Here is a 230,686-nt window from a genome sequence, read left to right as displayed (position 1 = left end):
CTTGGCTTTAACGTCAGAGCGCTTAATGGTTGCAAAGATGAATACCGTTAAGATAGAATCCGTTTCAACCTTATTAAGACCATCGCAGGCGTTAATTAAGGCTAGGTTCTGGTTTCGTTGGCGCGGTACCAGAGCCGAACTAACACGATTAGATAAGTTATTCATTCTGCCCTCTCTGTATTATCTTGCTTATGGTATTCAATTTGATAATTAAGTGCCGCCGCCAGTCTTGGGTAAGTGCTTATAATGTCAGCGGCTTCCTTATTTGTTTTGCTAGGGTCAGTAAAAAAATCAACAATTACAAATTCAGTACCTTGTTTTTTATAAATTGCATGTTCAATATTTTCAGCAAGGTTTGTTGCTAGAAAAAAGTCAGCGCTAATTGGTGATCTGCTCAGATGCACGCTAAATGGATAATCGGCTTTTTTTAGCCTTTCAATTACAGATTGGAGTTCATTCATAATTGACCTGCTGAGTAGTGTTTAAAATTAAATTAATCTTCGTCGCAGTTACATTCACTAGCTTCTACTACATAGTCAGCAAGGTCGTTTGCGATGTTAAATTTAGCTTCCAATCCCGCCTTGATTAAATCAGCAAAGGTATTGGACATTATTAACATTTTCGGGGTCTTTACGTTTTCGCTATTAAACTTCATATCTAATTCAGCACCATCATTGTGATTAGTGATGGTAATTGTGATTTCTACTTTCTCGGTCATATCTAATTACTCACTTGGCTGGTTTCGTTGTTTGCTGATGTCATGATATTCACGTAACGTGACAGATAAGTCAAACACGAAATGTGTGTGATTTGATTTTTATTTTGTTGTCATTGATTTTATTGCTAATTTATTTAGAGCAAGTTGACCACGAGTTGTGTTCAAGCGAAAAAAAACCGGCATTAGCCGGTTTATTAAGAGTGTTAATTTTTATCCAAATAGTTCATCAGGCCATTGCGACTTGATTACTTTACCAAGGATTCTGCAATTCTCATTACAAGAGATGAGGTCAAATTTAGGATTCAATGGTTCTAGATAAGGTTTTCCGCCATCAACGATGAAACGTTTGAAGGTGAAGTCATGATTATCTAAACTCGCGATGCAAAAATCTCCTGCCTGAACGCTTTCATCGGGGTCAATCAATATTAGTATCCCCGCAGGAAAACTAGGTCGTGCGCCTTGAGGTGCCGTCATTGAGTGCCCTTCGACTTCAAGCCAAAATGCCTTGTCGCTAGCTTTCTTGGTAGTCGCGACCCATGCAATAGCATCCCTTTCAGTGAAAGATCTATCTTCTGTCGAAAAATGCCCCGCCTGAACTTTACTAAATAATGGGTATTCATACCTTGACGACTGTATTGAACCGCCGACACCAAATAGCAGTTCCGCTGGTGCAACCTCTAAGGCTGCCGCGAGAGTGATGGCATCATCAGCACTAATGTTTCTGAGACCCAGCTCGTAATTACCAATACGAGATGCAGACGACCACCCGATCTTTTTGGTTAGTCCTTGCTGACTTAATCCCCTGGATTCACGGAGCGCCTTTAATCGCTCTCCAATAATTTCTTGTGTACTTTTCATGGACACCTTATATCACGATGCGTGGTTATTGTATACCAACGTTTTGTGGTTGACTGGCATTCACAAAACGTGTGTAATGAGGTATTGCATATAAGGAGTTGCCATGAATAACATTTCTATTTACAGGAAGAATCTCAAAATAACCCAACTAGAACTTGCGAAGGCATGTCAATGGAGCGGTTCACGATTAGCTAATTATGAGATTGGGCTTCGTACACCCGGACTTAAGGATTGCCGCATCATTGTTTCTGCCCTTAATGAGCTGGGAGCTGAATGTGTTTTAGATGAAGTTTTCCCCGATGCAGCACTATCACAAGACTAACCCACAACAGGAGGCAGTGATGAATAACCTGATTAGTAATAAACCATCAATGACCCACAAAGAGATAGCGGAAATGGTGGGTTCTCGTATCGACAGTGTTCAGCGCACAATCGAAAGGCTAGCAGATAGAGGGGTTATCCAGCTTCCACCGCTGGTGGATTTCGAAGAAATCAATAACTTGGGGCTAAAAGTCACCAGAGAGTATTACAACTTTGAAGGCGACCAAGGCAAGCGTGACAGCATTGTAGTGGTTGCTCAACTCTGCCCAGAGTTCACAGCAAGTTTAGTTGATCGCTGGCGTGAACTGGAAGAAGAACGTTGTCGCCCAAAATCACAAGCTGAACTTATCGCGGCAATGGCAATGGCTAACCTCGAGCAAGAGCGCCGCCTGAACCATGTTGAGGATCGGGTGGTAGCTGTTACCGAAACCATCGAGAAAATCAAACGTGGTTCCATTCCGGTTGGCTGGGCGGGTTATTCACTGCTTAAGACCAAATCCGGTATGACCGTTCCCAAGTGTAAGAATCTTGTTAATGCATGCCGCATCCCCACAGACACTATCACCATCATGACACCTGATGGACAGCCCCGCCCGATGGCTATCGTCTTGGAAGCTGATTTCATGGCTGCATTTCGCAAGATGATGTCCGAAGCAGAACCCCGTGGCACACGTTGGTATCACCCGAAAATGGGGATATTCCAAGCTATTGGCTGGGCAGGTGCCGCATGAGTATGGATCTGATGGTTAAAGCCTTCAAAGTTCCCGTAGGCAACCCATTACGTAAGCTGATCCTGGTTAAGTTAGCGGATAACGCCAATGACCAGGGTGAGTGCTGGCCGTCCTACGGAAATATTGCCAATTTATGTGAGTGCAGCAAAAGCGCAGTCAAAAGCCATATTACCGCGCTCATTGAAATGGGAATTGTTAAAAAAGAGAATCGGCTGGGTGTGAATAACGGGAAAGGTAATACCTCAAATGTATATTACCTGAACATTTCCAATGAAATACCTGTGCCGCCAAAAAGCATAGCCCCTGTGCCGTCAGAAAGCACCCCTATGTTTTCTGGTGACCTACCTGTGCCGCCAAAAAGCATAGCCCCTGTGCCGTCAGAAAGCACCAGAATCAGTCATTCTTTTGAACCAGTCATTGAATCAGTCATTGAACCTAATAATACACTTGCACCATCTGGCGATGATGCCCCTGCTAAGCGAATTAAAAACGATTATTCAGCAGAATTCGAAACAGCGTGGGCCAATTACCCAAAACGCGAGGGGAGCAATTCTAAACCCGCTGCGTTCAAGTGCTGGAATGCCCGAATCAAAGAGGGGGTAGCTAGTGAGGTTTTATTGGCAGGGGTAGAGCGCTACGCCAAGTTCTGCCAAGCCAAAGGCCAGACCAACACCGCATATGTCATGCAGGCTACACGCTTCTTTGGCCCTGGCTGTGAGTATGAAAACACATGGTCAGCTATGGCGCCACAGTCAACCAGCAACCACAGACAAAACACGCATGCCGGGTTCGCCAGTCGCGATTACGGCGCAACTACAGCCCCATTCATGGCGAGGTTTAACAAATGATCAACGGCATGCCCACTATCTGGGAGCAATCCATGCGGGAACTGAACAATAAAGCCCGCGACCTTGAAGCTGAACTGAATTTTTCCTCTGGCATTATCGCCACTGAGGATCGCCACTTCACCCGAGGTTTTGATGAAACACAAAATTGTCCTACACACGGTAATTACACCAGTATTGGCCTGACCTGCCAGTTTTCGGATCGCGTTGTTGAGCGCCGATCTCGTTGCCCTGACTGTATTTCGGATGAAATTAATCAGGTGGGCGGGCAAATCCAAGATATTCGGATCAAGCGACTGACCGCCGAGGCCCATATCAGCCCACGGTTTGAGCATTGTAATTTTGATAACTATCAGCCCGTCAACGAGAAAGCCGCCAGCAACCTTGAGGTTTGCAAGAGCTACGCTACGCACTGGCCGCAGGTGAAAGGATCGGGTACCAGTTTGCTACTGTGTGGTTCGTGCGGAACAGGTAAGAACCATCTGGCGGTTGCCATGACCAAGCAAATCATCAACGAGCACCAGGATAGCGTTTTACTGACCTCCGTAATGCGCATCACCCGCGCCATCAAGCGTACATGGCAAAAGGACTCTGAGAACACAGAAGATGATATTTACCACCTGTACAGCTCGTTGGACTTGCTGATTATCGATGAGGTCGGTGTCCAGTTCGGCAGCGAAGCAGAGAAGCTGATCCTGTTCGAAATCATCAACACACGGTATGAGAATTTCAGGCCAACCATTCTGATAAGCAACTTAACCGTTAGTGAGCTTACCGACGTTATCGGGGAGCGCATCGTTGACCGGATGAGCGAAGGTGGTGGGGCAACACTGGTATTTAACTGGGATAGTTTCCGCAAGGATGGCGCGGCATGACACACGAAGAGATTGAAGGCGCGGTGATTGGGGCGCTGTTGTTGCGTAATTTGGATGCATATCCACAGACGTTCGACGTGTTTTCTACGCTACCGGTGGAGGCATTCGGTACCCGACAATATCGCGATATTTATCGTGAAATTATGCGGCAGGCACTGAGCAAGAATGTGATTGATCCAGTGCTGGTGGGTGAAGCCTTGGGCGGCGAGTATCAGGCGATCATGTCCGCATCGGTAAAACTCTCATGGGCGATCGCCAATCTGGAGCAGTACGCCTCGCTGGTGGTGAAGAATCATTTCATTCGCAGTGCTGAAGAGGTGGTAGCCAATGCGATAACGGCGTTAGACGGCGCACGAACTGGCGACGAGTCTATGACTGCCATTGCTGAGTTACGTGAAAGCCTCCAACACATGGAACTGAACTCGGGTGAACTGGTGGCCGTTCATATTAATGATCTGCTGGCGGGGGTGGAAACCCGGTTAGAAGAGAGAATGGCAGGCGTAGGGGAAGGGCGAACATTGCTGACGGGTATTGATGAGTTAGACGCTTTAACCGGTGGCTTTGATCTGACGGATTTAGTGTTGATAGCTGCACGGCCATCGGTAGGCAAGACAGAGTTTGCGCTTAACCTGATTGATAAAATTACCGAGCTGGGCGGCGGTGTACTGCTATTCAGTATGGAAATGTCCGGCATCCAGATAGCGGAACGGCAAGTTGCCGGCGCAGGTGGCTTATCCACTTCCAAACTTAAATCACCAGGACAATTGGAAGATGAGGATTGGGCCAGAATATCAGCCGGTATCGGTCGCATGATCAATCGGCCTATTTGGGTTATTGACGCTAGCGAGTTAACCCTTGAACAAATCAAGCAATCAGCAATTGCCCATAAGCGCAAGCACCCTGAATTGGCTGCTGTCTTTGTTGATTACCTTGGGCTGATATCCGTTAACGAGCGCCAGCGCCATGATATTGCAGTGGGTGAGGTATCCAGTGGTCTTAAGGCATTAGCCAAGCGCAATAAAACCCCCGTAATAGCATTAAGCCAGTTATCCCGAGGTGTGGAGCAGCGCATGAACAAGCGCCCTGTGAATGCCGACTTGAAAGACTCAGGCAGCATTGAGGCCGACGCTGATTTGATCATGATGTTGTATCGCGACGAACTTTATGACGAGAACAGCCTCGCCAAAGGTATTGCGGAAATTAACCTGACCAAAAACCGCAACGGGCCACAGGGGACAATTTACCGTCAATTCCGTTACGGGCATTTTATGCCAATTGATCAGGCAGAAGCAGCACGACGCAGCCAGCAGCAACCAGAACAAAAGACCCGAAAATACTCAAACGTGCACAAAATTTAAAGAGAGGCGGCACAGTGAAACTAGAATCAGCAATGAAACAGTTCAGCGCCAAGAGCCAGATGATTACGGATTCTCCCCGCGCTACCTCTTCCGACTCGCTCAAGGGACCGGACCTAGCCGCTGCAATGGGAATGGTTGAGGCTCGGGCCAGTTTCGGAATGGCTGCATATCTTGGCAAGGTTGGCATAAGCAAAGAGGACCGGATCAGAACTGTTGAACAGCTTACCCAGTTTGCCATGAAGAATGCCCCGAAACATGTCGGCAAAGCATCGGGCCGCCGAATGGCTCAATGTATGGTTATCCTGGCTAAATTTGCCTACGAGGAATACAGCAGTTCAGCAGCGGCTACTACCACATGTAAACACTGCAAAGGGAAGAGGCTGATTTACAGCATTCAAAAAGTGGTTAAACACCCCGGATGCGGTGAAAAAACAGATGCATGGATAGAGGATGAACTGGTGGGTGAATTGTGTATTCCCTGTAACGGAAAGGGGAAAATTTCCCATCGCTGCCGCTGTAATGGGACCGGTAAAGTGCGTGACCTTGAGAAATCCAAACGGCTTGGCGCGCCAGTAGAGAAAGAGTGTGAACGCTGCTCAGGAATTGGATACAAACGGACACCCTCAACAACAGCTTACAGAGCGATTACAGCGTTGCTTCCAGAACTCAACGAAAGGACATGGCGGCGTAATTGGAAACCATTCTATGAGTCGCTGGTGGCTAAATGCGACATTGAAGAGAGTTATGCTGAGGATGAATTTCAGCGAATAACACGATAGCGTCATGATTGGTATTATTGGCGACAAAGTTTGATTATTAACTTGCATTTTGTCCGAACTTGGCGTAATTTCTCTAAATCATGGGCGTTTCTGTAGATGAGCGCCAAGAAAAACAATTAAGACCTCGCTTCGGCGGGGTTTTTATTTATGGGATTTGGATTAACAGGCTGAATAATCTGAAAAGTCACCTTGTTGATTGTGCGTTTATAAATTGATGCGTAAAACCCACGCTCTAGCCGCCACTAGCTCAGTTGGATAGAGCCGATAACCATAGTTGTTGTAGGTGCGAGGTTCGAGGCCTCGGTGGCGGGCCAAATAATAAGTAATCTGGGTTTAAGTCGATGACGGGTTTCCCTGAGATGTCCAGCTTACTTACTCATGTTCGGCCCTTTAGCTCAGTTGGTTAGAGCGTGCGACTCATAATCGTTAGGTCGCTGGTTCAAGTCCAGCAAGGGCCACCAGTGCGGTCATCGTATAATGGCTATTACCTCAGCCTTCCAAGCTGATGATGCGGGTTCGATTCCCGCTGACCGCTCCAAATGAGTCCCAAGAGAAAAGCGTATCGGGCGTTGTTGATTGCACTATCGGCGTTCCCCCTACGGAAAATTGCCCGGTGCGCCTCTCTGTTGGGAGCTCTTTCTGAGAATTGCTGGCAACCATTCAAGCCCTTGAGTTAATAGCTCGAGGGCTTTTTACATGCGTGATTATCCCGTATGTAGAATCACTCGACAGACTTTTAAGGCTCACTTCGGTGGGCCTTTTCCGTTTTAGCCCATCAGTCACCAATCAACTCCACACACTATTAACAGATGAGTGGCTGCACTGGTGGGCTAAATTCCTTAACTACACGCCCAGCCCGTATGGGAGGGGGAGATATGAAAATGCCAAAAAATGACCCTGGCTCATACGGTCTTATCGTTTGGGTGCTTATTGCTGCCATGTCAATTTATGGCGGCTTCGTTAAATACATCATCGATACCAGAACGAATAAAACCACATGGAGCTGGGTGGCGGCATTCGCTCAGGTTGCTGTGTCGGGGTTCGCTGGGTTAATCGGCGGACTAATCAGCATCGAATCAGGACTCAGTATTTACTACGTTCTGGTTGTTGCTGGCATGAGCGGAACCATGGGTAGTGTGGCTCTCTCATTCTTCTGGGAGCGGATTACGGGGTTTAAAAATGCAAATAACTAATTTTCGATTTAGCCTGCGAAGCGAGAATAACCTGAAAGGCGTTAACACTAGCTTGGTGAAAGTGGTGCGCCGGGCCTTGGAGCTATCGACCGTTGATTTCGGTGTTATCGAAGGTGTCCGCACGATAGAACGGCAAAAAGAGCTGGTGGCTACAGGTAAAAGCCAGACCATGAACAGCCGTCATATTTCCGGCAATGCGGTTGACCTGCTGCCAGTGGGCGCCGACTGGAATGATTATAAATGCTGGTTGCCGGTATTGGATGCCATGCACCGCGCTGGTAAAGAGTTGGGTGTTAAGTTGCGTTTCGGTATCACCTGGACTGATAACCCGAATGACAAGCCCGCTAAGTTTCTGGACGCGCCTCATATCGAGATACCCGCATGAAAGAAACCCTATTGAGATTGATAGCCGTCGCACTGACGATTTCAGTTTTAGTCGGCGGCGGGTACTGGTGGGGTAGCGATAGTAAAAATTCGGAGTGGTCTCTTAAGTGGGCTAATCGTGACAAGTCAGACAGAGACACAGAAATAGCCGCCAAAAAGAGTGCCACCGATAAAGAGGCCCAACTTCAGGCATCACAATCAGCCGGATTAAAGGCATATCAACAAGGGGTAGCAGATGCTGAGAACAAAGCAAAAGGCACTATTGCTGCTTACCGTGCTGGCAATATCAAGCTGCAAAAGCGTTTCGAGTGTCTCGCCGCTTCAGTTGGGGATATGCCCGTTACTCCCGCCAGTGGACAGCTCACTGATGCAGCCAGAGACTGCGGATTTTCAGACGCAGATGTCGGGTTTCTTATTTCAATCGCTGAACGAGCCGATAAGTTAGTCGAGAAGGTCACCGCGCTGCAAAAGGTTGTCACTGACGACCGGCGAATAATTAACAGCACCCTCTCACAGTAGGAATTCAAAATTGAAATCTAAAATAGTTATTAATTTAATCGACACTGTTTTCCTGTTGCTGCTGGGTTACGGACTGTGGCAACCAGAAAGCGGTTTATTAAATATTGCTCAAGCTTATTCGTGGTTGTTAATACTTCTTTCGCTGATATTCATAGCCATTGGCCTTGGGGTTATCATTGCCATAGATACTGTCACTGGCGAGCAGAAAAAAACGCTGGTGGATTATCTGGGGCGGATATTTAAGTCATCAGATAAATCAAAAGTTAAAAAGGTAATAGGCTGGATACGGTTCGTTACTGTTATTTCGTGCATGGCATACATCGGGTGGATCGTTACTTCAATTTTCTTCGCTGCTTCCTCTCTACTTTTCAGGGCCACAAAGCTTATGGCAAGAGAAGCGATAAAGATTCAAGGTGCATAAACATCAATAGCGTCGGGTTGTCGCAGTCCATAGGTATTAGCAGTGACATAGCACCTCTCTATCGAGCGTATCTGCGGAATCAAAAACAACCAATACACCTAGATAGTCGGGCATTAGCGGAAACATCAGCCGTTGTAGGCGAAGCGATGTGACAGCCGGAGAGACGGCCTGTATTGCAGCAGCCATTCAATGAGTGGTTGCGACAATACACGATAAGCAATGCTACCACTTGTTTCCCACCGCTCACCCTGAGCATTAACAGGCTGGTGGCATTTTATTTAATTCTGAAATCGGCGATTGGACAGCGAGAAAAACAGTATAAACACGCTGTATTGGTATCGAGTGGTCTTCGAAATATGCCGGTCTATATTTCACCAACTAGCAGGAAACTCCAAATGAAACCAAATGTATTAACAATCAGCCTTAGTGATGGCGAAACTTTAGTAGTTGAGTTCCCCGAGATGCAAGGGTCAGAAAAAGATAAATATAAGCTAGCGTTATCTGCGGCTTCATATGTGGTTGGTGGGATTGATGGTGAAGTTGTTATCCAGAACTCAATTCAGCCAGCGCATGCCAACATAGACAAAAACAATGCTACTCCCGAAATCAAATTTACTGACCTGCCCTCGATTGCGGTAAAGGACGCCATTGACATAATTAAATCTCGCTTGCTCGAACTCCCCAACTCCCAATATGGGAAAGAGACGGTAGAGCGGATTGTGGAAACAACCAAGCACGCGATGATTACTTTCTACTCGACTAGCAACAAACAGTAAAGGGGAATAATCATGGCCGGAATGACGCTGACAGAAGAACAAAAGGCGCTTTTCGATGCCCTGACACCACTACAGAAAAAGTTTGTCACATGTCTGCTAAATGGCGACCGACAGGCTGAGGCTTATCGCAATGCTGGCGGTAAAGCAAAGGGTGAGGGTATCCACTCCAAGGCCGCCACTATGGTAAGAAATGGTAAGGTTCAAGTCTTCCTCCAGTCAGTTCAGTACGAAGCGATTAACGAAGCCATTATGACCTTTGAGGAAGCCATGGAACGCCTGTCAGTGATGGGGCGAACGTCTATTGCTGATCTGGCGACATTCGGCACTCACGTTGTTGGTGAAGATGATGATGGCAACCCGATCATTCAGTCTGTCTGGTCATTCAAAAATGCCAGCGAATTAAAGCCTGAGCAGTTGGCCGCAATATCTGAACTGACGGCAGGCAAGGATGGACTGAAAATTAAACTGCATGATCCGAAAGCCGCTATCAAGCAACTGGCTGAAATGCGCGGGTGGGAAGCACCGAAGAAAACAGAATTGACAGGCCCGAACGGTGGAGCAATTCAAACCATGAGTATGACCCCTGATGAAGCCGCCGAAGCGTATCGCAAACTTATGGGGTAAACTAATAACGTGGTGAATGCGCAGGCTGATGCGCGCGAAAGGGAGAAATCCCTGGGCTTGTGGCAAGACAATTCGATTAATCGATGCGGCCCCCGTTGACAAGTCAAAGCCGGAGATCAGCACCGGCCACCACTCCTCAAAACATCCAGAAATAGCCCGTTAGATTGATAAATTCTCTATGCAAAATAGAGGGTGTTTTATGCATGCTTTATGCACTCAATTATCTAACACTCTGACACGTTAACCCTGACAAATAAGCCTCTCACGCTGCTTGTTCGATGAGTGCTATGCGCTCGGTGCGGGTAACGTCCATTATGTTAAAAAGTCCCAAAATTCACTCATTTATCGAGTAAAACCCAAATGCCTATTCCGTTCCCTTTTGACTTCAAGAACCCGGATTACATGCAGGTTTTTGAGTGGCGAATGGAGCGATTGCAGCGCATTCGTCAGCAACCTGAATTGTTGCCGGTTATGAGAGCATTTTATAAAGATAACCCCGCTCAGTTCATTATCGACTGGGGTATGACGGTGGACCCGCGCAACGTTGAGCGTGGATTGCCTGCCCGCATCCCGTTCCTCTTATTCCCAAAGCAGGAAGAGTGGATCGAGTGGTTTATAGAACATTGGCGCACATCGAGGCCCGGCATTACTGAAAAAACCCGCGATATGGGAATGTCGTGGCTGACGGTGGGAATGGCTGCATCATTGTGCCTTTTCAATAAAGGGATAATTGCTGGATTTGGTTCACGTAAAGAAGAATACGTAGACAAGATCGGATCGCCGAAATCCTTATTTGATAAAGCAAGAAACTTTGTAGGGTTACTTCCTTTTGAGTTTCGAGGCGGCTGGAATCCGAAGGCTCACGCCCCACACATGAGAATCCTGTTCCCTGAAACTGAGTCGGCAATGACAGGGGAAGCGGGGGACGGTATAGGACGCGGTGACCGAACATCATTCTACATCGTCGATGAATCTTCCCACTTGGAGCGACCGTACCTAGTTGATGCTTCACTTTCAGCAACGACAAACTGCCGTCAAGACATCTCGACACCTAATGGCATGGCGAATTCCTTTGCCGAGCGCCGACACAGCGGCAAGGTAGATGTGTTTACGTTCCATTGGCGTGATGATCCGCGCAAAGACGACGCTTGGTACGCTAAACAAGTTGAAGAGCTTGATCCGGTAACGGTGGCGCAGGAAATTGATATCAACTACAGCGCCTCTGTTGAGGGCGTATTGATTCCATCCGCATGGGTACAGGCAGCAATAAACGCTCATGAGGTCTTGGGTATTGAGCCAACCGGCCAGCGCTTAGGTGCTCTCGATATCGCCGATGAGGGCAAGGACACCAACGCCTTTGCTAGTCGTTACGGCTTCTTACTCGAAAGCATCGAGGAGTGGTCAGGCAAAGGTGATGATATTTTCGGTACCGTACAGAAAGCCTTTGATATTTGCGATGCACAAAACCTCGAAACTTTCCGCTTTGATACCGATGGATTGGGAGCTGGTGCTCGTGGTGATGCTCGGGTTATCAACGAGCAACGCGAAGAACAACGCAGACGGCATATCGTCGCTACGCCGTTTCGTGGTAGCGGTGGCGTAACAGACCCAGATGATGAGGCGGTCCCCGGCGATAACGGACAGCAAGGGCGGCTTAACAAAGATTTCTTTGCGAACGCCAAAGCGCAAGGCTGGTGGAGTTTGCGTACCCGGTTCCAGAAAACTTATCGAGCGGTTAAAGAGAATATGGAGTTCAATCCTGATGACATTATCTCTATCCCGAAAAACCTCAAAAACCTGACCAAATTAACTTCTGAATTATCGCAACCTACCTACTCAGTCAATGGCGTAGGGAAAATTGTGGTGGATAAAAAACCTGACGGCACCAAGTCACCCAACCTGGCAGATTCGGCGATGATCTTATATGCGCCAATGGAAGTCACTGTGATGGATGTTTGGGCTGCGATAGGTAAACAATCTTAGATCGACAATGTTCTGTGAGGAAATATGGCCCGTAAGAATCGCCGAAACGGCGCGAGTAAGCCCGTTAGGACTACTGACGGGTACAATAATTTTACTGCAAAGATTGGTGCTCAAACGCAAAACATCCAGTCAGCGGGAACCTATGTTCCTGGATACATCACTCGCAATAGAGTGATACTGGAATTTGCTTACCGCTCATCATTTCTGGTTGGGGCCGCAGTTGATGCTATTGCTGATGATATGACCCGAAAGGGGATCAATATCAACTCAAAACTCCAGCCGGGACAGAAAGGGAAAGTCGAAAACTTTTGGGATTCAGCCGCTATTTGGGATGGGTTGAATGACACCATCAAATGGTCTCGGCTCTATGGCGGCGCGTTCTTGGTGGTAATGATTGACGGTCAAGACATGTCAACGCTGCTGAATTTGGACACCATCACTAAAGATCAGTTTAAGGGTGTGATGTGCCTTGACCGCTGGATGGTCAAGCCGACATATAACGATTTGGTAAAAGAGTATGGGCCTCACTTCGGCAAGCCACGGTTTTATAAAACAGTCACAAGTCAGCAGGGAATACCCAACTGGAAGATTCATTATTCCCGCATCATTCGGATGGAGGGCGACACACTACCATTCCAGCAGTCCATAACAGAGAACGGGTGGGGAATGTCGGTTATTGAGCGCATCTTCGAACGTATCCAGGCGTTTGATACCGCTACAGCAGGCACTACGCAACTCATCCATAAAGCACACTTACGCACATACAGTATTGATGGGTTAAGAAAGGCGCTGGCGGCGGGTGGTGACCTTGAAAAAGCGATAATGATACACCTAGATAAGATCCGCGAATTTCAGACCATCGAGGGCATGACCATCATGGATGCTAGCGATAAGTTTGAAACGCACAGTTACTCATTCGCAGGTATTGCCGACGTCATTCTTCGTTTTGCTGAGCAAGTTTCTGGCGCAACGGGTATCCCATTAGTTCGCTTATTTGGTCAATCGCCATCGGGATTTAGTACTGGTGATGGTGATCTAGAAAACTACTACAGCCGGATTAACTCACTTCAGGAGAGACGGTTGCGGCGTCATATTCGCTGGTTGTTGGATATCACCTGGCGCTCTCAATTTGGTGAGCCATTACCCGATGATTTCTCATTCGAGTTCAACAAACTATGGGAAATGTCGGACACTGACCGCGCAACAATGGCAAGCAATGTCACTACTGCTCTGGCTACAGCAGTGCGTGATGTTGGCATGTCACCTTCAGCCGCTTTGAGTGACCTTCGCAACCTGTCAGATGTGATCGGCATCGGTGGCTCAATAACAGATGAGGACATCGAGAATGCGCAGAAAGAGTGGTCGGAGGATGAACCTGAAACCGGCGCTCCACCGGCGTTCGGAAATCCTCTACAACAAAAGCCTACTGGGGATAGTCAGCCAGATAAACCAGATAGTAACTGGCTCTTACGATGGTTCCCAGGCAAGCGCTGACACTGTTGCTTCTCATCTTATCGACTACTCTCAGGTTATTGATGATTGGGCCGCTCTGGCCGCTCAAAAGATGTTTTTGCAAGTTGAGCGTGAAGAGTGGCAACAGTGGCGATCTGTATCGCAACAGATTTCCGAAGGTTTGCGTGATGTGGTGGGAAACACCCCTATAGGTCATGTGGCACAGGATATTGTCTATCGGCAAATCCAGTTGATGAAATCACTCCCGCTGGAAGCTGCCGACCGGGTAAAGGATATTCAGGATCGCGCCATTCAGGCAATGATTAATGGTGAGCGGCCAGACGAACTGTACGAGATGATCATGCAGTCCGGTGATGTTGCTGCAAGCCGTGCGAGACTCATAGCACGCACCGAAATAGGCAGGGCCACAGGTGCTCTAACACAAGCCCGCGCTCTGGCTGTAGGGTCGGAGGGTTACTGGTGGCGCATTGAGGGGGCAGGGACAAGGAAGTCTCACCGAAAAATGAAAGATAAGTTTGTTCTCTGGGCTAATCCACCCACTCTTGACGGCATGACGGGGCATGCAGGGTGCTTGCCTAACTGTAAATGTCATCCAGAGGTGCAGGTACCCGCTCCGAGAAAATGAGGAAAATACGGCTTACGGTATCGAATTTAATTCAACACTCATTAGCTCGATTTGTTATCAAAATGTTATCACTAAAATTTCCCCATTTTCCGGTAATTGATACCAACTTTTGGCCCTCTCAACGTGCTAATTGAGTGAGAGGTATTCCACCGGTGCGCTTAAGGGTCTTTATGTTAAAAAGTCACTAAATCAGCACAATTATCTTTTTCTAGATGGTCGCTTAGGCGGCTTTTTTTATGCCCGTAATTTAGCAGGTAACACATGAGATATTTCTACACTGCCAAACTGGGTAATACACGATTTCTTCAGGCTGACGGTTCACTGCTATGCAAAGACGTAGCCATTGCGCGAACAGGCACACAAAGGTACCGACCGGAAGAGGTTGATCTTATTCCGGGGCCGGATGGTTCGGTTTTGGTGTATCGCACTGAAGATGAAGTGTTTGCGCCAGAGACGATAGCCAGCTTTGAAGGTGTCGCAGTAACACTGGGGCATCCAGAGGACGACGAGGGCAATATCGTTTTCGTTAACCCTTCCAACTTCTCTGAACTGGCCCACGGACACATTCAGAACGTACGCAGAGGTACTGGTGATAAATCAGACCTACTGCTGGCTGACGTGCTGATCAAGCGTCAGGAAGCCATTGATGCCGTTAATTCAGGGCTGACCGATGTCAGTTGTGGCTATGACGCGCTGTATGAACAAATCGCCCCTGGCAAGGGCAATCAATACCAAATCACAGGAAACCACCTAGCTGCTGGCATTCCACGCGGTCGGGCCGGTGTCCGTTGTGCTATCGGGGATTCAGCCCCAAACATCAAAAAGGAGAAGCCTGCAATGTCATGGCTTAAGAATCTGGCGAAAGCCATTAAAACCAAAGATGAAGCTGCGTTACAACAGCTTATCGACGAAGCGCCGGATATGCCTTCTGATGGCATGAATTCAATCCCCGGTCACACCATTAACATTAACGTACCGTCACAGGCTACAGCGCTACCCGTAACAGAACGCACCACTACGGACAACGCACCTGAACCCGAGAACAAAACGACTGATGAAGATGTTCCCGCATGGGCGCAGGCTTTAATTGCACGTATTGCTGCGCTGGAAGGGAAAACCACGGATTCAGAACCCGATCCTGACGTGTTAACGGCTGATGAAGATAAGGAAGAGGACGCGAAAATCACCGCTGATGCTGCCTATCGCCGAAATATCATCTCTGATGCTGAAATTATTTGTCCTGGTTTCAAACCAACGGGTGATAAAGGATTGAAACGTCAGGTGTTGAACAACGCGATCCGTACGGGTGATAGCGCCTACTTGAAATCGTTTGGCATTCAGGATTACGCCAAGGTACCGAAAGCCACTGTAGATGCAGTTTTCAATGGCGCGGCAGCTTTGAATAAAGCTAAAAACCAAATAACTCCACAGTCACTTCACACGGTAGACGGTGCGGTTAATACAAAACACGCCTCTCCGGCAGAGCTGAATAAAATCTACGCTGCTCACTGGGCCAAAAACAAATAAGGTAATAAACATGTCTGGAAATGCTTATACATACCGGATGCCTATGGGCATTGCCGGGGCAGTCACTCGTCCTCGTGAATCGACCATCGAGCCGGTAACGCTGAATAACCAAAAGGTGTTTAGCGACTACGGGTTATCGGGTAAATACGTGGACGATAAATTTGTCCCGCTTGAAAGTGGTGACACTATTGATCTGGTGAAAGGTATTTTTATTCGCCCCTTCCCGATCACCTCTCAAGCTGACCTTGCGTATCTCAAAGTTAACGCAAACCCAGTCGGCGATAATCTGAAGCGTGGTTATGTCTGCGTGAAGATCACTGCGGGTAACGCTACTACCGCCAAAAAAGGCGCGCCAATTTACGTGCGTGTTGCCGGTGGTACCACACAAAGCCCGGTTGGTTCTTTTGTTCTTGTTCAGGATGCAACCGCCACAAACACACCTCGACTGACTACCGCAGAGGCAATGGGTCCGGGTGATGCTGATGGGCGTCTTGAAATTGCCTTCAATATTTGAGGAATAATTAATGTTTACAATTGACCGAGCTACTATCGATTCATCCGGTACGTTCCTGATTGGCGAACTGGAGCGCATGGATCAAACACTGAACATGCCCCTGACCTCTGTGAAGTGGTCGCGTGACATGCCTTTACGCAGTGATATCTCTATCGCTGATGAAGTTTCATCTTTCACCAACACCGACTTTGCTAGCGTGGGTGGGCCAAATCCGACCGGTAAAAACTGGCTGGGGAAAAATTCAACCGCTATTCCGGGCATGAATCTTGACATCACCCCAACACGTAACAACTTGACCCCGTGGGGGCAAGAGGTGAGTTGGACTGTTTTGGAACTCGCCTCAGCGCAACAGGTTGGGCGTCCAGTTGATACGCAGAAGTATGAAGGGATGCGCCTTAAATGGAATATGGACACTGATGAGCAGGTTTATATCGGTGATACAGAAATCGGTGTTCCGGGGTTGTTAAACCTTCCATCCATCGCTGCTATTTCTGCTGCTGCGCCCTGGACTGCAACGACCGATCCAGATGTGATTGTTCAGGATATTAACCTGGTACTTACTGACGGATGGGTGCGGTCTGGTTATGCGGTATGCCCGAGCAAGTTAGGTCTTGCACCGGCTTTATTCGGGCTACTGGCAAGCAAAAAGGTTTCTTCCGCAGGGAATATCTCTGTTCTTGAATACGTGAAAATCAATACCATCGCGTTCCAAGAAAACGGGGTTCCGCTGGAGATCGTCTCCATGAAATTTGCCAATGGACGTGGCGCTGGTGGTGCTAACCGTATTGTTGCGTACACACAAGACGAGAAATATATTCGTTTCCCAATGGTTCCACTGCTGAGCACCCCACTTGAGTATCGTGGTATGCAACAGCTTACTGTGTACTACGGCAAGCTGGGGCAAGTTGAAACCCCATATTCGAACACCATCGCTTATCTGGATGTCCCAGCGGCTTGATTTGTGGCGGGGAAACCCGCCTTTCATGGAGTACTGAAATGAAATATATCGTATCGGGTCATTCGGTTCTTAACCTTGCTGACGGTTCTAATTACACATTAACCCCCGGCATCCACGATGGCTTTTCTGATGAAGTGAAAAAACACTGGGCATTTAGCGCCTATGCCAAACCGCTCGATGAATCCGACCTTGCTAAAGAGGCAGAAAACCTCGATCTGGTTGTGCGAGTCAAATTGCTTGACGACGAAATCACCAGTCTGAAAGCACAGGTGGCAGAAAAGGACGACGAAATCACCAGTCTGAAAGCACAGGTGTTAAGCCTAACCGTCAGCGAATCCACATCAGGTGGCGGCGATGAGGCAACAGCAGAAGCCGTGAAGGAATCCGCAAATGCCAAGAAACAGTCTACTGCCAACAAGTGATCAGTTCCGCGCCAGTTTTCCCGAATTTACTGACGAAACCCGCTACCCCAACACCTCAATAAACTTTTACCTCAGCATGGCTGATGACCTTCTGGATCAAGATAGGTTTGGGGATAAGTTTGTCTATCTGGCTGAATTGATGACGGCGCATTACGTTGAATTACGAGGTAAGCGCACAGCATCAGCGGCATTGGGGGGCGTAAATACCTCCGGTGGTGGTGTGGCGACATCCAAGTCGGTTGATAAGGTCAGCGTCAGCTATGACGTCTCAGGCATCATTAATCCTGACGCTGGTTTTTGGAATAACACCGATTACGGCCGTGAGTTTTTCTGGTGGTGGTCGATGTTTGGTGCGGGTGGAAGGCAAATTCTATGAAAAGCGGGTTGAAGGTCAGAAAGGACAATGCCGAGTCTGTTTTGTCCTCTCTACGCGCCCTTTCAAAAATGGATGTGCTGGTGGGAATTCCAGAGGCCAATGCGACGCGAAAGGAAGGGGAAACCCTGAACAATGCAGAAATTGGCTATCTGCAATCCACAGGGGCCACGATACAGATTGGCGGTCAGACCGTCACACTAGAGCCTCGCCCGTTCTTGGATATGGGTATTGAAGATTCACAAGAGATCACCACTGGACACCTGAAAGCTGCCGCAGAGCTGGCACTTGAAGGTAAGCAGGATGCTGCTCTGCGTGAATTAGAAAAAGCGGGGATGGTTGCCCGTGATGCGGCGAAAAAGGTGATCGGAGACGGTGACAGGCTGCATCCACTATCAGAGAAAACACTCGAAAATAGACGGGCGCAGGGTATCCCTGGTGAAAAGCCGCTTTACGCTCACGGGTTCCTTTTACGTTCAATCACCTATGTCGTAAGGAGTAAGTAATGCCATTTCTTGATGTGACAGAGGTGCTTCTTGATCCTGATTTCGTGGACACCACGCTGGTATGTCACCGGCAACTGCAAACGGTTGATGATGATGGGTTCACGACAAATACACCACAGGACACCCCTTTTAGCGGTGTTGTGACGGTTGATCGGTCACTGGAAGCCAAGCGCATGCAGGCGGGGCAGAACATTAACGGGGCCATTCTCATTGTGACTCAGTTCCGGCTTACCCAAGGGCAACCAGGGCTTGATGCTGACGTGGTTACATACCGAGGCAGAAAATACCGAGTGACCTTTGTCGATCCCTATACCGCGTATGGCGCTGGGTTTGTCCAAGCCCACTGCGAGTTGATGGACTTTGACGGAGGAACGCCGATTGAGTAACGACAGCACAACGGCGGGCTACCTGACACCAACAGGGCCGCCGCCTCTCTACGATGAGGAACTGGAGCGGGAAATCAGTAGGTGGATCAGGGCGGTTTCTGGATTACCGGCCAAGATGGTTTTCCCCCGCATGACTGATCCACAAACGCAGATACCACAAAACGGAACCACCTGGTGTGGCTTCAGCATATCTGACTTTAATCAGGACGCTTACCCCGCCCTTATTGCGGGGGAGGAAAGCAGCCAGCAATGGGATCATGAAAGCCTAAATATTTTATGTTGTTTTTATGGTCCAGCCGGGCAGCAAACAGCTACACGCTTTCGTGCCGGGATATTCATCTCACAAAACAATGATGAGCTAAAGCGCCTCGGCCTCACGCTCTGGCAATGCGGGAAAATGTATAACGTCCCCGAACTCATTAATAACCAGTGGGTACGGCGGTACGACATCACCGTAATCCTGCGCCGCAAAGTAATACGCGAGTACGGCATTAAATCGCTGACCTCCGCACCCGTTAAATTCTTCGGAGAATAACCATGTCGCAGGGATTACCTGTTTCTAACATCGTCAATGTGACGGTGAATATGGCTGTGCGTGCTGCCATGGCGCGGAACTTTGGTTCCCTGCTGGTGGTTGGCCCGTCGCCTGTTATCGACGCTCACGAACGTCTGCGCAGCTATTCAAGTGCGACAGATATCGCATCTGACTTTGGTCTGGATGCGCCTGAGTATAAAGCCGCTAATTTGTATTATCAGCAATCCCCACAACCGATTGATTCCTATGTCGGCCGCTGGGTGAAAGAGGATGCGGCCGGACTGTTGCGCGGGGCGATTTTGAACCCTACGCAGCAGCTTATGGCTAACTTTACCGCCGTGGTAGATGGTTCGATGAAAATCACGGTAGATGGCACGGTCAAGACAGTAACCGGTGTTGACTGGTCAGCGGAAACCAATCTGAACGGTGTTGCCGCGCGCGTGGCTGACAAACTCACCACTGCAACCGTTATCTGGAATGGTTCTCGCTTCATCATCACATCCAAAACCACGGGTGCAGCATCGGCGGTTGGTTATGGTTCTGCCAATACCACCGGCACCGATATTTCTGTACTGATGGGATTGATTGAGAGCGCCGGTGCGCTGCCGGTTCAAGGTCTGACGAGTGAAACTATTCAGGCATGCATCTATAAATTGGCTGACATGTCTACCCGCTGGTATGGGCTGGTTATTGCCGACCCATCATTAAGCGATGCAGACGTGATCAGTATTGCCTCGTTTATCCAGAGTGATGATGTTTCGCGGGTTTACGGACACACCACGCAGGTAACCTCTGCCCTGGATGCGGATATTGATACGGATATCGCCAGCAAACTGAAAGCGGCTAAATATGCCCGTACCCTGGTGCAGTATTCCAGTGCCAGCCCGTATGCCGCCGCCTCTATTTTTGGTCGTGCCTTTACCGTGAATTTCAACGGCAATAACACCACCATCACGCTGAAATTTAAACAGCAGCCCGGCATTACCGCCGAATCACTGACCCAATCACAAGCCAATGCGCTGAAAGCGAAGAATTGCAATGTATTCGTCAATTACGACAACGACACGGCGATTATTCAGGAAGGTGTGATGTGCAATGGCGATTTCTTTGATGAGCGCCACGGCCTCGACTGGTTGCAGAACTACGTACAGAACAACCTCTACAATCTGCTATTTACCAGCACTACCAAAATTCCACAGACAGACGCTGGTGTGACTCGCTTGCTGACCGATGTAGAGAAATCACTGGATCAGTCGGTCACTAACGGGCTGGTGGCTCCTGGTGTATGGGGTGGTGATAGTTTTGGTGCACTGGAAACTGGTGACACGCTGACCAAAGGCTTTTACGTGTACGCACCGCCAGTGGCATCACAGGCACAGTCTGACCGTGAAGGGCGTAAAGCGCCGGTGATGCAGTCTGCAATCAAGCTGGCCGGTGCTGTTCACTACGCCGATGTCATTATCAATGTTAACCGCTAAGGAGCTGATGAATGTCTACTTATAGCTTTATGGACGTTACCGCCTCCATTACTGGTGTAGGCGGTTCATTCGATCTGGGTTATGGCGCCGCCGTCGCCGAAGAGGGTATCACGACCTCGATGATCGAGAATAAAAACACCATGACCATTGGTGCAGACGGTGAGGGTATGCACAGTCTGCACGCGGGGAAAGGTGGCACGGTAACGGTAAACCTGCTGAAAACCAGCCCGGTTAATCGCAAGTTATCAGCCATGTATAACGCGCAATCTCAATCGAGTGCGACGTGGGGTAATAACATTATTCTTATCCGCAACACCGCCAGCGGCGACACGTTCGCGGCGCGTGGTTGTGCATTCCAAAAGCAGCCGGATTTCAATAACGCCAAAGACGGCGCACTGGTGCCGTGGGTATTTGACTGCATCAAGGTTGACCAACTGCTGGGTACTTTTTAAGGAGTAATTAATGGAATTCACGATTAAAGGTATCGAGTACCGCTCTAAGAAACTCGACGTATTCGCGCAGTTGAAAGTGTCGCGTAAGTTGCTGCCTTTGCTGGCGGGCATCCTCAAAGACCTGCGAAGCGGTACCGTGACGATTGAAACGGCGTTACCCAGTATCGCCCAGTCACTTTCGGATATCAGCGAAGAGGACTGCAACGCCATTATTCACCCCTGCTTGGCGATGGTGTCACGTAAGCACGGCAGCGCCTATAACCCGATTTTCACCAATAGCGAACTGATGTTTGATGACATTGATCTGATGGCAATGCTGCAAATTGTTGGTCGGGTGGTAGGCGACTCCATGGGAAATTTTTTGCGCGAACTCCAAGAGAGCGAAACGGTGGAGCCGCCAGCGGCTTAATGCTGGATACGTTGCCGGGTGGTGAGGATTTTATCTTGCGCCCGGTAAAGCATCAGCTCACGACCATGGGGGAAATCAAAAGCGGGAATATCGACTTACTCGATATCGCATTGTTGAATGATTACCTCGATCTGGAGGCTGAGAACCAGGCGAAAATAGACAAGTGGAGATCCGATAAATGAGCAACGCTGAAACCATTAAGGATTTCCTGGTCAGTCTTGGCTTTGAACTGGATGAGGCAGGGGAGAAAAAATTCTCCGCTGTGGTCGCTGGCGTCACGGCCAATGTGTTGAAGATGGGCGCAGTGGTCGAAGGGGCGGCGCTGGCCGTTGTTGGTTTTACTACCAAAATTGCCAGTGGGTTGGATAAGGTTTACTTCGCTTCTCAGCGTACCGGTGCATCGGTGGCGGGTATTAAGGCGCTGGGTTATGCCGCTTCACAAATGGGCGTGGATGCTGCGTCAGCGCAAGGCTCACTCGAAAGTCTAGCCAGATTTATTCGCAACAGTCCGGGTGCTGAGGGTTTCCTTAATCGGCTTGGCATTCAGACCCGCAGCGCGAACGGAAGTATGCGCGATACATCAGCCATTTTTACCGGCCTTAGTGCAAAACTGAGTAGCATGCCGTATTACCGCGCGAATCAGTACGCACAGATGCTGGGTATTGATGAAAATACGCTAATGGCAATGCGTAAGGGGCTGGGGCAGTTCAGTTCTGAGTATGCGCTAACCGCTAAAAAGATCGGCTTTAATGCTGAAGTTGCTGCCAAACAATCTAACCGCTTCATGACGTCCATGCGTGATCTCTCTATGACGCTCGGTCAGGCGAGAGACAAAATAGGTTCAAATCTGGCGGATGGACTGGCTGGGGATATTGATTCTCTGCGCAAGCAACTTCTCGATAATTGGCCGAAGATTGAAGCGGTGTTGATGAAAGTTATCAAGGGGGTTCTATGGGCGGGGGATGCGGTCACGCGCGTATTATGGCGTACCGGTCAGGCAGTCGGTGATGTCATCAACTGGTTTAAAAAGCTAGACCCGATAACGCAGCAACTCATTATGTTGTTTGGCGGTTTGCTGCTGGCATGGCGTTTACTCAACACTGCGTTCCTAACATCGCCAGTGGGCATTGTGTTCTCGCTGGGCGCGGCGATTTTTGCCCTGTACGACGACTATAAAACATGGAAGGAGGGCGGGAATAGCCTGATTGATTGGGGGCAGTGGGAACAAGAAATAAACGCTGCGCTAAAAGGAATGGATGATCTAACTAAATCCATTAAAGGCGTTGGCGTTGAGATTGCCAGGCTACTCAACATTAATCTGAAAAACTGGACGCTAAAAGGTGACATCGAGAACCTGACGAAGCAATTCGGCGAGTTCGGCAAGATGTTATCGATGATCGGTGACCTGATTAATGCATTGAAAGAGGGCAATTGGGGTGAGGTGGCCAGGATAGGAAAAGCGTTGTTAAGTCAGGGTAGCGATCAGCCAGATGCAATGCCAGCCGTAACCGATAGCGCGAATAGCGCCGCCGATTGGGTTAAAGATAAAACCGGGTTTGACCCTAGAAGCGTTGGCCGGTGGTTGCGGGGTGAGGGTGATTCAACAGACCCGAGAGGAATACGGAATAACAATCCAGGAAACATTAACTACGTAGGGCAGGATGGTGCATCACTGGAGCGTCCTGGTGGTCGTTTTGCGAAGTTTGAGACGGCCTATGATGGACTCAAAGCCATGGCTCGACAGTTAATGCGTTACTTTACTGGTAAGACTACAGGTAAACCGCTGCAAACCCTCAATGATATTATTTCGACGTGGGCACCTGGAAGCGAAAACAACACAGGGGCTTATATAGCTCAACTGTCAAAAATGCTTAACGTTCACCCTGATGCAGTTTTAAATTTGGAGAATCCGCAGGTAATGTCGGCGCTGATGGGGGGCATTATCCATCATGAGAACGGGCGCAACCCCTACAGTAGTGAGTTGATATCACGTGCGGCTGGTGGAATGCAACAGCAAGGATTGCAGCAGGAAACGAACATCTACATCACTGGTGTTTCTGATCCGGTATCAGCAGGTAATGAAGTCGCCGGCAGGCAGACCAATGTCAACGCAAGGCTAACTCAGCAATTAAGTACACCAACCCGATAGGAGGGTGAATGGATATTCTTTCTGCCATCTTCCGGCAGCAAACGCGAAAAATTGGGTTGCTGGTACCCAGTGTGATTATCTCTGAAAAGCATCAAGATGCGCTGGAGATAACCGAGCACCCTGTTGAAGTCGGGGCCGCAGTTAACGATCACGCCTACAAACGTGCCGCTGAGGTGACAATGGAGGTGGGTTTTGCGGGTGGTGGCTCATTACTGGATTTTGTGGATACCTCAACGATAGGGTTGAGCCTGGGTAAAAGCCCGGAGGAGGTCTATCAAGAACTGCGTGAGTTACAGGAAAGTAGAGAGCCATTCGATGTTATTACCGGTAAACGGAAATACAGAAACATGTTGATCCGTGGCATTGAGGTTACAACCGATAAAACCAGTGAAAACGTGTTGATGTGCGTTCTTACCCTACGTGAAGTCATTATGTCTCAAACTGAATCGGTCAAAGTGGCCGACAAAGAAAACATGCAGGAAGGGGTAAGCACTGCGGCTATGCAAAATACCGGCACCAAAGCACCGGCCCCAGCAAACAATTCACTGCTAAAATCTGGTCTTGATTGGGTAACGGAGAACTTTAAATGAATGTTCAAGAAATCCCGTTAACGGCCAATAATCAGTTTTTCAATATCACCCTTGGAGAAATCTCACTTAACCTGCGCCTGGTCTATCGTGATGTCGCGGGCTGGATAATGGACGTGAGAGATAGCGGCGGCTCTGACATGCTTTGTGGCGTTCCGCTGGTGGTTGGTGTTGACCTGATTGAGCAATATCCTGATCTGGGTATCAATGGTGTTTTTGCTGTGCTCAGTGATGATAGCCGGGAGGAATACCCGACAAAAACCAACCTTGGCACCGGTAGCCATTTATATTTTGTGCAGAATAGCTGAATCAATCCACGCAATTTAACCCGCCACTGAGCGGGTTTTTTTATGAGGTTTTCATGAGTAAGAACTGGATACGCCACTTTGAGTTAATGCTATTGGATAACGAAGGTAAGGGGATTAACTTCACTGATTTTAAAGTGACGTTTAATATTGAGTGGTATAACACTTCATTCCCTCGAGCTGCCATCTTCAAGATTTATAACCTGTCACAAAATACTATTAACCGGATCACCGGTACCGAGTTTTCAAAGCTCCGATTGATTGCCGGTTACGATGGCTCAACCTCACCAGACGGCCAACAGGAAGATGCTAACTTCGGTGAGATTTTCTCGGGTGATATCCGCTATACCATTACCGGCAGAGATAACCCCACGGATACTTTTATTCTGATACAGGCTATTGATGGTCATAACGCATTTATTAACGCCACAATAAACCAGACGGTGGCGGCGGGTTATACCGTGGCCGATATTAACAATTTGCTTATGCGTAACCTTGCCCCGTTCGGCATAACTCAGGGGATCATGCCGGAAATGCCACCCACGGTATTCCCCCGAGGTAAAACCATGTACGGTATGACGCGAGATTATCTGGATAACGTCGCCAAGCAATGCAAAGCCACCTGGCAGTTTGTGAACGGCAAGGTTGATATGGTGCCGAATGATAAGTATGTGCATGAAGCCATTGTGCTGAATAGCAATACTGGCTTGATTGGCATGCCACAACAAACCATTGGATCTGGTGTTAACGTTCGTTGCCTGATCAACCCTAACATTCGCTTAAATGGCCTCATTCAACTGAACCAAGAGTCAGTATATCGTGCGACGCTTTCCAGCCGCGATGTTCAGATGTCAGGCGGTAGGCTTGAAGATCAAAACGATAATGGCAACGTGACCGTAAACGGCCTTGTTAACCCACCGGCCAGCATTGCGACCGATGGAGTGTATATCGTCAGAGGTATTAGCTATACTGGCGATACGCGCGGCAACCCATTTTATATGGATATGATGTGTGAGGCGCGTGGGGCTAAAGATTTGTGGTCATCTTCCAATTTTAATAAAACGGCGTAAATGCAATGAAATTGAAATCGTTAATTTTGTTTTTTGCTCTGATAGGTTGTGTGTCTACAGCAAATGCCGCTTTCCAGTGTTCTGGTTATCACTTGGCAGCAAACGATAACGATGGTTTTATTCGGGTTAACGGCGAAAGAGTGACCTCTCAGAAAATCACCTTTATCAAATCGCAAGGTGATTATGCAAACACTAAAACCGACATGGGGCTGATGCCTGCCCGTGATGGCAACATGTACGGCTTCCAGTTTATCAAGCGTGATGGTAAAGCCTTTCTGAATGTCCAACTCCTACAAAACAGTATGGATGCACCTAAAATTATAGGTTCATTCCCCTGCAAGAAAGTCAGTTAGCTAAGTAGCTTAGCCTCACCTGAACCCGCCACTGAGCGGGTTTTTTATTGGAGTTTTTCCATGACGGTATCAACAGACTCCCGTTCGGGAGAATTAGCCGAAACACTGCGAACATTACAATCATCAGTATCGTCTCAATTGCGCGTATCGATGCCGGGGATTGTTCAGTCCTTTGATGCTGACAATGTAACTTGCGACATTCAGATCGGCATTAAAGGCGAATCAGGCGGGGAGTCAACAAACCTCTCGGTGCTAACTAGCGTTCCGGTTGTATTCCCGCGCGGTGGTGGTGTCACCATGACATTCCCCATTAAGGCTGGGGATGAGTGCTTATTGGTTTTTGGTGACCGGTGCATCGATTTCTGGCACCAGTCAGGCGACATACAGGAAACTGTTGATGAGCGTCAGCATGATTTATCGGATGCGTTCGCCATCATTGGCCCCCAGTCACAGACAAAGAAAATTAGCGGCATCAGTACCAGCGCCGCGCAGTTCCGTAGTGACGATGGCTCAACCTACTTTGAAATAAATCCGACGACCAAAAAAATTAAAATCGTGGCACCTGGTGGCCTCGATGTGGTGACACCTAAAGCGGAATTCTCAGCCGAGGTTCTGGTTAATGGCCTGTTTACATTCCTTGGTGGGCTAGTGGGGAGTGCGGCGGCGGGTGTTTCTGCGAAAATCACTGGCGCTATCGAGTTTGTCGGCACCCTGACCTCTAACGGCAAGACGATTGATGATACTCACACCCACAACGAAGTGCAGCCAGGAACCGGCAACTCAGGCAAGGTAAATTGATATGCGCTATCGCAGAGAGGACGAGAACGGCGATTACACATTCGGTCAGGGTGATAACACCTTCCTTATTAACTCACCGGAGGCGGTCGCTCAGGCGGTAAAAACCCGCTTTGAATTATGGCGCGGCCAGTGGTTTTTAGATTTAACCGAGGGTACGCCTTATATTCAGTCGGTACTCGGTAAGCAACGGTCTGATGTTTATATCCTGGCTATCCGTGAGCGTATTCTTGATACGCAGGGCGTTAGCGCAATTCTGGAATTTGAAGCCAGCTATACCGGCGAAAATCGTCGCGTCACCTTCACCGCAACAATAGACACCATTTACGGCACCACCACCGTTACCAGCGAGGCATAAATGTTAAACCTTGATACGTTAGGGCTGAATGTAATCGTCAGCGCTACGGGGATAACTGCGCCCGATTTCGAGACTATCCGCAGCACCCTTGTCAGTTATTTCCAAGAGATTTACGGCGGTGACAGCTATCTCGATGCGGACAGTAAAGACGGACAGATGGTCACTCTGTATGCACTGGGGATTCACGATGCTAACAATAGCGCGATCGCTGTTTATAACTCATTTTCTCCGGCAACCGCAGTAGGAAGTGGACTCTCAAGCAATGTGAAAATTAACGGCATTAAGCGTAACAAAGAGACAAATTCGACGGTCGATTTGTTGCTTACAGGCAGTGTCGGATTAGAGATTACCAACGGCGCAGCACGTGATGCTGATGGTGTTCGATGGGATTTACCGGCCAGCGTGATTATTGGTCTGGATGGCACTGCAACCGCAACGGCCATTTGCTCGGTACCAGGGGCGATTGTTGCACTGTCCAATACTGTGAACGAAATAGCAACACCGACGCGAGGCTGGTTAAGCGTCAATAACCCAACAGGAGCCACTCCAGGGAAACCGGTAGAAGTAGATGCGGAGTTGCGTGTCAGGCAGGCGGTATCAGTGGCGCTACCTTCGCGCACGGTTCTGGATGGTATTTTAGGGGCTATCGCGGGCATCAGTGGCGTTGAGCGGTATCGCGGCTATGAGAACGACACCAGTATTACAGATGGTGACGGAATACCCAGCCACTCAATCTCTATCGTGGTTGATGGTGGGGATGCGACAGAAATCGCCCAAGCCATTGCCCTGAAAAAGGGGCCGGGTTCTGGAACATATGGCACTACAACAATTCCGATTACGGATAAGTATGGGATTGTTCACCCGATTAATTTCTTCCGAAAAGGCACCGTACAGATTTATGTCAGATTAGAAATTAAAGCCCTACAGGGGTATACCTCGTCAATCGGAACTGAGATCAAAAACTCAATAGCGGAATATATTAATAAAATAGAAATTGGTGAGCCGGTTCGTATTAAGCGACTTGATCTGCCAGCGCAGTTAAATGGCAGCATTGAACGCCTGACTTACGATATTACCCTTTTGGAAATCGGCACTTCCCCAGTAGCGCTATCTGAAAACAATATCGAGATAGCATTTAACGACGCAGCAGCTTGTGTGCCGGAGAATATAACCTTAGTGGTGACTTAATGAGTGAGACTAAATACCAACGTCTCATCACGTCCTATCACAAGAATAAGCCTAAGTTTTACGATCATATATCCCTGATCACCGCGCCGTTCCTCGGCATCCAGCAAACGACAAATCAACTTACAAACGACTTTGACCTCGATAGCTCAATAGGCAATCAGGAGGATGCTGTCGGTCTGTGGGTGGGTATTGGACGAAATATCAGAACGCCAATCACCGATGTCTATTTTTCACTGGATACCGAGGGGCTGGGGTTTGATCTGGGGAGTTGGAAAGGACCGTATGACTCGTTAACAGGCTTCACGCGACTGGACGATGAGACTTACCGCACGATACTTCGGGCAAAGATACAGGCCAATCACTGGGGCGGTACCGTCGAAACTCTCAGTGATATCTATCAGAGTATTTTCCCTGACGGGCGCACCAAGATATTCGCCGTCGATAACTTTGACATGACCATGACTGTTTACATTGCCGGTGAGCAAATCTCATCAGTGATGCGAGCGGTTATTGCACAAGGATATTTAGACGTTAAACCGGCTGGTGTTGGCGTCACGAATTACATCATTTCAACTGAGGCCGGTGCATTATTCGGCTTCGATTTAGATAACGAATATTCCCGAGGATTCGATAGTGCATCCTGGGGTTCACCATTAAGGGCAACAAATGTCTAATCAAATTCTTCCTTTTGGGATCAGTGCAGGCGCAAACGTCATTCCTTATGCCGATTATGAGGCGCTTCCAGCCCGTAGCGGTGGTTTTGTCTCTGGGGTGGCAAGGTCTGAACAACTTAATACTGTGTGGCGCCAGTCATCATTTGTGGCTTCTGTGCTGGCTCAGTTTATTGCAAGTCATTCGGGGCAGGATGTTCTGGATGATGGTGATACGGCAAAGTTGCAAACTAACTTGGAACTGGCGATTAAAACGTATGCTAATAGCAATTTACCAGCCGCATCGACTACCACACCAGGAATAACTCAGTTGAGTAGCTCAATCAACAGCTCAAATGAAACTTCGGCAGCAACGCCGAAAGCTGTTAAAACGGTCAACGATGGAATACCAGCTTTTTTGACAGGTGTTATTGGCACATCACGCAATGCTCGAATGAGTGTTACTGCGGCATCAGCAACAGCCACTTTCACGGCAGATGAATTGATCGTCCAAGAATCTCTAGGTGGGCGTCAGTACAAGCTAACCAGCTTCAACAAAACAATTAACCTTGCCACTATTGGTGCGGGCGGAATGGACACTGGCACCGCTCCTGTAACGGGATTTGTAGCGCTATATGCGATTTACAACCCAACCACTCAAGTTTCTGCATTGCTGGCTGTTAACGCAACATCTGCTGTTGTTCCAGAAATTTGCGCCGGAATCATGCCCGCGAACTATACCGCATCAGCACTTGTATCTGTGTGGGCGACAACAGCAGCACGGTTGCTGAATATTGGGTTCCAGCGCGGGAGAAAAATAAATATTCCCCGGATTGTTGTTATTACAACAACAACACCACCGTCAACAGCAACATCATTAAGTTTGGCTACGGCAGTACCGAAAAACGCGATTGAGGTCAGTGGTTATGCATCGATTGCAGGTGCAAGCTTGAATAGCTCAATTATTGTTTTATCGGCAAATTCAAACGCGGCTGGTTTGATTCAAGTGTCTGCTGCTTTTAGTGCTACAACAAATCAGAATATTGGAACATTTGCGATGACTTTAGATGTACCCCAGGCAATTTACTGGAATTATTCACAGGCGGGTGGAACCTTGGATAACACCGGCGTATCGGTGTCTACATACACGTTTTAAGGGTGGGATCATGTTAATTATTGTTCAATTTGCAGATGATAAAAACGAGATTATTGTTGCTTACCTCTCTTCACCTCAAGACCCTGAGTATTATCCATGTCAAGGAAGTATAGAAGCATCGGATCCTAGATGGCTTGCATATTATGAAAGCCTTAGTTCCTATGGCCGAGATGGGTTACCTGCTCCAGAACCGTCTTAATAGATAAATGGCCGCTAAATTGCGGCCATAATCGACCCATCACAATAATAATCAGTTTGGTACTTTTTTAGGTTTTACAGGTTCAATGATTTTCACTATTTCATGAGATAATAGTAGGGAGCCTGCTTCAGATAAATGATGTACATCCCGGTAAAGAATATCACCATCTTTTTTTGCCCAGCATAACTTATCATCACAAAGGTAGGCTGAAGCATCGAATACTTTAACGTTTGGATAATCTCTGACAATCGATAAAACCAACTCTCTATACTCTTTGTTTTTTAGGTCGTACTCGTATTTAGGTATAGCACAAGGTGACTTTGAACGACCTTTAACTCTCATAGGGCGATCATCAATACATGACCGAGGGTCAAAATCTATCTCTGGGTTATCAATTACATAAATGACATTTTTACGTGCTTTTAAAAATGGATCTAATGTTCTTCTGATTGCAGTTTCTAAAATTACTTTGCGGTCAGTTAGTTCGGGTCTGTCAACTAATTTAAATATTCTGTTTTTATCTTCTGTTAAGTATTTTGGCCCGCGCGTTACCATCACAACAGTCTTTATTGACGGGTCATTAGCAGCTAATAAGGTGCCTCTAATTCCACCTTTATTAACCTTAAATTCAAATTCATTATTAATAGGGTAGTCATCAACGTCTAAAAAAAGCCTTCCGCCAATATTCAAAACTCCTTCCCCATATTCCTTCATCATGTTAGACATTCCATCGTATAAAGCTCTTGCGTGAGAATCACCAATAATAGCAATGCTTGGCTTATCAGAACTGGAAACGTTACAATAGCGGACATAATCTGATAAGTTGTACATTTTCATGCATAAATTGTGAGTGTCTGGGTTATCATCTGCAATCCAGCTAACCAACTCATGATTTTTACTTGCCTTTACCAATGAACCCCTGTTTTTAAATCCATCCATTTTATAGGTATAATAACCAAAACTACCAATGACAAGCATAAGCATCATAATAATAGTAGTTTTGTAAGCGTTATTTTTCCCGTGACGCATTGGTTTTTCTATAAATTTATACGTACACCAAGCTAAAAATATTGAAAGTATAACAGCAGCTATCCGAATTTCTCTGCTCGGAGTATCACTTTCAATAATACGCACAAATGATAATATAGGCCAATGCCATAAATAAAGTGGAAAACTAATCAAACCAAACCATACAAGCCATTTATTGGACAATATCACCCTATTGACGAATGCATTTGAACCAGCCGAAATAATAAACATGCTTCCCAATACTGGCAGTAAAGCCCACTTGCCAGGGAATGCTAATCCTTTATTTATTTGTAGGAATCCGTAAATCAATAAAGATAAACCTATGGCAGAAATGATATTGGGTAGGGTACTAATATCTGTTATGTTTTTTTTATAAACAATTGCTGAGGTAATTTTTTCTATTTTTTTATAAACGGAACTGAATTTATCATTTTTGTAGATAAAAAACCACGCCAACATACTACCAGACAGTAATTCCCAAAAACGAGTTAGCGGTGAATAAAATGCTGCCGCCATATCTTGTTTTACTCCTTTTAAGTTAAGTAAAAAAGACAAGGCAGCCACGATTACTATTATTGTCAGTAGATTAAAATTTCGTTTCCAAGCGAACCAAAGAGCCAAAGGCCAAATGATATAAAATTGCTCTTCTATACCTAAGCTCCAAAGGTGTAGAAGAGGTTTCGTATCCGCAGAATTATCAAAATAACCAGCCTCGTTCCACAACACGAAATTAGATATAAAACCTGCTCCAGCAGCAGTATGTTTTCCCAGTTGTTTGTACTCATCAGCAAGTAATGCGAACCAACCAAATGCAGAGCAAGCTATCAATACAAGAAGGAGGGCGGGGAATATACGCCTAATACGCCTAGAGTAGAACTCAGCAAAGCTGAATGTCCTACTATCTAAGTTTTTAAAAATAATTGTAGATATTAGAAAGCCAGATATAACAAAAAAGACATCCACACCAATAAAACCACCCCTTACCCAGTTTGGGAAAGCATGGAAAGCAACAACAGATAGAACTGCTATCGCCCTTAATCCATCAATATCAGGTCGGTATTTGGGGTGTGATAAATGAGGGATGATTTCTTTCATTGTTTTTTTGAATGCCTTTTCAAATCGCTAAAATTTCATTTATTTTATGAAATTAGATAATGCAATACTAAGCGACTAGCTACGACTCTTCAAGGCTTTCCAGCTATGCCTAAGGCTGAAACCAATCATCAGCACTTTCCCACGTATCCTTCAAAATCTCTTCGACTGTATCCTTATCCTCACTGGATCCGCCAAGAACCGTTAACCCATCAGCCCCTGCAAACCTCACTTTTACGTCAAAATCGCTAAATTTACGGGTAAGGCGATTCGTTAATTCTTCGGTAAGTGCGTTGGTGTAGCCAGCCGGAAAACTCTTCGCGTTCAGCTTATCTATAGTCACTTCGACACGCAGCATAAATCCCCCTCAATTAAATATCGATAACCAGCCACCGATCTGCTTCATCAAACATTTCCTCAACCAGTCGGCTGAGAATAGCCTTATCACCTTTGCTGGCGTCGGTATTGATACCGTTCGCTTGCATTGGCTTAACCTTGACCTCAGCTTTAGGGAAGACACGGTGCACGCGCTTGGTTAGTTCAGCCAGGATCAGTTCATTGGCACCTGGTATCTCTTTCACGTTTCGCTTATCGTAAACCAGTTCAACTTTCATAAATCCCTCTCAACTGTGATAGCGGGTTTTGGTGTTAACATCTTCAATACCAGACTCGATGTAGTCCACGCGCTTCTGTAGTTCTCTAATCAGTTTTTTAGCGGCTTCCAAACGAATCATGACTTGCTGGTCTGGGTAATGCTCCGGCTCAATCTGCCTGAAGCCGGTGAGGGTATCGGTGAATGACGACCGCATAATAATGAACTCACCAAAGGCACTGTGAGCCGTATCAAAAGAAGTCAGTTCCCTCATCCCTGTAAATTCATCTTTAGGATTTCTTGCCATGGTACCCCCTTGCTAATTTGCTGTGTATTTATACAGTAATGGCAAAGAGGAATTCAATCGGTTTTTTAGCGGTAGATAGGGAATTGATAACATTCCAAAGATTTCGCGGACAAAATGAGTACATAACTGAGTACATAATTTGAGGTTTGTGATGTGTAATTATATATATTTCAAGTAATTATATTATTTATTTCGTAATCGTGAATGTAGAAAGTAGGTTGCTTATTTTTATCTGACATTATTCGGTTTAACCCTTTTTACTATGGTCATTCTTTAGTGATGGGCCACCGTTTTGGTGGTAAGCCGCAGTGACCAATAACGTTAGTGTTAGAATATCATTTCAGGTGCGCCGAGACGTCAGGATTTATTTCGACATACTTATGTTTTGCCAGAAACATGTCGATCTAATTAGTATTTACCTACCGTTTACTCAGCTATTCATACAATTCGCCTACTAAATGACACGGTAGGACTCATGGTGAAAAAACTTCTGCTAACCGGCGCAACAGGGTTTCTGGGCGGGGCAGTGCTTGAAAAGTTATTGTTGGCAGACGCCGATTTTAATTATTTATTATTAGTACGGGCGACTACGCCGGAACAGGGGCTAAACCGTATCCGTGAAAATCTGGCGAAATTTTATCTCCCCAGTCAGCGGCTGAATAAAATAAATATCAACCATATTTTATTAGGCGATTTGGCAGAGCCGGATAGCTTTATTAATGACCCACGTATTGATGATGTGACCCATGTTATTAACTGTGCTGCTGTCGCGTCATTTGGTAATAATCCCTTAATCTGGAAAGTAAATGTAGACGGCACTCTGGCATTTGGCAAAAGAATGGCAAATGTAGTGGGTTTACAGCGCTTTATCCACGTGGGTACCGCCATGTCGTGCACACCAGATGCAGGAACGGTGGTTAGCGAGCAAGTATTATCAGCGCAAGATGATGCGCATTTAGTGGAATATACCAAGTCCAAATCAGCTATTGAGCGATTGTTGGCAGAGCAATGCCCGAATTTACCGCTGGTATTAGCCCGGCCATCGATTGTCGTTGGGCATACCCGTTTGGGGTGTCAGCCCTCTAGCAGTATTTTCTGGGTATTTCGCATGGCATTAATGCTGCGTAAGTTTATGTGCTCATTGGATGACTATATCGACGTTATCCCGGTCGATTATTGTGCGGATGCTCTGTTGTGTATTTTGTTCCATCCCCACTTGACCGAAAATATTTATCATATTTCTGCCGGAGAAAAAGACAGCGTCAGTTTTGCCGAAATTGATCAAGCCATGTCCTCGGCGGCACGGCAAAAACCGATGGGTACAGATTATTGCCAGGTAGACTACGGTGCTTTGGTGCAGATGCGTAACCAACTAAAAAGCATTTTCGGCCCCTGCAATGAGCGCTTAATGTTGAAAGCCATGCGTTTATATGGCTCTTTTGCCGTGTTAAATGTGCGGTTCAGTAATGAACGCCTGCTCAGTTTGGGTATGGCAAGATCACCACGCTTCACCGATTATATTGCCTGTTGTGTGGAGTCCAGCTATGGAATAACTATCCAGCAACAAATGGCGGTTGATTTTAAGTAAGCATCTCTCCCCGCGTGACGACAGACTGCGGGGAATAACTTTTCCCGTTTATGTCTCGTCACTGATTATTCGCTACTTTTGCTAACTTTTAACCCCGTGCCAGCCGGTTATAACTCAGCTAAACTTAGGTTTTAGTGTTTTATTGGACGTAGGTATATTGTGCGCTTGAATAAAAAAATCTCGCCACTGGATAACTTGATTTATAGTCACTATCGCCTTACGCATGCTTTGCGAATTACGCTGGCATTTATCTTAACTTTCCTGATTATTCGCTTATTGGCCATCCCAGAAGGCACCTGGCCGTTGATCACGCTGGTCGTGGTTATGGGGCCGATATCTTACTGGGGAAATGTGTTATCCCGTGCGATGCAACGTATTGGCGGCACGGTGTTTGGCGCGATATCTGGCCTGATTGCCCTCTATCTTGAATCCTATTCGCTGACGTTCATGCTGGTCTGGTGCGGGGTTATCATGTTTCTGTGCGGCTATTTGACGTTGGGTAAACGGCCCTATATGGCACTCTTGATTGGTATCACGCTGGCGGTAGTTTGTGGATCTGCGCCGGGTGATATGAATACCGCACTGTGGCGTAGTGGCGATGTTATTTTTGGCTCCCTGCTGGCGTTAGTCTTTACCAGTGTTTACCCACAACGCGCCTTTACGCATTGGCGCATGCAGATGAGCGATAATCTGCGTGCTATCAGCCAGGTCTATGCCGCTTACCTGTCACCGAATGTGGTCGAACGCCCACGATTAGAACCTAAATTGAAAACCGTCCTGAGTCAGTCGGTTAAAATGCGCACTTTTATTGCTCCTGCCAGTAAAGAATCCCATATTAATAAAGATGTTTTTGAAGCCATCCAAACATTGAGCCGGAATTTAATATGCACACTGGAATTGCTGGTGGATGCTTACTGGTCGTCACGTGAAAGCCATTTTATTATGCTTAATGCTAAAGGGTTACGCAGCACCCAACTGATGACTATTCGCACTCTGAATACGTTGAGTGACAGTTTGCGTGATGGCTCACCAGCACGTGAGCGAGAGGTTGCCGCCGAGTTAAGTGAAATTGCGGCCGAACTGAAATCATTGATGCTGGCGGTAACGCAGGGGCAGCAGGTAGAAACGCCCATTTATGGCTATGTTTGGCTGAGTATGGAGCTAACCAAACAGCTTGAGGAACTCGACGATCTGATTAATATGACGTTGCGCAGGTGATCTCTCGCCGCTAAAGGCAGATGAAATTTCTGTCTGGCGGGTAAAGCAGGTAAGATAAGCCAATGAATCTTGTCACCAGGTACGACAAAGCGGTATGGTGCAGGTAGCCTGGTCACCAGCAATTGAATTTGTGTAAAACTTAAGTGAAGGTGTAAAAATGGATAATGCAATTAAGCCGACTTTCCAGGACGTTTTGGAGTTTGTGCGTATGTTTCGTCGCAAAAACAAGTTGCAGCGTGAAATCGTTGATAACGAAAAGAAAATCCGTGATAACCAAAAACGCGTTCTGTTGCTCGATAACCTGAGTGATTACATCAAGCCAGGGATGAGTATTGAAGAAATTCAGGCCATTATCGCGGACATGCGTACTGCTTATGAAGATCGTGTTGATGATTACACCATCAAAAATGCCGATCTGTCTAAAGAACGTCGTGAATTGTCGAAAAAACTGAAAGCGATGGGCGAAGTTAAGTAACTTCACCACGGTTTAATAGCTTATTTTAACGCTATTAAGAGAAAGGCTGGCATCAATTGCCAGCCTTTTCTTTTGGCTAAAATGGCCCTAACTTGACGGTTTGTTCTGCCGCAAGAAACTAAACGCTGGGATTTTCGCACCTTTGACAAAGATAAACGCCAGCAGTAACAAGCCCCACAGCGCCATAGTGATATAACTACTGACACCCATGATATTCAACCCGCTTTCCAGCATTTGCAGCAGGAACAGCGCCAGTACAATGCCGAATACTTTGCCAAATCCACCATCGGGATTTACCCCACCCAGTACGGTTGCCAAAATAGTGATCAGCAACAGCGACTCACCGTAGGATGCTTTGGCTGAGTTCAGTTTTGACATCATTAATAAGGCCGCTACCGCACACAGTAAAGATGAAATTACATACACCCAAACCAGTGTGCGGCGCGTGTTAATCCCAGAGAAGAAGGTGGCTTTCTCATTAGAACCGGACAAATAGATTTGGCGGCCCAATGGTGTTTTAGCCAGAATCAGCCAGATGGTCAGTGCTACCGCGACGAACAGATAAAGTGGCACTGGCACACCGAGAAAGTTGCTGCGATCCAGTGCCAGTACATAGTTCGGGAAGTTTGAGATAGCCGAACCTTTGGAGATAAGTACATTCACGCCTTTGAGCAGCGTCATGATGCCCAGAGTGGCCAGAATAGGGGATACTCGTACCACCGAGATAAGTATCCCGTTGATAAGCCCCACAACCAATGCTACCGAGGCACCCGCCAGTAACATCAACATCATTGAACTGAACGTTGGCGCAAGATGGGTACAAACCCATGCCATCACCAGGGCGCTGGCATTCGCGGTAGCAATAATCGATAAGTTAATCCCACCGGTCAGCATAGTAATCGCCATTGCCAGAGTTAATACCCCCGCGACAGGGATTTGCGAAGCGATGGATTGGAAGTTAGCCGCCGACCAAAATACCTGTGGAATAAATAGGCTGAATCCTACGCCGACCAGCACCAGCAGGGCAACCAGCCAGCGTTCGGTATGATCACGTTGCGTTGTTTTCGACATGGTTATATCCCTACCTTATGGCGTTGGCCCCAGGCCGTCACACTGATACTGATGACAATTACCAGCCCGATAACCACGGTATGCCAGTACGACGAAATGCTCAGTAAATTCAAACCATTTTGTAATATTGCCAGCAAAATCACCCCCAGCAAGGTACCGGTAAGTGTTCCACGGCCACCCACAATACTGGTACCGCCGAGCACCACGGCTGCCAGCACTGTAAGCTCATAGCCCAGTAATGAATCAGGCGCTACGGTTAATACGGTATAAGACTGTACTACGCCGGCGATGCCGGACAAAAAGCCCATATAGCCATACACGAACAGTTGCAGTTTGAGAATACTGAACCCCATGCGTGACGCCGCTTCCTGATTGCCCCCTAAGGCATAGATTTGCCTGCCAATACTGGTGCGGGTCATCAGTAGAGCGGTAACAATAATGGTAATTAGCAGCGTTAGAATAGGGAGCGACAGGCCGTAGTCATAACCATCGGCAGCGGTAAAGGCGAACAGCATTGGCCCGTGTTCAAACCATTCAGGGTAGCTATACAGCCAAACACCACGGCTGAGATACAACAGTAAGCCATAGAAAATATTCAGTGTGGAAATGGTGATAATGATCGACGGTACGCGTAAGCGGTTAACCAGCAGGGCATTAACCAAGCCCAAAAGTAGGCCGATACCACCAGCCAGCGCAAAAGCTACCGGGAAGTTGCCACCAAACTTCACAATTAATGTCACCATGACATATTGCGAAATAATGGTCATCGCCGGGAATGAAATATCAATACCGCCAGAAATCAATACGATAAATAAGCCACAGGCCAAAATGGTTAACATGGCATAGTTATTTATCAGATCATAAATATTGGCAAGGGTCAGAAAATCCGGGCTGGTGAACGCAAGATAAGTCGAAATAAGCAAAATAGTGAATGCCAGCATCACTTCATGGCGTTTTAGTTGTTCTTTATTGAATAAACCTGTTTTACCTACCGCAGATTTATTAACTGCATGGGGGTTAGCCATTTACTACCTCCGCAATGGCTGCTTCGCTACTGTTACCCGGTAAAAACTCTTGTACCAGTCGCCCGGCCCGCATCACTAAAATACGGTGGCTATTGAAATAAGCTTCATCAATTTCATCGCAGACCATTAACACTGCGATACCGCGAGCTGCCAATGCATTGATAATATTATAGATACCGGCTTTGTTAGCGATATCCACACCTACGGTGGGGGAGTCAAGGATCAAAATTTGCGGATCGGTTGCCAGCCATTTAGCGATAGCAATGCGCTGCGCATTGCCGCCAGACAGCGTATTGACTGGAAGGTCGCTGTTGCCGATTTTGATCGACAGGTGTTTCACCATATCCTCGACCAGCGTATCGACCCGCTCACTACGCATCAGATGGAACACGTTTTTCAGGCGATGCAGAACAGTGGCACTGATATTGTCACGAATGGATTGTTCCATAATCAGCCCGGTGCTCATTCGGTCTTCTGACACATAACCGACCCCCGCCGCAATAGCATCACGGTTACTGCTGAAATACATCGGTTTATCGTTAATTCGGATGGTGCCTGACTCCGGCGAGGTCAAACCGAATAAACTAAGACACAGTTCAGTGCGGCCAGAACCGAGCAGGCCCACCAACGAGACAATTTCCCCCGGATACAGCGTCAATGAGATGTTGTGATATTCATTACTACGGCAAAGCTCCTCCACGGCCAGCACCGGCGGGTGGGCGGCACTGTAGGGCGGTAGCACCTGAAAATCAAATTTCATGCCGGTCATCAGCCACGCCAGTCGCTGGTTGTCCACTTCGGTGGCCGGGTAAGTGCCAACCCAATCACCATCCTTTAGCACCGTGATGCGGTCTGAAATCTCCAACACTTCACTTAATCGGTGGCTGACAAAGACTACGCAGATATTGCGTGATTTCAGTTCATGTACCACCCGCAGCAAGCCATTAACTTCTTGTCGGGTGAGGGAGGCGGTAGGCTCATCCATCACAATCAACCGGGCATCCTGTGCCAAGGCACGGCAAATAGCCACCAGTTGCTTCTGGGCGATGGGCAAATTCTCAACCAGTTCATCCAGATTGAGATGCGCATCAATGCTGCTGATCACCTGCTCAGCCGTGGCGCGCATCTGGCGTTTGTCCACCCACAGGTGATGGTGATAATGGTTCATGGCGATATTCTCAGCCACAGTCAGGTTCGGGAATAACGACAAATCCTGATAAATTACCTGAATCCCTAAGCGAACGGATTCAATCGGGGTCAGGCTTGAGTAAGTTTTGCCATCAATGGTAATCGTGGCATCAGCATCGGGCTGATAGACACCGGAAATAATCTTGATGAGGGTCGATTTGCCACACCCGTTTTGCCCTGCAAGACAATGTACTTCACCGGGTAACAGGGTCATAGCCACTTTATTTAGCGCTTTGACGCCATAAAAGGTCTTACTAACATTTTCCAGGGTAATAAATGGCTGCATATATCCTGTGTCCTTTTGATTCTTAATTAATTAATTGCGGAACCAGACAGGGCGTCCGGCTCCGCAATAACTTAGTGAATCAATACAGCGAATCCACGTTGTCTTTGGTTACCCGTAATACATTGTGGAACTGGATCAGATGCTTATCTTGGTCAACTTCAGCTTTACCCACGCCAGGAATTTCCATACCTGACTCAATTTTTTCACCTTTCAGCACTTTATCCGCCACTGCGGTCAGTGCATAACCGGCAGAACCTGGGTCATAGGTCACGCCCATTGCGATATAACCGCTTTTAATCAAGGATGCAGCCTGTGAAGGGATCATCATACCGAACACATGGACGTTGTTTTTCGCACGTTTCTCTTTCACGGCACGGCCAGCACCGATCGGACCTTGCGAACCGAAGGCGACAATACCTTTCAGGTCACTGTGCGCTTTCATTAAATCGAGCGTGGTACGGCGTGAATCATCAATACTCTCGGCAACAGGCATGCGGCTGGTCACCTCAAACATATCGGGGTAGTGCTCTTTCTGATATTTAACAAACAGATCGGCCCACAGGTTATGCTGTGGTACCGTCAGGCTGCCGACATAAATCACATAGCCACCTTTACCACCCATGGCTTTTGCCATCTCTTCTACGTTATCTGCGGCAAATTTGGCGTTATCGATGATTTCGATATCCCAGTTGGCGCTGGGTTGCCCTGGAGATTCGTTGGTTAACACCACAATACCGGCCTCACGGGCTTTCTTGAATACCGGTTCCAGTACATCGGCATCGTTGGGCACAATACTGATAGCACTAACTTTTTTCGCGATTAAGTCTTCGATAATTTTAACCTGTTGCGGGGCATCGGTACTGGAAGGGCCGATTTGATAGGCTTTGATAGCCAGATCTTTACCGGCGCGATCCACACCTTCGCCCATGCGGTTAAACCACGGCATACCGGCGATTTTTGAGATATTAACCACTTCGACTTCCTGCGCCAGTGCACTGCCCGAGCACACCATCATGCTGAACAGACTGGCTGCCAACAGGGTTTTCACACTCAATTTTTTCATTTAAGGCTCCCGGAACTCATGTAGGTTGAGGTAATTGTTATTTAAGGTATTGGTGCAATAATCAGCATGCTGTATTACATGAATTTTATTTATGTTTTTAAAAAAATGAAGATTTAACAGGAAACAGATTTTACATCTTCACTACATTTCCTGCTGGTGGGATCTAATACCTTGATAGCAGTTTCCCCCATATACATGAATGCTATTTACATGGACAAAATAGCTGCATTCCCTGTTTGTGACTGAAGTCATGATTTTGAGGGGCAAGACAAACAGAATTACATAAAAATGGTAAGCGGCAGATTAATAACAGTGAGGTTTACATGGATATTCTGGTTCAGATGATTCTTAATTTTTCGCTATCATGGCCTGATGCTGAATGACGGGCTAACGCACGCCCCCAGGCACCATGGTTAACAGGTGTTGGCGGGGGTAGTGGCGATTGATATTGCGCTGCTGCAATTGCCAGAACACCTGCTCCACGTCATGCCGTTGATGGTCAAGCAATAATCCAACCACACTGCCACTGTGGGCTACGTTCAACCCGTATAAATCCAACTCATCCACTAGCCTCAGCAGGGCGCTAAAGTCAGGTTTTACCAGTAAACGCTGGCTGGCTTGCGCACTCAATGTGGTGGCCTGACCCAGCAGTGAACAATCGCGGCGCTCGGCGGCTTGGATAAACAGTTGCCATGCCCGTTCCAGTGAGGTGGCACTGGCTAACAGCGCCGGTTGACGATCACGGCGGTGGTAATCCTCGGTTTTGAGAATCTGTGGGCTTTCCAGTAACAAAATATCTACCACTGGCTGCCAGTTATAAGAGATTTGTGTTGCGGCAGTTTGGTGGTCAAACAGTGTCAGTTGTTGAAATAGGGTGCTGTCAGTGGGTTCCAGCCTGACGCACAGTGCTGCCAGTGCGGCTTCATTGAGTGTTTCACCGAGATGGCGGGCGGTTGCCAGTGCGGTGGCGGCGATATCGGCGGTACTGCTGGCAAGTCCTTTTGCTACTGGAATGGTGGAATCAAAACTGATGTGCAGGCCATTAGCCATCTGTGCAGGTTGGCCAAAATAGGCCAGTACCGCCGCCAACATCTGGCGCATGCGTGGGCGTTCATTCTTGCCCGGTACGCCATCGGTCACCGAAACCGTACTAAACCAGTTGACCGGGCAGGAGATAAGCTTCTCCCCCCCCAGTATCCAACCCTGAATCAGTTCACCACAAGAGGCCGGGCAACGGGCTTCAGCCATGACCAAAGACCTGCTGTAAGGCACTGATCAGCCGTTGGTTATCTGCCGCGCTTTTAATGGCTACACGATAGTGGTCGCGGGTTAGACCGGGGTAATTAGCACAATGGCGGATCAGAATATGGTGCTTTAATAGCGCGTGTTGCAGATTAAGTTCAGGTTTAAGGCAGCGCAAGAAAATGTAATTGGCGCACCCTTGCCACACCTGCAACGCTGGCAGGGCGGCTAAATGCTGATATAACCAAGGTCGCTGCTGCGCCAGCCATTGATGTGTGGCTTGAATATAAGGTTGGTCATCGAGAATAATCTCACCCGCCAGTGCGGCAAAAGCATTGATAGTCCAAGGCTCGCGTTGCTGTTTCATTTGCGCCAGCGCCGCCAGATCGCCACTGAGCAGATAACCGAGGCGCAACCCTGGAATGGCAAAGAACTTGGTCAGTGAGCGTAACAAGTATAAGTGTGGGAAATCCGCTAATTGAGGGGTAAGCCCCGGCGCATCTGGCAAGAAATCGATAAAAGCTTCATCGATAATTAAAGCAATATGGTACTGATGGCAACACTGCACAATGGCTTGCAGCAATTTGGCATCAGGCATCAGGCCGGTCGGGTTATTGGGTGTCGCCAGAAATAGGCAGTCTGGGCGCTGTTGGGCTAATAGCGCCAGTAGACGTTCATCGGGCTGATAGCCGTCTGACTCACTCATCTGATAATCATGAATCTGGCAGCCGACCCGTTGCAGGGCGCGGCGGTATTCAGCAAAGCCCGGAGTCAACAGTACCGCAGTGCGGGGTTGCAGATGCTGCACCACTGCGTAAATCAGCTCAGTGGCACCATTGCCTGCCATAATATTCTCTGGCAGGCAGTGGTGAGCACGGGCCAGCGCTGCATGTAATTGGCGATACTCAACATCAGGATAGTGTTCGGCACGGGCCAATTGTTCGATAATCGCCGTTTTCAAGGATTCCGGCATGCCCAGCGGATTAATATTGGCACTGAAGTCAACGATATTGGCTGCATCTGTGCCGATTTTCAGTGCCATTTCCAGCACATTCCCACCATGCTCACTCATTGCTACTCTATTCCCCTATATAGCTTGTGCGTTTAGAGTACCATACCCTTCGTCCTTGATGCTGTAGGGTTGTTTGCTACACTCACGCACCCGAATCACTTACTTGTCGTTGACCCTATATGAATAAGCTCATCGGGATGCGTTTACTTGCTGCCTACCTACAACGCCAATGACTTTGGGTATATCAGCGAGGGAATGGCGTTTAGCGACAATAGCTCCGGCGTGAAGGCGAGCACATCTCGTAGGCGAACCACGTCGCCAATAACAATCAGCGCCGGTGCCGATAAACCCTGCGCGGCAACCTGATCGGCTAATGTAAGCAGTGTGCCGCTGGCAACTTGTTGCTGCTGGTGGCTGGCGTACATCACCACGGCGGCAGGGGTGGTGGGGGCTTTCCCCCCGGCGACCAATTGCTGGCAAATGGTCGTCAGTTGTGTCATTCCCATCAGGATAATCAGCGTACCTTCCAGCTTGGCTAATGTTGCCCAGTCCTGTGGCTCATTGCCTTGGCGCAAATGGCCGGTTATCACATGAAAGCCTGAGGCATAATCACGATGTGTTACCGGAATACCGGCATAAGCCAACCCGCCAATGGCGGAGCTTATCCCTGGAACTACCTCAAACGGAATACCAGCCAACGCCAGTGTTTCAGCCTCTTCACCGCCACGGCCAAAGACATAAGGATCACCACCTTTGAGTCGCACCACATTTAGCCCACGTTGGGCGCAATCAACCAGAATTTGATTGATTTCTGTTTGTGGCACCAAATGGTGGTTGGGGTTTTTGCCCACGTTGATCATTTCACAACCATCAGGGGCTTCTGCCAGTAACTCAGCACACACCAAACGGTCATAGACCAACGCGTCAGCGCGACGAATAACATGTAATCCCTTCACCGTAATCAGCGCGGCATCCCCTGGCCCAGCGCCTACCAACCAAACTTTCCCACTTTCCATATTGCCTCTTATTGTGCGGCGAGGGCCGGTTGTACCGGCAGATTCAGGGCCACGCGAATGACATCACGGGCAATCATTAATTCTTCATTGGTATTGACGATAGCAATCTGTACCGGCGCAGAGTCATGTTGGATAAACGGCTGATTGTTGATATTTTTCTCTTCGTCCAACTCAATACCGAGAAAGGCTAAACCACGGCAGATTTGCTGGCGGGCTGTGCGGGCATTTTCACCGATACCGCCGGTAAATATCAGTGCATCAATTCCGCCCAGTTGCACGATATAGCTGCCAATCACCGCGCGGATACGTTCGGCAAAGAGGTCGAGCGCTACTTTGGCACGCGGGTTGCCGTTGGCGGCGGCTTGTTCGACATCGCGATAGTCATGTGAGATGCCGGATACGCCCAGCAAACCGGATTGGTTGTTAATTAAATGGTTAATTTCACTGGCATTTTTTCCTTCTACTTGCTGAATAAATGGCAGGATGGAGGGGTCAATATCACCGCTCCGGGTGCCCATCATGATACCGGCCTGTGGGGTGAAGCCCATCGAGGTATTCACCGACTGGCCGTTGCCGATAGCACAAATGCTGGAGCCGTTGCCAAGATGGCAGGAGACAATGCGCAGTTCTTCCAAGGGGCGCCCCATTCGTTCGGCGCAAACGGCACTGACATATTTATGACTGGTGCCATGGAAACCATAACGGCGAATACCCAGCTCTTCATAGTAGCGCCACGGTAATGGATACAAATAGGCCGTCTGGCTCAGTGTTTGGTGGAATGCAGTATCAAATACCGCCACCGCGCTGGCATGGGGTAGGGCATGTTGGAACACCCGGATACCGAGCGCATTAACCGGATTATGCAGGGGGGCCAGTGCGCCAAGCTGTTCTATCTTATCCAGCACCTCGGGGGTTATCACGACCGAATCGGCGAATGCTTCACCGCCGTGCGCGACACGATGGCCGACACCGGTAATTTCATCCAGTGAATCAATAATATTGTGTTCAATCAGCGCGTGAAGTAGGTGTTCAGCACCTTGGCGGCAATCGGCGATTGGCAGAATCTCGCGCCATTTCACATCTGTGGCGCGGAGGTTAAATATCGCATCATCCATACCGATACGTTCAATTAATCCCTGACAGATCACTTTTTCATCAGGTAAAGAAAACAACTGAAACTTCAACGAAGAACTGCCGGCGTTAATCGCCATAATCTTACCGGGCATGCGACTCTCCAGAATGATTCAAATAAGTAATAAGGTCGGTTAATCCCTCACCGCTCAGCGCCGAGGTCACAAATAGGTGTTGCGCCCCCGCCTGCGTGAGGCTGTCAGCAGCCCAACGCAATTGGTCTGGCTGGTTAACGGTGTCGGCTTTACTGATAATGCCAATTACCGGCTGGTTGAAAACCTGCGCCAACATCGGGGCAAACCAGCTTTGGGTCGCATCCGCATTTTGTACCAGCCCCACCACATCCGCTTCACAGGCGCTTGCCAGTAACGCACTGTATAAACAGCGGTTTTCCAGGTATTCACCGGGAGTATCAATGGCATTGTCCTGCCAGATAATGGCTTGGGTTTTCTGGTAATTAAGCGCCTCACCCTGCAAACGCTGGATAAGCGAGGTTTTGCCGCACTGGCTAGGGCCAATCAACATGATGCGTTGCATGGCATCAGGTCCGGGTCATCGGGCAGGCGGTAAATTTCATCATGTCGCCGAGGGTGTGGATCACCTGTTTCAGCGCATATTCCACCGCTGACACATCACCGGTAAACACCACCGCACCGGTGAAACGGTCGATAAAACCAATCTCAACCGCACCGGATTTGGTGGCGATATCACTGGCAATAATCGAGGCTTCGCTAGGGGTAATGGTCAGGATGCCAATGGCGCTACTGACATCATTCAGCCCCAGTTTTTTGTAAAGTGCCTTATTAGGATTGGCTATCAGATGCGCCAGGGTTATCTGTTTACCGGGAACATATTCCTGAATTACGCGCTCGGGGGTGCTGCTCTTTTCCATCATGCCTCCTGAACTAACTGACGCCATAGCGCCTCATGGGGCCGTGGGATCACTGAGCTGTAAACCAATAATCCCTTCTCACCGGCACACTGGCTGGCAACGTCCACGGCAGTTTGTACATCAGCAATATCGCCGCTGAGCACTTGATAACATTTGCCGCCGATGCCAAACGCCATATGGATGCGCACCAGCGTGACATTGGCCGCTTTAACCGCACGGTCGGCAGCAGTAATACAGGCCGCCACACTCCAGGTTTCCACCACACCCGCCGCTTGACGATTTTCCACCGTATTCAGGCCGCTGATCGCCGGCAATACGGATGGATGAAGGTTGGGCAGGACGATGCTATCGACCAGCAGATGCCCGCTGTGCCGCTCTCCGTTTTGTACCGACTGGGTGACGGCACCGATATCGCCACCGACCATCAACAGATATTTACCGGGGCACAGAGTTTTGCTCACCAATAGGCTGACGTTAGCGCTTTTCAGCATCAAGTCGCAGACCTCCATGCCCTTGGCGATACTGCTTAATTCAACAATTCCAATGGCTTGTGACATAGCCCTTCCTTTGAATAAACATCAGCCCGTTTAATGGTGATGGCATTTGCGCTGATGGCCGTGACCGTGCCGCTGATACTGGCATGCACCGGTGCGCCTAACGCGTTATTCGGAATTTGGCCAATAAGTTGACCGTGATCGACCCGTTCGCCGACCGTGACCACGGGTTCGGCGGCAGCCCCGATATGCTGGCGCAATGGCAATACCACCTGTTGTGGTCGGTAGCCTTGTTCGCTGAATGGCGCGGCCTGATACCAGTCGGTGAGATCCAGACGGGCAATCAGCCGTGATATCGGTACCATACGGTAATTAGCCATCGGATCGGCCTCACGTAGCGCCCCTTGATAGCGGGCACCTTGCGCCCGCAACTGCGTTTTCAGCAGGCGGTTTATGCGCATCGGTGAGATATCTACCGGGCAGGCGTAGCTTTCACACAGCCCGCATTCCGAGCAGGTCAGAGCGCTGAGTAAAATGTCTGGTGTGGCAACTTGTTGATAGGTTATCGCGCGCACCAGCAGATGCGGGGGTAGCTCATGGCCAATCAAGTGACGCGGGCATAACTCGGTACACATGCGGCACTGCTCACATACGGCACGAGCAATGGCTAACACATCCTGGTCGCTGCGGGCGCGGCGGGTAATCAGTAAGTGATCCGCGGGCAGTACCAACAGGCCGCCGGTAGTTTTGGTTACCGGTTGGTCAAGGTCATGCAGGGCATGGCCCATCATCGGCCCGCCATTGATATAGGCCGGATTGTTGATGGTAGCCCCTCCTGCCAGCGCCAGAACCTCGCGCAGCGGGGTACCCAGCGGTACCGTCAGGGTTAAGGGTTTCGCCACCGCACCATTTACGGTCAGGGTGCGGCGAGTCACCGGCCATTGCTGTTCCACCGCCCGCGCCACATTGAGTAGCGTTTGCACGTTGTTCACCACCACACCGATGCTGACCGGCAGCGCGGCAGGTGGCACCCGGCGACCGGTTGCCAGCCAGATAGTGATAACCTCATCACCGGCGGGATAGACATCGGGCAGAATGTGCAGCCGGATTTGTGATGGTAGCAAGGGGGTTAGTGCGGCAATCGCCTCACTATATTTGGCTTTCAAGGCGATGATGCCTTCGCGTGCGCCGGTGGCTTTCATGCCATACAGCACACCGCGCACCAGTCGGGCTGCCTGGCGCGGCATCAACTGCTGATCCACTTTCAGCATTGGCTCGCACTCAGCCGCATTGACCAGAAAAATCTCGGCCTGCGCTTGTAGCTTCACCGCCGTTGGGAAACCCGCACCTCCGGCACCGACCACACCCGCGTGCTGAACCCGTTGCTGAATAGTCACGGCATCACAATCAGCCAGTTCACCGTAGGCGGGTAGCAAGCAGGTATCCGCACTGTGTAGGTCACTCATAAAGCGCCTCGATAATCCCACGGATATCATTGCCGTCAGCCGCACGCGGGTTAGTGCGCAGTGTCACATCGGCAAGTGCGGCGGTAATTATGTCGGGAATACGTTGCTCTAACTGGCCCTCATTGATTTTCATCGCGGCCAGCGGCTGAGGTAATCCGCATTGGCGTTTGAGTTGTTCAATCTGATGGACCAATTGGTTAACTGCACTGCGCTCATCGCTATTTTCTGCACTGAAATGGCACAGTTTTGCCAATCGCGCATAGCGTTTACATGCCCGCGCATCAAGCGCGTTAAAGCGAATCACCGGCACCAATAGCAAGGCATTCGCCAAACCGTGCGCGATATGAAATTGCCCCCCCAACTGGTGTGCGATAGCATGATTGATGCCCAGACCAGCCTGGCTGAATGCCATGCCAGCCAGCGTGGAAGCATTGTGCATCTTGCCTCGGGTAATTAGGCAATCGCCTTTGCGGCAAGCGGTGGGCAGATGGCGGAACACCAACTGCACCGCTTTTTCTGCCAGCGCATCAGTAAAGTCACTGGCACGTGGTGAAACATAGGCTTCCAACGCGTGAGTCAACACATCCAACCCGGTATTGGCGGTGATAACTGGCGGTACGGTAACCACCAGAGCCGGGTCCAGAATGGCGATGTCCGGGTAAATCTCATCGTCAAACAGGGGGTATTTAATACTCTTTTCCGGGTCGCTGATTACACAGGCACTGGTCACTTCTGAACCCGTGCCGCTGGTGGTTGGGATAGCAATACAGGTCTCGATCTCTATCCCCTGTTTACGACTAAACCAGACAATGGCTTTCGCCGCATCTAGCGCGGAGCCACCACCAAAACCAATCACCACATCGGGGCGCAAGGCATGCATCTGCTCAATGCCCTTAACCACGGTGTTAATGTTCGGGTCTGGCGTAATGTCGCTGAACAGACTGATTTGGTTATCCTCTGCCAGCACTTGTTTCAAGCGATCCAGCAACGGCGAGGTGGCCAGAAAACCATCGCAGACAATCCAGATTTTGCGCTGATGGAAGCGTTGCAGCACCTTAAGGCTGCCTTCCCCGCTGTAGATACGTGTTTGCAGGAAAAAAGTCTTCATACGTCCTCGCTCAGCGAATGGAAAAACCGTTAGTCAGCACACAGCGACGCTGGCGCGCAAAGGTGCGAGCCGAGGTGGTGCCTTCGCCGGTCGGGGTGGCGATGGTAAAGGTGGTAAAGCCTTCACCGCCGACGCCTATCCCGGCATAGGACGGGCCGTTTTTAACAAAAATAGAGGTTTGTAACAGTCGGGCGGCCAGATTCAGGCGTGAGACATTTTGTGAGTGCATGGTGGCGGTATGGTGCAGGCCACCTTCCACTTGCAGTGCCAGCGTCAGGCCGGCATCAAAATCCTTTACCCGGACCACCGGTAACAGCGGCATCAGTTGTTCGGTAGTGACCAGCGGATCGTCACCAGCCACTTCAACCAGCAGCAAGCGCGGTGCTTTGGCCGGACAAGCGATGCCCGCCGCTTTCAGCAGTTCAAGCGGGCTTTTACCCACCAGATTCTTATTGGCGTGGCCTTGAGGGGTCAGGCAGGCTTTGCGCAGGCTGTCGACCTCTTGCGGATTACTGATAAGTAACGCATCGAAGGCTTGCATCTGTTGCAACAACCGATCGGCAACACTTTCCACCACGATCAGGCTCTTTTCAGCGATACAGGGCAGGTTATTATCGAATGAGGCTCCTGCCACGATATCCTGCGCCGCTTTTACCAATTCAGCCGTTTCATCCACCAGACAAGGTGGGTTACCGGCCCCCGCCCCAATCACTTTTTTGCCGCTCTTCATGCCCATTGCCACAATGGCAGGCCCGCCAGTGATAGCCAGCAAGGCGATTTTGTCGTGCGCCATCATCTGCTGAGTGGCTTCAAAGCTTGGCTCTTTCACGGTCACCACCAGATTGCGAATGCCGCAACTGTTGAAGATGATTTCTTCAATTTGGGCGATTAAATCCAGTGATACCGATTTAGCGCCTGGGTGTGGGCTAAAATAGATGGCATTACCGGCAGCTAACATACTGATGCTGTTATTAATAATGGTTTCGGTTGGGTTGGTGCTAGGGGCAACGGAACCTATCACGCCAAAAGGCGAGTATTCGAATAACACCATGCCGCCATCGCCGGTCAGCGCCGTGGTAGACAAATCTTCAATACCTGGGGTGTTTTCTAACGCGGCTTTGTTTTTCAGCAACTTATCTTCTTTATTCCCCATGCCGGTTTCACTGGCACCGCGTTCTGACAGTGAAGGCAACTGTGCTTTTAGCTGTTCACGCAGGGCGCGGATAATCGCGCTGCGGGTCTTCATCGGGCTTTGTTGATAACGCAAAAATGCGTTATGAGCGGCATTGACAGCTTCATCCACGCTGGCAAAAATGGCGCTGGAGGCAGACGCGGGTGTGGGCGTCAGTTGCTCAATGAGGATAGTGCGAATGAGAGATTCAAGGTCATTGGTATTCATTATTCATTCCTCAGATGTAAAGCCGATATGGCCGCTTCTGCTATGTGCATATCTTGTTCGACGCTACCGCCGCTGATGCCTAACCCCCCCACCAATTGGCCGTTACGCCATAGCGGGTAGCCACCACCAAAGCTCACTACTTTGCCACCGGTACTGGCCTCAAGCTGGAACAGGTCGGCCCCCGGTTGTACGGCATCGCTAAGTTGGTGAGTTGCCGTTTTCATCGCCACCGCGGTCCAGGCTTTTTTCGGTGCCAGTTCGCTGCTGACCAGCAAGGTGTCGGGCATGCGGTAGGTCATAATCATGTTGCCGTGGCGGTCAGCCAGTGCTATGACCACGGCAATTTGTAATTTCATAGCGGCATCGACCGCCAATTTAACTAACTGATGAACATCAGAAAATCCCAGAGAAGCCGCTGTTTGTGGCTGACTTGTGGCTGGGAGGAGTGCTGTTGCCGCCAGATAACGGGCCACCACGGTTTGCGTGGTGTGTTGTAACTGTTGGCGCTGGTCTTCATCACGAGCCAGTGCATACAGGCAATCCGATAAACGGTTTAGGTATTGCAATAACACCGGGCGTACCGGGACTTGTTCAGCCAGTTCAATCAGCCGCCGTTCACAGCGCCGTGCCAGAGTGCGGGCAAAATGCAATCGGCTACCGGCTTCACTGCTACCCGGCAGAATAAAACCCTGTACCGGTGGCAGCCCCGCCATACAGCGGTCTACGGCTTGCTCCAGCGCTTGGATCTCGGGTTCATTAATACTTTTGCGCCCGGCAGGCGGTGTGGCGATACCTTCGCTTGCCAATTCAGCGCTGAAATAAAACAACTGATGTTGTATGGCATCGAGTAATTGACGGTTTTCCTCGCCCTGCGTCACGCGGGCACACAAGCTCAGTGCTGCATTGAGTTCATCCAGCGTGCCGTAAGTTTCCACCCGGGGATGGCTCTTTTTCACACGTTGTCCGGTGAACAGGGCGGTGGTGCCCGCATCGCCGGTTTTGGTATAAATGCTCATAAGGTCCCCGTTCAATCAGTAAGAACATTAATCATCAGTAAGAACATTCATCGACGATGGCGACAATCGCCAAATCGATGGCATCATTCGGCTCGGAAAATACCCGTCTGGCACTGGAACCGCCTGACAGCAAGACCAAATCGCCCTGACCGGCACCGACCGAATCGACGGCCACTTCGTCCGGCGTTTTGCTGTCGGGTGGCAGTGAGCCATCACCGGCAACACGGCGCACCAGCAGCAGCTTCCTACCGATCAACGTGGGTGATTTTTGCGTTGAGACTACGGAACCTACCACTCTGGCCAGTTGCATGATTTACTCCTGCCTTAACAGTTGAATGTGACGGGCTGACACGGTGTCCTGCGCCAGCGGTGTAACTAGCGTGTGGCTTGCAATGAGTAGCCAGCCGGAGTCGAGAGCGGCGATATCGCGATAACTTAGAACCTTGCCCGCGTGCACCCGTATAGCAACGCCCTGACTGTCGCTGAAACTGAGCGGCAATGAGTGCAGTGCGGCACAAGGCAACGCAGCCAGCAGTTGGCGATGTAAGCTGATATGCACTTTCATGCCCCACGACCATGCCTCGTTTAGCGCCGCCACCGCAGGGCAGGTGGTATCGAACTGCGCCAGCCGGTGGATAAATGCCAGGTCTGGCAACATCAGATGCAGCGTGGCATGGTGCACGAATACCGATGGATCAAGCCCGGCGCGCAATTGAGGCAGTAGCAGGGCGTGAACCCGGCGTTCGCGCTCAACTAACCGCGTGACAATCTGGCTGACCAGTTGTTCGGTTTGCGCCTGAGTCAGATTCATGGCCGCGTTGTCCCTGATGACGTTAATATCGTGGCAAACGCCGCAGGGTCGTCGGCACCCGCCGCATTGGCCTCGTCGGTATCGATATGCATTTCCAGTTTCATTTGGGGTGAAACGCGGATCGCCACATCATCCAGTATCAGGCGACGGCCACTGCCCTGAATGGCAACTTGTACCCGGTCACCGTGTTTTACCCGATAGATAAGGGCATCCAGCGGCGACATATGAATATGGCGCAGTGCCACAATCACCCCGCGGGGTAACGTCAGCTCAGCGAACGGGCTGACTAACGTGATGGCTGGGGTATCGTCCAGATTGCCAGACATCCGCAGGGGAGCATTGATACCCAGCGTGCGTGCATCGGTACGGGAGATCTCCACCTGGCTGTGGCTACGCAACGGGCCAAGAATACGCACATTTTTCAGGCTGCCTTTCGGCCCGACCAGCGTTACCGTCTGTTCGGCGGCGTACTGGCCGGGCTGGAGCAGCGCTTTCTTTTCAGTAATCGGCTGCTGCGGGAACAGCCGTTGGTAGTCCTGCACCGAAAGATGCAGGTGTCGGTTAGAAACCCCAAGTGGGATCGGACGAAGACGCATTTCGTCGAGGATCTTATTGACAACGGGTTCCAGTAACGCTTTTTCCATCAGACTTTTCCTCGTTTACCCAAGTGGATACAGCGAAAGCGAGGCTCGCCTTTATGGCGTCGGCAAGCCGGATCGAGGCAGAGATTACAGCTCACCCGGGGAGCGATTAGAGCCTCACTTTCCACACTACTTTCTTCGGTGCTGATTTTTTCAGCACTAAAGACAGGTTCAGGTACATCATCTGTGGCGGTCGCCGCAGCGGGCTGAGGCTCTGCGGCTTCCGTCTCCTCGTTAATGGGGGCTGTAGCGACAACTGGCTCTATCGCCACGGCGATTTCGGGGGCCGCGACCTCGACAGTCTCTGTCAGCCAATAGGCCAACAGAGCTTTTGTTGGGCGAGCCAGTACCGCGCGCGACACCAATCCGTGATGCAGTTCGGCAAAGGCGGCACCAGTACTGATTGCCGCCTGCACCGAGGCCACATCACCGGTCAGACGAATTAACATCCAGCCAGAACCATTGGTTTTTTCTATACCTATCAGGTTGATAGATGCTGATTTTGCCATCGCATCCGCCGCACTGATCGCCAGCGCTAGACCGCTAACTTCAAGTAAACCCAGTGACGTTTTCACGCTGTGCTCCTCTTCTTACCCTTAGGCAGAGGTCGGTAAAATGGCTTCTACATCGCTGTGTGGGCGTGGGATCACATGGCAGGATTTCACTTCACCCACCGCGCTGGCAGCCGCAGAACCGGCATCAACAGCGGCTTTTACTGCGCCGACATCGCCACGTACCATCACGGTGACCAGACCGGAGCCGATTTTTTCGTAGCCCACCAGTTGTACGTTGGCGGATTTGACCATGGCATCAGCCGCTTCGATAGCAGCGACCAGACCTTTGGTTTCGACTAAACCTAATGCGTTATTCATGTTTCATTTATCCTTGTTATCAAGTAAGGGCTATCTTGTTTGCCATTTTGAACCAGGGCAGTGCTCGCCATCCTCACAAACCTTGGCTTTTACAACACCAGGTGTACGCTCCGGTGGCTGTGCGCTGGCCAAGTCCAAACTGCCTGCACCGACAACGCCCTGAGATTTGTATGGGGTTACTTAAATGGTAAGCCTTTGACTAACCGGGCCGCGTTATTGCCAAGCTGCCGTAGTTGGTCCTCGTTCTGCCCGCGCCGCTGCCGAAATAGCGGGTTGGCGGGCGGTAAATTACGAAAATGCACGACCACTTCGTCGCCGGAACAGGCCAGCCCGACCAATAACGGGGAGCGGGTGGCGGCCTGCCAGGCGCGTTGTGCTACATCGCCGTCGTCGTCTTGTTGCCAGCGCCAGGGAATACCTTCCTCCTCAATACCCAGCAGCACCTGATGCCAGACGGCTTCGGGTGTCGGTGTCGTCAGACTGATTACTATTGCGGGGGCGTCATGGGTGAAATTCATCCGTGATTCTCCCGTTGATAGGCCAGAATCAGCCCGGTGGCTACCGCATTACGCGGCCCCTCGCTGGCGCGAATGTTGCCGCGCCCCGCCACCAATTTGTAGTGAGAGAGCGCATCGGTGACCAATTGCGGGATTTCAAAGTCCAGCGACGAGCCGCCAACTAACACCACGAAGGGGATATCGCGGATATTGCCGGTCGGGCTGACTTGACGCAGGGCGCGAAGCGCATTGGTAACAAACACCCGCTCTTTGGCTGAGCGGCGGATATTGCGCACTTTTTCCAGCGCGTAATCCCCCGGCAGTGGCACTAAACCTTCCGGCTTGACTACCACCAGTCGGGCAAAAACCTCTGGTGGCAGCGGTTGTGGGAAGAACTGAACGCTGCCATCTTCATGGCGCAGGTGGAACAAGCTTTCCACTTTTGCCAACGGATACTTTTTGATGTCCTCTGCCAGATAGCGGTCTTGTAAATCTAATTCAGAGGCGATGATCATCGTGACCATATCGCCGGCTCCCGCCAGATGGGTGGCGACGATTTGGCCCTGAGCATTGATGATGGAGGCGTCGGTAGATCCCGCCCCCAAATCGAGGATGGCGAGTGGCCGTTGCGTCCCTGGTGTGGTCAGCGCGCCGAGTATCGCCGCTTCGGCTTCCGCCCCCCCAACCTGAACATCAATATTCAGTGTCTTTTCGATTTCTCTGGCGATATGCGCCATTTGCAGGCGATCAGACTTCACCATGGAGGCGATGCCTACCGCTTGTTCAAGCGAGAATTCGCCCGCCAGACCGCCGGTGACATTGACCGGCACGGCAGTGTCTACTGCCAGCAAGTCTTGAATGAAGATCTCATTGGTTGGTTTATTGGTCAGTTCTGCCATGGTTTGGCGAACGTGTTCGAGCATGCCGCCGATATTGGTTCCTGCTTCACCACTGACATTGTCCAAATGACGGAAGCTGTTGACCGCCGTCATAATGGCTTCACTTCCGGTCGCCACATCAACTCGTACCGTGCGACCGTCGGCAAATAACTCCAGATGACCGGCCGGTATCGAGCGAGCTTTAACATCCCCTTCAGGGGTTTTCACTACCACCGCCGAGCGGGTACCAATCAACGCTCGTGCCACCGGCACAATGTTTTTGGTTTCTTCGGCACTCAGTTCAAATACGGTGGCAATGCCATAGGGGTTAGAGAGGGTTTCAATCACCTGACCCGGCATCGCAACTTCTACCGCCGCCAGCATGCCCATCGGGATGCGGTCGATATGTAGCACCTCATCAACGATCGGTAGCGGGTGCGCCAGCCGATTACTGACCAGCACGCCATCGTCCCGTTGCAAGATAACCGCAGTGATGCGGTAGCCAGCGCCGTTGGCGGCATTTACCACCGCCGCGACATCGGCGAAATCCACCGCTGATGGCACCACCAGAATGTAAGGTTGGGCAGGGTCACGGGTAACCAACTCGTCAATAGTAATGGTCAGCCCCACCCCCAATCCCAATCCCCCAGGGGTTTTCGGGTTATGACCGATCATGGTGGATTCGGTGATGATGGTTTCGGTAATTGTCTCCATCGCCACATCACCGATCACCGGTGTGGCCTCGTTAATGCGGATCAGGCTGATATCGCTTAGCGCAATATCGGCCTTTTCCACCAACATATTCAGCGCCTTGTTAATGCCGAAAATATTGCGTTGAGTCCCTTTGATACCCGTCGTCTCGGTCAGGGTACTGGTAATAAAGTGCAACTGACCACCAGCAGTGCATTGTGCTAATGCCACTTCTGTTGACGAGTTACCAATATCCACACCGACGATGTAATCCATATCCGATCCTTAAATGACTAATAACGGGATGTCGTGATCAACGGGGCTATCGTACCTAGGGGCGCTCCGGCGGCTTACGCCGCTACGACCCCCACGGCACGCTTCCCCTTGATTGATATCACTGCGTTAATCGTCGCCTTTTAGCTTCTTACGCTGGACATACAAAACGGCAGCTTCACGGACGAATGCCGCACAGATGGTCGCTTTGTAGGTCTGTTCCAGGTCGTCGGCGATAGCGTTCAGCTCCTCTTTGCTGGAGCGGAATGGACGTAGGGCGTTATAGATATCCAACACCTTGTCATCCGGTACTGCCGTCAGCTCGGCTGCACGCTCGAAGTTAATTGCCAACAGTGGACGACCTGCATCACGGGCAATAGATGCCTGAATACGCAGGATTTCCGGTGTAATCCGCAAATCTTGCGAAGTGACACTGCCGTTCAAAACGTTAGCCAACGTGAGGTCATCCAGCGTTTTGTTAGTGGCCGTTTTGACCCAATCAGGGTGTTTATTTGCCAGCGGATAATCAGAGACTTTGGCATCATTGCGCGAACTGGCTGCTGGTGCCGCACAAGCAGCCGCAGGTGTCTGGCCTTGCAAGCTGTTCATCTTGCTCAGCACATCGCGAACCATGGATTCAATAGCTTCGGAATTCATTGTGTTTTCCTTTGTTAAAGCGCCACCCGGAGTTCCTGAGGATTCTTGCCGGTCACCACATATTTGGTTTCTTTAATATGCAGAATCGCTGATTTGGCCTGATATTTTGGCCGTGCCATTTGGTCGTTCAGGGTAGGAACCGGTTGTGGTGATTCCCGTTTGGCATAACGCGCGGCGTTTTTACCAATTTGGCGATAAGTTTCCAGCGTCAACAGCGGGGCCTGCGGGAACAACTCCAGATTGGAGAGCGGCGGTAAGCCTTGCTGATGAATCACCGTAGTGCCTTTGGATTGAATACCGATGGAGATACCGGAACCACTCAGGCGGTTACCCTCGACGGCAACAAACGCCACGTCGGAGGATTTAAAGCAGCGGATAACCCGTGCTTTAATGCCTTCTTCTTCAATACCGGCGATCAGTTCGCGCAGAATATTTTTGTGCGGGATACCGACGATGTTAGCCGTTTGCGATAGGCCAAATGCCGGGCCGACGGCAATGATCACTTCATCCTGATTGCTGCCAGGGCGGGCTTCACCCACTTCGGTCAGGAAATTTCCTTCAGCAACAGTAGCCGTAGCCGCTGCGGGTTGGGAATCCTGCTTAAAGGAGACGGTATTTTTGTCTCCCTGCATTTCCTGCAATACGCCTTCGATAATTTGACGTAACAGTTTTTCGTTAATATCCACCATCTCGTGAACCCCTTAACCAAGCTCATTCGGATCAAGCGCGTTTGGAATGTTTTTGATCTCTTCCCAACGTGCACCTTCCAGCCGGTAACCGGTAGCTGGACCCGCGTAGTCATTGACGTCATTCACCGCTGACAGCACTTGGTTGTCACCTTTAATGATCGCCGAGGTATGCAGGTAGTCACCGGCAATTTTGGCTTTCTGGATGTTGAGCATGTCTTGCGCTACATCTTCGAAACCACCTTGTGCCAATGCTTTTACCACTTCCAAACCGGTGCGGTTTTTGCTGATGATTTCCTGAGCGAACTTGATGTCTTCAACGATGTTACGTTCCGGCATATCTTTCGAGCCGTGTGCATATGTCGCCGCAATCACTTCTTCGTCAGTAATGGGTGGCAGGCCCATACCGGCAAATACTGCTTGCAGCGCACGGGCAGCTTTATTACGAATCGCCACCACGTCAGCTTCCAGCACCGGACGCAAGCCACCATCAACTTTCAAGTCGCGCTGCAATACGTTGTAATCGTCAAAGTCTTCGGCATCTTCGTTGGAACCGGCGAACATGTTGTCGTAGTTAGGTACCGCAGAAAAACCAGAGGAGATAAAGTCAGTACCCGGCAGGAACTGCATCAGCAGACGGGCGGTACGGCGCATATCGGAGTGGGTAAAGGTCTGGTCGTTACTGGAGGCGCATTCCAAATCCAGTGCAGAGCAAATCAGGTTTTCTGCCAGGATGGCCCGGATGCCCGATGGCACAGCGGATGGCACACCGACACAACTGACTGAACCATTTTGCAGCCCCTGAACCCCGGCAGCTTTGGTGATATAGATACAGCGAGCTTCCAGATACAGCATGGATTTGCCTTCGGCATAACCCATTTGCACCTCGGAGCCTGAACCAGAGGTAAAACGCATTTTCAAACCGCGTGATGCATAGGACGAGGCGAGGAAGCCTTTGGACCACGGCGTGTCATCACCGTCGGTAAATACCGGCTCAGTACCGTAAACCGAAATGGTTTCGGCATAACAGGTATGGCCCAGCATCCCCAGCTTCAACTCGGTGGCTTCTTCCAGCGAACATTGCGTCAGCACACCAGGGCGACCCACTTGCGAACCGACTAACAGCGCGATGGCATTGAATGGCGCATAACGGGCCACGGCCACAGTAGTTTCCTGCTCATCGAAGCCACGGTATGCGCCTTCGGCGGCATCGGCGGCAATCTGCACTGGGTTATCTTTAACGTTAGTGACGTGAGCCTGTTGTGATGGGGTACGACGTGCGCGCATTTTCTGCATCGACATCATCATTTCCACCACGTTCATATGAGAAACCACCTCGACAATTTTGGCCGGGGTCATCGCTGTAGTGAGTGGCACAATGGTGCGGCGCGATACGTTAGGATCACACAGCATATTGGCCAACTTGATGGAGTCCATCTTCATCACTTCTTCCGCATGCGCCAGATTGATACCGTAGCGGGCGATAAAGTGGTCTATCAGGTCGAAACTGCTTTGTGGCTTACCGTCTAATTCGGTCACCACACCGTTAACAATCTTGATGGAAGGTTTTGGATCATTCGGGCTTTCCATGGCAATAAAGCCTTCCTCGATCCACTCTTTGACAAAGCCGTCCTGATTAACCGGGCGTTTCGCCAATGCTTCAAATCTTTTCGATTTCATGAAACAGCCTCACTGTGGCGTCAGATATAAGAAGGGCGGTCGTTTTTCGGTTCAGAACCCAAGGTCGCTAATACCGTTTTGCCAATCTCACGGGCAGAAATCACTGCCTGACGAACTGCGCCAGAATCACCGGAGATAACCAGAATCACTTCGTTACTGAAGCTGGTGCCATGTGCAGGGGAGCTGTAAGCCACCACGTCAACGTTGGCAGATTTCACGGCGGTATCCGCCATCAAAACACCAATCGACGCCGGTGCACCGACTATCACTCCGCAAGAACGGCCCAATGGCGCGCCAAATGCTTTTTCCAATGCGTGGCTGGCACGTGCGCTGTACTGCAATTCAATGTGACCGGCTTCATTGGCGTAAACATCGCCGAAGGTCCGATCCAGCTCTTTCAGCGCCACTTCGACGGCACGTTTCACATCAGAAACATCATCACCACCGAAGATGATCAGCGAGCCATGACCGGCACCGCCCTTGGTATCGCGGGGTAACTCAATACTGACCACTTCAGTATTAGTGGCTTTGACAGCTTCATCGGCCGCCATGATGTGCGGGCCAGCGCCGGTACGTGCGCCCAAAATACCGATGGAGCGATAGCGTTTTTCCAGCTTCATTGCGTCCAGTAGGGCGCTGTCGACGTTGGCGATCACCAGTCCGACCGTGTCACCGATCGCGGTACCAACAAATTCCGTTAAACTGCAAGTCTTCTCAGCCATAGCCGTATCTCGTTGTTTATAGGAGGGTTGTTTAGAAGACGCCGGAGCGTGTTCGCTGACTTTTGCTATCACCTGCGCCATGATTTGGTCGACCAGGTCATTGCTTTTCATTAGCTATTTCCCTTTGGCAAGAACTTCTCGACATCGGTGTGTGGACGTGGGATGACATGGGTCGATTTCACTTCACCCACTTTCGCAGCCGCACTTGCACCGGCATCAGTGGCTGCTTTAACTGCGCCCACATCACCACGTACGATGACGGTGACCAGACCAGAGCCAATTTTTTCATAGCCGACTAATGTCACATTGGCCGATTTCACCATGGTGTCCGCAGCCTCAATGGCTGCAGTCAACCCTTTGGTTTCCACCATTCCTAGTGCTTCTTGTTGCATAAATACCTCGACGGGGATGTCAGGAACCTGATGTTTGTGCGTTGGAAATGCAGCTATTACGGTTTCAAACGCGCTTCAGGTTCTAAAATAAAAACTGTCGTGTTGGTGCCATTCAGTAAATTTAAAAAAATAAATTCGGTAAGTTTAAAAATAAAGTTGTCAGGTTCGTGCTGAGAACGAATATACAAACAAGCAATGAAAAAGAATGGCTGTATTGAATTTACTGACGGGAATGGTTAGTGAGGAAATAACAAATTATTGTCATGGCTATAACTTAATATTATGTTTTAAAACGTTATTTCGTTGATATTGGGTGGTAATAACTGGCTATTGCATATTCAGAATTACAATTTATTAGGTGACAGTAGGTATTAAATCTGCTAATTGCGCACCCGCCCGATTAATAGTTCGCGTGATCGCGCGCATAAATATAATGATACACCTGAGGGGGGAGTAGCCACAAAAGTGCGAGCTTGATAACAATAACGGAAAGAATAAATGGCAAGAAAGTCATATAGCTGAATAAAGCATAAAAGTGCCTGTTAACACGGTGTTGGCGCTAACTTTTCTGCGCAAATGACAATAATTTGTTATTGAAGGTCTATTTTTTGTTTAATTAATGGCACATCACGACAACACTTTCATTTTTGCTCTCTTTATAGTGGCTGGGTCATGGGCCGTGCATTACTTCATCTATTTTGGATAGATTGATCATAATAATCACAAGCAGGGTAAATCTATGAACGACTCACTAAAAGCGCAGTGTATTGCGGAATTCCTCGGTACCGGGCTGTTTTTGTTTTTTGGTATTAGTTGTTTAGCTGCATTGAAAGTAGCAGGTGCCAGTTTTGGTTTGTGGGAAATCTGTATCGTGTGGGGGCTGGGTATTTCACTGGCGGTCTACCTGACGGCAGGAATTTCCGGTGCTCACCTCAACCCGGCCATTACTATCGCGTTATGGCTATTTGCCTGTTTCCCCGCACGGAAAGTCATCCCGTACAGCATTGCTCAAGTTGCCGGTGCTTTTGGTGGCGCGGCACTGGCCTATATGCTCTATCATAATTTATTTACTGATTTTGAAGCCGCACACCAGATGGTGCGTGGCAGCATGGAAAGTCTGCAATTAGCCAGTATCTTCAGCACCTTCCCATCACCGGCAATCAGCGTATGGCAGGCTGCATTTGTTGAAATTATTATCACCTCGATTCTTATGGGGCTGATTATGGCACTAACTGATGATGGTAACGGTGTGCCACGCGGTGCATTAGGTCCACTATTGATCGGTATTCTGGTGGCGGTTATTGGTGCTTCTACCGCTCCATTAACTGGTTTTGCCATGAATCCAGCACGTGATTTTGGTCCTAAATTATTTACCTTCTTTGCTGGTTGGGGAAAAATTTCAATGACCGGCGGCCGTGATATCCCTTATTTCATTATTCCGATTGTGGCGCCGATTATTGGTGCTTGCCTCGGGGCCGCAGTTTATCGCTTCCTCATTGGCAAAAATCTACCTTGTAATACCTGTAAGTTAGAGGATGAGAAAGTTAATTTATAAAGCAACGTGGATTTCCTCATCTGACACTGGGTGAGGAAATTTCGTGATCCATTCTGGTTAATGGCTCATTAATGGTCCCCTGACGTTTATGACTCTGGTAGAGTAAATTGTTACTTTACCTTTTCAGGGAAATAGATTTTAACCTGGTGAATAGGAATGACTAAATAACAATGTTCTAACATATTACTTATTACAGGGATGCTTTATAACAATAAAATAAAATTTAATAACAATAAATTAACTGAGAGGTTTTATCATGATTTCTGCCAGTTCTCTTAACTCAGAGCTCATAAATAAAATCGCCCAGGATTTTGCCCAAGCCACCGGATTGGCGGTGGTGGTGGTGAATATTCACGGTGAGGAAATCTCTGACCTGTTTAATTTCACCCCATTTTGTCAATTAATGCGTCAAGATCCGGTTAACCATCTGCGCTGTCGGATGAGTGATCGTTGTGGTGGCCTTGAAGCGTCCAAATCCAATGAGCCCTGCATCTACCGCTGCCATGCCGGATTAACTGATTTTTCTATTCCTTTGGTGATTGCCGGCCATCTGGTGGGCTTTGTGTTATGTGGTCAGGTCCGGCTACATGCAGATGTTTACCTTATTGATATTCTGAATGTCGATAATAACTGGCAGCAGAATCCGGCGCTAATGGATGAGTTCCATAATGTACCGATAATGGATTTTTCTCGAGTAATAGCCTCGGCTGATTTGCTGAAGCTGATTGTTGAGAACTGCCTGAAAAAACACCTCAATTTTGTTGTAATCAATGACAATATGGGGAGTAAAGAGCCGGGCAGAATACGGCCGCTCCACCCGCATGACAGCAAAATGAAGAAAGCACTACGCTATATAGACACGCATTTGTCAGAAGAGCTCCGGTTGGAAGAAGTGGCTGGCAAGGTGTATCTCAGCCCTTACTATTTCAGTAAATTATTTAAAAAATATCAGGGGATCGGCTTCAATGCCTGGGTCAACCAACAACGCATGGCCAATGCCAGAGAGATGTTGCAGCACAGTGATTGGAGCATTGCCAGTATTGCCAAAAATCTTGGATTTTCCCAAACCAGCTATTTTTGCAAGGTGTTCCGCCAGACCTATAATGTGACACCGCAGGTATTTCGTTCACTTTCTTCTGAACGCAGTGAAATGGAATGACAGTTATTGATCTAATAACAATTAGTCATGCTCTATGCTCACGTTTATATATTTAAGAACTGTGATGGGTATTAATATATTAAATAAATAATGACAATTTTTTGTTATGCTCTTAAATGCCGTTATCTTTCTAACTGATTGTTTTTAAATTATTTTTAATAATGCAGTGGCAATTATTTGCTGTGTTGACACCAAAAAATAATCCCCAAAAAATGAAATTAACCATTTTTTATTTGTGGAAAAGAGTATATTAACGTCAACCGGATTTAATAAATCAGTTGACGTTACAACTGTGTAAATAAAGAGATAAATTCTATAACGAAATAGAAATAAAATAATCTACTGTATTAGATAAATACATACCCCAACGTAGTTGGCGTTGCAGCAAGGTAGCAAACGAACAAACCCGTGGAGCTGACTAAGGTCAGTGATGCAGGTGCGTGAGAGTTGCTAACAACACTGTAGCTATCAATACGAGGGGGAAGTTACTGAAATGGTTATGTCGTGTACGCATTGGCACTTAATACACGACAGGGAAGGGGGTGACAATCCCCCGCAGCCCCCGCTGCTGTGATGCCGACGAACCCGCTGAAACCACTGATCCACCGGATTGGGAAGGTGCGGGAGAGGATGACGCTAAGCCAGAAGACCAGCCAAATCGGTAAAATATATTCAACTCCTTCGGTGGGAAGTGGGTTGTCATTAGATGCGCGCTGCGGTGACGTTGCGCAGACGCACCTTTTTGACACTGCATATCCCGCTCGAAATGGCGGGATTTTTTATGCAACGGTCTGGCAAACAAGCATTTATTATCGCAGGTACCGGCAGTGGATGCGGTAAAACAACCGTGACGTTGGGTATTCTGCGGGCGCTGATGGCACGCGGATTATCTGTGCAGCCGTTTAAGGTCGGGCCAGATTACCTGGATACCGGCTGGCATAGCGCCGTCAGTGGTGTTACCTCGCGTAACCTCGATGCTTTTATGCTACCGGCTGCGACCTTGAATGGGTTATATAACCAGCACATGCGCCATGCTGATGTGGCGGTGATCGAAGGTGTGATGGGCTTGTATGACGGCTACGGCACTGATCCCGATTATTGCAGTAGTGCGGCGATGGCCAAACAACTGGGCTGCCCGGTTATCTTACTGGTGGATGGCAAGGCGGTATCCACCTCGGTTGCGGCTACCGTGCTGGGGTTCTGCCAGTTTGACCCAAATCTCACCATCGCAGGCGTGATTGTTAACCGTGTTAATTCAGAAAACCATTATCAGCTAATCCGCCACGCCATCGAGCATTACTGCGGTATTCCCGTGCTGGGGCGCTTGCCGGTGATGGATGATATCGCGCTGCCATCACGCCATTTAGGGTTGATACCGGTGCAAGAGCAGCGTGAGGGCGTGGCGGGTAGAACCCATCAGCCCGACAGCTCGCCCCGCTGGCAACGGCTGGCACAGCAGGTTGAAGCCTTTATCGATCTCGACCGATTACTGGCACTGACGCATTGTGCGGCACAGCCTGCCGGCACCCCGCCTTCCTTACCTCTGTCTACACTGGCTAACGGCCTGACACTGGCCTTGGCCGAAGATGAAGCATTCAATTTCTATTACCCCGATAACCTTGACCTGCTAGAGCAGGCAGGCGTGCGCATCCAACGTTTCAGCCCACTTCATGACCGCCGGTTACCCGATTGCCAGATGATTTATCTCGGGGGAGGTTATCCCGAAATTCACGCGAGCCGCTTAGCGGCGAATACAGCGATGCATGCAGCGTTACAGCAAGCGCATCGCCAACAGATCCCGCTGTATGCCGAATGCGGTGGCCTGATGTATCTCGGTGATGGCTTAACGGATGAGAGTGGTCAGCGCCACCCGATGGTTGGCATTTTGGCCGGTGAGAGCCGGATGGGGAAACGGCTGACTCGCTTTGGTTACTGTCAGGCACAGGCCCGCAGTGACACCTTATTGGCTGCACAAGGTGAAATTCTGCGTGGTCATGAATTCCATTATTCCGATTTTACTAGCCCATTGACGCCGGTATTTGATAGCAGCAAATGGCGTGATGGTGTCGCTATTCAGCGCTGGCACAGTGGCTATCAACTTCAGCGCACTCAGGCCAGCTATCTGCATATCCATTTTGCCCAGCGCCCCGGTTTGCTTGATGGCTGGCTGACCGCTGCCCGGAGCGTGCTATGACCCTGAGCGCATGGTTTGTCGCTTTCTTGCTTGATAGCTGGCTCGGCGACCCGCCGCACTGGCCGCACCCGGTGCGCTGGATAGGCAACCTGATCTCTGTCATGCAACGTGCTATCCGTGCGGTTTGTCACAGCGAACGGGCACTGAAGTGGGGGGGAGCAGCGCTGTGGTTGGTGGTGGTCGGCGTGACATGGCTGCTGAGTTGGGGGTTCTTATCACTGATGACACACATCAATCCGTGGCTCGGCTGGTTGGCGCAAGTGTGGATGATTTACACCCTCTTAGCCGGACGTTGCCTGAGTGATGCGGCGCTACTGGTATTTGATGCCCTGAAGCACGGTTCGCTGGCACAAAGCCGCGAGAAGCTGTCATGGATTGTCGGGCGTGACACCTCACAACTAGAGAAGCCACAAATCACCCGTGCGGTGGTAGAGACAGTGGCCGAAAACAGCGTTGATGGCGTGATTGCACCGCTGTTCTTTTTGATGTTAGGCGGCGCCCCGCTGGCAATGGCTTACAAAGCAGTCAATACCCTTGATTCGATGGTGGGTTACAAAACGCCAAAATACCGCGCGATTGGTTATGTGTCGGCACGGATGGATGATGTGGCGAACTGGATCCCAGCCCGTCTGAGCTGGTTATTACTCAGCGTAGCCGCGTGGTTACTACGAGCCGATTACCGTCAGGCATTGCGCATCGGCTGGCGTGATCGTTATCAGCACGCCAGTCCTAACTGTGCCTGGTCTGAAGCCACGGTTGCCGGTGCGCTGGGCGTGCGGCTGGGGGGGCCGAATGATTACTTTGGCGTGCGGGTTGAAAAACCCTGGATCGGTGATGAACGGCGCGAGGTGGCGCTGGATGATATCCCGCGCACTATCCATTTGATGCTGATGGCGTCGTTATTAGCACTATTACTGTTTGCCCTGATTCGTCTGCTGCTGGTCGGCATTTAACAAGGATAACCTGATGAACTATATAAAGAACCCGCAGGAAATAGAGCAAAACAGTTTTGCCATCATCGGTGACATTATTGCCGATGAGCACCCGGACTTTCGCTTTGTCAGTGAGATGCAAGAAGCGGTGATCAAGCGGGTTATCCATACCACGGCGGATTTTGATTGGCTGGATATTCTGCATTTCTCACCGCAGGTACTAACCCATATTGCCGAGGGTATCCGCCGGGGTTGCACCCTTTATACCGATACTACGATGGCGATGTCCGGTATCAACAAAGTGCTGTTAAAGCAGATGGGATGCGAATGCCGTTGCTACATCAGTGACCCACGGGTGGTGGAGAGTGCGCCGCTACAGGGTATTACTCGCTCGATGGCCGCAGTGGATGTTGCTCTGGCAGAGTCAGGAGAAAAGCTGTTTGTCTTTGGTAATGCCCCGACTGCGTTATTCCGCTTGTTGGAACGCCACGCCACACCGATCGCGGTCATTGGTGTACCGGTGGGGTTTGTCGGGGCGGCTGAATCCAAAGATGCCTTGGTTGCCAGTGACCTGCCATGCATTGCAGCACTTGGGCGCAAAGGGGGCAGCAATGTGGCAGCAGCCATCATCAATGCCATCCTCTATCAGTTGCGGGGGGCGCTATGAGTGAGGCTACTGTCAATGACAGTCAGATGCTGCAAAACCAGCAATTAGACAGCATTTGGCATAACGGCAAACAATATCGCAAAGGTTACACCACCGGTTCTTGTGCGACGGCGGCGGCTAAAGTGGCGGCGCTAATGGTGTTGCGCCAGCAAGTGATTGACCAGATTTCAATTGTGACGCCTTCCGGTGTCACGTTATGCCTGAATGTAGAACAACCCCTCATTGAGGGCCAGCAAGCTACGGCGGCCATCCGCAAAGATGGTGGTGATGATGTTGATGCTACCCACGGCATGCTGATTTTTGCTCGCGTCACGCTGCGTGAACAGACGGAAATTACTCTGCGTGGTGGCGAAGGGGTCGGGACAGTGAGCCGTAAAGGTATTGGCCTCCCCGTCGGCAGCTCAGCCATTAATCGTACGCCACGCCAAACCATCGAGGCAGCAGTGCGCGAGGTCATCGGCCCGTTACGCGGTGCTGAAATAGAGATCTTTGCTCCCGAAGGGCAAGAGCGGGCGAAAAAAACCTATAACGGGCGGTTGGGGATCCTCGGTGGCATTTCCATCATCGGCACTACCGGCATTGTGACACCGATGTCGGAAGAGAGCTGGAAACGCTCGCTGGCATTGGAATTGGAGATGAAGCGCGCGGCGGGTGAAGATCGCGTCATTCTGGTACCGGGCAATCATGGCGAGCGCTTTGTTCGCGATCATCTGGGCCTCGACAGCCAGCGGGTGGTGACCATGAGTAATTTCGTCGGCTATATGTTGCAGGAAACCGTGCGACTGGGCTTTCGTCAGGTGCTGCTGGTAGGGCATCCCGGCAAATTAGTGAAAGTGGCCGCCGGTATCTTCCATACCCACAGCCATATCGCGGATGGGCGTATGGAAACATTGGTTGCCCATCTGGCGCTGATGGGGGCGCCGCATGCGCTACTGCTTGAAGTGAATCAGTGCAATACCACTGAAGCGGCGATGGAATTGATTGCTGAGCAGGGGTGGCAGGCGGTCTACAGCCGTATTGCCGAACGTATCTGTGAGCGAATTGCTGAAATGATGCGTTTCTCCGTTAATCCGCCGCAGTGCGATGCGATTTTATTCTCTTTCGATAATCAGGTGTTAGGCAGCAGTCGGCCTCTGGATGAGATTGTGGAGGCATTGCGATGATTACAGTTGTTGGCATCGGCCCAGGTGATATCGACTATCTGACCCCTGAAGCCCAGTGGGCTATCAGCCAGGCTGAGGTATTGGTGGGCGGGAAGCGCCATCTGGCAACATTTAGCAGCAATGTTCGTGAGTCCCGCTTGTTAGATGCGGATCTGCTGGGGTTACTGGAGTGGCTGGATAGCAACAAAACTCGCGCCATTGTGGTACTGGCTTCCGGTGATCCTCTGCTGTATGGCATTGGCAAACTGCTGGCGGCGAACTTCGGCACTGACGAGCTACATATCGTGCCCGGCATCAGCGCTATTCAATATCTGTGTGCCAAAGTGGCGCTGGATATGAATGACCTTTTTCTTACCAGCAGCCACGGGCGGGTACCCGATTTTGACTGGATTTTCCAGCATGACAAGGTGGCGATGGTGACTGACAGCATTATCGGCCCGCGTGCCATCGCCGATGCATTACATCAGCGTGGTCTGTCCCGCACCTTGATTATCGGTGAAAACCTGTCACAACCCAATGAACGTATTCACCGTCTGTCGCAACAACAGGTAGCGGCGCGTTATGACATGAATGTGGTGGTGATCCTCAATGAGAGATGATCTGTTCTTACGTGGGCAAAAAGTCCCGATGACCAAAGAAGCGGTGCGTGCATTGGCACTGGAACGGCTGGAGTTGCCTTGTTATGGCCACCTGATTGATGTGGGCGCCGGGACGGGCAGTGTGGCGTTGGAGGCGGCACTGCGCTTCCCCGATTTGCAGGTCACCGCGATTGAGCGCAACCCAGCGGCACTGGAACTGATTAGCGAAAACCGCCAGCGGCTGGGTTGCCACAACGTGGCGATCATCGCAGGCGTTGCCCCCTTGCCTAATACGGCCGCAGCCGATGCCATTTTTATTGGTGGCAGCGGCGGCCATTTAACCGATCTGATTGATTGGGCGCTGATGACACTTAAGCCCGATGGCCGTTTGGTACTGACCTTTATTTTGCTCAATAACCTTAATGACGCGTTGGCTCACTTACAGCACTGCGCTGTCAGTCAGTTAGATTGCGTGCAATTGCAACTCTCCACCCTGACCCCTTTGGGCAGCGGGCACTATTTTAAACCTAATAATCCTACTTATCTTATTTCCTGCCACAAGGAGGCGCGCAATGTCTGAGCATCCTGATGCTGCATCAACAGCGGTACTACAACCCTGGGATACACAAAAAATCTGGTTTGTCGGTGCAGGGCCGGGCGACAAAGAGTTGATCACCCTGAAAGGCTACCGGTTGTTACAGCAAGCAGAGGTGGTTATCTACGCCGGCTCGCTGATCAATACCGAACTGCTGGAATATTGCTCGCCAGAGGCGCAATGCCACGATAGCGCGGGTTTGAATTTGGAACAGATCATCACACTGATGGTTGATGGTGTGCGGGCTGGCAAGTTGGTGGTGCGATTACAAACCGGTGACCTCTCTTTATATGGTTCGATCCGTGAGCAGGGGGAAGTGCTGAGTGAGCACGGTATTGGTTTTGTGTCGGTACCGGGTGTCAGTGCTTTTCTTGGCGCAGCGGCGCAACTGGGGGTGGAATACACCGTGCCGGAAGTGGCGCAGAGCTTGATTATTACCCGAATCGAAGGGCGAACCCCGATGCCGCCGCTGGAGCAACTGGAGGCGTTTGCCGCGCACCAAACATCGATGGCGATTTTCTTGTCAGTACAAGAGATGGACCGCGTGGCTGAACGTTTGATTGCTGGCGGATACCCAGCGTCGACTCCTGTTGCGGTGGTGTACAAAGCGACATGGGCTGAAAGCCGCACTGTGCGCGGTACGCTGGCTGATATCGCCGAATTGGTTCGCGCCGCTGCTATTCATAAAACTGCACTGATTTTGGTGGGGGCGTTCCTCGGTGATGAATACCACTATTCCAAACTCTATGATGCGGGGTTTAGCCATGAATATCGTCAAGCCTGAATCCATAGCGGTATTTTGCCTGACTCCGGGCGGGGTGCGGTTGGCGCGGCGTTTGCAGACCCACTTGCCGCTGACCTGCTTTACCAGTGAAAAACTGTTGGAACCGGGTTTTCTGCCGTTCAATGGCAGTTTTGGCGACACCATTCGTGAGGCCTTTAAACAGTATTCGGCACTGGTAGTGGTCGGGGCTATCGGCCTGACAGTGCGGGTTATCGCCCCGTTGGTGAATGACAAAATGAGTGATCCGGCGGTGGTGGTGATTGATGAGCGTGGGCAACATGTCATTAGTCTGTTGTCTGGTCACGTGGGTGGCGGCAATACCTTAACCCGTTATTTGGCGGGCATTCTCGGGGCCGATCCGGTGATAACTACTGCAACCGACGTTAACCAGATGGCGGCATTGGATACGCTGGCGACCCAACTGGACGGCGAAATGCAGGATTTTCGTCACGCCGTCAAAGTGGTCAATCAAATGTTGGTCAGCGAACAAAAAGTGGGTTTGTGGTGGGATACGCCTCTGCTGGCTGAGCGTGAACGCTGTGACACTCGTGGTTTTGTAGCGGTTGATTCGCTGGATCAATTGCCAAAACTGGATGCGATAGTTTGTGTCACGTTGCGCGACAGCCTGCCTCCATTACCGTTACCGGTGTACAAACTGGTGCCACGCCGGGTGGTCGCGGGTATCGGTTGCCGCCGGGCCACCTCGCTGCAAACCTTGGTTGAATTGTTACAACAGCAAATGGCCGAGAATCACTTTGACCTCATGGCGCTGCGGGCTATTGGCAGTGTCACTATCAAAAAAGATGAACCCGCGCTACATCAATTGGCTCAGTGCTGGCGAGTACCGTTCGAACTGTTCAGTGTCGGCGAACTGAGTCGCCATGAGCAACGTTTCCCTGCTTCTGATTTTGTCCGCCAAACGGTGGGTGTCGGCAGCGTTTCACAACCGGTCGCCTGGCTGATGAGCGACGGTAAATTGGTTGGCAATACTCTGCGTCAGCAGGGTGTCACCATCACTCTGGGAGTATCGCATTAATGTTAACCGTAATTGGCATCGGGCCGGGCAGTGAATCGATGATGACGCAGGAAGCTATCGCCGCAATCCGCGAGGCGGAAATTATCGTCGGTTATAAAACCTATACCCATCTGGTGAAACCCTTGACCGGGGATAAGCAGGTGATCAAAACCGGCATGTGTAAAGAGATAGAGCGCTGCCAAACCGCCATTGATCTGGCGCTGGCGGGCCATAACGTGGCGCTTATCAGCAGTGGTGATGCCGGGATCTATGGTATGGCGGGCTTGGTGCTGGAGCTGGTAACGCAACAAAAATTGGAGTTGGAGGTGCGGTTGGTGGCGGGGATCACCGCCAGTATTGCTGCTGCCTCGTTACTCGGTGCGCCGCTAATGCATGATTTTTGTCATATCAGCCTGAGTGATTTGATGACGCCGTGGGCGGTGATCGAAAAACGCATTGTCGCGGCAGCGCAGGCTGATTTTGTTATCTGTTTCTATAACCCACGCAGCCGTGGCCGTGAAGGGCATCTGGCCCGCGCGTTTGAGTTAATGCAGCCGTGGAAGCGGCCTGAAACGCCAGTCGGGGTAGTGAAAGCCGCCGGGCGTAAAAAACAGGAGAAATGGATCACTACGCTGGGTGAGATGGATTTCGAACCGGTGGATATGACCAGTCTGGTGATCGTCGGTAATCAGGCGACCTATTGCCGTGATGGGTTGATGATCACGCCACGGGGCTATTCATTGTGATGAGCCATCACCCTTATCCACCGATTCATGTCTTTGGCGGTACCAGTGATGCGCGGCTGATTTGCCAATTGCTGGATGCCGCAGAGCAACGCTATAGCCTGTCGGTTGCCACTGATGCCGGTAAACAACTGGCGGGAGATATTGGCGGTGAGGTCATGGTTGGGCGGATGGATGCAGGGCAGATGGCTGATTTTTTGGCGACCAGACAGGTCCAGTGGGTGGTTGATGCCTCGCATCCTTATGCCTGCATGCTCAGTGACAATGTGGTGGCGGCCTGCGAACAGTCAAATGTCACGCTGACCCGTTACCAACGGCCAAGTGAAATTGATGTTCTGAGCCACCCTCTGCTGCACAAGGTCGATAGCGTTGCTGCGGCCTGTGAGGTGGCCAAACGGCTGGGGCCGCGGGTGTTACTCACGACTGGCAGCAAGCAGTTGGCTGAATATCAACGTGGGCTGGTGGGTAAAACCTTACTGGTTCGGGTGCTGCCCACGGCGCAAGTGCTGAACCAATGTGAGGCGCTGGGGCTGGGGGTTGACCACATTATTGCGCTGCGCGGGCCATTCAGCGCGTCTTTCAATCAGGCACTGTATGAGTTTTGTCAGCCGGATGTGGTTATCACTAAAGAGTCCGGTGCCCAGGGGGGATATCAGGAAAAAGTTGCCCCCTGTCTGGCACTGAATATCCCCTGCATTGTGGTGTGTCGCCCCGCAAGCGTGGTATTGGGCGGTATCGGTCAGCAAGTGACGTCATTAGATGAATTTAGCCAACATCTGATCCACTGGCAGCAACAACGAGGGCAATAAAATGAAAAAAGCACTGTTGGTGATCAGTTTCGGCACCAGTTATGAACAAACCCGCCAAAAGAATATTGATGCTTGCGAGCAGCAACTGGCGGCAGCTTACAGCGATCGTGATGTTTTTCGCGCGTTTACCTCGGAGATGATCATCCGCAAATTGCGCAAACGCGATGGTTTGCTGATCAACAACCCACGGGAGGCGCTAAAACACCTGGCTGAACAGGGCTATCAGGATGTCGCCATCCAATCGCTGCATGTGATAAACGGCGATGAATACGAAAAAATTGCCAATGAAGTGCGCACCTTTAGCGACTGTTTCCATCGTCTGGTATTGGGTACGCCGTTGTTAAGCAGTTTTGCCGATTACCAACAACTGCTGGTGGCGTTACAGGCTCAAATGCCGGTGCTGGCCGCTGATGAGCGGGTGGTCTTTATGGGCCACGGTGCCAGCCATTATGCCTTTTCAGCCTATGCCTGTCTGGATCATCTGATGACCTCGCTGCATTTCCCGGCATTGGTGGGCGCGGTAGAGAGTTATCCAGAAATCAGCCATATCATTACCCGGCTGCAACAGCAGGGGGTGCGTAAAGTGCACTTAATGCCGCTGATGTTGGTGGCAGGTGATCATGCCATCAACGATATGGCCTCTGATGAGCCGGACTCATGGCAATCGCAACTGGAGGCCGCCGGTATCTGTGCTCACTCCTGGTTACAAGGATTGGGTGAGAACCCATTGATACGTCAAATGTTTGTCGAACATCTGGACCAAGCCTTACAACAAAAACAGCAGGAGGCAGCGTAATGAGCGGCAGACTTTATGCATTGGGTGTTGGCCCAGGTGCTAGTGATTTAATTACTGTACGCGCAGCACGGCTGATAGCCAAACTCGATGTGCTGTATGCGCCTGCCGGGCGCAAAGGTGGCGACAGTCTGGCGCTCTCTATCGTGCGCGAATACCTTTCACCACATACCGAAATCCGCACCTGTCATTTCCCTATGAGCGCTGATGATAGTGAGAAGCAAGCGGTATGGGATGAGGTGGCACAACAGTTGCAATCTGAAGTGGCCAATGGCCGTCAGGTGGGATTTATCACCCTCGGCGATGCCATGTTATTCAGCACGTGGGTGTTTTTATTGGAACGCATCGGGCGGCCTGATTGGTTGGAAATTGTACCGGGCGTAACCTCATTTGCCGCCATTGCCTCGCGTGCGGCGCTACCGCTGGCGATGGAGCAGCAGTCACTGGCCATCATGTCCTGTACCGCGCCGGAGGCCGAATTGGAGCGCGCACTGCGGGATCACGACTGTGTGGTGCTAATGAAAGTCTATGGCCGTTTTGCTCGGATCCAGGCGCTGCTGGCACGGTTGGAGCTGTTCCCACATGCGCTGTTGATGTCGGAAGCCTCATTGCCTGGCGAAGTGTGCTGGCGTCAGCTTGATAGCATCGCCGCTGACCAGCCATTGCCCTATTTCTCGACCATTTTAGTGAATAAGCAGCAACGAGTTAATGGATAACAGGTTAGTTAAATAGAGGGTTAATTAATTTTAAATTACTCCCCAAAGTGATTGGAGCAACTAATGGAAATGGAAAAAGAGTTAAAGAAACTGTCTTATAGCGGAGTGGCAATGGCAATCTTGCTCACGCTGGCACCGAATGACGTTTTTGCCATGCACATTATGGAAGGTTTTCTGCCGCCGATGTGGGCGCTGGCTTGGTGGGTATTGTTTCTGCCATGTCTGTTTATGGGGTTGGTGCGCTTAAAGCAGATTGTGGCTGAAGACAGCAATCAGAAAGTGTTATTGGCGCTGTGTGGCGCGTTTATTTTCGTGCTCTCAGCACTGAAAATTCCGTCGGTGACCGGCAGTTGCTCACACCCTACAGGGGTAGGGCTGGCTGTCATCTTGTTTGGGCCGGTGGTGGTGGCGGTGCTGGGGGCGATTGTACTGCTGTTCCAGGCGCTATTGCTGGCACACGGCGGGCTGACAACGCTCGGTGCTAACGGTATGTCGATGGCGGTGATCGGGCCGGTAGTGGGTTATTTGGTGTGGAAATTGGCCTGTAAAGCGGGATTACGCCGCGATGTTGGGGTTTTCCTCTGTGCCATGTTAGCGGATTTAACCACTTATTTTGTCACCTCAGTACAACTTGGCTTGGCGTTCCCCGATCCACAATTTGGTATCAGCGGTTCAGTTATCAAGTTTATGGGGGTGTTCTGTATTACCCAGATCCCGATTGCGATTGCTGAAGGGTTATTGACGGTCATGATTTACGACCAATTGACCAAACGGCGCTTAATTCACGCGGAGAGCCACTAACATGAAAAAGACCCTGATCCTGCTGGCAATGGTGATTGCACTGGTTATTATGCCGTTCTTTATTAATCACGGCGGCGAATACGGTGGCTCGGATGGAGAGGCTGAAGCGCTGATCCAGCAAACGGCACCGCACTATGAGCCTTGGTTCCAGCCATTATATGAACCTGCCAGTGGTGAAATTGAGAGTCTGTTGTTCACGCTGCAAGGTTCCATTGGCGCAGCGGTGATTTTCTATATCTTGGGTTACTACCGGGGGAAACGCGGTGAGCATGCTGGGGATTGATAAACTAAGTTATCAAAGCCGCTGGCGGCAGGTTGACCCAATAGGGAAACTAGTGCTGTATGGGGTTTTCCTGTTGCTGGCGATGCTCAGCCCGCCGCTCTATCAGGCGTTATTGCTGATATTTATCGCCGCGCTGACCTGCTACTTGTTACGCGTTGGCCCGCGCCGTTATCTGCACTGGCTGGCTATTCCGCTGTCATTCCTGTTGGTGGGGCTGGTGACCATTGTGTTATCCCTTTCTCGTCAACCGGAGAGTATGTGGTGGAGTATACAAATCGGTAATTGGTGGTTCGGTATCGATAAAGTCGGTCTAACCACTGCCAATCAGACCTTGTGGCGTAGCCTGGCTGCATTGGCCGCGACTTTCTGGTTTGTGCTGAATACGCCATTCCCACAGCTTATTCAGATACTTAAACGCTGCCATGCCCCCCGTTTGCTGACTGAGCAAATTTTGCTGACCTGGCGTTTTATTTTTATTTTGGCTGAAGAGGCTGCTGCTATCCATCATGCGCAGTCCCTACGGTTTGGTTATATCTCATTGCGTACTGGCTACCATTCGCTGGCTATGTTGGTGAGTATGCTATTTACCCGCGTGATGATTCGCTATCAACAGATGGTTATCTCGCTGGATATGAAACTTTATCAGGGTGATTTCCACCTGTAAGGCAGGATTTGATGTTAGCCACCAGACAGTTAGGTTTCAGCTATCAGGATGAGCAGGTATTGCACGATCTGACGCTGGATTTCAGTCAGCACGCGGTCACTGGTGTCTTGGGCGCCAATGGCTGTGGCAAATCCACCTTATTTATGAATCTGACCGGTATTTTGCAACCCCAACACGGGACTGTGCTGTGGCAAGGAGAGCCGCTGAGTTATAAAAAGGCCAGCCTGCGAGAGCTACGCCAACGGGTGACAACGGTATTCCAAGACCCGGAACAGCAGATTTTTTATACCGATATCGACAGTGATATCGCGTTCAGCCTGCGTAATCTCGGCGTGGAGGAAACGGTGATCGCCGCGCGAGTGGATCGGGCGTTGACACTGGTTGATGCGCAGGGTTTTCGCCATAAATCTATTCAGCACCTTAGTCACGGTCAGAAAAAGCGGGTGGCAATTGCCGGTGCACTGGTGATGGAAGCAGAGTATCTGTTACTCGATGAGCCGACCGCAGGGCTGGATCCGGCCGGGCGTCAACACATGATTACCATCATTGAACGCATTGTGGCAGAAGGGAAACGGGTTATTCTCTCCAGCCATGATATCGATTTGGTCTACAAGGTTTGTGACTATCTGTATGTCTTATCTCATGGTCGCTTAATGATGGCCGGTGAAACGACCGAGGTGTTTCTGCAACAGGATAAACTGCGCGCTGCCGGGCTTATCCAGCCATGGTTGGTCAAAATGCACTGCGAGCTAGGGTTACCGTTATGCAAAACGGAAGAACAACTTTTCGCGTTGATGCGTCAGCGTGAAACCGAGGAGGCGCAATGAGTTTATCGGTGATGGTGCAAGGTACCGCATCTGATGTAGGTAAGAGCGTATTGGTGGCTGGGCTATGCCGTATTTTTATGCAGGATGGCTATCGTTGTGCTCCGTTTAAATCGCAGAATATGGCGCTCAACTCAGGTATTACGCCACAGGGTGAGGAGATGGGGCGGGCACAGATTTTTCAGGCAGAAGCCGCAGGCATCACCCCTGATGTGCGCATGAATCCGGTACTACTCAAACCCACCAGTGACCGTAAGGCGCAGGTGGTACTGATGGGCAAAGTTGCCTGCAATATGGATGCGGTGGAATATCATCAATATAAGCCGCAATTGCAGCAACAAATCAGCGAGGTCTACCAAAGTTTAGCCCGTGAATATGACGTCATGGTGCTGGAAGGGGCGGGTAGCCCGGCAGAAATTAACCTGCGTGACCGCGATATCGTCAATATGGGGATGGCGGCAATGGCCGATGCACCGGTGATACTGGTGGCTGATATCGATCGCGGTGGGGTGTTTGCGGCTATTTATGGCACCTTGGCCCTGTTGCATCCGCATGAAAAAGCGCGGGTCAAAGGGGTGATAATCAATAAGTTTCGGGGTGACATTGCGCTGCTTAAACCTGGGTTGGAACAGATTGAAGCGCTGACGGATGTGCCGGTATTAGGGGTAATGCCGTGGCTAGATATTGATTTGGAAGATGAAGATGGTGTGGCATTACAAAATGGCAAATATCAGGATGCGGTGGAAAAAGCGCTGGATATTGCCGTCATTCACTTGCCACACATTGCTAACTTTACCGATTTTAATGCGTTGGCGGCTCAGCCAGATGTGCGCCTGCGCTATGTTTCGCAGCCCTCAGCCTTGGGGCAACCGGATCTGATTATTCTGCCTGGCAGCAAAAATACCTTGGGCGATTTACAGTGGTTGCATCACAGTGGGCTGGCCGCCGCGTTATTGGCACAACATCAACATCAGGTACCGGTGCTGGGTATCTGTGGTGGTTATCAGATGTTGGGAAAACGTATTATTGATGGTGTGGAGTCTGGCCTGGAACAGATGGCGGGCCTTGGTTTGCTGGATGTGGAAACGCAGTTTGCACAGGACAAAGTGACCACGCGGGTCAGTGGCTATTGTCTGATGGGCCTGCCGGGGATCCTGGAAAGCTGCGGCGAGCAGCAACTGGAAGGCTATGAAATTCATATGGGTGCATCCCTGCTTGGAACGGCCGCCAAGCCTTTCGCACAATTGACATTGCGTAACGGGCAAGTGGAGCAATGGTTGGAAGGGGCGGTGAACGCCGATGGCAGTGTGCTGGGCAGCTATATTCATGGCCTGTTTGACAGCCACAACTTCACTCGCCCACTGCTGGACAATTTGCGCCAACGTAAAGGGCTGGCGGCGTTTGACGGTGTGACGGTGAATTACGCCGAACATAAGCAGCAACAGTTTGATATTCTGGCAGCACATATGCGACAAAATATTGATATTGAAAGTATTTATAAAATAATGAAAACACATCGACAGGAGAGCGCGCAGTGATTTTGATTACCGGAGGTGCGCGCAGCGGCAAAAGTTCGCTGGCTGAACGGTTGGCGGCACAGGCGGCTGAGCGGGTGTTTTACATTGCCACCTCAGTGGTAACAGATGTGGAAATGGCCGCGCGGGTTGAGTTACATCGCGCCAGTCGCCCGGCACACTGGCGTACCTGGGAAGGTTATCGGGATCTGGGAGCAGTGTTGGATCAGCAAGTGGAACCCGGCGAAGCGGTGATGTTGGAGTGTATTACCACCCTTATCACTAATCTGCTGTTTGAACAGGCCGGTGATACGCCGCCGGAGCAGATGGATTTCACGTTACTTGAAGTGGGGATTCAGCAACAAATTACCGATCTGCTGGCCGCCTGTGCCCGAAGTTCAGCACCGATTTATTTGGTGACGAATGAACTGGGGATGGGCATTGTGCCTGAAAATCGTTTAGCGCGACATTTTCGCGATATCGCCGGTCGGGTCAATCAGCGCCTGGCTGCTGCCGCTGACCAAGTGTTTCTGGTGGTTTCCGGGATTGAGGTAAAAATTAAATGAGCCTGCGTCTATTTCTCGCCACCTTGCAGTTTATGACCCGGATTCCGGTGCCAGAGCGCTGGACGCAAGGGTTGGCGATGGATCAGTACGAACGCGGCATTATCGGTTTCCCGCTGATCGGGCTGATTGTCGGTATCATCGGCGCGCTGGTCTTTACCCTACTGGTACCTTGGTGTGGCATTCCGTTAGCGGCACTGGGTTATGTGCTGGCACTGGCGCTGGTCACTGGCGCTTTCCACCTTGATGGTTTGGCAGATACCTGCGATGGCGTGTTTTCCGCTCGTAAACGCGAGCAGATGTTGGAGATCATGCGTGATAGCCGCCTTGGGACTAACGGCGGTTTAGCCTTGATTTTTATCGTGGTGGCGAAAGTGCTGGTGGTGAGTGAGCTGGCACTGCGCGATGTACCGATGCTGGCAATACTAATGGCAGCTTCAGTGGCGGGGCGTACGGTGATTGTGTTGTTGATGTACCGCCAGCGTTATGCCCGCGCAGGCAATGGCTTGGGCAATATTTACATCGGTAAAGTTACCGGCCGGCAAACTGCCGTCACATTAGTGGGTGGCGCAATACTTACCCTGTTACTGGGGAAAGGGACTGCGCTGTTGGCACTGGTGATTACCATGGCGGTAGTGCTGCTGTTGGCAACCTATCTGCGTAGCCGTTTAGGCGGTCAAACCGGTGATACGTTGGGCGCGGCTGCCGAAATAGGTGAGTTGGTGTTTTTGCTGGCGCTGTTGTAGCTGTTTTGCAATAACAGCGTTATTTCCTGAATAATCTCAATATTGAGTCATTCTATGCGACTTTTTCTGGTACGCCACGGGCAAACCGAGGCCAATTTGCGTGGCGTTTTTTGCGGCCTGACTGATTTGGCGCTAACGCCACAGGGCGTGGAGCAGGCCGGATGGGTGGCCGATTGGTTAGCGGATGTGGATTTTAGTCAGGGCGTCAGCAGCCAGTTGCTGCGCGCCCGCCATACCGCTGACATCATACTCGCCGGGCACCGGGTGAGTGCCGATAGCGACGGGCAACTAAATGAAATGAATTTTGGTGACTGGGAAATGCGCCATCATCATGATTTACAGCGGGAAGACCCGGATGCATGGGCACAATGGGTGGCCGATTGGCAACAGGCAAGTCCCACCGGAGGAGAGTCATTCCCTCAGTTCTCTGCCCGGGTTGAAAAAGTTATCCAGCCACTGCTGTTAGCGTCGGGTACTTCACCACAAAGTAGTGATAACAATCGGCTACTGGTTGCTCATCAGGGGGTATTAAGCCTGATGTTGGCTCGTTTGCTGGCCATGCCAGCGGCGGCTATGTGGCATTTTCATTTTGATCAGGGGGCATACAGCGTATTAGAGATCCACGATGGATTTGTCACGCTGCGTGCGTTTAACAGTCGGGCTGTTTGGCAGCCTGCAATACGAGGTTAAGTACATGCAAACACTTTCATCGATTCTGCGCACGATTGCGCCGCTGGATAGCAAGGCGATGGCCCGAGCACAGGTGCGGTTGGATGGTTTACTGAAACCACCAGGTAGCTTAGGTCGCCTGGAACAACTGGCGGTTCAACTGGCTGGAATGCGGGGGTTATACGGGCATCAGGTTGAGCGCAAACAAATTATTGTGATGGCAGCAGATCATGGCGTCTACGATGAAGGCGTGGCTATTTCACCTCGAGTGGTCACGCTGGTTCAGGCGTTGAACATGGTGAAGGGGGTAACAGGTGTTTGCGTGCTAGCGGCTAATGCCGGTGTTGAAGTAAAAATTGTCGATGTGGGTATTGATAGCGAGACGCTACCCGGTGTGGTGGATATGAAAGTGGCGCGTGGCAGTGGCAATATCGCCCGTGAAGCGGCAATGACTCGCCAGCAGGCAGAGGATTTACTTTGTGCCAGTGCACTGCTGACATTACGGCAGGCGGCTGAAGGCGTGAAAGTGTTTGGCGTTGGTGAGTTGGGTATGGCGAATACTACGCCAGCAGCGGCGATGGTCAGCGTGTTTACTGACAGCGATCCTGAATTGGTGGTAGGGATTGGGGCGAATTTTCCTAGCGCGCAGTTGCATCATAAAGTGGCGGTAGTGCGCCGTGCTATCGAAACCAATCATCCAGATGCCAATGATGGTATTGATGTGTTGGCGAAAGTGGGTGGTTTTGATTTGGTAGGTATGACCGGCGTGATGCTTGGTGCGGCGGCGGCGGGGTTACCAGTGGTGTTGGATGGTTTCCTCTCATATGCTTCTGCGTTAGCGGCTTGCCGTATCGCACCGGGAGTCCGTGACTATTTGATCCCCTCTCATCTATCAGCAGAAAAAGGTGCAGTCATTGCGCTAAGCCATCTGCAACTCGATCCATACTTGCAAATGGGCATGCGGCTAGGTGAGGGCAGTGGCGCCGCAATTGCAATGCATTTAGTGGATGCAGCCTGTGCCATGTATAATAATATGGGGTTGTTGGCTGAAAGTAATATTGAATTACCCACCCCCCTTCGTCCTTGAAATTACAGGGGGTGTTAGCTACGTTCATTACTCGGCCCATCCTTGGGCCTCGTCTCGTTGAGGCCGCCGCAAGCGGCGTTCAAATCGGTTCCTGACCGATTTGTCACCCGAATCACTTACATGAGTAAGCTCATCGGGGTTCATTCTCTTGCTGCCTACTTGTAATCCCAATGACTTTGGGGGGCCTTCGTCCTTGAAATTACAGGGGGTGTTCCCTTTATCCTTGAAGTTGCAGGGGATTGGCTACATCTACCTGCAACTCGAATGGTTTTGAATTGTTCGGGTGGTTTTTAGTCGTTGAATAATCAGATAGTGTTATTATCAAAAGATAAGTTAGGTTACGCATTAACATAATTGGATAGTGGCATGCAGAAGCTTCTTTTTTCCGGTCGTATCAATTTGAAAATGATCCGCTATTTCTTAGCCGTATCAGAAGAACTGCACTTTGGAAAAGCCGCTGAACGCCTTCATATCTCGCAACCACCGTTAAGCCTGCAAATTAAAGAGTTGGAAGATGCTTTGGGTTTCCCTTTATTTATCCGGGACAGCCGTAATGTGGTATTAACTCTGGCGGGTGAGATGATGCAGGCTGAGATGAAAGAAGTCTTTGAGAATATAGAAAACTCATTAAGCCGTGTGTCTTATATTGCCCGCCATGAGCAAAGCCACCTCAATATAGGCATTATTGGTTCGGCGCTTTGGCACCAATTATTAGAGAAATTCAAACTTTTTAAAACGCTTAACCCTAACACCACGTGGTCTTTGCATGAGTTTCCGCCCAGCAAACAGTATGAAGCGCTATTAAGTAAGAAGCTTGATATCGGCTTCTGGCGTTGTGCTTCCCTAGAGCAAAGCCCGGCGCTGGTCTATCAGTGCGTTGAGAAGCAGCGGGTTGCGGTTGCGGTGTCTAATGAGAGCGCGCTGGCAGATAAAAAAATGCTCACTTTGAAAGAACTCTCCGGCCAGAACCTGATATTCCTCACTTTTGCTAACTCTGGCTACTCCAAAAATTTATATAATAGTTGCCTCGCCGCAGGTTGTAAGCCGCTGACTATTTATCAATTTGATGAACCACAGACCCAACTGGCTTTTGTAAACAGCAATCTTGGCATCGCTCTGGTTCCTGAAAGCATGCAGGAAATCCCATGGCCTAATATTAAATTCATCCCGCTGATAGACAATCTCTCCGCTGATCTGTTTGCCGTTTATCATCCCGGTAGCATGACGCGGCCGCTGGAGCGGTTGCTTGCGTTATTTTAATGCCGCTGTCACTTAGCTTTAACCAACATGACCATCGCAATAACCACTAAGTGACCCCAGCGGCGATCTCCTGCCAATTTATTGCCTGCCCTAGCACCACATTGGTCGCAATAACCGACAGCGGTATCAGATATACATAACCTGATACTTTGGCCGGAGAGAGCACAATGCAAGCTTTTTGAAACAGGAAGAAACTTAACGCGGTGGCAAAGGTTGCAAGATAGAAAACCCCACTCCAGGTTATAACGCTAATATTTCGCCATTCGATTTCTGGCAGTTGATAGGCGACGACTGCGGTTAACAATAGCGTGGCACAGATCAAACTCCAGCCAGTGAGAACCAACGCCAGTTCGCCACGATGTAACTTCTTTACTACGATGGGATTAAGCGCCATTCCTAAGCAGCCGAACAGGAATAAATAATCAGACGGCATAAGCGACAGATGTAAAAGCTGAGATAAATCGCCCTTAAAAATAATAAGCAACGCGCCTAAAATCCCCATTAATAAGGCCACCAGCACTGACCATGTCGATTTCGATTTGAGTAACAGCATGCTCATTATCAGGCTCATTAATGGCACGGTGGTATATAACGCACTCGAATTTAATGCGCTGGTGGTCTGTAGTGAAAATATCATGCAAGCAAAATAGAGTAATGGCGGCAAACTAATTAACGTGTAGCGGCCTAAATCGCGCAATTTAGGTAATTTAAATAACCTCTGACTCACCAGTAACACCATAAAAAGCAAGCTGGCGATAGCATATCTTAACCAAGTGATAACCATGGGGGGCAAGGCATTGCTGATGGTGGCGCTGGCAATAAAAGAACCTCCTAGCAGGGCGGTAAACCCCAGCATTTGCAGATGTGCTTTAACTATTTTTGTTGTCATGTGCATACTTATTACCCTCTTGTGATCGACGATAATTGCGTGGAAATGCACCATGAACCATTACCTTTTCAGTATGGATAAGCGGAATTTTAGTATTGGTTGTGTCATAACCCCCTGCATATGATGGAGAGGAATATCTATCTCGCTACCTATTTATTATTTAGCCGGTTTATTGGATGACCCGTTTATTTGATAAATAAAAAATAATTAAGGGGTTTTATTATGACGACAGTAAATTCAAACAGTAATGCTGATTTCAGTGAATTACCCTTTCAGGCTGCCGCGTATATTCAGAAAATAAAGCCCGGATTTAAGCCTCAGGCGGCGTTTATTTTAGGCTCAGGCTTAGGCGATTTGGTGGCACAAATTACCAATGAAACCACCCTCAGTTATGCCGATATTCCCGGCTTCCCGGTTAGCTCGGTGCACGGGCATGCGGGTGAATTGGTTCTCGGTGAGCTGTTTGGTGTCGCTGTGATGTGTATGAAAGGCCGTGGTCACTTCTATGAAGGGCAAGGCATGAGCATTATGACCAATCCGGTACGCACCTTTAAACTGATGGAATGCGAGTTCTTATTCTGTACTAACGCCGCCGGCTCATTACGGCCAGAAGTATTACCGGGTTCAGTGGTGATGCTTAAAGATCACATCAACACCATGCCAGGAACACCGCTGGTTGGGCCTAATGATGATCGTTTTGGCCCACGTTTCTTTAGCCTGGCGAATGCCTATGATAAAGGCTTGCGTGCCGAGATGGCCAAGATTGCCCAACAGCTTGATATCCCTCTGACCGAAGGGGTGTTTGTCTCCTATCCCGGTCCTTGCTTTGAGACGCCAGCCGAAATCCGCATGATGCAAATCATAGGGGGAGATGTGGTGGGGATGTCGGTGGTGCCAGAGGTTTTGTCTGCGGCCCATTGCGGCTTAAAAGTGATTGCGTTAACGGCAATTACCAATCTGGCAGAAGGCTTGTCTGATGTGGTTCTGTCTCACGAACAAACCTTAAAATGCGCCAAATTGGCCTCGGTTAATTTCACCAAACTAATTGAAGCTTTTTTGAAAAGCAAAGCATCAGCCGTTCGATAAATACACTATCAACCTTTTGGTTAGTCCCCTATTGGCGTCATTGCGGCTCGCAGGCAGTAGGGGATACCGCTGAAGAGGGAAGTACCCTACAGACTCAATAAGCAAATCATATTCCCTCGACACCTTTGTATCACGGAGAATAAAAATGATAATAAAAAAACGGCTTAAAGTTATGTTCTTCCTCCAGTTCTTTATCTGGGGTGCCTGGCTGGTGACCTTGGGTGCCTATATGATGAATACCCTCCATTTTACCGGTGCGCAGGTGGGGCTAGTCTATGGTGCGAAGGGAATTGCCTGTATTTTAATGCCAAGCATTATCGGTATTATTGCCGACCGCTGGATTAAAGCCAATATTCTCTATGCCTGCTGCCACCTATTGGGTGCTGTCGCGCTGCTAATTGCGGCCAATGTTTCCGATCCTAAGATCATGTTCTTAGTGATGCTGTTTAATGCGATGGTTTATATGCCGACAATTGCATTAGCGAATACGATTTCTTATATCTGTCTGGAAAAGGCCGGGCTGGATACGATTAAAGATTTCCCGCCGGTACGTGTTTTTGGCACGGTGGGTTTTATTTTTGCCATGTGGGCTATCAGTTTATCCGGTTTTGAATTGAGCAATATTCAACTCTATATTGCTTCAGGTGCGGCGCTGGTATTGGCTATGTATGCACTCTCATTACCCAGTTGCCCCACCTCTAATGCTAAGAAAGATCGCTCATGGGTTAACCTTTTAGGGCTTGATGCTTTTGTTTTGTTTAAACAAAAGAAGATGGCTATTTTCTTCTTATTCGCCATGTTACTGGGTGCTTCATTACAGATTAGCCATACGTTTAGCAGCCCATTCCTGCACGATTTTGCCAAGAATCCACTTTATCAGGATAGCCTCGTGGTGCAGTACCCGTCGCTTTTGTTATCGATGGCGCAAATTGCCGAAGTCTTTTTCATTCTGACCATTCCCTTCTTTTTATCTCGCTTTGGTATTAAGCGTGTGATGATGATCAGTATGATTGCCTGGACTCTGCGTTTCACCTTGTTTGCCTATGGTGACCCGTCCGCCAGCGGCATTGTTCTATTACTGTTATCCATGGTGGTCTATGGCTGCGCCTTTGACTTCTTTAATATTTCAGGGGCGATTTATGTCGAAAAAGAAGTCGACCACAATATCAGAGGTAGCGCACAAGGCTTGTTTATGACGATGGTAAACGGCGTTGGGGCGTATGTTGGCGCGATAAGCAGCGGGCATGTGGTTGATTACTTTACGGTCGATGGCGTAAAAGATTGGAATAGTATTTGGTTATCTTTTGCTGCTTATACTGTCGTACTGGCGGTTGTTTTTGTCTTTGCTTTTCACTATAAGCATGAACCGACTGAGTTGAATGAACGCCAGCTATCTAATTGATTATATATTATATTTTTACTATTCATGGCTCTGATTGAGGGGCGTGGCATAGAAACAAAAAAACCGCCAGGTAGGCGGTTTTTTGTGCTGGTCAGGTAAGCGGCCTTTCCAGCAGGGCTTTGTTAGCAACGTAACGCAAGCGCGATCTAGTGCCGATATTTGGTCTGATTGCTACTCACTGTCAATTTTAGTTCAAGAGAATAATTACTTACTCTTGTTCTGAATACCGCGTGCACCTAAGTTGTTATTATCAACTTGTGGCAGCCCAGTGGTTGCTGAAGAGGACAATAAACCGGTTTCAACATAGTTAAACAGCTTCTCACGGGTGTCGGTGATATCCAGATTACGCATAGTCAACTGACCGATACGATCATCAGGTGAGAATACGGAATCCCCTTTCTCCATGGTCAGTCGCTCTGGTTTGTAGGTCAGATTGTCAGATACAGTATTGAGAATCGAATAGTCATTGCCACGACGCAGTTCCAGTGTCACTTCTCCGGTAATCTCGCTCGCAACCCAACGTTGTGCAGAATCGCGCAGCATCAATGCTTGTGGATCAAACCAACGGCCTTGATACAGCAGACGGCCCAACACCCGGCCATTGGCATGATATTGCTCGATAGTATCTTCGTTATGAATACCGGTCAGCAGACGCTCATATGCGATATGCAACAACGCCATCCCTGGGGCTTCATAAATGCCACGGCTCTTGGCTTCGATAATACGGTTCTCAATTTGGTCGCTCATCCCCAAACCATGACGGCCACCAATACGGTTGGCTTCCATCATCAGCTCAACACTGTCGTCAAACACTACGCCATTTAGAGCAACCGGATACCCACGTTCAAAACGGATAGAGACTTCTTCCGCTTTCACTACCACGTTTTCATCCCAGAACTTCACGCCCATAATCGGGTTAACGATTTTGACGCTGGAATTAAGGAATTCCAAGTCTTTGGCTTCGTGAGTGGCTCCAAGCATATTGGAGTCAGTGGAATAGGCTTTCTCCGTCGACATTTTATAGTCGAAACCGGACTGAATCATAAACTCGGACATTTCATGACGGCCGCCCAATTCATCAATGAAATCAGTATCCAGCCACGGTTTGTAAATTTTCAACTCAGCATTGGTCAACAAACCATAACGATAGAAACGCTCGATATCGTTACCTTTATAGGTACTACCATCACCCCAGATATTGACACCATCTTCTTTCATGGCGGCAACCAGCATGGTACCGGTGACAGCACGGCCCAGCGGGGTGGTGTTAAAGTAGGTCACACCGGCGGTGGTGTTATGGAATGCACCACATTGAATGGCTGCGATACCCTCAGCAACCAGTTGTTTGCGGCAATCAACCAGACGGGCTTTCTCTGCGCCATACTCCATTGCCTTACGCGGAATTGCATCGTAATCTTCTTCGTCAGGCTGACCCAAATTGGCGGTATATGCATAAGGAATTGCACCCTTTTTCTGCATCCATAACAGTGCTGCGCTGGTGTCCAGGCCACCAGAAAAAGCAATACCAACACGCTGATTAATAGGAAGGTGTTTGAGAATAGTTGTCATCAATTAAATCCTGTATGAATTAGGTCTGTCTGGCAAAGGTTTCAATGCCTACATTGATATCGCAAAACCCCTATTCTAGTCAAAGACATTTTGCATATTTATGTATGTTTCATTGCATAAGTATTTCATCACCACTTTGGTGAAATGATGTTTCACTAAAATTTATCGCATGTTCTATTATGAGATCTGCAAGGGTTTTTTACCGCGGACAAAACGTTAAAATTTAACGCGGGCAATCACCATTGTAAATCAGCGCATCGGGATGTTTCACCATAGTGGTGGAAAGCGTTGATGTATGCAAATGGACGTGATTCCAGGGACTGTTAAGTTGAAAATCTTTCACGCAAGCGCGTGGTATAAAAAGCGAAAATCCTATCGGGTACTGTTTTGGCGTGAGATAACGCCACTGGCTATCCCACTGTTTATTGAAGGGCTTTGTGTGCTGCTGATGGGGGTGTTTAGCACACTGCTGGTGAGTTGGTTGGGTAAAGAGGCCATGGCGGCGGTGGGGCTGGCGGATAGCTTCAATATGTTGATTGTGGCTTTTTTTGCCTCTGTTGCGCTGGGAACATCGGTTGTGGTGTCATTTAGTCTTGGTCAGCGTAAACGCAAACAAGCACAAACGGCAGCGCGTCAATCGATCTCTCTACTGGTGCTCATCTCATTATTTTTGGTGTTACTGGTGCATTTTACCGGTGAGACGATTATTAATCTGATGGCCAGTCAAGCCGATCCCTCCGTTAAGGCGATGGCGCTGACCTATCTGCATCTGACCGTCTGGAATTATCCCGCAATGGCCATCACCTTGGTGGGTTGTGGTGCACTGCGCGGAGCCGGTAATACCCGATTACCCATGGTCATCAATATTATGATGAACATTCTCAATATTGCTATCAGTAGCATATTGATTTACGGCCTATTTAGCTGGCAGGGCTTAGGCTTTATTGGTGCCGGTATCGGTATCACGCTTTCTCGCTATATCGGCGCGTTGGTGGTGGTGCTAATGCTAATTTTTGGTGCCAATCACACTCTGCGCATCCCGTTCAAAGCATATTTTATGCCGTTTACCTCGGCGATTATGTTTGAGGTGTTGAGTATTGGTATTCCCGCGAGTGTTGAATCAGTGATGTTTAGCATTGGTAAGCTGATTACTCAGCGTTTTGTGGCGGGGATGGGGACCGAAGTGATCGCCGGTAATTTCATCGCATTCTCAATTGTTGGGCTGATTAACTTGCCGGGCAACGCGTTGGGCTATACCTCGACGATTATTATCGGCACGCGGTTAGGGAAAGGGCAGATCTTGCAACCGATCCGCCAACTCAAGCATATCTTCTGGTTATCGACGGTTGGGGTGTGTTTTATCGCGCTATTATCGATCCCCAGCGCAGGTTTTTTGGCTTCGTTGTATACCAACGAGCCGGGCGTCATTACTGTCGTTAAACACCTCATCTGGATAAATGCACTGTTTATGCCGATTTGGGCCGCCTCTTGGGTGTTACCATCCGGCCTAAAAGGGGCGAAGGATGCCAGTTACACGATGTGGGTGGCACTGGCCGGGATGTGGGGTTGCCGGATTATCGCCGGTTACATTCTGGGTGTGACGCTAGGATTTGGCGTCATTGGCGTGTGGATGGGCATGTTCCTCGACTGGATAGTGCGTGGTGTGCTGTTTTATCGGCGAATGTCCTCTGGCCGTTGGCTATGGCGCTATCGGCCCACAGCCTGACCACTAAAGTTCATTTGCGCCCGTTTGCGGGCCAGCGCATGGCGACTTTTATCGCATTTCCCAGTGGACGCAGATGGTCGTTAAGTGATGTGCAGCGGCGACGTCAGGCAGTGTTCGGTGCCGCGTTTTTCTCTTAAGTCGAATTATTAAGCATTTTCTCCCACGTGCCGATAACACTATAAGTTCCACCATGGTGAGAATGAGAAAAGGCAATGGACAGACGTGGGACGAGAGGGCACCGTGCGTGCTGTATTTTCCTGTTCCCGAATGAAAGGGTGAAGCATTAGTTGCCGCTGAGCAGAATGTTATTCCTTATTTTCCGAATGGCTGATATCGCCTTGTTATTGCACATCAACAATTATTTGCATTGGGGAAAGTATGGATAATTTTCAAAAAGAGATTGAAGAGAGAACAAATCTCACCTCATCAAACCGATTTGAACTTTTGTTGTTCCGACTGGGGGTATCTCAAGAAGAAGAGAAATCCGAGTTATTCGGTATCAACGTGTTCAAACTGCGCGAAATTGTACCCATGCCTACGCTGACCAAAGCCGCGGGTATGGCATCTCCGATGATGGGTATTGCGAATATTCGCGGAGAAATCATTCCGGTGATTGACCTCCCGTCTATCGTCGGTTGCGTGCCAAAAACTGGACTAAATATTCTGCTGGTGACTGAGTACGCCCGGAGTACACAGGCTTTTGCCGTGGAATCCGTTGACGATATCGTGCGCCTTGAATGGAGCCAGGTACTGGCTGCCGACGCGGGTGTTAAGAGCCGCAATATTACCAGTATCGCGCGCTTGGATAACGATCCTACGAGCAACCGATTGGCACTGGTGCTGGATGTTGAACAGATTCTATATGACATTATTCCTGCTAATCGCAATGTTCAAATCGACAGTGAGAAGACCAAGGCATTTGAACTTAAGCCCGGCTCAGTCGCGATTGTGGCTGAAGATTCTAAGGTGGCGCGTTCGATGCTTGAACAGGGTCTGAAGATGATGAATATCCCTGCCGTGATGCATATCACTGGTCTGGAAGCGTGGAATAAGATCAAGAAGATGGCCGATGAAGCGCGGGCCGAAGGGGTACCTATCTCGGATAAAATCGCCTTTGTGTTAACCGATTTAGAAATGCCGGAGATGGATGGTTTTACCTTGACGCTGAATATAAAACGCGATGAGTTCTTAAAAAATATTCCGGTGATAATCCATTCGTCATTATCGGGTAGTGCCAATGAAGACCATGTCCGCAAAGTGGGGGCAGATGCTTATGTGGAAAAATTCGAAGTCAACGAATTGGAAGCCGCCATCCATAGCGCTCTGGATTCAAAGAAAGCGATAAACGCGTAACCACCATGATACCTACGGCCTTTTCCTGCCTGCTCATATGAGCAGGAACGGGCCGACTGATCACCCTAGCCTAAAACCGTTATGGCACTGTGCTATTTAACGACCCGCGATACTTCCCTCTACTCACAATTTTAACTCTCGCACATCTTCTATCATTTTCTCCACATTTCTTTCTTCGCCAGAAATAGCCAATGGCAATAATTTGACCTTCATCACGAAAACAACAAAACAAAATAAAACAACAAAATGCCAATTTGTGATTTTTAATTTCTAATTATCTTAATTTAATGGAATATTAGTTTGATTATATGATTTTTTAATTAAATTATTGGTATTAATCACTGTTGTGTTAGTGGGGTTAATGGATGGTTTTATGTTGTTTAATGTTGCTTTGAATTATTATTTCTGTGATGGTGAATTGCAGTTAAAAACATAATAACACTTTCTAATATTTCTTATCTTTTGAGGCCCGACATGAAAAATGTAGCAATACTCGGAAGCAGCGGGGGAAATCTGTTCAATCTCGGTGGTGCCTACCCCGAAAGACTTCTACAAGAAATCTATACCCAACTCCACTCTGCTGGGTTAGGTGTCAGTGCGGTGCAATTTATTGCAGCGGAAGAGTCGATGGATGTGGCAAAGCCGACCACCGCCGCCGCCGTTTATTCAATAATCGCGGAAGAAGGGGATAAACCACGGATTAGCTTCCAGGGGAAACTCTCCGAGGTGAATGACGCGGTAAAATCATCGGATGCGGCCATTGCGGCACAAATTCGAGCCGGTGATATTGATGGCATCATTATCATGAGTGCCGACCCTGATCGCAGTAATAAAGACGCTATTTTGGCGGCGATAGAAAAGAAAATCCCTATTGTGGGCACTGGCGGCACCTCGATGGCAATTATCACCTCCAAAGGTGCCAATGTGATTGCCACCTCTGGCACAACTGGAACCAATAGCCGCACACGGGCTATCTCTTTTACCGCCTCGCTATGCAAACACTGGCAGATAAAATATACCCCAGTGCTGGGCAGTAGCGAGGCCAACATGCCGGGCAGTGACAAGAGCCTGCTAAAAAGAATCAATATCCGTAGCATCATGATCCCAGCTCTGCCTGGTTTTATCGCCATGGCTATTGTATTGGCGCTAAGCCATATCCCAGGGTTGCAATCACTCAATGCCATTTTTGAACTGTTGTTGAAGGGGTTACCGGTTATTGTCGCGGTTATTGCGGCTAAACAGGTTTCTGAGCTAGATGAAGTGTCGATTGTGGCGGGGGTTGTCGCCGGGGTGCTGTCGGTAGAAGGTGGCTTAATCGGCGGTATTTTGGGAGGGATCGGCGCCGGTATTATGGTGCGTTACCTGTTCGGGCTCTGTCTGAGATGGCAATTCCCAATGACCACCATCAATATCGTAGCGGGTGGTTTGTCCGGTTTATTCTCCGGTTTAGTGATGTATTACCTGCTTAGCCCATTGGCATTAGCCGCTGGTGACTATATCAAATTGGCTATCGAAGCCACTCTGGCTTTTAGCCCGATTTTAGCCGGATTACTGGCCGGTCTGGTTATTTGGCCAGCTATTCTGGGTGGAGTTTATCACGCAGTTATATTGCCACTGGTATTACTGGAAATGGAAAAGTCCGGTGTCAGCTTCCTCGGCGCGGTCGATATGGTCGGGCTGGTGATGGTGGCAGCCGGTATTAATCTGGCAAACGTGATTGCTCCGCGCGAGAAAAGTGAAGCCGCAGTAGCTGCCCCAGGGTTGTTAATTAACCTCGGTTTTGGGACGTTCGTCGAATCTGCTTACCCGTTCATGTTTTCTAATAAAGTCGTCTTTGCTGGTGCAATATTCTCCGCCGGCGTTGGCGGCATGTTGCTGGGATTATTAAATATTAAAGGCGTGGCATATGTACCTGCATTCGCCTCCCCATTCTTGTCGAATAACGCTTTTTATATGGCGATAGTCATGGCGGTAACACTGGTGTTGACCTGTGTAATCACCCTATTAGCCAACAAGTTTGTCGCAATTAAAAAAGCAGTACCCGAATCACCAACACCAGGGATCTCGGGCTAAGAGTTAACAATTAAAAAAGCCGTTTTATATAAATCAAGTAGAGGTAAATATGTTCAACGCTGATATGAGTAAGAAACGTTCCGTCGCTATGGATAAAGTACGAAATGCAATTTCATTACATGGCGGTCAAACTATTCTCAGTACTGGAATAACCGGAGATGATGCTCGCTTAGCGAAAGCAGTATGCGATTCAGGTGTTAAATTATTGGAACCTAATCACCCGGCGTTGGCACTGGCTCGCGGCCATAATGGCGTGACAAATATGCATGCTGCGGAGCGTATTCGTCATGAGATAACCATCGGCCAAATGGCACAAGCCGTGCGGGGGGTGCGTAATGTGGTGGCTGACGATATTTTTATTACCGTCGGCATCGCCGGGGGCTTTACTGAAACTGTACCTACACCCGTGACAGAACAAGATATTTTATTGATAGCTCAATCAGGGGCTGATGGTTTACATACCCATAAGTCCAGTTTTGAAGATTTAAAGGAACTGGTGGATTTAGCCCATAAATATGGTCTGACGGTGGATGCTTATATTGGTCATCCGAGTGACTTGCATACCTTCGGTATTGCCGCTGAAACCCCCGCTGATGTTGCGCAAGTGGCTAAAACGATGGAAGCACTGGGTGTTGATATGATTGGTTTAATGACTGGCATGAGCTACGAAGGTGTCAGTGCGGGTGATATTCCTGATGCTATCAAACAGCGGCTTCTGGCGTTGGTCAGTGCGGTTTCGGTACCAACATTAGCAGAAGGGGGGATCAATCTGGAAAATGCCAAAGCATTTAAAGATACCGGTGTAAATATTCTGGTGGTGGGCACCGCCATTGATAATGTTGTCTGCAACGCGGCAAAGGATGTGGTATCGCGCTTTATTACCCACTGATAGTATAATGTGAGCAAGGAGGGAGAGTATATTAGCAATAATATATTCTCCCTTTTTTATTGGAGTCAACGTATGTATAAGTTATTAGCACTTGATCTTGATGGCACGTTACTCACTCAGTAAAACCAGCAATCATTATTATGAAATAATGAAACATGGCATCAGTAAGGGGTAAGGATTGCATTATTTATCTCAGCACTTAAATATCAGTGCTCAAGCCATGGTCAGTATTGGCGATCAGCAGAATGATATCAGTATGTTTCAGTTTTCTGCTGTGGGTGTGGCAATGGGGGAATGCCAGTGATTTTGTCAAATCTTGTGTGGATAGGGTAAGTCAGGATAATAACCAACACAGGGTCGCTTTTACCATTAATCAACTCTGGCCGGTGTGATTGAATCGCCTTTTGTTTCATAAAATTATTCAGTAGAATGACACTATGTATCGCACAGTTTCGGGCCGCTATTCCTATGAATCAGATCAAACGTAAACAGTTTATTTTAGAAAAGCTGGATAGTCTTGGTGAGGTTTCGGTTATTGGTCTTTCTGAAGAGTTGGGTGTGACGTCTGAAACCATCCGCCGTGATCTTTCCTATTTAGAAAAGAGCGGTGAGGTCACTAAAGTCCATGGCGGTGCGATAAAAGTTCAGAATATACAAGAGGGCAGTTTTGCCCAACGAATGGATTTAAATCGCCAGGAAAAAATGCTAATTGGTCAATATGCTGCATCGTTGGTGACTGAAAACGATACTTTATTTATTGATTCTTGTACCACCACACTTATTTTTGCTTCATTCTTACCATTAGTGAAGTTTACTGTTTTTACTAATTCATCATTAATTGCTGATCAAATTAAAAGTAAAAATAATATGGCTGTCGTGCATGTATTAGGTGGTGAATATAATCATACCTACAAGGCTAACTTAGGCATTCAGACCATTGAACAAATGAACGATATTCATACTGATTTCACTTTCGTCGGAGTTGGCGGAATAGACAGTGATTTTGGCGTGATGGTAAAAAATTTAGATGAAGGGCGTATTGCCAAGAAAATGTTGGCGATGGGCAGACAGAAAGTTATTTTATGTGACACCAGTAAATTTGGCCAAAGTGGGTTAATGAAAATAAGTGACATCAATGATATTGATATTATTGTCACCGATAAAAAGAAGAATATTCATAAACAAGCAATTGAAGCTATCTATTCAGATAAAATCATCTACGCCAATTAATATTATTTTACAACACCCACCGCAATAGCGGGTGTCTTTATATGTATTACCTCAGCATTTTTCAACGTGCATTGCACTACGAATACCCGGTTTGAACCCGTATTGTTGAGCCTGCCAGACAATAATCAACCCAAGGAGTAATAACCCCAACACTGTCCACGGGAAACTTACTGCTCCGGCGCTTTGTAACAACAGGCCACCGATGATCCCGCCCCCTGCAATGGCTAAATTCCAAGCCACCACAATCATTGACTGCGCCACATCGGCATTTTGTCCTGCGGCATCCGCCGACGCGGTTTGCAATAGTGTGGATGCGCCACCAAAACTGAGGCCCCAGAGCAACATGCTGCCATAAATCGCGGAGGGGGATCCCCCGGCGATTGCCAATATCAATGCAGCCAGAATAAAGGTACCAAGACTCAGTAATACCGCGCCACGTAACCATCGATCCACGACTAATCCGGTGAAGCAAGTTCCCGCTAGCGCACTGACACCAAATACCAACAGCACTTTATCGAGCTGATTTTCCAACCCGACTGGGGTGATAAAAGGGGCAATATAGGTATAAAGAATATTATGTGCCAGCATCCAAAGGACAATAACCGACAAAATGGGGCGTATGCCAGGGGTGGTGAACACTTTGCGCACCGGTTGCTGCTGTTTGGCCGATTGCCCTGGATAATCAGGTATTTTCACGATAACCCAGACAATCAGCAGCAAAGTTAATCCCGACATAATGGCAAATGCATTGCGCCAACTGAGCACCATACCCAGCCATGCCCCCAATGGTACCCCTAGTGCCAGGGCGATAGGGGTGCCGGTCATGGCGATCGCCATTGCGCGCCCTTGTTGATGAGGTTGTACCATACGTCGTGCGTAACCTGCGATAAGCCCCCATGCCAGTCCAGCGGCAGCACCGGCCATAAAACGGGCCAGTAAGGTTAAACTGAACCAAGGCGAAATAGTGGTTAAAGTATTGAATATGAAAAAACCGACAATGGCGCTGAGTAAGGCTTTACGCCGCCCCCAACTGCGGGTCAAAGTAATTAAGGGGATCGCAGCCAGTAACGAACCCAGAGCATAGAGTGTCACCAATTGGCCAGCCAATGCTTGTGAAACCCCCAATCCTTGGCCGATCTGCGGCAACAATCCAGCTGGTAATGTCTCGGTCATGATGGCAATAAAGCCCGTCATCGCGAGAGCCAATAATGCCGAGAGAGGAAAGGGCGCTGCTTTCATTATTGTTTCCCGACGCCATAGATGGCGTCCCGCAGATCGTTGACAAATTGCCCGGACATACCTTCGTATAGGGTATTAGTTAATGCGACTGCGGATATCCCTTGAATCCTATCAACAAACCATGAGTGACCATATGCACCTCCCCAACGCCATGTACCAACGGACTCAGGTGAATCAGCCTCGTGTGGATCGCGCAAGACCGAAAAGCCTAACCCGAAGCCCAAACCGGGAGAGTCAGGTAAGATAAGACCCTGAATTTGGTCTCGGCCCATCTCATCGACTAAAGCCGCTGGAAGCAGTGGTGAGCCACCCCGACGTAGCGTTTCCAGCAAGCTCAACAGGTCGTTGGCACTGCCTATCATCCCCGCACCGCCAGAAGGGAAAGCATGGCGATTGAGTGCACGGGCAGGGGAAAATCGAATACCGATGGTATCGGGGAACGCGGCGACAAGTTCATCTTCCTGCAAGGGGTGTGGCGCAGGTGTATCACTGACATAAGGCGTAGCTAGCCGACTGACATCATGGGTGAAAAAATCCGTGTCCTGCATATGTAGTGGCTCGGTGACCAATGCCCTTACTGCTTGATCTAATGGCCGACCACAAACTTGCTCGATAACTGCACCTAATACATCAATTGCCAATGAATAAGCCCATGCAGTTCCTGGGGCATAATATAGTGGCACATCGGCTAACCGACGTAAGTTCTCGTTGAGTGTGATTGCTGATCGATCCATGCCATCGGAGATCCCCGCGCGCGCATAGGGCCCATCCTCATCAGCTTCACAAAAGCGATAGCTCAAACCGGCGGTATGGCTGAGTAATTGGCGTATCGTAATGGTTGGTAATTCCTCATTTGCCAGCCGGGGTTGAAAGTCAGGTAACCAGCGCCGGATATCGCCATCAAGGTCGAGCTTACCCTGTGCGACTAATACCATTGCTGCTGTAGAAACGATCGGCTTACTGATGGATGCCAAACGAAACAGGGTATTGGAGGTCATCGGTTGTCCGGTTTCGCGATCCGCCCATCCTGCTGCCCGGCTGAAATGTGTCTCGCCGTTAAGCGCCACCATGACTACGGTACCCACCAAGCGCTGTTCGGTGAGCGCCTGATCAATCACTGTATTAATTCTGGCTGCCAGATGCACTGGCTGTATTGGCACTAACGAACTCGCAGACATAGTAATTCCTTAATCTGAATGAAGACTTAACCATAGATGGCCATCTAACAATAGATAACTACGCAATCAGGAAAAAGTGGGGTAGATTTCCAGTATTAGAGGATAAAAATGTCCGCAATCGGAGCCGTGATGGATAGCCTAAGCAGTCTGAGTGTTTTTGTTCAAGTGGCCGAGACCCGTAGTTTTGTGATGGCAGGGCGTATATTGGGTGTTTCCGCTTCAGCGGTTGGTAAGAATATCGCACGGCTCGAGGGGTGGTTAGGCGTGAGATTATTTCACCGCAGCACTCGCAGCATAGCACTGACTTCCGAAGGTGCGCTTTTTCTTGAACGTAGTCGGCGGATTCTTGCTGAGGTAGAGGCCGCAGAGCTTGAGCTGTTACAACTTACCGATAAGCCGCGCGGCAGGTTGCGGGTCAGTTTGCCACTGGTGAGCACATTGTTGTTACCCGTATTGGCCGATTTTATGCTCGCATACCCCGACATTGAGCTAGATCTGGATTTCAGTGATCGGATTGTTGATGTGGTCGAAGAGGGATTTGATGCCGTCGTCCGCACCGGTGAACTGACTGATTCCCGTTTGTCAGCACGTAAGTTGGGGCAGTCCACCATGCTACTGGTGGCATCGCCCGCCTATCTGGAGCAGCATGGTGAGCCTATGCACCCTGTTGAACTGGCGAATCATATCTGCCTGCATTATCGTTTCCCTAACAGCGGAAAATTGGAAACCTGGCCCTTGCCTAATGAGTCTGATTTGCGGATCCCAATCTCGATGGTATGCAACAACATTGAAACCAGAATGTGTTTTGCTTTAAGAGGATTGGGCATCGCCTGCTTACCGGATTTTTCGATGGGAAAGGCAGTGGCGGAAGGCAAATTACGAAGCTTGCTGGATAGTTATGTAAAGCGCACAGTGAGCTTGCATGTGGTGTGGCCTTCCGGGCGTTATATCACGCCTAAATTACGGGTATTTATCGATTTCCTTAGTGACAGGATGTTTGCGGGCAAATAGCCACTTAAGCTATAGGCGAAAAGTTTTTAGCACAGGATGATTGGCACCTTGATAATCCGGCCGTGGGGACATTACTTTTCTTCAGTCAATAAGACTTTTTTGGCTGCTTCAAGAAATTCATCCGACAACTTATCCCCGGCGGTGGCGCGCGCCAGTGTTAATGCACCGGACAACATAGCAAGCTGTGCCAGCGCGTGTTGCCTGCGTTGTTCTTCATTTTCTATATCAGAAACAGACATTAATCTGTCTAGCAGGGATCTCACGCCACTGAGATAAACCTCTCGCACCGGATTCTCATCATTCTCACGTGCCACATCGCTGGCTAGCGCAGTAATTGCACAGCCATCTTCTGCATGGTCACGGTGGGTGGTTGAGAGATAAAGTTCGACTAACGTGCGCAGATTATGATGCTCGGGCTGGCTGCTGATTTGCTGCCAACGGGTGCTGGAATCGTCGAGCGCTTTGCGACTGGCGATAGCCGCCAATTCATCTTTAGAGGTAAAGTGTCCATAGAACCCGCCATGAGTCAATCCGACCGCAGCCATTAAATCGTTGACGCTGACACCATTCAAACCCCGGGCACGGAAGAGTTGTGAAGAGGTCTGTACGATTGACTCGCGATTGAGTGCCATCTGTTGCTTTGATACTCGGGCCATACATTTCTCCTGATTGAACAGGCAGCATCATAAAGTATGCCATGCTAGCACATCAATAGATGTTGCCTCTCATCAATACAGATCTTGATTCATGCCCGCGGTGGTCGGGGGGCGATGATACGCGTACTATCGCCGCCCTGCGCCCGTGCCAGAGTGTTGGCGATTTGTTCGTGTGGCGTTCCCAGAGTAATCGCGCTGACCTTATCAAGACGTGCCACTTGTTCATCACTCAATATCACATCTAATGCTGCCAGTGTGTCATCCAGTTGGGCTTGGGTACGGGAGCCTAAAATAGGGATTAGGCTGGTAGGGGAGTTTGCGGCTTTATGGCGCAACCAGGCAACAGCAATATGTAATGGTTGCACGTGGTGTTCCTGTGCTATTGCGATAACTTCATCGAGTAGCGCAGTATCTTGCTCGGTATGCACCAATCGGCCCGCAAAACCAAGTAGACGACCTTCATCGCTTTGACGATATTTTCCTGTCAGCAATCCTCCCCCCAGAGGTGACCACAGTGTGGCTGCTAAGCCGAGTGCTTCGGCCATCGGCAGTAGTTCACGTTCAGCCGTTCGCTGTACCAAACTGTACTCTACCTGAATACCGGCAATACGTGACCAGCCGCGTAATTCTGCCAAGGTATCTGCCCGTGCAATGCGCCATGCCGGGAAATTGGAAAGCCCTGCATACTGTATTTTGCCTGCACGAGTCAGGTCGTCAAAAGCGCGCACAATTTCTTCAAGAGGCGTTAACTGGTCATCAAAATGGGCCCACAATAAATCAATGCGGTCGGTGTTAAGCCGTTTAAGGCTGCTTTCCACGGAAGCAATCATATTGCGGCGGCTGTTTCCGGTTTGAGCAATCCCCGCATCCGGTTGTGCTCCCAGCGTATATTTTGTTGCGACCACAAAACGATCACGTTCCGCAGCAATGAACTCTCCTACGATCTGTTCAGATTGACCGAATTGGTAAGTATCTGCGGTGTCGATGAAATTACCCCCGGCCTCGGCATAGCGGTCAAATACCTGTTTTGCTTCCTCTTTTTCCGAGCCATATCCCCAGGCAGTACCAAAGTTACCGGTACCCAGTGCCAGTTCGGAAACCCGTAGGCCGCTATTACGACCAAAAGTGGTGTATTTCATATTGATTCCCCATCCCAACAATTATTTATGATGACCAACATCTATTATATATGACATGCATAATCTATTTGTGCAAGTGAATCCTCTTTGACGCTTAGATGATGATTTTGGGGGGCTATTGTTATTATTGTTAGGCGACACATTTTATTAGAATAAACCCATCAATAAATTGTGGATTAATGACAGCGTAATCTTGCGTTACCGACAAGTTAGCCTATTATTTGAACAATTTAGCGTTGTAAGTGCTGCTTTGTCTGGTTTTCCCTCCATCCGACATTTTTTCCATCGATTATCAAAGTTTCCTTCAGAGGACGTCACGCACAACTTCGTATTCAAGCGTGGGGTGGATTTACCGTGGGCATTTGGATACCGAAGGCCAATGTTGAACTTGAATGCGACCTTAGCCAGCTTGAACGAGCTCCAAGCATCATAAAATCAAGATGACCTCCAGTATGAATAATGGGTCCGATCGTCGGTCTGGCACCGGAATTCGGTATATCAATTTATGGCGCGACGAAGGCTTTTGTGTTGTTCCTCCCTCAGGGACTGAACCTGGAGTTATAAATAGCGCTAAGAGAATCACATATTTTAATCGGATAAAAGTGTCTGAATCGCCATGGAGCGAATACACTCTTCTACGATGCCGTTTTTATTTGCATTACGTTCATCATCTAATTGTTGAGTGATATCACTGCCGTCCGAATGACGTTTCCTCTCTCGGGAACGCTCTGGTTTTAGTCGGTGACGATCCTGAGTCGGACTTTCTTTTATAGGCTGTTCGTTCGCGAACGGTCCCTGCATGCAACCAAGGAACGAAAGATGGCCTACGCAACAACCAATCCCTACACCGGCGAAACGATCAAGACGTTTTCTGACGCCACTACTGCCGATGTTGCTCTTGCTCTGGATCAAGGCGATGAGGCATTCAAGCAATGGAAAAATACTACAATCGCCGATCGTGTTGCCGTGCTGCAAAAGGCGGCCGACTTGCTCCGAGCCAAGCATACCGAATACGCCAAGTTGTTGACACTGGAGATGGGTAAGCTACTGGGAGAGGCCGAAGCGGAGGTTGAACTGTCGGCGGCTATCTTTGAGTACTACGTCGAGAATGCGCAGCAGCAACTGGCGCCGGAGAAGCTGCATTCTAAAGACCCTGCGGTAACCGAAGCGTGGCTGGTGCATGAGCCTCTAGGCATCATCCTGGCTATCGAACCGTGGAATTTTCCTTACTACCAGATAGCTCGAATCATCGCGCCGCAGTTAGCGGCCGGGAATGTCGTGATACTCAAGCATGCGTCTAACGTACCGCAATCCGCCGATGTGTTTGAGAAGCTAATGCTTGAAGCCGGCCTGCCGGTAGGCGGATTCAAAAACCTCTACGCTAGCCGTGAGCAACTCGAAACCATCATTAACGATCCGCGTGTACATGGTGTTGCGCTAACGGGTTCGGAGGACGCTGGCGCTGTGGTTGCAGCACAGGCCGGTAAGGCATTGAAGAAGTCAACGATGGAGCTGGGTGGTGCTGACGCCTTTGTGGTGTTGGAAGATGCTGATCTGGACAAGGCCGCTAAGTGGGCGGTGTTTGGCCGCCACTGGAATGCCGGCCAGGTGTGCTGCTCGTCCAAGCGTATTATCGTGGTCGAGGCTATCTACGACGCTTTCCTTGATAAGTACACAGCTGGCGTTGCCCAACTCAAGGCCGGCGATCCGCTGGACCCTGCCACGACTCTGGCCCCGCTGTCCTCACAGGGTGCGGCCGACGATGTGCGTAAACAGGTGAAGGAAGCTGTCGGCCACGGCGCGACCCTGACCGTGATTGGTGCTGAGGTGCCGTCGCAGGGCGCCTTCGTGCAGCCGGTGTTGCTCACCGGCCTGACTAAGGATAACCCGGCGTATTACTGGGAATTCTTTGGCCCGGTATCGCTGGTCTTTAAAGCCAAAGATGAAGCGGAAGCTATCGAGATTGCGAATGACTCGCCTTTCGGCCTTGGCGGTTCGGTGTTCACTCAAGACATCGAACGGGGCCGCAAGGTTGCAGCTCAAATGTCTACCGGCATGGTCTACATCAACCATCCGACTGCGGTGAAGGCTGACCTGCCATTTGGCGGTGTGCGCCGCTCAGGCTATGGCCGCGAGCTGATTGGTCTCGGACTGAAGGAGTTTGTCAATCATAAGCTGATTGGTGTGACGGATATCGATGGCGGCTTCTGATCTGCTCTGCAATTTTTAGTTATTCAGAATAAGATTTTATTAAATTGTTCGGAGATCAATAACGGTGCCGAAGCACCGTTATTGATGAGAGCTAATAACGATTAGAAGTTGTATTTCACCCCTAACATCACTGCAGTATCGCTGTAACCTTTGTCGCCCAATTGCTGGCCGACGTTACCCCAGACATTCAGTTGCTTGTTCAATTGCCCCTCAACACCCACTTTCAGTTCACCGATATTCTTCGCGCCAGCTTGTTTCACTTCAACCGCGTTCATATTGGTGCCAAAATCTTTGGTGTTGTGGATCCAGTTGGCTTCCACAAACGGTTGGAACTCGCGATCCTTGCCATTATCACTTTCGTGGTGGCCTTTCATATAAGAACGCAGCCCCAGACGGGTCTGGATATTACCGTCGCCTTGACCACTCACCTGAGTACCGTTTGCTTCACGGTGCTCGTCAGCCTTCACACCCATCCAGGTGATTTGGGCTTTCGGCTGGATAAAGTACGTTTCGTTCTTAGACTTATTCTCGCCGATTTTAAAGGTGTAGCCGCTCTCGACCGACGCGGTGATCCCTTTCGATTTATACTCTTCCGTCGCCAGACCGTCGCCCTGCACGCTATTGTTAAACCAGCTGTACTGCGCCCAACCGTCAACATACAAGCCCGACTTGTCTTCGTCGTTGGCATACCAGGTGCTGTACACCCCGGCGGTGTAACCATCAACCGAACCACTCGACTTATAGCCCGATTTCGCGTGGGTGTCGCTTTTGCTATTACCGTAACCGGCCATCACACCCAGGTGTAAACGGTCCAGACCATCGTTGCTCCACTGGGCGATATCGCCACCCAATTGCATCACATAGCGGTTGCTTTGGGTTTTCAACTGACCACTGGTGTCACGTGAACGGTTATGTCCGCCTTCGTTACGCAGCCACATGCTGGTCACTTTCTGCTCGCCAGTCAGGGCGTCGATATACTGTGTTTCGCCCAAACGATCGTGCAGACGCGTCACAAACATAGTGTTGGCTGCGGCCAGGTTCGCGGTGTAGCTGCCGGCTTCAGGACGTTTAGTTTCCTCGCCTGGGCCCACTGGATTTTCTGGATCAACCGGGTTCTCTGGATCAATCGGCAAATTGCTCAGGCTGGTCAAATACCAGTTACTGGCGTTTGAACCCACCCCACGTACGAGTGAGTAATCATATGCACCCGCTACGATACGGCCAGGGTTCACAAACTCACCGTCGGATTGACCATTCACCTGAATGAGCTCAATACCGTTTAAGGTTTTAGCGCCCGTACCGCCCGCATTATCTACGCTTACGTTAGTGGTGCCGCTGGTGTTACCGTTCACAATCATGCTGTCGGTGGCAGAGCTGTCGTCGCCCAGCGCGGTGTTGAAGTGCAGCAGACCGTTGTTGCCAATATAGTTGCCGTTGACCACTAATTGGTTACCGGTGGTGCCCGTACCGTCACTGGTTTTGTTACCGATAAATACCGTGCCGCTGTTGGTTAAGTCAGTGCCAACGGTAAAGATGTTACTGGCCGGGGCCAGACGTCCCATCGGCGGTACCACCGGTGCCGTTGGGTTGCCCACAAACAGCACGCCCTGGTTATCAACCGCGCCCGCTACACCACCAAAACCGCCCATAAAGGCACCGCTGGCTATATTCACCTGCTGGCTTGCCAGCGTCATGGGGTCAGCACTGCTGCCTAACATCAGGCCACCCGCATTGATATCTGTCTGGCCGGTATAGGCCGCAGATTGTGTCAACGATACGGTGCCTGTGCCGTTTTTAGTCAGGCTGCCACTGCCGCTAATGCTGTTGGCCAGCAACCAGTCACTCGCACTATTGAGCACCAATGCGCCGTCGTTGGTGACCGCCGCCGTCCCCAGATGTTCTGCCTGAGAAGCAGTTAACTGGCTGCCGTTCGTGATAGCAAACAGGCCACTGAACAGGCTGTTATCACCGCTCAATGTGATGTCGCTGCTATCTTCCAGCACCACACTGCCAGCATCACTGATAGCATTTGCTAACTGGCCCGCAGCCCCTTTCAGTGTCAGCAGACCGGCGTTAACGATATTGCCATCGCCCAGACCCGCTGCATTGTTCAGTAACGCTTGTGCGCCACTGGCAAGGGTGGTCACCGCGCTCAGGCCAGTATTGGCACCCTTAACGCTCAGCACATTGGCGGCAATCGTCAGCGCGCCCCTGCCGGTCAGTTCACCCTCAGACACACCGCCCTGGCTCAAGGTTAAGCTGCCACCATTGAGATCAACCGTTGAGCCCGCAGTACTGTTCAGTTCGCCCACGGTTTGGCTGTGACCCTTCATGTCAAAGGCGGTATCTGCTGCCAGTGATAACAGCGAGGTATTCCCCAACACATTATCATTCAGCATCTGCAAGGTGCCGCTGCGTACATCGGTAGAACCGGTGTAATCATTGTCCAGATTGGACAGTGTTACCGTATTTCCTGCACCGGTATCAATCGCCAACTCACCACTGCCCGTCACTTTGGCACTCAAATCCGCCGCAGGACCGGTTTTATTGGTGGCATACAGCGCCAGTGCATCTGCACCGCTGCCCAGCAGTTCAACTTCGGTCAGGCCGTAACCGATATACAAACCGTCGTTACCCGTACCGCTGCTCAGGCGATAATCGTAAGTGCCTTTGGCGACCGTGGTGCCATTTTGTGCAATATCGGCCGTGGTGGCATCGGTAATGACATTGCCATCCTGGTCTTTCAGCACCAGATTGCCACCATTGCCTTGCACCACCACATCACTCACCGCCAGTTGCAGCAAGGTATTGGCATCATCCTGCTCCATGATGGGCAGTACCGGATTGACCGGCGTCTGGCTGTTGTCGACGCTGTCGATGTCCACCACCACCGTCCCGGTGCCCAGCAGGTTCATCTCTTTGGTGGTATGGATAGTGCTTTTCGCCACCGTCTCACCCGGGGTGCCGGTGTTAAATTTCACCGTACCGCCGTCAAAGGTAAGCCCACCGATCGTTTGAATGCCATCGCCTACTGTAGTGATACTGTCCGCGCCCAGTTTCAGGGTGGCATTCACTAATGCTGCGGTGTTATCCGCCGCCAGTTCAAAGGTGGCGTGACCTAATGCCAGTACCCCGTTAAAGGCGTTCTGTGCCGCATTGGCCGTAAAATCAAAGGCATTACCGGCGGTATTAACGGCCATCGTGCCGAGGCCGTTCAACTTGCTGTTAAAGCTCACGGCATTCAGGTTATTAACCTGCAACAGACTGCCGTCACCCAGATTAAAACCGGTGTTGGCATTGTCATCCTGACTGTCACCCAGCGCCAGCAGCACATTGTCCAGTGTCAGCGTTGAGTTATTGATCAGGTTGATGTATTCCATATTCTGGATAGCATCAGCATCACTCAGGGTATACAGCGAACTGTCCAGCGTCAGCGTATCGCTGCCGGTACCGCCGTTCAGTGAGCTAAACACGCCGGTATCGGCTAATGTCAGCCCTTTCAGAATGAAGGCATCATCGCCGCTGCCGGTGGTGAAGTCAGTGCCTTTACTGCCTTGCATCAGGGTCACGGTGTTGTTGCCCGCTAACAGATCCACCTTGCCAACAATTGTGCCACCCGTGGCGTTGGTAAATGCCAGACCCGTCCCAGTATTGGTTACGACAGCCTGCTGCGTGGCGCTGTTGGCTTGAATGGTACCGCTGTTGACGAAGCTGGTGACATAACCGTTATTGATGTCCACCACCGGGCTGGTGAGTGATGTTGATATCAGGTTACCGGACTGCTCGACACGGCCGGTAGTGCCTTTGACAATCAGGGCTGCACCGCCTGCGGCATCATTGACGTTTACGCTGGCACCGGTTTTCAGATCCTGACGGGAGTTGGTGACAATCCCTTTGCCCGCGGCTGAATTGACGTTAATCACCAGACCGGCCGAGTCGGACATGTCCAGCGTATTATCGGTGATGGTGTCGCCGGTGTTGGCAAACAGAATACCGGTACCGCTGCCGTTGACATTGATCGTGCCAGAGTTGGTTGCCGCCAGGGAGGCACCGGTACGAATACCTGCACCATTACCCACCGTCAGCGTGGTGTCTTTTAACTGAATACCGGTAATTTCCGCTTTGTTTTCAATCGCATTACCTGTGCCGCCCGCGGTCATGGTGATGGTTGCGCCATCCACGGTCAGTGCTGTGGCACCGGTATCAAGCAGTACGCCATGGGCAGTGCCGCCCGCTTTGGTTTCACCGTTACCGGATAAGGTCAGGCTCGCCCCCGCACCCAGCAGATAAGCGGCGGTGCCGTCGGTTGCGTTGACGGTACCGCTGTTATTCACGGTAGAGTTAGCACCCTGAATATTGACCGCAGTCCCATTGACTGTGATGAGGTTTTGGTTGGTCAGAATCCCGCCGTCTACCAGCACGCCAGTACTGCCTGCTTGTGTAAAATCAATGGAGCCATTGTGGATAAGCTCACCGCCATTACGGGCGATATAGCCATAGGCACCAGACGCGGTGTTACCGGTGGTCAATACCGCCGAACTGGTTAAGACAGATTTTCCGGTAGCACCGGTGGCAATACCATCCAGGCCGTAGTAGTTGCCATCGACGATACCGGCAGTAGCCCCATCACCGCTCAATTCCAGGCTGGCATCTGCCGTGATGGTGCCGCTGGCGCCACCCTCGACTTTTACCCCAGTAGAGCCCTCGCCAGAAAGGACCATATCTAACGCGCCGGAGTTAAATGTACTGCCAACACCGGTGACTTGAATAAGAGAAGAATCTTTACCGGTGGCATTCATGGTTGAGGCTGTGGTCCCGATAAAGCTGGCACCCTTATCAACGCGATACAGTGTAGAGCCTTCGGTTGAAACCGTTTCATCACCCGTGGCAATGTTATTGACGCTAGAGCCCGTACCGTAAATCAGGTAGCCCACCTGTTTTTTACCTGAAACAAACTCAACCTGACCGGTACCGGAGACATTAATGGTACCTTTATCTTCAGCAACCACCCCAATAGCACCATCGCCCGCCAGCTTTACCTCACCAGAGAGATTAGCCACCGCGCCCGCACCAACCGCCTGAATACCGTAGTTCGCCAGTTTAGTGGCAGCATCAAGCCCGTTATTTACATAAACGTTACCGGCGTTAGTGGCTGAACTGTTGGTCAGTACTTTGATACCGACGGTATTGATACCATTTATAACGATATCACCATTATTGAAGATATTCGTGGCGTTAGCGCTGGAAGAGATACCGATATTCTGCCCTGCATTTTGTCCGGATACAGCACCAGCACCGTTGAGCTCAATAGTGCCGTTTTGATTGACTACTGTTCTCGCTCCTTGTGCAGCAATAGCTGTAGAGTTTTCAGTTTTGCTGCCAATCACGATTTTACCGGTCGCACTATTGGTAAAGGTAGCGATATTGCTCAGATTAACCGTATCTTGCAGTAATTTGACGGCATAAGACTGGGTCTTAATAGCCAGATCAGTGACGATATCAGTCGCTGAACGCTGTGCTTGACGGCCAATATAGACGGTACCGTTATTTTCAAAGGTAGAGCCTTTCTGAACACTCACCCCTTCGTTCAGATACCCTGTTGGAGGCGATTTATCGATAGTTGCAGCAATGTTAATAGCGCCGTTATTGACGAAGGTTGAGGTACCGTCAATGATAGCTACGCGGGTATAAACACTGCTCCCACGTGAAGCCGTGTTAATTACGCCGTTGTTAGTGACTGAGGAGGCCCCATTAGCCAAAATTGCAGTATGGCTCCCACTGGCGACATCCAGTGGTAAAGTGGCACTCGGTATGGGTTTGAAATCCAGCATGTCAGGGTTAGTCCCCGCGTCCAGAACCCCAGTCGCTTCATTGATTACTGTACTGTCAGTGGCGAAAATAATATTGGTGCCACGAACAGTGCCTGCGGCTGAACCTAATGTCCCAGCGTTATTCAGGGTCGCGCCATCGTTCAATCGCACCACGGAAATATCCGTATTGAACGCCTGAATATTGGCATCAGCACCTATATTCACAATAGCATGTTGACCATCACCATGAATAAAGGCAACACGGCTAGAATCGACCAGGTGATTTACGGCATCATTGGCATCAATCCCCATATCAAGATAGATCGGGGTGACTTTGGGTGTAACCTGGCCGCTAGTAGTTATATAAGCTCGCGCAAGTTCAGCCTGGTAGCCATTGCTGTCCAGTGCAATCGCACCACTTTTAATGCCTGCGATTAAATCATTGTTGTATTTTTGGAAATCAGCAAAGTTTTGAACATTTTGGGCCCCTAAATACGGGCTGGTGAATGCACCGGTAAAGTCATCAAGTACAGCATTCGCCACCGAGGTACCACTGTCACGAATGTTATTGCTGTTACTCCCCAGATTGACTACAGTTTTGGCGTTGTAATTTAAGACTGTATTCTGGGCTGAAGTCGTAGAGTCAACATAGAATCCTGAAGAAGTCGTTGTTGCCGCTTCACTTTTCAGGCTGCCTTTAAGAATGGCGTTAAAATAGTTATTGCTGTCATTAACCCAACCTGCGGCCGTGCTGCCGACAGCCACGGTCAGATCACTGCTATCCTGCACATGGAATAAGTTGCGATTCACATACTGGCCATTTTCACCAACCGCATAAGAAACAGGTACCACAAAATCAGCAAGTGGTTTAATTGACATCGCAGTACTGCTATACACATTAATAGTAATTAATGCGCCAGTGCCTTTCGGGTCAAGGAAAGTTTCAGTAACCATATCCCCTAAATTGAAAATATTTTTACTGATCAGATTCTCAGCACCATAGAGGAAGTTCCCCGGGGGAATATCACCCAGTTTACTGTTTTTGAAACCAACATCACCTTTGGCAATATTGCTAAAACTCCCCGATAAAGTATTGTTGGCCCCACTAAACGTCTGCGTAAAATCAACTTCAGGTGTAAATCCGGGAACACTTACATCCGCAGCAAAAGCAGAGCTCGCCCCTAATGTGAACATCAAGGTGATGGCAATTTGGCTCAGGCGAGAGGGGGTCGTTAAACCTAAAGTTGTATCGACAGTTCCCGAGCAAAGTGACTTAGTTTTTTTTCCTGATTTAGAGATTTCAGATGCAACGTCATAGCGGCCTAAGGCACTATTCCAAATGACTTTAAATACTTTATTCATAGTATTACTCTGATTAGATGCGTAGACCTAATAATCTGGTCTATCCACAAGGGTGTTGGTTTAGAACTGAGTAGGATTGTTTAAAATGTTAAATTAACAATGTTGACCTTTTAATCAGCACAATATAACTCACCCCACTAATTACGAATATAGGAGGGCGATAGGGGTGTTGTAGGAAATTTCCCTAAATTGATTTAATTTATTTATTAAGTGCAGTGCGACTTATTGTAAATGTAAGATGTTTGCTTTTTAATTTTTACTTGTTATTTTTCAGGCTGTTATGTTTTTTATTATGGTTTTGGTGGCGTGGTGTTTCGGATTTATTGGGGCGCTATCTTTATATTGATAGCGGTTGAGTTAACCATAGTAACTGAGTGGGTAACTTGCTGCTATTTTTTCGTCGCAATTATCTCAGCCACAGTTTTATATCTATTCTTATTTCAGGTTACGGATACAATGCTCAATGCGTTTAGTGTGTGATAGTTAAATAAAACTGAATCATTGTTAGATGTGTAATTGATAATCTTAATAAGATGAGAATGAAAAAATGTTTTTAATTATAAATTTAAACTGGAGTGAATTAATCTAGTTATTCAGCACCATTATTATCTTTTGTGTGCAGCTGAATTTATGAATGTTACCAAAAGCGCCGGACAAAGATGCTTTAACCCGTTTTTCTGCAGGTAAGGTTTCTGCAAGCCAGAATAGAGAAACCAGCATCAATGCACCGATAATTGCCAGCAACCAGAAAATGGCGTGCCAGGAGGTGATGCTAATCATTTGTCCGCCGACCAGTGGCCCGGCAATGGGCGCAATAGCCATAATGATCATCAGGGTAGAAAGCATCTGTGCTGCACGAGTACGACTAAACAGATCGCGTATCATTGCCCGTGCCAGCATGGGGCCTGTGCATACTCCCAAAGCCTGAAAGACACGCCAGAAAATGATTTGCACAATATCAGTCGATAATGCGCAGCCCACCGAGCCTATAACGAACAATATCATGCCGGCAGGCGTCGACTAAAGTGGTCACTAATTGACCCTAAAATCTGTTGGGCAAGACAAAAGCCGGTATAGTCAATTCCACATCGCCCTGCAAATCTATTGCCATGACTGGCATGGTAGGTAAATAGATATCGATTAAAAAGCCGGTGATAGCCATTAACGCACTGAGAATTAAAACAAGTGTAAGGCCGCTGGTTTTTCCGGCAGCTAGTTGCGATCGTGTCTGTGAGTTGGCCATGATCATCTATCTGAATATTAAGAGGTGAACGCATGTTAACGGATTTATGCAAAGAGATAATGGCAGGTAGCAGGATAAGCACTATGAGCAGTATTCATGAATACACTAAATAGCGGGTCCATTGAGTATCTTTTACCAGGCAGCCAATAAAGACATGACTCCTGGATACAACTAAAAGATAGTTCTCATGACTGTAGAATTTGGTCCGCACCTTCGGCAAATAACTTAGCCTGAAGGTGAGTGCGACAGCTTAAAGAAGAAGGTGTTGGGAAATCTTCGAAAGTGGCACCCATTTGAGGGGTTATTTTTTACGTATCCCATTACTCATAAATTATTCTCATTATTAACCATAATTGCCGGATTGTTCTACAGTTAAAGGGCGTTAATGCTTTCAAAAGGAAATAGGGTTAGGCTGATAAATAAATACTACCCCTTTTTATTGGCAAGTAATTTTTGCGGGTGATTGGATGATTCACGCATTTTCTGTACTTGAAGATAAATGTAGGACAATACTTTCTTGGGTAAAATCGTTTCGTTATATATCATCAGATAAGCGTGATTTAAGGATTGATCTGCTGCGGGGCATTGCTTTGGTGATGATGGTTGTAGCCCACATTGAAGTGATGTCGCTATTGAATATCTTTACTTGGGAGCGTTTTGGCCTGACAACCGGCGCGGAAGGGTTCGTTATTCTCTCGGGATTTATGTTGGGTGTAATCAATCGCCAGCGTTTAAAAAAAGAAGTTCTGCTAACTATAAGCTATGCACTATATCGACGAGCAGCAAAAATATATGTGGTTAATATAGTGATCATCCTTAGTATTTTACTTCTAGCTAAACTGACGTTCATAAACACTTTCGAAGTAACCCATTTTACCGATCGCTTTTCAAACGTAAGTTATACGTTATATCCACTTTACGACCAGCTAAAAGAATCTTGGTTTAACATGGTGCTCTACTTACAAATCGGGCCTCATCAGAGCCAGATTTTGGGGCTATATTTCTATCTGCTGTTGGCCAGTCCTATTTTTATCTATTTATTGCAACGCCGATGGGTAGGTGTATTGCTGCTGTTATCTCTGGCATTATATATTATCTACCATATTACCGGGATACGAGTTACATCAGCGGAATTTGAGTTTGCTTTTCCATTTTTGGCTTGGCAATTTATTTATGTCTTGGGGATGACGATTGGTTGGTACAAAGAAGAGTTGCTTTCTTTAGCCCATACTCAGGCTGGATTCTGGAGTTTGTCAGTTGTTGTATTATTTACATTAGTAATGATGTTTATTGCACAGAATCATACCAATCCATTTATGCCCTATAACACGATGCTCCATATCATAAATACGAAAAATTTCAATTGGTTCTATCTGAACTTTGCTGAAAAGAATGCATTAGGTCCACTGCGTATTATTAATGATTTTAGTCTGCTAACAACATGTTATTTGGTGTTAAGTTATTTTTGGAAACCAATAAATAAGATGTGTGGTTGGTTTTTAATAACATTAGGCCAACATTCTTTGTATGTTTTTATTATCCACGTGTATGTGGTCTTATTGGTTAGTCAGGTAGTTGATTTTGGTTTATGGCATCGGGCATGGTTGCTAAATACATTGGTTCATCTCTGTGCCTTAATGATGTTATGGCTATTAGCAAAATATGATGTCGGTAGGAGATTTATTCCTAACTGATTTGTATTTTTTTGACTCAATCTTATAAATAGGCTAGAAATGAAAAATACTCCATCGACTTCAGATAAGAATCAGATTAGCAAGCTACGTAATAGCATACTTTATGAACTGAAATATTCTCTCGGAGTGATACTATCAACAGCATCATCCAGTGACATTTTTAGTGCATTAGCACTGGTCGTGCGACGCAACCAAACTGATGATTATTTTAACACTCGGGAACGACATCACCAGGCAAGAAAAAAACGTATCTATTATATTTCTATGGAGTTTTTAATTGGTCAATCTCTGCGGAATAACTTAATAAATCAAGGGATAATGGAGATAGCTAAAGCCGCATTAGAATCTCTTGGGGTAGATTTTGAAGTTATTGTAAAAAGTGAAGAAGATGCAGCATTAGGTAATGGGGGGTTGGGGCGCCTGGCTGCATGTTTCATTGATTCAATGGCAACCTTGGATATTGCTGGCTCTGGTCACGGTATAAAATACGAATATGGCTTGTTTCACCAACAAATTCAGGATGGACAACAAATAGAGAAGCCTGATGATTGGCACTCTGCACACTCACCCTGGCTAATAGAACATCAAAGTCAGGCAATGATAATTCCGCTGTATGGGCGCATAGTCGAAATAGAGGACCAGCAAGGAAATTACAATCCAATGTGGATGGATTGGAAAATAATTATTGGTGTGCCTCACGACTATCTGGTCTCAGGTTATATTAATCATACCGTAAACTCGTTGCGTTTATATAGTGCTTGCGCTTCAGATTCATTTGATATTCATATCTTTAATCATGGTGATTATCTGAATGCTGTTAATCAAAAAATAGCATCGGAAAATATCTCTAAAGTGCTTTATCCCTCCGATGAAGTGTTGGCAGGGAAGGAATTACGCTTAACACAAGAGTATTTTCTGGTGGCTTGTACATTACGTGATGTCATGCATGATTTCTTCTTACTTTCCAGTGATATTAACCAGTTGCCGGATTTTGTAGCCATTCAACTTAATGATACCCACCCGGCCCTAGCTATTGTTGAGCTAATGAGAATATTGGTAGATGAACATACTGTTGATTGGGATATCGCTTGGGATTTGACACAACGGGTTTGCGCCTACACCAATCATACTTTAATGCCAGAGGCGTTAGAGAAGTGGTCAGTTAATTTATTCGAGTTGTTGCTGCCTCGACATCTACAAATTATTTATGAAATCAACCGCCGTTTCTTACTGGAAATACATAGATGGCGTCCTGAACGTGCAGATTTATTAGCATCAATGTCTTTGATTGAAGAGACGCCTGAAAAGAAAGTTCGCATGGCCTACCTTGCTATTATTGGTAGTCACAAAGTGAATGGAGTGGCTAAACTTCATTCGGAATTAATTAAATCGAATCTTGTACCCGATTTTTATCATTTAATGCCAGAGAAGTTCACTAATCAAACCAACGGTGTTACACCTCGTCGCTGGATTCAGCAGGCTAATCCTCGGTTATCGACTTTTCTGGATTGTCACTTAGGCCATGAATGGGTTACCGACCTGACTCTTTTGACTAAACTTAAATCGTTAGCGAACGAACGTGACATTATTGCCGAACTGGCTGAAATTAAAAAATTTAATAAATTAAAATTAAGTCAGATAATTACGCGTCAGCAAGGAATAATTATCAATCCCGAAGCTATGTTCGACTGTCAGATTAAACGAATTCATGAGTATAAACGGCAATTACTCAACATCCTCTATGTGATAAACCTTTACCAGAAAATGCTGAATGGAAGAGGAACTATTTCGCCGAAAGTCCATATATTCTCGGGCAAAGCTGCACCGGGTTATGCCATGGCCAAATTGATCATCCAGTTGATTAATCAAGTTGCTCTTAAAGTGAACAATGATCCTAGAGTCAATGAGCAACTAAAAGTGGTTTTTTTAGAAGACTATAAAGTCTCGCTAGCGGAAAATATTATTCCAGCCGCTGACTTATCAGAGCAGATATCTACTGCGGGTACTGAAGCATCGGGTACCAGCAATATGAAGCTGGCGATGAATGGTGCTTTAACTATCGGAACGCTAGATGGCGCTAATATTGAAATTAGAGATGCTGTGGGTCATGAGAATTTCTATGTTTTTGGTTTGTCTGCGGAGCAAATTGCTGAGCAAAGAGCTAAAGGACGGTCATCATATGATGAGTATTTATCTAATACAGAACTTAAAGAAACTGTTGATTCACTTATTTCAGGTGCTTTTCATGCCGATAAGAACCTGTTTTCACCGATATTTCATATGTTGGTGAGTCACGGTGACCACTATTTCCATTTGGCTGATTTTGATAGTTATTGTTACGCACAATATCAAGCATTGACCGATTATAGCGATACTTACAGTTGGCACAAGCGAGCATTAAACACGATAAGTGGCATGGGAGAGTTTTCCAGCGACAGGACTATTCGTGGATACAGCAAGGATATTTGGAGGGAGGACAACCTTAAGTGAAACATTACAAATCACTCACGGTATTACTTAGTGGACTCTTTTTCTGCCCGCTGGTGACTGCGAGTGAAACGACTAATCCACCAGCTGTTAAATTATTTACCAGCCCTTGGTCACGCCTTTTTTCTGGTGATGAGAACACATTTTCAACGGCATTAACCTATAGTTCGCCACTTAAAAAAAAGATGGTTAATGTACCTACAGGGAAATATAGCTCGGAGGAAATATATAAACTAAATCAGCGGGGACTTTTTAGTGTGCAGTATTCCCCAATAAGTTATCTTTTTGCCAATATGACGGTTCGGGTTCCATTACAAAATACCAGTAAATACAGTACCGATTTTGTTTATAGTTTTGGTTATGACGATTGGCATCCGGGTACTTTTAGTTTGGTTTATGGTAATTACAACGATAATAATAGTTTCTTCCCTACGACAGGTGCTCAAAGAACACGGTTTGAACAAGGCTCTTGGACTTTGGGCTATAAATTTACCTTACCCAAGACGGTGGAGTCTGCATTATTGATTAACAAAGATGACTCACTGATTTGTCAAGTTGGCTATAGCTATGTGCCTCGTTATTACTCTGACGCTTCATCAACTATCAAAGAAAATAAGAACAGTTTTTTAGGGAGTTGTGGCTATACCTTACAACAACACTATTTTTTGCGTTTGTCCGCGTTTTATTACCCTAACAAGAATCAGCAGCAACCTTGGAATTATGATTATACCTATAGTTTTGGCTATACGTCTGGCTACGCTCCGGGGTCCTGGTCGCTTTTTTATGGCAATTACACCGGGACTCGCTACCCGTGGCGGCAGAATGCAAATGCTAATTTTCGTAGTGGGACAATAAATCTCAGTTGGACATTACCCCTATAAATTGGAGGTGTAAGAATCTGTGCTACGCTTAATTACGCTATTAATAGTTAAGTGAGCATAATGTTTTTGTGGGTATGAAAGGTTCAGGGACGTTGAGCATCCTCTATCGACGATGATGTTTGATAAATTATGTTTACACGAAGCTCTTGGGTAACTTATGCAACCACATCCTTCCGCTACTGGTGTGACATCTATTCTTGTTGTTGATGATTCAGCAAGTTATCGCTTTTTACTGGTTAATCTACTAAAAAATTGGCAATTTACTGTTTTTGAAGCAGAAAATGGCCAAGATGCTTTGGCTATCCTTGATAATAATGCCATCAATATGGTGATCAGTGACTGGGAAATGCCAGTTATGGATGGGTTGAAACTCTGTACTACTATCCGTAAACATTATTCCGATAGGTATATTTACTTAGTATTGATAACCGTGCGGCAATCCGTCGAGGATTTGATCGCAGGATTAGATGCGGGCGCCGATGATTTTCTGTCAAAGCCGATAAATCAAAGTGAGCTACGCGCCCGATTACATGCAGGTGAACGGATATTAATGCTAGAGGCAACCCTCGATGCCCGTAATCAGAAACTGTCCCAAGCCTACCAACAAATAGAAGATGACTTGCAGGCTGCGGCAAAATTGCAACGTAGTGTTTTGCCAGCAGAAAAGCTAATGGTGAGTGGTTTTCAAGCCGAATGGATGTTTATACCCTCCGCGTATGTTTCGGGTGACTTGTTAAGTTTTTTCCAACTGGGAAATCAACACATTGGTTTTTATAGTATTGATGTTGCAGGGCATGGCGTGGCTGCGGCGATGCTCTCACTGTCAGTTGCACGCCAATTTCTTAATGGGCGCACGGTAGATAACTTACTGATTTCACTGGCAGATACTCCCTCTGGTTATCTAATTACCCCGCCACACAAAGTTGTGAGCGAACTTAATCGCCGTTTTTGTATAGAGAATGATGATATAGCCAGCTATTTCACTCTTATTTATGGCGTTATCGATGTTCAAACAGCGGGTGGGGTGCTTTGCCAAGCTGGGCATCCGACCCCCTTTATTGTCAGTAGTTCAGGTCAGATTACCCCTATTGGTGACGGTGGTGCACCGGTTGGACTTATTGATTCGATGGACTATCAGGACACTGCGTTCACTCTTGCTTCGGGTGATCGGCTCTATTTATTCACCGATGGCATTGTTGAGTGTGAAAACCCTGAGCAAGAGCTATTTGGAGAACGACGATTACAAGACTTACTGGCCGCAAGTCAACGTGACTGTGTGCAAACTGTTTTTGGGCAAGTACAGCAGGCACTGAAATACTGGCATCCGGTACAAAAAGATGAACATCAAAGTGATATTCAGAATGGGCGTTCTGTATTTAGTGATGATATCTCGTTACTGGTGATCGAACGCAATAACAATTCCCCTCTCCTGGCAGCATTGTAAGGAAGAAAAAATGAACTTTGAAACTCAGACAATTGACAATGTATTGGTGATAACCCCCTTGATCAGGCGACTCGATGCATCAGTTTCCCTGAAATTTAAGGAAGATATACAAGCAATGATCGCTCAGGGAGCCAAAAATATTTTATTGGATTTTAGTCGGGTAGATTTCATCGACAGTAGTTGTTTAGGTGCTCTGGTTTCGTTGTTGAAGACCTTAAATGGGAAAGGTGAACTGGCTATTTGCTCACTGAATAATAATATCCACGGAATGTTCAAATTAACCCGGATGGATAGGATATTTACTATCGGTGCTAATCAACCCGATACATTACAGCAGATGCATTCCGTAGCACCTTAATTTGTAAGGAATACCTATTTATGAAAGCCATGATCCTTGCTGCAGGGAAAGGAACCAGAGCCAGACCACTGACTACCATACTGCCAAAGCCAATGATTCCATTGATTCGAAAACCTATTATGGAATCGATTATTGAGCATTTAAGAAAATATGGTTTTAATCAGTTAATGGTGAATACCAGCTATCTATCTGTGGACATCGAGAATTATTTTCGTGATGGCCATGCCTGGGGAGTAGAAATAGGTTACTCCTACGAAGGTATTATGGAGGGTAATACTTTTGTTGACAATGTTCTGGGGTCAGCGGGTGGAATGAAACACATCCAAAATTTCTCAGGTTTTTTTGATGAAACTTTTGTCGTTGTCTGTGGTGATGCATTAATTGATGTAGATTTCGATAAGGTATTGGCTTTCCATCGAGCCAGAAAAAGTGTGGCAACCTTGGTGATGCGCCCAGTCTCAGCAGATCAGGTAAACAAATACGGTATTGTTGTTACTGATGAGCAGGGTAGAGTTAGTAAGTTTCAAGAAAAACCTAAAACCGAGGATGCATTATCAAACAATGCCAATACCGGAATCTATGTTTTTGAGCCAGAAATATTCGATTATATTCCTGATGGCGTTGAATACGACATTGGTAGTCAGTTGTTCCCCAAACTTGCTGAATTAGGTGTTCCTTTCTACGGTATTGCCTTGCCCTTCCAATGGGTTGATATTGGGTCTCTACAAGATTTTTGGCATGTAAATCGCATGATCCTTAATCAAGATTTACCCGACTATCCCATGCCGGGAATTAAAATTGCACCTCAAATCTGGTGTGGACTTAATGTTAAAGCCGACTTTTCGACCTTAGATATTGAAGGGCCAGTCTATATTGGTAGTAGTACAGAAATACAGTCTGGCGTAACGATTAAAGGGCCTACAATTATTGGTGCGGGGTGTTTATTAGAGCAGGGAGCTGTTATCGATCAAAGTTTTATTGCTGATTATACCCGGGTCGGGGGTATTGCGCATTTGCATCAACAGATGATTTTTGCTGGGAAAGTTATCTCACCAGACGGTATGTCCATTGATTTATCTGAGGCGGGTTTAAACTGGCTCATTGATGATAAACGGCGTAAAGATATTATTATGGCAGAGAAATCTTTGTTCGATGAATTCCTACATAAAGATACGTTGATATGAGTTATCACCAGCGTGACTCACAGGGCTGGTTAATGAGAATATGTTTGCCTGCTTCCTTGTCTAGCCTGAATGTTTTACATGAAAAGTTACTACAATTTATTCAACCCTTAAAGATTGATTCATCTAGCAGTTATGCTATGGAACTTGCATTAAATGAAGCATTTATCAATATTGTAAAGCATGGTGTTAACTATGATGCCACCCAAGATATTACTATTGTGATGCATTATGGCAATAATCAACTAGCTGTGACCTTACAAGATAAAGGAAAGCCTATACCTACAAAATTTTTGCAAAATAAAAGTGGGTTATCTCATATTCCTGAGTTGTCAGCGCCGGATTCTTGGCCAGAAAATGGGATGGGATTGATGATGATGTTTAATGCCGTTGATGACATCAGTTATAAAGTGGAAGAGGGCATCAATTATCTATCGCTGATAAAGAAAATAGAAGAGTAGGCGTAAAAATTATGTTTATTCATAAAATAATGCTCTTCGAACTCCCCCTTAAAATGGGCTGATTTATCTCACTTATCTTCATGGATTGACTGAGGTTGTGATAATGGCTTTTTATTTCTCTTCGTTTGAAAACAGGAAACCACCATCACCACTCAAAACTCATTGGGCTACTGAGTTTTTATGGCAAAGTCTGGCGGTTGCAGCACTTATCTTGGGGGCAAATTATATCCGCTGGCGCTGGATGAATTCACTGAATTACGATGCGCTTTGGTATTCCATCCCTTTGGTAATGGCTGAAACACTAGCCTATATTGGTTCTGTTTTATTCACTATCAACCTCTGGAAAGTCAGAGATATTCCTGTACTCCCAGTACCTGAAACAATCGATGACTGTATAGCCGCGGAAGAGATGCAAGAAAGGCGTCAGATAAAAGTTGATTTGTTTATTGCCACCTATAATGAAGATGTCGAATTAGTGCGTTTATCGATTCGGGATGCACTCGCCGTAACTTATCCCTTCTCCTTGGATTATCGCATTCATGTATTAGATGATGGTAAACGAAGCGAAATGGAGGTTGTTGCAAAAGAAGAGGGGGTTAATTACTTAAGTCGGGAAAATAATATCGGTTACAAAGCAGGTAATCTCCGCCACGGGCTGGATATGACGGACGGTGACTTTATTATTATCTGTGATGCAGATACCCGAGTTTTCCCCACAATATTGACTCATACTTTGGGTTATTTTCGTGATGTTGATGTTGCCTGGGTCCAGACTCCTCAGTGGTTTTATGATTTACCACAGGGCAAGCGATTACCTGAATGGGCAAAGAAAAAATTAGGTTCAGCAGGTTATTTTGTTGGTAAAGGGATTGAAAAATTGGTTGGCCCGCTTACTGTGGGGCATGATCCCTTTTTTAATGATCCGCAAATGTTTTACGATGTTATTTTACGCCGACGTAATTGGGCTAATGCGGCTTTTTGTTGTGGCGCCGCATCAATTCATCGTCGTGAAGCTATTATACAAGCTGCACTGCGTCGCTATGTAGATAATATAGAAGATGAGATCGAGCAATATACGGGCGACCTAACTGATAAAGAAACCAAAGTAGACTTGGCTAAGGCCATGTTACCTCATGTGGTGCATGATACCGAGCTGATGCCATATAAATTTCATGTTTCAGAAGATATCTATACTTCTATCGTTTTACATGGTGATCCAGGCCGTAAATGGCGATCTGTCATGCACCCGCAAATAGAATCAAAAATGCTTTCACCGCAGGATTTGTTGACCTGGATGATCCAGAGATTTAAATATGCGGCTGGTTCAATGGATATTGCCTTGCATGACAGACTTTTCACTAGTAAAAGGATTAAGCTCAGTGCAATACAAAAATTAATGTACGGAACTACTTTTTGGTCCTATTTTGCCTGTATCTGGAATACGGTATTCTTGATTGCCCCATTAATTTATCTTTTTACGGGGATCCCCCCCGTTTCGACTTACTCATCTCCTTTTTATTTGCATTTTTTGCCCTTCATGATTGTCTCTGAATTAGCATTTATGTTTGGCACCTGGGGTATATCAGCGTGGGATGGGAAATCGTCTTTTCTTGCTTTATTTTCCATGAATCTACGAGCTCTTGATACAGTACTAAGAGGTGAGAAAATCAAGTTTCATGTGACGCCCAAAGAACGCCAGCAGGGCAATTTTTTATCCTTAGTTAAACCTCAGCTCGCCATTATTGGGCTGACGTTATTGGGGTTGATTTGGGGGGCGATTCAGATAGCCGTAGGGAACATAAAAGATCCCTCAGGTTTTGTGATCAATATCTTTTGGGGAGCTGCAAATATTGCAGCCATGATGCCGATGGTTTTAGCCGCATTTTGGCAACCCGAGCATGCTGAATCCACCGGACAGGAGGGGGCTTGATGTCATTCAAATATAACCTCCTCAAGGCGAGAAGTTATCTGGCGATGGTGATCGGTATTTTAATCGCATTTTCTATTGTGTTGTATGTCGAAAAGAACTCTCAAGATATGGAAGATTCTCGTGTCCATATCACCACCAGTATTGGCAGACCATTAACACCGGTTCCTCGACCATTGAGTTCCGAAGAAGTAATTTGGGCTAAGGCTGCATGGCAATATTTTATTAATAATACTCAGCCGAGTGGTTTAGTGAATTCCGTGGATAAATTCCCATCGTCGACAATGTGGGATACCAGTAGTTATTTTATGGCGCTGATTTCAGCGCAACGAATTGGTATTATTCAACAAGATGAGTTTGATACCCGAATCAGTAATGCATTAGGTGCATTGGCTAAATTGCCACTATTTGAAGGTAAATTACCTAATAAAGCCTATAATACACAGACTCTATCTATGGTTAATTATATTAATCAGCCCAGTACGAAAGGTATAGGCTGGTCGGCTATTGATATCAGTCGAATGATGGTGCCATTAAATATATTGGTCTGGAGTTATCCCCAGCATGCTGTCGAGGTCAATAAGGTTATTTCACGTTGGCAATTAGATGCGCTAGTGGTCGATGATCAATTACAAGGTTCGGTAGTTGATGATAAAACTCAGCTCATTTCATTGCATCAGGAAGGGCGTATGGGGTATGAGCAATATGCGGCACGGATCCTGCAATTAGTGGGTATTAATGCTAGCTTAGCCCTTGATTACACTGTACATCTGCAATTTATTAAAGTTGAAGGGATATTGGTGCCAGATGATGATCGTGTCTCGCAAAAAGAGGGGGCAAATACATTTATCGTCAGTGAACCCTATATCTTGACCGGCTTAGAGTTGGGTTTTGATCTTTATTCATCAGAACTAGCCTGGCGGGTTTTTAAGGCTCAGGAAAATCGTTTTCAGCGTACTGCTATATATACCTCTGTCAGTGAGGATCATGTGGATCAAGCTCCTTTCTTTATTTATAGCACACTCCATTATGCTAATGAAGATTGGGCGGTAATTACGGACAAAGGTGAGAGTGTCAATCAGTTACGACAGTTATCAACCAAATCGGCATTTAGTTGGTATGCCTTATGGCGCACACCTTATAGTGAACAGACACGGAATCAATTAAATAGCTTGATGGATTCGAACAAAGGTTGGTATAGCGGAATTTATGAAGTTAACAATAAAATAAATACTTCACTAAATGCCAATACCAATGGCGTGGTGTTAGAAAGTTTGGCTTTTATCAAGGGTGGAAAACTACTTTGTGCTGCCTGTCCTCAGGTGATGCAATCCGTTGGCGCAACAGATAAACAACTAAGGTAGGAAGGTTTTATGATGGGAAATCAGTCATTTTTGATAAGGTTAAGTCTCATTGTTAAGGCTGGCTGCTTGATTTTGATACTCCTGGCCATACCGTCTTTTAATACCTTTGCTGAATTACCTGGCAATAAATTAGCGTCTGAAAACTACCCTGTGCGGCACGGTGAGTTAACGCCCAGAGAGATGGCGGTTGCAGTTAATGCCTGGCAATATTTTGTCCATAATTTACAACCTACAACTGGGCTTGTTAATGCAGTTAATAATTATCCTTCGACCACAATGTGGGACAGTGCATCTTATTTGGCGGCACTGGTGTCGGCGCGCGAGTTGGGTATTATTAATAAGGAAGAGTTTGACCACCGAATGTTACCTTTTTTAAAGACACTGAATAATATTTCACTATTCCAAGGGCAATTACCCAATAAAGCTTACAACACCATAACTGCTGAAAAAGTTAACTATATGAATAAATCCGGTGAAATAGGATTTTCAGCTATTGATACTGGCCGTATGTTAATTTGGCTGAAAATTATTAAAGAACGTTATCCTGAATATGCCAATAGCATTGATAACGTGGTCTTAGGTTGGGATTTTTCACATGTTGTCGATGATTGCGGTACGTTATATGGTGCGATATTAGATAAAAATAACACGCCTCAGTATGTACAGGAAGGGCGACTGGGTTATGAAGAATACGCCGCCAGTGGTTTCCAACTTTGGGGTTTTTCTACCTGTCAGGCATCGCGCCCTGAACCTTATGATTTGGCTAAAATTTATTGTGTATTAGTCCCTTATGACTCTAGGGATGCACGCAAAACGAATCAACACAACTATGTAGTTACCGAGTCGTATATCTTACATGGCCTTGAGATGGGGTGGGATCGCAGTAATGATCGGGCTAATAAAGCAGCGAGCTACAGCCATCCGTGGATGAAAGACTTCGCCAATCGCGTCTATCAGGCACAGGAAAACCGCTATCGTGAAACGGGAATACTGACAGCGCGTTCGGAGCATCAGTTAGACCACGCCCCTTACTTTGTTTATGACACGGTTTTTTCCGATGGCTATAACTGGAACACAATTACCGATCAGGGCTTTTTTGTCCCTGAAAATGCGGCAGTGTCATTAAAAGCTGCGCTAGGCATGTGGGTATTATGGCATTCGCCGTACACTGACCGATTATTTGATGCAATAGAAAATGCTAACGTTAAGGATATCGGCTTTAACGAGGGCCTCTACGAAAATGGTAAAGGGCCAATTAAAGAGTTTACGGCAAATAATAATGGCATCATGTTAGAAGCGCTATTATTTAAAAAAGCAGGGAAAATACTCCGTTTCACCAGTGGTGATCCTAGCCATAAAGATTATATTCCCTCGTTGTGGGAACGGCAGTTAATTAATGCTTTTGATGATAATAACAGTAAAAGGAATCGGCCGTATATTGATGCAACACCGAGTTTAGCCGCATTTTGTGATCAAACGGGCATTGCGATACGTAAAGCACCAGATTGTAAGAGCTGCCAGTGTGCTCAGTGTCAGGATGAAAGCAGCAGTAATAATTTATTTAAATTACCGGCGGCAACATCATCATGCGCAAAACAGTGAAGTCCGCCGCTTTTGCCTGGGTTATTGGTGCTGGGCTACTGGGTGCTGCATTTACGGGCGGTATGTTTGTGGCAAGCAGTATTACTCACAGCTCTGTTGCCTATTCTGCCCGTAGTGGTGTGCTATCTGATAATGAACAATTGTGGGCGAAAGTAGCTTGGCGTTACTTTGTTAATAATACGCAAGTGAGTACTGGGTTGGTTAATTCTTTGGATAATTACCCGGTTGTTAATCTCTGGCAAATCGGCGACACACTTGTCACATTAACCGCAGCAGCCCAATTAGGGTTGATCAATCGTCAGGAGTTTGATCAGCGCCTCACACTATTATTGGCAACAATAAGTCATTTACCTTTGGTGGAGGGAAAAACGCCAAATCTACTTTACAACACCGCCAACGGACAGATGATTGATTATGCTCACCAGCCAAAACCACTGGGGTGGTCTGCACAAGATATCGGCCGCTTAATGATAGGTTTGAAAGTTGTTGTGCGTTTTTATCCTGAATATGCTGAGTATTTGGATAAGGTCCTATTACGATGGAATTTCTGTCAGATTATTGATGGTCATGGTGAGTTACTGAAATCAGCGACTGTTAATGGCAGATTTATAGCCAAACCCGAAGGCGTTTTGGGTTATAGCGAATATACCGCTGGTGCGTTTGGTCTGTGGGGTTTTCCTGTAGGAATATCAGCTAATCTTCCCTATAACACCACGTTTATTTATGACATACCTATCGATTTTGATATCAGAGATGCTCGAACAACCTATGTACCCTCTATTGTCGTCAGCTTGCCTTATTTACTTACTGCAATGGAATTAAAAAGCACCCCAATATTTAAACAGCAAAAAAAACGGATAGATAATATCTATCGGGTACAAGAAATACGGTGGCAAAAAGAACATATATTGACGGCACGTAGTGATTATTTCACCTCAGTTGCGCCATATCACGTTTACGATACGGTATTCGCTAACGGTTATCATTGGAATACGATTAGCGAAGACGGGCAATTTCATCCTGACCTGGCGTTGGTATCAACCCGTGTAGTTTTTGGCTTATGGGTTTTGTGGAATAGCCCTTATACCGATGCATTAATGCAGTTGACTCAGATGCAGTATGATGAACAACGCGGATGGTATGAGGGGCGTTATGAAAATAATGGTGCCTATAACAAAACAATTAGTCTGACGACAAACGCTATGGTATTGGAAACGCTGCTCTATAAAGCGGCGGGGAGTTTAATTAATAGCGACTCTACCGCGGGATATCTGGATGTGCGCATGAGTGATATTTTTTCACGACCACAATTATGCCTGCCGCAAGAAAGAGTCATCCGTCGACAGGCGGCATCGAAATGAACATTAATTGCTGGTGCAGGGCTTCTATTTTAAGTTTGGGATTTCTTTTACAACTTATCTCGTCGGTTGTTGTTGCTCAGTTGCCATCCACTTTAGATTTGTCCGGTCAGTGGCGAATACGGGATGGCAATCCGCCAGCTTCTGACGCCTGGAGTGACACCCTGGATGACAGCCAGTGGCAACAGTTGAAAGTGCCCGCTAATTGGTACAGTGAGGGCGTCGATCATCAAGGCGTATTATGGTATCGCACCCGGTTTACATTACCGGTTTTAGATACCGATGATATGGCGACCTTGGTATTCGATGGCGTCGATTATCAAACGGATATTTGGCTCAACAGTCAACGAGCGGGGCAACATAAGGGGTATTTTCAGCGGTTCAGTATCGATATCACCGATATAGCCCGAATAGATAATGTGCTGGCTATGCGTGTAGATAGCCCTTACGAGACTCCGGGCAAAATTTGGTCATTTCGTAAGCAACTGATTAAGGGCGTGTTCAACCATCATGATACTCGGCCCGGTGGCGCGTGGTCGGATCACGGACAAGATGCTAATTCAGGCGGTATCTGGGCTCCGGTAACGTCACATATCAGCCGTGGCGCTGTTATAGACAATGTACTGGCCGTGCCTGACTGGTCACGGGGGCTTGCACATCCGATTCTGAAGGTGAGTTTGGATTATCGTGCTAACCACAACCGCCCCGTTGTTATGTTGCTACGCCTGATACCCGATAATTTTATCGGCCAATCTTATCAACTGGAGAAAAGTGTTTCATTGGTTGCCAGTCAGCATAATGCACAAACTCTCACCGCTAATTTTCTGCTTGATAACCCCGCATTGTGGTGGCCGTCTGGTCATGGGAAACAAAATCTTTATCGGCTGGAGGTCAGTTTCTCAGACCGTTTAGGCATGATGGATGTGACTCATGTTCGCACTGGCTTACGGCGAATTGCGATAGACCCCCAACAGCAAAGTTGGTCAATCAATGGCAAGCGACTATTCATAAGGGGGACGAACTATATTGGTAGCCCGTGGCTGGGAAGCCTGACACCGACAGATTATCGCCATGACTTACTCATGATGCAGCAGGCAAACATCAACGCCATACGAGTACATGCCCATGTGGCTGGGCGGGCGTTGTACGACCTGGCTGATGAGATGGGGATACTGCTCTGGCAAGATTTTCCACTGCAATGGGGATATGACGATTCAGCCTCTTTTGCCAGAGAGGCTGCCAGGCAGGCCGCGGATATGACACAGCAGTTTGGCAGCCATCCAGCGATTGTATTGTGGTCTGGGCACAATGAACCGCCCTGGGATGCCACATGGATGCAATATCGTTATTCAGACTGGCGGCCTGACATCAACCGGGCGTTAACCGCGAGCGTCGCGCAGGTGCTCAGTCAGGACCATAGCCGGATCACTCATGCTTACTCGTCCACTGCTGAACACTACTGGCAAGGGTGGTACTCAGGGCAGAAAAGTGATCATCTTAAACCGGCAACTACCTCAATCATCAGCGAGTTTGGCGCACAAGCCTTACCTGACCTGGCAACGTTAAAAACGATAATTCCGCACGCTGAGCTGTGGCCCAAAACGGCGGATAAACAAGATGAAGGCTGGCGTATCTGGGCATACCATAACTTTCAACCTCATGAGACATTTGAATTAGCTAAAGTGACTCGCGGGCCAAATATCAATACGTTTATCAAGAACAGCCAACAGTATCAGGCAAGTTTAATCCAACTCGCCGCAGAGAGTTATCGACGCCAACGTTATCAACCCGTTGCTGCATTATTTCACTTTATGTTTACTGAAAACTGGCCGTCAATTAACTGGGGCGTGGTGGACTATCTCCGCCATCCTAAGCCGGGTTATTTTGCTTTGCAGCGAGCTTATCAGCCCGTTTTACCCTCTATAGATCCGAAAACAGAAAATTGGGTGCAGGGGCAGAGAGGGCGTATTGATTTATGGGCCATCAACGACCGTTGGTTCAACTATCAAAAGGCATCATTACATTGGAAAATATTGCAAAGTGGTATGATTTTATCTAAAGGATCGCGGAACATAAAATTAATGGCGGATAGCGGTCAAAAGGTGATTGAATTGCAAGTTATACCTCGTAGCGTTCAACCAATGAATGTAATGAGTGACATTATTAACGAACAGGGTGAGATATTAGGCCACAATGAACTACAAATTTACATTCAACCCTAACTAATACTGTTTATTATTAGCAGAGAACACTTAAGCTAGATTTGATTGTGGCCAATACTATCTTAAATTACAGAGTGATCCTATGCTTTAGCCAATAGTGATTATAAGGGTATAGATATTATATGAATCCTTCTCCATTCAATGCCCATACGCAGCAATTGTCCTCATCTTGGCTTTCATTTAAGTTACAACAAAATATTTTACTGCCACTGGTTATTTTCATTATTGGACTGGTTATTTCAGGTGCGGGAGCATGGTGGCTTTATAACGAAATTGAAGCCAATGCAAAAATCGATTTTCAACGTAATGTTGATAGGGTTTCTGGAGAAGTTGAGCGACGTTTCTCTCAGCCAATATATGGGTTGAATGGGATAAGAGGTGTTTATGCTACCAACAGTCATTTAACCCGCGAGCAATTTAATGCTTATGTCGCTTCGCGTAATTTGCCGGTGGAGTTCCCTGGCGTGAGGGGATTTGGTTTTATTCAACGGGTGTCGCGCAGCCAGTTAAATGCGTTTATTACTGATACCCGAGCTGACGGTGCGCCGACGTTTTCTTTGCGGCAACTTCAGGATAAACAGCATGATGATTTGTATATTATTAAATACATTGCACCAGCAGAAAAAAACCAAGGCGCAGAGGGGCTTGATATTGGCTCTGAGTCGGTCAGACGAGAAGCCGCATTGTTGGCAATAAACAGCGGAAAACCCACTCTTTCTGGCACTATTCATCTGGTTCAGTCTAATGTTAAAACTCCCGGCACATTACTTTTTGTCCCGGTTTATAAGTCGGGTACCTATCCTACGACACTTGCTGAACGGCAGGCGTCATTGGTCGGTCTACTCTATTCACCCATTGTGATTGCTGATCTATTACGTGATATTCCCGAGTTTATGAATGGGCGAGTGGATGTTGAATTGTTTGATAGTCTCAATGATTTATCTAATAGAACGATGATCTTCGATGCAGATGGCAGTAAATACGCCAATTTCATACCGGACGAAGAGCATGATGATGAAGCCATAGCTGCCAGAATATTTCACAATACCAGCGTCTTGCCACTACCTGGTCGAAAAATGACACTGCGAATCAGCAGCACACCAGTGTTTGAAGCGCTAACCGAACGTTATGCACCTTGGTTGGTGTTTGCTTTTGGTCTTTTGCTAAGTTCGGCATTGGCTTTACTTATTCGCCAGCAAATCAGTGGACGTAATCGGGCAGAGATGCTGGCGCGGAATATGACCGCAGATCTTGAACGTCTGGCTTTAGTGGCCAAGAACACCTCTAACGCCGTCGTTATTACCGATGTAAAACGTAATATCGTCTGGGTTAACGAGGGCTTTGAACGTATTACCGGATACAGTCAAGCCGAGGCTTTCGGCAAGTCGCCGGGGAAATTACTGCAATGTAGTAATACAGACCAAGGCGTAGCAAGTGAGATGAAAATTGCGTTAGATGCCGGAGAGCCATTTAAAGGTGAAATAGTCAATCGCGCTAAATCGGGGCAAGAATATTGGATTGAGCTGGAGATTCAACCGCGTTATAACGATAAGAGTGAACTTATCGGCTTTATGGCGATTGAGTCGGATATCAGTGAACGTAAAGCGACTTATCAACGTCTTGAAGCGGCCTTACGTGAAAATAATGCCTTACTCAGCACCCTTAATTTACACGGTATTATCTCTACTGCAGACCGGGATGGGATAATCACCGATGTTAATGACGCATTTTGTACTATCAGTGGTTACAGTCGCGAAGAACTTATAGGGCAGACTTACCGCTTAGTTGATTCTCATACACATTCGACTGATTTTTGGCAATCGATGTGGCATAACATTGCTAATGGGATCTCGTGGCGTGGAGAAATCTGTAATAAAGCTAAAGATGGCTCTTTATATTGGGTCGATACCACGATTGCTCCGTTTAACAATAGTACTGGCCAGATTGAGCGATATATTTCCATTCAAGTTGATATTACAACCAATAAAAATCAGCAAGCCAATCTGATTATTGCTCGAAATCAATTAGTCAGAGCGGCGGATGTTGCTGAGTTAGGTATTTGGACCTGGAACATTCCAGAAGGTACGCTTTCTTTCGATGAGCGGATGAATAATATCTATGGGATCCCTGAGGAGTTACACAATGCCGATATCCCGTTGGCGTATTGGTATAGCCTTTTGTATCCAGAGGATATTCCCGACGTTAAAAGTGCAATAAAAGCAGCGTTAGAAAATGAAAGTGTCTATCGTCAGGTTTTCCGTATTGTGGTGAGAAATGAAGTTCACTTTATTCAATCAACTGGAACGGTTGAACGGGATGAAAGTGGCAAAGCAATGTTGATGATGGGGATTAATCGGGATATTACTCAACAACGCGAGGCCGAGAATATCCTGAAAACAGCAAGAGAAGCTGCTGAAGAAGCCAATAAGGCCAAATCTGCATTTTTGGCCAATATGAGTCATGAGCTACGGACCCCGATGAATGCCATCCTTGGCATGCTGACATTGCTACGTAGGACGGGTCTTGATAGGAAACAAGCTGATTATGCGGTTAAAAGTGAAGCCGCCACGCGCACCTTGCTGCGCTTGCTGAACGATATCCTGGACTTCTCCAAAATCGAATCCGGTAAAATGGAACTGGAATGTATCCCGTTTGATATTCATGTGATGTTGCGTGATTTGGCGGTTATCTTATCGAGCAATCTGAAGGTTAAAAAGGTTGAGGTCTTATTTGATATTGACCCTTCACTACCCCAGTTTGTTGAAGGCGATAGCATGCGACTCCAGCAAATATTAACCAATCTGGGGGGCAATGCGCTGAAGTTCACCGAACTTGGTGAGGTGGTGCTTTTCATCAAAGTTATCACACAGGATAGCCATCACGTTACGTTGCATTTTGGGGTGCGCGATACCGGAATTGGCATTGCACCAGAGAATCAAGAAAGTATTTTTAGTGGTTTTACACAAGCAGAAGCCTCGACAACGCGCCGGTTTGGTGGCACGGGCTTAGGGCTAGTGATAAGTCAGCGCTTTGTTGCACTGATGGGCGGGACGCTCACCTTAGAAAGTGAACCGGGTAAAGGGAGCCTATTTCATTTCACCATAACGCTGTCGCTACCTTCTTATACCAATCTGGTTATTAATAATGAAACACCAAACACTTTGGTAAACAGAGCACAGGCATTGAATAATTTACGAGTCTTGGTTGTTGATGATAATCCGACAGCCTGTGACCTGATCAAACAGATGGGGGAATCACTAAAATGGACCGTTGATGTCGCAACCAGTGGCAATGATGCATTGCAATTGATGAGACAGCAGCATGATAGTGGTATTACCTACGGGGCGCTCTTTATTGACTGGCAAATGCCGGGGTTAGATGGTTGGCAGACCAGTAAATGTGTGCGTGAACTGATGCCAGTAGATAACGGCCCTATGATTGTCATGATAACCGCCCATGATCGCGAAATGTTATTACAGCGCAGCGAAGAAGAGCAGGCATTACTGGATGGTTATTTGGTTAAGCCGATCACAGCATCAATGTTGTTGGATTCAGTGATTGATGCATTAAGCGAACGCAAACAACCTGATGTTGCGAAACCGGCAATAACCGAATCTTTACACCGACTGTCTGGTATAAGGCTATTAATTGTTGAAGATAACTTGAATAACCAGCAAATAGCACGTGAGTTACTTGAGGATGAGGGAGCAGAGGTCAGTATTGCCAATCATGGCAAAGAGGCAATTGAGATATTAGAACATCATCCGTCTTCATTTGATCTGATATTGATGGATTTACAAATGCCGGTCATGGATGGCTACAATGCGACGAAATATATTCGAAAAAGTCTTGGGTTAAAAAACTTACCGATTATAGCCATGACAGCTAATGCGATGGCCTCTGATCGTGATGCCTGCCTTGCTGCTGGAATGAATGACCATATTGGTAAACCCTTTGACTTGAATAATCTAATACACATCATACGGAAATACAGTGGGCAAACTGATGTTGTCGCTACGATTAGCCATATAACTCCTGTTTTGTTATCTGCTGAATTAAAAAATGTCGCGGCAACGGCAGGAATTGACGTTGATACCGCCCTTAATCGATTAGGTGGCGATATTACGCTGTACCAAAAAATGTTATCGCTGCTTAGTGAGGATTTGGCTAATTTCCCTACCCAGTTGGAGACATTATTGACTGAAGGTGACCATCTGTCGGCATCTCGTCTGCTACATACCATCAAAGGACTTGCCGCACAGCTGGGGGCCACTGGCCTTTCTTTGAGTGCGGGGCAGGGGGAGAAGTTATTTAGCCAGGGCGCTATACCTACGGCAGATACGATTAATCAATTACTGAGTGAGATGCGAAATAAAGTATCCGTTATACAATCTGGGATAATGATACTAATCCCAATGCTATCGAAAGATAACACTAGTAATGTTGTGGCAGAGGCAGTTGATATAAAACCTATCGAGTTGGAACTGAATCGTTTGATGCTGTTATTACAAAACTCAGATATGGCTGCGTTAGAGCTGATGAATAAATTGATGATGACTTTTGCTAAGCAACTTAATGGACAATTATCTCCTCTTAATGATGCAGTAAACCAACTAGATTTTGCCAACGCTATCAAGTTATGCCAAGCCTTGATGGTTAATCTTCCTACTCAGAGAGATAAGAAGATATGACTATAATCCATTCTTTTTCGCAAGATTTGACCTTAGATCTACCCGGCACGGGGAAGCCCAAGATCCTTATTGTTGATGATCATCCGATAAATATTCAGATGCTCTATCAAGCATTCTCTTCCGATTATCATGTGTGTATGGCCACCAGTGGTAAACAGGCACTCGACGTCTGTATTAGTCAACATCCAGACTTGATTCTACTGGATATTGAAATGCCCGGTATGAATGGTTTTGAGGTTTGTGCCAGACTCAAGGCATCGCCAGACACTCAGGATATTCCTGTTATCTTTGTCACTGCGCATATTGATGAAGAGACCGAAACTCGCTGCTTTAGCGAAGGTGCCGTAGATTTTATCAGTAAACCTATTAATAGGAACACCGTTCGGGCTAGAGTGAAAACACACTTATTGCTTAAAGCTCAATCCGACTTATTACGCCAACTAGTTTATTTAGATGGATTAACCGAAGTACATAACCGGCGTTACTTTGATAAACAGTTAGAATTGGAGTGGAAACTCTCAAATCGTAACCAGACTCCACTTAGCATGATCATGATTGATGTTGATTTTTTCAAAAAATATAATGATTTATATGGGCATCAGGCAGGGGACGATTGTTTACGGAGTATTGCAAAAGTTATCCGAGAAACTCTCCGACGCCCTGCGGATTTGGTGGCCCGCTATGGTGGTGAAGAATTTGTTTGTCTGCTCCCCGACACCGAGTTAGCCGGAGCAATGGATATGGCAGAAACTATCAGGCTGCAAATTCTTGAACAAAAAATTCCACATTCTGGTTCCACAGTTTACCCCTTTGTCAGCATTAGCCTTGGGGTTTGCTGCAAAGAAAATCAAAGCGTCGGTATGTCAACGGCACTTCTGCGTCAAACTGACCTGCAATTGTATCAGGCAAAGAAAAATGGCCGAAATCAAACTAGTGGTATGCTCTATCAACTGAACGAGGGGTAAATTAAATATATTCTCGGCATTGGATCAGGCACTTAGTGATTCGGCCTGATTATTTATCCATCTGTATTATTAATCAGAATATCGAAAGCAGTAAGGCAACTGGCAGGCTCAAGGGCCACGTTAATCCGATAAGAGATGATGATAAGCACCTTACTGCTAAGCTCTGATCACGTGTTAGTGGAAAGATGATGAGGGTAGAGGCAATAGCCCCAATTCCGTAAATGCAGAGCAGGATAAATCCGGTATTCATGGGGCAATTTTCCTTTTGACCATGTCATTTACTCATTATCGCTGAAAGTACGTGTATTTTTGCAAGATAATTCAAATTATAGGGCTGCACTATTGTGGGTCTTCTCCAATATTTTAAAAGGGTATAGGATAATGACTTCTCTGAATTGGGGGATTGATGCTCAAGAAAATTCTAAACAGTAAGCTAGCAGGCTATATCGTGGGCGTTTTTATTGCGATTGGTTTTGGCGAAAGCTTCATCACTACTCACGAAGAAGCTGAGAAATTCGCTAAATAATTCAGGGGGACTGGAACTACAGGGTCTGCTGTTATCAAAGAGTTATCGGTCAGGCTGTTCCAGCCGTCTTATGTTGCGCATGAACGTATGATGCAACATATCCTTCTCGGTTTATATCCAGATAATCCGACCACCACTGCATCATCGCTTTACGGACATCGAGATATTCTGCTTTATGGGTGTAAGCCGCCCGCAGGCTGTTGCGTTCCTGATGACTCATCTGGCGTTCAACTGCATTCTATGACCACAGACCAGATTCTATCAGGGCACTACAGGCCATGGCATGGAATCCGTGGTCAATGGTCCTGATTCGGTTTGATATTTAAGATACCAGAAACGTGAACCACTTGGATTGACCAAAAGGTACAAACCGTGTGAATCGGAAACTTTTAAAGGTTTTCAGAAGGCTTGAGACTGCGGATTTTAGTGTCGTTCAGAGACATAGTGTGGTCACTCCATAATCGAACTGAAATGACCCCAAATCAGACCACCAGTCTTGCCCGATGCGGAGGGGGAAATGAAAATGCATCGGGAAGACTTTTCACACTAACTCGTTGAATCTAAATCTTATAAAGATTCGTGAAGATGCATGAAAACACAAATTTGGCTCCTCTGACTGGACTCGAACCAGTGACATACGGATTAACAGTCCGCCGTTCTACCGACTGAACTACAGAGGAATCGTGTGAACGAGGCGAATAATAGCGAGGGTGGTGACGTTTGTCAAAGTAGAAAAACACTAAAAATGTGCGTTTGCTGAGAGAATGAGCTTATTGGCTTGTTTTTCAGCAAACTTGTTTATTTTCCCGTGAGTTATCCCGCCAAATGAGGTTATTTTTAATAAGGCGGAGAGGTGAGTTTGTATTGGGGAAGGTGATTGGCTCGGTAGTGACCGAAAAGCGCACATTACACGCCGAGGTTATGTATTTAACCCCGCTAATCAGTAGGAAAGACACTTTTAGTAGTGTGTTTTAGTGACATAAGCAACATAAGTGGGACATGTGTAAAATATCCCCTAAATTCAATAGGGTAATAATTTCGGCGGCGGGTAGCCAGCATTGTCAGAGGAATTACATGAGCGCTGCAATTCCTCTGCGATTACCCGTGAAAATAGCAATTCGTTACAATGTCACTTTTATTAACTGGCTGTTTTTTAGCTGATTACCAGCATCATCAAAATAAACATAGTTCAAGGTTACTTCACCATTGAGTGAGGTAGGCTGCTGTTCAAAATGATATTGGCGCTCAGCAAAGGGTGTGACCATCATGTCCATCTCTTGTGCTATCAGAAAGCGTTGTTGTTGGTTTTCTAGCTGAACCTGACCAAAAGATACATGGTATGGTGTGGGGTTATGGGCAGTGAGAATGTATTCTTTGTTTTTCTTCTTAAGGGTAAAACTGACTTTTTTCATTGCCTCAGCCGGTTTCGGCGTTAGCCCATCAGGCCGGTAGAATATTTTCATTTGGGTATTCATCGCCATAGCAACCTGGGCTTGAGCATCGATGTTGCGCCGGGATTTAGGCGGAATTTCATACAGATTGAGCCAATAAACAGACTCTCGATCTGTCGGCAGATTGTCACCTTTATTGATAATGCGCAGCCCTTGAGCCGCTCCTGCCTGCATTTTAAAAACAGCAGGCAAGACAATGAAAGGCGCTTTGCTCTGATCGGGAGTGCTGTCCACATCGCCATCATCAATCCAGGTCTGCACCACGACCGGATAATCATTGGTATTAGCCAACATCAGGGTGCGCTCACGCGATTCAGGCTGATAAATCATGCGGGTTGAACCGGCCACTAAACCGGCCATGGTGTGTTGGCTGATGCTCAACATCAGTAAAAATAGGCAGAGGAGTCTCATTGTATCTTCACCAAAACGTAAGCGGTCGCATCGACTTTGCCAGCAGTAGGCGTGCCGTTAGGTAATTTTTTCAAGGTGGCGACAAAGTGATGTGAATAGTTATCATAACCAGCACCATTGCTGCCATTAGCGCTGGCACCCGTGAGTACCGGGTACCAACCCGCGTTGGTATTGGCATTGCAATTACTGACACATCCTCCCCAACCAACAAAATTCATTGCCGCACCGCTGCTGTCACTCAGGCTGATTCCCACGCCGGTGGCTATATTTTTGTCAGTACCATAGTGGTCTGATAAAAGATAACTCACGCCGCCGGCTGCGTTTACTAACCCGAGTCCTTGTGCTTTCAGATAACCGGGTAATGAAGTTTGGATGCCCAGCGCAGTTTGCCCACTATTAATGCCAGATTCCGTACCCGACTGGCATTCGATATCGACAGTGATATCCGCGCTGCGTGATTGATTATCATTAAGTTCGTTCACGGTGATAATAGGGAAAACCACATAAGGTGTGACGTTACGTACTACGCAGGTATTTTTGCGTGTCAGGACAGAGACCGGAGAGGTATTCATACCAAATGCCATATAGCGGCCACTTCCCCATGTTTGGTAATTGGTTGCTGAGTCATAGCCAGTTTCCGGTACTGGCATGCCAGGCCCTTTGAATACCACGTAACCGTTGGGTTGATTGCAGGAATAGCTACCCGAATAGTTATCAGCCGCAGGACCAGAACATCCCCAACTGGAAGGGCCGGGCGTGCGGTCTACAGAACCTACTTTTTTTAGCTCAGCACGAATTTGGCTGAAATGTTTACCCTTAATTTGAATTTTATTCCCGACTACGTCGTACTTTCTCAACGGGACCTGCTGCCAGATGCGGGTGAATTCGACGCCAGTATCAACATGAGTCAGTTTCAATGCGGTATAGGGGAAGAAAGTCTGAAAATAGTTATCACCCATATTGCTGTAGCCGCCGACATTACTGTCGCCATTAGTCGCAAAAACTTCAAATAAACTGTCTTTATCGGCCACATCACATTCATAGATAACCGCTTCTGGGTCTGACCAGAAACGGGCGGGTACCAAGCTGATAATGCTGGAGGCCAGGATTGAATCGACAGGCTGAATGTAATTACTGGTTATATTGATATTGCCTAATTGCAAGGACGCACCGTAGTTATCACCACCGATATTGGCGCCTTTCCAAACACATTGTGCATAACTGGGTAAGCTGATGCTCAGTAATGCGAGTGAAAAGAATAACCCCATATAGTGTGAGAATAGGGGCTTGTATCGGTATAACCTGGCGTAGTGAGTCGTTATAGGATTCATACTGTTTCTCTGATTCAATGCTGGGTAACGACACACAAGGCATCGAGTTTATATAACTGTTTATCGTTATTGGGCGTGCCTAAGTCGTAATTTAACTGGCAGCGTTCATCGGTAGCATCGCCCCATACTAAAATGAGTGTGCCTCGGGTTCCTTCAGCCCGAACATAAGCCTGGCTGGCCTGACCAACCATACCAACCTCGTTCTTTTGCTGCTGAGCACTGTTGTCGCTGTCGGCAGTCGTGCTGTATACCACGGTGCCCATAGGTAACTGACTACCATCAGCCAGCCGGACGGTAATGAGTACCGGGTAACCGCTGAGAGTGCGGAAAGTGACTTTCACTGCTGAGCCGGCAAAGGGGGCAACTTGCCGCTCACCATCCTGAAGCTCTGTATTGAAATCCATGCCATCAGGATTGAGCGTAATGGTGTTGTAGCGATACGGGGTGAGTGTTGGCACCAGTGCATAGCCAAATCTGTCAATACTTGAACCTTGGCCATACATCACTTTGGCACCACTGGCGCCTTTGGCCTCGATCAGGGCAAAAGTATCACTCAGATAAGGTCCCAGTGTGACACCGCCACTATGGAAGGCCACTGCCCCACGGGCGCTGGCTGAACCTTGCCAATAACCAGGGCTGCTGGACGCACTGCCGCTCAGACTAGTGACAGGAAGCCGTTTTTGTAAACTGCCACTAAAGGTGTTTTCTTTCGTTTGTTCACTGCGGGCAAAATCCATACTGTAACTGGAGGATTGGTCCTCGCCCATCACACCGGATAATGAGGTCTGATAGCTGGCGCCACTGAGCTTACTGTTGACAGCACCGGCGGAGATATACGGCGCATGCGCACTACCACCTAATGGGAATGAGACCGACATTTGCACCATAGTCTCGCTGATGCCAAGAATATTTGCACCATTAGCCGCTGGCATGCCGCTACCGGGGTCGACAAAGGAGGTTTCGTTGCTGCCGCCCCCGGTTTTTTGTCGTGAGACCGCAATATTGAAACTGGTATCGCGCCACAGAGTATTGGCATAGCCTAATTGCAACTGTGTATCCCGCTTGCGGTCATTGCGATAATCCTGTGAAGACGCGGTCAAATACAGAGAACCGTAGCTGTTAAAACTCTGATTCATCGATATTTCTGCCCGGCTGCGTTGCCGGTAAGTATCTGAATTCCAGACTTTGCCATTACGGGCTGCACGTACCCCCAAAACATCACTTAAATCGCGATAACCCTCGGTAGAATAGCGGTAACCCGCCACGGATAATGTGGTATTGGTAGCTTCGAACGTGCGGCTGAAGGAGGCTCGCGCCATCCAGCCCTGCTGCCGTTCATCACCATCACTGTTGTCATCCGCTAGCCTGGCATTCGAATAGGTAGCATCCAGCCCTAAGGCACCAATATAGTGGGTAAAGACTCCCCCCAGCATGATGGCCTGATAACCTGATGCCACGCGTAGCCCGGTATTGGCGGTAATGGCGTTACTGACCCCTCGTTGATAAGTCAGTTCACTGAACACTTCATTACTGCTCAGATCCCGCACTTGCCCAGCGGCGAAGCTATAGCGGGAATAACCGGGGCGCAACGACTCCGGCACGGAAGAGAATGGCACCTGAAAGGTGCTTACGCTGCCATCCGCTTCCTGAATTTCTACCGTCAGGTCACCGCCGAAATTGGTGGCTGATAAATCATTAAATTCAAACGGTCCTGGTGACACAGTGGTTTGGTAAATAGACCGATTGTTTTGATAAACCGTGACTTTGGCATTGGTTCTGGCAATCCCTCGCACAATAGGGGCATAGCCGCGTTGCGATTCAGGCAACATGCGGTCATCAGTGGCCAATGCGATGCCGTTAAAACCCAAGCTGGAGAAAAACTGACCAGCGCTGAACGTTTGGCCCAAGGTCACTTCACTGCCTATGGCGGGCAGCGCGCGTTGGCTGTATAGCCGGTTAGAGGTCCAGTCGGCTCCTCGGGTAGGGTCATAGCGCAATGAACCCTGTTGACGCAAGCGCCACATGCCAGCATTGATACCATTAGTTAGGCTGAGATAAGTTGAGTTGGTTGAACGCTTAATTCCATCTTTGTTATAGCCCACGTGATATTGGTTCAAGTTGTAATTGCTGAAACCAATGGTATCCCCCGAGGTTAAATTATGGGGGTCAACATAGCCACGCGGCACTTTTTTAACGAACAGCTGTGGTACCGACAAGTCGAAGCGCAACTTGGCGTAATCAAAGCGATAGTCACTGGCCGGCAAGGTGGTTTTAAAATCCAGACAGTCATCTTTTGGGTCGCTGTTCTTCAGCGCCTCCTCAGTGACGCCGGCTTGTTGCAGTAGTGCGACTGACAAACAGGGAATAACCGCATCATTTTTTGCAATAAATATCATTTCTATACGATCAACAAAATTGTTGTTCATATAGAGATCAACCTGATATTTGCCTTCTTGATAGGAGTCTTTTTTATTAAAGCGGGAGATGGAGCCTAAGCCGAGCGCTGAGCCGCGGACTAACGCATCCTCAAATACATATTCGTCTTGATTACTCTGCTCTGCTGCTGACACGAAATGGCTCGCCAGTAAACCGTGCGTTAGCAAATAGGATAACCAGGGAGCAAACCTCACTGGTTATCTCTATAACTGGGCACCGTCTGGATTATCATCACGGCTGGACTACAAATGATAATTCGTGGAAATGTTGGTGCCATAATCATTAACCACGTTCAGCGTCAGCACTTCGCCCTTTTTGGCCTTAACCCCAGCGGGTAAGGCTAAATCAGTGGTCGAATTGGGCGAGAACATCTCACTGGTGGCGAACGAAATCGTTTTCCCATCACTGACCAATTTGGCATCACGCAGGCTGATATAATAACCCGTCGGGTTACTTATCTTGATTTTATCACCGCTAGTGCCATCCAGAGTAACGCGTATCTTTTCACCTAATGTATCGACATTTTCTTTTAATGCCGCAGGGCGGTAAAAAACTTTCATTCGGTTATTAACGATCAAAACCAGTTTGTTTTCGGTCTGCTTATCTGCTTTTAACGCGGGGATCTGCAAGAAGTTAAGATAGAAAACTGATTCACGATCTTTGGGTAAATGGCGCTCAATATATGACAACCGTACCACTTGCCCACTTTGGGCTTCCATACGGAATATCTGTGGTGTCAGTGTGAAAGGGACATCACTTTTTGATGGCGAAGACTGGTTATTACCGTCGTCCATCCATAATTGGACTAAATTCGGATGGTCATCTTTGTTACTGAGCTGTATTACTTTTTCCCGCGTACCTTCGGGATAAATAATACGAGTACCGGTCATGACAACACTGGCTTGCGTCCATAAGGGTACGCCGCTGAGCAGCAGCAACGAGCAGGCGATCATTCTGTGGGCAATCAGTGTCATAGCAATTACTTATCCTTGATACTTCTGGTTTGTTTCGGCTTCGTTACCGATTGGCAACGTATTCATGATATGGCTTGGATCTCATGAATAGTCAGGGATAGGTGATCGCGTATTGTGCGGAAGCAATAACGCTCCCGGCGGTCGCACGACCTTCTTCCGTAATATATTGAGCCGCCAGATCCTGTGATGCTGAGGTTGCACCGGCGACCAAGGTGATCCCCGGTACTTCAACACTGCCACCAGACATGCGAATTGGGGCACCATTGGTATCAAGTAACTGAATAGCAACATTTTGAGCTGTACCCACATTGCCCAAATTACCCGCCGAAGTGACGTTCATCCCCTGAAAAACCGAACTGATCTTGGTGTCTTGAATGGCGATATTGCAGCCGGTTAGGTTAATCGTAAAATTGGTTTTACCTGCAACTGAATTAACTTGATTCAGGTTGCTGGTCGAAACTGTTGGTAACAAAACTACCGGGGTGTTAGCTGTGCCATTGATATCCACCATGCAAGTCTGTTCGGCTACCTCTCCCTGAAACTTGATAGTGTTATTTGAGGTTGCAGCTAACGCCATACCCGGCAGGGTAAGTAGCACCAACGTCATTAGAGTCTTTCCCATTTAATTCCTACTTAATTTTATAATTTATATTTCGTTGTACGGAGACCTCTAGCATTCATCACAATGAGCGATCATTAAGTTGAATAAAGTCAGCCGCGATTGAGCTGTGCTATTTGGTATCCGGGCCGAGGCTAGTGTAGGGGGAAATAGAGACAGATAAAATGAGAGGCGTCCTTGTTTTATATGTGAAATTTCCCACAAAAGGTGTAGGAACTTAGTCGATTAAAAAAAGTAAAAACTATAAATTATTTTAATTTCAATATCTTATGTTGTTTGTTTTAATTAAATATGAAATTGTGTTTTTGCTATCACGCAGGAATGATTACTTGATAAATAAAAAAGCCCACCAAGTATGTACTGGCGGGCTTTAGATGAAAGCACTCTTTAAATATTTATTTAATCGGGGGTATCGCTATCTATTTCGGCATATGAGGCAACCAGCTTAACTAATAACTGATTAGTCTCCGTTAACTGTTTCAGATAGTCTGCTCCAAGTGAAATGACTGCTGGCCTATCATGAGCGAGTAACAGGGATTCGAATCTGATACAACAATCTACCAGATCTTGCGCATCAATCAGTTGTACCGCGCCTTTGATCCGGTGCACCAACGTTGCCATTTCGTTATAAATATCGCTAGCATTCGTACTGCTATCATCCGTTATCAGATGGTCAAACAGTTTCGTTAGCGCGGCAGTATCCTGCACATTGCTTTCCAGCAACGATTGTAATAACTGCAACTCTACCTCAGCTCTGCCACCCGAGAGCGATTTCAATTTATCTTGTGCTGCGACAATAGGGGGCTGTTGCGTTTTTGGGGTCTCACTGTTGTCCGCGGCTGAGTTCCTATTTTCCTGATGGCTCATCTCCATCGCATTGGGACCATCGTCGCCGGTAGTGTGATGATAATTCGCCTCGACATCGTTACCGACAATCTGTTGATGGAGCAAAACAGTGCGTAAGGTGTCAATAGTCACCGGTTTAACCATGCAATCATTCATACCAGCATCAGAACAGCGAGTTACGCTCTCTTCCCGCGCATCTGCGGTACAGCCAATGATTATCATCTCCTTCATTGCCGGACTATTGCGGATATGGGCGGCAAGTTCATAGCCATTCATCAGCGGCATGTTGTAATCGGTGATGACGATATCAAAACTGTAATGTTGCAATATTTTCCAGGCTTCTGCGCCATTTTCTGCGCTCATCACCTGTTCGATGCCGATAAAGGCCAATTGCTGCTGAAGTAACTGGCGGTTGGCCGGAAGGTCATCCACCACCAGAACACGTAGATTTTTCAACTGGTCCAACTGCTTTTCATCGGCATGCAGAATAGTCGCATCTGGCGGTAAATCCTCAGCAGTGGCAATCTCCAGTGGTAAAGTAATAAACAAACTGGTGCCTTTGCCGAGCTGGCTTTCCAAGCTGATTTGCCCGCCCATTTTATGAATCAATTGATGGCAGATCCAAAGCCCTAGCCCTGAGCCGCCAAAACGGGGTGATTTACCTTCATTCGCCTGGCTAAAGGGTTGGAACAGCGTGGCCTGTGCCGCTGGAGAAATACCAATACCGGTATCGGTAATATCGATATTCATTACGCCATGCTTATCATCCGTCGGCTCCCAAGTCACATCCACCGAAACACTACCTTGTTCGGTAAATTTCAACGCGTTACCTAACAGATTACCCATCACTTGTCGCACTCTGAGCATATCTGCCATCAGCAGGTGAGGGATTTGGTCATCCAGCCAACCCGAGAATTGAAGCCCACGCTCATCGGCGATGGGTTGATAGATAGTCAGCATCCGTTCCATTTCCTGGCGGAAATCTACCACCGCAGGGTGAACACTCAGTTGGCCGGCTTCAATTTTGGCAGAGTCGATGATGTCATCAAGCAGTAACATCAACGATTGAGCTGATTTGGACACGGTAATCAGTGTATCTTTATCAACCGGCTGGGAGCTGCGGATCTCCAGCTCCAATAAGCCCATAATGGCGTACATTGGCGTTCGCAGTTCATGACTGATTGTGGCAAGGAACGTACTCTTGGTCCGGTTGGCGCTTTCGGCTTCGACACGGGCCGCTTCTAACTCACGCTCAACGGTTTTACGTTGGCTAATGTCCAGCCAGCCGCCCAGTAAACTGCGTTCGGCATTGTCCAGTGGAATAATCCATAGGAAGATATCCCGTAGCTCACCATTGATTTCAAGAGATAAATCCACCATTTGTGGTTTTCTGTCCTGTAATACATAACGACAGTATTTATCTATCTCGCGATCAAGCGGACTGGTCATCGGCCAGTTGGCTTGTTCAATATCCTGATTGAGCAAATCGTGAAGCTTATCTTGGTGAGCCGCAGCAAAGTGGCTGTTATAAACGGCTAACTCGGCATTGGTTGTACGAATAAAGACCGCAAAGGGCAATGCATTGATAATCGATTCTTGCTGTAGCAAACGGGCATGTAGCAACTTGGCCTGGCGGCGCTTATTGAACACCAGATAGCACAGGTATAGACCGAAGACCAACAATAGCCCTGAACTTATTTTCAACGCCATCATCAGCCATTCATTATCTGATGAGTCTTCATCAAAACTTATTGGCTTAGGCTTGAAGGTACTCCATTCACTAATTAAGTTGTCTAACTCTTCTGGTGGAATAGATTCAATTACTTTATCAATAATGGCTTTTAATTCGGGCAGGTCTGGGCGGATGGCAAATGCCATCATCAGCGGTTCTTCACCTGCAACCGCGACCGTTTTTATATTCGGGCTAAAATTCTGAGCTGACAGGTAGTTGGCGGTCATCATATTCTTAACGACAGCATCCACTTTACCTTGCTGCAACCAACGCACCAGTGTCATGGTATCCGGGGCTTGGACAAAGGTAATCTTTTGAGCTAACAGGGGGTTACCAATAATCCCGCCAGAAGCACTACCCGCTTGTATCCCCACGCGCTTTCCTGCTAGATCTGCCACATTGTTGATATCCAGGCGATCTTCGCGCGTCAATATTCCCCATAAGGATTGAGCTACTGGTGAGGAGTAAAGGTTGTTACCATACATACCGTTGCGAACGGCTACAATCGGCAGTAAATCGGTTTTACCGGCGATAAAATCACGCACCCCTTCACCGGTATCTTTGGTATAAACCGGTTCAAATTTAATCCCGGTTCGGCGCGCGATAATATCGATAAGATCGACTGAGAAACCGGCCATTTGTCCGGTTTGACGATCGCGGAATATCAGTGGTGCCAGATCAAGTGGGGCGACATAAGTCACCACCGGATGGTGCTGAATCCAGCTCACCTCTTGTTCGGTCAACAGTAACTTGGCATCAATATTGTAATGATGTTTGCTACCAAACCAGCGTTGCTGAATATCACCGGTCGCGCGGGTCGGTAATAATTCTAAAATCTGATTAATGTAGTCAATCAGCTTTTGATTACTTTCCCTCGCCAGGAATGTGTAAGGGGCAGGGTGATAAGGCGCAAAGTTACGAATTTGCAACGTCAGCAATTGTAACTGATCAATCAGATAGTTAGCTGTTGTGGCATTCGCGACAAAGACATCGGCATTACCATAGGCGACAGCCAACAACCCCTGCAATTGGTTGGGGTAGGCAACAATTTTATCGGCATGATAATTAAATAAAAACTCAGGGGAGAGTGGCTCGTTATTAACGATAGCCACCGTTTCTGGGTGGGTACGTTTGGTCGGGTCCCAATTTTTGCTGCGAACTTCGACATGCCGGTTGGTAAAGAAGGCATGGGAAGCTATCAGCCCCGGCTGAGGGGGCATAGGTGTCCCGGCCATTAAGTCAATCTGGCCATTTTCCAATGCATTCAAAACTAACCCGTAATCGCAATAACCGATCATCTGGAAAGATAATTGGCTGGCATCACTGATTATTTTCAGGTAATCCGCAACAATACCTTCAATGGCATTATCATCACGGTTAACGACAAAAGGAGTATTGGCATCCATGACCACCCCCACTTTCACCGTGCGCCGGCTTGATTGGCGAGTGTCAGTGGAAGGTGTCAGTAATAGGTCTTCACTGTAGCTATTAGCGATACTGTGTATCGTCAATGGCTGCCCAGTATCGCACCCCTGACGACCGGTCATCATTGCGGCATTAAGCTGCCCGCTAAGCAACAGCAAACAGTAAAGAAGAATTCGCAAAGATAACCTACTCGGTAAAGATAAGATTGCCCGTGGTAAACCTGAGCCGCCTGAATTATACCAAATTATGGGTATGCGCATAATCTGCCAGTTCAATTACGGAACTTAGCCCTAATTTGGTCAAGATGCGGGTTTTATAGGTACTGACAGTTTTGTTACTGATAAACATTTCGTCGGCAATCTGTTTATTTGACAAACCATTCACCAGATAACGTAAAACATTAATTTCTCGTTCTGACAACAACCGCGCCCGATTGACAGGATCATGGCTGGAAGGTTGCCCGGCTAATTGGGTCAACGTTTCAGAGGGGAAGAAAGAATACCCACGTAATACGTTCTGTGCAGCAAAAAGAATTTCGCTAATATCTTTATTTTTACTGATGAAACCGTTGGCACCGGCCTGTAATGCCCGTACCGCAAAAACTTGCTCATTCTTGGCGGACAAGAATAATGATTTGCCTGTAAATCCACGTTGCTGTAGTTTTTTCAACAATGAGAAACCATCGAAGTTAGGTAACTCAATATCGATAATAACCAGATCAACAGGGTTGTTTTTTAAAATCTCTAAGGCTTCACTGCCATCAACCGATTCGTAAATGGTTGAAAATTCGTTACTTTGTGATAGTAATGCACGAATGGCGACACGAATAGCCGGGTGGTCATCAACTATCATCACTGATTTTGTCATGTTCTCTCCGTAAATCGTTATATCTTGGGATTCGCAGAGTTAATTCACTGCTCCTCACTCGCACCGATCGACTCCAAATGATTACCCAAGACGAGATAAACAAGAACCACGCTGCCGATGCCCAAAGTACTATTTCGGTGATTCTAATCTCTAATTATAGATTATCAAGAAAAGATTCTTACTCATGTATAGCCGCTGAAGTCAACTCATCACCGCAACCTTATTCTGCCTAGTGAATTGATTATAAACGAATTAGGAATTTTTTTATTAAATTTAAAATAGATTATTCAGAAAAACAGAGAAGAAATAGTTAATTTATAATTCCAAATGTAAATATATACGACTTTTCAGAGTAGGGTGTAGGAAACTTCTATAATCTATTGTGTGGGTTATTCTAGTATGAATATCAGGGAGATAGGTCCTATCTGATAATGGTTTGCGGATGGTAACCTAATGCAATTAATGATAATACATTAACTATCGCAAAACTGCGGCGGAGCGTGAATCTACAGGATTAAAATAAAAAGCCCGCTTAGTTGCCTAAGCGGGCTTCTCTAATTTGGCTCCTCTGACTGGACTCGAACCAGTGACATACGGATTAACAGTCCGCCGTTCTACCGACTGAACTACAGAGGAATCGTGTGAACGGGGCGAATAATAGCGGGGTATGAGGAACATGTCAAAGGGGAAACAGTAAATTTGGATTGTTTGCTTACAGTTTGCGCAACTTATTGAGAATTTTGGCTTTTAGCTCAATCCTTGCGCAAAAAACGGCCGATTGTTTAACGAAAGAGCGAGCAACGTATTGTTACGCTGCTCGCCAACAAGTCTACTGGGGCGTATCAGCCAGAACAAACATGCCATAGGGATGGATTTGCAGATAATAACTGTCACCGGGGGCGGGTTGCAGTTGTGTGGCATTTACTTGCAATAGCAAAGATTGACCTTGCCAATCCACCAGTACCTCATATTGCGGCCCCATATAAGCCACTTTATTAATAGTACACCGCTGGCTTGGCTCACCTTGCTGACTTAGCGTGATAGCCTCTGGTCGTACACCTACGGTGGACTGTTGCCGTTGGGCGGCAAATCCCTGTGGTTTAGGAATGTGATAACCGAAGATTTCAACGCTACTGCTGTGAATAGTGGCTGGAAAGACGTTAGCGTCACCCATGAAACTGGCCATAAAATGCGAGGCGGGATGGCGATACAGTTCTTGTGGCGCACCAATTTGCATTATTTTACCTTTATTCATCACCAGCACGGTATCAGACACGGCAAAGGCTTCACTTTGGTCGTGGGTAACATACAGCGAGGTAATATTAAACTGCTGCTGCAATTCTCGAATTTTATCACGCATGCTGCGGCGCAAATTAGCATCCAGATTACTGAGCGGTTCATCAAAAAGCAGCACTTTAGGTTTGAGGATTAGTGCCCTTGCCAGCGCAACACGTTGCTGCTGCCCACCGGATATTTGATCCACGAAGCGATCGGCAAAGCCGTCTAAATCGACTAACGCTAAGGCTTCTTGTACACGATCTCTAATCTCATCTTTCGGCCGGCCCAGCATTTTCAGACCATAGCCAATGTTTTCGCCCAGTGACATGTGCGGGAACAAGGCATAGGACTGGAATACCATGCAGATATCCCGTTGCTGGATAGATCGGTCAGTCACATCTTCACCATCGATAAAGATTTGTCCACCGGACGGTTTTTCTAGCCCGGCAACCAGCCGTAATACCGTGGTTTTACCACAACCCGATGGCCCCAGCAGGGTGACCATTTCCCCTTTAGGGATAGCCAGATTGAGACTGTCAATCACGATATTGCTACCAAAACGCTTGGTGACGTGTTTTAGCTCGACGAAATGTTTCTTATCGCCAGTGACTGTCTTTTGCTCTGACAGATTATTTTGAGTAGATACTGTATTTATAGTAGACATAGCATTCAGCCTTATCAGTACGTCATTATTCAGCATTACTGGCTTTCGAGCGGGCAGTACGCGCTTCGCCAACCAGATAATCAAACAGGAAGATGATGGCGAGCATGACCACAATCAGAATCGAACCATAAGCGATGGCAATACCGTATTCGCCATCTTCCACCCGGTTAAGGATGTAAGAGGTGGCGACCCGTGTATCAGGTGTTACCAGGAAGACGATGGCACTGACGGTAGTCATGGCGCGCACAAAACTGTAAATCAGCGCCGATAGAATCGCCGGGCGTAGCAACGGCAGTAGAATATAAATCACCGTACGCAGCGAACCCGCCCGCAGACTAAGTGATGCCTCATCCAATGATTTATCCAGTTGTCCCAGCCCGGCAATCCCCGCGCGTATCCCTACCGGCACATTACGCATCACCATAGAGATAATAACGATGGCGGCAGTACCGGTCAGGTACACCGGGGCACTGTTAAAGGCCAGAATATAGGACACCCCCGCGACCGTACCCGGTACCGCGAAGCACAACATGGTGCTGAATTCGATGGTTTTTTTACCACGGAACTGTTGGCGCACCACGATATAGGCAATCAGCAGACCAAAGGCGGCGGTGATAGGGGCAGCAATACCCGCATAGAGCAGCGTATCGAGCAGAGAAGGCCATGCGCCGTCACTGAAACCTTGACCAAATAGCTGATTAAAGTTATTCAGCGTCAGGGTGTAATCGACCCCCCAGTTGACGGTGAAACTGCCGTAGAAAATGCTGCCATACAGTAAGACGTTAAAGGCAATCCACACATACAGCATGGCGGTGGTGCCCCACACCAGTGATACCGGTAATGGCTGGACATCGCCCCGAGAAGACTTACCAGAAATGGTGACGTAAGAGCGTTTACCTATCCACATATACTGAATGCAGAAGATAAACAGTGAAAACATCAGCAAGATAACCCCCAGCGTGGAGGCTGCTGGATAGTCAAGTTGTGCACCAGTGATATAGAAGTAGATTTGGGTAGCCAGCACGTCAAAGTTACCACCCAACACTAATGGGTTACTGAAATCAGCCAGTGATTGCACAATGACGATTAGGAATGAGTTGGCCAATGCCGGTTTTAGCAAGGGTAAAAACACCTGCATAAAGGTCTGCCAACGGCTGGCCCGCAAGGTATAAGAGGCTTCCTCCAGCGACGGGTGGATAGTTTTGATTGCGCCATCGAGGATCATAAATGACATCGGCGTAAAGGCTAAAACTTGTGCCAGCCAGATGCCGGTGAAGCCATATAACCAGTTGGTATTGGTCAGTCCGAACCAAGTGACCATCAACTCTGTCACATAGCCGGAGCGGCCCATCATCAAGGTTACACCCAGCCCGACGACAAAGGGTGGGGTAACAATAGGCAGAATTGAGAAGATGCGCCCCAGCAAAGCGGAGCGTTTGGCAATACGCGTGGTATAGATAGCCAGCACCATACCGAAAAAGGTACAACCTATGCCAACCGCCACCGACAGCAGGAACGAATTCCAGATAACTTGCAGGATATGCGCTTGACCGAGGATTGCCATAAACTGCCACGGTGCAAAAGCGCCACTCTCATCGGTAAAGATCGGGATAAAAATGGCAATACTGGGGAACAGAATAAAAACGGTGATCAGGGCAATGATAGTCACCAGTGATCCGAGTACAAAACGGTCACCACCCAGCCATTCAAGGCGCGCCAGCGCCAGAGTAATGATTGCCCCCAGAGCGATAAACAGCCCGATAGTGGCAAATCCTAACCCGCGCCCGAGCCAGGCTGAGCTTACCACCACCAGCAGTGCGCAGAATAAGGCATAGCCTGCATCAAACAGATGGCGGTAGCGATGTTCGCGACCAACGGGTGACAATGGCCTGAAAAGCAGCAGTAACGGCAGGCCAAACCACAGCGTACTGATATTAAGGCCAGACCAACCATAAGAGGCCAGTAGCTCCGAACGACTGGCCTCAAGCAGGCCGTAATCCAGGCTAAACGCGGGCAATAGGGCAAAAGCAGCCACGGCGAAAGCCAGCCAATAGAAAATAGCATCCCGTGTCTGCGGGAGCCGCAGAGCATGTGCATGTGTCATGGTGTTCCCCAGATACCCTTTGTCCCTGGCGTTACAGCAATGTTCGCTTACCTTGCGAACCGGCATAAATGCTATGCAAACCGGTCCCCGACCGATCTGTTATTCATTTGCTGCCTTGCTGCAACGCCAATGACTCGGTTATAGAAATAAATTATTTATATGAGTAGGAGTCCTTTGTGGGCTTTTATTGGCCCATCTTGACGTCGTTGACCCACTTGGTGATCAGCTTCTTACGCATTTCTGTGGCACCATAAGTGTCCATGTCGTAGTTAATCAGCTTCAGATCATCCAACTTGAGCGAGTTAGGTGAGGTTGCCGCCGTGGTATTGGTCAGAATCTGGTAGGACTGGCCCTTCTGCCATGCCAGTTCTTGTGCCTCTTTTGACAACACCCAATCAACAAATAACTTGGCATTATCCAGATTACGAGCGCCCTTTAGGATACTGACTCCGCCGATTTCATAGCCGGAACCCTCACATGGCGAGATCAATTTCAACGGTGCACCTTTCTCTTTTTCCAGCGAGTAGTCGTGCAGGAAGCCAATACCAATTGTGGTTTCGCCACGGGCAGCATTCCGGGCCGGGGCAATACCGGATTTGGTGTATTGCGACACGTTGGCATTCAGTTTTTTCAGGTAATCGAAGGCGGCATCTTCACCCCATAATTGTGAAAAAGTTGCCAACGCGGTGTAGGCGGTACCGGAGCTTTGTGGATCAGCAATCTGAATTTCACCTTTGTAAACTGGGTTGGTCAGGTCTTTCCAACATTTTGGCTCTGGCAGACCTTTTTCTTTCAAGCGGTCGGTATTCACGCCCATGCCTAAAATGCCGATGTAAACCGCTGAAGAGTAGTTACCTTTGCGTTTGGCCGGATCACGGAACTGCGGCATTATTTGCGCCAGATTAGGTGACTGGTAAGGATAGAGCAGGTCCATTTCACCCGCTTGAGATTGTGGATCCAGAGTGCCGCCATACCAAACATCGGCCTGCGGGTTCTTTTTCTCAGCATCCACTTTGGCCAGCGTGCTGCCGGAACCATTACGAATAAAGCTGGTTTTTACATCGTATTTTGCCCCAAAGGCTTTGGCTTCTTCTTCACACATCGCATTGGTGGCACTGCAATAAATCACCAGACGGCCTTCGGCTTTGGCGACAGTAGTCAAGGCGCTCAGGGCGAGGCCGGCGGCAATCAGAACTGAGAGTGGTGCGAGTTTCATAACATTATCCTTTTATCCCTTTTTGTCGCCGATACGGGGTGACAGGTCGGGCTGATGTTGTAGGGTAGAGGTCGTGCTGACTTCACGTAAGGTACTGTTTTATTTTCTTTTTTAGGTGCTACTCACCTGCGTTCCATTGCGGGCTAAAGATTATCTTTATCTTGTGGGGCGAATCTCTTTTGCGCGGGTTCCAACCCCGACAAATTCATACCGGTCATTAATAGCGGCATTAATAGCAACCCAACCCCGGCTGATGCCAACGTCAGTAAGGCAAAAAAGCCTTGCCAGCCATAATGTTGCAATACTTGCGCCAGTGGCCATCCCGCGAGTGCTGCACCGAGGTAGGCAAATAATCCGAGAAATCCAGTGACCGTACCGGCGGCGTCTTTATGGGTATATTCCGTTGCCGCCAATCCAATGAGCATTTGCGGCCCGAAAACAAAAAAACCGATACTGAAAAATGTCACTGACAGCAGCGGATAGTTATGTACCGGTGCCAACCACAGCGCGGTCATAGTCAGAAATAACCCCAGCGCGAATAACAAAATCATCGGTGCCCGTTGACCACGAAATAACAGATCTGATCCCCAGCCAGCAAACAGCGCGCCAAATAATCCACCTAACTCAAATAACGACAACGTGGCATTGGCACTGAGCAAATTGACCCCATGGCTCTCCGCCAGCCAGATATTGCCCCAGTCGTTGAGAGCAATGCGGATCAAATAGACCAGCACATAAGAGACCCCCAGCAACCAGATGGTGCGATTACCTAAAATGGCATCACGTAAAATACGCCCCATCGGCATCGGCGGGCTTTGTTGCTCCTGCCATTGATCCTGTGGATCGCGCCGCCATTGGCCGATAGTCGGCAAACCTTGCTGTTGCGGCTTATCGCACAACTGCCAGCACAGCCAAATCCCTAATACGATGCCTATCGCACCCGGTACCAGTAGTGCGGCTTGCCAGCCATAGTGCGAAGCCAGAAAGGCAGACAGCAGAGGCACTGCCGCCCCCCCGATGCTGATAGAGGTATTCCAGCATCCCCACCAGCTACCGCGTTCACTGCGTGAATACCATGTGCTGAGCAATTTGGCGCATGGCGGCCAGCCCCATCCCTGAAAGAAGCCATTCAAGGTCCACACAATTAACAGTGCGGGTAGGGTGTGGCATAGGGTGAACACCACATTCAGCACCCCGGTCATCATCAGGCCGATGCCCATAATCCAGCGGGCTTGAGTCCGGTCGCTGACGATACCGGAGACAAATTTAGAACCGCCGTAAGCCAGGTAAAACAGGGTGCCGAGTAAGCCGATATCCCCTTTGTCCAACCCCAGTTCCAGTTGCATCACTGGCATCGCGTAATTGACACTTTTACGCGTTAAATAAAAGGCGGCGTAACCCATCACCATGGCGGCCATCAGGCGCGGCCGCCAATAGCGATAACGCGCATTCACCTGTTCCGGCGTCAAAGGCTCGGGGGGTAAAGTCTTCGACGACGTGTACGATGCAGGCATGGATTCCTCCAGTAAGTGAGTTGAGTGTAGGGAAGGTGAAAGTGAAAGAGATGAGACAAGGTTTTAGGCGGCTAGGAATAATGCTTATTTATGAAGACTTTTGATTCAATTTTGTGGGCAGGTTCACAGTGTCATTACTGCGGACGTGAGTGGGTAGATTGACCACCACCCGGGTACCTAGCCGGCGTTGCAGTAACCAGTCTCCCCCCAGTGCGCGCACCCGTTCTTCAATGCCACGCAGGCCAAAACCACCTCCAGGCGGTTGTACCGGAATACCCATGCCATCATCGCGCACGTCCAGCGTGATGATATTGTTACCGATGCGCAGGCTGACGTGAATATTGTGTGCCTTGGCATGCTTATTAATATTGTTCAATAACTCCTGCACCAATCGATACAGGGTGAATATCACTGCATCTTCACCAGGGTCGGGTGGCAGCGCATAATCCAGTTGGAAGTTGATACCTTGCTCGGCAAAAGCAAATTCTTCAGCCAGATGGTGCAGTGCTTGATCCAGCGGCATTTCATCCAGAACTGGCGGACGTAACTGGCGTAACAGTTGGCGCGTGGTTTGATGAATACGTTGCGACAGGGTGCTTATCTGATTTGCTGCGGATTGCGCTGCCGCGGAGGGGGCGCTGCGGTTGACTAACATCGCCTGGATTTGAATTGCAGTGATATTCTGACCAATCTCATCATGCAACTCGCGTGCAATCTCTTTGCGCACATCCTCCTCGGTATGCACCAACCGCTCCATTAGTTTGCGGCGAGTTTGTAATTCTTGTTCTAACTGATTGCGGTAACGGTGCAGATGTTGTGTCAGTTGCTGCTGACGGCTGATAGCGATACCCAGCGTCATCCCCAGCAGGGCTTGGGTCGAGAGGAACAGCTCCAGTTCCGCCAGGTCATGAAACGCGCCACTGGCCTGACGGGTGACTGTTATCATCAGGCTGCCTAATACCGCAGCCAATACCCCCCCTTGCCAACCGAATTTGTAAGCCATAAACACATTGGGCAGAAAAACAAAAATCAGCAACAGGCGCTCCATATTCGGCGTAATAGCAACCTGTATACACACGCCAATGGCAAAAATAAGCGAGCACCAAATCAGTAGCGAGGTACGCAGCGGCGGATCGGGCATCTGTTGGGAAAACAGGTTACGGATGTGCTGCTGCTTTAAATATTCATAGATAAGATAGGTAAAGGGGACTAGCAAAATACCGCCGGTAAAGGTGGCAAGCAGGGTCTGCGTTAACGATAAAGGTAGCCAAAAACCCAGTACGAAGCCGTGCAGTAAGCTGTTGCCCGTCACCGCCGTGAGTAAAAGTAACAGCCGTTGCCAATAAAGGGTGTAGTGATGCCAGAAACGTTGACTCAGCCAGGCGGGCAATAAACTCAGCGCCGATGAAAGCACAATTAAGGCCGTAACTTGTAACTTTTCGCTATACAACCACCACAACATCCCAGATTCGGCCAGCAGCAGTACCGGCCAATAACGGCGAGGTAGCAGAATCATTAAGGCCAGCCGTAGCCCTTGCGGCAGCAGTAAAACGGCGTGTAAACCGTCATTACTGAGATAAAAACTGATGGTCCACAGGGCGAGCCAACTCAGAGAATAGAAGATGGTCAGAAACAGCGATAGCCCCACCGACCGTAGCTGCAACATACTTAGTTACCTGCCAACAACTGATGCTGTAGGGCAAAATGCACTAGTTCGACAGTGGTTTCACAGTTGAGTTTGCCCAGAATATTGGCTCGATGGACGTGGACGGTTTTGTGGCTGAGTGACAATTGCTCGGCAATGGATTTAACACTGATTCCATTGATTAACAATTGGAAAACCTCTTTCTCGCGTGGCGTTAATATTGCCAGTTGTGGCGGATGTTGTGGTATATAACGCAGTGCTCGCAGTGCGTCGGCACACAGATAGAGGCCGCCGCCATTGACCGTCCGCAGCGCCTGAACCAATTCATCCGGCCCACAGCGTTTAGTCAGATAGCCGCTGGCACCCGCATCCATCGCACTTTGCACAAAGGCGGTGGTGTCATAAATACTCAGAATAATTGCGCGAAAATGAGGCATGGTTTGACGCAGACGTTTGAGCAGACTTAGCCCGCTTTCATCCGGCATCGAAATATCCATAACGGTAACATGCACATCGATATTCGGTAGTTCGGCCCACGCCTGCGCTGCCGAACCATATTCACCAATAATGCGAATATCTTTTTCCAGCGAGAGCAGTTGGGCAAACCCAGAGCGGACGACAATATGGTCATCTATCAATGCAACATTAATCATGATTTTTCTGTATTACGGAACCTAGCCTGCATGATGCTCATCAATCTTTGTTGTAGCAATAATTGTTATCAAAAATGTTAGAGGCTTAACAGATGCAGGAAAAATCTGATTATTAACTAGGCAATTATTATCTGAGAAATGAAGCGCTCCACGTGATTGACGGTGGAACGCCTTTGCTGTCGAGTGGAGAGCCGTGCCAACTACGCTGATTTTTTACTGCGATAAATCCGCTGTGGCCGACCCACCTTGCCATAAATAATTTCTGCCTGTAGGGCCTGATTAGTGGCACAGAACTCCAGATAACGGCGTGCCGTAGTACGGCTTAATCCCAGAACCTGGGCGACAGTTTCTGCGGTGTACTCCGCCGTGTTATCACTGAATAGGGTTTGGATTTTGTCCAATGTCATCTGGTCTATGCCTAATGGTAGCGTCACTTTCTGTTCACCACGGGCATAGGTATTATACATTTCATCGATCTGGCGCTGATTAACCTTGGTACCATCTTGTAATACCTGATGGCGGTGGCTGTAACGGGCTAATGACTGCTCCAACCGCTCATAGGCTACCGGTTTAATCAGGTAATCAAAAACCCCATAACGGATTGCTTCAGATACCGTCTCACTATCGCTGGCAGCAGTGACGAAAATAATGCCACCAGAGAAACCCTGTAAGGTCATCTCACGCAGTAATTCCAGGCCACTACCATCGGGCAGATAGTTATCCAGCAAAATCAAATCAGGCTTGAAACGCGTCACCATGCTGCGGGCTTGTTGCAAGTTACCCGCGAGCCAAACTTCGTGGCAATAGCTGCTTTGTTTGATAAATTCTGCATGCATCTCTGCCAGCGGTGTTTCGTCTTCTACCACTAAAATATTAAGCCATTCCATGGGATCTCCTCATCTTTGAGATCAACGCGTCTTCGGAATAAAGACCGTAAATAAGGTGCCGCGCGGCGGATTTTCTTCTATCGTAATGGTGCCGCCACTTTGCTGAACATAGGTGGCTACCAGGTACAGGCCGATCCCGTGTTCGTCTGAATTTTTAGAGCTGATACCGCGTTCGAATAAGCTATCTTGCAGTTGTGGATCGATACCGCAACCGTGGTCGGCAACCTCCAAAATCAAGTTATCCCCTTCATCAGAGAGGTAAATCTCAACCTGTTTATCGCATTCCGGGTTCTTCAAGCTAGCCTCAAAAGCGTTATCCAGTAAATTCCCCATGATGGCAGCCAATTCGTTCTCCCCGATGGTGGGCGGCAGTATGCCCAACTGGCAACCGGGAATAAAGTTCAAGCTCAGCCCTAACTCCTTGGCCCGGTGGTATTTACCGAAGAGTAAAGCGGCAATTTGCCGGTTACTGAACGCGGTACGTAACATATCAATCAGAGCCTGATGGGATGAAGACTCGGTTTTTACCATCTCAAGCGCCCGATCAAACTCTTTCATCTGCAATAACCCACTGATGGTTGACATCCAGTTCAAGTGTTCATGGCGTACCGTGCGCAGATTCTCGACATATTGCTTAATCTGGCTCAGTTGGACGCTAAGAGTATGAATATCATCCTGGCTACGAAAGCTCACCACCCAGCCTTGAAACACCCCCTCTTCAGACCAAATACCCGCCCGATTGGCGATAGTATTCAAGCCATTAAAGGTACATAGCTCATCCTGACGGTTATCGCCGGTTTGATCGAGGAAGAAATGGTCAGGTGAGACCACTTCACTGACGTTGCAACCTATTAACTGTTGTGGTGTGGCGGAGATGTGCAGCATTTTACGCGCATTTTGATTGATTGCAGTGATCCTTCCCTCAGGATCAACCGCCAGCAGCCCTTCAAATACGGCACCAAACAAGGCTTCTTGTTGGCGCAATACCCGCGCTATCTCTTTCGGCTCCATTCCCATCATTTGTCGGCGGATGTGGTGTGCAAACAGCCATGACAGCAATAGCAATACAATCAGCACCATGATAAACGAGTGAGTGAGTGGCAGCAGATAAATGAGTCGCCAGTGGTCAATCTTGCTGATGAGGTAGCCCAGAGAAACGACCCCGATGATTTGTCCGTGTTCGTCACGGATCGGGGTTTTGGCCCGCATCGCTTCCCCCATCGAGCCTTTACCGAAAATGATATAACTTTCACCTCGTTCCAGCGCACCGGGTTTCGTCCATTGCATCGGATAACCAATCATTTGCGGATTAGGGTGATACAGACGAATCGACTGAGTATCGCCAATCACCAGATAATCAAGATCTGAGGTATCACCTAACCGCCCCACAATTTGTGCTAACTGAGCTTTATCGCGGCGTTTTACTGCATCCACCACCGAATCCATCGCGGCGATAATCTTGGCCTGATTCATCGCGGTTTTACTGACCTGATCCAGTAAATATTGTTCAAAACTGTGGCTCAGAAAACGATCAAGTGTACCAACCAAAATGATCGAGACGGTTAATAGCAGCAAAAATATACGCAGCGGGAAGGCAATATTCTTCAAGCGACTCCATTTCAGGCCGTGCCATTTTAATTTGCGTAATGGGGAAGAACCTGAAGAGGAACTGGGCATGCTACTCACCTTAATTAACATATGGACCATTAGCACAGGCATTAACATAAGTGAATTTAAGCAATAATTAAATAGCTAAGAGAAATAAAAAATAATATTAATAATTAAAGAAATTAAAACCATTAAATAACTTATATTTACTCTCTTATATGTGAAATAGGTCAATTAACCACGCTATTTTTATGTTTAGCATGTGGTCGTAAATTAATTGGAATTAAAAATCAGTTTTTAAATGGTTATTTTATATTGTTGTTTTTATGTGAATTTTTAATTTAAATCGCACGCTTTGACTTGCCTGATTATCGGGAGTTTAACTTGTGTTTTATTTGTTATATAAACGTTATGCTAGAGAGTGAATTATGGATACGGTATTTAGTCAAATTAATCGTTCAGAGCATCAGCAAATTGCAGAAATAACACGTTTCTTGCGTGCAAACGATCTGAATATAGATACCACTGTTGACGTATTTATTACCGTAAGCCGTAATGAACAACTCGTGGCCTGTGGCGGGATTGCCGGCAATATTATCAAATGCGTGGCAATCAGTGAGCAGGTTAGGGGGGAAGGATTGGCGCTGACCCTGGCGACCGAACTGGTCAATTTGGCCTATGAACGTCACCATAGCCATCTGTTTATTTATACCAAGACCAAGAATGAAGACTTATTTAAAACCTGTGGCTTTTATCCGATAGCCAGTGTCCCCGGTATTGTGGTGTTGATGGAAAATAGCGCCTGCCGCTTGCAGCGTTATGCCAAACAACTAAGCCAGTTACGCCAACCGGGACAAAAAATTGGCAGCATTGTAATGAATGCCAATCCGTTTACCCGTGGGCATCAATATTTAGTCCGCCAGGCCGCGGCACAGTGTGATTGGTTGCACCTGTTTTTGGTGAAAGAAGATAACTCGCGTTTCCCTTATGAAGATCGCCTGCAATTAGTGCTCAGTGGCACCGAGGATATTGCCAATCTTACCGTGCATCCAGGCTCGGAATATATGATCTCTCGTGCCACTTTCCCGTGTTATTTCATTAAAGATCAAGGTGTGGCCGATGACTGTTATACCGAAATCGATCTGAAGATATTCCGTCAATATTTGGCCCCGGCATTGGGTGTCACTCACCGCTTTGTTGGTACCGAACCGTTTTGTACCGTGACCGCCAAATATAACCATGACATGAGCTACTGGCTGGAAACCCCGTTATTAGTCTATCCCCCCATCTCACTGGTAGAAATTGAGCGCCTTAAATATCACAACACCGCTATTTCTGCCTCTTGGGTACGCAAATTACTGGCTCAGGGGGATGGCGAAACCATTCGTAAATTGGTCCCCCCCGCCACCTGCCACTATCTACAACGCCTGCTGGCGCAGCGGGCAAAAAAGGTAGCTTCAGCAAAGGATCCAGCCCTGTTTTAGTCGAATAAAGCAGGGCACAAAGATAGGTGCAGATACGTAGATCAGCAATCTCGAATTTGAAGACAAGTTAATCAGGTGAAAAATGAAAATTATCAGAGAGGCCGTCGCCGGAACACTGGAGTCGAGCGACGTGATGGTGCGCATTGCGCCATTAAATCCACCCGAAATAGATCTGCAAATACATAGCAGTGTGGATAAGCAGTTTGGTGAAGCTATTCGTTACAGTGTTTTGGCACTGTTGGAACAGTATCGGCTAAGCGGAGTGCAACTGATTATTGACGATAAAGGCGCACTGGATTGCGTGTTGCAGGCTCGGTTGGAAACCGCGCTACTCAGGGCAAGTGACGAAAAAATTCTGCCATGGAGAGTATCGTGATGAAACCTGAAATGAAAAACAGAATGCGTCGCAGCATGTTATTTGTTCCTGGCGCTAATGCTGCAATGGTAAGCAATGCCTTTATTTATCAGGCTGATGCATTGATGTTCGATCTGGAAGACTCGGTTATTCTGCGCGAAAAAGATGCCGCCCGACGTTTGGTCTATCACGCCTTGCAACACCCGCTTTATCAAGATGTGGAAACCATTGTGCGAGTCAATGCGTTGGACTCAGCCTACGGACTGGCCGATTTGGAAGCGGTGGTCCGAGGGGGGGCCGATATTGTACGTCTGCCCAAAACTGACTGTGCGCAAGATGTGACCGATATGGCGCGCGAGATCAGCCGTATCGAGTCGGAATGCGGCCGTGACGTTGGCAGTACAGGTCTGCTGGCCGCGATTGAGTCAGCACAAGGGATTACTCAGGCACTGGCTATTGCACAGGCATCTCCGCGCCTGATGGGGATTGCATTAGGTGCAGAGGACTATGTGCGTAACTTGCGTACCGAGCGCTCACCAGAAGGTATTGAGCTGCTGTTTGCGCGCTGTTCAATTTTGCAGGCGGCCCGCGCTGTTGGAATTCAGGCTTTCGATACCGTCTATTCCGATGCCAACAACGAAGCCGGTTTTTTGCAGGAAGCCGCATTGATCAAACAACTGGGCTTTGATGGCAAATCGCTGATTAACCCACGGCAAATCGAACTGCTACATAACCTCTATGCCCCGACCGAGAAGGAAGTCCACCACGCACAACGCGTGGTCGATGCGGCGGCGGCGGCGGAAGCCGAAGGACGTGGGGTGGTCTCCCTGAATGGCAAGATGGTAGATAGCCCGGTGATTGAACGGGCACGGTTGGTTTTGCAACGTGCGGTCAGTGGCCTGCGTGAGGAATAAAAGATGAATAGGCAACAACGAGTAGAAAGCTTAAGTCGCACTCAGGATAACGGCCCGGCGTACCACCTGTATCAAAACACCTCGAAAGCGAATTTACAGGCGCAGAAACCCCGTGATATCAAAATATGTGACTCACTGGAGACAGTTATCCGCCGTTGCGGGTTGCAAGATGGCATGACTATCTCCTTTCACCATGCTTTTCGTGCTGGTGATTTAACCCTGAATCTGGTGATGGATACCATTGCCGCCATGGGATTCAAAAATCTGCGTCTGGCCTCCAGCTCGCTGAGCGACTGCCATTCACCGCTGGTGGATCATATCCGCAATGGGGTGGTCAGTGAGATCTATACCTCTGGTCTGCGCGGGCCGTTGGCAGAGGAGGTCTCTCGTGGGTTACTGGCTAAACCCGTACAGATTCACTCCCACGGTGGCCGGGTTAATCTGATTGAATCCGGCGAACTGACTATCGATATTGCCTTTATCGGCGTACCGGCCTGTGATGAATTTGGTAACGCCAATGGCTTTAGCGGTAATGCCTGTTGTGGCTCGTTGGGCTATGCCAGAGTCGATGCAGAATATGCACACTGTGTGGTATTGCTGACAGAAGCGGTGGTGACCTATCCCCATCATCCAGCCAGTATTACCCAAGATCAAGTTGACCTGATTGTACAGGTTGAAAAGGTCGGTGATGCCGACAAGATCGGTGCTGATACCACCCGAATGACCTCGAATCCTCGTGAGTTACTGATCGCCCGCCGAGCTGCCGAGGTGATTGCCGGTTCTGGCTATTTTATCGATGGATTTTCTTTGCAGACCGGGACCGGCGGGGCATCGCTGGCAGTGACGCGCTTCCTTGAGGATAAAATGCTGCGGCGCAACATTACTGCCGCTTTTGCCCTCGGTGGCATTACTTCAACAATGGTAGAACTGCACGAAAAAGGGCTGATTACCAAGTTGTTGGATGTGCAAAGCTTTGACCGGCAGGCTGCCTCCTCACTGGCCCGTAATCCACGTCACATCGAAATCAGTGCCAATCAATACGCCAATTTTAGTTCGAAAGGTGCGTCAGTCGACCGACTGGATGTGGTGGTGCTCAGTGCTCTGGAGATTGATACCCGTTTTAACGTCAATGTACTGACCGGCTCGGATGGCGTGTTACGCGGTGCCTCTGGCGGCCATTGCGATACGGCGGTGGCCGCCCGACTCTCTATCATCGTCGCTCCCTTGGTTCGTGGCCGGATCCCGACGCTGGTCAATGATGTCACCACCTGTGTGACGCCCGGCTCCAGCGTCGATATTTTAGTGACCGATCATGGTATTGCGGTTAATCCAGCCCGGCCCGAATTGGCAGAACGCTTACAGCAAGCCGGTTTAGCCGTAGTCACCATCGAATGGCTGCATCAGCGCGCGTTACTGCTGACTGGCGTGCCACAACCTATTGCATTTACTGATCGCGTCGTAGCGGTGGTGCGCTATCGCGACGGCTCAGTAATTGACGTTGTGCATCAAATACAGGAGTAGGCGATGAACACTCTCTCTCCTGCGTTAGCGGCCAACCGGCCCATCAGCTTACCGGAGTTACTTACCAGCCGTGAGTCCCGTCAGAGCAGACAACAGGCGTGGCTGGCTCGCCATCGGATGACGCTGATTTCACTGACGTTGGTGGCACCCGGTGCGGTGAAAGATAACCCATTGACGCGCAAATTATTTGCATTGGCATGGCAGGCGATCACTTCGCTAAGTCAACAGCAGTGTTGGCCAGTGTTGCAGCAAGAGATTTTTCCACTGCCGACCGGCTGTGAAGGTTTGATTGCGGTGGATTTACCTGCGGAACAGGTGAAGGACGCCGCGTTGTTACTTGAGCTAAAGCACCCGCAGGGCCGGTTATGGGATATCGATGTGCTTGATGCATCGGGGCAAATCTTATCGCGCCGTGATGTGGGGTTAGCGCCGCGCCGCTGTCTGCTTTGTCACCGTCCAGCCAATGTCTGTGCCCGCGCGCAAACCCACAGTATTGACCAACTATTGGTTCAGATGGAGTTGATGCTCAATGCCACAACTGCAACGCACTGACAACAGGGCGGCTCAATCACCTGTCGCCTCCTCTGACTTTGCCAAAAAATATGGCGCACTGGCGTATCGCGCCATGCTGGCAGAGGTGAATCTGACACCGAAACCGGGCCTGGTGGATCGCTTCAATTGTGGTGCACATAAGGATATGGCGCTGATCGATTTTTATCACAGTGCTGATGCTATTGCGCCGTGGCTCCCGCGCTTTATAGAACAGGGCATCAACCACGCTCAGCTTGGTGGGCAGGCAGCACTGAACAGCCTGCGACCGCTGGGACTGGCGTGTGAAAATAGTATGTTCCACGCCACTGGGGGGGTGAATACCCATAAAGGTAGCGTTTTTTCGCTGGGATTAATTTGCTGTGCGTTGGGGCGGCTGAAAGCGCGAGGTGAATGGATTAGCGCTGATGCTATTTGCCAGGAGGCGGCGCGTCTGTGCTCTGGGCTGACAGAGCGTGAGTTGTGTCAATCCAATCCACAACAAACGGCGGGCCAACGGCTGTTCAATCACTATGGCCTGACCGGCGCACGCGGCGAGGCCGAATCTGGCTTCGCTACCGTGTTGAATTATGCCTTGCCGGCTTACCAACGCTTATTAGTTAACGGGGCGGAATCCGACCATGCCTTATTGCACACTTTGCTGATTTTGATGTCCGTCAACCGCGATACCAATGTGGTATCCCGTGGCGGTATGGCCGGGCTGCAATGGCTGCAACAGCAGGCGACAGAGATTCTGGCTTCACTCGCATCGGCAGGGATGGGTTCTCCTCTCAGCCTGAGGCGGGTGCGAATGTTTGATACCCAATGTATCGCCCGCAACCTTAGTCCCGGCGGCAGTGCTGACCTGCTGATCCTAACCTGGTTTCTGGCGCAGTTCCCTCATCATCTCCCTCACAAAAATAATAGCGTTGTTATTGAACCAGTAACAGCTATAGGAGTATCTCTATGTTGAAGTCGCAAGAGAAATTATGGAAAGCGCTCGCGCCTTTTGTGGTGCTGGCTGTTCTGCTGTTGATTCCCACCCCGGAAGGAATGCCACCTCAAGCCTGGCGCTATTTTGCGATTTTTGTCGCCATGATTGTTGGGATGATTTTAGAACCGATTCCAGCCACCGCGATAAGCTTTATCGCCGTGACGATATGTGTACTGAGTTCAGATTGGGTGCTATTTAGTGCGGCTGAAGTGGCTGATGCCAGCTTTAACGGCGGTAAAGAGTCTTTAAAATGGGGGCTGGCCGGGTTCTCCAGTACCACTGTCTGGCTGGTGTTTGGGGCATTTATCTTTGCGCTGGGTTATGAAGCCACCGGACTTGGCCGCCGTATCGCCCTGTTCATGGTGAAATTCATGGGCAAACGTACCCTGACGTTGGGTTATGCCATTGTTATTATAGATATTCTGTTGGCACCCTTTACACCATCAAATACTGCCCGTACCGGGGGAACAGTGTTCCCGGTAGTAAAAAATCTGCCACCCCTGTTTGATTCATTCCCCAATGATCCGTCGTCACGGCGTATCGGGGGGTACCTAATGTGGATGATGGTGATCGGGACCAGTATCAGCTCCTCCATGTTTGTCACTGGCGCGGCACCTAACGTGCTGGGTATCGAGTTTGTCAATAAAATTGCCGGTGTCCATATTGGCTGGATGCAGTGGTTTTTGGCGTTCCTGCCCGTTGGGTTAATTTTACTGATAGTGGCACCCTGGCTCTCTTATGTGTTGTATAAACCCGGCGTGACCAAAAGCGATGAGGTAGCGGCTTGGGCGCAAACAGCACTGACTGAGATGGGGGCGTTAACGCGCAAGGAAGCAATCCTAATTGGTTTGGTGCTGCTGAGCCTGTGCTTATGGGTGTTTGGCGGTAAATTCATTGATGCGACGGCGGTAGGGTTGCTGGCAGTATCCCTGATGTTGGCACTGCATGTGGTGTCGTGGAAAGACATTACTAAATACTCAAGTGCCTGGAACACGCTGGTCAATCTGGCCACACTAGTGGTGATGGCCAATGGCTTAACGCGGTCGGGCTTCATTGATTGGTTCGCCAATACCATGAGTACCCATTTGGATGGTTTCTCGCCGAATATGACGGTGGTCGCGCTAGTATTGGTGTTCTATTTCTCTCATTATCTGTTTGCCAGCTTGTCTGCCCACACGGCAACCATGCTGCCGGTTATTTTGGCGGTCGGTAAAGGTTTAAGTGGTGTGCCGATGGAACATTTATCTATGCTGCTGGTGTTATCCATTGGGATCATGGGTGTCCTGACGCCGTATGCGACTGGCCCTGGTGTGATTATCTATGGCTGTGGTTATGTGAAATCGAAAGATTATTGGCGGCTGGGTGGCATCATGGGGGTGTTCTACATCTCAATGTTGCTGCTGGTGGGCTGGCCAATCATGAGCCTGTGGTATTGATGACAAAGTAACCGTGAGAAGGGCCGGTCAGCGGCCCGACTCATGATTATCGGTTTATCAGCCGGTGTACACGCCAAATACCCTTGGCAGCCACAGTGATATTTCAGGAATATAAGTGACCAACATCAGCACCAGGAACAGTGCGCCGTAGAACGGCAACATCGCTTTCACCACTTGTTCAATCTTCTGTTTACTCACCGCACTGGCGACAAACAGCACCGACCCCACCGGGGGAGTGATCAGACCAATTCCCAAATTGATCAACATAATCATACCGAAATGGACCGGATCAATACCTAATGAATTGGTCACTGGCATCAGTACCGGTGTTAGGATCAAAATCAGCGGTGCCATATCCATCAAGGTGCCAATCAGCAGCAGCATGATATTGATACACATCAGAATCACGTATTTGTTATCAGAAACCGAGGTAAAGAATTCAGTGATACGTTCTGGCAACTGCATGTAGGTCATGATAGCGCCGAAACTGGCGGCAAAACCTATTAAAATCATCACGATAGTGACAGTTTTTACTGTGCGATACATCAGTTTAGGCAATTCGGACCATTTATAGTCGCGATAGATAAACATAGTGACAAAGAATGACCACAAACAGGCAATCGCGGCAGATTCTGTGGCGGTAAATACCCCGGAAAGAATTCCTCCCATGATGATGACCACCGTCATCAACCCCCATAATGTATCGACAAAGATTTTGAGCGCCTGACGGAACGGCACTCGTTCACCTTTAGGGTAACCTCGCTTATAGGCAAAGCCGACACACATTAACATCAGGGTAAAACTGAGCAGCAAGCCCGGTAAAATCCCGGCAATAAACAGTGCCGCGATGGATACGGTGCCGCCGGTTGCCAGTGAGTAAATCACCGAATTATGGCTGGGTGGGGTCAATATCGCCTGCACTGAACCACTGGCGGTGACTGCGGCGGCAAAATCACGCGGATAGCCTTTTTTATCCATTTCCGGGATCATTACCGAGCCAATGGAGGCGGTATCTGCCACTGATGATCCTGAAATGGCACCGAAAAATGTTGAAGCCACAATGTTAACTAGCGACAAACCACCACGGATGAAACCAACGAAAATATAGGCGAAACTCACCAGCCGCCGTGCGATGCCACCTTCGGCCATAATGGCCCCCGCCAGAATAAAGAACGGAATGGCCAGTAATGAGAATTTATTGACGCCACTGGTGATTTGAATCATCACCGCTTCCAACGGTAAATCAATCCAAAATGCACCGGCGATGGCACTTAAACCGACGGCATAAGCCACCGGGACACCAATAGCCAGCAAGATTGCCAGCGTAAAAACTAAAATAAATGCGTCCATAAGGCAAAGTTCCCCAAATTATGAATTGCCGATCATCACTACCGGGCGGTGGGTCTGCGGGCCAAAAAATAGCCGCTCGATGATAAACATCAGCGTAATCGCGGAGCCGATTGGCAGAGGAATATAGCTTTGTCCTGCTGTCAGTAATGGGAACTCAGCCACTGGTTGTGACCAAAGCTCGCTACACAGAATGTAGCTATAGACCAAAATAAACAGGCTTATCAGCACCATCAGCAAATCAACCAATAACAGGCATACTTTTTTACCGGTCTCAGAGAGCCGATCAGTGACCATACTGACAGCAATATGTGAACCAGAACGATAACTGGCGGCAGCACCAATAAAAGTAAATGTCACCATACATAATATGGCGACGGGTTCTGGCCAGGATAAGCCATCGTTTTGGACATAACGGGGCTTTGTTGAATAATTCGGATTTAGATAAAAGCGCCTCTCGTCACTGACTTCCTCAGGCAATCCGCACACTTTCTGGCATCCCTGCACGCGTCATTTTGTTTAAGGCACGGATCATGGCCATAGTTTCTCCAACCTGCGCATCGTAATCCCTCAACGTAAGATGCCCACCAAACAGCTGTTTTACGCGGTACATCGCCGTTTCGGCCACTGAACGCCGGTTATAAGCCGTGTGCCATTTCCAGTACGCATTGCTCCCAGTAAGCCGTTGCCTCGCCACCGCCTGATTTCTGTCGGCATACTCCACCGGCCAGTAGCCGGCGCGCGTTCGCGGCGGGATAAGCGCCTTAATTTTCTTGCGCCGCAACTCGTCGTGGCACCGCTTTGTGTCATAAGCCCCGTCGGCACAGGCAGCCCTGATTTTCCTGTGCGTCTGACGGATAAGCCCCGGGAATGCCTCTGCATCAGTCACGTTGTTTAGGGACAGGTCAGCGCAGATAATCTCATGCGTATCAGCATCCACCGCCAGGTGCAGTTTCCGCCAGACGCGGCGCTTTTCCTGGCCGTGTTTTTTCACCTTCCACTCACCCTCACCGAAGACTTTTAAGCCGGTGGAATCGATAACCAGATGGGCAATTTCACCGCGTGTTGGGTTTTTGAAAGGGATGCTGACGGATTTAGCCCGCCTGCTGACGCAGGAATAATCCGGGCAACGGAGCGGGAGCTTCATTAGGGTAAAGATGGAGTCAATGAATCCCTGCGCAGCGCGAAGTGTGAGGCGAAAAACGCGTTTGAGCATCAGAACGGTTGAAATGGCCAGCTCAGAATAACGTTGCGGACGACCGCGTAAAGACGTGTTGGGCTCGTCATACCATGCCTGAATGGCCGACTCATCAAGCCAGAATGTCAGTGAGCCCCGATTGACAAGCGCCTTGTTGTAGGTGGCCCAGTTGGTGATTTTGAACTTTTGTTTTGCCACGTGATATCGCTGCAGGATCAGGAGTGTGGTGATCTGATCCTAACTACGGCCAAAAGTTCGATTTATTCAACAACGCCACATAACGGGCAAATATCCCCATAGGGATAACCACAACCATAATGATTAAGGCAATACCAGCGACCCAAATTGACAGGCGATATAACGCATCCATCGTTGATAGATAATAGCGAGCCATAGCGGAGACCTCAGTGTACCCAGGGTCATTGGCTACAACCCCCATGACCTTGGGTAAATATCAGTAGTATTAAAATATTTAATACTGTCGGAAAGATGTTATTGCACGGCTGCAATCTGCTTGATCAGTTCTTGATGATCCTTACCGAATTCATCACGAACGGGTTGAGTGGCTTTATAATAATAGTCATGGTCCATTTCATGATATTGCACGCCACCGGCTTTCATTTTGTCATGGGATTGCTGCACATAGGCTTGCCATAATACGCGCTGCTCAGCCTGTGCTTCTTTGGCCAATTTCAGAATAGTTTGTTGATCTTCAGCAGATAATTTATCCCATTTTGTTTTGGAATAAAGGAACAGCTCAGGAATAATAAAATGGCCGCTCAGGGTATAGTTTTTGACAACCGGCAGATAATTGTGGGCGATAAAGGTCGGTTCGTTATTTTCGGTACCATCAATCACCCCGGTTTGCATCCCGCTGAATACCTCGCTTACACCCATACTGAGTGAGTTGGCACCCATGGCCTTAAGGGTAGCCAGTGCAATCGGGCTGCCCTGAACGCGGATTTTCATACCTTTGAGGTCTTCTGGTTTAACCACCGGTTCTTTGGTAATCAGATTACGGGTACCCGCATCCATCCAGCCGAGAAATACCAATTTTGAGTTCTTATTGTTAGTGATTTTATCACCGATTTCTTGGCCGATTTGACCATCAATAACTTTATGTAAATGGTCTTCGTCGCGGAACATATAGGGCAGGGTAAAGACACTGATCTCCGGCAGAATAGAGGCAACAGGGGTCATAGAAACACGAATAATATCAATTGCTCCCATTTGAGCCTGTTCTATCATTTGCTTTTCATCACCTAAGACGCCACCTGGGAATGTTTTAATTTCCAGGCGACCATCCGTTGCGGTCTTTAGTTTGTCACCCATATTTTTAACAGCAACAACATTAGGATAATCTTTGGGATGAACATCGGCAGCTTTAATTTGTTGAGCAGAGGCCATTTGACTAAATAATATGGCAGAAATAGCCAGGCACAGTGTGGGCAAAGGCTTTGGGAATTTCATTCAGTGTTCTCCAGAAGTCGCTATACAAAAGATAAAATGGATTATTTTTAATAATGGGATAGGTATATACCCAATAGAATTCAAGCAGCAGGTGCGTATCTGTAACCTGTAACCTGACGGATATATCAATATATAAAAAAAGGTTATTCCTTTATCCCTCTGGTAATTAACCTAGCTGTTTACTTTTTCTTTTAAATTGACCATTGTCACAGAAAAAGAAACGTCAGGAACTGCGTTTCAATAATTGTGAAGTGACATTTCATAATGAATTAAGTCGTATTGGGTTATTTGTTGATGGGATTGGTGTTTTGGCTTTTGGTAGCAACTTGCTTTCACTGATGTGTTTTAGCCATCGGGATAGGTTCGGATATTGTGGTGCTGTGGGTTAACTACTATTATAAAGGCCTATGAATCCAGATGATTAGGATAACGCGTGACGTCGGTATTTATTCGTAACTTTACCTTTGCCGCACTGCCAGCCAGCGGTTTAAATGGCCAGCCATTGTTTCACGGCCTGTTGGCAAAATGTGATTTTGATGTCAATGAATACCGGGATGAGCTGTTTGCTGCTTATGGCATTGCCTTTCCCGGCAGTTTACAAAAAGCAGTGGCAAAACGGCGTGCCGAATACCTGGCGGGCCGTTTTGTCGCCCGACAAGTGCTGAATATGCTTGAAGTACGCAATTATCCGTTAGCGAATGGGCTAGATCGCGCGCCACTATGGCCCGCCGGTTTGATTGGCAGCATCAGTCATAACAACCAACGTGCTCTGTGCACTGCGCAAATTATAACGCCGGCTACAGAGTATTCTGATCAAAGTGCCCATGTCCACGGTGTTGGGCTAGATATTGAAAGCCTGATTGCAGTTGAAAGGGCGAATGATCTATGGCCCGGAATCCTTAGTGAGCAGGAGTACCGCGATCTTCAGGAAGGCCCATTAGTATTCAACCATTTACTGACATTGGCTTTTTCAGCCAAAGAGAGTCTATTTAAAGCGGTGTATCCACAGCTAGGGCGTTATTTTGACTTCCTGGAGGCCCGTTTCCTGAGTTATTCCATGGCATCAGGGCGTTTTGAGTTGCAGCTATTACGCGATCTCAGCAGTGACTTCCCAGCAGGCCGCATTTTTACGGGATGTTTCACTGTTAATGACAGTGATATTCAAACATTTATTGCTTACTAAGTTGGGGCTAGTCACTTGTTGTAATAACTTTTTATTTTTTTAAGTTGGAAATTTCAATCGATATAGACTAAATATTTGACTATCAACCATATTTATTTGATAGGACATCATGAAATATATAGTGCTATTCGCTTTTATCTTATGTGTAGTCTATGTGCATTTTCGTGGCAAAGTTCGCTACAAGTTCTGGCGTCAGGTCTCAGATCATTCGACATTTGTTTCACCAATCAATGTGTTTATGTATCTGTTTTCACGGGTACCCACCACGCCCTATTTAAAGCAGGATCTCTTCCCTGAATTGACCGTGCTGCGTGAAAACTGGCAGCAAATCAGGGATGAAGGTAAGGCGCTGATGGAAATCCAGCAAATCAAAGCATCGGATAAATATAATGATGCGGGTTTTAATTCGTTTTTTAAAACTGGCTGGAAACGTTTTTATCTGAAATGGTATGAAGATAGCCATCCCTCGGCGATGACACTTTGCCCTTATACCACCTCGTTATTACGCGAATTACCTTCGGTAAAGGCAGCGATGTTTGCTGAATTACCGCACGGTAGCCGCCTGCCTCGGCATCGTGATCCTTATGCCGGTTCTTTACGTTATCACCTTGGTTTAATCACCCCGAATGATGACCGCTGTTTTATTGATGTTGATGGCACCACTTACAGTTGGCGTGACGGTGAAGGCATTTTATTTGATGAAACTTATATTCATTATGCCGAGAATCAGAGTGGGCAGAATAGGCTGATCCTGTTTTGTGATATTGAGCGGCCAATGCGTTACCGCTGGGCGCAATGGATTAACCACTGGTTGGGGCGCAATTTAATGAGTGCAGCCACAGCCCCCAACGAAGAGGGGGATCGTACCGGTGGTGTCAATCGTATGTTTAAATACATCTATGCAGTGCGCAAGGTGGGGAAACGGTTGAAAGCCTGGAATCGTAGGATCTATTATTTGATTAAATGGATATTATTCGGTGGTATTGCCGTATTGATTTTTTATGCACTGTAAAAGAAAACAGCTCACAGAACAGACTATCAAATAGCGAAAGCCCCGCCCAACCTTAGCTATACGGGGCTTTCTCATCAATTATCTTGATCACTTTTCTTTTTTGACGCCCGCAACCCCGCCACAAATCCAGACTCAGACCAACATCACACCCAAAATTGATACTTAGAGTCGTCAAAAACCAATGAAATATTTTATTCTATTGATGGCTTATTTTGAAATAATATAGTTATCTAAGTCACAAAATTGTAAATTTTTTTGTAATTATAGCGTGAATAACGCATCAGTGCCGTTATCTATTCTAAGTATAATATTACTTATATATCAGTGAGATAATTGTATTTTTGATGATGAGATACCTGTATTACCTGAAATTCCCCTCACCAAAAATGAAATTATAATGCCATGTTGTGATCGATATAGAATTTTAATTTCAATAAAAATGATATGTTGTGTCACAGTGAGTTAACATACTTATCAGTGATAACGCCAGTTGAGGATCGCCAGAAACCGCTAGCGAGCATTCATTGATAGTCTATTTTTGTCTCGTCAGGAGGATATAGATGAAAGAAGTCAGTGTTGGATTGATTGGTGGTGATTATTGCAGTCAAGCCGTCGGTTGGTTTCAGGCCGCAACCTTTGTTTGTGCTGTCAGCAGAATGAGGAGCTGGGACGTCGGTTGAGGCGGGGTAGCAAAATATAACGTATTACCAGTACCACCATGGTAATCGGTACATTTTAAAAATTGGGAGCGCAAAAGGATCATGCAAAATAAAAACCGTAGCAAGAATCATATAATATCGGACTCTGGAATAAAGCTTATTTGTCTTCAATAACTGCATTTATCTTATTAATAAATCAGAGTGTCAAAAAGTTCTTCATCACCTCCATGTTTTAAGGTGGAGAAGGAGTTACTTTTGTTTTTTGAAACCCTTTTTGACATTAAATGGATAATCAAATAAAAAGGTAATGATATGTCGTTAATGATGAATCTCAATGCACAACAGAGAAAACGATTACATCAAATAACATTAGTCGCTACATTTGGTGGCTTGCTCTTTGGTTATGATACCGGTGTTATTAATGGTGCATTTTCTTCATTGAAAGAAAATATGGCCCTGACGCCGACGACAGTGGGCCTGGTAATGAGTGTACTATTGGTCGGTGCCGCCATTGGTAGTGTTTTTGGCGGAAAATTGGCTGACTTTTTTGGTCGAAGAAAATACCTGCTCTATCTCTCCTTCGTTTTTTTCTTTGGTGCGTTATTGTGTGCATTATCACCTAATATCACCACTCTTTTAATTGCCAGATTTTTGCTTGGTTACGCGGTAGGCGGGGCATCGGTTACTGCACCTACATTTATATCCGAGGTTGCACCGACAGAAATGCGGGGCAAACTTACCGGGTTGAATGAAGTTGCCATTGTTATTGGACAATTAGCAGCATTTGCAGTAAATGCGGTAATTGGTATTGCCTGGGGCCATCTACCTGAGGTCTGGCGTTATATGCTATTGGTTCAAACTATCCCTGCTATTTGCTTGTTAGTGGGAATGTGGCGTTCGCCAGAAAGCCCCCGTTGGTTGATCAGTAAAAATAGGCGGGAAGAGGCATTAGTAATTTTAAAACAAATTCGCCCTGAGCCACGGGCTATTAAAGAATTTAATGATATCGTAGCGTTGATTGATATCGAAAAAGAAAAGAAATTGTATGCTAAAAATGATTTGGCTATTATTTTTCAAACACCGTGGATCTTAAAATTAATTTTGGTAGGTATTGCCTGGGCAGCTTTACAGCAAACTACCGGTGTTAACGTCATTATGTATTATGGTACGGAAATATTAAAAACTGCCGGATTCTCGGAAAGAATGTCGCTAATCTGTAACGTGTTAAATGGCGTTTTTTCTGTCGGGGGGATGGTTATTGGGGTTATGTTCCTGGTTGATCGTTTTAAACGGAAAACACTGATTGTGTATGGTTTTGCCCTGATGGCAACGCTGCACTTGATTATTGCTGGTGCGGATTATTATCTGGTTGGTGAAATAAAGGCAACTGTTATTTGGTTGCTGGGTGCACTGTTTGTCGGGGTCATGCAGGGTACGATGGGCTTTCTGACTTGGGTCGTATTAGCAGAACTGTTCCCATTAAAGATTCGTGGCCTATCTATGGGGATCTCAGTATTTTTCATGTGGATCATGAATGCCATTGTGAGTTACTTGTTCCCCGTGCTTCAGGCGAAACTTGGCTTAGGTCCGGTCTTCTTGATTTTTGCTCTTATCAACTATCTGGCGATTATCTTTGTGATTACCGCCTTACCAGAAACATCCAATAAATCATTAGAACAACTTGAAGAAGAACTGTCTGCCGGTAATTAATAACATAATTTTTATATGAGATAAAAAAGATCATATCGCAAAGGGGACAGATAATGATAGATAATATTACCGTTGATAACCTACACTTAGGATGTCATGCAAAAAATAAAGCTGAAGTTTTAGCAATGATAGGAAAAGAGTTTAAATTAAAAGGTTATATTAACCAAGACTGTATCTCTTTTCTTAATGAAAGAGAACAACAAGTCTCTACATTCTTGGGGAATGGTATTACCTTACCTCATCTGCCTAAATCAGCCACAAATACCATTGTTAAAACCGGTGTTGAAATTTTTCAATTCCCTGATGGTGTCATCTGGAATAGAAGTAATGTTATGTTTATTGCCATTGGGGTTATTGCTAAAGAAAAAGAGCATATTGATGTGTTAAAAGATGTAGCCTCGATTTTTAGTGATGAAATTATTGCCAATGCGCTCTCATTAATCTCAAATAAACAGGATTTTCTCCGTATCCTTAATCGTAAATAGGGGGAGGGTCGTGTAAGCCTGGAGTTGTAGGGCTTATTAGCAGATTAAATAGTAAAAAGCTCACTTGAGGTTGCTTAAGTGGGCTTTTTTAATTTGGTAGTTGTAAAACCATCTCAATGTGCTGGCTGACGCTTAACAGTAGTGATTTTTATTAACCATTTCGGCATAAAGTTATTAAGGCGATTTGATGCCATTCGCGCATGTTCTCATCCTGAAAGAGAACCTAGGTACTCAGAAAAAGGTTACCAACGACAATAAAGGTATTGGTCCTTTTATTTTGGCAAGCAGTGAAATGAACAGAAGACAATAAAGAATTATTTTCAGTAACACTTTAGGTATTTGAACGCAAAACCAATGCCTAAAGTGGCTTCATTATAATAATCAGCCTTTTATTTATAGTTTTATGAAGTTCATTTTATAGAGTGTTAGACGACGCGGGCATGCCGAATAAACCGGAGTGGCAGGGTATCAACCCACCGGACAGTAACTCAGGAAGATAGCCGCGCACGTCTGGATCAGTTCGGGGAATTGCCGGTAAAGGCTATTCCCCGCAACCGCGGTTAATCTATGAGGGAGATGTATGATGAACGGCAATAACATCAGTAATGTCGATCTCGCCCCTATTAACTTGTGCGACCTTGCGTTCTGTCGCTGAGTTTGATTCTGCCGAGTTGTGTTGAATGGGGTACCAGTTATTCAGCCTATCAACGTAGGCGATGACATTTGTGTGTATTCTGTTGTGACTGAATGACATCTCAGGATGACTTATATCGTTGCCCTGTGTTGCTATCAGGTGTACCACCAAATACATGCATAGGGCTTGCGATACGTTACTGCGATAGTTGTTGTAGCCTTGAGCGTTGGAAAAGGACTGCTGAGCAGGCCCAGACATGTTGTAGTAGTACTCGTCGTTCTCATAATAGATGAAATACGGGGCTAAGCCTGGGCGGCTTATCATGACCTCCATGACCTTCCCACCAAACCAATTGCGTGGTCGGTCTTGCAAGCTGTCTGCCGTCATAACGACTTTCCCTGATTGCGTTATGAGGAGGACCGATGCCCCCATCTGCTCAAGATTAACTGCGATTTGTCTCTGAGTTTGCTCGACCTGAGACTCCCGCTTCCTGGCAGATAAGTCCATTTCGTTGGCATGACTCTCGCGTGATTCAGCTAATAATCCTGCATCCTCGATAAAGAACGTATCTATACCGCGAAGCGGCTGAGAATGATCTCCGTAGGGTGATTTTGCAATGATATGTCCCACGATAGAGCAACGGGCCATGGCAGCGAGCTTTTCACTTACACCTGACGATCTCATCGCAGCATGTAACTGATTTAGGCCATCAACGATTTGATCCGCGGCTGAATCGGGTTTTAACCGGTTCAAACCCCCTTCGTAGAAGTCCTTGTTTATGCCAGTTCGCTTGACGAATGAATGAACGAAATCAAAATTGCTCATTGTGGCTGCATCCAATTCATAAGCGATAACGTCCACCGTAGCGCCGTATTTTCGGCAAATCACATCATAAAAGCGGGCGGCACAAACCATTATCGAATATATCAGGCTATCCCCAGAATTCGCGTCTTTGGCAAATTTAGCGAGATTATTTGCTCCAAATCCACCTCGATCCGCTGCCTCCAACTGCCAGAGAATAGCTTTGGCTCGAGGATGACCGGCTTCCGCTGCTTTATACCAACAGTCTGCCGCCAGATCGAAATCATAGGGTGTCACACTGCCTGACCCCCAAAGAAGAGAAAGATTGAATAATGCCGAAACGTGACCTCCCCGAGCAGCATTGCCTAAGTGTCTACTTGCAGCGTTGCAATCGTCTGCCCGTAAGGCCTCAACACCACAAACGTATTCGGCTTCCACGTCTTCTGATGTGCTGGTGAAAAACGGATCCTGAAACTCAGCCATATTCATATTCCTTCGCGTCGACTAATATTCATCTCGCACTTTTGTACGGATGTCTCCGTTGCACACAACGTTGTAATTTCCAGGATATCTAACAATTAACATATCAAAATGTCGGCCTGGTACGATAATAGCCGCACAGGATCAATCCAAATATAGGCTGGTGGATAACGGCAAACGAAGCAAAATAACGTATTCCAAACCGCCATTAGCAGTGGTGTAATCTGCTTTTTTTACGGCTAAAAAGCCAGTTTAGTACACTACACTTCTTGTTATTTATTGAGCAAGGTGAGTTGCAGAAAATTCTGATTACAGGAAGGTTTAGTGTTTATGGTTGCAGCATCATCGCCACCATTCTCTATTTTTAACCCTCTTTTTTCGGCCAACACTAACGTATTGATTTTATACAGGATTTGTCGAGAGTATTAAAAAAGCCTTTTTTACCCTCGCAGTCTATTTTTCTTTTACCATCAGCAAGTTATGTGTATTTTATAACTGTTCACTGCCGTATCGGCAGGCTTAGAGAAGAGGCTTCGGCCAGTAACACACAAAAACGATCAAAAAAACAAAAGCAAAAAGCCCGCTTAGTTTCCTAAGCGAGCTTTTCTAATTTGGCTCCTCTGACTGGGATCGCCTTTGCCAATAACTGGCTGAATAAAAAGCTAAACCTGAATTCGGCTCTTGTCAAGACCACCAAAGTGACCACCAATAGGCCGGGTTACATAAATTGATTTGAGCGGTCTACGTTCATTTGGTAATCGTTACTATGGTTATATTTACGAGGGTAGTGTTGTTTCTGTCCTCATAGTGGAATTGTACCCGAGAAAATACCTGGGAGCCTGTTCTGTGCATATGTTGTGTGAAAAGGTTTTTGGTCAAAGAGAGACTGCCGAAAATAGAGCTAAAAACCGTGCTCGTGTGTAAAATTTGGCCCTAACTAACCAATTGAGCAATTTCATATTTTGCGTAGACACGCGCCCTAATTTTTTGGCAAGGGTTTTCACACAGTCTGCGCCAATAGCGGACGTTCAAAGTATTCAAGTAGTTACAATATTATGTTCTGGCTTGGGTCTCTAAACGTGGATATGGTGAAATCAAATAATTTTTAAGGGTCAAGATTTCTATGAATATAGCAGTAAGGAACGTAGACAAAGTCAGAGTATCACGTGCGGGACACACTTTTCATGAACGGTGGACAGCGCGGCGAGCTCTTCAACTTGTGTTCCCGAAGGATAATCTTTTCGCGATAGTGATCGAAGGCCTATCCCCTAACGAAGATCTAAAGCTTGGAAAGGAGGCAGAGGATATAGCTGACCTTGTTCTTTATTATGGCAATGGAGATACTTTCGAAACCTGCACAGCCCAGCAGATTTTGCAGTTCAAATACAAGGAAGTTTCCGAGCCCGTCACATCATCCTATCTGAAAAAAACGATCAAGAAATTCGCCGCAACACTGCGAAACTTTAAGGCTAGCATTTCGGATGAAGACATAGCGAAGAAACTGTCATTCGGGTTCGTGACGAATGCAGAATTTTCTGGTGAGCTTTGGGATGCTATCGCGTGCTTGAAATCGGGTCGCGCACCGGGGTCCAATAGCGCCAAGAAGCAACTTGAGTACCTCAAAACCTGGTGCAAGGAAGAGAAGGTCGAAGCGGAGGACATTTTCCTGCTCATCGAGTTTCGCGCTGCAACAAATGATTTGCCTGCGCAGAACCGATTCTTGCGACGAACAATCAGTGATTGGTCGGCTGACTCAAGCGGACTGGCTGCAAGGAGGCTGTTTGCACTCGTAGAGCTTGTCCGAGAGAAGTCGCAAATCGAGGGGCAGGGCAAGAATTCTATCAGGCGTGAAGATATCCTCGATGCTCTTGAATGTGATGAGGATCAGTTATTTCCAGCGGATACGCGGTTTGTTGATGTTGGTGATGTCGTTGAGCGCAGCGCCTCGCAAGATGTCAAAGACGAGATCGAAGCCAGCAATCTTCCCGTATTCCTCCATGCTGACGGCGGTGTTGGAAAAACTGTCTTCATCCAGAGCCTGACCACATATCTGACAGATACTTTCGAAATCGTGGTGTTCGACTGTTTCGGAGGCGGGTCGTATCGCTCCGAAGCCCAGGCACGTCACCTTCCTCGGGTTGGCCTTCTGCAAATCGTCAATGAACTGGCGACCCGCGGACTCTGCGATCCACTTTTTCCAACCGACTGTAATGGTCAACTAAAACCGGACACGGATTTAGGCACATTGTTGTAATCGGCGTTCATATTCATTCGGCGATATATTGCCCAGCCGGTAATGCCGACGCTTCAGATTATAAAAACTGTCGATATAATCGATAACGTCCGCAATGCCCTGACTTCGGGTTTCATAGCGACGGTAGTTAACTCTCTCTGCTTTCAGGCTGCGGAAGAACCTCTCCGTAACGGCATTATCCAAACAGTTACCCTTGCGGCTCATACTGCCCGTCACATCAAGTTCCTGCTGGCAGGACTGGAACTGGGCGCTAGTATACTGAGCACCTTGATCGCTATGGAATACGACTGGGCCTGTTGGCCGTCGTTTATTAACCGCCAGTCGTAATGCCCGGATAGTCAGGGCGCTGTCCGGTTTGTCCGAGAAGGCCCAACTCACTATTTTTCTTGAACATAAGTCCATGACAATAGCCAGATATAACCAGCCCTGAGCGGTACGAAGATAGGTGATATCACCTGACCACCAGGTATTTAATGTCTCTGGATTAAACTGTCGATTCAACAGATTAGCCGCCACTACAGCCGGTTTACCACCACGTGGATAGCGATGACGTCCGGGACGCTTCGCAACCAGCATCAGGGTCTTCATTATCTGACGGACACGGTATCGGCCAACGTTAAAACCCTGTTCACGCAGCTCAATACACATGCGCCGACTGCCATACGTCGCATCCATTTCAGCATGAACATGCTTAGCCGCCGCATGAAGCATCAGAACATTTGCTCTGAGGGCTGGCCGCCGGCTTCGGGCGTAAAATACACTGCGCGTGAGCGACAGGCATCGACATACTTGCTGGATGTTTGCCCCGGCCTTCTTCAGCTTCACCGCGACTTTTTGTCGTTGTTCATTTCCATGGCGAAGAAGGCTGAAGCCTTTTTTAACAGGTCATTGTCGCTTTGCAACTGACGTACCTGCTTTTCAAGTTCCTGTATTCGTCGTTGTTCAGACGTGATCGCGGTGGCGATGGGAGTATCTCCCCTCACTTCTCCGCGATATTGGCGTAACCAGCGTTGTAATGTTGAAAGGCCTATATTCATCGTTTCAGCAGCCTGGGTCACCGGGTACTTATGCTGCAGAACCAAATTGACACATTCCTGCTTGAACTCATGGGTAAACGTTTTTCTTCGCATTTTCACCTCGTTAGCGTTGCTCATTATATCTCTAACAAAGTGTCCGAAATGATTAGACCATTACAGTATGTCTCGTTCAACGCAAATGCTCTCGCAGGTAAGAGTTGGTCGGGCGCTGAAATCTCTATCTATGGCCAGCTCTTTAGGCGCGAATCCTGTTGCTCTCGATGACATAAACAGTAAGGTAATTGGCAGGTTACTGCTGGACAAGAACTCCCTGCTAGATGTTGATACTTACGTAAACAGTGCCATTGAACACGAACTATTAGATATTTCCTTTCTTGAGAAGGAACTGGAGAATGTACCTTGGCAGGATATTCTCCAGATGAGGAGAGAAACCCTGCCTGCTATAAATAAAACTAGACGTTTTCTGATCGACAACTCTAGGTCGTCACCCCCATTTCCTTCTGCCAGTCCCAGAGAAATTCAGAATAAAGCAATCGAGTTAAGAGATGAATACTGGAAATTAAAGCTTGAAGAAAATATTAAGTGGACTCAGCTAGGACTAAGCACTGCCATTTCGACCGGAGCTGGTCTGGCAGGAGTAACGGTTACTGTTGGTGCAGGACTAATCGGTTTACTGGCCGCTCTTATCCCTGTAGCCGGAATGGTTCTCGTAAGAGAACAAATACCAAACATCATGGATATTGTTAAACTCCGCCGAGAAAGAAAGTCGAACTCATTAATTCAAATAGATAGTTGTAACTACCTGAATTTGAAAAATGGGAATTAAGCCTGACCTGCTCCCCATTGATGCTTGCGTAAGTCTGGGGCTATATCAATATCAGCCTAAAAAGTGGGAAGCCTCTCAGTTGCGGCGGAAGGCTTCATCTTGAACTTATACAGTCTTTACGTCCGGTATGGTGAACAGTCCGAACTTTGTAAAAAGGTTCGAAGTAGTTCGCTTGTCTGTAGGTGTCTCACACCGCAGAAAAGGGCTTTGATCTGCTCACCAATAATTAATACGGTCCTGACTTAGAAAAGTCCGCTTTTGGTACATGGCGGACGAACTAAGTGAGTTGAAGGTCCGGTGTGAGCGAAGAGCAGACATACACGGTCGGTGAATTAGGACCTTGTTTATCGGAAAGGTTAATCTGATTAACCCAACATAGGCATAGATGATGAAGTTGACCAAAAAGCAGGTTATCATAATATCTATAAGGTTTTAGGTCTGCTAGGTTATGACTGATTAATTACTAATCATTTTTTGGAATAAAATGAAAATAATAGATGACATTTGCGCTTCAATAGCTGGGAATGCGAAAACAAGAATAAATGATCCATTTATTGGTACGTTTATATGTTCTTGGGTAGTATGTAATTGGAGTCACTTATCCCTACTTTTCTGGGGAGAAGGAAAGGTAACTGAGCGCATTAGTATTTTTTATAATTATCTTTCTGAGACACCGAAGTGGGAATTGAATCTCGTATTTACCATTCCATTCGTTATTGCCATTAGTTATTTATTTCTTTTCCCATGGTTGTCAATATTTATTAATTTCCTCCAGCACTGGGCTAATGAGCAACTGCATAAGCAGGCTGTTCACAGAGAGTTAATTAAGATTAATCAGCAAAAAAACCTCAACAAGGAGAAACTAAAAGCCAATCCCAATAAACAATTCTTGGAACAGTTGGTTCAACAAGATATAGATAAGCGAAATGAGATACTGGGACATATGAAACAGAGGAGTTCTCGTTTAGAAGCAAAAACCATAGAAGCGAAAGAAAAAGCCAAGGAACAAGATGCAAAAACACAAGAAGCAGAAAGCAAAGCGAGTTTATTGATATTAGATTTAGAAAAAAAGAACAAACAAGCCGAGTTAGAAAAAATTAGATTCGAAAGTGATAGTGCCAAAGCTAGAGCTACTCATGCTACACACCGATTCCCATCCGCGTATTTTTTAATGTTAAAAATAGAAGAAAGTTTAAGTGAAGATGCTATAAAAATTTCTCTTAATGCATTAGGATCTATTGTAGCTGCACTTTTTGGTTATGAAAATTTTGAAGAGCTTTTAAACGATAAGAACTTTAACAATGAAACCTTAGGGAAGGTTGAGTACGTTTATTATGACGATGAGTTAGCTAAACGCCTTGAGCAGATAGTATTGGATGAGGATTCAGACAATGAAGATTTTTCAGCAGATCTTATCTTCAATCATTTTGAAATGCTGTTTGAAGATGCGCCTTTCAAATTGATTGCTGGTGATAATCTTGCTGAGGAATGCAAAGATGAATTTGAAAGAAACCCATACGATATATTTAATGGTGATGGAACTTCAGGTGCTATTGCAGAGTCAGATACGTTCTTTGACAATATTGAAGATATTAGTATTGAGCACTTTGATTTTGATAATGGTTTTCATGCTGAATTATCTGCAAATGCAAGTGGTCATCATCGTAAGGAAGAAGGAGTTCCTGGCCGGAGTATGACAGTTTCAATAATTATGCAATGTGAGGTATTAGTTGGAAAATTTGGACTTGGTTCGATTGAACAAGGGGAAATCAATGGAACTTTGGATGACTATGAATAACCGTTCTGTTTCAAACATTCATCATACTAACGTCTGCTTTTGGCACGAAGCGGCCGACCTAACTGAGCAGAAGGTTCGCTGTGAGCGAACAGCGGACGTTTGCAGTTGTTAACACGAACCAATACTTTAATTGAATAGTCTTCATCGACAGGGCACGGGTCGCTTCCCCTGTAAGTCGGAGTAAGCTTACCAACAGCCAGAAGCGGCGATTCAGACTTGGCAACCTAGATTAGACGGTGAAAGCCAAGGTTGCTTAAACAGTAAGTTCCTCAGGATGCATAAAATAAATAGACAGTCTTCTCTTGCTAAGTTTACTCTCAGAATAAGGTTTGCAATCGAATGCAGAGAAAGATTATATGTTAGATGCTAAAGAACTCAATTGCTTCAGTAATGTTATTCATCATCTGCTTATCACCGTTTGTCACCGCCTGGTGCAAAAGGCCAGAGAGCATGGCATTACGTGTGTTAGCCGGTATGACACAGGGACTGAGTATTCCACGCGACTGCGGATATCCATCCCAGTGAACGCCGAGTTCTTTAGTGCCGCCGTTGTATTCGTGCTTATGATCATAGTGACCATAAATTAATACCATCCCATCATCTTCATGGAATGGTTTAGAATTTTTCCAGTACGAAATCATGTTCATTTTTGATTCCTTTAATCACAATGTGTTAAGTTAGCTTGCTGTACCCTGATTGAAGTTAGCGTTTATTTTCTTGATAGCAGACCAATACATATCCTCGAAGTTATCGCCTATTACTTCAATTGTAATAACTTTGACACTGAACGCTTCAAGCAACCCTTTCTTTTCATCACTAATGTTATGGGTATAAAAATAGATTTTGTTATTTATTGTTGCTTCAGATAAAAAGCGGGCTCGTTTATTTAGCAACCACCAGATGTCAGTCTCGCTGTAGTCTAATGAAAAACCGAGAATGTGGACATTGCTTGAGAAAAAGAGATCAACCCAGGATGTGTGACAAAATGAAAAATCCCTCAGTTTGTCTAACATGGACTTAACAGTAACGTCAACACCATTAATCTTATGTGAGTACGTACCTTTAACATATGCATCGATTTTACTCACTGAACCACAATAATGATCTAACCCAAGCATGATGGATTTAGGGTTATCTATTTCACCGTGTATATTCCAGAGAAATTTTGTATCGTTCTCTGACTCGTACATTCTCTTTCTTCTCAGGCTATAGATATCTTCTGAGCTGAGCTTTACTGGCGAAATGTTAAGTGCCTTTTCGAAAGCGTAATCATAATTAGTAGTAAGATAATGCTCAATGGGTAATGATGCTAACTCCTCAAGAACCTCATTTGGTCCTTGTTCTCGCAGTCCATTAGCTATAACATTTTTTATTTCAAGTTCATCTTTTTTTTCGCTTCTATCTGGCGCATGTTTTTCCAGAAAGATTCGTTCATACACCATAGTGTTTGGCAGTTGCCCGCTTTCGAATTTGTTGATGCCTTTTATATTATCCAGCAAATCACTCCAGGTGACGTGATTTTCAGAAAGCCTGTTTATTCCATTACCAAAAAAAAGAGTGTTTGCCATATGTACCATTTGTTTTTAGCCAGTTAACTATGTTCTTAAATTCAATTTTTTAAAAAAACATTCGTGAACCACGATCATTGCTTTTCATTAGTAGCGTGAAGAGATCAAGTGCTCGCTCGTAATTAATTTTATGTTTCCCGTGTGGTGTCGCCTCTATGAACATCCGCATTTCCTGGGGGGAGAACGAGAATTTTTTCGGCAGTTTAAGCATCCTTTTTACTGTTCCATCTGCTGAATTACACTGGTCACAAATTAGTGTTTCAGGAAACCGAGACACGCCTAAACCCATGTAGTCAGTAGAATGGTCGTGGTGTTTGTGTAACGCTGCAACCCAATCCATAAAAGCGGCCGGTGTATTCGGGAATCTGAGGGTCCATCTCATGATCTGAAATTTGCTGCGTCCACACCCAGGGCAGATCCAGTTGTCTCCCGTTGCTTTCCATAGTCTATGATAATGGAGTCCAGTGTGGTTCCGATAATCTTCGTATGTAGGCGTTTTGTTCTTCATTATTTCACTGGCGCTCCACTTTTACGGCACTTTTGCGGTTGGGTTGCCATTCAGGATGGCAGGAACATCGTTGTAATCTGTAAGCAATAGCACACATGTGAGCACAGATATGACTACTCTAGAGCTGTCCTAAATCATCATCCAATGTGGCTATACGCTGGATTATGTCGTACAAAACGGGCCTCTCCGTCACCAGGTGAAAACCACAAGAACATAAATAGCGGCTCTTTCCGGGCGAAGATTTGTCAGAGGTCAACAATTCGCTTCCCACTAGCTAGGGGAAATTTTCCCGCTGGCAGCACATAGGGTACGGCAAAGGCTTTTCTGCAGGTTTCACTGTGGCAAAAATAATCGCCCGTCAAAACTATTGCATCCGTATTGGGCATGCTTACAAAGGCAGCTTCCCTTTCATTTTTCTACCATACCTACTTAAGAAGTATGGAATTAATAATTATCACAATCGCAGATAGATGGCTATAGATCCGTTTCATTCACTGTGTAACTCTCAGGGTTCGAATGACTATACCTGCCCAGAGCAGCCTGTCAGATAAGGTTTGGCCCTGTGTCGTAGTTGTGCCAGGTCAAGTCTGAGCTAATACAAGTCAGTATCTTTCTGAAGCGTCTGAAGGCGCTGTTCCAGGCTATCCAGTCTTGCTTCTAGCCCATGACTCTGCTGCTCAATATCTTCCAGTGTTTCTGACAGAACATCACGTAGCAGCACAAAATTTGCGTGCAGGGCATACACAAAATCGTGGCCGCGAACCAGTAATGCTTCGCGCGGTATGTCGTGCAATGCGGAATGCGTCATCCACGTCACCAGCGCTTTTGCGCTCATTTCGATCATTACGTCCACAAGTCGGTCAGTTTCTCTTTTCATTCTGGAGTCCTGTCTGTTCTGATTTGGGTGAGTATTTCGAGGGGTATTATTTCGGTCGTTGCGCTGCTGGTTGGGTGGGGTGGGACTTTAAGTGATACAGAAGAACTATATGCCGTGGTCTAAATCGAGCCGTTGCAACTCGTCGAGCGTATAGATGCGGAAGACATTCCGGTGGCGGGTTTCCAGCGGGATGTGCTGATGGTTAACGATGACGTGCCTGATGCTGTCAAATAGCCGTTCAAGACCGCGCTTTTTCTGCGGGTCCGGCACGATATAAAAAACGTAAATCCAGTTTTTACGGGTCCGGGCCAGCAAATGGCTGGCGATGATCGACTGGTAACGGGCTTTGGTTTTCAGACGGCGCTCGGTCTCAATGGCGATCACGGTGCCGCCGGGGAGGGTGATCAACCCGTCCGGGCGGTGACTGACCTGATAACTGCTGAGGAAGGTTGTGCGATCGCCGTTTATCCATCCGGATGCGCCTTTTTGCTCAAGGATGATCCGTGCTGACTGATTATCAAGGTGATGCTCCAGCGTCCAGCCAGTTATTTTTGACGGCTCAAACCGCGCCGGGAAAAGCGCATCGTCGGGGGTTAACACTACGGCCAGTCCGTCACTGGTAATGCCCCACAATGAAATTTTCATAGTTCGCGATACCAGGACATGCTTTTGTATTAAGCCCATTACCTCGACTTTTGAAAGAAGGGAATACAGCGATTTATGATCCCTGAAGCCGAACAGCAGCATCAGCGTTTTAAAGTCACTGTACGTCTCTTCTTTCAGGAAATTCAGCAGTCGTTGTATTTTTTCGTGGTGTCGCGTCTGGCGTTCGCGGTATGCGGTGATCAGCATCATTCCCCCTTTAAAAATCCAGCAATGACGGGTTTTCCTCTTTATCGGCATTCGGTGTTGTCGTGTCTTTTTCGCCCGACTCATCAAAAAAAAGATCGGGCCGCGTTGTGTTGATATCCGGCGTTGATGCCGGTCCGGGGGAGATTTCCTCCTCGCCAAAATCCAGGGTGATGTTTACCGTTGTGGCGGTGGCGGCAATCGCGGGCGACACGGCACAGATCTCCAGTTCGCGTTTTCTCACCCTAATGGGCGAAATCAAAGAAGCAGAGGGGAGTGTTTTTGTCGTGAAGATGAAGCTGACAAAATCGGGTAAGTTCAGGATCATATTGCTGTCGGTAAAGAAACGCTCTGCTTGCCTGATGGTGCGTTCGTCGTCGATCGTCTCTGTCAGCACGGCGTCGGTTTTTGCTTTGCGGACCTCATCATCGACTAATATGGTGCCTGACATCCTTGCCACCCATTCAGCGGTATCCGGATCCATGACCCGATAAACCAGTTTGAATTTCGCGTTCTCAACGACTGCACCGACAACGGCGTCACCTTTTAAATCTGCCGGACAGTCTTTTAAATCGGCAATCGACTGGTGGTCCATAATAATGTGAACACCTTTATCGCGCGCCGCGCCTAAACCTTCCAGCGCGGGCCTGGATAAATGGTATTTCAGTTCGGAAAGATAAATAGCAATGGGGCGGGGCACGTCTTTCACTCGCTCGCGCCTTTCTGCCAACTGGTACAGGCGAACCAGCAACATGCGTTGAGTGGTAATGATTTTGCTGTTGCGCATTGAGCCAATCACGTAGCAGCAACCGCCTTCCTCAAATATCGTATTAAGCGAAAATCCTCTCGGCGCATTAATGGCATTGAGCAAGGCCAGCTCTTCAATTTTCCCGAAAAAGGCTTTTATCTTATCCGCAATACCCTGAACGTAGTCGCCGTTATAAACATCCCGAATGGTTGCGGTGGTATGTTGATTAACAAACTGTGCTGCTATCCGGGCCGCTTTCCGGTCGTCAATGCGGTAAAAGTCCGACTCCTGACCTTTTTCTGCCAGGCTGAACCCGGCAACAAAAAGCTCTTCCAGTTCATCGGCGGTGATCTCTTCAATCAGGTTTAACTGGTATTGGGGTTTTCGCAGGTCAATTAAGGCAAAGGGCTTCCCGGCATCTTCACAGGCTTTTCGGTAAAGGTGGGGTGCCCATTCATCATCCTTGGGGTCCATAACAAATACGCCTTCACCGGCCAGAATACTTTGATAAAGTAATATCCCGGTGGCAACCCCTTTGCCGGCCCCGGTGGTGCCGATAATATCCGCGTGTTGTTTTTGCCAGTCTTTTAACGGCAGATACATCGGCTGAACATCGCGGTCCATGCCGATAAATAACCCTTTGTTCAGGTCGATATAATCCAACGGGTCATAATGCAGTGTTTCCGGCAGCAGGGATTTCACCGTGCGCACATCGGTGCGTAATTCCCGTTCAAGCGTGGTTTTCCTGACGAGGCGTTTCTTTATTTTGTCTAACTCAGGTGTTAATACCCTACGCAGCAGAATATGCAAAATAAAACCCGTTACGGTAAAGGTAATCAGCACCGGCCATGCCAGAACGGGAATGCTGGCGATAACACGGCCCCGATAAAGCCACTGGAAAATCCAGATAAGTATTGGCCCCATCGAGCCGGAAAGAAAACACACCATGGAAAAAGCGATAATCAGCTTTTGCCACAACGGGGCTTTTTGCCGTTCATCGCTTTTCATCGACGCGAAAAACGGCATCGTCAGCCCCGATAACAGCGCCAGCATCAGCTGATGCTGTTGCATAAAAGCCATGAAGCTCAGCGCGCCATTCACTATCGGTGAGAGTGACATGGCCAGCTTATTCAAAATCACGATGCCTCCTTCGTCAGCAGTTGGCCCCATGACGTCGCCCCATCAATTCGCCCCACGGGGTCGGGCGAAAAGGCGGGGCGAACGTCAGGGGCAAAGAAGGTGACCGCGTTGCGGCCATGTGCAGGGAAGCATGCTTCCGTGCCCGAACGGCGTGCGCCAGTTCATGCGGGCTGGACGCCCTTATGATATGTCGCATGGGGGTAATGTCGCGGCTGGACGCCGTGACATTACCCCCAACGTCAACGGCGGCACACCGTCGCCCGCTACGCGCGACCACCCCCTTTAAGACGGTCGCTTTCGCCTTTTTCTTCCCTTTGCTCGTTCCTCGCAGCGGGAATAAAAGGGAAGCTGACCTTTAAAGAGGGTGGTCGCGCCACGCTACCGGCTTTTGGCCGGAGACTTAGCCGCGACGGTGTGCGGGGCTATGCCCCCCAAATAAACCGCTATCGTGGGCGATAGCTTTTCGCTCGCTGGGGCGGCGAAATTTATTCGGCTCCCCCAGCCAGCTCGGTTCACCTGGGGCTGAACGCTCGCTGGTGGGTTCGGCGTCGCAAATTAGCCATTTCTTCGAAATAGAATTTACTCGCCTCACGCCACTTTCTAATTCCTTCTGAGCACATGAATTAAAAAGCCCAAACCCCGCCACGCCCTTGCGGGGTGGCTTCGCCATCCTTTGCTAAATGCATGTGGGTTTTCGGTCTGTATTTACGGGCAGGGTATTTTGTCGTGGGAGTGATGTTTCTATCTTCAATATTCGCTATAACGAATTTCAGTCAGCGTGTCCTGATAACTCTGGCGATTTTCTTCAATACTGGTTTTATCCAATTTAAATCCGCATCTGTTTGCTTCCTCCGTGAGCGTCAGCCTGTCGGTTATATTAAGAGTGCTCAGCAATGGTAATAACTGACTGATGACGCGATAGTGATAAATCTCGTAATAAAGCCCACATCCGCGCATGGCCTCTTTTTCAATCCGCTGAATAACGCTGGCGGCGCGCAGGGTATCACCTCGCTGATGTGACCAGGGATGTTGAATAAATCCGGGTTTCGTCATGATGATAATCCTCTTTTATCCACCACGGATGCGACCAAATTTACTAATGATTTGGTTGATGATTGCAGGGTTTGCCGACGAGCATTCGAGTAAAAATGATTTTCTTGCGTCAGCGGTATGGTCAGGCAGAAAGCCGTGCCTGTTCTTTTTCACAATATTAAAAAAAGATTGCTCAGCAGAATGGCATTCATCGTTGCCGCTGTTATCCGTTGTTTTACCGTACAGGCATAAAACCACTTCACAAGCATCAGCGGCCCTCACCGGCGATGAAAATATCAGCATGCTGCAAATCATCAATGTCGGCGCTATTACCTTATTCATATCCGTCACCATTATGGATAAATGCGTGGTTGGGATTTTCATGCGTTAATAATTGGGTAAATGCTATTTATCTGTAGGGTGTGCGGAGAGGGTTATTTGAATGCCTCTTTCATCTTATTCAGATGTAGCCGCTTGAAATAAATATCCCCCATCCGGCGAATATCGCCGTCAATATCCACGCTGACGATGATATCTACGCATTTAAGCACTTTGCGTAACAGCACATCGAACGGGATATTTTTGCAGGCCGGATTCTCATAGCAGCGGTCAATAATCCCTTCAATACATTCTTCCGGGCTGCCCGCGTGCATTGATGTGATAAGCCCCTCATGGCCGGAACCGATGATTTTCAGTGCGTCCCATGCCTCCCGTCCGCGAATTTCCGCCAGCAGAATCCGATCCGGATTCATTCGATAATTCGCTCTGATAAGTCTGCTGGGTGTGACAATCGCCTCGTCTCCGGCATCTGCCGGGTAAAACAGATGAACATAATTGGTGTGGCAGTAAAACCGGATTTCAGGATTATCCTCGATAGTGGTCAGTCTGAGATGTGGCGGAATATAATGCAGCAACGTCTTCATATAGGTGGTTTTACCGGAGCCGGTTTCACCAACAATAAAGATCGTTTTACCGTACTCAACGGCCTTTTCGATAAAGTGGGGAATATCACCATTGTTATAGCAGCGGATCAGTTCATCATCTTTGCTTTCGTTTCTCTCCCTACCTGCTATCCGGTTATAAAACCCGGCATCAATCCAGGACTGATGCGTTTTCTGCTCAAATGACGGGTTTCGCAGTGTAATAGATACGGTATTCCGCTCGCAGGCCGGGGGAATAATGATCTGGACACGTTCACCTGATCCTAATGTGGCGGAAAGGATAGGGGAGGTATCATCAATATTGTCCTCATTCCATGATGCCAGCGCTTTAGCAAAGGCATGGCACTGACGCAACGTAACCGGAGAGTCATGTTTCTGCCATCGCCCGTTTAATTTGGTGTGGATCTCTCTAGGCCTGTTGATGGCGATTTCCGTCAAGCCTGCCAGTGGCAGAAAATCACCAAATAACTGATTCTTCATGAACTCAAGAGACAGGTTTTCAGCGTTCATACCACCTCTTTTTCAGACGCAGTTGATAGACAGAAGAGAAATCAATATCTGTACCGGTCATGATGCCGATCACGTCGCCCTGATTCAGGTACATGGTTGGCGGGATATTGATACTGTTTTCCAGTGCAGTTTTCGCCATTTCTGATGCAGCGGCGCGGGTGTTTTCGGTGTAGTCGGTATTGCGGTCTTTCCCCGGTGCGGAATCTGATGCGGCGGCGGCCACGTCCTGCACCATACTCAACATCAACGCATTGCCGAACCGTTCCCAGAAATGGGTATCAATCCAGCCGCTAATACCGGCCTCACCCAGCGGGCCAGTGGCTTCGCTATCAGTCAGTGGGATTTGCAGGCTACCGGGTTCTGGTGTGCGTAACTCCGTCCAGATGACAAACATCCGACCCCGGCCATGTTGCAGCGCCCCTGTATGATAGATACCTCTCGCGACCGTTCCGGCAGGCAGCAACTTCACATAGTTGCTGGCGCTGTAGACATCTTCGCCGATAAGGCAGGAAATGCGACCGCCCACATCAGAAACAAAGCGCCGCATCATTGAGCACGGAATATAGCGATCAACTGGAAGATAGAGATTGGGATCGAGGCCCAGCCGCCTGACACTGGTGAGCTTCGCCACGCCGGGATTGGTTTCTTGAACCTCTGAGTGAGAATCGGTGACGGCTTTTTCCTTGCTCAGATTGCTATCTGTGCCAGAGGATTCGGTTCGGGAAGCCTGTGAGTTACCGCGTTGCGCTGTATCAGAAGTATTGCTTGAACCGTCGGCCATAGCTGCCGCTTTATTTATGGTGGGCGGCTCTGGCGATGGTGGAACTGCCTGTGTCTGATGATTATCACTCTCAGCTTCCTGTTTTCTCTGACCGAACAGGCCGAATGGATTACTGTCCATGCCGAGATTTTTACGCGCATACTGACCCGTGCGGTCTGACGGATGTGTAGTATTTGCCTCTATATCATCGCTTTTCTTTAATGCTACAAGGACGCGATCTCCACCCAATGCCAGCGCAATCAACACGGCCAGGCTCATCAGGCTGACCATCATCGTCCGGCGACTGGAGGCTTTTTTGAAGCGGGTCACTTCGGGTTGGCCGGGTGGTATGTTCAGCTTCGGTGCCTGACTCGCCATCGTTGACCGGGCGCGTTCACGGGCTTCGGTCTCCAGTTCAGCCACGGTTTTTTCTGTTGCTTCTGGGATGGATTTATCATTCATCTGGCCTCCAGCGTGACGGCAGGTGAAACGGTGTCGCCGCTGGTGGCAGCAACGTTGCCGAAAGTCGTATTCTCAATGCCGACCACCGCGCTGCCATAGCGCAACACCAGACGTTGCGACAATACATGCAACACCATCACGGTGTAGTTCCCTTGTTTGGTTATGCGGGGCGTTACGGTTTGTTCCTGACTGTTAACGATCTGGAAGGCGGAGGGGAGGATTTTGATGGGAGAAAAGCCGAGGTAGATGAAGCGCCCATCATCGTAAGTGAAGTCCGGCGCAATGGACGCTGAACCGGCAGCGACCCGTTTGGTATAACGCCAGTTGCGCGGTGTGGTGGCCTGCTCGAATGCTGTCGCTATCTGCTGCTTTTCTTGTGTTTCACGCAGGAGTTTCAGGCGAACTGCGCTGGCTGCCTCTGATTGCCTGCGTTCGTCACCCGGATAGCGAAAACGGATAATAAATGCCTGAGAAGGTGAGTCATTATCCAATACGTTCAGCTCCAGACTGTAATCACGTTTTGATGTCACGACAAAGAGATTGGTTCTCCACTCTTTTGACGTTGGCAGAAACACTTTATTGGTGTTATTGCCGTTGTCATCTGTTACTGGCTGGGTTATGGGGTTTGGACTGACACCCACTCGATTATCACTTTTCGTCACTTTCCAGCCTTTGGGAAAGCCTACCTGCGCGTCGATAACGGTTTCATTATCATCAAACAGCAGTGTGGTGAGGTAACCGGGGCGGGTGTTGACGATGGTAGCATTCTGACTGTGATAGGTGACATGCTGCATGCGAGTGTCATACGTGCTGCTGCGTGGTATCGCCGCCCCCCATGCTGCGGATGACACCAAAAGAAGCCACAAGATCACTGTTTTTTTCAGCATCATTCACTCCTCAGTTCTTTATCGCGCTGGTAACTGGTCACAATGAATCCCAGCGGATTCACTTCTCGCTGGCTGTCTGTCAGTTGTTTGCGGGGGAGGTAGCGATAAGTCAGGCGGATGTTCCAGACATCCGTTTTGACCGAGTTATCGGAAATACGGCGAATAGTGCGTTTTATGCGTAAGGCCGCCAGATGGTCAGGGGCTGTTGCGGTCGAATGAACATTGGAAATAATCTCGATATAGACGACACTTTCCGCTTTATTGAAAATGATATCTGGGGCCTGATTATCGTTAAAACCATCGAGATAATCCTTGTTCACGCTGTCACTATTGAATAACTGCACCTCGTCGTAATCGCGCTGGAGAGAAAAATAGTTATAACCCTCACGAAGCCTGACGTAATGTGCTGATAACGCGTGAGCCAGTGCTTCTTCGGTTGAGATGTCCTTCTCCTTAATTCGAGTCATATATTCGTAGCGTCCGGTTTGTCTATCCACTGACCATAATTCTATTTCGGTGGTTTTCAGCGGCAGCAGGATAATCAGCGCCGTAATTACCATCGCGGCCAGTACAAATCCTGTGGCCGCCATTCGCCATGCCATCTTTTTTTCCCGTACATCTTTTTCCAGCAGGACAGATTCAAAGGTTCGGGATGACGCAATGATGTTTTCTGTTTCAGACATGTGTTGTCAGCTCCTGGATAATGGCGGGGGAATTAACCGGTTGAGGATCGCCAGATACCGGCGAGAGATCGTGCTGATGCTGTGAACAGCCCGTGAGGACGCACAGCATCAGAAAGACGATGCTGGATTTCATATCGATTCCTATGTTTGCCGAATACAGAAATGCCGTACCGGTGGCAGTAGCCACGGTGCGATGTGGGGAGACTGGGTTAGAAGGAGATTAACGGTTACGCTGTTGATTGAAGCGCTTCATGCTCTGAATGGAGGCCGCACGCTTTTGCCATGCAGATATGGCTTTGCTGGTGCCTGCGGCGACGAGTGTACCGGTTGCACTGGCGGCTCTAGTGCTTTCTTTTGCTGCCAGCCTGGCACCCGCCGCACCGGCTTTCATGGCAGGTTTTGCTACGTCAGAAGACTTTTTCGCCAGCCCACGTAGACCGCTCATGGCGGCACCCTGCAATGCGACCTGAACGGCGACACTGCCTAATGCACTGGCGATTTTCGCCGAAAACCAGATAATGACGCCAGAAATAACACCTGCAACGCAGCACTGAACGCCAAGCGTGATGATGTTGGCGCTATCTGCAAAATTTACCGCCTTATCTAACAGGCCATTGAGATAACTAATGACGATCCTGATTGATAAGGCAGAAAACAGAGTCGTCAGGATCACCGTGAAGATGATTTTCAGCCAGTTGTTAAACATCGGGACAAGGAATCCATACAACAAGCAGAAAATAAATAGTGGCGCGGTGGTGGTCATTAATACAATGATAATTCCGGCTAACAGGTTAACCGCAGAACCAAATAGCAGGGTGACGATTGCGCCTCCCCATACCAGAATTTCGGCAATACCCCCATTGAGTTTTACATAGGTGGAATCATCCTGCTGATAAAGTTTTTGCCCTATCGTTTGTGCTTTCACCCAGACGGTATCCAGCAATACCCAGACATTATCATCACCACTGACACCGTCTATTAATCCGTTAATGGCCGAAATAGCTAAATCCAACCAGCCATCGAGATTTAAAACGAATGTCATGATTAATAGCATTCGCCCGACATCCCACATGAGATCTTCTACTGGTGTTTGAAGTTTTCCGGCCAGGGTTTGATAACCCCGATAAGTGACAAATAACGTGAAGGAACTAACGGCTATTACGCTTACCATATCGCCGTACACGGAAGTTTGTCCCCGTAGTACGGCATGTAAACCGTCAGTGATCGTGTTGTTCATTCCAACAAACATACCACCTGACATAGATTGCCCCTTTAATTCAAATCGGGAACCTGTGTATTTTCCTGGCGGAGTTCAAATCGCGCTTCTCGTGCATTTTTACAATCTTGGGAGTCTTCCCTGGTTGATTCCCACGCTTTATATCGCTGGTTCATTTCATCAGGATGTTCTTTGTACCATTGGGTTGATTTTGGGTTATCACATCCCGTCAGAAATAATGAGCCTAAAATTACCGGAACAATGCAAAGTGATATTTTCATTCTTAGCCTCTTAATGATTAAGGTCAGGAATAGGTGCGGTGAGTTGTTGTTCATTGAATGCTTTTTGCCGCTGTTGAGTCAACATCGTGGCGCGCTGCTCAGCCTGCTTGACTGACATTTCCCACTGGCTGCTCAGCGCATTCAGTTGTATGCTTTTGGCTGCTACGGCGTTAGCCAGATCCTGTGACTCTTTCGAGTCTTTGGCATTGGCTATGCGGTCGGATAAGTCTGATATGTCGTTGAATATGCTGGTGACCCTGTTCTGGATATCACGGGTATTCTCAATCGATATGGCCTGATTAAGTATGAGCTGTTTACAACTTTCCAGATAACGTTGTGATGAACCGGACTGATTACAGACATCAAACGATTGGTATTTGTTATATAAGCGTTGAAGATCCGAAGAATAATGACCGCTTTGGTTGGTCAGCAGGTCATCCAGTGAAATACCATCTTTACGGAGATTATCGATATCGTTTTTTAGATTTTTCGCCTCGCGGAGAAATCCCTGAATATCCCGTATACCTGTTGCGGTTGCTAATTGCTGCTTATAGGCATCAAGTTCGCTTTTATAATGGGTGACCGTTTCCTGCCATTGTTGGAGTTTCTGAATCCATTGGTTAATCGACTCGGTGTTGCTGGCGGCATCAAACACCGGGATCCCGGCGCTGAGTGCTGGTGTGGAAACCCATAGCGATAGCGCCAGGAACATCTTTCTGGTTTGCATGGTGATTACCTCCGAGGTGAATATCAGATTGCTTGTTTAAGGAACGTTTCCTTCCAGTCGTGGGGTGACATGCCTTCCTGATAAATGGCATCAAATATTTTCAGGTTGTCTTCACTGCCGCTCAGGATTTTGGTGATGTTTCCGAGGCCCGATAAATCCATTCTTGCCATGGCGACAAACGGGCGGGTTTCACCGGCACGCAGTGGTGTTTTAAGGATAACCATGTAATGCTCGCTCGGATCCAGGTTCCGGATGATGTCATAAACGCTTTCCGGTACTTTCATTTTCTCAACGTAATCGGCGTGGCTGGCTTTCGGGTTGGCGAGAAAAATTTGCGTGCTGCACTGCTCAATAATCGCCGGAGCGATGGGATGTCTGACGATCTCATCGGGTGACTGGGTGGCGGGGATAAAAATACCGTTCAGTTTACGAATAACTTTCAGCATATTGAGAGAGAATTTAGAAAACTCGACGTCAGCCAGCCATTTCCAGAATTCATCCATGAACAGCACCAACCGGCGACCATCCAGCAGGTTGGTAACACGGTACAGCAGATAAAAGGTGATCGGACCGCGGATGTCGTCGTCATCCAGGAATTCCGTGCCGTCGATACCAAAGTTATCAATATTGCTGATGTTGAATGTATCTTCCTCGTTATCGAATACCCAGCCAAATTCACCACCCTGCGCCCACTGTTTTAAACGAATGCGCAGTCCGTTTGTCCGAGCCTCTTTAGTCGGTGGTTCTGGCAATACTTCCAGTAGCCGGGTAATACCATAACGGCGGTATTCTGGCGGGTAGTCCAGCATGATGGTATCCACGGCGGTGCTGATACGCTCTTCATCACGTGGGTCAAGCGGCTTACCGTTGCGGCGGCACAACATCCTAGTCAATCGCTTGATAAAACTGATGTTTCGCCGGGTCGGCGGAAGTGAAAATGGGTTGAATCCGGTAGGAATGCCCGTTCTGATGCGGAAATAACGACCGCCCATCTGCCGGATTGCCATCTCCGCCGCCCGGTCTTTATCAAAATAAACGGTGGTCAGCCGTTTGATGGGGGCAGAGGCTGAAAATGTCGCCGGATTGCGGTACTTCTGCATCAGTTGTTTCATCATTGTCATCAGCAGGGTTTTCCCTGAACCTGTTTTGCCGATGATCGCTGTATTTCCCGGCATTTTTTCGTTGAAGTCATTCCGCCCAGACTGGCTGTCGTGCAGGTTCAGATAGTAACCGCCGCCTCCGGGGGATTTCAGGATGGCGATGGCTTCGCCCCAGGGATTGCGGTTGCGCTTGTGGGGATGGAAATTATGTAGGCTACCCATATCCGCGTAGTTCTGGCTGCTGATCACAACCAGTCGAGGGCGCAACGTATACACACCTGGGAGTTGCGCCAGATAGGCGGCAGGTAAAGACAGGGTGGACAGGGATGTCATGATGCCGAGATCGTTAAAAGGCTGAGCCAGCGTATTGGTCTCTTTCACCACCTGAGCGGCACTGGCCGACGACACCAACAGGGAAAAATGATATTTGCCGCAGGAGACATGGCCGGACTGGAGCAGATCGCGCAATACAATCAGTTCTTCACGCTGTGAAATAGCGTCATCGTCGGTTGAGTCCAGCCGTTTTTCTGCCCGTCGGATATGATTTTGTGCTTCATCCCGCGCCATACAGGTGAAGGACTGCGTCAACACATACTCGCTTTCGGCATACAACAGTGCATCCAGCAGGCCGGTATAGGTCTCTGGCGAATAGTCTTTAATTTCCAGACTGCGGAAGAAACGGGAGCCGCCAACCGTCTGACATTCGGCGGTATCGGTAGTGAAGAACACATCCGGCGTACTGAGTGCGTCATAAAACGGTGTGCGTGTCACCGCCACGTTCTGCCATTTGCCGGTAATCAGCCGATGGTAGAACGCCAGTTGTGAGGAGTAAACTCGGCTTTTTTTCTCATAAATCCCCAGAGGTGTAGCCATATAGCGTGACAAGGCGGCGTTGATCGCTTCATGGTGTTCGAGTATCACCTTCAGGGCATCATCCAGTACTGCTTTCCTTTTCCCGATAGGCAGCCTCTTCCTTACTTTTTTCTCCAGTGTAGAGAAGGGCGCATAACAGACGGTGAAAAACAGCCGGTGCCGCCAGAGCGGTTTATCCCTTATTGTTTGGTAATAGCGTTTAGCGACGTCATCCGAGAAGGAAATACCCGAGTTTGCGCCAAACTCATCCTGATATTTCTCCCGTATTCGGTGAATATAGAAGGTAAGTGGTAGCCCTTCATATGCGCGGATCATGTTGTTGAGGTGGGTTGCCATCAGAGTCAGGTGATGTTCGTCCTCACATTCAAAAACGGTACCACCCAGCTCCCAGGTAGCGACTAAATCACTAGAGCGATTTCTTATTACGTGCGGGTGAATGTGGGAGGAATAAGGAATATGGTTATCCAGCGTGCTGCGCTCGTTTAATTTCATCTTGCTGGTAAACTCCGAAATATCGACGGCGTCGTAGTGGCTTGCCAGCATGGCATTGGCACCGAAATGACGATTTGTGGCAAACCGCCCACGGGTTTTAAAGGCCAGCCACAGCAGCCCGAAATAATGAATATCCGTTCGCGCCTTTGCTTTCATTTCCAGCCAGGCCGGGATCAGCAATAGAGCCAGGTAATAACTGATATAGACCGATAGCAGGACGATAGTCCCGCTAACGATTACGAACGGCACGAGAGGGATCCCCATAATGGCGGCAGGTCGGGTCAGCGCTTTATTCAGGGTGGTCATTGATTCCCCCTATGCGGCCCAATAGGCACCAAAGCCCGATGCGCCGACAATCAGGATGGCACCGATAATGACGTTGCGCATATCATGCAGGCTCTTACCATCAAACAGTACCTTGTAACCCACCCACATGGTCGCCAGCGTGATAGTGGCGGCGCCCAGCCCAAGCAGGCCGGTGGAGGTATTGCTCAGTGTATCTTTAGCTTTATTAAATCCGCTCTCTGCCGCCAATATCTGGGTTGAAATCAATACGGAAAAAACCGCAGACCAGCGTTTACATTTGCGCATCGTCATTTCTCCTCATTAATCACAGGGATGGATAAATCGCCGCGAATGGTGGCGTTGGGATAGTGCAGTGAGGTTAAAACAGGTGTGGCTTTATCGGTAAGTTCACCGCGCAGGACGGTGGCCGGGTAATGAATATCTGAAGTGGATCGGCTGGTGGTACTACGTTTGAGATCTTGCCGCGTTGCGGTTTGGCGTTAATTGCGCGGGGTTTCTTGCGTGACAAGTACATGATAAATCGGTCTTCGCATGATATTTCCTTTAAGGAATAATAACGATGGGGTAAATACGTAGATCACATCCCAATTCTGCATTCCGGTTTTAACGGGTCAGCGAGAATATTCAGCGGCACCCTGAATTGCGGTTACGTGACAGCCCGACTCACATTGTTAAAGAGCAATACTTACCCCGGACGAATAAATGTCTATAAAGCTCGCCAGTAAAAAGTGGCACGGTCAGAGTGTGATATCTGAGCCAGGATGAAAATGATAAAATCAAACAGGAAATAAAAGAGAAAATTTAGATTAGGATATTCTATTGAACGGAGGTGAATAATATTAAGGCGAGTTTTCGTTTTGTATCTCACCGGTTAAAATACACATAGTGACTTATTCAGATAATAAAAAACGCGCAGAGAAGATAACCTCTCTACGCGTATACCTTCATATTATCAGCGTTGACGGCGTTCAATAATGGTTTGGCATTCTGTGCAGGTTGTCACACCTTGCAGGGTTTGCCGTCGCTTTTCGGGAATGGGTTCACCACATAGGCGGCAGTAATATAATGAGGGCGTGGTTGCTGGTTTAAAACGGTTTTGTTCAATCATCTCTTCCAGACGTTGCTCATTAAATTCCTGATCGCGGTCGATCTCATCTGGCATGCGATGTCCTCCTGTTTGGTGCTTCTTTTTCGCAAAGGGTGATACGGTTCCAGACTGCGGTAAGGGAAGGCCCTTTCTCCCGAGAAGACAACGCTTCAGTAACCTGCATCATTGCTTCCAGAGCGTTAAGGGTTTCAATGTTTTCAGGGCGATTTTTTTGCCATAACTGCCAGATTTCGGCATCGACAACTTCATCTGGGATGGGGGTTCGGCCATAAGGAATCGTCACTCCCAGTAGCCTGCGGCGGGTACAGACGTCATTCGAGGTGAGGCCGAAAAAGTGATTCAGGAGTGCAATGGATCCGCCCAACCTGATGGCCCGGTTAATCTGTTGCTGGTATTTCGCCTCCTGACGGGACAACATCAGGAGCTGTTGTAGAGCGTCGTGACGGACAGTGATCGCCATAAATTGTGTTGATGCTTGGCTGACGATAAACAACTCGTCAAGGGATAGCTGATTGAGGGCATTCAATTCGTTAAATGTGAACCCTAATTTTTCGCAATAACGGAAATTACCTTCCTTTAGCGCATGCAGGATGTTTGTTAATACAGCGTAATTCAGTGAGGGGATCATAATTTTGTATCTCCCTTCAACGTGTTAAGCGGTTAGCTAATTTGAGGTTAATCCATTCGTCAATTTCAGACTCAAGCCAGGCCACACTGGCTGGACCAATTTTTATTGAAGAGGGAAAGGTGCCGTCCTTCATATACAGATAGATTTGCGAGCGTTTCAGACCGGTTTTTTCTTCAACTTTTTTCAGACGTAATAACTGATGAGATGTCATAGGTGCTCCAGTGCAGAAATGAGATATGCCCGGAGATGACAAAAAAACACAGAGAGGGTAAGAGTGAAAGTTGATGACCCCGTATTACGGATACTACAATCCTTAATACGGGTTTTCAGATTGAAGAGCGTAATGACATTAATTTGGTGCCTAAATGGACGTAGGTGAGCCGCGTTCAAGTGCAGTTTTCAAGGTGTCACCGCTGAGTCGATCGGTAATGCCTTCGGCTGATGCCCATTGCTCAAAGATGGATAGAAGTTTATAAGGTTGTCTGATTAATGGACTGATAGTCTCATTATTTTTACACGCTAGCCAAAATAGACGGGACAATGGTGTGGATATGCGTGTTGGAGATATTGGAGAAGTATCATTCTTAACGGGCATGCTAATTAATTTTTCAAGTTCTGTATGTCTGATGACAAAACACGCGTCCTTTGGTAAATCGTGAATTGGGAAATATCCCCTGTGGCTGTATTTATTTTCTCTCTGGTATGGGACTTGCGCAGTAATATATGATGCAATATTCTTAGGAAGCCGAATGAGTTGCTGTCTTATTCTTTCCTGGTATCTGACCTTGGTGAATAGTTGGAAAACATCCTCGTCAACATTGACAGTAAGTCCATGATTAATATAATCCTCCCCGATCACAGGCAATGGAATACCCAGCGTTCTAGCCAATAAACGTTGAGCCAGGACGTATTCATATCCGATAAGCGCTGTATCAATAACTCGTTGAGTCGGATATATATATTCTCCCTCAGTACTTACGATTAAATTTCTTTTATTAAGGAAGCAATTTCTTTCGAGAACGCATAGCTGGTTTATTATATGGCATCCTATAGGTCTAAGTTTCACTTTAGCGTTTGATATTTGGATTCTTCGTAAGATTACTGGAGATTGGAAATAGATGGAAAGGTTGATGTTTCCATATAAGGCATGGCGGTAAATATCAGCTTCCGTTAACTGCGTTTTTTTTAACTGAGCCGCTATATCTATTGCCTCTTGTATCGTAATCCAGTTAAATTTATCATTCGTTGTATTGAGAATCCTATTTATTATTATCATGATTCATCTCCTTTATATGAAAAAGATATATTGAATGGAGTGGTTAATGTTTCCTTATGCAACCATGACGTATAGATAAGATTCTAAAAATGAGGAATAGAATTAGTGAAGGTCTGCTGGGCGATATTGATAGCTTTTCACTGGCCGTCACAAAAAATTTTAAATAGTGAAGCAATCATCAGATAGCTAATTTTCCTCATGTCGTTATTTACCCGTGCGTTACTGATTTTATTCAGAGCAACATCACCAAAGTTCTACGTCAAACAAGCGGAATGGAAAGATCCTGAGCCAGGACATATCAATTGGTTCAATGTAATTAACGAACCAATTGATGATGCCGTAGGATTGAATCGAACGAAAGTTTGTCCCTGATTGTTGGCGCTTAAATTCAATGAATGTTTACTAATGATCTAACTGGTTTTATGACGAATTTCTCGCGGAATGCGCTGCCCTTGTGAATCGAAGTAACGATTCGGCCAGATTTCACTCGCTGGTATACCCAGAGCGTCTGCGATGAGTCGTTCACCTTTCGGCCATGGCCGGATTAGTGCATTTGCCAGAGTTGATGAACTAAGACCGGCTTCCCGTGATACGGCTGCTAGCGTGGTGTTTCGTTTACGTAGAGCTGCAATGATATCGGCAGGATGCCAGTCCATTCGCAGATTTCGTGGTTCAATATTCATACTCCCTCCTCTTGTATTAAAATTATACTTTCCCCAGTGAATTTTAAATTCATTATAGGTGAAAAAACAAACAAAAATAAAGTTAAAATTTATCTAGGAAAGAAATACTTCAAGAAGGTTTTGTCGAGAGAGGCGATAATCAGCCTATGTTAATCAGTACCGTGGATAACGCTGTGATTGGTAAGCGATTAAAATTGGCCCGAGTGAACAAGGGATTAAAACAGACAGAGCTTGGTTGCCTCTCTGGACTGGATGAAGAGACGGCAAGTTCTCGTGTGAGCCAATATGAAAGAGAGGTCAGTTCGCCGGATTTTGGTCTGGTTTGCCGGTTCGCGGCGGTGCTGGATGTGCCGGAAGCTTATTTCTATGCTGTGGATGACGATCTCGCTACCTTGATCTTGCAGTATCACCGGTTCAAAAAATCTAATCCTAACTCCACTTTACTCATCACACCCCAGTGAGATTGATGTCCAAACCGACCTTTTAGTGCTCAATTTTTATGCATTTATTCTTCCAAATTTAATTATTACTTCTATAAATAAATGCTTCCTTTATTTTTGAATTAAAAATAAGCAAAAATAAATTTTAAATTTACTGGGTAAAGAATTACTTTAAGAGCGGTGTGCCTGGAACGGCGATAATCGGCTTATGTTAATCAGTGAAGCAGGTAATACCGTGATTGGTAAACGATTAAGATTGGCTCGAGTGAACACGGGATTAAAACAGGTAGAGCTCGGTTGTCTGGCTGGACTGGATGAGGAGACGGCAAGTTCTCGTGTGAGCCAATATGAAAGAGAGGTCAGTTCGCCGGATTTTGGTCTGGTTTGCCGGTTCGCGGCGGTACTGGATGTGCCGGAAGCTTATTTCTATGCGGTCGACGAGGATCTCGCAACGTTAATTTTGCAGTATCATCGTTATAAGAAAAGTAACCCTAATTCTACCTTACTAATTACCCCGCAATAGACCTGCATCCCTGTATCTATCGCCTGAATGATTTCAGGTACTGCCCAATTTTTTGTTAAAAATAGATACAATCTTTCGGTAAGTAAGCTGCAAAGCAGATCCCTTTTATCAGGATCTGCTCTTATCAGAGCGTTATCGATCAGGTTGTTCCAGCCGTCTTATGTTGCGCATAAACGTATGACGCAACATATCCTTCTCGGTTCATATCAAGATAATCCGACCACCACTGCATCATCGCTTTACGGGCATCGAGATATTCTGCTTTATGGGTGTAAGCTGCTCTCACGCTGTTGCGTTCCTGATGACTCATCTGGCGTTCAACGGCATCCTGTGACCACAGGCCAGATTCCATCAGGGCACTACAGGCCATGGCACGGAATCCGTGGCCGCAGATTTCATCTTTCGTGTCATAACCCATCAGGCGCAAAGCCTTGTTGACCGTGTTTTCGCACATCGGCTTATATGGATTATGATCACCGGGAAAAATAAGCTCTTGATGCCCGGATATTTCCCGTATCTGTTTCAGAATAGCGATGGACTGACGTGAGAGTGGAACGATATGTGGAGTGCGCATTTTTGCACCACGCCCTGAGTAGCGGACACCGGGGATAGCCTCACGAGTGGCAGGAATGGTCCAGATTCTATTTTTGAAATCGATCTCAGACCAACGGGCGAAGCGCAGCTCGCTGGAGCGGATGAATAGGTGAAGGGTGAGTGATACTGCCTGGCGGGTTAATTCTCGCCCTTGCTTGTAGTTTTGAATGCGTGCCAAAAGTTTTGGTAGTTGTTCCAGTGGAAGGGCAGGGTAGTGGCGTTTAATCGGAAGTGCCGTTATACCATCCAGATTCGCCGCCGGATTGTTTTCTATCAGTTCCTGATGCACCGCATGACGCATGATGTTGCACATATGCTGTCGGGTACGGGCCGCCACTTCCAGCAGGCCTTTTTTCTCGATGCCTTTCAGTAGGTCAATAAAGTGACGGGTTTTCAGTTCGGTGACCGGAAGGTGTCCAATTATCGGGAAGATATGGTTGTTCATGCTGGCAAGCAGACGGGTGGCGTGGTTCTCTGACCAAGTTCGATTACTTTTATGCCAGCTCAATGCCACTGACTTGAAGGATTTTTCCGGTGAGTGAGCGGCTCTTTCTGCGATACGTTGCTGCGCTGGGTTGATATTCTGCGCCAGCAATTTACGGATACCGTCACGCTGCTGACGGGCATCGGCCAGAGATACATCAGGATAGGCACCTAAGCCAAGGCGAGATTCTTTTCTGTTGATACGATATTTAAGATACCAGAGACGTGAACCGCTTGGATTGACTAAAAGGTATAGACCGTGGGAATCGGAAATTTTGAAAGGTTTTTCAGAAGGCTTGAGACTGCGTATTTTAGTGTCGTTCAGAGACATAGGGTGGTCACTCCATAATCGAACTGAAATGACCCCAAATCAGACCACCAATCTTGCCCGATGCGGAGGGGGAAATGAAAATGCATCGGGAAGACTTTTCACACTAACTCGTTGAATCTAAATCTTATAAAGATTCGTGAAGATGCATGAAAACACAAATTTGGCTCCTCTGACTGGACTCGAACCAGTGACATACGGATTAACAGTCCGCCGTTCTACCGACTGAACTACAGAGGAATCGTGTGAACGGGGCGCATGATATCTAGCATGCCCGATACTGTCAACGCTAAATTAGTACATTGCGATTGACTGCTCAGCATCTGAGCAAAGAGGGTGGATATAGCGGCTAAATAAGGCCAGTCCGCGATTTATTATTAACTATCGACTCTTTACTGCTTCAACGAAGGTATAGGTAATTAACTTAGTGGCTGCATATTATAGGTATTTTGATTATCCGCTAACCCATTTTCCCAACGTTTTAATCTGGCGAGTGGGTCCTGACGATAGAATGCGCAGAAATGCTGATAAACAACAGGAAAACGACTTTCTAATAGTTCAGGCGCACTGAAGAAATACTCTGATAATACCGCAAAACATTCCGCCGGATCACTGGCGGCATACGCATCCATACTGGCAGCCTCGACACCTACCATATCTATCTCATCTTGAATACTGTCCATCGCCTGATGCAGGTCATATTCCCATGCAGCTACATCACGCATAGCAATAGGAGGCACCCCGTTAGAATTGCCACCATTACGCATATCCAGCTTGTGTGCGGCCTCATGAATAACCAGATTAAAGCCTGATAAATCAAAGGAATCTTGAATATCTTGCCAGTTCAAGACAATCGGCCCTTGTTCCCAACTTTGACCCGATTGTACCGTTTGACCAGAGTGCACCAAGCCGAGATCATCTTGCCAGTCGTCGTCAACCACAAAAGGTGAAGGATAAATAAGGACTTCATGAAAGCCATCTAACCATTTGGCGCCGAGTTCCATCACTGGCAGTGCGAATAGCAGACAAAGGCGGGCTTGCATCAGCGGTGTTAGTTCTAACCCCTGCAATGGCACCAGCCGCTTTTGTTGCAGCAAATTACTGGCAACAGAAACCAGCCGCTGCTGCTCCTGCTCATTCAGCGGAGCCAACAGTGGGATGTTCAGTGCTTCCTGCCACTGCGCAAGCATCTCCGCTTGCGGTTGATTTGCTTTCCACAGCCACTTAATCATCAGGTTGCCCACAAAGTGATAATTCGAATATCTAAAGCAGGGAGGTGTTGCCATAAACATGCCGTAAAAAGGTGCATGATCGCAACCGTTTCATGGAGAGATACCGGAGCGGCTGAAGAGGTTGCCCCGAAAACGACTGAGAAGATAACCTTTCTAAGGGGAAAACCCCGCTTGCTCCGCCATTATTCAAGCACTTATAGAAAAAAAATTCAGCGATCCTTATCACACTAAGTTGGCGTGGCAAGATGATAAATAATAGATCAGGGTTGTTGATTGTTTGCTGCTATTTAGGCCTATATTTAATTATGACATCAGAGAGTTCTGACTGATGAATCCCAAATGCAGGAGAAGGCTATTCGCGGCTTAACCGGTTTCATTGTAATACTGACGGCACTACTGCTGCCGGGCAGTGTTGCCTATGCAGCGATGGCGGGTGATGCCAGCCCGATGTTCATGCCAATATCGAGTCTCCTTACCTCTGACCCGATTCGGGTCGCTCAACACCATTTTGAGCAGATTGAATCCTATCAGGTCATAATTCATTCTCTGTCAGCACAAGGCGAGGCTACGGTGATTCGTTATAGCTATCGTAAGCCGGGATATGTGCGTATGGATTTTACTGAACCCCACAATGGCGCCGCGCTGGTCTATAGCCCTGACAGTGGCAAAGTTCGATTATGGCCCTTCGGTGTAAACACGCTACCTGTGCTGAGCCTTTTGCCCACCAATACCTTAATACGCGATAAAAATGGCCACCGGGTGGATCAATCAGACATTGGAAGGTTGTTAGACAACATCCAGCGCCTGCAACAAGGTGGCAAGACCGCAATTCTTGGTGAGGAGGTTTTCGCGCAACAACTGGTATTGCACCTCTCAATAACTGGCCCGGCCGGTTTCACTGTGGATAAGGTGCATCGCTGTGACATCTGGCTAGATAATCGATCCCATTTGCCTGTCAAAGTGATCAGTTATGGGGTGGATGAAAGGCAACTGGAAACGGTCATTATGGAGGCAATGATTATCAATTTGCATTTTCCTGAGCGTTTTTTCACCCCTTGATGCGGAGTTCGCTGGTATGGCTGAGTATCGGTTTTCCACCATTTGGCAGGTCAAGGCACCGCTTCAGGCAGTATGGGATATTTTATGCCACCCGGATATGTGGCCGTATTGGTGGAAAAGCCTGGAGCAAATCATTGAGATAGAAAAAGGCGATCTACAGGGTATCGGCGCATTACATCGTTATACCTGGAAAGGTGTACTTCCTTATCGGATAACCTTTGATATTCATGTAGTAACCATTATGCCTTTACATTTGTTAGAGGGGCAGGCGAGTGGTGAAGTTGAAGGGATTGGGCAGTGGTCATTATTTTACAATGGCAGCGACACCATTGTTCGTTACGATTGGCATATTCGAACCAATACGCGCTGGATGAACTGTCTGGCACCAATAGCTGCCCCATTATTTCGCTGGAATCATGATAGCGTTATGCGAGAAGGTGCCAAAGGGTTAGCGCGTAAATTAGGCACACAGGTGGAGATGAGGTGATGCTATCGCTCCATAAGATGGCATTACGTACTGGCTTACAATGATTGGCAGAGTCAAAAAAGATAACAGTAAGTGATAATTATTTCTGTTTATAAGATAATAAAAGTGGCTATTTTTGTTTCTTTTTGTCATGAGATTTGTTGATATTAATTTAATTTTTCGATAAATAGATATTTTTCACTTAAATATTATAAATAATTTGTAAAGATCATTTTTGGCTAAATTTATGTTTGGCATTTTTTGATGTGTTATATCTAAGAATGGTATTTTTTTAAGATGTCCTCATCTATCAGCGTAAGAAAAGTCCCACAAGCCTGTTTTATATTGTTTTTTTATTTATGAGTCATTCACGTGTTTAATATCGAATATAACTTATTTTTATATGTTATCTATCGATTGTAGGTAATTTCCCACACGGAATGAGATATGTCCTGCCGTGAATTTCCACTCTTCTTTTGTTTGTATTCTGTGATTCTTATTATTTGGTAATGCATTTATAACATCACGTTTTGGACTGGATTGACAATATTTAAAATGCTGAAATAATAGCCGTACGAAATCGGATGTCACTGATTCAGGATATTAATCCTAATTAATAGTATTGGTCTAAAACCTTATTTTAAAGCACAGGGAAATAAACATGAAAATTAAAACTAGCAATGCATTAATCGCTGCTATTGCAAGCGTATTTATTGCACAATCAGCATTTGCTGCTGATGGAACTATTACCATTAACGGTCAAATTACAGATACGACTTGTGGTGTCTCTGTCAACAACGGCACTAAAGATGGGACCGTTAACTTACCGACTATTTCTGCAAGCGCACTGAGTTCAGTCAACTCCGTTGCGGGTACCACTCCTTTCAATATCTCGTTGTCTGGTTGTACTGGGGCGACACTGAATAACGCTTATGCTTACTTCGAACCAGGTGCTTTTGTTGAGACCAGCACTGGCCGGTTGAACAACAATAGCGGTACAGCAACTGGTGTTCAGGTTCGTTTGTTAGACAAAAGCAGCACAGCAATCATGGTAGGCGGCGCTAGCCAGGGCGGCGTGGTGGAAGATATTTCCACTGGTGATGCAACATTGGGCTACTACGCACAATATTATGCGAATAGTGGCACTGTTGGTGCTGGTACCGTTGTAACACAAGTCGACTATACTATTGTTTACGATTAATCAAAGCGTGTGATATAGCGTAGCTGGTGGCAAGTGATTGTTATAGCTAATGTTATCTGTTGCCAAATGGGAGCTTAATGCTCCCTGTTTCATTCGCTCTATAATTGGAAACTCTTATGCGCAAAACATACTTTATAGCCTTTGCTTTTGTCACATTACTGGTTGCAGCAACGGTTACCCGTGCTGAAGTAATGATCACGGGTACGCGTGTTATTTATGACGAGAAGCAGCGTGAAGGTGTGGTTAAGGTTTCCAATACCGGTAATATGCCGGTTCTTCTTCAAGCCTGGATTGATAACGGTGATGCGAATGCGCGTCCTGATACCATCAAGGTGCCTTTTAGTGTTACGCCACCAGTAGTGCGTCTGGATCCTAAACGGGATCAGACTATTCGCCTGTTCCGTACTGGCAGCGGCTTAGCAACCGATCGTGAAACGCTTTTTTGGTTTAATTTGCTAGAGATTCCGCCTAAACCCACTAAAGGTGCCACGGGGGAAGATAATAAATTGCAATTGGCTTTTCGTACCCGAATAAAAATGTTCTATCGCCCAGCAGAATTAACGATGCCGATAGAACAGGCTATTACGAATCTGACCTTTTCTAAAAAGGGCAATCAACTGGTTATAAAAAATGCATCACCGTATTATATAACCTTTAGAAAATTGGAGTTACGGGCATCAAAAGAGAGCCCGGCGGTGGCGAACTTGAGCAAAATAAATAATAAGATGATTGCACCTTTTGCTGAGCTTAGCTTACCGGTTAGCGCTAACGGACCAATAAATAATACTACACAAGTTTTTTATTCTGTTATCAATGATCAGGGTGGCGAGACGCAGGGTGTTCAAAAGTTGGCGCAATAAAAACATAAATATAATTAATTAGTCTTTCTCTGCATCCACCGGGTGCATATTTATTAAATGGCCTCGATATAATGTTTAATTATTACATGTATTATCAAAAAAACGAGCGCCCGAAATATTTGTCGGCATTCTCCCTTGTTATTTTTAGCTTGGGCGGCATGCTATTTAATTTACCCGCCTGTGCTGAAGACCCTGAACATGTTGAGTTCAGTGATTCTTTCCTCCGTTTTTCTGTTGATGCCAGCCGCTATAGTGAGGGCAATCCCGTTGCTCCAGGTGAGCGTAGTATTGATATCTATTTGAATGAGCAATGGATCGGGCGTCAGGCGATACGCTTTGAGTTGCCGTCGCCAGAATCTAAAGTGGCTCTTCCGTGTTTTGACTTAAAGTTGTTTGATGAACTCGGAATTGATACCACTAAGCTCACGCCTGATGTACTGAAACAACTGGAAACTGCCAGTGTTTGCTCGTCATTGAGTACTCTGCTGGACGGTGGGAATGCCATTTTTGATGAGAATACCCAGCGGTTGGATATTCAGATCCCACAGGCTTCCTTAATCCGTCAGGCGCGTGGCTATGTTAATCCCAAATATTGGGATGACGGTGTGACGGCGGCAACGCTGAAATATGATTACACCGGTTATCGCAGTAATCAGAGTGATGCCAGCAGCCAGACTTATCAATATCTCGGGCTGCTAGGCGGATTCAACTGGCAAAGTTGGCGTTTATACTATCGTAGCGCATTAAATCGAAGTGACAGTCAGGGATTTGATTATCAAAATCTGGCCACCTACGCGGAGCGTGCGGTGCCATCGTTATATAGCAAAATGACGATTGGTGACTCCAATACTGATGGTCAGGTATTCGACAGTCTCAGCTATCGTGGCATTGAATTAAGCTCGGATGATCGTATGTTCGCTGACTCTCAGCGTGGTTATGCACCCGTAGTGCGCGGCATCGCCCGTACTAACGCCCGTGTCGTGGTGCGTCAACAAGGCCAATCTATTTATGAAACCACGGTGCCACCGGGGCCTTTTACCATCGACGATCTCTACCCTACAGGTCAGGGCGGCAATCTGATTGTCACTATTACTGAAGCTGATGGTAGCGAGCAGTCGTTTACCGTGCCATTTGCATCAATTGCCGAGCTATTGCGGCCGGGAACCACGCGCTATTCTTTAATGGCCGGTGAGTATCGTGATAATTCAATGGCGGAAAAACCGGCTCTCTTGATGGGAACCTTGCGCCATGGCTTATCCAATTTAATCACCGGTAACGGTGGAGTGGTTGCAGCCGAAGGGTATCTATCGGCCTCTGCCGGGCTGGCGTTTAATACTCCCGTAGGCGCGGTGGCATTTAGTTTGACACAAGCACAAACCAGGTTACCCGGTGAGAGTGATCAGAACGGTCAGAGTATGGGCATTACCTATGCGAACTCATTACCGGAAACGAATACCAGCCTGACCATCGCCAGTTACCACTATTCCAGTGACGGTTTTTATACGCCGTCAGAAGCGATGCGCATGCGTGACTATTTGCAACATGGCGAAGTTAATAACACTATTTTCAATTCAAGCCTGCCAGATGGTAATACTCGCTACGATGACAGTTTTAAGTATCGTCGCCGCAATCAGGCGCAAATCAGTATTACTCAAGGTTTGCCAGAGGGTTATGGTTCGTTTTATGCCAATGCGAATGCGCAGGATTATTGGGGCGGGCAGCGTCGCGATATGAATTTCCAACTCGGTTATAATAATAGTTATAAGTCACTGAGTTATAACCTAGCTCTTAATCGGCTGCGCAATATGTCCAGTGGGGATTGGGATAATCAACTGAGCGTCTCTTTCTCCATTCCGTTGGGCAGCAAACGGGGTTCACCGCGGTTGAGCACCAGTTACACCAACACTCGTGACAGCAGTTCAGTTCAAACCGGGGTTTCAGGTTCTGCTGGCGACGATAATCAATTTAACTATGGTGTTTCAGCGGCGAATAACCGTACTGACGTGAACGGTAACTACAACACTGTAGGCGTGACGGGCAGTTGGCTGGCGCCTAAAACGACTATTGGTGGCAGTTATTCGAAAAGTAATGATTACGAGCAGGCCAGTGTCAATATGTCTGGTGGCATTGTCGCCTACGGTGGTGGTGTGGTTTTTGCCTCCTATCTGGGCGATACGGTAGGGATTGTTGAGGCCCCGGATGCTGCCGGAGCCCGTGTGGCCAACTATTCGGGGATGCGTCTCGATAGCAGTGGCCGGGCGGTGGTGCCTTACTTAAGCCCTTACCGACAAAATGATGTAGAACTGGATCCAAAAGGCTTATCGTCGGATGTGGAATTTAAAACTACCAGTCAACGGGTTGCCCCTACTGCCGGTGCGGTGGCACTGGTGAAGTTTGAGACCTCCAGTGGCTATTCGATGTTATTGACCGGACATCGGGCGGATAACACACCACTGCCGTTTGGTGCCGAGGTGAAAGATGCCACTGGTGCCAGTGTGGGCTATATCGCTCAGGGCGGGCAAGCCATGGTGCGGGTGAACCAGCAAGATGGACATCTGCGCGTGATATGGGGTGAGGGCGTTGGTGATAGTTGCGGCTTTGATTATAAATTACCCAGCAGCACATTGGTTAAGGGTGAATTCCGGCAGTTAGAGGTGATATGCAAATGAGTTCTTATCAGAATATAGCGCAATATTACATGGACAGGTTCTGTGGTGCAGCCAGTGATTCGATAGCGCGCGGCTGCCGTCAACTAAAACAACTTTTACTGTGGTTACTGGTGATGAGTAGTTTAGCGATCAGCCATAATGCTAATGCATTGGGCTCTGCCATGGATTGTGACTATAGCGGTACTTACTATATTTATGGCCCGACAACCACACTGCGAGTTCCGCCCAACACCGCGGTTGGTTCGCCGATTGGTTCATGGATAAGCTTCCCCGCAGGGGGCTGGGTGTGCAAGATATTATCCACCTCAATGAATGACAGTATTAAGGCTGGGGCAGGGCTGTTCTCGCCGTACAGCATCGACCGGACAATCAACATTGATGGCAATAGTCACAGTGTATTTTCTTATACCGGTAAAGCTGGCTTAGGCTATGCACTGCGTTTTCGCGTGACCGGCGCAGGTTTCAGCAGCGACTGGAAGCCGATGAATGGCTTTAGCGCGGCAAATATAGTTTATTCCTCACCGCTGTTAGGCCCTATTCCTTACAACAATGGGGCTAATTTTAACTTGAACGTAGAACTACAAATCAAGTTTGTTAAGATTGCCACGACATTAACCAGTGGATGGGTTGCCGCTTTTGACCCTGCTTATGCCTATAACTATCGCACCTATAACAATGGCGCCAGTAGTTATCTTGAATCAACCCGCTACCGATTATTTGATTTTGCGCCAAATTCCCTGAATATCCAGTTAATGACACAGACCTGCACCACACCGGATGTGATTGTCAATTTACCGGATGTCGCCAGCAATAAATTTACTGGGATTGGCAATATTGAAGGGTTAAGATCATTTAATCTCAATTTTAATAACTGCCCTGGTGGATTGGCGGGTATTAATTATACGTTTGGCGCGGCAACTAATGTGCTGAATGCGGCAAATGGTGTGGTAGCGTTGAATAGCGGATCTACTGCCAGAGGCGTGGGGGTATTATTGCGTAGCCAGACAAATACACCTATCGTGTTGAATACCGAATACACCTTGAGCGGCTATAATTCAGCGAGCACGCAGAGCTACACCGTGCCGATGAACGCCGGGCTTTATCAAACTGAAAGCACCGTGCAAAGTGGTTCCGTCAACGGCGCATTTACTTTTACGTTGATCTATAAATGAAAACGCTATCGTACTGGCTCATGCTGTATATCCGCAGGTTCACGCATCGGTATCACGTGTTTGCGGCGGTGACCCTTGCCTCCTTCTTGCTCAGTACCACAGCGCAGGCGGGTATTGCTATTGGTCTGACCCGAGTGGTGGTTACTGGAGATGATAAATCAGGCAGCGTGCAGATCCTCAATAAGGGCAATCGCCCAGCTTTACTGCAACTGTGGGTTGATAACAATATTGCTGAAATGGATAAATCAATTGAGCAGATAAAGGTACCGTTTGTTGTTGATACTCCAGTGTTCCGCCTTGATCCCCAAACCAATAAATCTGTTCGCATTTACTATACCGGTACTGCCGGTCAACTGCCGTCTGATCGCGAATCGATGTTTTGGCTGAATGTATTAGAAGTGCCACCGAAAACCGCTTCACCGCAGGCTGCCGACAATGAAGTGCAAATTGCCTTCCGTTCGCGCATCAAACTGTTCTATCGCCCGGCGGGTATTCCTGCCAGTTCAGAGGGGGTGCTTAACCAACTCTCTTTCAGATGGGTTCCAGAGGGCAGTGGCGGGGTTTTTCGTGTCACCAATCCGACGCCATTTAATGTGACATTCCAGACTGTGGAGATTGCGCAAAGTAAAAGTGCCGCGAGAACCCCGGTTAAGTTGGGGAATGACGATATGGTCGCGCCGAAAAGTAGCATCGATGGTGGGCTAGTCGGTAATCAAATTCCGGCTAAGAATATGACGGTATTCTTCTCAATTATTGATGATTTTGGCTCGACAGTGGAAGGTCAACAGCCACTACAATAACCCGCGTTGTTACTCCTTACTGCTGCGGCGAGACTAACGATAGCCCGCAAACAGGCAAACAACGTGGTCATAAGAAAAATCCTACAAATCAAACGGATACAATTCATTCCTGCTTTGCTTTTCCTATTGGTCTCTCCGGCCACAAGTGATACCTTTCTATTATCACGATGATAAACAGGCGTTTCGCACAGAATTTCAGCAGCGATTTATCATTTTGCAACAACTTGTCACAAGGAAAATGCCGTGACTCAAGGAAACCGTATCGCGCAGGAACTGGCGTTTAGCACCAGTGATAATGTTCCGTTATTCTACCGTTATTCTACCGTTGTTGGGTTGGCCTGTTCGGTACAAGATGCTGATGAGTTTGTCCGTTTCGCCGCCGTTAACTGACCTGTTCTTAGCGCGTTAAATCCTGAAAAAGCAGGCGGTGTCGCCTGCTTTTTTTGGCGTAAAATTTAGATAGTGGGTTCCTGATTACCTAACTGTGTGACCACCAGTTCCACCTGTTGTTGCTGCAACAGTGCGGCCAGTTGTGACGGGGGGGAAACATTGGTAAACAGCGCTGTAGCTTTGGCAACATTACCAATTTCGACGGCGGCGGAGGCGTGGAACTTGGTATGATCGGCTGCCAATAAGATGTGGCGGGAGTGTGCCATCATCGCTTTCACCACTGTCGCCTCATTAACATCAAACTCCAGCAGGCTGCCGTCGCTATCAATTGCCCCCATGCTGGTAATCAGATAGTCGGCGCGGAAACCTTCAACGAAAGAGACCGCACTGGGGCCAATAATGCCACCATTGTTTGGTCGTAGCGTACCGCCTGGCACCATCACTTCAAAATCGGTATTTTTATATAAAATGTGTGCCACCCTCAGGCTATTAGTAATAATCCGCAGGTGGCTGTGATTTATCAATGCGCGGGCGATATGTTCAACAGTGGTACCAATAGTGATAAACACCGTTGAACGATCGGGAATGTAATCAGCAATCGCCTCAGCAATGGCCATTTTCTCTTTAGTATATGAAAGCTCTCGCTGTTCAAACGCGGTATTCACGACGCTAGACGCTCGCCCGGCCCCACCGTGATGACGGGTAATCAGCCCTTGTTCGCTAAGCTTACGGATATCGCGACGCACGGTTTGAGTCGAAACATCCAGCAATTGTGCCAATTCATCAATATTCATATAGCCACGACTGGCGATCAGTTGAATCAGTTGATCGTGGCGCGGGTTACCGGTTAGTTCGGTCAGACTCATGCTTTGCTCTCTCTCATTCATCATACTATTGTTTATTTTATACAAAATGCGTCAGGAAAGAGTCAGTTTGATCACAATCAGGTATTCCGGCCCGCCCACCGGGGCGGGTACATTTTAATGCCGCCACGGCATTAGCATAGCGCACTGCCGCAGTAATTGTGTGTTGTCGGCCCAGCGTTACCGCTAATGCACCATGAAAAACATCCCCCGCACCGGTAGTATCGACCACGGCTACCTCAAATCCCGCTTGATGTTGCTGTTCGCCGTTCTCCAGCCAATAACAACCTTTTTTACCTCGGGTGACATACACCTGTCCGTTTGTGTCACTGGCGGCTAATAAGAGCGCAGCGTCAGTGTCATTTTTGCCCGTCATTCGCTGTAAACCCGGCTCGGAGAAGACCGCGTGGTCCGCAAGAGCGACCAACGGGCGGATATCTTGCGGCGTGACATCGGCATCAAGTAGGGTGGTGATACCGGTTTGGCGGGCCAGTGTAAATGCGGTTAGCGCCCCCTGATGCCAACGGACATCCGCCAACACGACATCATAGTGGCTGAAATCTATCCCCGTCAGCCATTGGGCATCTTCTGGCAGGTCAGGACTGGGATGGTTAATGATGATGCGCTCCCCATGACGGTCGACTAAGATCGCCGACTGCGATGAACGGGCATTGGCGTAGCGGCGGCTAAGGGCGGTATTTACCCCATAGTGTTCCAGCTCATCGAGCAGAGTATTGCCCGTGGCATCATCACCTACCCGGCCAATAAAATCGACTTGCGCGCCCAGTCGAGCCGCCGCTACCGCTGCTGTTGCCGCCGGGCCTCCACCAATCTCACGATAATCATCCGCCACATATTTACCGCCGCTATCGGGCAGTTTTGCCAGGTAATAGAGGCGGTCCTGCACCGCAATTCCTACACATGCAATCCGGGTCATGGTTTCAGTTCCTTGGTTAGCCAAAAAAGGGCTGTTGATCACGATGTGACCATTTTAATTCGTTCAAATGTTAAAAGAGTGACGGATGTCAATTTTTTGACCATAAATTACAAATACGATCAAAAACAGACAAAATATTCCAATCAAGTGACTAAAAATGACATCAGGTGACAGGAGAGAATAATGGCACAGGTAGCATTCATCGGGTTAGGGCAAATGGGATCGCCCATGGCGCGTAACCTCATTAAACACGGGCATCAATTACATGTTTTCGATACTAACCCCGGCGCGGTAGCGGCGTTGGCTGCGCTGGGTGCCACGCCATGTGGTAACGCAGGGCAGGCCGCCGAAGGAGCAGAGTTTGTTATCACCATGCTCCCTAACGGAGAACTGGTGCATGACGTGCTGTTCGGCAACGACGGCGTTTGTAGCCGCTTGTCACCAGAAGCACTGGTGATTGATATGTCCACTATCCATCCGTTACAGACTGACCGTTTGGCGCAACAGATGCAGGCCAAAGGGTATGGCTTTATGGATGCGCCGGTGGGGCGTACCTCTGACCATGCACAGGTCGGCACCTTATTGATACTGGCGGGGGGAACGCAAGCGCAGGTTGAGCGGGCAACGCCATTACTGATGGCAATGGGATCTGAACTTATCAATGCGGGCGGGCCGGGGATGGGGATCCGCGTGAAGCTTATCAACAACTACATGAGTATTGCGCTCAATGCGTTGTCGGCGGAGGCCGCCGTACTATGCGAAGCACTGGGACTGTCTTTCGATGTCGCACTGCAAGTGATGAGTGGCACTCCGGCGGGTAAAGGGCATTTCACTACCACGTGGCCAAATAAGGTGCTGAAGGGAGATTTAACGCCAGCGTTCATGATTGATTTAGCACATAAAGATTTAGGTATCGCTCTTGATGTGGCTAACCAATTGCACGTCACCATGCCGATGGGGGCTGCTTCCCGCGAGGTTTACAGTCAGGCCAGAGCCTGCGGGCGCGGGCGCCAGGATTGGAGTGCCATTTTACAACAGGTTCGCAGTCAGTCTGGTCTGCCAACAACCGAATGATTTCCGATTAATTGATGGTTTTTAAAGCGGCTGTTATCAGCACGCAGAGGGAGAGAAAATGTCTTATGTATCCGGTAATACCTTAATTCAACACGCATGGCAGCATGGCTATGCCATCGGCGCTTTTAGTGCCCACAATGCTGAAACAATCCGCGCGATCTTGCTGGCTGCCGAAGAGGAGCAGGCGCCCATCATGCTGCAAATTGGGCAGAAAGTGATTAGCGTCATGGGGTTAAAACCCATGAAAGAGATGGTTGATGCCTTTATGCATGACATTACGGTACCGGTCTGTATCCATCTGGATCACAGCCGTAGTTTTGAGCAGACCATGGCGGCAGTTCAGGCCGGTTTCCAGTCGGTGATGTTCGATGGCTCTCACCTGCCATTCGATGAAAATGTGCGTATTACCCGCGCGGTGGCAGATGTCGCTCATGCCTTGAATATCGGCGTTGAGGGTGAAATTGGTAAAATCGGTGGTACTGAAGATGATATCTCAGTTGACGAAAAAGATGCCCTGATCACCGGTTGCGATGAAGCGCTACAGTTCGCCGAACTGACCACCGTTGATTATCTGGCGGTATCGATTGGTACCGCTCACGGGATGTATAAGCAAGAGCCGAAACTGGCATTTAAGCGCCTGCAAGAAATCCGCGAAATCGTCAAGAAACCTATCGTATTGCATGGCGGCTCTGGGGTGCCGGATGAGCAAATTCGCCGCGCGATTACCTTGGGGGTTGCCAAGGTCAATGTCGATACCGAACTACGTCAGGCCTTTACCCAAGGGGTTAGCGAAGTATTGAATCAATCACCAGAGGAGTATGTCTTGGCGGTTTCGCTGGGCCACGGGCGTGATGTGATGAAACAAAAAGTGATTGAAAAAATCCGCTTGTTTGGCAGCCAGGGGAAAGCCGCTGCTTTTGCTGGCTAATCCTTTCTATCTATCGTACGGCATGGTGTTTTGCACTTGAACGGGCAGGCGACCAAAGCCGTACGAAATACGAGGTTGAGTGTATGACGACAATTCAACGCCAGCAATTTGGCGAGCATCAGGGGCAGGAAGTTTCGCTGTTTACACTAACTAACCGCAATGGTATGCGGCTCTGCGTGACCGACTACGGTTGTATCATCACCCAACTTTGGGCGCCAGACCGCCACGGGCAACTGGAGGATGTGGTGATGGGGTTTGATGATTTGACCTCCTATCAGGCCGGTCATCCGTTCTTTGGTGCCATTGCCGGTCGCTGTGCCAATCGCATTGCGGGTGGGCGCTTTAACATTGACGGGCAAGAGTATCTGCTGGCAACCAATGAACTGCCGACCGGGCAGCATTTGCACGGTGGCCTGCGCGGCTTTGATAAGTATGTCTGGCAGGCGCAGGAAGAGGGCGATGGTCTTATTTTTAGCCGCACGTCGCCCGATGGCGAAGAGGGATATCCGGGGAATTTACAGGTGCGCCACCGTATCGGCCTGACGGATGACAATGTCATGACCTTCAGTTTCGAGGCGCAAACCGATAAGGCAACCATCGTCAATCTGGTGAATCACAGCCATTACAATCTGCGCGGTCACACTCATTTAATTCACGACCAGCAACTGAAAATTGACGCTGACTTTATCACGCCAGTGGATGAAAGCAGCATGCTACCGACCGGCGAGATTGTCCGTGTTGCAGGCACTGCATTTGACTTTCGTAATGCCCGCCGCTTGGGTGATGCGATGCAACAGCGGCCAGCGCAGGATTTTGACATCAACTATGTGCTGAAAAAAAACGATTTATCGCAGAAAAATAGCACCACTCTGCAACCGGCGGCCACGCTGATTTGCCCACATTCAGGTCGGGTGATGGCGGTTCATACCACCCTGCCAGGTATTCAGTTTTATAACGCATTCAAGCTTTCTAACAAGGTATGGAATGGCAAAGCAGGGCATCGCTATCAGGCATTTTCAGGAATATGTCTGGAGACACAGGCCTTCCCTGACAGCATTCATCATGGGCACTTCCCCGATGTCATTCTGCGACCAAATCAAAATTATTCTAGCTACACCGAACACCGTTTCAGTGTTGTCGCTTGAGCTGCGCCAACCGATAAGTCATTAAATTCACTGGAAGCAATATGATGAATAAAAAAGCAAAAGTGGGCGTGTTGGCCTTGGGCCGTAGTACTTTTGATGTGCCGTATGCGCAGGAAATGCTGGCGCAGGCGTGGAATACCCTGAGAGCAATGGATATCGAGTTGATTGGGGAACCGGCATTACAGTTTGATGCCGAGTCTGCGTTACAAGCGTTGCCCGCGCTGAAGCAGGCCAATCTTGATTTACTGCTAATTTTACAGGTGACGTTTACCGATGCTTCGCTGACCTGTGAAGTGGTGCGTGACTTCCCGGTCCCAACAGCTATGTGGTCCTTCCCGGAGGCTCGTACCGGTGGTCGTTTACGGCTCAACTCCTTCTGCGGGGTTAATTTGGCCTGCCATGCATTGAGCCGCGAAAATATCAAGGTCCAGACTGTTCACGGCCTGCCGGATGATGCCCATGTGGTCAGCGAGCTACAACAATTGGCGCAGGCTGCCGCGATCGTCAATCGCTTTAAGTGCGCCAAAGTGATGGTAATAGGCGAACATCCACTGGGGTTCGATGCTTGTAACTACAACCAACAACAACTGACACAACACTTTGGTGTCAGCGTTGATCGCCAACCCGTGTTGGAATTTATCGATGAAGTAAAAGCGCTACCGGACAGTGCCGCCGATGCACCCTATCAGCGCCGCGCTAAAGATTTCCCGAATTTGGCGGAAATGGACCAAAGTGCGACCTGTAAAACGCTGAAAGTCTACTCAGCGTTGCGTGAGAAAGCGCAACAGCAGGGTTACTCCGGTATTGCGGTGCGCTGCTGGCCAGACTTTTTTACCGATTATGGGTGCGCTGCCTGTGGCGCATTGGCGCTGATGAATGAAGACCTCGTTCCATGTGGCTGCGAGGCTGACATGTTCGGTGTGCTCTCGTCATTAATGGCGCAGTGGGCCTCTGGTAGTGCCGCGTTCAATACCGACTTGGTCGATATCGACCCGGTGAGCAACAGTGTGGTGTTCTGGCATTGTGGTCAGGCACCGATTGAAATGGCTGATCGCGACGGGCCGGTGCAAGCCACCATCCACTCCAACCGCAAGTTACCCCTGCTATCCGAGTTTGCCCTTAAACCAGGCCGCATCACCCTATGCCGTATTACGCAGGGTGAAGGCAAGTTGCGTCTGATGCTGGCAGGCGGCGAGATGATCAAAGCTCCGCTGGCATTCTCTGGCACTGCCGGGACGGCAAAACTGGATATCGATGCTGATAGCTATCGTCAACGGCTACTGGATGCCGGAATGGAACATCATACCTCGCTGGTCTATGGCGAGCATCGCCCGCTGCTGCGCAAGGTGGCTCGTTTACTCAACCTTGAGGTGATTGAGCTGACCTGATAGGGCAACCATTCTGATAATAGGGGTTCTGATGAATGTTAAGAACCCTAACTAAATCAACAGTATTTATACTTTTTGGGGATTTTTATTATGACTTATCAAGCGGACAACCTGCCGGGAGTGGTATTGGTTGAGCACGATGGCGGTTTCACTCTTTCATTCCAACAACGTTTGTTACTGCAACACAGCGCACAAACGCCGTGCCTGTGGATTGGCCGGGGTAAAGCGGACATCGATATGTTCCGTGGCAATTTCAGTATCAAAGATTGCTTGAGTGAAAAACTGGCATTGACCGATGCGGTTATCATCCCACAACAGCAGGGGTGGGAGATTCAATTTAGCCGGGGAGAGGTAGCCCAAGCCACATTACATATTACCTACGACGCGGCCGGGCGGTTGGAGATGTCCCTGCGCAATGGTGATAAAGAGAATAACCGAATGTGGCTACGGCTCGCCGCGCAATCGGAGGACCATATCTACGGCTGTGGTGAACAGTTCTCCTATTTCGATCTCCGTGGCAAGCCATTCCCACTGTGGACCAGCGAGCAGGGGGTGGGGCGCAATAAGCAAAGTTATGTTACCTGGCAGGCCGACTGTAAAGAGAACGCGGGCGGTGACTATTACTGGACCTTCTTCCCGCAGCCCACTTTTGTTAGCAGCCAAAAATACTACTGTCACGTTGATAACAGTTGCTATATGAATTTCGATTTTTCAGCCCCTGACTATCACGAACTGGCGATTTGGCAAGACGTAGCGGTGCTACGGTTTGACTGTGCTGACAGTTATATCGGTCTGTTGGAGCAATTGACCGCATTATTGGGCCGCCAGCCTGAGTTACCGGATTGGGTATATGACGGCGTGATCCTGGGGATTCAGGGCGGGACCGAGGTGTGCCAGCAAAAGCTGGAGGTGATGCGTGAGCATGGGGTGAAAGTCAGCGGGATTTGGTCGCAGGACTGGGAAGGTCGCCGCATAACCTCTTTTGGTAAACGCCTGATGTGGAACTGGCGCTGGGACAGCGACCTCTATCCTGAGCTGGATAAACGGATTGTGCAATGGAAGAAAGAAGGTGTGCGCTTCCTCGGCTATATCAATCCCTATGTGGCGATTGAAAAAGAGCTGTATGCCGAAGCGGCAGAGAAGGGCTATCTGACCAAAGACTACAGCGGCAATGACTACCAGGTGGAGTTTGGTGAGTTCTATGCCGGGGTGGTTGATCTGACCAAACCGGCGGCCTACGACTGGTATAAGGAAGTGATTAAAAAGAATCTGATCGCGTTTGGCCTTGATGGCTGGATGGCCGACTTTGGCGAATACTTGCCGACCGACACCGTGATGGACAATGGTGTCGATGCTGAAATCATGCATAACGCCTGGCCCGCGCTGTGGGCCAAATGTAACTACGACGCCCTGGCCGAAACCGGCAAATTAGGCGAAATATTGTTCTTTATGCGGGCCGGTTATACCGGTAGCCAAAAATACTCGGTGATGATGTGGGCTGGTGACCAGAACGTGGATTGGAGTCTGGATGATGGGTTGGCATCTGTTATACCTGCGGCGTTATCACTGGCAATGACCGGTCATGGTTTGCATCACAGCGATATTGGTGGTTACACCACGTTATTTGAGATGAAACGCAGTAAAGAGTTGTTGATGCGCTGGTGTGAATTCTGCGCCTTTACCCCACTGATGCGTACTCATGAAGGTAACCGCCCGGATGATAACTGGCAGTTTGATAGCGATGTCGAGACTATCCGTCAGTTTGCCCGGATGACCCAAGTCTTTACCACGCTGAAGCCGTATATCAAACAAGCCGTGGCGCTTAACTCACAATCTGGCTTGCCGGTAATGCGCCCACTGTTCCTGCATTACGAGAATGATGCTCACACCTATGGCCTGAAATACCAGTATCTGTTTGGCCGTGATCTGTTAGTTGCACCGGTATATGAAGAGGGGCGCACCGATTGGTCACTCTATTTGCCATCAGACAACTGGATCAATCTGTGGACCGGTGAATCACACTGTGGCGGGGCTGATGTAACTGTCGCGGCACCAATGGGACAACCGCCGGTGTTCTACCGGGCGGGCAGTGAATGGGCTGAATTGTTTGCATCATTACGGGCGTTATAACACAGGCAGAGGCCCGCGGGTGGCTGGCCTCTCAGGAGAGTGACATGAGTGAAATACATCAAGATCCAGTAAAATTGACACTGCCGCTGCGCGAGAAATTCTCCTACGGGATTGGCGATGTGGGTTCAAACCTACTGTTGTGTGTGGGTACATTGTACTTGCTTAAGTTTTATACGGATGTGTTGGAAATCCCCGCCGCTTGGGGAGGATTAATCTTTCTAATCTCGCGTTTCTTTACTGCATTCACCGATATTGGTACCGGTGTCATGCTGGATAACCGCCGCAATATCGGGCCAAAGGGTAAGTTCCGCCCCTTTATCCTCTATGCATCGATGCCGGTGGCCTTGCTGGTGGTGGCTAACTTTATTGGTACCTCATTTAGTATTACCGGTAAAACCATCACGGCCACGTTGATCTTTATGAGCTTTGGCCTGTTCTTTAGCATGATGAACTGCTCATACGGTGCAATGGTTCCCGCCATGACCAAAAACCCACAAGAGCGAGCTCAGCTTGCCGCATGGCGTCAGGGGGGGGCAACCGTCGGACTACTATTGTGTACCGTCGGTTTTGTGCCCATCTTGTCGCTATTTGAAGGGCAGGCGCAGACCGGTTATCTGGTGGCTGCATCCATCTTCGCTTTTGTCGGCATGCTGTGCATGTGGTGGTGTTATTCCGGCGTTAAAGAACGTTATGTCGAACTGCCAAAGCCGGGAGCAGCCAAACCTGGTCTGTTGCAATCATTCAAAGCCATTACTGGCAATAAGCCGTTGTTTGTCCTCTGTATTGCTAATCTGTGCACCTTGGCTGGTTTCAATATAAAACTAGCGATTCAGATCTATTACACCCAATACGTACTCAACGATGTCACGTTACTGTCATATATGGGGTTCTTCAGTATGGGGTGCATCTTACTGGGGGTGCTGCTGGTACCGACGGTGGTGAAACGCTTTGGTAAGAAAAACGTCTATTTGGGTGGGCTGAGCTTGTGGATCTTGGGGGATGCCATGAACTACATGTGGGGCAGCACCTCGACTTTATTTGTTCTGTTCTCTTGCCTGGCTTTCTTCGGCACGGCTTTTGTGAACAGCCTGAACTGGGCGCTGGTTTCTGACACGGTGGAATATGGTGAGTGGAAAACCGGCGTGCGCTCAGAGGGGACGGTATACACCGGTTTCACCTTCTTCCGTAAGATTTCCCAAGGGTTAGCAGGCTTCTTCCCCGGTGTCATGCTGGCGTATATCGGCTATGTGCCTAACGTGGCACAGGGAGAAAGAACTCTGGAGGGGCTAACGCAGCTTATCTTCTTGTACCCATGCGGGTTGGCGATACTTACCGCACTGACTATGGGGTTGTTCTACCATCTGACCGAGAAAAATTACATCAAGATTGTCACCGAGCTGGAAGAGCGCAAACGCGATGTCAGTCCGGCAATCTAGCCTTGATCTGTTTAATCAGATGAATTAACACCACCAAAACCCTACAACCCGCTTATGGCAGGATCCGGTGCGAGTGAGATTTAACCGGAGGTAAGCGGGTTAAAAAATAAAAAGGACCTGTCAGATGCCGAATTCAACTTACCAGGATCCCGTAACACTTCGATTACCGCTGCGGGAAAAAATAGCTTATGGAATGGGCGATTTTGGTTCTAACCTGATGCTGTGCATCGGGACACTTTATTTACTGAAGTTTTATACCGATATTCTGGGGCTCCCGGCTATTTACGGTGGCGTGATTTTTTTGATTGCCAAGTTCTTTACCGCCTTTACCGATATGTTTACCGGCGTACTATTAGATTCTCGCCGTCACATTGGTGTGAAAGGGAAGTTCCGGCCATTTATTCTGTATGCCTCATTACCTGTGGCATTGCTGGCTGTCGCGAACTTTCTCAATACCGGTTTTAGTCTAAATATCAAAACGGTATTGGCAACAGTGCTGTTTATGTTATTCGGTTTATTCTACAGTTTGATGAATTGCTCTTATGGTGCGATGGTCCCGGCAATGACCAAAAACCCAAATGAGCGCGCGCACCTGGCAGCCTGGCGACAGGGTGGGGCGACGGTAGGGCTATTACTGTGCACGGTAGCTTTTATGCCAATTCAACTGCTGTTTACGTCCTCACCTGAGATAGGCTATCTGGTTGCAGCGCTAATATTTGTCACGTTCGGCCTGGTCTGCATGTGGTGGTGTTATTCCGGTGTCAAAGAACGCTATGTGGAACCGGTATCGGTACACCATAAACCGGGTATTTTTAAATCATTTTGCGCCATCTTTAAGAACCCGCCGCTATTAGTGTTATGTATTGCCAATTTGTGCACGTTGGCAGCATTCAATATCAAACTGGCGATTCAGGTTTATTACACTCAGTACGTATTGCAGGATATTCATTTACTGTCCTATATGGGCTTTTTCAGTATGGGCTGTATTTTGATTGGTGTATTGCTGGTCCCCACGGCGGTGAAGTATTTCGGCAAGAAAACCGTCTACCTTAGTGGCTTAATGTTATGGGGCATGGGGGATGTACTGAATTATATCTGGGGCACCAGTTCGGTCAGCTTTGTTGCATTCTCCTGTATGGCCTTTTTCGGTACTGCATTTGTCAACAGCCTGAACTGGGCATTAGTCTCCGATACGGTGGATTATGGTGAATGGAAAACAGGGATTCGCGCAGAAGGGTCGGTGTATACCGGCTATACCTTCTCACGAAAAATTTCTGCCGCACTGGCTGGATTTCTGCCCGGTATCATGCTCACTCAGATTGGTTATATTCCCAATGTTGCCCAATCGACATCAGTATTGGAGGGGTTGCGCCAATTGATTTTTATTTACCCTTGCACTCTGGCAATGATTGCAGCCATAACCATGGGGCTATTTTATAAGCTCAATGAGCAGCGCTTTGTTAAAATTATTGCTGAATTGAATTTACGTAAAATGGCTACGTCGGGGTGATTTCTATTTTTAGTGGTAATAAGAAATGCTATTAAATATAGAGTGATGTGACGTTAAAAACTGGCATGTTGTTATTTTGATTGTGTTATTCCTCTACCGGTTATTTATGGCAGAGGAATAGCCATGATAACTATTTGTCATTTTTCATGATGTAAGAAAAATAATAAACCTTCATTTATTGTTATCAATAGGGATTTGTCATGAATAAATATAATTCAATTATCTTGATTACCTCGTTGGTTTGCTCTGCCAGTGCCTTTGCCGGTCGAGCTTATGTTGAAACCCGTGAAGCATATAATACGGCCTCTGAGCTGCATGAAGTTATCCTGCGCGGTGGGTATAACTTTGATAATGGTTCCGGCCTGATGTTAACGAATGCTTATAACACAGGGAAAATGGATCAATTCAAACATAGCTATAACGAACTGGAGGGTTGGTATCCATTATTTCGCCCAACAGATAAATTCACTATTTCCCCTGGCGGCTTAGTGAACTCCAATAGCTCAGGTTCGGGTGGTTCCGTCTATATGGATTTTAACTACAAATTCTTACCGGTATTTAATTTGACTGCGCGCTATCGTTATAATCACAATAACTATGAATCAAAAGATCTCAATGGTCATTATGCTCACAATGACAGCCATGAGTTTGCTACTTATTGGAATTTCAAACTGACTGATGCGTTGTCATATACTTTTGAACCTCATTACTTTGTGCGCGTCAATGATTTTCACGGTAAAAATGGCAAAAGTTCTCACTGGGAAATAACCAATAAATTCAGTTATAAAATTGACACTCACTGGATGCCCTATTTTGAATTGCAATGGTTGGATCGTTGGAATGAATACAACAGCGAGCAATATCGTTTCCGCTTAGGGTTACGTTACACCTTCTGATCGATAATGAGATTGTTATCACAAAAAAAGACGGCACATTGATGCGCCGTCTTATTCTATCAATACCCGTCATACTTCAAGCTGCATGTGTGCTGGCTGCGCTCGTTACTCGGTCCATCCTTGGGCCTCGCCTCTGCGAGGCCGCTGCAAGCAGCGTACAAATCTGCTCCCGACCGATTTGTATCTCGCTTGTCGCCTTCCTGCAACTTGAATTATTTAGGGTATATTCTGACAACTGAAAAGGTTAGCGGTCTTTCTTCTTACCAAAAATCCTCAGTAACGCGCCAACGGCACAACCAATAACCACACCCAATATGACCCATTCAGTAAATGACATAATCAGACCTTTTGATTTGTTTGGTCTGATTATATAAATTATTCCTCACTTGTCCATGTCAGGCCACCTCTGTCCTTACAGCTTTGCCAGCATCTCGCGGGTGACTAATACAATGCCACTCTCTGAACGATAGAAACGACGGGCATCTTCATCTGCATTTTCGCCAATCACCATCCCCTCGGGGATAGTACTCGCACGATCGATTACACAACGGTGTAGACGACAAGAGCGGCCCACATTGACGTCGGGTAGCAATACGCAAGAATCAATATTGCAGAAGGAGTTGACCCGCACTCGGGAAAATAGCACTGAGTTGACCACCACTGAACCGGAGATAAAGCAACCGCCGGAAACTAAGGTATTCATGGTCATCCCGTGACTGCCAGAACGATCCTGAACAAATTTCGCCGGTGGTAAGGGCTCGGCATAGGTACGTATTGGCCAATGGGGGTCATACATATCCAGCTCGGGTGTGATAGCTGCTTGATCGAGGTTAGCCTGCCAGTAGGCATCCAATGTTCCTACATCACGCCAATAATCAGGGGCATCGGGTGACGTTGAGACACAAGACAGTGAGAATGGATGCGCCCAGACATGACCTTGTTCAGTAATTTTCGGCAAAATATCTTTGCCAAAATCATGGCTACTGCCTTTATCTGCGTGATCGCTTTCCAGTAAATTGAACAGGAACTCAGCATTAAAGACATAAATTCCCATACTGGCCAGGCTGCGCTCAGGTTTGCCGGGTAACGTTGGCGGATCCTCCGGTTTTTCCCAAAACATTTTTACTTGTAGATCTTCAGACACTTCCATTACACCGAAGGCACTCGCTTCCTCTTTGGGCACTTCAATACAGGCTACGGTGCAGGCAGCGCCGCTTTCCACGTGATCTAACAGCATGCGGGAGTAGTCCATTTTATATATATGGTCCCCGGCGAGGATCACGACATATTCAGAACGATAACGGCGGATAATATCCAGGTTCTGGAAGACGGCATCAGCGGTGCCGGTATACCAGTGCTCTTGTCCTTGGCGCTGTTGTGCAGGTAACAAATCAACAAACTCGTTCATCTCTTCACTGAGAAACGACCAACCATGCTGAATATGTTGCACCAAGGTATGAGATTGATACTGCGTTATCACGCCGATTCGGCGAATACCTGAATTGAGGCAGTTAGAGAGTGCGAAGTCGATAATGCGGTATTTTCCGCCAAAGTGAACTGCGGGTTTCGCGCGAACGGACGTAAGATCTTTAAGGCGTGAGCCACGGCCTCCTGCAAGAATCAGTGCTACGGCTTTGTTTGGAAGTTGTCTGGCCGACATGACTCTGTCGATATCGCCTGTTTTCCGCATGTCAGACTCCTTATGATGTGTATGTATAGCTGCCGGATTACGGGCTATATTCTCCAATCCTAATGTGCCAAATGCTTTTATGCGCTTAATGCTTTTCGGACAATAGCCGGAATGATAAAGCGGATTTGTACCCTCCCTCCTTTCAATATAAATATTGTTAATGACATAATCGGCTAATTATCGTTCTAACACTGAGAAGCGAATCAAGTTTAGCGCCAATTGACATAATTTTTTGCGCTATAGCACTTATTAGCACTCCTACTGCTTATTGCTTTCGCACATTGTGGGGGCGTCGATCGTCGACCATACTCGTTGAGGCAAAAGTATTCGTAGTTTTAATAAGGATATAAAATTATGACAGTAACAGTAGATAGTCTGCGATTATCCGCACTGGTCTTGATGCTAAGTAGCAGCGCGATTCGTGCCGCACCGGTTGCTATCCCGCCTACCGGTTACACATTGGAGCGCGTGGTTATTTTGAGCCGCCATGGTGTCCGCTCGCCGACCAAACAAACACAGTTAATGAATGATGTAACCCCCGACAAGTGGCCGCAATGGCCGGTCGCCGCAGGATACTTAACCCCCCGAGGTGCACAATTAGTAACATTGATGGGCGGATTCTATGGCGATTACTTCCGTAGCAAAGGGTTACTCGCGCCAGGGTGCCCAACTGATACGGCTATCTATGCGCAGGCCGATATTGATCAACGAACGCGTTTAACCGGGCAGGCATTTCTTGATGGAATAGCACCGGGGTGCGGCCTGAAAGTACATTATCAGGCTGATTTGAAAAAAGTGGATCCGCTATTTCACCCGGTCGATGCGGGGGTGTGTAAGTTAGATTCGACACAGACCCATCAGGCTGTTGAGGAGCGACTGGGTGCGCCATTAAGTGAACTGAGCCAGCGCTATGCTAAACCCTTTGCCCAGATGGGCGAGGTATTGAACTTTGCAGCATCGCCTTACTGTAAATCACTACAACAGCAAGGAAAAACCTGTGATTTTGCCCAATTTGCAGCGAATGAAATCACGGTGAATAATACCGGGACAAAAGTCTCGCTCAGTGGACCATTGGCGCTATCATCAACCTTGGGTGAGATCTTCCTGCTACAGAATTCACAAGCGATGCCCGATGTTGCCTGGCATCGGTTAACGGGAGAAGAAAATTGGATCTCGTTATTATCGTTGCATAATGCGCAATTTGATTTAATGGCCAAAACACCTTATATCGCTCGTCATAAGGGCACTCCATTATTGCAACAGATCGAGACCGCACTCGTCCTTCAGCGCGATGCTCAGGGACAAACACTGCCGTTATCACCACAAACCAAAGTTCTTTTCCTTGGTGGGCATGATACGAATATTGCCAATATTGGCGGAATGTTGGGTGCCAATTGGCAACTACCACAGCAACCCGATAATACACCGCCCGGTGGAGGGTTAGTCTTTGAGCTATGGCAGAACCCAGATAATCATCAACGCTATGTCGCGGTGAAAATGTTCTATCAAACCATGGAGCAATTACGAAATGCTGAGAAACTAGATTTGAAAAACAATCCGGCAGGTAGGGTTCCTGTTGCGATTGAAGGTTGTGAAAACAGCGGAGAGGACAAACTTTGTCAGCTTGAGACCTTCCAAAAGAAAGTGGCTCAGGCGATTGAACCGGCTTGTCATATTTAAATAACGCTGATCCGACGGGCGGCCATTAACACCCGCCGGATATATTATTGGGAGTTGATGATAATAAGTGTTGGCTAGGATTCCACTCTCTATTGTTATAGTTGATGGCTATCATAGTTGTGTTGTTAAATGCCATAATTATATAAATAGCAAGGTTATATAAAAATGATGGGGCGACCTTTTAATACAGGTGCCCCAGCATATTAGTGCCACTGCTAATAAATTAGCTTTTCAATTTTTGCCAAGAAAGTCGCATGTCTAAATCTATTCATTATATGCACTCACGACTATTAGCCTAGTCTGACTAAATCGAAAGGCACATAACGTTCACCTGTTTGCTGCAATTCAACCACTCTTTCCCGTTCGGCCTGTACTGGGGCCAGCCCGTCGGCATGGATAGCTTTTGCCACGTCAATCTCACCGGTTTGTGCGACCATTACACGTTTTCCCGGGATAATTTGGTTTCTGTTTCTGTCATAGACCTTAACCATATTAACCTCCAATCGCTATCTGATCAGATTCCATGATTATAAGCTATATAATAAAACTGCTATCTAAAATCACAAACAGAGCAATAATATACCCTATATGGATTGTGCTCGATGAGGCTAATCTATTTACCTCAAGTAAAACCATTGCGGAGTTGG

Annotated in this window: 213 protein-coding genes, 5 tRNA genes, 8 pseudogenes and 1 riboswitch (1 of these 227 running past the window's edge); of the genes and pseudogenes, 127 read left to right on the top strand and 99 right to left on the bottom strand. The window is 47.8% G+C overall.

Going from position 1 to position 230,686, the window contains the following annotated elements; all coding sequences use genetic code 11:
• From V2A84_RS11260 to V2A84_RS11245, 4 genes are all read right to left on the bottom strand, one after another.
• Positions 1–165, bottom strand: the 5' portion of a protein-coding gene (locus V2A84_RS11260; RefSeq protein ID WP_442848847.1) for a host cell division inhibitor Icd-like protein. The gene continues 114 nt to the left of window position 1, outside the view; the window shows 165 of its 279 coding nt (coding positions 1–165); the start codon lies at positions 163–165; the stop codon falls past the left edge of the window.
• A complete protein-coding gene (locus V2A84_RS11255) occupies positions 162–461 on the bottom strand; it encodes a hypothetical protein (RefSeq protein ID WP_442848846.1) in 300 nt (99 codons plus the stop codon). The genes V2A84_RS11260 and V2A84_RS11255 overlap by 4 nt, the downstream gene beginning before the upstream one ends.
• Positions 462–493: 32 nt before the next feature.
• Complete coding sequence (locus V2A84_RS11250) at positions 494–718, bottom strand: hypothetical protein (protein WP_050079862.1); 225 nt, start codon at positions 716–718, stop codon at positions 494–496.
• A 210-nt stretch (positions 719–928) separates the two neighbouring features.
• A complete protein-coding gene (locus V2A84_RS11245; protein ID WP_050079861.1) occupies positions 929–1,576 on the bottom strand; it encodes a LexA family protein in 648 nt (215 codons plus the stop codon).
• Between the two features lie 103 nt (positions 1,577–1,679).
• Here V2A84_RS11245 and V2A84_RS11240 point away from each other — a divergent pair, with 103 nt between their 5' ends.
• From V2A84_RS11240 to V2A84_RS11045, 40 genes are all read left to right on the top strand, one after another.
• Complete coding sequence (locus V2A84_RS11240; protein ID WP_050079860.1) at positions 1,680–1,898, top strand: helix-turn-helix transcriptional regulator; 219 nt, start codon at positions 1,680–1,682, stop codon at positions 1,896–1,898.
• Positions 1,899–1,917: 19 nt separating this feature from the next.
• Entirely contained in the window at positions 1,918–2,628 is a 711-nt protein-coding gene (locus tag V2A84_RS11235; protein ID WP_442848845.1) for a helix-turn-helix domain-containing protein, read from the top strand.
• Entirely contained in the window at positions 2,625–3,476 is an 852-nt protein-coding gene (locus V2A84_RS11230) for a helix-turn-helix domain-containing protein (RefSeq protein WP_442848844.1), read from the top strand. Before V2A84_RS11235 ends, V2A84_RS11230 begins: the two co-directional genes overlap by 4 nt.
• Positions 3,473–4,348, top strand: a complete 876-nt coding sequence (locus V2A84_RS11225; protein ID WP_442848843.1) for an ATP-binding protein — start codon at positions 3,473–3,475, stop codon at positions 4,346–4,348. The genes V2A84_RS11230 and V2A84_RS11225 overlap by 4 nt, the downstream gene beginning before the upstream one ends.
• A complete protein-coding gene (locus V2A84_RS11220) occupies positions 4,345–5,706 on the top strand; it encodes a replicative DNA helicase (RefSeq protein ID WP_442848842.1) in 1,362 nt (453 codons plus the stop codon). The genes V2A84_RS11225 and V2A84_RS11220 overlap by 4 nt, the downstream gene beginning before the upstream one ends.
• Positions 5,707–5,720: 14 nt before the next feature.
• Entirely contained in the window at positions 5,721–6,485 is a 765-nt protein-coding gene (locus tag V2A84_RS11215; protein WP_442848841.1) for an antitermination protein Q, read from the top strand.
• Positions 6,486–6,869: 384 nt separating this feature from the next.
• A tRNA-Ile gene (locus V2A84_RS11210) sits at positions 6,870–6,946 on the top strand.
• A gap of 2 nt (positions 6,947–6,948) precedes the next feature.
• Positions 6,949–7,023 (top strand) — tRNA-Gly (locus V2A84_RS11205).
• Positions 7,024–7,360: 337 nt separating this feature from the next.
• Positions 7,361–7,678, top strand: a complete 318-nt coding sequence (locus tag V2A84_RS11200; protein WP_049525581.1) for a phage holin family protein — start codon at positions 7,361–7,363, stop codon at positions 7,676–7,678.
• Complete coding sequence (locus V2A84_RS11195; protein WP_442848840.1) at positions 7,665–8,063, top strand: M15 family metallopeptidase; 399 nt, start codon at positions 7,665–7,667, stop codon at positions 8,061–8,063. The genes V2A84_RS11200 and V2A84_RS11195 overlap by 14 nt, the downstream gene beginning before the upstream one ends.
• On the top strand, positions 8,060–8,581 hold the full coding sequence (locus V2A84_RS11190) for a DUF2514 family protein (RefSeq protein WP_442848839.1): 522 nt from the start codon (positions 8,060–8,062) through the stop codon (positions 8,579–8,581). The genes V2A84_RS11195 and V2A84_RS11190 overlap by 4 nt, the downstream gene beginning before the upstream one ends.
• A 10-nt stretch (positions 8,582–8,591) precedes the next feature.
• Entirely contained in the window at positions 8,592–9,002 is a 411-nt protein-coding gene (locus V2A84_RS11185) for a hypothetical protein (RefSeq protein ID WP_442848838.1), read from the top strand.
• A 395-nt stretch (positions 9,003–9,397) separates the two neighbouring features.
• On the top strand, positions 9,398–9,778 hold the full coding sequence (locus V2A84_RS11180; RefSeq protein ID WP_442848837.1) for a hypothetical protein: 381 nt from the start codon (positions 9,398–9,400) through the stop codon (positions 9,776–9,778).
• A 12-nt stretch (positions 9,779–9,790) separates the two neighbouring features.
• Positions 9,791–10,402, top strand: a complete 612-nt coding sequence (locus V2A84_RS11175; RefSeq protein WP_442848836.1) for a terminase small subunit — start codon at positions 9,791–9,793, stop codon at positions 10,400–10,402.
• 360 nt (positions 10,403–10,762) lie between these two features.
• The gene (locus V2A84_RS11170; protein ID WP_408574998.1) at positions 10,763–12,385 is read left to right on the top strand and encodes a TerL protein; all 1,623 of its coding nucleotides are present in this window, start codon (positions 10,763–10,765) and stop codon (positions 12,383–12,385) included.
• A 24-nt stretch (positions 12,386–12,409) separates the two neighbouring features.
• Positions 12,410–13,879, top strand: a complete 1,470-nt coding sequence (locus tag V2A84_RS11165; RefSeq protein WP_050133310.1) for a DUF1073 domain-containing protein — start codon at positions 12,410–12,412, stop codon at positions 13,877–13,879.
• A gap of 55 nt (positions 13,880–13,934) precedes the next feature.
• A complete protein-coding gene (locus V2A84_RS11160) occupies positions 13,935–14,483 on the top strand; it encodes a phage head morphogenesis protein (protein ID WP_442849130.1) in 549 nt (182 codons plus the stop codon).
• 261 nt (positions 14,484–14,744) lie between these two features.
• A complete protein-coding gene (locus V2A84_RS11155; RefSeq protein ID WP_442848835.1) occupies positions 14,745–16,010 on the top strand; it encodes a DUF2213 domain-containing protein in 1,266 nt (421 codons plus the stop codon).
• 10 nt (positions 16,011–16,020) lie between these two features.
• A complete protein-coding gene (locus tag V2A84_RS11150; RefSeq protein ID WP_442848834.1) occupies positions 16,021–16,524 on the top strand; it encodes a structural cement protein Gp24 in 504 nt (167 codons plus the stop codon).
• Between the two features lie 10 nt (positions 16,525–16,534).
• Positions 16,535–17,482 (top strand): DUF2184 domain-containing protein, encoded by a 948-nt coding sequence (locus V2A84_RS11145; protein WP_049648420.1) that lies wholly within the window; start codon positions 16,535–16,537, stop codon positions 17,480–17,482.
• 38 nt (positions 17,483–17,520) lie between these two features.
• Positions 17,521–17,904, top strand: coding sequence for an STY1053 family phage-associated protein (locus tag V2A84_RS11140; protein ID WP_442848833.1), 384 nt, complete (start codon positions 17,521–17,523; stop codon positions 17,902–17,904).
• On the top strand, positions 17,873–18,280 hold the full coding sequence (locus V2A84_RS11135) for a DUF4054 domain-containing protein (RefSeq protein WP_049648418.1): 408 nt from the start codon (positions 17,873–17,875) through the stop codon (positions 18,278–18,280). The genes V2A84_RS11140 and V2A84_RS11135 overlap by 32 nt, the downstream gene beginning before the upstream one ends.
• Positions 18,277–18,783, top strand: a complete 507-nt coding sequence (locus V2A84_RS11130; protein ID WP_442848832.1) for a hypothetical protein — start codon at positions 18,277–18,279, stop codon at positions 18,781–18,783. The genes V2A84_RS11135 and V2A84_RS11130 overlap by 4 nt, the downstream gene beginning before the upstream one ends.
• The gene (locus V2A84_RS11125; protein WP_049526031.1) at positions 18,783–19,169 is read left to right on the top strand and encodes a hypothetical protein; all 387 of its coding nucleotides are present in this window, start codon (positions 18,783–18,785) and stop codon (positions 19,167–19,169) included. The genes V2A84_RS11130 and V2A84_RS11125 overlap by 1 nt, the downstream gene beginning before the upstream one ends.
• Positions 19,162–19,704, top strand: a complete 543-nt coding sequence (locus V2A84_RS11120; protein ID WP_049617029.1) for a phage neck terminator protein — start codon at positions 19,162–19,164, stop codon at positions 19,702–19,704. The genes V2A84_RS11125 and V2A84_RS11120 overlap by 8 nt, the downstream gene beginning before the upstream one ends.
• A 2-nt stretch (positions 19,705–19,706) precedes the next feature.
• On the top strand, positions 19,707–21,182 hold the full coding sequence (locus V2A84_RS11115) for a DUF3383 domain-containing protein (RefSeq protein ID WP_442848831.1): 1,476 nt from the start codon (positions 19,707–19,709) through the stop codon (positions 21,180–21,182).
• 11 nt (positions 21,183–21,193) lie between these two features.
• Complete coding sequence (locus tag V2A84_RS11110; RefSeq protein ID WP_442848830.1) at positions 21,194–21,634, top strand: DUF3277 family protein; 441 nt, start codon at positions 21,194–21,196, stop codon at positions 21,632–21,634.
• Positions 21,635–21,644: 10 nt separating this feature from the next.
• Positions 21,645–22,043, top strand: coding sequence for a phage tail assembly chaperone (locus V2A84_RS11105; RefSeq protein ID WP_083159301.1), 399 nt, complete (start codon positions 21,645–21,647; stop codon positions 22,041–22,043).
• Positions 22,043–22,225, top strand: coding sequence for a DUF6889 family protein (locus tag V2A84_RS11100; protein WP_032912096.1), 183 nt, complete (start codon positions 22,043–22,045; stop codon positions 22,223–22,225). Before V2A84_RS11105 ends, V2A84_RS11100 begins: the two co-directional genes overlap by 1 nt.
• Positions 22,222–24,192, top strand: coding sequence for a lytic transglycosylase domain-containing protein (locus V2A84_RS11095; protein WP_442848829.1), 1,971 nt, complete (start codon positions 22,222–22,224; stop codon positions 24,190–24,192). The genes V2A84_RS11100 and V2A84_RS11095 overlap by 4 nt, the downstream gene beginning before the upstream one ends.
• Positions 24,193–24,200: 8 nt before the next feature.
• Entirely contained in the window at positions 24,201–24,782 is a 582-nt protein-coding gene (locus tag V2A84_RS11090) for a phage baseplate protein (protein ID WP_442848828.1), read from the top strand.
• Positions 24,779–25,087, top strand: a complete 309-nt coding sequence (locus tag V2A84_RS11085) for a phage baseplate plug family protein (protein WP_432321926.1) — start codon at positions 24,779–24,781, stop codon at positions 25,085–25,087. The genes V2A84_RS11090 and V2A84_RS11085 overlap by 4 nt, the downstream gene beginning before the upstream one ends.
• 53 nt (positions 25,088–25,140) lie before the next feature.
• Positions 25,141–26,154, top strand: coding sequence for a phage protein (locus tag V2A84_RS11080; RefSeq protein WP_083159298.1), 1,014 nt, complete (start codon positions 25,141–25,143; stop codon positions 26,152–26,154).
• A gap of 11 nt (positions 26,155–26,165) precedes the next feature.
• Positions 26,166–26,507 (top strand): hypothetical protein, encoded by a 342-nt coding sequence (locus tag V2A84_RS11075; protein WP_442849129.1) that lies wholly within the window; start codon positions 26,166–26,168, stop codon positions 26,505–26,507.
• Between the two features lie 60 nt (positions 26,508–26,567).
• The gene (locus V2A84_RS11070; RefSeq protein ID WP_442848827.1) at positions 26,568–27,305 is read left to right on the top strand and encodes a Gp138 family membrane-puncturing spike protein; all 738 of its coding nucleotides are present in this window, start codon (positions 26,568–26,570) and stop codon (positions 27,303–27,305) included.
• A 1-nt stretch (position 27,306) separates the two neighbouring features.
• The gene (locus V2A84_RS11065) at positions 27,307–27,660 is read left to right on the top strand and encodes a hypothetical protein (RefSeq protein WP_004712483.1); all 354 of its coding nucleotides are present in this window, start codon (positions 27,307–27,309) and stop codon (positions 27,658–27,660) included.
• Positions 27,661–28,848: a baseplate J/gp47 family protein gene (locus tag V2A84_RS11060; RefSeq protein WP_442848826.1), complete on the top strand. Its 1,188-nt coding sequence runs from the start codon at positions 27,661–27,663 to the stop codon at positions 28,846–28,848. It abuts the gene before it with no gap.
• Positions 28,848–29,522 carry a DUF2612 domain-containing protein gene (locus V2A84_RS11055; protein WP_442848825.1) on the top strand — a complete coding sequence of 225 codons (675 nt, stop codon included), beginning with the start codon at positions 28,848–28,850 and terminating at the stop codon, positions 29,520–29,522. The genes V2A84_RS11060 and V2A84_RS11055 overlap by 1 nt, the downstream gene beginning before the upstream one ends.
• Positions 29,515–30,654, top strand: coding sequence for a phage tail protein (locus tag V2A84_RS11050; protein WP_442848824.1), 1,140 nt, complete (start codon positions 29,515–29,517; stop codon positions 30,652–30,654). Before V2A84_RS11055 ends, V2A84_RS11050 begins: the two co-directional genes overlap by 8 nt.
• Positions 30,655–30,664: 10 nt before the next feature.
• Complete coding sequence (locus V2A84_RS11045; RefSeq protein ID WP_442848823.1) at positions 30,665–30,853, top strand: hypothetical protein; 189 nt, start codon at positions 30,665–30,667, stop codon at positions 30,851–30,853.
• Between the two features lie 51 nt (positions 30,854–30,904).
• On the opposite strand, the gene V2A84_RS11040 is transcribed toward V2A84_RS11045, so the two are convergent.
• The 4 genes from V2A84_RS11040 to V2A84_RS11025 form a co-directional block, all read right to left on the bottom strand.
• The gene (locus V2A84_RS11040; protein WP_442848822.1) at positions 30,905–32,977 is read right to left on the bottom strand and encodes an acyltransferase family protein; all 2,073 of its coding nucleotides are present in this window, start codon (positions 32,975–32,977) and stop codon (positions 30,905–30,907) included.
• 109 nt (positions 32,978–33,086) lie between these two features.
• Positions 33,087–33,329, bottom strand: a complete 243-nt coding sequence (locus V2A84_RS11035; RefSeq protein ID WP_442849110.1) for a DinI-like family protein — start codon at positions 33,327–33,329, stop codon at positions 33,087–33,089.
• A 16-nt stretch (positions 33,330–33,345) separates the two neighbouring features.
• Positions 33,346–33,588 (bottom strand): DinI family protein, encoded by a 243-nt coding sequence (locus V2A84_RS11030; RefSeq protein ID WP_442848821.1) that lies wholly within the window; start codon positions 33,586–33,588, stop codon positions 33,346–33,348.
• A 9-nt stretch (positions 33,589–33,597) separates the two neighbouring features.
• A complete protein-coding gene (locus V2A84_RS11025; RefSeq protein WP_418398621.1) occupies positions 33,598–33,873 on the bottom strand; it encodes a hypothetical protein in 276 nt (91 codons plus the stop codon).
• 478 nt (positions 33,874–34,351) lie between these two features.
• On the opposite strand from V2A84_RS11025, the gene V2A84_RS11020 reads away from it, so the two are divergent.
• The 3 genes from V2A84_RS11020 to tmaR all read left to right on the top strand — a co-directional run bounded on the left by V2A84_RS11020 (position 34,352) and on the right by tmaR (position 37,154).
• The gene (locus tag V2A84_RS11020) at positions 34,352–35,461 is read left to right on the top strand and encodes an SDR family oxidoreductase (protein WP_083163758.1); all 1,110 of its coding nucleotides are present in this window, start codon (positions 34,352–34,354) and stop codon (positions 35,459–35,461) included.
• Positions 35,462–35,620: 159 nt separating this feature from the next.
• On the top strand, positions 35,621–36,679 hold the full coding sequence (locus V2A84_RS11015; protein ID WP_083159287.1) for an FUSC family protein: 1,059 nt from the start codon (positions 35,621–35,623) through the stop codon (positions 36,677–36,679).
• Between the two features lie 157 nt (positions 36,680–36,836).
• The gene (gene tmaR, locus V2A84_RS11010; protein ID WP_005187773.1) at positions 36,837–37,154 is read left to right on the top strand and encodes a PTS system regulator TmaR; all 318 of its coding nucleotides are present in this window, start codon (positions 36,837–36,839) and stop codon (positions 37,152–37,154) included.
• Positions 37,155–37,241: 87 nt separating this feature from the next.
• On the opposite strand, the gene V2A84_RS11005 is transcribed toward tmaR, so the two are convergent.
• The 27 genes from V2A84_RS11005 to pduA all read right to left on the bottom strand — a co-directional run bounded on the left by V2A84_RS11005 (position 37,242) and on the right by pduA (position 61,362).
• The gene (locus tag V2A84_RS11005; protein ID WP_083159286.1) at positions 37,242–38,225 is read right to left on the bottom strand and encodes an ABC transporter permease; all 984 of its coding nucleotides are present in this window, start codon (positions 38,223–38,225) and stop codon (positions 37,242–37,244) included.
• A 2-nt stretch (positions 38,226–38,227) separates the two neighbouring features.
• Positions 38,228–39,250, bottom strand: coding sequence for an ABC transporter permease (locus tag V2A84_RS11000; RefSeq protein ID WP_083159285.1), 1,023 nt, complete (start codon positions 39,248–39,250; stop codon positions 38,228–38,230).
• A complete protein-coding gene (locus V2A84_RS10995; RefSeq protein ID WP_442848820.1) occupies positions 39,243–40,724 on the bottom strand; it encodes a sugar ABC transporter ATP-binding protein in 1,482 nt (493 codons plus the stop codon). Before V2A84_RS10995 ends, V2A84_RS11000 begins: the two co-directional genes overlap by 8 nt.
• A gap of 79 nt (positions 40,725–40,803) precedes the next feature.
• Positions 40,804–41,739 (bottom strand): autoinducer 2 ABC transporter substrate-binding protein, encoded by a 936-nt coding sequence (locus tag V2A84_RS10990; protein WP_442849128.1) that lies wholly within the window; start codon positions 41,737–41,739, stop codon positions 40,804–40,806.
• Between the two features lie 435 nt (positions 41,740–42,174).
• Positions 42,175–43,035 (bottom strand): GHMP family kinase ATP-binding protein, encoded by an 861-nt coding sequence (locus tag V2A84_RS10985; RefSeq protein WP_442848819.1) that lies wholly within the window; start codon positions 43,033–43,035, stop codon positions 42,175–42,177.
• The gene (gene cobD / locus V2A84_RS10980; RefSeq protein WP_083159282.1) at positions 43,028–44,101 is read right to left on the bottom strand and encodes a threonine-phosphate decarboxylase CobD; all 1,074 of its coding nucleotides are present in this window, start codon (positions 44,099–44,101) and stop codon (positions 43,028–43,030) included. The genes V2A84_RS10985 and cobD overlap by 8 nt, the downstream gene beginning before the upstream one ends.
• 158 nt (positions 44,102–44,259) lie before the next feature.
• The gene (gene cobA, locus V2A84_RS10975) at positions 44,260–45,057 is read right to left on the bottom strand and encodes a uroporphyrinogen-III C-methyltransferase (protein ID WP_083159281.1); all 798 of its coding nucleotides are present in this window, start codon (positions 45,055–45,057) and stop codon (positions 44,260–44,262) included.
• An 8-nt stretch (positions 45,058–45,065) separates the two neighbouring features.
• Positions 45,066–46,283 (bottom strand): acetate/propionate family kinase, encoded by a 1,218-nt coding sequence (locus tag V2A84_RS10970; RefSeq protein ID WP_372568925.1) that lies wholly within the window; start codon positions 46,281–46,283, stop codon positions 45,066–45,068.
• Positions 46,273–46,725 (bottom strand): EutP/PduV family microcompartment system protein, encoded by a 453-nt coding sequence (locus V2A84_RS10965; protein WP_083159279.1) that lies wholly within the window; start codon positions 46,723–46,725, stop codon positions 46,273–46,275. The genes V2A84_RS10970 and V2A84_RS10965 overlap by 11 nt, the downstream gene beginning before the upstream one ends.
• Positions 46,726–46,729: 4 nt before the next feature.
• Positions 46,730–47,080: a propanediol utilization microcompartment protein PduU gene (pduU, locus tag V2A84_RS10960; RefSeq protein WP_032813079.1), complete on the bottom strand. Its 351-nt coding sequence runs from the start codon at positions 47,078–47,080 to the stop codon at positions 46,730–46,732.
• Positions 47,080–47,637: a BMC domain-containing protein gene (locus tag V2A84_RS10955; protein ID WP_005185285.1), complete on the bottom strand. Its 558-nt coding sequence runs from the start codon at positions 47,635–47,637 to the stop codon at positions 47,080–47,082. Before V2A84_RS10955 ends, pduU begins: the two co-directional genes overlap by 1 nt.
• On the bottom strand, positions 47,607–49,040 hold the full coding sequence (locus V2A84_RS10950) for a 4Fe-4S dicluster domain-containing protein (RefSeq protein ID WP_442848818.1): 1,434 nt from the start codon (positions 49,038–49,040) through the stop codon (positions 47,607–47,609). Before V2A84_RS10950 ends, V2A84_RS10955 begins: the two co-directional genes overlap by 31 nt.
• The gene (locus V2A84_RS10945) at positions 49,033–50,148 is read right to left on the bottom strand and encodes a 1-propanol dehydrogenase PduQ (RefSeq protein WP_083159277.1); all 1,116 of its coding nucleotides are present in this window, start codon (positions 50,146–50,148) and stop codon (positions 49,033–49,035) included. Before V2A84_RS10945 ends, V2A84_RS10950 begins: the two co-directional genes overlap by 8 nt.
• A 10-nt stretch (positions 50,149–50,158) precedes the next feature.
• Entirely contained in the window at positions 50,159–51,547 is a 1,389-nt protein-coding gene (locus V2A84_RS10940) for an aldehyde dehydrogenase family protein (protein WP_083159276.1), read from the bottom strand.
• Positions 51,547–52,563: a cob(I)yrinic acid a,c-diamide adenosyltransferase gene (locus V2A84_RS10935; RefSeq protein WP_442848817.1), complete on the bottom strand. Its 1,017-nt coding sequence runs from the start codon at positions 52,561–52,563 to the stop codon at positions 51,547–51,549. The genes V2A84_RS10940 and V2A84_RS10935 overlap by 1 nt, the downstream gene beginning before the upstream one ends.
• 34 nt (positions 52,564–52,597) lie before the next feature.
• Positions 52,598–52,873: a EutN/CcmL family microcompartment protein gene (locus V2A84_RS10930; protein ID WP_005185294.1), complete on the bottom strand. Its 276-nt coding sequence runs from the start codon at positions 52,871–52,873 to the stop codon at positions 52,598–52,600.
• A 3-nt stretch (positions 52,874–52,876) separates the two neighbouring features.
• The gene (gene pduM / locus V2A84_RS10925; RefSeq protein ID WP_442848816.1) at positions 52,877–53,374 is read right to left on the bottom strand and encodes a microcompartment protein PduM; all 498 of its coding nucleotides are present in this window, start codon (positions 53,372–53,374) and stop codon (positions 52,877–52,879) included.
• Complete coding sequence (locus V2A84_RS10920) at positions 53,371–54,018, bottom strand: phosphate propanoyltransferase (protein ID WP_083159273.1); 648 nt, start codon at positions 54,016–54,018, stop codon at positions 53,371–53,373. The genes pduM and V2A84_RS10920 overlap by 4 nt, the downstream gene beginning before the upstream one ends.
• On the bottom strand, positions 54,018–54,590 hold the full coding sequence (locus V2A84_RS10915) for a BMC domain-containing protein (RefSeq protein WP_083159272.1): 573 nt from the start codon (positions 54,588–54,590) through the stop codon (positions 54,018–54,020). Before V2A84_RS10915 ends, V2A84_RS10920 begins: the two co-directional genes overlap by 1 nt.
• A 21-nt stretch (positions 54,591–54,611) precedes the next feature.
• On the bottom strand, positions 54,612–54,887 hold the full coding sequence (gene pduJ / locus V2A84_RS10910; RefSeq protein ID WP_004090424.1) for a propanediol utilization microcompartment protein PduJ: 276 nt from the start codon (positions 54,885–54,887) through the stop codon (positions 54,612–54,614).
• A gap of 176 nt (positions 54,888–55,063) precedes the next feature.
• Positions 55,064–55,405, bottom strand: a complete 342-nt coding sequence (locus V2A84_RS10905) for a glycerol dehydratase reactivase beta/small subunit family protein (protein WP_032906379.1) — start codon at positions 55,403–55,405, stop codon at positions 55,064–55,066.
• Positions 55,402–57,228, bottom strand: coding sequence for a diol dehydratase reactivase subunit alpha (locus V2A84_RS10900; RefSeq protein WP_442847951.1), 1,827 nt, complete (start codon positions 57,226–57,228; stop codon positions 55,402–55,404). The genes V2A84_RS10905 and V2A84_RS10900 overlap by 4 nt, the downstream gene beginning before the upstream one ends.
• Before the next feature lie 126 nt (positions 57,229–57,354).
• Complete coding sequence (pduE, locus tag V2A84_RS10895) at positions 57,355–57,882, bottom strand: propanediol dehydratase small subunit PduE (protein ID WP_083159270.1); 528 nt, start codon at positions 57,880–57,882, stop codon at positions 57,355–57,357.
• A 14-nt stretch (positions 57,883–57,896) separates the two neighbouring features.
• Positions 57,897–58,568, bottom strand: coding sequence for a propanediol/glycerol family dehydratase medium subunit (locus tag V2A84_RS10890; protein WP_193784826.1), 672 nt, complete (start codon positions 58,566–58,568; stop codon positions 57,897–57,899).
• Between the two features lie 15 nt (positions 58,569–58,583).
• Positions 58,584–60,248 (bottom strand): propanediol dehydratase large subunit PduC, encoded by a 1,665-nt coding sequence (gene pduC / locus V2A84_RS10885; RefSeq protein WP_005185311.1) that lies wholly within the window; start codon positions 60,246–60,248, stop codon positions 58,584–58,586.
• Between the two features lie 20 nt (positions 60,249–60,268).
• Positions 60,269–61,081 carry a propanediol utilization microcompartment protein PduB gene (gene pduB, locus V2A84_RS10880; RefSeq protein ID WP_004699354.1) on the bottom strand — a complete coding sequence of 271 codons (813 nt, stop codon included), beginning with the start codon at positions 61,079–61,081 and terminating at the stop codon, positions 60,269–60,271.
• On the bottom strand, positions 61,081–61,362 hold the full coding sequence (gene pduA, locus V2A84_RS10875) for a propanediol utilization microcompartment protein PduA (RefSeq protein WP_032906380.1): 282 nt from the start codon (positions 61,360–61,362) through the stop codon (positions 61,081–61,083). The genes pduB and pduA overlap by 1 nt, the downstream gene beginning before the upstream one ends.
• Before the next feature lie 739 nt (positions 61,363–62,101).
• Here pduA and pduF point away from each other — a divergent pair.
• The 24 genes from pduF (at position 62,102) to V2A84_RS10755 (ending at position 83,476) form a co-directional block, all read left to right on the top strand.
• Positions 62,102–62,917 (top strand): propanediol diffusion facilitator PduF, encoded by an 816-nt coding sequence (gene pduF / locus V2A84_RS10870; protein ID WP_083159268.1) that lies wholly within the window; start codon positions 62,102–62,104, stop codon positions 62,915–62,917.
• Between the two features lie 256 nt (positions 62,918–63,173).
• Entirely contained in the window at positions 63,174–64,076 is a 903-nt protein-coding gene (gene pocR, locus V2A84_RS10865; RefSeq protein WP_442848815.1) for a transcriptional regulator PocR, read from the top strand.
• A gap of 477 nt (positions 64,077–64,553) precedes the next feature.
• Positions 64,554–64,748, top strand: a riboswitch (cobalamin riboswitch).
• A gap of 109 nt (positions 64,749–64,857) precedes the next feature.
• Entirely contained in the window at positions 64,858–66,270 is a 1,413-nt protein-coding gene (locus V2A84_RS10860) for a cobyrinate a,c-diamide synthase (protein WP_442848814.1), read from the top strand.
• Positions 66,267–67,223: an adenosylcobinamide-phosphate synthase CbiB gene (gene cbiB / locus V2A84_RS10855; protein ID WP_420073308.1), complete on the top strand. Its 957-nt coding sequence runs from the start codon at positions 66,267–66,269 to the stop codon at positions 67,221–67,223. Before V2A84_RS10860 ends, cbiB begins: the two co-directional genes overlap by 4 nt.
• Before the next feature lie 13 nt (positions 67,224–67,236).
• Positions 67,237–67,869 carry a cobalt-precorrin-8 methylmutase gene (locus tag V2A84_RS10850; RefSeq protein ID WP_083159265.1) on the top strand — a complete coding sequence of 211 codons (633 nt, stop codon included), beginning with the start codon at positions 67,237–67,239 and terminating at the stop codon, positions 67,867–67,869.
• The gene (cbiD, locus tag V2A84_RS10845; RefSeq protein WP_083159264.1) at positions 67,866–69,032 is read left to right on the top strand and encodes a cobalt-precorrin-5B (C(1))-methyltransferase CbiD; all 1,167 of its coding nucleotides are present in this window, start codon (positions 67,866–67,868) and stop codon (positions 69,030–69,032) included. The genes V2A84_RS10850 and cbiD overlap by 4 nt, the downstream gene beginning before the upstream one ends.
• The gene (locus V2A84_RS10840) at positions 69,029–69,631 is read left to right on the top strand and encodes a cobalt-precorrin-7 (C(5))-methyltransferase (RefSeq protein WP_083159263.1); all 603 of its coding nucleotides are present in this window, start codon (positions 69,029–69,031) and stop codon (positions 69,629–69,631) included. Before cbiD ends, V2A84_RS10840 begins: the two co-directional genes overlap by 4 nt.
• Entirely contained in the window at positions 69,621–70,190 is a 570-nt protein-coding gene (locus V2A84_RS10835; protein WP_083159262.1) for a decarboxylating cobalt-precorrin-6B (C(15))-methyltransferase, read from the top strand. The genes V2A84_RS10840 and V2A84_RS10835 overlap by 11 nt, the downstream gene beginning before the upstream one ends.
• Positions 70,183–70,989, top strand: a complete 807-nt coding sequence (locus tag V2A84_RS10830; protein ID WP_050882260.1) for a cobalt-precorrin-4 methyltransferase — start codon at positions 70,183–70,185, stop codon at positions 70,987–70,989. Before V2A84_RS10835 ends, V2A84_RS10830 begins: the two co-directional genes overlap by 8 nt.
• Entirely contained in the window at positions 70,970–72,025 is a 1,056-nt protein-coding gene (gene cbiG / locus V2A84_RS10825) for a cobalt-precorrin 5A hydrolase (protein ID WP_083159261.1), read from the top strand. Before V2A84_RS10830 ends, cbiG begins: the two co-directional genes overlap by 20 nt.
• Positions 72,025–72,750: a precorrin-3B C(17)-methyltransferase gene (locus tag V2A84_RS10820; RefSeq protein WP_050084476.1), complete on the top strand. Its 726-nt coding sequence runs from the start codon at positions 72,025–72,027 to the stop codon at positions 72,748–72,750. The genes cbiG and V2A84_RS10820 overlap by 1 nt, the downstream gene beginning before the upstream one ends.
• Entirely contained in the window at positions 72,750–73,556 is an 807-nt protein-coding gene (locus V2A84_RS10815; protein WP_442821064.1) for a cobalt-precorrin-6A reductase, read from the top strand. Before V2A84_RS10820 ends, V2A84_RS10815 begins: the two co-directional genes overlap by 1 nt.
• A 1-nt stretch (position 73,557) precedes the next feature.
• The gene (gene cbiK, locus V2A84_RS10810) at positions 73,558–74,352 is read left to right on the top strand and encodes a sirohydrochlorin cobaltochelatase (protein ID WP_083159260.1); all 795 of its coding nucleotides are present in this window, start codon (positions 73,558–73,560) and stop codon (positions 74,350–74,352) included.
• The gene (locus V2A84_RS10805) at positions 74,352–75,065 is read left to right on the top strand and encodes a cobalt-factor II C(20)-methyltransferase (RefSeq protein ID WP_372558502.1); all 714 of its coding nucleotides are present in this window, start codon (positions 74,352–74,354) and stop codon (positions 75,063–75,065) included. Before cbiK ends, V2A84_RS10805 begins: the two co-directional genes overlap by 1 nt.
• Positions 75,066–75,128: 63 nt before the next feature.
• Positions 75,129–75,866, top strand: a complete 738-nt coding sequence (gene cbiM / locus V2A84_RS10800; RefSeq protein ID WP_005185360.1) for a cobalt ECF transporter S component CbiM — start codon at positions 75,129–75,131, stop codon at positions 75,864–75,866.
• Between the two features lies 1 nt (position 75,867).
• Positions 75,868–76,149: an energy-coupling factor ABC transporter substrate-binding protein gene (locus V2A84_RS10795; RefSeq protein WP_005185363.1), complete on the top strand. Its 282-nt coding sequence runs from the start codon at positions 75,868–75,870 to the stop codon at positions 76,147–76,149.
• Positions 76,136–76,813 carry an energy-coupling factor ABC transporter transmembrane protein gene (locus V2A84_RS10790; protein WP_420073302.1) on the top strand — a complete coding sequence of 226 codons (678 nt, stop codon included), beginning with the start codon at positions 76,136–76,138 and terminating at the stop codon, positions 76,811–76,813. Before V2A84_RS10795 ends, V2A84_RS10790 begins: the two co-directional genes overlap by 14 nt.
• Before the next feature lie 11 nt (positions 76,814–76,824).
• Positions 76,825–77,640 (top strand): ATP-binding cassette domain-containing protein, encoded by an 816-nt coding sequence (locus tag V2A84_RS10785; RefSeq protein ID WP_083159258.1) that lies wholly within the window; start codon positions 76,825–76,827, stop codon positions 77,638–77,640.
• Complete coding sequence (locus V2A84_RS10780; RefSeq protein WP_442848813.1) at positions 77,637–79,175, top strand: cobyric acid synthase; 1,539 nt, start codon at positions 77,637–77,639, stop codon at positions 79,173–79,175. Before V2A84_RS10785 ends, V2A84_RS10780 begins: the two co-directional genes overlap by 4 nt.
• The gene (gene cobU / locus V2A84_RS10775; protein ID WP_032906402.1) at positions 79,172–79,717 is read left to right on the top strand and encodes a bifunctional adenosylcobinamide kinase/adenosylcobinamide-phosphate guanylyltransferase; all 546 of its coding nucleotides are present in this window, start codon (positions 79,172–79,174) and stop codon (positions 79,715–79,717) included. Before V2A84_RS10780 ends, cobU begins: the two co-directional genes overlap by 4 nt.
• Positions 79,714–80,460, top strand: coding sequence for an adenosylcobinamide-GDP ribazoletransferase (cobS, locus tag V2A84_RS10770; protein WP_442821061.1), 747 nt, complete (start codon positions 79,714–79,716; stop codon positions 80,458–80,460). Before cobU ends, cobS begins: the two co-directional genes overlap by 4 nt.
• A 54-nt stretch (positions 80,461–80,514) precedes the next feature.
• Positions 80,515–81,150 carry an adenosylcobalamin/alpha-ribazole phosphatase gene (locus V2A84_RS10765; protein ID WP_083159255.1) on the top strand — a complete coding sequence of 212 codons (636 nt, stop codon included), beginning with the start codon at positions 80,515–80,517 and terminating at the stop codon, positions 81,148–81,150.
• 4 nt (positions 81,151–81,154) lie between these two features.
• The gene (gene cobT / locus V2A84_RS10760) at positions 81,155–82,216 is read left to right on the top strand and encodes a nicotinate-nucleotide--dimethylbenzimidazole phosphoribosyltransferase (protein ID WP_442848812.1); all 1,062 of its coding nucleotides are present in this window, start codon (positions 81,155–81,157) and stop codon (positions 82,214–82,216) included.
• A 366-nt stretch (positions 82,217–82,582) separates the two neighbouring features.
• Positions 82,583–83,476 (top strand): LysR family transcriptional regulator, encoded by an 894-nt coding sequence (locus V2A84_RS10755; RefSeq protein WP_442848811.1) that lies wholly within the window; start codon positions 82,583–82,585, stop codon positions 83,474–83,476.
• 8 nt (positions 83,477–83,484) lie between these two features.
• Here the strand turns inward: V2A84_RS10755 and V2A84_RS10750 are convergent.
• A pseudogene (locus tag V2A84_RS10750) lies at positions 83,485–84,332 on the bottom strand (DMT family transporter).
• A gap of 255 nt (positions 84,333–84,587) precedes the next feature.
• On the opposite strand from V2A84_RS10750, the gene xapA reads away from it, so the two are divergent.
• Positions 84,588–85,451, top strand: coding sequence for a xanthosine phosphorylase (gene xapA / locus V2A84_RS10745; RefSeq protein WP_442848810.1), 864 nt, complete (start codon positions 84,588–84,590; stop codon positions 85,449–85,451).
• Between the two features lie 145 nt (positions 85,452–85,596).
• Positions 85,597–86,853 carry a nucleoside permease gene (locus tag V2A84_RS10740; protein ID WP_372568938.1) on the top strand — a complete coding sequence of 419 codons (1,257 nt, stop codon included), beginning with the start codon at positions 85,597–85,599 and terminating at the stop codon, positions 86,851–86,853.
• A gap of 204 nt (positions 86,854–87,057) precedes the next feature.
• On the opposite strand, the gene argG is transcribed toward V2A84_RS10740, so the two are convergent.
• A complete protein-coding gene (gene argG, locus V2A84_RS10735) occupies positions 87,058–88,422 on the bottom strand; it encodes an argininosuccinate synthase (protein WP_083159250.1) in 1,365 nt (454 codons plus the stop codon).
• Between the two features lie 328 nt (positions 88,423–88,750).
• Between argG and V2A84_RS10730 the strand changes: the two genes are divergently transcribed.
• The 6 genes and pseudogenes from V2A84_RS10730 (at position 88,751) to V2A84_RS10705 (ending at position 95,693) form a co-directional block, all read left to right on the top strand.
• The gene (locus V2A84_RS10730; protein ID WP_083163747.1) at positions 88,751–90,148 is read left to right on the top strand and encodes an EmmdR/YeeO family multidrug/toxin efflux MATE transporter; all 1,398 of its coding nucleotides are present in this window, start codon (positions 88,751–88,753) and stop codon (positions 90,146–90,148) included.
• Positions 90,149–90,526: 378 nt separating this feature from the next.
• Entirely contained in the window at positions 90,527–91,501 is a 975-nt protein-coding gene (locus tag V2A84_RS10725; protein ID WP_442848809.1) for a chemotaxis protein, read from the top strand.
• A gap of 474 nt (positions 91,502–91,975) precedes the next feature.
• Positions 91,976–93,574, top strand: a complete 1,599-nt coding sequence (locus V2A84_RS10720; RefSeq protein ID WP_083159248.1) for a PTS sugar transporter — start codon at positions 91,976–91,978, stop codon at positions 93,572–93,574.
• Between the two features lie 49 nt (positions 93,575–93,623).
• Positions 93,624–94,463 (top strand): histidine biosynthesis protein, encoded by an 840-nt coding sequence (locus tag V2A84_RS10715; protein ID WP_083159247.1) that lies wholly within the window; start codon positions 93,624–93,626, stop codon positions 94,461–94,463.
• 106 nt (positions 94,464–94,569) lie between these two features.
• Positions 94,570–94,855, top strand: a pseudogene (locus V2A84_RS10710) (HAD hydrolase family protein); the annotation flags it as partial.
• A gap of 76 nt (positions 94,856–94,931) precedes the next feature.
• Positions 94,932–95,693, top strand: a complete 762-nt coding sequence (locus V2A84_RS10705) for a DeoR/GlpR family DNA-binding transcription regulator (protein WP_083163745.1) — start codon at positions 94,932–94,934, stop codon at positions 95,691–95,693.
• Positions 95,694–95,744: 51 nt separating this feature from the next.
• On the opposite strand, the gene V2A84_RS10700 is transcribed toward V2A84_RS10705, so the two are convergent.
• Complete coding sequence (locus V2A84_RS10700; RefSeq protein WP_083159246.1) at positions 95,745–96,932, bottom strand: MFS transporter; 1,188 nt, start codon at positions 96,930–96,932, stop codon at positions 95,745–95,747.
• Complete coding sequence (locus tag V2A84_RS10695) at positions 96,932–98,110, bottom strand: serine hydrolase domain-containing protein (protein WP_083159245.1); 1,179 nt, start codon at positions 98,108–98,110, stop codon at positions 96,932–96,934. The genes V2A84_RS10700 and V2A84_RS10695 overlap by 1 nt, the downstream gene beginning before the upstream one ends.
• Before the next feature lie 129 nt (positions 98,111–98,239).
• Between V2A84_RS10695 and V2A84_RS10690 the strand changes: the two genes are divergently transcribed.
• Positions 98,240–99,121, top strand: a complete 882-nt coding sequence (locus V2A84_RS10690) for a LysR family transcriptional regulator (RefSeq protein ID WP_442849127.1) — start codon at positions 98,240–98,242, stop codon at positions 99,119–99,121.
• A 71-nt stretch (positions 99,122–99,192) separates the two neighbouring features.
• Here the strand turns inward: V2A84_RS10690 and V2A84_RS10685 are convergent, their stop codons facing one another.
• Both V2A84_RS10685 and V2A84_RS10680 read right to left on the bottom strand, forming a co-directional pair.
• On the bottom strand, positions 99,193–99,777 hold the full coding sequence (locus V2A84_RS10685) for a TetR/AcrR family transcriptional regulator (RefSeq protein ID WP_083159243.1): 585 nt from the start codon (positions 99,775–99,777) through the stop codon (positions 99,193–99,195).
• 89 nt (positions 99,778–99,866) lie between these two features.
• Positions 99,867–100,916: an aldo/keto reductase gene (locus V2A84_RS10680; RefSeq protein WP_083159242.1), complete on the bottom strand. Its 1,050-nt coding sequence runs from the start codon at positions 100,914–100,916 to the stop codon at positions 99,867–99,869.
• Positions 100,917–101,177: 261 nt separating this feature from the next.
• Between V2A84_RS10680 and V2A84_RS10675 the strand changes: the two are divergent.
• Positions 101,178–101,360 (top strand): annotated as a pseudogene (locus tag V2A84_RS10675) (pYEATS domain-containing protein); the annotation flags it as partial.
• Between the two features lie 24 nt (positions 101,361–101,384).
• Positions 101,385–101,477 (top strand): annotated as a pseudogene (locus V2A84_RS10670) (SDR family NAD(P)-dependent oxidoreductase); the annotation flags it as partial.
• A gap of 27 nt (positions 101,478–101,504) precedes the next feature.
• On the opposite strand, the gene V2A84_RS10665 reads toward V2A84_RS10670, so the two are convergent.
• Entirely contained in the window at positions 101,505–101,717 is a 213-nt protein-coding gene (locus tag V2A84_RS10665) for a hypothetical protein (RefSeq protein WP_127891203.1), read from the bottom strand.
• An 18-nt stretch (positions 101,718–101,735) separates the two neighbouring features.
• Here V2A84_RS10665 and V2A84_RS10660 point away from each other — a divergent pair, with 18 nt between their 5' ends.
• Complete coding sequence (locus tag V2A84_RS10660) at positions 101,736–103,127, top strand: NAD-dependent succinate-semialdehyde dehydrogenase (RefSeq protein ID WP_083159241.1); 1,392 nt, start codon at positions 101,736–101,738, stop codon at positions 103,125–103,127.
• 101 nt (positions 103,128–103,228) lie between these two features.
• On the opposite strand, the gene V2A84_RS10655 is transcribed toward V2A84_RS10660, so the two are convergent.
• Positions 103,229–110,299, bottom strand: coding sequence for an autotransporter outer membrane beta-barrel domain-containing protein (locus V2A84_RS10655; protein ID WP_442848808.1), 7,071 nt, complete (start codon positions 110,297–110,299; stop codon positions 103,229–103,231).
• A gap of 630 nt (positions 110,300–110,929) precedes the next feature.
• A pseudogene (locus V2A84_RS10650) lies at positions 110,930–111,542 on the bottom strand (MFS transporter); the annotation flags it as partial.
• Positions 111,543–112,009: 467 nt separating this feature from the next.
• On the opposite strand from V2A84_RS10650, the gene opgC reads away from it, so the two are divergent.
• The 14 genes from opgC (at position 112,010) to V2A84_RS10580 (ending at position 134,177) form a co-directional block, all read left to right on the top strand.
• Positions 112,010–113,236, top strand: coding sequence for an OpgC domain-containing protein (gene opgC / locus V2A84_RS10645; protein WP_083159239.1), 1,227 nt, complete (start codon positions 112,010–112,012; stop codon positions 113,234–113,236).
• 39 nt (positions 113,237–113,275) lie between these two features.
• Positions 113,276–115,726 (top strand): glycogen/starch/alpha-glucan phosphorylase, encoded by a 2,451-nt coding sequence (locus V2A84_RS10640; RefSeq protein ID WP_083159238.1) that lies wholly within the window; start codon positions 113,276–113,278, stop codon positions 115,724–115,726.
• A 53-nt stretch (positions 115,727–115,779) separates the two neighbouring features.
• The gene (locus tag V2A84_RS10635) at positions 115,780–116,604 is read left to right on the top strand and encodes a hypothetical protein (protein ID WP_083163742.1); all 825 of its coding nucleotides are present in this window, start codon (positions 115,780–115,782) and stop codon (positions 116,602–116,604) included.
• Positions 116,605–116,761: 157 nt separating this feature from the next.
• A complete protein-coding gene (locus V2A84_RS10630) occupies positions 116,762–118,048 on the top strand; it encodes a PP2C family protein-serine/threonine phosphatase (RefSeq protein WP_083159237.1) in 1,287 nt (428 codons plus the stop codon).
• Positions 118,049–118,058: 10 nt separating this feature from the next.
• Positions 118,059–118,406: an STAS domain-containing protein gene (locus V2A84_RS10625; protein ID WP_083159236.1), complete on the top strand. Its 348-nt coding sequence runs from the start codon at positions 118,059–118,061 to the stop codon at positions 118,404–118,406.
• A gap of 20 nt (positions 118,407–118,426) precedes the next feature.
• Positions 118,427–119,590, top strand: coding sequence for a sugar phosphate nucleotidyltransferase (locus V2A84_RS10620; RefSeq protein WP_372568945.1), 1,164 nt, complete (start codon positions 118,427–118,429; stop codon positions 119,588–119,590).
• Positions 119,587–120,048 (top strand): ATP-binding protein, encoded by a 462-nt coding sequence (locus tag V2A84_RS10615; RefSeq protein ID WP_227746543.1) that lies wholly within the window; start codon positions 119,587–119,589, stop codon positions 120,046–120,048. Before V2A84_RS10620 ends, V2A84_RS10615 begins: the two co-directional genes overlap by 4 nt.
• Positions 120,049–120,151: 103 nt before the next feature.
• Positions 120,152–121,978: a glycosyltransferase gene (locus V2A84_RS10610; protein ID WP_442848807.1), complete on the top strand. Its 1,827-nt coding sequence runs from the start codon at positions 120,152–120,154 to the stop codon at positions 121,976–121,978.
• Complete coding sequence (locus tag V2A84_RS10605; RefSeq protein ID WP_442848806.1) at positions 121,978–123,339, top strand: DUF3131 domain-containing protein; 1,362 nt, start codon at positions 121,978–121,980, stop codon at positions 123,337–123,339. Before V2A84_RS10610 ends, V2A84_RS10605 begins: the two co-directional genes overlap by 1 nt.
• A gap of 12 nt (positions 123,340–123,351) precedes the next feature.
• Positions 123,352–124,941: a DUF3131 domain-containing protein gene (locus tag V2A84_RS10600; protein WP_442821444.1), complete on the top strand. Its 1,590-nt coding sequence runs from the start codon at positions 123,352–123,354 to the stop codon at positions 124,939–124,941.
• A complete protein-coding gene (locus V2A84_RS10595) occupies positions 124,926–126,302 on the top strand; it encodes a DUF3131 domain-containing protein (RefSeq protein ID WP_372568947.1) in 1,377 nt (458 codons plus the stop codon). Before V2A84_RS10600 ends, V2A84_RS10595 begins: the two co-directional genes overlap by 16 nt.
• Positions 126,299–128,521 (top strand): glycoside hydrolase family 2 protein, encoded by a 2,223-nt coding sequence (locus V2A84_RS10590; protein ID WP_372568948.1) that lies wholly within the window; start codon positions 126,299–126,301, stop codon positions 128,519–128,521. The genes V2A84_RS10595 and V2A84_RS10590 overlap by 4 nt, the downstream gene beginning before the upstream one ends.
• A 122-nt stretch (positions 128,522–128,643) precedes the next feature.
• The gene (locus tag V2A84_RS10585; RefSeq protein ID WP_442821052.1) at positions 128,644–133,212 is read left to right on the top strand and encodes a CHASE domain-containing protein; all 4,569 of its coding nucleotides are present in this window, start codon (positions 128,644–128,646) and stop codon (positions 133,210–133,212) included.
• A complete protein-coding gene (locus V2A84_RS10580) occupies positions 133,209–134,177 on the top strand; it encodes a diguanylate cyclase (protein WP_083159230.1) in 969 nt (322 codons plus the stop codon). Before V2A84_RS10585 ends, V2A84_RS10580 begins: the two co-directional genes overlap by 4 nt.
• 73 nt (positions 134,178–134,250) lie before the next feature.
• On the opposite strand, the gene V2A84_RS10575 is transcribed toward V2A84_RS10580, so the two are convergent.
• The 19 genes and pseudogenes from V2A84_RS10575 to dpiB all read right to left on the bottom strand — a co-directional run bounded on the left by V2A84_RS10575 (position 134,251) and on the right by dpiB (position 158,454).
• On the bottom strand, positions 134,251–134,427 hold the full coding sequence (locus tag V2A84_RS10575; RefSeq protein WP_083159229.1) for a GhoT/OrtT family toxin: 177 nt from the start codon (positions 134,425–134,427) through the stop codon (positions 134,251–134,253).
• Positions 134,428–134,752: 325 nt separating this feature from the next.
• Positions 134,753–134,998: pseudogene (locus V2A84_RS10570) on the bottom strand (integrase); the annotation flags it as partial.
• Between the two features lie 309 nt (positions 134,999–135,307).
• Positions 135,308–135,383: transfer RNA gene (locus V2A84_RS10565), tRNA-Asn, on the bottom strand.
• Between the two features lie 441 nt (positions 135,384–135,824).
• A complete protein-coding gene (locus V2A84_RS10560) occupies positions 135,825–136,565 on the bottom strand; it encodes a fimbrial biogenesis chaperone (RefSeq protein ID WP_083159227.1) in 741 nt (246 codons plus the stop codon).
• Positions 136,562–137,896, bottom strand: a complete 1,335-nt coding sequence (locus tag V2A84_RS10555) for a fimbrial protein (RefSeq protein WP_372558553.1) — start codon at positions 137,894–137,896, stop codon at positions 136,562–136,564. The genes V2A84_RS10560 and V2A84_RS10555 overlap by 4 nt, the downstream gene beginning before the upstream one ends.
• 14 nt (positions 137,897–137,910) lie before the next feature.
• On the bottom strand, positions 137,911–140,526 hold the full coding sequence (locus V2A84_RS10550) for a fimbria/pilus outer membrane usher protein (RefSeq protein ID WP_442848805.1): 2,616 nt from the start codon (positions 140,524–140,526) through the stop codon (positions 137,911–137,913).
• Positions 140,527–140,574: 48 nt separating this feature from the next.
• Positions 140,575–141,306 (bottom strand): fimbrial biogenesis chaperone, encoded by a 732-nt coding sequence (locus tag V2A84_RS10545; protein ID WP_083159225.1) that lies wholly within the window; start codon positions 141,304–141,306, stop codon positions 140,575–140,577.
• A 91-nt stretch (positions 141,307–141,397) separates the two neighbouring features.
• Positions 141,398–141,928, bottom strand: a complete 531-nt coding sequence (locus tag V2A84_RS10540; RefSeq protein ID WP_083159224.1) for a fimbrial protein — start codon at positions 141,926–141,928, stop codon at positions 141,398–141,400.
• 396 nt (positions 141,929–142,324) lie between these two features.
• Entirely contained in the window at positions 142,325–146,083 is a 3,759-nt protein-coding gene (locus V2A84_RS10535; RefSeq protein ID WP_193784825.1) for an ATP-binding protein, read from the bottom strand.
• A gap of 79 nt (positions 146,084–146,162) precedes the next feature.
• Positions 146,163–146,795 (bottom strand): response regulator, encoded by a 633-nt coding sequence (locus V2A84_RS10530; protein ID WP_004705218.1) that lies wholly within the window; start codon positions 146,793–146,795, stop codon positions 146,163–146,165.
• Positions 146,796–147,355: 560 nt separating this feature from the next.
• Positions 147,356–147,431 (bottom strand) — tRNA-Asn (locus tag V2A84_RS10525).
• Between the two features lie 193 nt (positions 147,432–147,624).
• The gene (fbpC, locus tag V2A84_RS10520; protein WP_227746542.1) at positions 147,625–148,737 is read right to left on the bottom strand and encodes a ferric ABC transporter ATP-binding protein; all 1,113 of its coding nucleotides are present in this window, start codon (positions 148,735–148,737) and stop codon (positions 147,625–147,627) included.
• Between the two features lie 25 nt (positions 148,738–148,762).
• Positions 148,763–150,841 (bottom strand): ABC transporter permease, encoded by a 2,079-nt coding sequence (locus tag V2A84_RS10515; protein ID WP_083159222.1) that lies wholly within the window; start codon positions 150,839–150,841, stop codon positions 148,763–148,765.
• 184 nt (positions 150,842–151,025) lie between these two features.
• A complete protein-coding gene (locus tag V2A84_RS10510; RefSeq protein ID WP_083159221.1) occupies positions 151,026–152,057 on the bottom strand; it encodes an ABC transporter substrate-binding protein in 1,032 nt (343 codons plus the stop codon).
• Between the two features lie 143 nt (positions 152,058–152,200).
• On the bottom strand, positions 152,201–153,571 hold the full coding sequence (gene uhpC / locus V2A84_RS10505; protein WP_083159220.1) for an MFS transporter family glucose-6-phosphate receptor UhpC: 1,371 nt from the start codon (positions 153,569–153,571) through the stop codon (positions 152,201–152,203).
• An 88-nt stretch (positions 153,572–153,659) separates the two neighbouring features.
• Positions 153,660–155,237: an MASE1 domain-containing sensor histidine kinase gene (locus tag V2A84_RS10500; protein WP_083159219.1), complete on the bottom strand. Its 1,578-nt coding sequence runs from the start codon at positions 155,235–155,237 to the stop codon at positions 153,660–153,662.
• A 2-nt stretch (positions 155,238–155,239) separates the two neighbouring features.
• Positions 155,240–155,869, bottom strand: a complete 630-nt coding sequence (locus tag V2A84_RS10495; protein WP_083159218.1) for a response regulator — start codon at positions 155,867–155,869, stop codon at positions 155,240–155,242.
• Between the two features lie 200 nt (positions 155,870–156,069).
• Positions 156,070–156,756 (bottom strand): two-component response regulator DpiA, encoded by a 687-nt coding sequence (gene dpiA, locus V2A84_RS10490; protein WP_083159217.1) that lies wholly within the window; start codon positions 156,754–156,756, stop codon positions 156,070–156,072.
• A 21-nt stretch (positions 156,757–156,777) separates the two neighbouring features.
• Positions 156,778–158,454 carry a sensor histidine kinase DpiB gene (dpiB, locus tag V2A84_RS10485; protein WP_372558563.1) on the bottom strand — a complete coding sequence of 559 codons (1,677 nt, stop codon included), beginning with the start codon at positions 158,452–158,454 and terminating at the stop codon, positions 156,778–156,780.
• Positions 158,455–158,792: 338 nt separating this feature from the next.
• On the opposite strand from dpiB, the gene citC reads away from it, so the two are divergent.
• The 7 genes from citC to V2A84_RS10450 all read left to right on the top strand — a co-directional run bounded on the left by citC (position 158,793) and on the right by V2A84_RS10450 (position 165,596).
• On the top strand, positions 158,793–159,848 hold the full coding sequence (citC, locus tag V2A84_RS10480; RefSeq protein WP_083159215.1) for a [citrate (pro-3S)-lyase] ligase: 1,056 nt from the start codon (positions 158,793–158,795) through the stop codon (positions 159,846–159,848).
• A gap of 82 nt (positions 159,849–159,930) precedes the next feature.
• Positions 159,931–160,224: a citrate lyase acyl carrier protein gene (gene citD, locus V2A84_RS10475; protein WP_083159214.1), complete on the top strand. Its 294-nt coding sequence runs from the start codon at positions 159,931–159,933 to the stop codon at positions 160,222–160,224.
• A complete protein-coding gene (gene citE, locus V2A84_RS10470; RefSeq protein ID WP_083159213.1) occupies positions 160,224–161,117 on the top strand; it encodes a citrate (pro-3S)-lyase subunit beta in 894 nt (297 codons plus the stop codon). Before citD ends, citE begins: the two co-directional genes overlap by 1 nt.
• A 3-nt stretch (positions 161,118–161,120) precedes the next feature.
• Positions 161,121–162,638, top strand: a complete 1,518-nt coding sequence (gene citF, locus V2A84_RS10465) for a citrate lyase subunit alpha (RefSeq protein ID WP_442848804.1) — start codon at positions 161,121–161,123, stop codon at positions 162,636–162,638.
• A 3-nt stretch (positions 162,639–162,641) separates the two neighbouring features.
• On the top strand, positions 162,642–163,190 hold the full coding sequence (citX, locus tag V2A84_RS10460; protein ID WP_442848803.1) for a citrate lyase holo-[acyl-carrier protein] synthase: 549 nt from the start codon (positions 162,642–162,644) through the stop codon (positions 163,188–163,190).
• Positions 163,168–164,139, top strand: a complete 972-nt coding sequence (gene citG / locus V2A84_RS10455; RefSeq protein WP_372568958.1) for a triphosphoribosyl-dephospho-CoA synthase CitG — start codon at positions 163,168–163,170, stop codon at positions 164,137–164,139. The genes citX and citG overlap by 23 nt, the downstream gene beginning before the upstream one ends.
• Complete coding sequence (locus V2A84_RS10450) at positions 164,133–165,596, top strand: anion permease (protein WP_083159211.1); 1,464 nt, start codon at positions 164,133–164,135, stop codon at positions 165,594–165,596. Before citG ends, V2A84_RS10450 begins: the two co-directional genes overlap by 7 nt.
• A gap of 57 nt (positions 165,597–165,653) precedes the next feature.
• Here the strand turns inward: V2A84_RS10450 and V2A84_RS10445 are convergent, their stop codons facing one another.
• The 5 genes and pseudogenes from V2A84_RS10445 to V2A84_RS10425 form a co-directional block, all read right to left on the bottom strand.
• Complete coding sequence (locus V2A84_RS10445) at positions 165,654–166,946, bottom strand: TRAP transporter large permease (protein ID WP_019080904.1); 1,293 nt, start codon at positions 166,944–166,946, stop codon at positions 165,654–165,656.
• A gap of 18 nt (positions 166,947–166,964) precedes the next feature.
• A pseudogene (locus tag V2A84_RS10440) lies at positions 166,965–167,360 on the bottom strand (TRAP transporter small permease); the annotation flags it as partial.
• A gap of 55 nt (positions 167,361–167,415) precedes the next feature.
• Positions 167,416–168,339 (bottom strand): IS5 family transposase, encoded by a 924-nt coding sequence (locus V2A84_RS10435; protein WP_226717630.1) that lies wholly within the window; start codon positions 168,337–168,339, stop codon positions 167,416–167,418.
• Between the two features lie 46 nt (positions 168,340–168,385).
• Positions 168,386–168,535, bottom strand: a pseudogene (locus V2A84_RS10430) (TRAP transporter small permease); the annotation flags it as partial.
• 98 nt (positions 168,536–168,633) lie between these two features.
• Complete coding sequence (locus tag V2A84_RS10425; RefSeq protein WP_102970435.1) at positions 168,634–169,611, bottom strand: TRAP transporter substrate-binding protein; 978 nt, start codon at positions 169,609–169,611, stop codon at positions 168,634–168,636.
• A 433-nt stretch (positions 169,612–170,044) separates the two neighbouring features.
• On the opposite strand from V2A84_RS10425, the gene V2A84_RS10420 reads away from it, so the two are divergent.
• From V2A84_RS10420 to V2A84_RS10405, 4 genes are all read left to right on the top strand, one after another.
• Positions 170,045–170,794, top strand: a complete 750-nt coding sequence (locus tag V2A84_RS10420; RefSeq protein WP_083159209.1) for a 4'-phosphopantetheinyl transferase family protein — start codon at positions 170,045–170,047, stop codon at positions 170,792–170,794.
• Between the two features lie 109 nt (positions 170,795–170,903).
• Complete coding sequence (gene lpxO / locus V2A84_RS10415) at positions 170,904–171,806, top strand: lipid A hydroxylase LpxO (RefSeq protein WP_442848802.1); 903 nt, start codon at positions 170,904–170,906, stop codon at positions 171,804–171,806.
• Positions 171,807–172,777: 971 nt separating this feature from the next.
• Positions 172,778–174,175 (top strand): sugar porter family MFS transporter, encoded by a 1,398-nt coding sequence (locus V2A84_RS10410; protein WP_442848801.1) that lies wholly within the window; start codon positions 172,778–172,780, stop codon positions 174,173–174,175.
• Positions 174,176–174,228: 53 nt separating this feature from the next.
• On the top strand, positions 174,229–174,660 hold the full coding sequence (locus tag V2A84_RS10405) for a PTS sugar transporter subunit IIA (RefSeq protein ID WP_442848800.1): 432 nt from the start codon (positions 174,229–174,231) through the stop codon (positions 174,658–174,660).
• Between the two features lie 565 nt (positions 174,661–175,225).
• Here the strand turns inward: V2A84_RS10405 and V2A84_RS10400 are convergent.
• Complete coding sequence (locus tag V2A84_RS10400; protein WP_442848799.1) at positions 175,226–176,578, bottom strand: hypothetical protein; 1,353 nt, start codon at positions 176,576–176,578, stop codon at positions 175,226–175,228.
• A gap of 221 nt (positions 176,579–176,799) precedes the next feature.
• Between V2A84_RS10400 and V2A84_RS10395 the strand changes: the two genes are divergently transcribed.
• Together V2A84_RS10395 and V2A84_RS10390 are read left to right on the top strand one after the other, a co-directional pair.
• Positions 176,800–176,943: a type I-F CRISPR-associated endoribonuclease Cas6/Csy4 gene (locus tag V2A84_RS10395; RefSeq protein ID WP_442849126.1), complete on the top strand. Its 144-nt coding sequence runs from the start codon at positions 176,800–176,802 to the stop codon at positions 176,941–176,943.
• 755 nt (positions 176,944–177,698) lie between these two features.
• Positions 177,699–178,829, top strand: coding sequence for a hypothetical protein (locus V2A84_RS10390; protein ID WP_442848798.1), 1,131 nt, complete (start codon positions 177,699–177,701; stop codon positions 178,827–178,829).
• On the opposite strand, the gene V2A84_RS10385 is transcribed toward V2A84_RS10390, so the two are convergent.
• Together V2A84_RS10385 and V2A84_RS10380 are read right to left on the bottom strand one after the other, a co-directional pair.
• Positions 178,812–179,654, bottom strand: coding sequence for an IS3 family transposase (locus V2A84_RS10385; RefSeq protein ID WP_442848611.1), 843 nt, complete (start codon positions 179,652–179,654; stop codon positions 178,812–178,814). The genes V2A84_RS10390 and V2A84_RS10385 overlap by 18 nt on opposite strands.
• On the bottom strand, positions 179,651–179,983 hold the full coding sequence (locus V2A84_RS10380) for a transposase (protein ID WP_442848610.1): 333 nt from the start codon (positions 179,981–179,983) through the stop codon (positions 179,651–179,653). The genes V2A84_RS10385 and V2A84_RS10380 overlap by 4 nt, the downstream gene beginning before the upstream one ends.
• 106 nt (positions 179,984–180,089) lie before the next feature.
• On the opposite strand from V2A84_RS10380, the gene V2A84_RS10375 reads away from it, so the two are divergent.
• Positions 180,090–180,692: a hypothetical protein gene (locus V2A84_RS10375; protein ID WP_442848797.1), complete on the top strand. Its 603-nt coding sequence runs from the start codon at positions 180,090–180,092 to the stop codon at positions 180,690–180,692.
• Between the two features lie 484 nt (positions 180,693–181,176).
• Positions 181,177–182,490, top strand: a complete 1,314-nt coding sequence (locus V2A84_RS10370) for a hypothetical protein (RefSeq protein ID WP_442848796.1) — start codon at positions 181,177–181,179, stop codon at positions 182,488–182,490.
• 359 nt (positions 182,491–182,849) lie between these two features.
• Here V2A84_RS10370 and V2A84_RS10365 read toward each other — a convergent pair whose 3' ends face one another.
• The 21 genes from V2A84_RS10365 to V2A84_RS10265 form a co-directional block, all read right to left on the bottom strand.
• On the bottom strand, positions 182,850–183,137 hold the full coding sequence (locus V2A84_RS10365; RefSeq protein ID WP_410014849.1) for a hypothetical protein: 288 nt from the start codon (positions 183,135–183,137) through the stop codon (positions 182,850–182,852).
• A gap of 30 nt (positions 183,138–183,167) precedes the next feature.
• Entirely contained in the window at positions 183,168–184,058 is an 891-nt protein-coding gene (locus V2A84_RS10360; RefSeq protein ID WP_410014850.1) for an SIR2 family protein, read from the bottom strand.
• A gap of 1,100 nt (positions 184,059–185,158) precedes the next feature.
• A complete protein-coding gene (locus V2A84_RS10355) occupies positions 185,159–185,443 on the bottom strand; it encodes a hypothetical protein (protein ID WP_442848795.1) in 285 nt (94 codons plus the stop codon).
• Positions 185,444–185,548: 105 nt separating this feature from the next.
• Positions 185,549–186,295, bottom strand: a complete 747-nt coding sequence (gene mobC, locus V2A84_RS10350; protein ID WP_442849125.1) for a MobC family replication-relaxation protein — start codon at positions 186,293–186,295, stop codon at positions 185,549–185,551.
• A gap of 10 nt (positions 186,296–186,305) precedes the next feature.
• Entirely contained in the window at positions 186,306–188,180 is a 1,875-nt protein-coding gene (locus V2A84_RS10345; RefSeq protein WP_442848794.1) for a type IV secretory system conjugative DNA transfer family protein, read from the bottom strand.
• Positions 188,181–188,927: 747 nt separating this feature from the next.
• Positions 188,928–189,233 carry a hypothetical protein gene (locus V2A84_RS10340; protein WP_050084413.1) on the bottom strand — a complete coding sequence of 102 codons (306 nt, stop codon included), beginning with the start codon at positions 189,231–189,233 and terminating at the stop codon, positions 188,928–188,930.
• Between the two features lie 15 nt (positions 189,234–189,248).
• Positions 189,249–189,554: a TrbM/KikA/MpfK family conjugal transfer protein gene (locus V2A84_RS10335; RefSeq protein WP_226716170.1), complete on the bottom strand. Its 306-nt coding sequence runs from the start codon at positions 189,552–189,554 to the stop codon at positions 189,249–189,251.
• Between the two features lie 92 nt (positions 189,555–189,646).
• On the bottom strand, positions 189,647–190,663 hold the full coding sequence (gene virB11, locus V2A84_RS10330; protein ID WP_442848793.1) for a P-type DNA transfer ATPase VirB11: 1,017 nt from the start codon (positions 190,661–190,663) through the stop codon (positions 189,647–189,649).
• Complete coding sequence (gene virB10, locus V2A84_RS10325) at positions 190,653–191,885, bottom strand: VirB10/TraB/TrbI family type IV secretion system protein (RefSeq protein WP_442848792.1); 1,233 nt, start codon at positions 191,883–191,885, stop codon at positions 190,653–190,655. The genes virB11 and virB10 overlap by 11 nt, the downstream gene beginning before the upstream one ends.
• Entirely contained in the window at positions 191,882–192,775 is an 894-nt protein-coding gene (virB9, locus tag V2A84_RS10320; protein ID WP_338659133.1) for a P-type conjugative transfer protein VirB9, read from the bottom strand. The genes virB10 and virB9 overlap by 4 nt, the downstream gene beginning before the upstream one ends.
• Complete coding sequence (locus tag V2A84_RS10315; protein ID WP_050084408.1) at positions 192,772–193,455, bottom strand: virB8 family protein; 684 nt, start codon at positions 193,453–193,455, stop codon at positions 192,772–192,774. Before V2A84_RS10315 ends, virB9 begins: the two co-directional genes overlap by 4 nt.
• Before the next feature lie 220 nt (positions 193,456–193,675).
• On the bottom strand, positions 193,676–194,716 hold the full coding sequence (locus V2A84_RS10310; protein ID WP_145547491.1) for a type IV secretion system protein: 1,041 nt from the start codon (positions 194,714–194,716) through the stop codon (positions 193,676–193,678).
• A gap of 11 nt (positions 194,717–194,727) precedes the next feature.
• Positions 194,728–194,952, bottom strand: a complete 225-nt coding sequence (locus V2A84_RS10305) for an EexN family lipoprotein (RefSeq protein WP_442848791.1) — start codon at positions 194,950–194,952, stop codon at positions 194,728–194,730.
• A gap of 10 nt (positions 194,953–194,962) precedes the next feature.
• Positions 194,963–195,679, bottom strand: a complete 717-nt coding sequence (locus tag V2A84_RS10300) for a type IV secretion system protein (RefSeq protein WP_442848790.1) — start codon at positions 195,677–195,679, stop codon at positions 194,963–194,965.
• A gap of 23 nt (positions 195,680–195,702) precedes the next feature.
• Positions 195,703–198,450 carry a VirB3 family type IV secretion system protein gene (locus tag V2A84_RS10295; RefSeq protein ID WP_442848789.1) on the bottom strand — a complete coding sequence of 916 codons (2,748 nt, stop codon included), beginning with the start codon at positions 198,448–198,450 and terminating at the stop codon, positions 195,703–195,705.
• 9 nt (positions 198,451–198,459) lie between these two features.
• Positions 198,460–198,741, bottom strand: coding sequence for a TrbC/VirB2 family protein (locus V2A84_RS10290; RefSeq protein WP_145547495.1), 282 nt, complete (start codon positions 198,739–198,741; stop codon positions 198,460–198,462).
• A gap of 661 nt (positions 198,742–199,402) precedes the next feature.
• Positions 199,403–199,612, bottom strand: a complete 210-nt coding sequence (locus V2A84_RS10285; RefSeq protein ID WP_050084402.1) for a TraR/DksA family transcriptional regulator — start codon at positions 199,610–199,612, stop codon at positions 199,403–199,405.
• Entirely contained in the window at positions 199,602–200,186 is a 585-nt protein-coding gene (locus V2A84_RS10280; RefSeq protein ID WP_442848788.1) for a DUF2857 domain-containing protein, read from the bottom strand. The genes V2A84_RS10285 and V2A84_RS10280 overlap by 11 nt, the downstream gene beginning before the upstream one ends.
• 16 nt (positions 200,187–200,202) lie before the next feature.
• Complete coding sequence (locus V2A84_RS10275; RefSeq protein ID WP_050084400.1) at positions 200,203–200,397, bottom strand: AlpA family transcriptional regulator; 195 nt, start codon at positions 200,395–200,397, stop codon at positions 200,203–200,205.
• A gap of 150 nt (positions 200,398–200,547) precedes the next feature.
• A complete protein-coding gene (locus V2A84_RS10270; protein ID WP_442848787.1) occupies positions 200,548–201,462 on the bottom strand; it encodes a hypothetical protein in 915 nt (304 codons plus the stop codon).
• A gap of 410 nt (positions 201,463–201,872) precedes the next feature.
• Entirely contained in the window at positions 201,873–202,145 is a 273-nt protein-coding gene (locus V2A84_RS10265) for a helix-turn-helix domain-containing protein (protein ID WP_442848786.1), read from the bottom strand.
• Between the two features lie 146 nt (positions 202,146–202,291).
• Here V2A84_RS10265 and V2A84_RS10260 point away from each other — a divergent pair, with 146 nt between their 5' ends.
• Together V2A84_RS10260 and V2A84_RS10255 are read left to right on the top strand one after the other, a co-directional pair.
• On the top strand, positions 202,292–202,606 hold the full coding sequence (locus tag V2A84_RS10260) for a helix-turn-helix domain-containing protein (protein ID WP_442848785.1): 315 nt from the start codon (positions 202,292–202,294) through the stop codon (positions 202,604–202,606).
• A gap of 187 nt (positions 202,607–202,793) precedes the next feature.
• Positions 202,794–203,108 carry a helix-turn-helix domain-containing protein gene (locus V2A84_RS10255; protein WP_050084395.1) on the top strand — a complete coding sequence of 105 codons (315 nt, stop codon included), beginning with the start codon at positions 202,794–202,796 and terminating at the stop codon, positions 203,106–203,108.
• 139 nt (positions 203,109–203,247) lie between these two features.
• Here the strand turns inward: V2A84_RS10255 and V2A84_RS10250 are convergent, their stop codons facing one another.
• The 3 genes from V2A84_RS10250 to mtfA all read right to left on the bottom strand — a co-directional run bounded on the left by V2A84_RS10250 (position 203,248) and on the right by mtfA (position 205,745).
• A complete protein-coding gene (locus V2A84_RS10250) occupies positions 203,248–204,516 on the bottom strand; it encodes a tyrosine-type recombinase/integrase (RefSeq protein ID WP_442848784.1) in 1,269 nt (422 codons plus the stop codon).
• Between the two features lie 161 nt (positions 204,517–204,677).
• Positions 204,678–204,753, bottom strand: a tRNA-Asn gene (locus V2A84_RS10245).
• A 179-nt stretch (positions 204,754–204,932) separates the two neighbouring features.
• Positions 204,933–205,745, bottom strand: coding sequence for a DgsA anti-repressor MtfA (gene mtfA / locus V2A84_RS10240; RefSeq protein ID WP_372568999.1), 813 nt, complete (start codon positions 205,743–205,745; stop codon positions 204,933–204,935).
• A gap of 339 nt (positions 205,746–206,084) precedes the next feature.
• On the opposite strand from mtfA, the gene V2A84_RS10235 reads away from it, so the two are divergent.
• The 8 genes from V2A84_RS10235 to V2A84_RS10200 all read left to right on the top strand — a co-directional run bounded on the left by V2A84_RS10235 (position 206,085) and on the right by V2A84_RS10200 (position 214,362).
• On the top strand, positions 206,085–206,804 hold the full coding sequence (locus tag V2A84_RS10235) for a DUF1571 domain-containing protein (protein ID WP_127891202.1): 720 nt from the start codon (positions 206,085–206,087) through the stop codon (positions 206,802–206,804).
• 16 nt (positions 206,805–206,820) lie between these two features.
• The gene (locus V2A84_RS10230) at positions 206,821–207,291 is read left to right on the top strand and encodes an SRPBCC family protein (RefSeq protein ID WP_083159202.1); all 471 of its coding nucleotides are present in this window, start codon (positions 206,821–206,823) and stop codon (positions 207,289–207,291) included.
• A gap of 640 nt (positions 207,292–207,931) precedes the next feature.
• Positions 207,932–208,471: a fimbrial protein gene (locus tag V2A84_RS10225; protein ID WP_083159201.1), complete on the top strand. Its 540-nt coding sequence runs from the start codon at positions 207,932–207,934 to the stop codon at positions 208,469–208,471.
• Positions 208,472–208,587: 116 nt separating this feature from the next.
• Positions 208,588–209,331, top strand: a complete 744-nt coding sequence (locus tag V2A84_RS10220) for a fimbrial biogenesis chaperone (protein ID WP_083159200.1) — start codon at positions 208,588–208,590, stop codon at positions 209,329–209,331.
• 86 nt (positions 209,332–209,417) lie between these two features.
• Positions 209,418–212,000: a fimbria/pilus outer membrane usher protein gene (locus V2A84_RS10215; protein WP_442848783.1), complete on the top strand. Its 2,583-nt coding sequence runs from the start codon at positions 209,418–209,420 to the stop codon at positions 211,998–212,000.
• Entirely contained in the window at positions 211,997–213,172 is a 1,176-nt protein-coding gene (locus tag V2A84_RS10210; protein ID WP_442848782.1) for a fimbrial protein, read from the top strand. The genes V2A84_RS10215 and V2A84_RS10210 overlap by 4 nt, the downstream gene beginning before the upstream one ends.
• Positions 213,169–213,972 carry a fimbrial biogenesis chaperone gene (locus V2A84_RS10205; RefSeq protein WP_442821036.1) on the top strand — a complete coding sequence of 268 codons (804 nt, stop codon included), beginning with the start codon at positions 213,169–213,171 and terminating at the stop codon, positions 213,970–213,972. Before V2A84_RS10210 ends, V2A84_RS10205 begins: the two co-directional genes overlap by 4 nt.
• A 243-nt stretch (positions 213,973–214,215) precedes the next feature.
• The gene (locus tag V2A84_RS10200) at positions 214,216–214,362 is read left to right on the top strand and encodes a hypothetical protein (protein WP_372569002.1); all 147 of its coding nucleotides are present in this window, start codon (positions 214,216–214,218) and stop codon (positions 214,360–214,362) included.
• Positions 214,363–214,427: 65 nt separating this feature from the next.
• On the opposite strand, the gene V2A84_RS10195 is transcribed toward V2A84_RS10200, so the two are convergent.
• Together V2A84_RS10195 and V2A84_RS10190 are read right to left on the bottom strand one after the other, a co-directional pair.
• Positions 214,428–215,228 carry a DeoR/GlpR family DNA-binding transcription regulator gene (locus V2A84_RS10195; RefSeq protein ID WP_083159197.1) on the bottom strand — a complete coding sequence of 267 codons (801 nt, stop codon included), beginning with the start codon at positions 215,226–215,228 and terminating at the stop codon, positions 214,428–214,430.
• 37 nt (positions 215,229–215,265) lie between these two features.
• Positions 215,266–216,162: a sugar kinase gene (locus tag V2A84_RS10190; protein ID WP_083159196.1), complete on the bottom strand. Its 897-nt coding sequence runs from the start codon at positions 216,160–216,162 to the stop codon at positions 215,266–215,268.
• 183 nt (positions 216,163–216,345) lie between these two features.
• Between V2A84_RS10190 and yihU the strand changes: the two genes are divergently transcribed.
• The 8 genes from yihU to ompL all read left to right on the top strand — a co-directional run bounded on the left by yihU (position 216,346) and on the right by ompL (position 226,669).
• Entirely contained in the window at positions 216,346–217,236 is an 891-nt protein-coding gene (gene yihU, locus V2A84_RS10185; RefSeq protein ID WP_083159195.1) for a sulfolactaldehyde 3-reductase, read from the top strand.
• Positions 217,237–217,294: 58 nt separating this feature from the next.
• Positions 217,295–218,164: a class II fructose-bisphosphate aldolase gene (locus V2A84_RS10180; protein ID WP_083159194.1), complete on the top strand. Its 870-nt coding sequence runs from the start codon at positions 217,295–217,297 to the stop codon at positions 218,162–218,164.
• 83 nt (positions 218,165–218,247) lie between these two features.
• Positions 218,248–219,309 (top strand): aldose epimerase family protein, encoded by a 1,062-nt coding sequence (locus tag V2A84_RS10175; protein WP_083159193.1) that lies wholly within the window; start codon positions 218,248–218,250, stop codon positions 219,307–219,309.
• 41 nt (positions 219,310–219,350) lie between these two features.
• On the top strand, positions 219,351–220,697 hold the full coding sequence (locus V2A84_RS10170; RefSeq protein WP_227746540.1) for an L-fucose/L-arabinose isomerase family protein: 1,347 nt from the start codon (positions 219,351–219,353) through the stop codon (positions 220,695–220,697).
• Positions 220,698–220,787: 90 nt separating this feature from the next.
• Entirely contained in the window at positions 220,788–222,827 is a 2,040-nt protein-coding gene (locus V2A84_RS10165) for an alpha-glucosidase (RefSeq protein ID WP_442848781.1), read from the top strand.
• 44 nt (positions 222,828–222,871) lie between these two features.
• Positions 222,872–224,263 carry an MFS transporter gene (locus V2A84_RS10160; RefSeq protein ID WP_083159191.1) on the top strand — a complete coding sequence of 464 codons (1,392 nt, stop codon included), beginning with the start codon at positions 222,872–222,874 and terminating at the stop codon, positions 224,261–224,263.
• 124 nt (positions 224,264–224,387) lie between these two features.
• Positions 224,388–225,773: an MFS transporter gene (locus V2A84_RS10155; RefSeq protein ID WP_083159190.1), complete on the top strand. Its 1,386-nt coding sequence runs from the start codon at positions 224,388–224,390 to the stop codon at positions 225,771–225,773.
• Positions 225,774–225,973: 200 nt separating this feature from the next.
• Positions 225,974–226,669: a porin OmpL gene (gene ompL, locus V2A84_RS10150; protein ID WP_083159189.1), complete on the top strand. Its 696-nt coding sequence runs from the start codon at positions 225,974–225,976 to the stop codon at positions 226,667–226,669.
• 412 nt (positions 226,670–227,081) lie between these two features.
• Here ompL and glgC read toward each other — a convergent pair whose 3' ends face one another.
• Complete coding sequence (gene glgC / locus V2A84_RS10145) at positions 227,082–228,359, bottom strand: glucose-1-phosphate adenylyltransferase (protein ID WP_083159188.1); 1,278 nt, start codon at positions 228,357–228,359, stop codon at positions 227,082–227,084.
• 354 nt (positions 228,360–228,713) lie between these two features.
• Here glgC and V2A84_RS10140 point away from each other — a divergent pair, with 354 nt between their 5' ends.
• Entirely contained in the window at positions 228,714–230,039 is a 1,326-nt protein-coding gene (locus V2A84_RS10140) for an AppA family phytase/histidine-type acid phosphatase (RefSeq protein ID WP_442848780.1), read from the top strand.
• 290 nt (positions 230,040–230,329) lie between these two features.
• On the opposite strand, the gene ydfZ is transcribed toward V2A84_RS10140, so the two are convergent.
• Positions 230,330–230,530, bottom strand: coding sequence for a putative selenium delivery protein YdfZ (gene ydfZ, locus V2A84_RS10135; RefSeq protein WP_050084375.1), 201 nt, complete (start codon positions 230,528–230,530; stop codon positions 230,330–230,332).
• Positions 230,531–230,686: the final 156 nt, after the last annotated feature.

It is taken from the genome of Yersinia sp. 2553 StPb PI, from assembly GCF_052217105.1.
Classification (GTDB): domain Bacteria; phylum Pseudomonadota; class Gammaproteobacteria; order Enterobacterales; family Enterobacteriaceae; genus Yersinia; species Yersinia enterocolitica_E.
This window is presented reverse-complemented; position numbering and strand designations above follow the sequence as displayed.

Bases quoted from the DNA above. Each gene is read 5' to 3' on its own strand.
- V2A84_RS10190 (WP_083159196.1), bottom strand. From the start codon at position 216,162: ATGACCCGGATTGCATGTGTAGGAATTGCGGTGCAGGACCGCCTCTAT.
- V2A84_RS10230 (WP_083159202.1), top strand. From the start codon at position 206,821: ATGGCTGAGTATCGGTTTTCCACCATTTGGCAGGTCAAGGCACCGCTT.
- V2A84_RS11125 (WP_049526031.1), top strand. From the start codon at position 18,783: ATGCCATTTCTTGATGTGACAGAGGTGCTTCTTGATCCTGATTTCGTG.
- cobD (WP_083159282.1), bottom strand. From the start codon at position 44,101: ATGAGTGAGCATGGTGGGAATGTGCTGGAAATGGCACTGAAAATCGGC.
- V2A84_RS10260 (WP_442848785.1), top strand. From the start codon at position 202,292: ATGTTAATCAGTACCGTGGATAACGCTGTGATTGGTAAGCGATTAAAA.
- V2A84_RS11250 (WP_050079862.1), bottom strand. From the start codon at position 718: ATGACCGAGAAAGTAGAAATCACAATTACCATCACTAATCACAATGAT.
- V2A84_RS10210 (WP_442848782.1), top strand. From the start codon at position 211,997: ATGAGTTCTTATCAGAATATAGCGCAATATTACATGGACAGGTTCTGT.
- citX (WP_442848803.1), top strand. From the start codon at position 162,642: ATGAACACTCTCTCTCCTGCGTTAGCGGCCAACCGGCCCATCAGCTTA.
- V2A84_RS11220 (WP_442848842.1), top strand. From the start codon at position 4,345: ATGACACACGAAGAGATTGAAGGCGCGGTGATTGGGGCGCTGTTGTTG.
- V2A84_RS10450 (WP_083159211.1), top strand. From the start codon at position 164,133: ATGTTGAAGTCGCAAGAGAAATTATGGAAAGCGCTCGCGCCTTTTGTG.
- cobT (WP_442848812.1), top strand. From the start codon at position 81,155: ATGCAAACACTTTCATCGATTCTGCGCACGATTGCGCCGCTGGATAGC.
- V2A84_RS11155 (WP_442848835.1), top strand. From the start codon at position 14,745: ATGAGATATTTCTACACTGCCAAACTGGGTAATACACGATTTCTTCAG.
- V2A84_RS10390 (WP_442848798.1), top strand. From the start codon at position 177,699: ATGAATATAGCAGTAAGGAACGTAGACAAAGTCAGAGTATCACGTGCG.
- pduJ (WP_004090424.1), bottom strand. From the start codon at position 54,887: ATGAATAACGCATTAGGTTTAGTCGAAACCAAAGGTCTGGTCGCTGCT.
- pduE (WP_083159270.1), bottom strand. From the start codon at position 57,882: ATGAATTCCGAAGCTATTGAATCCATGGTTCGCGATGTGCTGAGCAAG.
- V2A84_RS10275 (WP_050084400.1), bottom strand. From the start codon at position 200,397: ATGACATCTCATCAGTTATTACGTCTGAAAAAAGTTGAAGAAAAAACC.
- V2A84_RS10900 (WP_442847951.1), bottom strand. From the start codon at position 57,228: ATGGATTACATCGTCGGTGTGGATATTGGTAACTCGTCAACAGAAGTG.
- V2A84_RS11055 (WP_442848825.1), top strand. From the start codon at position 28,848: ATGAGTGAGACTAAATACCAACGTCTCATCACGTCCTATCACAAGAAT.
- ydfZ (WP_050084375.1), bottom strand. From the start codon at position 230,530: ATGGTTAAGGTCTATGACAGAAACAGAAACCAAATTATCCCGGGAAAA.
- V2A84_RS11230 (WP_442848844.1), top strand. From the start codon at position 2,625: ATGAGTATGGATCTGATGGTTAAAGCCTTCAAAGTTCCCGTAGGCAAC.
- V2A84_RS10860 (WP_442848814.1), top strand. From the start codon at position 64,858: ATGCAACGGTCTGGCAAACAAGCATTTATTATCGCAGGTACCGGCAGT.
- V2A84_RS11130 (WP_442848832.1), top strand. From the start codon at position 18,277: ATGAAAAGCGGGTTGAAGGTCAGAAAGGACAATGCCGAGTCTGTTTTG.
- V2A84_RS10970 (WP_372568925.1), bottom strand. From the start codon at position 46,283: ATGCCCGGTAAGATTATGGCGATTAACGCCGGCAGTTCTTCGTTGAAG.
- V2A84_RS10500 (WP_083159219.1), bottom strand. From the start codon at position 155,237: ATGTTGCAGCTACGGTCGGTGGGGCTATCGCTGTTTCTGACCATCTTC.
- fbpC (WP_227746542.1), bottom strand. From the start codon at position 148,737: ATGTCTACTATAAATACAGTATCTACTCAAAATAATCTGTCAGAGCAA.
- V2A84_RS11085 (WP_432321926.1), top strand. From the start codon at position 24,779: ATGAATGTTCAAGAAATCCCGTTAACGGCCAATAATCAGTTTTTCAAT.
- V2A84_RS10410 (WP_442848801.1), top strand. From the start codon at position 172,778: ATGTCGTTAATGATGAATCTCAATGCACAACAGAGAAAACGATTACAT.
- V2A84_RS10610 (WP_442848807.1), top strand. From the start codon at position 120,152: ATGGCTTTTTATTTCTCTTCGTTTGAAAACAGGAAACCACCATCACCA.
- lpxO (WP_442848802.1), top strand. From the start codon at position 170,904: ATGAAATATATAGTGCTATTCGCTTTTATCTTATGTGTAGTCTATGTG.
- V2A84_RS10815 (WP_442821064.1), top strand. From the start codon at position 72,750: ATGAGCCATCACCCTTATCCACCGATTCATGTCTTTGGCGGTACCAGT.
- V2A84_RS10720 (WP_083159248.1), top strand. From the start codon at position 91,976: ATGAAAAATGTAGCAATACTCGGAAGCAGCGGGGGAAATCTGTTCAAT.
- V2A84_RS10180 (WP_083159194.1), top strand. From the start codon at position 217,295: ATGTCTTATGTATCCGGTAATACCTTAATTCAACACGCATGGCAGCAT.
- V2A84_RS10715 (WP_083159247.1), top strand. From the start codon at position 93,624: ATGTTCAACGCTGATATGAGTAAGAAACGTTCCGTCGCTATGGATAAA.
- V2A84_RS10375 (WP_442848797.1), top strand. From the start codon at position 180,090: ATGGCCAGCTCTTTAGGCGCGAATCCTGTTGCTCTCGATGACATAAAC.
- V2A84_RS10685 (WP_083159243.1), bottom strand. From the start codon at position 99,777: ATGGCCCGAGTATCAAAGCAACAGATGGCACTCAATCGCGAGTCAATC.
- cbiK (WP_083159260.1), top strand. From the start codon at position 73,558: ATGAAAAAAGCACTGTTGGTGATCAGTTTCGGCACCAGTTATGAACAA.
- cbiG (WP_083159261.1), top strand. From the start codon at position 70,970: ATGAATATCGTCAAGCCTGAATCCATAGCGGTATTTTGCCTGACTCCG.
- V2A84_RS10740 (WP_372568938.1), top strand. From the start codon at position 85,597: ATGATAATAAAAAAACGGCTTAAAGTTATGTTCTTCCTCCAGTTCTTT.
- argG (WP_083159250.1), bottom strand. From the start codon at position 88,422: ATGACAACTATTCTCAAACACCTTCCTATTAATCAGCGTGTTGGTATT.
- V2A84_RS11190 (WP_442848839.1), top strand. From the start codon at position 8,060: ATGAAAGAAACCCTATTGAGATTGATAGCCGTCGCACTGACGATTTCA.
- V2A84_RS10195 (WP_083159197.1), bottom strand. From the start codon at position 215,228: ATGAGTCTGACCGAACTAACCGGTAACCCGCGCCACGATCAACTGATT.
- V2A84_RS11240 (WP_050079860.1), top strand. From the start codon at position 1,680: ATGAATAACATTTCTATTTACAGGAAGAATCTCAAAATAACCCAACTA.
- citC (WP_083159215.1), top strand. From the start codon at position 158,793: ATGGATACGGTATTTAGTCAAATTAATCGTTCAGAGCATCAGCAAATT.
- V2A84_RS10665 (WP_127891203.1), bottom strand. From the start codon at position 101,717: ATGCAGGGACCGTTCGCGAACGAACAGCCTATAAAAGAAAGTCCGACT.
- cbiD (WP_083159264.1), top strand. From the start codon at position 67,866: ATGAGTGAGGCTACTGTCAATGACAGTCAGATGCTGCAAAACCAGCAA.
- mobC (WP_442849125.1), bottom strand. From the start codon at position 186,295: ATGCTGATCACCGCATACCGCGAACGCCAGACGCGACACCACGAAAAA.
- V2A84_RS10160 (WP_083159191.1), top strand. From the start codon at position 222,872: ATGAGTGAAATACATCAAGATCCAGTAAAATTGACACTGCCGCTGCGC.
- V2A84_RS10295 (WP_442848789.1), bottom strand. From the start codon at position 198,450: ATGACCACCCTGAATAAAGCGCTGACCCGACCTGCCGCCATTATGGGG.
- V2A84_RS10305 (WP_442848791.1), bottom strand. From the start codon at position 194,952: ATGAAAATATCACTTTGCATTGTTCCGGTAATTTTAGGCTCATTATTT.
- V2A84_RS10615 (WP_227746543.1), top strand. From the start codon at position 119,587: ATGAGTTATCACCAGCGTGACTCACAGGGCTGGTTAATGAGAATATGT.
- V2A84_RS10170 (WP_227746540.1), top strand. From the start codon at position 219,351: ATGATGAATAAAAAAGCAAAAGTGGGCGTGTTGGCCTTGGGCCGTAGT.
- V2A84_RS10315 (WP_050084408.1), bottom strand. From the start codon at position 193,455: ATGTCTGAAACAGAAAACATCATTGCGTCATCCCGAACCTTTGAATCT.
- virB10 (WP_442848792.1), bottom strand. From the start codon at position 191,885: ATGAATGATAAATCCATCCCAGAAGCAACAGAAAAAACCGTGGCTGAA.
- V2A84_RS10340 (WP_050084413.1), bottom strand. From the start codon at position 189,233: ATGACGAAACCCGGATTTATTCAACATCCCTGGTCACATCAGCGAGGT.
- V2A84_RS10595 (WP_372568947.1), top strand. From the start codon at position 124,926: ATGCGCAAAACAGTGAAGTCCGCCGCTTTTGCCTGGGTTATTGGTGCT.
- pduC (WP_005185311.1), bottom strand. From the start codon at position 60,248: ATGAAATCGAAAAGATTTGAAGCATTGGCGAAACGCCCGGTTAATCAG.
- V2A84_RS10680 (WP_083159242.1), bottom strand. From the start codon at position 100,916: ATGAAATACACCACTTTTGGTCGTAATAGCGGCCTACGGGTTTCCGAA.
- V2A84_RS10795 (WP_005185363.1), top strand. From the start codon at position 75,868: ATGAAAAAGACCCTGATCCTGCTGGCAATGGTGATTGCACTGGTTATT.
- V2A84_RS11180 (WP_442848837.1), top strand. From the start codon at position 9,398: ATGAAACCAAATGTATTAACAATCAGCCTTAGTGATGGCGAAACTTTA.
- xapA (WP_442848810.1), top strand. From the start codon at position 84,588: ATGACGACAGTAAATTCAAACAGTAATGCTGATTTCAGTGAATTACCC.
- V2A84_RS10285 (WP_050084402.1), bottom strand. From the start codon at position 199,612: ATGCCAGATGAGATCGACCGCGATCAGGAATTTAATGAGCAACGTCTG.
- citF (WP_442848804.1), top strand. From the start codon at position 161,121: ATGAATAGGCAACAACGAGTAGAAAGCTTAAGTCGCACTCAGGATAAC.
- V2A84_RS10515 (WP_083159222.1), bottom strand. From the start codon at position 150,841: ATGACACATGCACATGCTCTGCGGCTCCCGCAGACACGGGATGCTATT.
- V2A84_RS11045 (WP_442848823.1), top strand. From the start codon at position 30,665: ATGTTAATTATTGTTCAATTTGCAGATGATAAAAACGAGATTATTGTT.
- V2A84_RS10220 (WP_083159200.1), top strand. From the start codon at position 208,588: ATGCGCAAAACATACTTTATAGCCTTTGCTTTTGTCACATTACTGGTT.
- V2A84_RS10265 (WP_442848786.1), bottom strand. From the start codon at position 202,145: ATGAATATTGAACCACGAAATCTGCGAATGGACTGGCATCCTGCCGAT.
- V2A84_RS10640 (WP_083159238.1), top strand. From the start codon at position 113,276: ATGAAAAATACTCCATCGACTTCAGATAAGAATCAGATTAGCAAGCTA.
- V2A84_RS10655 (WP_442848808.1), bottom strand. From the start codon at position 110,299: ATGAATAAAGTATTTAAAGTCATTTGGAATAGTGCCTTAGGCCGCTAT.
- pduM (WP_442848816.1), bottom strand. From the start codon at position 53,374: ATGAATCTGACTCAGGCGCAAACCGAACAACTGGTCAGCCAGATTGTC.
- V2A84_RS10780 (WP_442848813.1), top strand. From the start codon at position 77,637: ATGAGTTTATCGGTGATGGTGCAAGGTACCGCATCTGATGTAGGTAAG.
- V2A84_RS10280 (WP_442848788.1), bottom strand. From the start codon at position 200,186: ATGATCCCCTCACTGAATTACGCTGTATTAACAAACATCCTGCATGCG.
- V2A84_RS11195 (WP_442848840.1), top strand. From the start codon at position 7,665: ATGCAAATAACTAATTTTCGATTTAGCCTGCGAAGCGAGAATAACCTG.
- V2A84_RS11100 (WP_032912096.1), top strand. From the start codon at position 22,043: ATGCTGGATACGTTGCCGGGTGGTGAGGATTTTATCTTGCGCCCGGTA.
- V2A84_RS10300 (WP_442848790.1), bottom strand. From the start codon at position 195,679: ATGCAAACCAGAAAGATGTTCCTGGCGCTATCGCTATGGGTTTCCACA.
- V2A84_RS10235 (WP_127891202.1), top strand. From the start codon at position 206,085: ATGCAGGAGAAGGCTATTCGCGGCTTAACCGGTTTCATTGTAATACTG.
- cbiB (WP_420073308.1), top strand. From the start codon at position 66,267: ATGACCCTGAGCGCATGGTTTGTCGCTTTCTTGCTTGATAGCTGGCTC.
- V2A84_RS10660 (WP_083159241.1), top strand. From the start codon at position 101,736: ATGGCCTACGCAACAACCAATCCCTACACCGGCGAAACGATCAAGACG.
- V2A84_RS10425 (WP_102970435.1), bottom strand. From the start codon at position 169,611: ATGAAATTCCCAAAGCCTTTGCCCACACTGTGCCTGGCTATTTCTGCC.
- V2A84_RS10495 (WP_083159218.1), bottom strand. From the start codon at position 155,869: ATGATTAATGTTGCATTGATAGATGACCATATTGTCGTCCGCTCTGGG.
- V2A84_RS10850 (WP_083159265.1), top strand. From the start codon at position 67,237: ATGAACTATATAAAGAACCCGCAGGAAATAGAGCAAAACAGTTTTGCC.
- V2A84_RS11050 (WP_442848824.1), top strand. From the start codon at position 29,515: ATGTCTAATCAAATTCTTCCTTTTGGGATCAGTGCAGGCGCAAACGTC.
- V2A84_RS10945 (WP_083159277.1), bottom strand. From the start codon at position 50,148: ATGAAGACTTTTTTCCTGCAAACACGTATCTACAGCGGGGAAGGCAGC.
- pduF (WP_083159268.1), top strand. From the start codon at position 62,102: ATGAACGACTCACTAAAAGCGCAGTGTATTGCGGAATTCCTCGGTACC.
- V2A84_RS10955 (WP_005185285.1), bottom strand. From the start codon at position 47,637: ATGTCACAAGCCATTGGAATTGTTGAATTAAGCAGTATCGCCAAGGGC.
- cobA (WP_083159281.1), bottom strand. From the start codon at position 45,057: ATGGAAAGTGGGAAAGTTTGGTTGGTAGGCGCTGGGCCAGGGGATGCC.
- V2A84_RS10805 (WP_372558502.1), top strand. From the start codon at position 74,352: ATGAGCGGCAGACTTTATGCATTGGGTGTTGGCCCAGGTGCTAGTGAT.
- V2A84_RS10820 (WP_050084476.1), top strand. From the start codon at position 72,025: ATGTTAACCGTAATTGGCATCGGGCCGGGCAGTGAATCGATGATGACG.
- V2A84_RS10695 (WP_083159245.1), bottom strand. From the start codon at position 98,110: ATGTCTGCGAGTTCGTTAGTGCCAATACAGCCAGTGCATCTGGCAGCC.
- tmaR (WP_005187773.1), top strand. From the start codon at position 36,837: ATGGATAATGCAATTAAGCCGACTTTCCAGGACGTTTTGGAGTTTGTG.
- V2A84_RS11110 (WP_442848830.1), top strand. From the start codon at position 21,194: ATGTCTACTTATAGCTTTATGGACGTTACCGCCTCCATTACTGGTGTA.
- V2A84_RS11165 (WP_050133310.1), top strand. From the start codon at position 12,410: ATGGCCCGTAAGAATCGCCGAAACGGCGCGAGTAAGCCCGTTAGGACT.
- V2A84_RS10755 (WP_442848811.1), top strand. From the start codon at position 82,583: ATGCAGAAGCTTCTTTTTTCCGGTCGTATCAATTTGAAAATGATCCGC.
- V2A84_RS10560 (WP_083159227.1), bottom strand. From the start codon at position 136,565: ATGAGACTCCTCTGCCTATTTTTACTGATGTTGAGCATCAGCCAACAC.
- V2A84_RS11060 (WP_442848826.1), top strand. From the start codon at position 27,661: ATGTTAAACCTTGATACGTTAGGGCTGAATGTAATCGTCAGCGCTACG.
- V2A84_RS10225 (WP_083159201.1), top strand. From the start codon at position 207,932: ATGAAAATTAAAACTAGCAATGCATTAATCGCTGCTATTGCAAGCGTA.
- V2A84_RS11235 (WP_442848845.1), top strand. From the start codon at position 1,918: ATGAATAACCTGATTAGTAATAAACCATCAATGACCCACAAAGAGATA.
- V2A84_RS11000 (WP_083159285.1), bottom strand. From the start codon at position 39,250: ATGGCTAACCCCCATGCAGTTAATAAATCTGCGGTAGGTAAAACAGGT.
- V2A84_RS11095 (WP_442848829.1), top strand. From the start codon at position 22,222: ATGAGCAACGCTGAAACCATTAAGGATTTCCTGGTCAGTCTTGGCTTT.
- V2A84_RS10290 (WP_145547495.1), bottom strand. From the start codon at position 198,741: ATGACGATGCGCAAATGTAAACGCTGGTCTGCGGTTTTTTCCGTATTG.
- V2A84_RS10270 (WP_442848787.1), bottom strand. From the start codon at position 201,462: ATGATAATAATAAATAGGATTCTCAATACAACGAATGATAAATTTAAC.
- V2A84_RS10840 (WP_083159263.1), top strand. From the start codon at position 69,029: ATGATTACAGTTGTTGGCATCGGCCCAGGTGATATCGACTATCTGACC.
- V2A84_RS11150 (WP_442848834.1), top strand. From the start codon at position 16,021: ATGTCTGGAAATGCTTATACATACCGGATGCCTATGGGCATTGCCGGG.
- V2A84_RS10405 (WP_442848800.1), top strand. From the start codon at position 174,229: ATGATAGATAATATTACCGTTGATAACCTACACTTAGGATGTCATGCA.
- V2A84_RS11245 (WP_050079861.1), bottom strand. From the start codon at position 1,576: ATGAAAAGTACACAAGAAATTATTGGAGAGCGATTAAAGGCGCTCCGT.
- pduA (WP_032906380.1), bottom strand. From the start codon at position 61,362: ATGCAACAAGAAGCACTAGGAATGGTGGAAACCAAAGGGTTGACTGCA.
- V2A84_RS10790 (WP_420073302.1), top strand. From the start codon at position 76,136: ATGCTGGGGATTGATAAACTAAGTTATCAAAGCCGCTGGCGGCAGGTT.
- V2A84_RS10585 (WP_442821052.1), top strand. From the start codon at position 128,644: ATGAATCCTTCTCCATTCAATGCCCATACGCAGCAATTGTCCTCATCT.
- V2A84_RS10530 (WP_004705218.1), bottom strand. From the start codon at position 146,795: ATGACAAAATCAGTGATGATAGTTGATGACCACCCGGCTATTCGTGTC.
- V2A84_RS10590 (WP_372568948.1), top strand. From the start codon at position 126,299: ATGAACATTAATTGCTGGTGCAGGGCTTCTATTTTAAGTTTGGGATTT.
- ompL (WP_083159189.1), top strand. From the start codon at position 225,974: ATGAATAAATATAATTCAATTATCTTGATTACCTCGTTGGTTTGCTCT.
- V2A84_RS10905 (WP_032906379.1), bottom strand. From the start codon at position 55,405: ATGAATTTCACCCATGACGCCCCCGCAATAGTAATCAGTCTGACGACA.
- V2A84_RS10920 (WP_083159273.1), bottom strand. From the start codon at position 54,018: ATGGAAAAAGCGTTACTGGAACCCGTTGTCAATAAGATCCTCGACGAA.
- V2A84_RS10545 (WP_083159225.1), bottom strand. From the start codon at position 141,306: ATGACACTGATTGCCCACAGAATGATCGCCTGCTCGTTGCTGCTGCTC.
- V2A84_RS10540 (WP_083159224.1), bottom strand. From the start codon at position 141,928: ATGGGAAAGACTCTAATGACGTTGGTGCTACTTACCCTGCCGGGTATG.
- V2A84_RS10335 (WP_226716170.1), bottom strand. From the start codon at position 189,554: ATGAATAAGGTAATAGCGCCGACATTGATGATTTGCAGCATGCTGATA.
- V2A84_RS10605 (WP_442848806.1), top strand. From the start codon at position 121,978: ATGTCATTCAAATATAACCTCCTCAAGGCGAGAAGTTATCTGGCGATG.
- V2A84_RS10630 (WP_083159237.1), top strand. From the start codon at position 116,762: ATGCAACCACATCCTTCCGCTACTGGTGTGACATCTATTCTTGTTGTT.
- V2A84_RS10600 (WP_442821444.1), top strand. From the start codon at position 123,352: ATGGGAAATCAGTCATTTTTGATAAGGTTAAGTCTCATTGTTAAGGCT.
- cbiM (WP_005185360.1), top strand. From the start codon at position 75,129: ATGGAAATGGAAAAAGAGTTAAAGAAACTGTCTTATAGCGGAGTGGCA.
- V2A84_RS10575 (WP_083159229.1), bottom strand. From the start codon at position 134,427: ATGAATACCGGATTTATCCTGCTCTGCATTTACGGAATTGGGGCTATT.
- V2A84_RS10380 (WP_442848610.1), bottom strand. From the start codon at position 179,983: ATGAGCAACGCTAACGAGGTGAAAATGCGAAGAAAAACGTTTACCCAT.
- V2A84_RS11030 (WP_442848821.1), bottom strand. From the start codon at position 33,588: ATGAAAGTTGAACTGGTTTACGATAAGCGAAACGTGAAAGAGATACCA.
- dpiA (WP_083159217.1), bottom strand. From the start codon at position 156,756: ATGGAATGGCTTAATATTTTAGTGGTAGAAGACGAAACACCGCTGGCA.
- V2A84_RS11145 (WP_049648420.1), top strand. From the start codon at position 16,535: ATGTTTACAATTGACCGAGCTACTATCGATTCATCCGGTACGTTCCTG.
- cobS (WP_442821061.1), top strand. From the start codon at position 79,714: ATGAGCCTGCGTCTATTTCTCGCCACCTTGCAGTTTATGACCCGGATT.
- V2A84_RS11090 (WP_442848828.1), top strand. From the start codon at position 24,201: ATGGATATTCTTTCTGCCATCTTCCGGCAGCAAACGCGAAAAATTGGG.
- V2A84_RS10705 (WP_083163745.1), top strand. From the start codon at position 94,932: ATGAATCAGATCAAACGTAAACAGTTTATTTTAGAAAAGCTGGATAGT.
- V2A84_RS11070 (WP_442848827.1), top strand. From the start codon at position 26,568: ATGACGGTATCAACAGACTCCCGTTCGGGAGAATTAGCCGAAACACTG.
- V2A84_RS10555 (WP_372558553.1), bottom strand. From the start codon at position 137,896: ATGAATCCTATAACGACTCACTACGCCAGGTTATACCGATACAAGCCC.
- V2A84_RS11255 (WP_442848846.1), bottom strand. From the start codon at position 461: ATGAATGAACTCCAATCTGTAATTGAAAGGCTAAAAAAAGCCGATTAT.
- citG (WP_372568958.1), top strand. From the start codon at position 163,168: ATGCCACAACTGCAACGCACTGACAACAGGGCGGCTCAATCACCTGTC.
- virB9 (WP_338659133.1), bottom strand. From the start codon at position 192,775: ATGATGCTGAAAAAAACAGTGATCTTGTGGCTTCTTTTGGTGTCATCC.
- V2A84_RS10355 (WP_442848795.1), bottom strand. From the start codon at position 185,443: ATGAAAAGAGAAACTGACCGACTTGTGGACGTAATGATCGAAATGAGC.
- V2A84_RS10725 (WP_442848809.1), top strand. From the start codon at position 90,527: ATGGATAATTTTCAAAAAGAGATTGAAGAGAGAACAAATCTCACCTCA.
- opgC (WP_083159239.1), top strand. From the start codon at position 112,010: ATGATTCACGCATTTTCTGTACTTGAAGATAAATGTAGGACAATACTT.
- virB11 (WP_442848793.1), bottom strand. From the start codon at position 190,663: ATGAACGCTGAAAACCTGTCTCTTGAGTTCATGAAGAATCAGTTATTT.
- V2A84_RS10250 (WP_442848784.1), bottom strand. From the start codon at position 204,516: ATGTCTCTGAACGACACTAAAATACGCAGTCTCAAGCCTTCTGAAAAA.
- V2A84_RS10935 (WP_442848817.1), bottom strand. From the start codon at position 52,563: ATGAGCATTTATACCAAAACCGGCGATGCGGGCACCACCGCCCTGTTC.
- V2A84_RS11175 (WP_442848836.1), top strand. From the start codon at position 9,791: ATGGCCGGAATGACGCTGACAGAAGAACAAAAGGCGCTTTTCGATGCC.
- V2A84_RS10365 (WP_410014849.1), bottom strand. From the start codon at position 183,137: ATGAACATGATTTCGTACTGGAAAAATTCTAAACCATTCCATGAAGAT.
- V2A84_RS11200 (WP_049525581.1), top strand. From the start codon at position 7,361: ATGAAAATGCCAAAAAATGACCCTGGCTCATACGGTCTTATCGTTTGG.
- V2A84_RS11105 (WP_083159301.1), top strand. From the start codon at position 21,645: ATGGAATTCACGATTAAAGGTATCGAGTACCGCTCTAAGAAACTCGAC.
- yihU (WP_083159195.1), top strand. From the start codon at position 216,346: ATGGCACAGGTAGCATTCATCGGGTTAGGGCAAATGGGATCGCCCATG.
- V2A84_RS10310 (WP_145547491.1), bottom strand. From the start codon at position 194,716: ATGTCAGGTGGTATGTTTGTTGGAATGAACAACACGATCACTGACGGT.
- V2A84_RS11080 (WP_083159298.1), top strand. From the start codon at position 25,141: ATGAGTAAGAACTGGATACGCCACTTTGAGTTAATGCTATTGGATAAC.
- V2A84_RS10175 (WP_083159193.1), top strand. From the start codon at position 218,248: ATGACGACAATTCAACGCCAGCAATTTGGCGAGCATCAGGGGCAGGAA.
- V2A84_RS10625 (WP_083159236.1), top strand. From the start codon at position 118,059: ATGAACTTTGAAACTCAGACAATTGACAATGTATTGGTGATAACCCCC.
- pduU (WP_032813079.1), bottom strand. From the start codon at position 47,080: ATGGAAAAGAGCAGCACCCCCGAGCGCGTAATTCAGGAATATGTTCCC.
- pocR (WP_442848815.1), top strand. From the start codon at position 63,174: ATGATTTCTGCCAGTTCTCTTAACTCAGAGCTCATAAATAAAATCGCC.
- V2A84_RS10940 (WP_083159276.1), bottom strand. From the start codon at position 51,547: ATGAATACCAATGACCTTGAATCTCTCATTCGCACTATCCTCATTGAG.
- V2A84_RS11065 (WP_004712483.1), top strand. From the start codon at position 27,307: ATGCGCTATCGCAGAGAGGACGAGAACGGCGATTACACATTCGGTCAG.
- V2A84_RS11115 (WP_442848831.1), top strand. From the start codon at position 19,707: ATGTCGCAGGGATTACCTGTTTCTAACATCGTCAATGTGACGGTGAAT.
- V2A84_RS10700 (WP_083159246.1), bottom strand. From the start codon at position 96,932: ATGAAAGCAGCGCCCTTTCCTCTCTCGGCATTATTGGCTCTCGCGATG.
- V2A84_RS10830 (WP_050882260.1), top strand. From the start codon at position 70,183: ATGTCTGAGCATCCTGATGCTGCATCAACAGCGGTACTACAACCCTGG.
- citE (WP_083159213.1), top strand. From the start codon at position 160,224: ATGAAACCTGAAATGAAAAACAGAATGCGTCGCAGCATGTTATTTGTT.
- V2A84_RS10510 (WP_083159221.1), bottom strand. From the start codon at position 152,057: ATGAAACTCGCACCACTCTCAGTTCTGATTGCCGCCGGCCTCGCCCTG.
- pduB (WP_004699354.1), bottom strand. From the start codon at position 61,081: ATGAAAAGCAATGACCTGGTCGACCAAATCATGGCGCAGGTGATAGCA.
- dpiB (WP_372558563.1), bottom strand. From the start codon at position 158,454: ATGTTAATTAAGGTGAGTAGCATGCCCAGTTCCTCTTCAGGTTCTTCC.
- V2A84_RS10580 (WP_083159230.1), top strand. From the start codon at position 133,209: ATGACTATAATCCATTCTTTTTCGCAAGATTTGACCTTAGATCTACCC.
- V2A84_RS11025 (WP_418398621.1), bottom strand. From the start codon at position 33,873: ATGGCAAGAAATCCTAAAGATGAATTTACAGGGATGAGGGAACTGACT.
- V2A84_RS10155 (WP_083159190.1), top strand. From the start codon at position 224,388: ATGCCGAATTCAACTTACCAGGATCCCGTAACACTTCGATTACCGCTG.
- mtfA (WP_372568999.1), bottom strand. From the start codon at position 205,745: ATGATTAAGTGGCTGTGGAAAGCAAATCAACCGCAAGCGGAGATGCTT.
- V2A84_RS10360 (WP_410014850.1), bottom strand. From the start codon at position 184,058: ATGGCAAACACTCTTTTTTTTGGTAATGGAATAAACAGGCTTTCTGAA.
- V2A84_RS10205 (WP_442821036.1), top strand. From the start codon at position 213,169: ATGAAAACGCTATCGTACTGGCTCATGCTGTATATCCGCAGGTTCACG.
- citD (WP_083159214.1), top strand. From the start codon at position 159,931: ATGAAAATTATCAGAGAGGCCGTCGCCGGAACACTGGAGTCGAGCGAC.
- V2A84_RS10785 (WP_083159258.1), top strand. From the start codon at position 76,825: ATGTTAGCCACCAGACAGTTAGGTTTCAGCTATCAGGATGAGCAGGTA.
- V2A84_RS11140 (WP_442848833.1), top strand. From the start codon at position 17,521: ATGAAATATATCGTATCGGGTCATTCGGTTCTTAACCTTGCTGACGGT.
- V2A84_RS11225 (WP_442848843.1), top strand. From the start codon at position 3,473: ATGATCAACGGCATGCCCACTATCTGGGAGCAATCCATGCGGGAACTG.
- V2A84_RS10215 (WP_442848783.1), top strand. From the start codon at position 209,418: ATGTATTATCAAAAAAACGAGCGCCCGAAATATTTGTCGGCATTCTCC.
- V2A84_RS10620 (WP_372568945.1), top strand. From the start codon at position 118,427: ATGAAAGCCATGATCCTTGCTGCAGGGAAAGGAACCAGAGCCAGACCA.
- V2A84_RS10950 (WP_442848818.1), bottom strand. From the start codon at position 49,040: ATGAGTGACCTACACAGTGCGGATACCTGCTTGCTACCCGCCTACGGT.
- V2A84_RS10990 (WP_442849128.1), bottom strand. From the start codon at position 41,739: ATGATGGTGTGCTCGGGCAGTGCACTGGCGCAGGAAGTCGAAGTGGTT.
- V2A84_RS10370 (WP_442848796.1), top strand. From the start codon at position 181,177: ATGAAAATAATAGATGACATTTGCGCTTCAATAGCTGGGAATGCGAAA.
- V2A84_RS10985 (WP_442848819.1), bottom strand. From the start codon at position 43,035: ATGGCTGAAGCCCGTTGCCCGGCCTCTTGTGGTGAACTGATTCAGGGT.
- V2A84_RS11005 (WP_083159286.1), bottom strand. From the start codon at position 38,225: ATGTCGAAAACAACGCAACGTGATCATACCGAACGCTGGCTGGTTGCC.
- V2A84_RS11040 (WP_442848822.1), bottom strand. From the start codon at position 32,977: ATGAAAGAAATCATCCCTCATTTATCACACCCCAAATACCGACCTGAT.
- V2A84_RS10255 (WP_050084395.1), top strand. From the start codon at position 202,794: ATGTTAATCAGTGAAGCAGGTAATACCGTGATTGGTAAACGATTAAGA.
- V2A84_RS11135 (WP_049648418.1), top strand. From the start codon at position 17,873: ATGCCAAGAAACAGTCTACTGCCAACAAGTGATCAGTTCCGCGCCAGT.
- V2A84_RS11170 (WP_408574998.1), top strand. From the start codon at position 10,763: ATGCCTATTCCGTTCCCTTTTGACTTCAAGAACCCGGATTACATGCAG.
- V2A84_RS10445 (WP_019080904.1), bottom strand. From the start codon at position 166,946: ATGGACGCATTTATTTTAGTTTTTACGCTGGCAATCTTGCTGGCTATT.
- V2A84_RS10690 (WP_442849127.1), top strand. From the start codon at position 98,240: ATGGATAGCCTAAGCAGTCTGAGTGTTTTTGTTCAAGTGGCCGAGACC.
- V2A84_RS10835 (WP_083159262.1), top strand. From the start codon at position 69,621: ATGAGAGATGATCTGTTCTTACGTGGGCAAAAAGTCCCGATGACCAAA.
- V2A84_RS10400 (WP_442848799.1), bottom strand. From the start codon at position 176,578: ATGGCTGAGTTTCAGGATCCGTTTTTCACCAGCACATCAGAAGACGTG.
- V2A84_RS10995 (WP_442848820.1), bottom strand. From the start codon at position 40,724: ATGCAGCCATTTATTACCCTGGAAAATGTTAGTAAGACCTTTTATGGC.
- V2A84_RS10140 (WP_442848780.1), top strand. From the start codon at position 228,714: ATGACAGTAACAGTAGATAGTCTGCGATTATCCGCACTGGTCTTGATG.
- V2A84_RS10765 (WP_083159255.1), top strand. From the start codon at position 80,515: ATGCGACTTTTTCTGGTACGCCACGGGCAAACCGAGGCCAATTTGCGT.
- uhpC (WP_083159220.1), bottom strand. From the start codon at position 153,571: ATGCCTGCATCGTACACGTCGTCGAAGACTTTACCCCCCGAGCCTTTG.
- V2A84_RS10930 (WP_005185294.1), bottom strand. From the start codon at position 52,873: ATGCAACTGGCCAGAGTGGTAGGTTCCGTAGTCTCAACGCAAAAATCA.
- glgC (WP_083159188.1), bottom strand. From the start codon at position 228,359: ATGCGGAAAACAGGCGATATCGACAGAGTCATGTCGGCCAGACAACTT.
- V2A84_RS10965 (WP_083159279.1), bottom strand. From the start codon at position 46,725: ATGCAACGCATCATGTTGATTGGCCCTAGCCAGTGCGGCAAAACCTCG.
- V2A84_RS10165 (WP_442848781.1), top strand. From the start codon at position 220,788: ATGACTTATCAAGCGGACAACCTGCCGGGAGTGGTATTGGTTGAGCAC.